The 230686-nt window shown below is 58.1% G+C and carries 138 protein-coding genes and 2 pseudogenes; 83 read left to right on the plus strand and 57 right to left on the minus strand.

Annotated features, from left to right (window positions below; genetic code table 11):
• Positions 1 to 307: 307 nt before the first annotated feature.
• From B5D61_RS10755 to B5D61_RS10805, 11 genes are all read left to right on the plus strand, one after another.
• On the plus strand, positions 308 to 2749 hold the full coding sequence (locus tag B5D61_RS10755; RefSeq protein ID WP_176159351.1) for a COR domain-containing protein: 2442 nt from the start codon (positions 308 to 310) through the stop codon (positions 2747 to 2749).
• Positions 2750 to 2986: 237 nt separating this feature from the next.
• Positions 2987 to 7507 (plus strand): SIR2 family protein, encoded by a 4521-nt coding sequence (locus tag B5D61_RS10760; protein WP_078813393.1) that lies wholly within the window; start codon positions 2987 to 2989, stop codon positions 7505 to 7507.
• 267 nt (positions 7508 to 7774) lie between these two features.
• Positions 7775 to 8821 carry an SGNH/GDSL hydrolase family protein gene (locus B5D61_RS10765; protein WP_176159352.1) on the plus strand — a complete coding sequence of 349 codons (1047 nt, stop codon included), beginning with the start codon at positions 7775 to 7777 and terminating at the stop codon, positions 8819 to 8821.
• A gap of 57 nt (positions 8822 to 8878) precedes the next feature.
• Positions 8879 to 10921 carry a S8 family serine peptidase gene (locus B5D61_RS10770; RefSeq protein ID WP_078813395.1) on the plus strand — a complete coding sequence of 681 codons (2043 nt, stop codon included), beginning with the start codon at positions 8879 to 8881 and terminating at the stop codon, positions 10919 to 10921.
• A 9-nt stretch (positions 10922 to 10930) separates the two neighbouring features.
• Positions 10931 to 12124, plus strand: coding sequence for a caspase family protein (locus B5D61_RS10775; RefSeq protein WP_078813396.1), 1194 nt, complete (start codon positions 10931 to 10933; stop codon positions 12122 to 12124).
• 4 nt (positions 12125 to 12128) lie between these two features.
• On the plus strand, positions 12129 to 14663 hold the full coding sequence (locus tag B5D61_RS10780; protein ID WP_078813397.1) for a lipase family protein: 2535 nt from the start codon (positions 12129 to 12131) through the stop codon (positions 14661 to 14663).
• 22 nt (positions 14664 to 14685) lie between these two features.
• Positions 14686 to 15141 carry a hypothetical protein gene (locus B5D61_RS10785; protein WP_078813398.1) on the plus strand — a complete coding sequence of 152 codons (456 nt, stop codon included), beginning with the start codon at positions 14686 to 14688 and terminating at the stop codon, positions 15139 to 15141.
• A gap of 122 nt (positions 15142 to 15263) precedes the next feature.
• Entirely contained in the window at positions 15264 to 17219 is a 1956-nt protein-coding gene (locus B5D61_RS10790; protein WP_078813399.1) for a DNA/RNA non-specific endonuclease, read from the plus strand.
• 101 nt (positions 17220 to 17320) lie between these two features.
• On the plus strand, positions 17321 to 20416 hold the full coding sequence (locus B5D61_RS10795) for a DNA/RNA non-specific endonuclease (protein ID WP_078813400.1): 3096 nt from the start codon (positions 17321 to 17323) through the stop codon (positions 20414 to 20416).
• A gap of 108 nt (positions 20417 to 20524) precedes the next feature.
• A complete protein-coding gene (locus B5D61_RS10800) occupies positions 20525 to 21823 on the plus strand; it encodes a trypsin-like peptidase domain-containing protein (protein ID WP_078813401.1) in 1299 nt (432 codons plus the stop codon).
• A complete protein-coding gene (locus tag B5D61_RS10805) occupies positions 21820 to 23112 on the plus strand; it encodes a hypothetical protein (protein WP_078813402.1) in 1293 nt (430 codons plus the stop codon). Before B5D61_RS10800 ends, B5D61_RS10805 begins: the two co-directional genes overlap by 4 nt.
• Before the next feature lie 116 nt (positions 23113 to 23228).
• On the opposite strand, the gene B5D61_RS10810 is transcribed toward B5D61_RS10805, so the two are convergent.
• On the minus strand, positions 23229 to 24332 hold the full coding sequence (locus tag B5D61_RS10810) for an SMP-30/gluconolactonase/LRE family protein (protein WP_176159353.1): 1104 nt from the start codon (positions 24330 to 24332) through the stop codon (positions 23229 to 23231).
• A 363-nt stretch (positions 24333 to 24695) separates the two neighbouring features.
• Between B5D61_RS10810 and B5D61_RS10815 the strand changes: the two genes are divergently transcribed.
• A complete protein-coding gene (locus tag B5D61_RS10815; protein ID WP_078813404.1) occupies positions 24696 to 24932 on the plus strand; it encodes a DUF2188 domain-containing protein in 237 nt (78 codons plus the stop codon).
• Positions 24933 to 24948: 16 nt separating this feature from the next.
• Here B5D61_RS10815 and B5D61_RS10820 read toward each other — a convergent pair whose 3' ends face one another.
• From B5D61_RS10820 to B5D61_RS10850, 6 genes are all read right to left on the minus strand, one after another.
• Positions 24949 to 25899: a putative polyvalent protein kinase domain-containing protein gene (locus tag B5D61_RS10820; protein ID WP_176159354.1), complete on the minus strand. Its 951-nt coding sequence runs from the start codon at positions 25897 to 25899 to the stop codon at positions 24949 to 24951.
• Positions 25900 to 25907: 8 nt separating this feature from the next.
• Positions 25908 to 26333 (minus strand): hypothetical protein, encoded by a 426-nt coding sequence (locus B5D61_RS10825; protein WP_139373195.1) that lies wholly within the window; start codon positions 26331 to 26333, stop codon positions 25908 to 25910.
• 510 nt (positions 26334 to 26843) lie between these two features.
• Positions 26844 to 29735, minus strand: a complete 2892-nt coding sequence (locus B5D61_RS10835; protein WP_078813408.1) for a hypothetical protein — start codon at positions 29733 to 29735, stop codon at positions 26844 to 26846.
• A gap of 244 nt (positions 29736 to 29979) precedes the next feature.
• Entirely contained in the window at positions 29980 to 32253 is a 2274-nt protein-coding gene (locus tag B5D61_RS10840) for a KAP family P-loop NTPase fold protein (RefSeq protein ID WP_078813409.1), read from the minus strand.
• Between the two features lie 187 nt (positions 32254 to 32440).
• A complete protein-coding gene (locus tag B5D61_RS10845) occupies positions 32441 to 32725 on the minus strand; it encodes a hypothetical protein (protein WP_078813410.1) in 285 nt (94 codons plus the stop codon).
• 279 nt (positions 32726 to 33004) lie between these two features.
• Entirely contained in the window at positions 33005 to 33511 is a 507-nt protein-coding gene (locus tag B5D61_RS10850) for a helix-turn-helix domain-containing protein (RefSeq protein ID WP_078813411.1), read from the minus strand.
• Positions 33512 to 34066: 555 nt separating this feature from the next.
• On the opposite strand from B5D61_RS10850, the gene B5D61_RS10860 reads away from it, so the two are divergent.
• From B5D61_RS10860 to B5D61_RS26265, 4 genes are all read left to right on the plus strand, one after another.
• On the plus strand, positions 34067 to 34354 hold the full coding sequence (locus B5D61_RS10860; RefSeq protein ID WP_078813413.1) for a hypothetical protein: 288 nt from the start codon (positions 34067 to 34069) through the stop codon (positions 34352 to 34354).
• 443 nt (positions 34355 to 34797) lie between these two features.
• Positions 34798 to 35334: a hypothetical protein gene (locus tag B5D61_RS10865; RefSeq protein WP_078813414.1), complete on the plus strand. Its 537-nt coding sequence runs from the start codon at positions 34798 to 34800 to the stop codon at positions 35332 to 35334.
• Between the two features lie 222 nt (positions 35335 to 35556).
• A complete protein-coding gene (locus B5D61_RS10870; RefSeq protein WP_078813415.1) occupies positions 35557 to 35961 on the plus strand; it encodes a hypothetical protein in 405 nt (134 codons plus the stop codon).
• Between the two features lie 174 nt (positions 35962 to 36135).
• Complete coding sequence (locus tag B5D61_RS26265; RefSeq protein WP_176159355.1) at positions 36136 to 36285, plus strand: hypothetical protein; 150 nt, start codon at positions 36136 to 36138, stop codon at positions 36283 to 36285.
• Between the two features lie 1063 nt (positions 36286 to 37348).
• Here B5D61_RS26265 and B5D61_RS25685 read toward each other — a convergent pair.
• On the minus strand, positions 37349 to 37528 hold the full coding sequence (locus B5D61_RS25685; RefSeq protein ID WP_139373197.1) for a hypothetical protein: 180 nt from the start codon (positions 37526 to 37528) through the stop codon (positions 37349 to 37351).
• Between the two features lie 327 nt (positions 37529 to 37855).
• Here B5D61_RS25685 and B5D61_RS10880 point away from each other — a divergent pair, with 327 nt between their 5' ends.
• From B5D61_RS10880 to B5D61_RS25690, 3 genes are all read left to right on the plus strand, one after another.
• On the plus strand, positions 37856 to 38839 hold the full coding sequence (locus B5D61_RS10880) for a DUF1376 domain-containing protein (protein ID WP_078813546.1): 984 nt from the start codon (positions 37856 to 37858) through the stop codon (positions 38837 to 38839).
• Positions 38836 to 40293, plus strand: a complete 1458-nt coding sequence (locus B5D61_RS10885) for a replicative DNA helicase (protein ID WP_176159356.1) — start codon at positions 38836 to 38838, stop codon at positions 40291 to 40293. The genes B5D61_RS10880 and B5D61_RS10885 overlap by 4 nt, the downstream gene beginning before the upstream one ends.
• Positions 40294 to 41189: 896 nt before the next feature.
• On the plus strand, positions 41190 to 41663 hold the full coding sequence (locus B5D61_RS25690) for a hypothetical protein (protein WP_139373198.1): 474 nt from the start codon (positions 41190 to 41192) through the stop codon (positions 41661 to 41663).
• Here the strand turns inward: B5D61_RS25690 and B5D61_RS10895 are convergent.
• Positions 41558 to 42385, minus strand: coding sequence for a hypothetical protein (locus B5D61_RS10895; RefSeq protein WP_176159357.1), 828 nt, complete (start codon positions 42383 to 42385; stop codon positions 41558 to 41560). The genes B5D61_RS25690 and B5D61_RS10895 overlap by 106 nt on opposite strands.
• A gap of 445 nt (positions 42386 to 42830) precedes the next feature.
• On the opposite strand from B5D61_RS10895, the gene B5D61_RS10900 reads away from it, so the two are divergent.
• Both B5D61_RS10900 and B5D61_RS10905 read left to right on the plus strand, forming a co-directional pair.
• The gene (locus B5D61_RS10900; RefSeq protein WP_139373199.1) at positions 42831 to 43049 is read left to right on the plus strand and encodes a hypothetical protein; all 219 of its coding nucleotides are present in this window, start codon (positions 42831 to 42833) and stop codon (positions 43047 to 43049) included.
• A gap of 21 nt (positions 43050 to 43070) precedes the next feature.
• Positions 43071 to 44198: an ATP-dependent Clp protease proteolytic subunit gene (locus tag B5D61_RS10905; protein WP_078813421.1), complete on the plus strand. Its 1128-nt coding sequence runs from the start codon at positions 43071 to 43073 to the stop codon at positions 44196 to 44198.
• Positions 44199 to 44350: 152 nt separating this feature from the next.
• Here B5D61_RS10905 and B5D61_RS10910 read toward each other — a convergent pair whose 3' ends face one another.
• The 3 genes from B5D61_RS10910 to B5D61_RS10920 all read right to left on the minus strand — a co-directional run bounded on the left by B5D61_RS10910 (position 44351) and on the right by B5D61_RS10920 (position 47775).
• On the minus strand, positions 44351 to 44677 hold the full coding sequence (locus B5D61_RS10910; protein WP_078813422.1) for a hypothetical protein: 327 nt from the start codon (positions 44675 to 44677) through the stop codon (positions 44351 to 44353).
• Positions 44678 to 44846: 169 nt separating this feature from the next.
• Entirely contained in the window at positions 44847 to 46319 is a 1473-nt protein-coding gene (locus B5D61_RS10915) for a hypothetical protein (protein ID WP_078813423.1), read from the minus strand.
• A gap of 73 nt (positions 46320 to 46392) precedes the next feature.
• Positions 46393 to 47775 (minus strand): hypothetical protein, encoded by a 1383-nt coding sequence (locus tag B5D61_RS10920; protein WP_176159358.1) that lies wholly within the window; start codon positions 47773 to 47775, stop codon positions 46393 to 46395.
• Here B5D61_RS10920 and B5D61_RS26270 point away from each other — a divergent pair.
• Positions 47765 to 47917: a hypothetical protein gene (locus B5D61_RS26270; RefSeq protein ID WP_176159359.1), complete on the plus strand. Its 153-nt coding sequence runs from the start codon at positions 47765 to 47767 to the stop codon at positions 47915 to 47917. The genes B5D61_RS10920 and B5D61_RS26270 overlap by 11 nt on opposite strands.
• A gap of 408 nt (positions 47918 to 48325) precedes the next feature.
• On the opposite strand, the gene B5D61_RS10930 is transcribed toward B5D61_RS26270, so the two are convergent.
• The 4 genes from B5D61_RS10930 to B5D61_RS10945 form a co-directional block, all read right to left on the minus strand.
• Entirely contained in the window at positions 48326 to 50458 is a 2133-nt protein-coding gene (locus B5D61_RS10930; RefSeq protein ID WP_078813426.1) for a hypothetical protein, read from the minus strand.
• A 343-nt stretch (positions 50459 to 50801) separates the two neighbouring features.
• Entirely contained in the window at positions 50802 to 52382 is a 1581-nt protein-coding gene (locus B5D61_RS10935) for a DUF2272 domain-containing protein (protein ID WP_078813427.1), read from the minus strand.
• Between the two features lie 51 nt (positions 52383 to 52433).
• On the minus strand, positions 52434 to 53471 hold the full coding sequence (locus B5D61_RS10940; RefSeq protein WP_078813428.1) for a hypothetical protein: 1038 nt from the start codon (positions 53469 to 53471) through the stop codon (positions 52434 to 52436).
• A gap of 654 nt (positions 53472 to 54125) precedes the next feature.
• Positions 54126 to 54866, minus strand: coding sequence for an SDR family NAD(P)-dependent oxidoreductase (locus B5D61_RS10945; protein WP_078813429.1), 741 nt, complete (start codon positions 54864 to 54866; stop codon positions 54126 to 54128).
• 126 nt (positions 54867 to 54992) lie between these two features.
• On the opposite strand from B5D61_RS10945, the gene B5D61_RS10950 reads away from it, so the two are divergent.
• Positions 54993 to 55604, plus strand: coding sequence for a TetR/AcrR family transcriptional regulator (locus tag B5D61_RS10950; protein WP_078813430.1), 612 nt, complete (start codon positions 54993 to 54995; stop codon positions 55602 to 55604).
• Between the two features lie 491 nt (positions 55605 to 56095).
• On the opposite strand, the gene B5D61_RS10955 is transcribed toward B5D61_RS10950, so the two are convergent.
• Positions 56096 to 57508 (minus strand): hypothetical protein, encoded by a 1413-nt coding sequence (locus B5D61_RS10955; RefSeq protein ID WP_139373201.1) that lies wholly within the window; start codon positions 57506 to 57508, stop codon positions 56096 to 56098.
• A 151-nt stretch (positions 57509 to 57659) separates the two neighbouring features.
• On the opposite strand from B5D61_RS10955, the gene B5D61_RS10960 reads away from it, so the two are divergent.
• The 3 genes from B5D61_RS10960 (at position 57660) to B5D61_RS10970 (ending at position 61234) form a co-directional block, all read left to right on the plus strand.
• Complete coding sequence (locus tag B5D61_RS10960; protein WP_176159360.1) at positions 57660 to 58214, plus strand: terminase small subunit; 555 nt, start codon at positions 57660 to 57662, stop codon at positions 58212 to 58214.
• 503 nt (positions 58215 to 58717) lie between these two features.
• The gene (locus tag B5D61_RS10965) at positions 58718 to 60451 is read left to right on the plus strand and encodes a hypothetical protein (RefSeq protein ID WP_078813433.1); all 1734 of its coding nucleotides are present in this window, start codon (positions 58718 to 58720) and stop codon (positions 60449 to 60451) included.
• Positions 60452 to 60571: 120 nt separating this feature from the next.
• The gene (locus B5D61_RS10970) at positions 60572 to 61234 is read left to right on the plus strand and encodes a putative polyvalent protein kinase domain-containing protein (RefSeq protein ID WP_078813434.1); all 663 of its coding nucleotides are present in this window, start codon (positions 60572 to 60574) and stop codon (positions 61232 to 61234) included.
• A gap of 100 nt (positions 61235 to 61334) precedes the next feature.
• Here B5D61_RS10970 and B5D61_RS10975 read toward each other — a convergent pair whose 3' ends face one another.
• A complete protein-coding gene (locus B5D61_RS10975) occupies positions 61335 to 62192 on the minus strand; it encodes a DUF3037 domain-containing protein (RefSeq protein ID WP_078813435.1) in 858 nt (285 codons plus the stop codon).
• A gap of 27 nt (positions 62193 to 62219) precedes the next feature.
• Positions 62220 to 62921 carry a HipA family kinase gene (locus B5D61_RS25695; RefSeq protein ID WP_139373202.1) on the minus strand — a complete coding sequence of 234 codons (702 nt, stop codon included), beginning with the start codon at positions 62919 to 62921 and terminating at the stop codon, positions 62220 to 62222.
• 287 nt (positions 62922 to 63208) lie between these two features.
• Between B5D61_RS25695 and B5D61_RS10985 the strand changes: the two genes are divergently transcribed.
• From B5D61_RS10985 to B5D61_RS11040, 11 genes are all read left to right on the plus strand, one after another.
• Positions 63209 to 64390, plus strand: coding sequence for a Fic family protein (locus tag B5D61_RS10985; protein ID WP_078813437.1), 1182 nt, complete (start codon positions 63209 to 63211; stop codon positions 64388 to 64390).
• A 222-nt stretch (positions 64391 to 64612) separates the two neighbouring features.
• Positions 64613 to 65410: a hypothetical protein gene (locus B5D61_RS10990; protein ID WP_078813438.1), complete on the plus strand. Its 798-nt coding sequence runs from the start codon at positions 64613 to 64615 to the stop codon at positions 65408 to 65410.
• Between the two features lie 351 nt (positions 65411 to 65761).
• A complete protein-coding gene (locus tag B5D61_RS10995; RefSeq protein ID WP_078813439.1) occupies positions 65762 to 66838 on the plus strand; it encodes a hypothetical protein in 1077 nt (358 codons plus the stop codon).
• Positions 66839 to 66920: 82 nt separating this feature from the next.
• Positions 66921 to 67328, plus strand: a complete 408-nt coding sequence (locus B5D61_RS11000) for a hypothetical protein (protein WP_078813440.1) — start codon at positions 66921 to 66923, stop codon at positions 67326 to 67328.
• A gap of 374 nt (positions 67329 to 67702) precedes the next feature.
• Complete coding sequence (locus tag B5D61_RS11005) at positions 67703 to 70255, plus strand: choice-of-anchor D domain-containing protein (RefSeq protein ID WP_078813441.1); 2553 nt, start codon at positions 67703 to 67705, stop codon at positions 70253 to 70255.
• A gap of 432 nt (positions 70256 to 70687) precedes the next feature.
• Complete coding sequence (locus B5D61_RS11010) at positions 70688 to 71488, plus strand: PEP-CTERM sorting domain-containing protein (protein WP_078813442.1); 801 nt, start codon at positions 70688 to 70690, stop codon at positions 71486 to 71488.
• 284 nt (positions 71489 to 71772) lie between these two features.
• On the plus strand, positions 71773 to 72093 hold the full coding sequence (locus tag B5D61_RS11015) for a hypothetical protein (RefSeq protein WP_078813443.1): 321 nt from the start codon (positions 71773 to 71775) through the stop codon (positions 72091 to 72093).
• Positions 72094 to 72467: 374 nt separating this feature from the next.
• Entirely contained in the window at positions 72468 to 74204 is a 1737-nt protein-coding gene (locus tag B5D61_RS11020) for a portal protein (RefSeq protein ID WP_176159361.1), read from the plus strand.
• Positions 74205 to 74368: 164 nt separating this feature from the next.
• The gene (locus B5D61_RS11025) at positions 74369 to 74620 is read left to right on the plus strand and encodes a hypothetical protein (RefSeq protein WP_078813445.1); all 252 of its coding nucleotides are present in this window, start codon (positions 74369 to 74371) and stop codon (positions 74618 to 74620) included.
• A 152-nt stretch (positions 74621 to 74772) separates the two neighbouring features.
• Positions 74773 to 75033: a hypothetical protein gene (locus B5D61_RS11030; RefSeq protein ID WP_078813446.1), complete on the plus strand. Its 261-nt coding sequence runs from the start codon at positions 74773 to 74775 to the stop codon at positions 75031 to 75033.
• Positions 75034 to 75495: 462 nt separating this feature from the next.
• Positions 75496 to 76401, plus strand: coding sequence for a hypothetical protein (locus B5D61_RS11040; protein ID WP_078813448.1), 906 nt, complete (start codon positions 75496 to 75498; stop codon positions 76399 to 76401).
• A 300-nt stretch (positions 76402 to 76701) separates the two neighbouring features.
• On the opposite strand, the gene B5D61_RS11045 is transcribed toward B5D61_RS11040, so the two are convergent.
• Positions 76702 to 77469 carry a hypothetical protein gene (locus B5D61_RS11045; protein ID WP_078813449.1) on the minus strand — a complete coding sequence of 256 codons (768 nt, stop codon included), beginning with the start codon at positions 77467 to 77469 and terminating at the stop codon, positions 76702 to 76704.
• A gap of 341 nt (positions 77470 to 77810) precedes the next feature.
• Between B5D61_RS11045 and B5D61_RS11050 the strand changes: the two genes are divergently transcribed.
• A complete protein-coding gene (locus B5D61_RS11050; protein WP_078813450.1) occupies positions 77811 to 78344 on the plus strand; it encodes a hypothetical protein in 534 nt (177 codons plus the stop codon).
• Positions 78345 to 78485: 141 nt separating this feature from the next.
• Here B5D61_RS11050 and B5D61_RS11055 read toward each other — a convergent pair whose 3' ends face one another.
• Positions 78486 to 79454 (minus strand): hypothetical protein, encoded by a 969-nt coding sequence (locus B5D61_RS11055; protein WP_078813451.1) that lies wholly within the window; start codon positions 79452 to 79454, stop codon positions 78486 to 78488.
• A 374-nt stretch (positions 79455 to 79828) separates the two neighbouring features.
• Here B5D61_RS11055 and B5D61_RS11060 point away from each other — a divergent pair, with 374 nt between their 5' ends.
• Both B5D61_RS11060 and B5D61_RS11065 read left to right on the plus strand, forming a co-directional pair.
• A complete protein-coding gene (locus B5D61_RS11060; protein ID WP_078813452.1) occupies positions 79829 to 80731 on the plus strand; it encodes a hypothetical protein in 903 nt (300 codons plus the stop codon).
• Positions 80732 to 80766: 35 nt separating this feature from the next.
• The gene (locus B5D61_RS11065) at positions 80767 to 81534 is read left to right on the plus strand and encodes a hypothetical protein (RefSeq protein ID WP_078813453.1); all 768 of its coding nucleotides are present in this window, start codon (positions 80767 to 80769) and stop codon (positions 81532 to 81534) included.
• Positions 81535 to 81737: 203 nt separating this feature from the next.
• On the opposite strand, the gene B5D61_RS11070 is transcribed toward B5D61_RS11065, so the two are convergent.
• Genes B5D61_RS11070 through B5D61_RS11080 form a run of 3 tightly spaced genes read right to left on the minus strand, consistent with a single transcriptional unit; the run spans position 81738 to position 94612 of the window.
• A complete protein-coding gene (locus B5D61_RS11070) occupies positions 81738 to 85673 on the minus strand; it encodes an immunoglobulin domain-containing protein (protein WP_078813454.1) in 3936 nt (1311 codons plus the stop codon).
• A gap of 52 nt (positions 85674 to 85725) precedes the next feature.
• Positions 85726 to 89454 carry an immunoglobulin domain-containing protein gene (locus B5D61_RS11075; RefSeq protein ID WP_078813455.1) on the minus strand — a complete coding sequence of 1243 codons (3729 nt, stop codon included), beginning with the start codon at positions 89452 to 89454 and terminating at the stop codon, positions 85726 to 85728.
• Positions 89455 to 89491: 37 nt separating this feature from the next.
• Complete coding sequence (locus B5D61_RS11080; protein ID WP_078813456.1) at positions 89492 to 94612, minus strand: ELWxxDGT repeat protein; 5121 nt, start codon at positions 94610 to 94612, stop codon at positions 89492 to 89494.
• A 294-nt stretch (positions 94613 to 94906) separates the two neighbouring features.
• On the opposite strand from B5D61_RS11080, the gene B5D61_RS11085 reads away from it, so the two are divergent.
• The 9 genes from B5D61_RS11085 (at position 94907) to B5D61_RS11130 (ending at position 111249) form a co-directional block, all read left to right on the plus strand.
• A complete protein-coding gene (locus tag B5D61_RS11085; RefSeq protein WP_078813457.1) occupies positions 94907 to 97102 on the plus strand; it encodes an NACHT domain-containing protein in 2196 nt (731 codons plus the stop codon).
• A 994-nt stretch (positions 97103 to 98096) separates the two neighbouring features.
• Positions 98097 to 98996, plus strand: a complete 900-nt coding sequence (locus B5D61_RS11095; RefSeq protein ID WP_078813459.1) for a phage capsid protein — start codon at positions 98097 to 98099, stop codon at positions 98994 to 98996.
• An 85-nt stretch (positions 98997 to 99081) separates the two neighbouring features.
• A complete protein-coding gene (locus tag B5D61_RS11100) occupies positions 99082 to 99549 on the plus strand; it encodes a hypothetical protein (protein WP_078813460.1) in 468 nt (155 codons plus the stop codon).
• 208 nt (positions 99550 to 99757) lie between these two features.
• The gene (locus B5D61_RS11105; protein ID WP_078813461.1) at positions 99758 to 100582 is read left to right on the plus strand and encodes a phage connector family protein; all 825 of its coding nucleotides are present in this window, start codon (positions 99758 to 99760) and stop codon (positions 100580 to 100582) included.
• 12 nt (positions 100583 to 100594) lie between these two features.
• Positions 100595 to 103732 (plus strand): carbohydrate-binding protein, encoded by a 3138-nt coding sequence (locus B5D61_RS11110; RefSeq protein WP_078813462.1) that lies wholly within the window; start codon positions 100595 to 100597, stop codon positions 103730 to 103732.
• A gap of 63 nt (positions 103733 to 103795) precedes the next feature.
• The gene (locus B5D61_RS11115) at positions 103796 to 104227 is read left to right on the plus strand and encodes a hypothetical protein (protein ID WP_078813463.1); all 432 of its coding nucleotides are present in this window, start codon (positions 103796 to 103798) and stop codon (positions 104225 to 104227) included.
• Positions 104220 to 104849 carry a virion core protein, T7 gp14 family gene (locus B5D61_RS11120; protein ID WP_078813464.1) on the plus strand — a complete coding sequence of 210 codons (630 nt, stop codon included), beginning with the start codon at positions 104220 to 104222 and terminating at the stop codon, positions 104847 to 104849. The genes B5D61_RS11115 and B5D61_RS11120 overlap by 8 nt, the downstream gene beginning before the upstream one ends.
• Positions 104850 to 104887: 38 nt before the next feature.
• The gene (locus tag B5D61_RS11125) at positions 104888 to 111016 is read left to right on the plus strand and encodes a hypothetical protein (RefSeq protein ID WP_078813465.1); all 6129 of its coding nucleotides are present in this window, start codon (positions 104888 to 104890) and stop codon (positions 111014 to 111016) included.
• The gene (locus B5D61_RS11130; protein ID WP_078813466.1) at positions 111013 to 111249 is read left to right on the plus strand and encodes a hypothetical protein; all 237 of its coding nucleotides are present in this window, start codon (positions 111013 to 111015) and stop codon (positions 111247 to 111249) included. The genes B5D61_RS11125 and B5D61_RS11130 overlap by 4 nt, the downstream gene beginning before the upstream one ends.
• Positions 111250 to 111292: 43 nt before the next feature.
• On the opposite strand, the gene B5D61_RS11135 is transcribed toward B5D61_RS11130, so the two are convergent.
• Positions 111293 to 112294: a tetratricopeptide repeat protein gene (locus B5D61_RS11135; RefSeq protein WP_078813467.1), complete on the minus strand. Its 1002-nt coding sequence runs from the start codon at positions 112292 to 112294 to the stop codon at positions 111293 to 111295.
• 101 nt (positions 112295 to 112395) lie between these two features.
• On the opposite strand from B5D61_RS11135, the gene B5D61_RS11140 reads away from it, so the two are divergent.
• The 6 genes from B5D61_RS11140 (at position 112396) to B5D61_RS11165 (ending at position 123800) form a co-directional block, all read left to right on the plus strand.
• Entirely contained in the window at positions 112396 to 112959 is a 564-nt protein-coding gene (locus B5D61_RS11140) for an RDD family protein (protein ID WP_078813468.1), read from the plus strand.
• Between the two features lie 140 nt (positions 112960 to 113099).
• Complete coding sequence (locus tag B5D61_RS11145; RefSeq protein WP_078813469.1) at positions 113100 to 119204, plus strand: peptidoglycan DD-metalloendopeptidase family protein; 6105 nt, start codon at positions 113100 to 113102, stop codon at positions 119202 to 119204.
• Positions 119205 to 119264: 60 nt separating this feature from the next.
• Positions 119265 to 119435 (plus strand): hypothetical protein, encoded by a 171-nt coding sequence (locus B5D61_RS26275; RefSeq protein WP_176159362.1) that lies wholly within the window; start codon positions 119265 to 119267, stop codon positions 119433 to 119435.
• 419 nt (positions 119436 to 119854) lie between these two features.
• On the plus strand, positions 119855 to 121072 hold the full coding sequence (locus B5D61_RS11155) for a TolB-like translocation protein (RefSeq protein ID WP_078813471.1): 1218 nt from the start codon (positions 119855 to 119857) through the stop codon (positions 121070 to 121072).
• A gap of 127 nt (positions 121073 to 121199) precedes the next feature.
• Positions 121200 to 121823 (plus strand): hypothetical protein, encoded by a 624-nt coding sequence (locus B5D61_RS11160; RefSeq protein ID WP_078813472.1) that lies wholly within the window; start codon positions 121200 to 121202, stop codon positions 121821 to 121823.
• A 228-nt stretch (positions 121824 to 122051) separates the two neighbouring features.
• Complete coding sequence (locus B5D61_RS11165; protein ID WP_078813473.1) at positions 122052 to 123800, plus strand: hypothetical protein; 1749 nt, start codon at positions 122052 to 122054, stop codon at positions 123798 to 123800.
• Positions 123801 to 124255: 455 nt separating this feature from the next.
• Here B5D61_RS11165 and B5D61_RS11170 read toward each other — a convergent pair whose 3' ends face one another.
• The 7 genes and pseudogenes from B5D61_RS11170 to B5D61_RS11200 form a co-directional block, all read right to left on the minus strand.
• Positions 124256 to 124831, minus strand: coding sequence for an RDD family protein (locus tag B5D61_RS11170; RefSeq protein WP_245846525.1), 576 nt, complete (start codon positions 124829 to 124831; stop codon positions 124256 to 124258).
• 52 nt (positions 124832 to 124883) lie between these two features.
• A pseudogene (locus B5D61_RS27200) lies at positions 124884 to 124970 on the minus strand (hypothetical protein); the annotation flags it as partial.
• 102 nt (positions 124971 to 125072) lie between these two features.
• Positions 125073 to 127124: a hypothetical protein gene (locus tag B5D61_RS11180; RefSeq protein WP_078813476.1), complete on the minus strand. Its 2052-nt coding sequence runs from the start codon at positions 127122 to 127124 to the stop codon at positions 125073 to 125075.
• Positions 127125 to 127385: 261 nt separating this feature from the next.
• Positions 127386 to 130040, minus strand: a complete 2655-nt coding sequence (locus B5D61_RS11185; protein ID WP_078813477.1) for a beta strand repeat-containing protein — start codon at positions 130038 to 130040, stop codon at positions 127386 to 127388.
• Positions 130041 to 130231: 191 nt separating this feature from the next.
• Complete coding sequence (locus tag B5D61_RS26280) at positions 130232 to 130960, minus strand: hypothetical protein (protein ID WP_078813478.1); 729 nt, start codon at positions 130958 to 130960, stop codon at positions 130232 to 130234.
• Positions 130961 to 131094: 134 nt separating this feature from the next.
• Positions 131095 to 135378, minus strand: a complete 4284-nt coding sequence (locus tag B5D61_RS11195) for a choice-of-anchor D domain-containing protein (RefSeq protein WP_176159363.1) — start codon at positions 135376 to 135378, stop codon at positions 131095 to 131097.
• A 135-nt stretch (positions 135379 to 135513) separates the two neighbouring features.
• Positions 135514 to 136632 carry a fatty acid desaturase gene (locus B5D61_RS11200; protein WP_078813480.1) on the minus strand — a complete coding sequence of 373 codons (1119 nt, stop codon included), beginning with the start codon at positions 136630 to 136632 and terminating at the stop codon, positions 135514 to 135516.
• Positions 136633 to 137138: 506 nt separating this feature from the next.
• Here B5D61_RS11200 and B5D61_RS11205 point away from each other — a divergent pair.
• On the plus strand, positions 137139 to 142232 hold the full coding sequence (locus tag B5D61_RS11205) for an ELWxxDGT repeat protein (protein WP_176159364.1): 5094 nt from the start codon (positions 137139 to 137141) through the stop codon (positions 142230 to 142232).
• A gap of 88 nt (positions 142233 to 142320) precedes the next feature.
• Positions 142321 to 142794 carry a hypothetical protein gene (locus tag B5D61_RS11210; protein ID WP_078813482.1) on the plus strand — a complete coding sequence of 158 codons (474 nt, stop codon included), beginning with the start codon at positions 142321 to 142323 and terminating at the stop codon, positions 142792 to 142794.
• A gap of 279 nt (positions 142795 to 143073) precedes the next feature.
• Here the strand turns inward: B5D61_RS11210 and B5D61_RS11215 are convergent, their stop codons facing one another.
• Positions 143074 to 152739 carry an Ig-like domain-containing protein gene (locus B5D61_RS11215; protein WP_176159365.1) on the minus strand — a complete coding sequence of 3222 codons (9666 nt, stop codon included), beginning with the start codon at positions 152737 to 152739 and terminating at the stop codon, positions 143074 to 143076.
• Between the two features lie 158 nt (positions 152740 to 152897).
• Positions 152898 to 153533, minus strand: a complete 636-nt coding sequence (locus B5D61_RS11220; RefSeq protein WP_139373205.1) for a hypothetical protein — start codon at positions 153531 to 153533, stop codon at positions 152898 to 152900.
• 261 nt (positions 153534 to 153794) lie between these two features.
• Between B5D61_RS11220 and B5D61_RS11225 the strand changes: the two genes are divergently transcribed.
• Positions 153795 to 154457 (plus strand): hypothetical protein, encoded by a 663-nt coding sequence (locus B5D61_RS11225; protein ID WP_078813485.1) that lies wholly within the window; start codon positions 153795 to 153797, stop codon positions 154455 to 154457.
• A gap of 350 nt (positions 154458 to 154807) precedes the next feature.
• On the opposite strand, the gene B5D61_RS11230 is transcribed toward B5D61_RS11225, so the two are convergent.
• The 4 genes from B5D61_RS11230 to B5D61_RS11245 all read right to left on the minus strand — a co-directional run bounded on the left by B5D61_RS11230 (position 154808) and on the right by B5D61_RS11245 (position 157788).
• Complete coding sequence (locus B5D61_RS11230) at positions 154808 to 155380, minus strand: hypothetical protein (protein WP_078813486.1); 573 nt, start codon at positions 155378 to 155380, stop codon at positions 154808 to 154810.
• A gap of 71 nt (positions 155381 to 155451) precedes the next feature.
• The gene (locus tag B5D61_RS11235) at positions 155452 to 156561 is read right to left on the minus strand and encodes an OmpH/Skp family outer membrane protein (protein ID WP_078813487.1); all 1110 of its coding nucleotides are present in this window, start codon (positions 156559 to 156561) and stop codon (positions 155452 to 155454) included.
• 190 nt (positions 156562 to 156751) lie between these two features.
• A complete protein-coding gene (locus tag B5D61_RS11240; RefSeq protein ID WP_078813488.1) occupies positions 156752 to 156976 on the minus strand; it encodes a hypothetical protein in 225 nt (74 codons plus the stop codon).
• A gap of 203 nt (positions 156977 to 157179) precedes the next feature.
• A complete protein-coding gene (locus B5D61_RS11245) occupies positions 157180 to 157788 on the minus strand; it encodes a nuclear transport factor 2 family protein (protein ID WP_078813489.1) in 609 nt (202 codons plus the stop codon).
• A 334-nt stretch (positions 157789 to 158122) separates the two neighbouring features.
• On the opposite strand from B5D61_RS11245, the gene B5D61_RS11250 reads away from it, so the two are divergent.
• Complete coding sequence (locus tag B5D61_RS11250) at positions 158123 to 160093, plus strand: sulfatase family protein (protein WP_078813547.1); 1971 nt, start codon at positions 158123 to 158125, stop codon at positions 160091 to 160093.
• 248 nt (positions 160094 to 160341) lie between these two features.
• Entirely contained in the window at positions 160342 to 161919 is a 1578-nt protein-coding gene (locus B5D61_RS11255; RefSeq protein WP_139373208.1) for a hypothetical protein, read from the plus strand.
• Between the two features lie 526 nt (positions 161920 to 162445).
• On the opposite strand, the gene B5D61_RS11265 is transcribed toward B5D61_RS11255, so the two are convergent.
• Positions 162446 to 169483, minus strand: a complete 7038-nt coding sequence (locus B5D61_RS11265) for an autotransporter-associated beta strand repeat-containing protein (protein ID WP_078813492.1) — start codon at positions 169481 to 169483, stop codon at positions 162446 to 162448.
• Positions 169484 to 169668: 185 nt separating this feature from the next.
• On the opposite strand from B5D61_RS11265, the gene B5D61_RS11270 reads away from it, so the two are divergent.
• Positions 169669 to 170172, plus strand: coding sequence for a YybH family protein (locus B5D61_RS11270; RefSeq protein ID WP_078813493.1), 504 nt, complete (start codon positions 169669 to 169671; stop codon positions 170170 to 170172).
• A gap of 358 nt (positions 170173 to 170530) precedes the next feature.
• On the plus strand, positions 170531 to 171934 hold the full coding sequence (locus tag B5D61_RS11275) for an arylsulfatase (RefSeq protein ID WP_078813494.1): 1404 nt from the start codon (positions 170531 to 170533) through the stop codon (positions 171932 to 171934).
• 588 nt (positions 171935 to 172522) lie between these two features.
• On the opposite strand, the gene B5D61_RS26990 is transcribed toward B5D61_RS11275, so the two are convergent.
• The 4 genes from B5D61_RS26990 to B5D61_RS11290 form a co-directional block, all read right to left on the minus strand.
• Complete coding sequence (locus tag B5D61_RS26990; RefSeq protein ID WP_281251773.1) at positions 172523 to 172651, minus strand: hypothetical protein; 129 nt, start codon at positions 172649 to 172651, stop codon at positions 172523 to 172525.
• Positions 172652 to 173011: 360 nt separating this feature from the next.
• Positions 173012 to 174025, minus strand: coding sequence for a zinc-binding alcohol dehydrogenase family protein (locus B5D61_RS11280; RefSeq protein ID WP_078813548.1), 1014 nt, complete (start codon positions 174023 to 174025; stop codon positions 173012 to 173014).
• A gap of 80 nt (positions 174026 to 174105) precedes the next feature.
• Positions 174106 to 174435, minus strand: coding sequence for a nuclear transport factor 2 family protein (locus B5D61_RS11285; protein WP_078813495.1), 330 nt, complete (start codon positions 174433 to 174435; stop codon positions 174106 to 174108).
• Positions 174436 to 174488: 53 nt separating this feature from the next.
• Positions 174489 to 174893: a Dabb family protein gene (locus tag B5D61_RS11290; RefSeq protein ID WP_078813496.1), complete on the minus strand. Its 405-nt coding sequence runs from the start codon at positions 174891 to 174893 to the stop codon at positions 174489 to 174491.
• A 215-nt stretch (positions 174894 to 175108) separates the two neighbouring features.
• On the opposite strand from B5D61_RS11290, the gene B5D61_RS11295 reads away from it, so the two are divergent.
• The 5 genes from B5D61_RS11295 (at position 175109) to B5D61_RS11315 (ending at position 179553) form a co-directional block, all read left to right on the plus strand.
• Positions 175109 to 175528, plus strand: coding sequence for a hypothetical protein (locus tag B5D61_RS11295; RefSeq protein ID WP_078813497.1), 420 nt, complete (start codon positions 175109 to 175111; stop codon positions 175526 to 175528).
• A gap of 146 nt (positions 175529 to 175674) precedes the next feature.
• Positions 175675 to 177051, plus strand: coding sequence for an alkaline phosphatase family protein (locus tag B5D61_RS11300; RefSeq protein WP_078813498.1), 1377 nt, complete (start codon positions 175675 to 175677; stop codon positions 177049 to 177051).
• Between the two features lie 305 nt (positions 177052 to 177356).
• On the plus strand, positions 177357 to 178001 hold the full coding sequence (gene ycaC, locus B5D61_RS11305; RefSeq protein ID WP_078813499.1) for an isochorismate family cysteine hydrolase YcaC: 645 nt from the start codon (positions 177357 to 177359) through the stop codon (positions 177999 to 178001).
• Positions 178002 to 178141: 140 nt separating this feature from the next.
• Complete coding sequence (locus tag B5D61_RS11310) at positions 178142 to 178636, plus strand: VOC family protein (protein ID WP_078813500.1); 495 nt, start codon at positions 178142 to 178144, stop codon at positions 178634 to 178636.
• A 50-nt stretch (positions 178637 to 178686) separates the two neighbouring features.
• Positions 178687 to 179553, plus strand: a complete 867-nt coding sequence (locus B5D61_RS11315) for a pirin family protein (RefSeq protein WP_078813549.1) — start codon at positions 178687 to 178689, stop codon at positions 179551 to 179553.
• Positions 179554 to 179634: 81 nt separating this feature from the next.
• Here B5D61_RS11315 and B5D61_RS11320 read toward each other — a convergent pair whose 3' ends face one another.
• Genes B5D61_RS11320 through B5D61_RS11330 form a run of 3 tightly spaced genes read right to left on the minus strand, consistent with a single transcriptional unit; the run spans position 179635 to position 181355 of the window.
• Positions 179635 to 180663, minus strand: coding sequence for a hypothetical protein (locus B5D61_RS11320; RefSeq protein ID WP_078813501.1), 1029 nt, complete (start codon positions 180661 to 180663; stop codon positions 179635 to 179637).
• 21 nt (positions 180664 to 180684) lie between these two features.
• Positions 180685 to 181104, minus strand: coding sequence for a hypothetical protein (locus tag B5D61_RS11325; RefSeq protein WP_078813502.1), 420 nt, complete (start codon positions 181102 to 181104; stop codon positions 180685 to 180687).
• Positions 181101 to 181355, minus strand: a complete 255-nt coding sequence (locus tag B5D61_RS11330) for a hypothetical protein (protein ID WP_078813503.1) — start codon at positions 181353 to 181355, stop codon at positions 181101 to 181103. The genes B5D61_RS11325 and B5D61_RS11330 overlap by 4 nt, the downstream gene beginning before the upstream one ends.
• A 121-nt stretch (positions 181356 to 181476) precedes the next feature.
• On the opposite strand from B5D61_RS11330, the gene B5D61_RS11335 reads away from it, so the two are divergent.
• Genes B5D61_RS11335 through B5D61_RS11345 form a run of 3 tightly spaced genes read left to right on the plus strand, consistent with a single transcriptional unit; the run spans position 181477 to position 182700 of the window.
• Positions 181477 to 181701: a hypothetical protein gene (locus tag B5D61_RS11335; RefSeq protein WP_139373209.1), complete on the plus strand. Its 225-nt coding sequence runs from the start codon at positions 181477 to 181479 to the stop codon at positions 181699 to 181701.
• Between the two features lie 59 nt (positions 181702 to 181760).
• Positions 181761 to 182165, plus strand: a complete 405-nt coding sequence (locus B5D61_RS11340; RefSeq protein WP_078813505.1) for a hypothetical protein — start codon at positions 181761 to 181763, stop codon at positions 182163 to 182165.
• A 52-nt stretch (positions 182166 to 182217) separates the two neighbouring features.
• On the plus strand, positions 182218 to 182700 hold the full coding sequence (locus B5D61_RS11345) for a M15 family metallopeptidase (RefSeq protein WP_176159367.1): 483 nt from the start codon (positions 182218 to 182220) through the stop codon (positions 182698 to 182700).
• 254 nt (positions 182701 to 182954) lie between these two features.
• Here the strand turns inward: B5D61_RS11345 and B5D61_RS11350 are convergent, their stop codons facing one another.
• Positions 182955 to 184610, minus strand: coding sequence for an endonuclease/exonuclease/phosphatase family protein (locus B5D61_RS11350; RefSeq protein ID WP_176159368.1), 1656 nt, complete (start codon positions 184608 to 184610; stop codon positions 182955 to 182957).
• Between the two features lie 134 nt (positions 184611 to 184744).
• Here B5D61_RS11350 and B5D61_RS11355 point away from each other — a divergent pair, with 134 nt between their 5' ends.
• Complete coding sequence (locus B5D61_RS11355; RefSeq protein ID WP_217698966.1) at positions 184745 to 185665, plus strand: LamG domain-containing protein; 921 nt, start codon at positions 184745 to 184747, stop codon at positions 185663 to 185665.
• Positions 185666 to 185719: 54 nt separating this feature from the next.
• On the opposite strand, the gene B5D61_RS11360 is transcribed toward B5D61_RS11355, so the two are convergent.
• Together B5D61_RS11360 and B5D61_RS11365 are read right to left on the minus strand one after the other, a co-directional pair.
• Positions 185720 to 187156 carry an efflux transporter outer membrane subunit gene (locus B5D61_RS11360; protein WP_078813509.1) on the minus strand — a complete coding sequence of 479 codons (1437 nt, stop codon included), beginning with the start codon at positions 187154 to 187156 and terminating at the stop codon, positions 185720 to 185722.
• 331 nt (positions 187157 to 187487) lie between these two features.
• Entirely contained in the window at positions 187488 to 190109 is a 2622-nt protein-coding gene (locus B5D61_RS11365) for a M16 family metallopeptidase (protein WP_078813510.1), read from the minus strand.
• A gap of 584 nt (positions 190110 to 190693) precedes the next feature.
• Here B5D61_RS11365 and B5D61_RS11370 point away from each other — a divergent pair.
• Positions 190694 to 208714, plus strand: a complete 18021-nt coding sequence (locus B5D61_RS11370) for an immunoglobulin domain-containing protein (protein ID WP_078813511.1) — start codon at positions 190694 to 190696, stop codon at positions 208712 to 208714.
• A 218-nt stretch (positions 208715 to 208932) separates the two neighbouring features.
• Positions 208933 to 209964 carry a class II fructose-bisphosphate aldolase gene (fbaA, locus tag B5D61_RS11375; RefSeq protein ID WP_078813550.1) on the plus strand — a complete coding sequence of 344 codons (1032 nt, stop codon included), beginning with the start codon at positions 208933 to 208935 and terminating at the stop codon, positions 209962 to 209964.
• Between the two features lie 281 nt (positions 209965 to 210245).
• Here fbaA and B5D61_RS11380 read toward each other — a convergent pair whose 3' ends face one another.
• The 3 genes from B5D61_RS11380 to B5D61_RS11390 form a co-directional block, all read right to left on the minus strand.
• The gene (locus tag B5D61_RS11380) at positions 210246 to 211541 is read right to left on the minus strand and encodes an aminopeptidase P family protein (protein ID WP_078813512.1); all 1296 of its coding nucleotides are present in this window, start codon (positions 211539 to 211541) and stop codon (positions 210246 to 210248) included.
• Positions 211542 to 211594: 53 nt separating this feature from the next.
• A complete protein-coding gene (locus B5D61_RS11385) occupies positions 211595 to 213049 on the minus strand; it encodes a DUF1501 domain-containing protein (RefSeq protein ID WP_078813513.1) in 1455 nt (484 codons plus the stop codon).
• Positions 213050 to 213261: 212 nt separating this feature from the next.
• Positions 213262 to 214215: a D-2-hydroxyacid dehydrogenase gene (locus tag B5D61_RS11390; RefSeq protein WP_078813514.1), complete on the minus strand. Its 954-nt coding sequence runs from the start codon at positions 214213 to 214215 to the stop codon at positions 213262 to 213264.
• Positions 214216 to 214401: 186 nt separating this feature from the next.
• Here B5D61_RS11390 and B5D61_RS11395 point away from each other — a divergent pair, with 186 nt between their 5' ends.
• A complete protein-coding gene (locus B5D61_RS11395) occupies positions 214402 to 215121 on the plus strand; it encodes an ABC transporter ATP-binding protein (protein ID WP_078813515.1) in 720 nt (239 codons plus the stop codon).
• Positions 215122 to 215247: 126 nt separating this feature from the next.
• Here the strand turns inward: B5D61_RS11395 and B5D61_RS11400 are convergent, their stop codons facing one another.
• Entirely contained in the window at positions 215248 to 216192 is a 945-nt protein-coding gene (locus B5D61_RS11400; protein WP_078813516.1) for a hypothetical protein, read from the minus strand.
• 167 nt (positions 216193 to 216359) lie between these two features.
• On the opposite strand from B5D61_RS11400, the gene B5D61_RS11405 reads away from it, so the two are divergent.
• The 8 genes and pseudogenes from B5D61_RS11405 to B5D61_RS11440 form a co-directional block, all read left to right on the plus strand.
• Positions 216360 to 217061, plus strand: coding sequence for a TetR/AcrR family transcriptional regulator (locus tag B5D61_RS11405; RefSeq protein ID WP_176159369.1), 702 nt, complete (start codon positions 216360 to 216362; stop codon positions 217059 to 217061).
• Between the two features lie 60 nt (positions 217062 to 217121).
• Positions 217122 to 218702: a PQQ-binding-like beta-propeller repeat protein gene (locus B5D61_RS11410; protein ID WP_078813518.1), complete on the plus strand. Its 1581-nt coding sequence runs from the start codon at positions 217122 to 217124 to the stop codon at positions 218700 to 218702.
• 262 nt (positions 218703 to 218964) lie between these two features.
• Positions 218965 to 222675, plus strand: a complete 3711-nt coding sequence (locus tag B5D61_RS11415; RefSeq protein ID WP_078813551.1) for a DUF1553 domain-containing protein — start codon at positions 218965 to 218967, stop codon at positions 222673 to 222675.
• 57 nt (positions 222676 to 222732) lie between these two features.
• Positions 222733 to 223533, plus strand: a complete 801-nt coding sequence (locus B5D61_RS11420; RefSeq protein WP_078813519.1) for a DUF4058 family protein — start codon at positions 222733 to 222735, stop codon at positions 223531 to 223533.
• A gap of 36 nt (positions 223534 to 223569) precedes the next feature.
• The gene (locus tag B5D61_RS11425; RefSeq protein WP_078813520.1) at positions 223570 to 223815 is read left to right on the plus strand and encodes an addiction module protein; all 246 of its coding nucleotides are present in this window, start codon (positions 223570 to 223572) and stop codon (positions 223813 to 223815) included.
• Positions 223805 to 224119 (plus strand): type II toxin-antitoxin system RelE/ParE family toxin, encoded by a 315-nt coding sequence (locus B5D61_RS11430; RefSeq protein ID WP_078813521.1) that lies wholly within the window; start codon positions 223805 to 223807, stop codon positions 224117 to 224119. Before B5D61_RS11425 ends, B5D61_RS11430 begins: the two co-directional genes overlap by 11 nt.
• A gap of 89 nt (positions 224120 to 224208) precedes the next feature.
• Complete coding sequence (locus B5D61_RS11435; protein WP_078813522.1) at positions 224209 to 225486, plus strand: DUF1501 domain-containing protein; 1278 nt, start codon at positions 224209 to 224211, stop codon at positions 225484 to 225486.
• 78 nt (positions 225487 to 225564) lie between these two features.
• A pseudogene (locus B5D61_RS11440) lies at positions 225565 to 226599 on the plus strand (efflux RND transporter periplasmic adaptor subunit); the annotation flags it as partial.
• Between the two features lie 249 nt (positions 226600 to 226848).
• On the opposite strand, the gene moaA reads toward B5D61_RS11440, so the two are convergent.
• Together moaA and B5D61_RS11450 are read right to left on the minus strand one after the other, a co-directional pair.
• A complete protein-coding gene (moaA, locus tag B5D61_RS11445; RefSeq protein WP_176159371.1) occupies positions 226849 to 227853 on the minus strand; it encodes a GTP 3',8-cyclase MoaA in 1005 nt (334 codons plus the stop codon).
• 10 nt (positions 227854 to 227863) lie between these two features.
• Entirely contained in the window at positions 227864 to 228151 is a 288-nt protein-coding gene (locus B5D61_RS11450) for a putative quinol monooxygenase (RefSeq protein WP_078813525.1), read from the minus strand.
• A gap of 90 nt (positions 228152 to 228241) precedes the next feature.
• Here B5D61_RS11450 and B5D61_RS11455 point away from each other — a divergent pair, with 90 nt between their 5' ends.
• Positions 228242 to 229465 carry a leucine-rich repeat domain-containing protein gene (locus B5D61_RS11455; protein WP_139373211.1) on the plus strand — a complete coding sequence of 408 codons (1224 nt, stop codon included), beginning with the start codon at positions 228242 to 228244 and terminating at the stop codon, positions 229463 to 229465.
• Positions 229466 to 229625: 160 nt separating this feature from the next.
• Here B5D61_RS11455 and B5D61_RS11460 read toward each other — a convergent pair whose 3' ends face one another.
• Both B5D61_RS11460 and B5D61_RS11465 read right to left on the minus strand, forming a co-directional pair.
• Positions 229626 to 230348: a VC0807 family protein gene (locus B5D61_RS11460; RefSeq protein WP_078813527.1), complete on the minus strand. Its 723-nt coding sequence runs from the start codon at positions 230346 to 230348 to the stop codon at positions 229626 to 229628.
• A gap of 61 nt (positions 230349 to 230409) precedes the next feature.
• Positions 230410 to 230622, minus strand: a complete 213-nt coding sequence (locus B5D61_RS11465; RefSeq protein WP_078813528.1) for a hypothetical protein — start codon at positions 230620 to 230622, stop codon at positions 230410 to 230412.
• Between the last annotated feature and the right edge of the window lie 64 nt (positions 230623 to 230686).

Consider the following 230686-nt stretch of genomic DNA (forward strand, 5'->3'; position numbering starts at 1 on the left):
CACGAAAATATGCGACTTAAGCGTGATGAGCGCGTTGCATTCTTTGCAGAATCTGAATTGTTCGAATACGAAAGTTAGTAAATTGGAGCCACTTTGCGGGTTGAGTTATTTACATAGTCTCAATTGTTCTAACACGCAGATCAGCAATCTAGATGCTTTGAGTTCGCTTAAATCTCTAAGGTTGTTGAATTGCGAAAAAACGGGTGTAGATGACCTGCTGCCTTTAGTTGGGTTAGAATGTTTGGAAAGTATTAACATTTCAAGAACGAACGTCAGTGATCTGAAGCCGTTGACGATGTTGCTTGGCTTGAAATCTATCGTTGCCTCTTTTGTTCCTATCCATTCTATCCCAAGTGAAATCATTTGGAGTCCCGTCATCCAGCATCTAATACTTTACGTTACATGCATTCAAAGTGTCCCAAGAGAGGTATTATCTCCCAATAGTTACACCTCCTGTCTCGAATCTCTCCGGGCTCACTTCCAGGACCTGGAGGCAGGTGAAGCTCTGCTGCCGGATGTGAAGGTGATGGTGCTGGGCAATGGCCGGATCGGCAAGACCCAGATCTGCAATCGGCTGCGGGGTTTGCCTTTCGAGGCCGAGTCGGATAGCACCCATGGCATCACGGTGACGACGACACCGCTGAAGTGGGGCGGGCACTCTTGCCCGCCTTGTCTTCCTGCTTCCGTCGCAGACGGACTGGCCCATCCGCCTTCAGAAACCAGCGGGCAGGAGTGCCCGCGCTCCTCTCAAGAGGCGCAAGCGGCGAAGTCGCGAAGCGAGTGCCCACCTCACTTGTTGCGACTCTGGGACTTCGGCGGGCAGGACATCTACCATGGCACGCATGCGCTCTTCATGCGCAGCCGGGCGCTGTTTCTCCTGGTGTGGACACCGGACTCGGAGAATAGCGAGACGCATGTGCATAAGGGCATGACCTTTCGCAATCAGCCGCTGCCCTACTGGTTGGCCTACATCCGTCATCTGGCGGGCGTGCAGAGCCCCGTGCTGGTAATCCAAAATCAGTGTGATGCCCCAGCCGATGAAAGGCTGCGCCCGCCTGTGGAGGACACGCTTTTACAACCCTTCGATCTGAAAAAAATGCTGCACTACAGCGCCTACAATCGACGGGGGCATGCGGCTCTGGAAGAGGCGCTTCAAGATGCGATCGAGCACCTGCGCCAGACCCAAGGGCATGCGGTGATCGGTAAGGGCAGGCTGGCGGTGAAACAGCACATCGAGGCTCTGCAAAAGGCCGATGCGGAGATCCCCGAGGTGGCGCTGAAAAAGAACCGCACGATCGCGCGAATGCATTTTCAGCAAATCTGTGACACCTGTCAGGGCGTCAGCAGTCCCGATCATTTGTTAGACTACCTGCACCAGACGGGAATCGTGTTTTACCAGAAGGGTCTTTTTGACGATCAGATCATCCTGGATCAGGCCTGGGCGCTGGAGGCGGTGTATGCGGTCTTTAACCGGGAGAAGTGCTACAAGACCCTGAAGCAGATCCGGGGGCGCTTCACCCGCAGCCTGCTGGAGAGCCTTGTCTGGCAGCAACACAGTGAGGAGGAGCAGAAGCTTTTCCTCACCATGATGAAGAGCTGCGGCATCTGCTTCGTGCATCGGCGGGGAGATCAACAGCGCGGGATCGAGACCGAATACATCGCCCCGGATCTGCTGCCTGAGTATGCTGAGGTGGAGGATGAGGTGGCGGCGCAGTGGGATAGCACCGCCGTCTGTGACGAGGTGCAGATGGAGGTGGGCTTCCTCCACGCCGGGCTGATGCGTGGGCTGCTCTCCCGCATCGGCTCCGAAGCAGGCATGACGGCGGTGTATTGGAAAGATGGAGTGTGCCTCTATGAGAAGAAAACGCGCAGCCATGCCCGGATCGAACAACGGCCTGTGAATCGAAGCGACGCTAGCCCGTGCAGCGGGATCATCCACCTGCGGGCCTATGGTGGGAACTCCCTGCAACTGCTGGAGATGCTGACGCCGTGGTTCTGGGATGAAGTCAAGCGCGCAGGCTGCCAAACCGACGGCATCCTCACCACGGAACACCCGCTGAATCTGTTGGCGAAGGACAAGCGGCTCACCCTGAAAGGCGGCTCAGAGGTGGTGGATGAGGAAGCCGAAATTGACACGCCGCCAGTGGAGATGAAACCGGACTTCACCTCCCCACCCCGCACGCAGACGACCTACGGGGTGTCCTATGCCTGGAACGATGCCAGCCAAGAGATCGTTAACCAACTGTGTGATCAGGCGGTAGCGGAGCACGGGGTGAAAATCCTGCGCGATGTCACGGGCATGGGGCTGGGGGAAAGCATCAGCAAATTCATGCGCACGCTCACGCAGCAGGATCGGGTCTTTGTGATCCTCAGTGCCAAGTATCTGCAATCTCCCTTCTGCATGTATGAACTGTGGCAGATCTGGATCAACTGCCGAGCGGATGATGAGGCCTTCCGCCGATGCGTGCGTGTGTATCGCCTGCCGGACGCCGCCATGATGAGCCCGATCGAGCGTGCCCGCTGCGCGAAGTATTGGCGAGATCAGTTCAAGGAACTGGATGATCTGGTGCGTGTCGAAGGGGCGGACCTGCTCGGCGAGCTGGACTTCAAGCGCTACAAGCTCATGCAGGACTTCGCCAATCGCGTGGGGGATATCCTTGCGGTCATTGCCGACATGCTGCTACCCCAAGACTTTTCTCAACTGGAGCAGCACGGCTTTGGAGACGCCGAGCGTGAAAGCGGTGAATGAGCCCCGGGTCCAATCAGCCAGGTCAATCCCTGCATGACGAGTTCAAGGCTGAGTCACGAGTCACGCGTAAGCCCTTCAAGCTAAATGGATTCACGCGTCCAAATGTAGGTTCTGTGAGTGTGAAGTAGGAGGATTTTCACGCCCGATGATCGTGTCAGAATAGACGTCTAAGAAAATAATTGAGATAAAATTCTTGGCTTGAGGCTCGTTTGGGATTTTAACTTATCCCCATCCATTATGCGGCATACGACTCTCTCTAGCTTCATCGATACGATCAAGTCCCGCTGGGAGCAGGGGACGGGTCATACGCCCTTCTTAGGCAGTGGCATCTCGGCTCAGTCCGGCATCATCATGAGCCAGGAGTTTTCCGATTACCTGGCTTACACGGTCTATCGAGTCGTGAAGCAATCCGAGGGCCGTGGCCACTGGGATCTGCGGAAATGGGGCTGGCCTCCCCAGCCGACCAGCAAGGAGACGCAGGCGACGTATGATTACTTCTTCGAGGCCTTCGCCAAGCAGAAGAAACGTTATCAGTTTGAAACCATCCCCGCCAATCCTTCCCGGGATCACAAGATCGAGAAAGTCCTGGCGCGGATGGATCGCTCGCCCAGTGAGCATGGCTCGGAGCGGGATATTCATATGCGGCGGCCGCTGGTGCCCGGCATCTTGCGGCATGATGCGCTCTATCAGAGTGAAGATGAGCTGGATCAGACCCGGCGGCACCGGAAGGTGGCCAATGAGCCGTCAGATCCTAACCTCTCGCCTTCATCCCACACCTACATCGAGGACATGGCGCTGCGCTCCCTGTCTCACTGGACGGAGACGCTGGAGTTTCTCACCCGAGTGAGTGTGGGGGAGCTGTCGGGGAAAATTTTCCTGACCGAGCCGGACACCTCCGTCATTGACGATTTCAACCGTCACATCACCCGTGGAAAACGGCCTAACTTGATCCATAACATGATCGCGCGGCTGAGCCGCTCCTTGCGCTCGCACGTGGTCTTGACGACGAACTTCGACGAGCTGATCGAGGAGAGCTACCGTGCACAGGGTGAGCCGCTCTATGTCGTGCCTGTCAGCATCCATGGCGGGCTGCCCTCCTACTCCACGGTGAGAGCCCAGGACTGCTTGATCAAGATGCATGGGGATATCTTAGAGACTCGTGCGGATTCCTCCATCAATGAGCCGCCCACGGCCCTGGATAAGGAGCGCTTCTTTCAATATCTGCGTGGCCCCATGTCTCCCCAGATGGATCAGCCGGCGGATTTTATCAAAAGCGATCTCTTGGTCATGGGCTACTCCGGCAGCGATGCCCGCTGCGTGCAGATGATCAAGTACGTGCTGGATATGGACCCTGACTTCCGTGTCTATTGGGTCTGTCATTCCAGCCGTGACATCCGCCGCATCGAGGTGCTGTTTGGCGACTACATCAGCCCGGATGACTCACGCGCCTGCTCCCGGTTTCACCTCGTGGAGTCGGATCGAGCGGACCTTTTGTTATGGGAGCTGTATCAGAAGCTCAACCTCGCCCTCCCAGGGGGCGGCTACAGCATCCAGTTCAGCCATCACGAGCCGCCGGCTCGGTTCTCCCGCCCGACTCAGGAGGACACCCATGTGCTGGAGAAGATCTATGACAAGGTCAAGAGCCTGCCCGTGGCGGAGCCGATCTGTGTGGAGATGGAAACGAGCACCGCTAGGCCGATGGCGGAGGTGTTTCACCTCTTCGTCTCCGCGCGGTATGATGCCCTGTGGCTGGAGATGGAAGACTATCGAGATCCTCTCGATCTCTTTTTCCACATCCTGTCCAGCATGTCCATCCGGCGCGGTTTTTTCCAGTTAGAGTGGGTGAACTTTACACCCCCACTTGAAACGAAGAATAAGAAGACGCTATCTGATGAAGACATCAAGGCACTCTCTTTGCGGTTGAAGCTGCTCATCGATAAATTCGGCATCGCCACGAATAAGTGGGTGCTGTTTCTGTATGGCCGCAATGGAGCCGGTGGATGCACGGGCTGGAAGACCCGCTACTGGGACGAGCAGGATATGGTGCTGTTCACTCAGGTGGTGAAGATCTTCACAGACGTGGGGATCAAGGTGATCTTGCTACGCAATGGTGAACTTCGAGACAAGCGGAACGAGGAGAAAGAAGAGATTGTTAGGCTGCTGACGCGTGAAATACGAGGTCGGCTCAAGGTGGACCCGGTGAAAACCGCCTCTAAGAAGGCTCTCTCGAAGAAGGCCACACCGGCTGAGGAAACCGTGACGGAGGCAGACCCCTATCAAGCCTGGTTCGAGCAATACTACGAGCTGACTCAAGGTAGCGACGCCACGACCGCGAGCCCACCCAAGACGGATCTGCCCGGCGGCATGCCTGGTAAGCCTGGTGAGGAGAAATATAAACCCTTTCCGAAGCTGGAAGCGGCATTATTCCGGGAATTGCATGTGCCCACGCAGTGGTCCTATGAAAGCATCCTCAGAGCGGTGGCAGATCAATTCATCATCAAAAGCAGCACCGAGGTCAGCATCGTCGCCACACGGATGTTATGGCTGTATGGGATGACCTTGTTCCGCCAGTCTCGTCACCCCGCTGCGATGATCTCTGAGGCGGTCTTCCCTTGTCCCGAAAAGTTCAATAAGGAAGGTCGAGATAACGATGACTTGCGTTATCGGCTGGTTTTCGGTGCGCGTGACTCGGAAGATTTTATCTTTCCAGAAGGGGGCTCAGCCACTGTTGATAAGGATGCTGAGTTCAATTTCGAGGCCAAACGCCGCAAGTTTCTCGATTACACTCCCGATCAACAAGGATGGTTGAAGTGGCTTGCACAGAGGAACGTCTTTTTGCGGAAACCGGGAGGTTACGCCTGGATGTATCGAGATATGCGTTTGGGACTGCAATATTTGTTAGAGCAGACCGGGTCTTTTCGATTGCTCAAACGGCCAGGTGCTTATCTCAATCCGACGTCTGGTGAGAGCAATCATCTGGAGACTTCTCAATGTGAAGGACTGTGGCGACTGCGTCCACGCCTGCATTACATGATCGGCGATTGGTATCTCCGCGCTTTTTATGCGACCGGGCATTACACCCCTCTCATCGAGGCACTCTATCATAACGTGCAGTGCATGCGCATCGCCTCCGTGTATGTGCCACTGAACTCAGGTAACTGCCCACCTGAGAAACTGGTGAGTGCCCGTGTGCAGCTTTTCTGGGCGGCTTTATGTCAGTTCCGTCGGCTACTGCGGGTGGGGCGTAAAAGTCTCTTTTTCTGGTGCCCGGGGGTGGATTTCATTCATGCTTTCATCGGTAAGGATGGTGCAGATGGGACTCCGCTATCATGCTTGGAAGAACCTCTTGCAGAGCTCGAAAGACAATTCAAAGACGAATCCAGCCAACCGAGGGATTCTGAGTCGGGACTGCTGAAGCTGTGTCAAAGCTATCTGGCTCTGGCCCAACATGAAGTGTGGCAATTGACAGAGGCCGTGAATGCCGAAGGGCAAGCGCATGCCAAACAGTCTTCTCCCACGACCACCAGCTTTTCCACGGCGGATCATACCTCGGTGCGGTCCCAGCCCACTTACGCTCAGGATCCCATCGAACATTCCACTCGGATCATCGCGGGCGACGATCAAGTGTGGGCAGAAAATGTGGCCAAGTTATTGGGGGACAGTGGACTCAAGTTCGGAGGAGATGAGGAGTTGCGCAAAATGTTCGCTGAGCCGGAGTTGTTCTTATCGGGTGATTTCCGCACGTGGCGCTTTAACTGGCTGGATAAGTGGGATGCGAGGAATGCTCCAGAGCGGGAGCTTTATCGGCTGCTGTGGGCTCTAACGAAAACGATGTATCACATGATCCGGCGGGCTAAGCTGCTGTGCCTGGTGGAGGAATCTCGCAGAAAGGAGGATAGTGACGACGATCTTTTGCACGAAAAATCAAGGAAACTCTGGCAGGCCATTTGTGCGGTGGGGTATGTGGCCATGCGCCTGGCCCAGCACCTGACTCCAGAGCACTTTTACTCAGACTGTGATCAGCGCGTGCGTGTGCTCACCCTGTATGGCATGGCGCTCGGTTACCTCAACCGCTTCCACGAAGCCAACCGTCGCTTCAATGAAGCTCACGCCCTCGTCGTCTCAGGTATGGGGCTGACGGAAGGCAAGGAACTGGCGCGGATCCACATCCGCCGTGCCGAGATGCTCGTGCGTCGTGCAGACTATAAGTGGAAAGAGGAGCTGAAAGTGCGGAGAGAGAAGCCTCTCGAGGACAGGTCCGTGCCGATCAAGGTCATCAGTTACATCGACGAATGCTGGTCTGCTCTAGAGCGGGCTGAGATGAGTCTAGGCGGCATCAGTCATTCCAGCTTTTGGTGGTATCGTCTTCTCATTCTGAGACTCCGCTGCTATGCAGCCGTAGCCGAGTTCGGAGATCGGCACATTCACTGCCTGCCCTTCCGTCGTCGGCTTTATCTGCCGTCCGTCGTCGCTACTTTACTCCGGGATACGCTCATCATCGGCACCGGCGATCCCTTTCGTGAGTTGCGTGCGATTGACTACGCCCTAAGCGCGCACCGATTGGCTGAAGATCTCAATGAGTCCGTCTTCGGCCCCCCGAATTGCCCACATAGCCAGATCCCTCAAAGCTCAGAGTTGGGTGCCCACATCATGTCGATCGTAGAGTGCTCTTATCCCGCTATTCCGTTGCTGGAAGAGTATCGAAAGAGTGTCCAAGAGAAATACAATGCGATGGTAAAGACGTGGTCTAAAAAGTGAATGGGAACAATTGAAGCATCCATAGTTAGGTCAATCGGGAAATCCGCTCTATGAAATCGAGAAGGAAGGCCATGTTTCGTGACTGGGAACCCTGTGGATGACAAGGCGGTCTAACTCGACCCATGATCAATGAATCGAGATTCTTCAGAAAGACGATCGTCCATCGGCCCCATTTGAGCCTCCGCCATTCAGCGTCAGATTTCATGAGGATCTGATTAAAAATATCAGTGAAATATAATAAGAAGTATGGAAATTTATTTTTAGATTTTGCTTTCATTCATTCGCAATTCGATTTGGATGCTCGCCCGTATGGCTGAGAATAACGATCCTACGAATAAGGCTAGTGACGATGTGATTGATCCAGGGCCAGCCCCGGTTTCATTCGAAGAACTGCAACAGCGCGTCATTGAGGGGACCATCCGTGAAGACGAACTCGCGGCCTACTTCATTGAAGTGCCGTCCAGTCCGGAGACCCTTCAACCCGAGTTTGTCCTGAACCCCGCTCTGGTCGAGGTGCCCCTGGAGGAGGCCACGCTGGAGTCGGCCCGGCTGATGAATACGGCCAACGCCTGGTGCTACATGATGCGCAAAAACGCCTATTACCGCCGCATCAACCAACCCGGCGGCAATCAACTGATCCGCATCATCGCCGAGGGAGACTCTTGGTTTCAGTATCCCTTCATCCTGCATGATGTGATCGACCACATTGCGGATCGTAAAGATGTGGCGGTGCGCTGCTTCAGTGCGGCAGGAGATGTGCTGAGCAACATGGTGGCCCGCCCGCAGTTTCTGGAAGCCATCCGCGTGGAGAAGCCCAAGTATTTCCTGCTCAGCGGCGGCGGTAACGATCTGGTGGATGGAGACGGCCTGCGCAAGCTCCTGAAAAAATACGATCCCGCTCTGAAGCCTGAGCAGTATTTGAATGCTGAATACGCCGCCTTCAAAGCCCGCCTGCTGCGACTCTACAAGGACATCCTGGAGATGATCTATCGGGAGGACCCCACGGTCGTCGTCATTTGCCATGGTTATGCCTACGCCATTCCGGATAGCAAACGCGGAGGTTGGTTAGGCAAGCCCATGGAGGAGTTGGGCATCGGGGATAAGGACCTGCAATACAAGATCATGACGGTGATCGTCAATGACATCAACGAAGCCGTGGCCAAGGCGGTGGAGCAGTCCCCCGGCACCGCCCATTTTGTGGATAATCGCAAGACCCTGCCCAAAGACCCGAAATGCTGGCACGACGAGTTCCACCCCACCTCGGAATGGTTCGGCAAAGTCGCCGCCGGCATCAGTGCGCTGATCAAGAAGTGAGGGGAGAAGAGTGAGTTTTCTGAAACCTGAACCTGAAACCTGAAACCTCTGCTTTCGATGTCTCTCTCGATTGATCCTTTCATCTCGATCCACTTTCAGGATCAAACCGAGTCTTTTGGGCCTGATGATGCGGCTGAAGTCATCATCGAAGGTGAACGCAGTCAGGTTGCCGGTGCAGAGGCTTTCGCCGTTGCCCGGGAGTGCTACACCGAGAAGCTGACGCATGAGGAGCAAAGAGCCCGGGCGGCGCAGCCGAATGTGGTCCGTATCACCTCGATGGTGAGAGAGGATCAGGTGGCCGTGCTGGTGCGCCTGCGCAGTCCGGATTGGAAGGTGGATGTGCCGGGGTTCACTCGAAACTCTCAGTTAGGCGATGTGGTCGCGGGACAAGCGACGCAGGAGGCGATCAAAATTTTGGCCAAGGACCGCAATGTCATCGCCATCGAGGCCAGTCGGCCTGTGGCTGAGGATGGCGATTGCATTCACTCGATCCCCCATGTGAAGGCAACACTGGTGCATGCACCCCCCATTAAGGAAACCGGGAGTGAAGCTCTGGTGGGGATCATCGATTCTGGCATTGATGTGCTGCATTGGGCTTTTCAGGTTCGGGATGCGAATGGGGAGTTCATTCGCAGCCGGATCATCGGTATTTGGGATCAGCGGAGCAGTATGCCGGTCACGCCTCGATCAGCCACCTCAGCGGGGAACACGGCTGGGGCGGATTATCCCCAAGACTATGGTCGCTATCACTCGGCTGCCGACATCGATGGTTATGTCCGTAGTGGAACTGTGCCGGGGGACCTCGGGCGCAACGATTATCCGCAAGATGGGCATGGCACGCATGTGACCTCCATTGCGGCAGGCTCCAAGTTTAAGTCGGCGGGGTCTTATGACAGCAAGGATGATCAGCTGGACTTCCCAGGAGGGGTGGCTCCCGAAGCGGATATTGTCGTGGTGATCCCCAAGCTCACGGCTGCTCCAGGAGATCCCGCCAGTCTGGGTTATTCGGTCTCTCATGTGGATGCCCTAGCTTTCATCAAGGAGACGGCCCGTGCGGCGGAGAAGCCGGTGGCGGTGAATGTGAGTCTGGGCATGAATGCCGGGGCTCACGATGGCACCTCCCTTTTGGAATTGGCGTTTGATCAGTTCAGCGGTGGCGGGCGTGAGCCGGGGCTGGTGATTGTGAAATCGGCCGGTAATGAGCAGACCCATGGAGGGCATGCAGAGGCGGTGGTCACCACGGGAGCGACGGCAAGCATCGGGTGGAGTTCGAATTCGCGTCCGCGTGGGCGGGATTACTTGGAGTTTTGGTTCAGATCAGCAGATGATTTGGATTTTGAATTGTGGTACGCACCACCCACCTCTGGAGTGCTGACGCCCGTCGTTGCGGTGACTCGTGCCACCCCAATGGCCTCACATCCGCTACCGGGTGGGCTAGGCGTCTGTTACTTGGTTCTGGAGCGGCTGCATCATGACAATGGGGACAGCAGGCTGATCGTCTTGGTGCGTATGAACCAGAACAAGGCTCTGCAAGCCGCCGGGCAGTGGGAATTGAGGATCACGGGCAAGTCTGTCTTAACCGGTGGCGGGCAGGTGCATGGCTGGGTGGAGCGGGATAACGCGCGTGCGCTTCGATTCACCACAGGTGCCGTGCCGGGGAAGGTGGTGAGCATCCCTGGGACAGCGCGCACGGTGATCAGTGTCGGGGCTTGTGATGTGAGCACTCCGCCCAATGTGCAGTCGTTTAGCAGCCAGGGCCCGGGCCGCGATGGCCGGGAGAAGCCGGAGGTAGCTGCGCCAGGGCATGACATCCTAGCGGCGCAGGCGGGCACCACCGTGGGTCTTGTGGCCATGCCCGGCACGAGCATGGCGGCCCCGCATGTGACGGGGGCGGTGGCGCTGCTGCTGTCTCATCGGCAGAAGCAGATCCAGGAAGAAATCAAAAAAGGGGTGCCGCTGCTGGCGCGGAAGCGCATGCTGAATGCGGCGCAGATCCGTGCGGGCCTGAGTCAATGCTCACCTCATTTCACGGGCCGATGGGACCCGGGTCTAGGCTATGGCTGCCTGGATGTCGAGCGGTTGTTTCAGATCTTTTTCTGAGTTCCTCCTATGGCGCTGCTTTCGATCCTTCCCGATCATCCCGGCCCGGCGACCCATGTGATGGTCATCGGGGTGGGCAGCTACCCGCATCTCAATGGGGGAAGTGGGCCGCTCGCGGCAGAAAATTGGAATCTCAGGCAATTGAGCAGCGCACCTCTCTCGGCTCAGCACTTCATCCAATGGCTGGTAAAGGAGTATCAAAACCCGGCCGCGCCACTCGCCAGTATCGAGCACCTCATCTCCAGTCCGCATCAGGTGGCGGATGCCGCAGGGAACCTGCATGAGAGCCAGGAGCCCATCATGGCCAATCTCTACACGGCCTACAAGGATTGGAAAAAACGGGCGGGCAGTCATCCCGATAACATCGCGCTCTTCTACTTCTGCGGTCACGGTTTGTATAACAACAATGGCACCGCCTTACTCGCGACGGACTTTGCTGATCCTGAGGTGGATCGCATCGCGCTGAATGCGGTGCATGTGGAGGGTACGGTCAATGGCATGCTGTCCTGTGCCGCCCGGCGGCAGTGCTTTTTCATCGATAGCTGCCGCTCGGTGAAGACCTCATGGCAGGAGATGATGGACAGCCCAGGGCAGCCGCTCGGGACGGCGGGGGTCAAAAACCTCTCTGCTGCTCAGCAGCCGATCTTCTATGCCACAGGCCCCACGCAGGTGGCGCTGGCCCCGGCGGGGGAGGTGAGCCTGTTTACCAAGTCGCTGGTGGAGGCGCTGCAATCTCTCGCGGCTGTGAACCCCGATGGGGATTTCATCAACGGGCAGTGGGTGGTGGACACCAGTCGGATTGAGGAGGGGGTCAATACGGCTATCAAGATGGACCTGGCGCTTCGCCCTTGGTTGGAGGGCCCCGAATGTTATTTCGGTGGCAGCGGGAAGCACTTCAATCTGCACCACCTCCCGGGCCGCCCTGCTGTGCCCGTGGTCATGGGTTGGGATCCCTCCGACCTCAATCAGCGCGCCTCGTTCGAGATTCATTGTGCGGGGGCCATGGTGGCTCAGCGGCCCTATGTGCCACCCACCCCGCAGCCGCTGGAGCCGTGGGAGTCACGCCAGCCGCCTGAGATCTATCAGGTCAAAGCCGTCCTCGATAACGGCTACATGGTGGCCCGGCAGTTGATCCTGCAGCCGCCGATGAAGCGGGCCATTTTTACCACGCCTGTTGTTCAGCCACCTCATCCCCCCGTCTGATCTAATGGCCCCTTCCTCTCCAGACCTGAATGCAACGCTGACCCTCGGTGTCAAAATGGGGGTCGAGGGGATGTCCACCACCGTCCAGGGCACCATCCTCGTGCGCCATGCCTCCGGGGGCTGGACGGAGCAAAAATCCATCCCGGCAGGACCGCAGCCGGATCTCGTTTCGGTGCCGATCCCCGCAGGGGTTTACTCAGTGGAGGCCACCTTGCCCTCGGGCCTTTCACTGTGTCTGGAGGGTGAGATCGCTCCGGGGGAGACACAGTCAGTGCTGCTGGCGGGTGAAGAGGCCATGCCTGAGTCCCTGGATTGGTCCAGCTTCGCTTTGTCGGGCGCGGTTTCGATCCTGGGTAAGGCTAAACGAAGCTTCAAAGAGAAGGTGATGCCGCGGCTCGAAGGGGTCTGGCAGGAGCAAGTGATGCCGAAGGTGACTGAAACGATCAGCCGGGAAGGCGCGAAGGTGTATGAGCGCTATCAGTTGCCCATTCGGGAGCGTTTTTCCCTGATGAAAGGCACGGCGTCAGCCTGGGCCTCCTCCAGCGCGCTCGAGTCCTTGGGAACGGTGCCGACGATGGGCCATGCCTCCAGCATTGAGCTCCCGGAGGCCGTGGGAAATGAGACTTCATTGGAAGGTCTCGGTGGGGACTTTATGCCCAGCATTCCAGCCGGGACGGGTTTCTTCATGCGGTTTTGGCAGAAGAAAGGTGATGGGAATTGGGAGCCGGTGGGGGCTAACTGGCCGATCGAGCTTCCTGCGGAGCAGGGGGTGATACAGGTGCCAGTGCCGGTGCACACCCTACCGATCACCCAGGGGCTCATGTTTCTGGTGGAGATCGGCGGTTTCTCATCCGGCATCTCGGAATTCTGCATGCTGCCTCGGCACTGGAGCGACCGCATGGAGCGTGAGGTGCCAGTCACTTTGGTGATTGATGCCCTCACCGAAAATCGACAGGAGACCAGCCTGCCCATCCGTGTGCGAGCCACTGTGCAAGATCCGGATCTCGCTCAGCTGATGAGTGCGATGAAAACGGCCGATCACCAGGTGGTGGACCATGTCGTGGCGGGCTTGGCGGATGAGTATCTGCACGAGAAAGTGCGCAATCCCCTCATGGCCGCAGCGGCAGCCTTGGCCTTGCTGAAGATGCGGCAGCTCGAGCTTCTGCGAGATTGGACTTACAATCTGGCCGCTTGGTTTCCCGAGCTGCCGGATGGCCCGGTGATCCGTGCCTGGCATCTGCTGTTTGGCGCTCCATCCAAAGAGGCCCACGATACCGCTCGGGCGTGGCTGCTGGAGTCCGAGCGGCGCGGGCTGCCCCTGTTTTTTGAAAGCCTGCGCCTCCTGGTGGATGGTCTTCAGCTCCTCAAATACCCCGAGGAATCTGAGGAGGCTGTCTCCCCTGAGCCCGATGAGGAAGTGACCCGCGCTTTGAGGCGCTGTCAGAGCTTCCTATGGGCTGCAGATGCCGATGAGGACTTCAATAGCTATCGCGGCACTCATCCGAATGAACCGGGAATAACCAAAAGAAAAATCAAGGAATCAGCAGTCCCACGAATTCAACCTCAGCTCTCCCTTATGTCTAACGATACCTCCACTTGCCTTAAAACGAAAGGACTCGATCTCAAAGCCGCTGTCTTCCTGGCCGAAGCCAGTGCGGAAGCTTACAGCCGTGATCCGAAAACGACGAAAGAATGGGCTGCCGAGCGTGGCTTCACGAACTGCCAACCCTTTGACCTGGGGAATATCCAGGGCTTTTGGACGGAGGGAGATGAGGTGGCCATGCTCAGCTTTCGTGGCACCAGCAACATCGGCCAATGGGTGCGGGATGCACGCATTCTACCCGCAGGGCATGAGTGGGGCTTGGTGCATCGCGGATTCAAAAAAGGGGTCGATATCGTCCACGGTTATGTGGATGCTTTTGCCGCAGTCGCCGCCACGAAGCCCTACGTCTGGATCACCGGGCACAGCTTGGGGGGAGCGCTGGCCGTCATCGCCGCCGCTAACTTGAAGCTGAAAGGGATCAATGCCAGCACCTACACCTATGGGCAGCCCCGTGCCGGCTACATCAATTTTGCCGACAACTTTGATCGGAAGCTCTCGGGCCGCCTCTACCGCTTTATCAATCAAATGGATATTGTGGCCCGGCTTCCCCCAGGGTTGCTGTTCAAACATTGCGGGATTCCTAAACGCATTGTTAGGCCTGGCGTGCTGGAGTCTGTCGAGGTCATGCTGAACGCCGAGTTACCGGTGGAGGCCTACGAGATGCCGGATCTCCTCTACCAGCCTGAGCGGAGGCCGGTGCTACTGGAGCGCCTTGAAGAAGCGGAGATGCTGGGGCGTCCCCAGATGATCGATTCGGATCTGCCTGCCTTGACGGAGCGTGAGTTTCTGCAATTGCAATTGCAGTTAGGTGTCGCCTCCGAAGGTTATGAGGAAGGCATTGAGTTCGAAGGCAGTGTGCATAGCCAGGGCCTCTTTGGCGACCATGCCATTGTGAACTACATCAACCTGCTGCGGGAGATCCGGGATCAGGCCTGATCCCTCAACCCCACGAAAAGCCATGAGTTCGTTCCTCTCTCAACCCGGCGCTCTCAGGGTCGCTCCCAGGCCGACCTTATCCTTGACGGAGGGACTGGAATCGGCCGCGTCTCCAGCTCCAGAACCGGAAAAGCCCTACCTGGCGCGCCTGGTCCTGCTCGTCCCGGCGGAGGTCATCTCCTTTTACATGATGCTCAAGGCGGCTGCGGTGAATTTTCTGCCGTGGTTTGGCCTCATCTGTCTCGCTCTGGTCATTCTGGTGCGGGTCAAGGCGACGGCGGCAGACGGAAAGCCGGAGTGGATGGGCGTGGGCATCAGCACCGTTTCCTTTGGACTCTGGCTCTACGCTACCGGCGGCTCATTGCCGTGGATCCCGGCACCGACGGATGAGGGGATCATCTCCGTCCTCGTCGGCGTCTGGACCTTCCTCGTGCCTTACTACTACACGGGCACTCCGTCGGTGAAGACGAATGTCTAGCCTAACTAACTTTTGAATATGAGCCGATCAAATGGTGCCGGTTTGATCGGCCTAGGGACACTCCGTTTTCCCCCCCACGCATCTGTCAATGAGCTCTGTATCCATCACATCATCATCTCAAAATGAATAAGAAATATCTACATCACTTGCTGAAAGACCAAGCCGTCATGGAGGAGATGGCCGGCCAAGCCTCCACGCTGGAGAGCCTGAATGAATCCATTGATTCAGCTCAGTTCTACGAGCTTCTCAGCCAGAATGAAAGCGCCGTCAGCTCAGGATCACTGACCACGGCGGAGGCCATCATTCTGGAGAAGGGGCGGCCGCCGCTGCTCATTCAGGATGGCCAGTGGGAGGAGCCGAGCCTGACGGAGATTCGCAATTGGCTCAAGCCGACACGCCAGGCTTTGCTCACGGCGATCCCGAAGGTGGGGCGGGTGGAGATTTTGAATTTCCAGTCCGACTACATCGGCACGGGCTGGATGATCACCGAGGACTTGCTGATTACCAATCGCCATGTGGCGAAGGAGTTTGGCAAGCGTGTGGGGCAGACCTTCCAATTCAAGCAGGACTCGGCCATCGGTGGGGAGATGAAGGTGCGGGTGGATTTCCTGCGTGAGCATGACCGCACCGCCACGGCTCAATTTGCTGTGGAGGAGATCATCTACATCGAAGAAGATAGCGCGGCCCGCCCGGACATGGCGCTGGTGCGGATGAACAAATCCAGCGGGCATCTGCCGAAGCCTTTGGAGCTGGACAGTGAGCTGATCTCCAAGGAGCAGACCGTGGCTGTCATCGGCTACCCGGCCTATGATACCCGCAACGATACCTTTGTGATGCGCAATGTCTTCAAAGGCATCTACGATGTGAAGCGCCTGTGCCCGGGTAAGATCATCGGCTTACGCGGAGATGGGAAAGTGCTGGAGCATGATGCCTCCACCCTCGGCGGTGCCTCCGGATCTGCCGTGATGAATCTCACCACCGGGAAGATCTGCGGCCTGCACTTCGGGGGCGAATACAAGGTGGCCAACGTCTGCGTCAGCGCCGCCTGGCTGCGCTCCCGCCTGGCGGAGCTGGAGCCTCTGCGCATCTCCGGCCTGCTGGCTCAGATGGAGAAGCGACTGGCAGGGACAGCCACGGAGACTGAACCTGTTCCAGAGGGAGCCGGCCAACCCCCTCCACCTGGAGGAGGCGGCGGTGCTGCAGCCGCAGCAGCGGGTAGCGGAGGAGGTGGTGGTGCTGGTGAAGAGGGCCGCCCCAGTGGTGGGGCGGGCTATGACCCCAAGTTTCTGGGAAAGAAAGCTGAATGGGAGGTGCCCCTGCCCGTTCTGAGCTCGAAGCAGGAAGAGCTGATCGCCCCGGTCAAAGACAGTCAGGATGGCCTGCTGCACTACACCCACTTTTCCATCCTCATGAACAGCGAGCGCCGTCTGCCGTTTTACACGGCGGTGAACATCGATGGTGGTCAGCTCTATAACTTCGTGCGTGGTAACGACCGCTGGTTTCTGGATCCGCGTCTGAAGAATATCAATCATCAAATCGGCGAGGATTTGTATGTGGGGAATAAGCTGGACCGCGGACACTTGGTGCGTCGTTTAGACCCCACCTGGGGAGCCACGCGGAAGGAGGCCAAGCAGGCGGAAGACGACACCTTCTTCTTCACCAACTGTAGCCCCCAGCACTCGAAGCTGAATCAGCGCACCTGGCTGAGTCTGGAGGAATATGTGCTGAGCAATGCCAATACACATGATCTGAAGGTCAGTGTCTTCACGGGTCCAGTGCTGGCTGAGACGGATCGTCCCTACCGGAAGGTGCTGTTGCCAGAGGACTTCTGGAAGGTGGTGGTCATGGTCAATAAGCACACAGGCACCCTCACAGCCACCGGTTACCTGCTGAGCCAGAGGGACCACATGGGAGATCTGGAGTTCGTTTACGGTGCCTTTAAGACCTATCAGGTGGCGCTCTCCGTCATTGAGGAAGCCACGGGCCTGAGCTTCAACCTGTCCGAGTATGATCCCCTCACTCAGGCCGAGTCCAGAGCCGAGCGTGTGATCGAAGGGCCGGAGGATATGATGCTGTAACACGAGAACGTGGTTTCAGCCGACGTTCTTGAGGGGGAGAGGTGGTGGAGCATCGTCGCCTCTCCCTCGCCAACGGGGAAGATTCCATTTTAACAGCGTCTATGGCTCTACCGACCTACCCTGCAAATACCGTCTGGTATCTGGAGGCCCGCCCCATGAATGTGGGATGGGCCCCGGAGAACCCCAGCAGCATGGGGAGTGCCGTCGCGGTGGAGCTGGAGCATCTGAATGAGCAGGGGCGGCCCCTACGGCCTGCCCGGGTGCGTAAATACCTGCTGACCTGTGCGCATGTCTGCCGTCAGCCTACCCATGATGGCGTGCTCGGCTGGGGGCCCTTGCTGGGGGAGCTGCTGTGTTTCCCCCCGGGCTCCAAATACCAGCGGACGACGCCAAATGGACGGAATAGTGGGCAGCTTCCTGGCCCTGAGGTCATGCTGGCTAAGGTTGTGGCGCAGTGCCCTTCAGGAGCGAGCATGGGCTCGGTGGATCTCTCGCTTCGAGAGGCGAAATACGATTGGGTGCTTCTGGATGTTCAAGATCCTGACTTTCAGAAAGTGCCGGTGGTTCGACGTTGGGCTGCGACACTGATTGGTAAAAGGCTCGATATCATTGGTTATCCGGGCGGGGCCGGTATCGTCGTGCCGAAGGGACGAGGGGAATATTGGGAGACGGGAGACGCGGTGGAGAGTTACCTCGCCGAGGACTTTGCCCAGAAACGGACGCCGGACGAGGGGATGCTGAAGCCTGAAGGAAAGGATGAGACCCGGCCTGGAATGAGTGGCGGTGGCGTCTTTACCTCCACGGGGGAGTTAGCGGGCATTCATTGCTCTAGCACGGACCAGACTCTCTCACGCGGAGCGGTGAGTGCGGAGTTTATTCAGCAATGGCTCAAGGATCAGCAGATACGCCCCGGTCGTGTGCCTCTCTGGGAGCGGGTGTGGGAGATGGATTTCCTGCCTAGCTTCACACTCCCGCGGGTGCCGCGGGGTGCGTGGTTCATGGGCGTGGCGGGTCTATTGAGCGTGGCCCTGCTGATCGAGCGGTATGCGCTGCCGCCGAAGACCTATGATTTGGCCATGCAGGTGGCTGCAAAGCGGGATGTGGATGATATCAAAAAGCTTCTGCCCGGGCTGCTAGTCTCCTTCGAGCCTGATCCGCCCCGACCGGAGCTGGTGGTAACACCCGGGACCACCGATCACACGGGCAAGGCCTCGATCCGTGTTTCCGTGCCGCGTGGGGCTTCGACAGATTCTCTGCGGGGTTACCTCGTTTGCAAAAATGCTCCTGGGCCGATGAACGATCATGCTCCGCTCATTCTTGAACCCTATGGCAGTGCGACGCAGGGTATCCATTCTTATAAAAGCTCGGATGAACTGGATCTTGCCCAAATGGTCCCGACCCAGATCAAACTGCCTACTGTCGTCGCTACGGGACTCCGCGCTTGGTCTAAGGAGAGGTTTGGTAACCTCATGGGCACTCCGCCCGAGGACTTGTTGAAGCAAGCGCAGGCAACGGGCGAGGACTTGACCTTGCCTTCTTCAGCTTCGAGCTTTTCGGATAGGCTGGATGCCTCAAAGCTGCTGATGGCTAAGCAAGGCGTGGGTGAAGAGGAGTTTGTTCGGGTAGCGAAGGACTGGGTTAAGGCGCTGCTTACCCAGAGACCTGTGCTCAGGGTCCAGTCGCAGGTTCCTTATTATAATCGGGATCAAGCCGATAAAAATAAGCGTAGTGTCGCTTCTGTCGGTGTTATTTACGGTGCGCCAGACGCTTCTGGCCTTCGGCCCTTAGGCAGTGCCTTCGTTGTGGGTCGAGACGTGATTCTCACGGCTCAATCGGTGATGACAATCCCCTCCGAAAGCGGTTTTGAAATTGCTTTCACGGATCAGGCGGAGCCGCCTGCTCGAGCCCGGTTAAAGCTGGGTGCGGTGTTGTGGCAGGATCGCCAGCGGGAAGTCTGCCTCGTGGAGGTGGAGGGCACCTTACCGCCACCTTTACCGCTCGCTTCCAAACTTCCCAAGCTGCCAGTGGGGCGCTCCATTTATGTCGCCGGATATCCTTTTCGTGACTCCCGGTTACCCGATGAGGTGAGTGACCTGTTCCGCAGCAGTTATGGCGCACGCTGTGTGATCCCAGGAGAGTTGATCGAGCCTCCTTTACGGCAAGCCACAGAGGCGCAGGATAGCCGGGCTGACTCCCACCTGCATTACGACGCCACGACGAGCGGCGGCACCGGTGGTAGCCCCGTGATTGACCTTCTAACGCAGGCCGTGTTCGCCATCCACTCTCAAGGCATCTGGGATGGCGATCACAAGAACAATCATGGCCCCAGCTTAGCGACCTTGGCTCAGGATCAGAGTTTCAATCAACTCATCCTCCAGCATGGCGGGCGCTTCGTCACCGTGGGGGATGCGGTGCTGGCGGAGACGGCAGACTCAGGCCCGGTGGAGGCAGCGGCGGTGCAGCTCACCGTGCCGTATGATGCCGACTTTCTGGGGGTGAATATCCCGCTGCCGACCCATGCGGATGGCCCCTCCGAGGCCCCCCTGGACTATGTGTATTACTCTCTAGTCATGGCGCCGGAGAGACGCATGGCACGCTATGCGGTCTGCAATGTGGACCGGCATCGGATGTTGTCCCTCGCCCGCACAGGAGATCGTTGGTATAGAGACTCCCGCCTGCCGCTGGATCAGCAGATGGAGGCGGCCTTTTTTGTCGGGAATGAATGGGATCGCGGGCACCTGTGCCGTGCCTCCAGTCTGCGATGGGGCGAGGTAGCGACCGCCCGCAGCGCCTATCAGAGCGCCTTCTTTCTGACCAATGCCACCCCTCAGCATGCCTACTTTAACCAAGGCACATGGCTCCGACTGGAGCGGTCCATTTACGATGAGCTGCATCCCGACTCCGCTCGCATCACCGTCTTCTCAGGCCCGGTCTTCCGCGATAGCGACATCGAATACCGCGGCTACCGCATCCCCCGTTCTTACTGGATGGTGGCTCTTTATCAAAATGAGAGCGATCCGGCACATCCGCATGTGGAGGCCTGCCTGGCGCATCAATACACGCTCCAGCCCGACGGTGGCTATACCCCCCTCGCTCGGAGCATGACCGGAGAGTTCAAGGTTTATGCCACCTCCGTGCAAGCCATCGAGCAGGAGACAGGCCTGACCTTCACCCTCCCCACAAATTCCGGTCAGTGAGCCCAAAAAATGCTTTATGGGCACACTAGGTGCGGCATAAAAGAGAGCGCGTGATCACTCCGGTGTGGCATCGAAGTGATAGTTTATCTTTTGAAGGTCTCTCGTGTAATGGCTGCTTTGGAATATCCCCGCAACACCGTCTGGTATATCGAAGCTCGCCCTGCGGCGGTGAATGATGGCTATGCCCCTGCGGATGCGGCCTCCATGGGCAGCGCCGTGCTCATCGAGCTGCAGCAGGAGATCGATCAGGCGGGTGGAAAAAAAGAGGTCCAAGTCACCAGGTATCTGCTGACCTGTGCGCATGTTGTCCGTGCTCCGAGTCAGCAACCGGGGATGCTGGGGCCCTTGTATGCGGAGATCTTGTGCTTTGAACCCGGAAAGGGCTACATGCGCACTCGGACCGACAGCCGGAAAAGTCTCACGGCTGACGGGGTGCCCTTGGCCAAAGTTTCTGAATACTCTCCCTGCAAGGGCGTGTCAGGCTCCGTGCCCATGACGCCCCAGACGGACTGGGTGCTGCTCAAAGTGGAGGGGGATAAGGCCTTCAAGTATAAGGAGGTGGCACGCTCTTGGACCAAAGACACGGTTGAGTATGGTGAGGTCACCATCATCGGGTATCCGGGTGGGGCGGGTCGGGAAGATTATTTGGAAACGGGTGCAGCGTGGGACAATACCCGGATCGTGGAAAACCTACCCACGAAAAATTGGCAGCAAAACCGCACCCCGAAGCCAGGGCTGCTGATGCTGGATGGTATCATGGCCGCCCCAGGGATGAGTGGAGGTGGAGTTTTTACTCAGGAGGAAAATCTGCTCGCAGGTATTCACCGGGCAAATACACCCGCAGTCCTTGCCCGCGAAGCCGTCAGTATTCAAAGCATCCGTGACTATCTGTGGAGCATGCATCGGCTGAGTCCCGTGCCACCTTCGCGTGACTTCGTGCCGATACCTCAACCCGAGTTGCCATGGAAGCATTGGGTAGGGCTTGGAGTGATCTTGATCCTACTCATTGGGGCTGTATGGGCATGGCCGTTTCAAACAAAGAAGCGGGATGATATAGTCTTGAAAGAGGAGGTGCCTCCACCCGTGATCCCCGCAGATGTCACTGCGCAGTTCACGGTCTACTCCAACCACAACAGTGCCGGAAACATCCTGGTCCGCCTGAAGGTCAAAGGTGAACAAAGTCAATGGCAGGAGGAGCGCAGATCCGATGAACTGGGGAAGGTGAGCTTCCCCATCCCTGGAGCCCTCAGCAAGGCGAAGTTTAAGGTCAGTCTGCCTGAGTATGGAGCGGCTTTTCAAGCCACGGATTATACCCTCCGAGAGAAGAGTTTTCCACTCAATGTGCCGCCAAAGCCGGGTGAGTATCAACCCTTCAAAATTTCCGAACCCGCCGAACAAAAACCATGACATTGCGAGCCTTTCGATTCATTTTAACCTTGAGTTGGAGTCTGGTGGGGTTTGCCTCTTTTGCAGAGGACTATCGCCGGGTGGATTTGGAGTTTCAGGTGCTCTATGTCGAGTATGAAAACGGAGGTTTCGTAGAGCGTCCGCTCCCCCAGGTGTTTATCACGGTTCGCGGAGATGAATGGAAAGTCGGTCCAGGGACTCAGGTGGGTTATACGGAATTGAAAGGGAAGGTCTCCAACATCACGGATTTGGTCGTCGATGTGCCCAACTCAGTCCCCAAAGGAACCGCTAAAGCCTACTTGAAATTTGAAGGCAATCAGCCTTGGGGACTCTCCGAACAATATTTGATCTGGCGTCATGGATATCATGAATTCACTCATGATCTCCCCTTCGATGTGGAGCTAAACCCTCCTGATCTTGTGATATTGGTGCCCGTCAAACACGCTGCGGCATACTACGACGCTCATGTGGCCAAGGTTCACAACGACCGAAAGTTGCGAAACTACTTTGGTCAAGCCGTGATCGTGATGGGGGGGCTCGACTTGCCGCCGGGGGTCGAGCTGAGCACCTCATTGGATAAACAGAAAGAGCAGACCATCCATCAGATGGCTTCCTTTTGGGGCATCGAACCTCAACGTGTCAAAAGCGATTTCGACGCTTGGGCGAAGCGGATCGAAAAAGCCGATGGGTCCGAAACCAGTTACCAGGATAAAATCCTCGCCCAAGTCTATCAAGGTCACTACGACCGAGCGGCGATGACCGCGCGGCTTTACGCTGATGCCGTGGGCATCGTGAGCCCCCAACAAACGATTGAAGCGGCTCAACTGACTCGTGGGGTGAACCTGGCTTGGAGTCGAGACCTTTACACGAATAACAAAGATTTTGCCAAAGCCGACGAGGTCAGGGAGGAAGCGTATCGAGCGGAGGCCAAACTCCAAGAGTATATCTCCCTTTACGAAGAAAAGGGGATCAAGAATTCGTCCCCTGATTCGACTCCATGGTTGATCCGCGATCTCGATCCCAAGCAGACGAATCCGGACGATGACACCAAGCTCGATGCCCAATCATACAAGCAATGGCTGATCAATCCGAATGGCGGGCGCCAGCCGACGATTTGGATCGACCCAAGCAAAGAGAAGTATCAACTCCACAAAAAAGGCTGGGAGTTTGATGCATCGAATGAAGCGACTCCGATCACTCCGAAAACGGATAGTCCCTACCTCAAAAAGCAATGGCAGTTCGACTTCGACAAAAAGCTCCGATCTACAGAGGGCTTTCCATCCAAGTGATCCCGAGCAGGGCGCGGCTGTGACCGCCTCTGGATTATTGCACCAAGGGCAAACCGTGGGGCTGGGGTGAGGCACTTCTAGGGGGAGAACGAGCTCTTTATTTTTTCCTCCCTTCCTCACTCACTTGGGCTCACCACCACCCGCATCACGCCGGGCTTGATGATGTGGCTGAGGTAAAGGTGACCGCCATGAGGGATGGCGGTGCTGGTGCAGCGTTTGTCCCCCCGCATCGTTTCCCGCCAGCAGCGGGTGCGTTGAGCCTGGGCGTGGCCTGGGGTGTAGGTGAAGCTTACGGCGGAGCCGCCCGTGGGATAGGTGGCCACGGTCAGGAAATGCAGGGCGGTGGTGATGAAGTTCGTCTGGCCGGCGGCGCAGTATTCTCCACTCGGCAGGAGCTTCAGGTTATCGGGAAAGAACGCGAGTTTGTCGAAGACGATGTCACCGTTGGTTAGGCGGCCTGTCGCTGGATCGCGGGTGAAGTCCAGCACCTGCTTGGCATGGTAGGCATTGCAGAGCAGGTGCTTTTCATCCGGGGTCAGGCACAGGCCGTTGGCACCATTGATGCCGGTGGCCACCACCCGCCAGGTCTGCTCCTGCGGGCGGTAGCAGACGAGGGTGTTTCTCTCCGGCTTTTCCGGCGCGGCGGCCTCCGGTGTGATCTGGGTATTGACCTTCAGTTTGCGATTTCCGAAGAGGTTAAAATTACTGATGTAAACCGTGCCGTCCCGAGTGGCCACGAGGCTGTTGGGTGAGGTGAGCAGGGGGGAGGGGCCGAGCGTGCGCAGGTGGGTCAGGGTTTTGGTGGCGGCCTGCAGCTCGAAGATCTCCACCTGGCTTCCCTTCATGCCTTTAGGCACGGTGGCATTGACGACATAGAGTAGATCTTTCACCTGCCCTGGGGAGCCGGGTAGCGTGGCACCCTGCACCCGCCAGACGGCCAGCGGTTTCCACGCGCCGTGAGGATACACACCGGGCAGCGGGGTAAAGGTGGGCGCACCGCCGATCTCGTGGATCTCCAGCGCCCCCTGCGGCTGCTTTTGCCAGGGGAGCCGCCGGGCCGTGGCGGTGATGAGCGCCTGCCCACCCGCAGGGCCCCAGGGGATCAGCTCCATGTCCTCCGGCCCTGGGCCCGTGGGCAGCAGGGTCTGGCTAGGGGTGGCCGCGTGAGCCGGGGTGGCTCCGCTGAGGCCGATGAGCGAGAGTAGGGACAGCGTTTTCATGGTCAGGGCGAGCACTGGAGCGAGGCATGGGGGTGAGCATCGGGAAAGGAGGCGTGGGTGAGTGGATGCGCTCGGGGGTTTCATGGATCAGTCCTCAGGATTTCTCTGTAGGCTAGCAATCCCGGGGCCATTTGGGAACTGTGATTTGTGAGGGGCTTGGGTTTCTTGGTTCTTGGTTCTTGGTTCTTGGTTCTTGGTTGGTCATTGGTTCCCGCATGCGGGATCATTGGTCATTGGTTCTAAGCCCCGCCAGCCTCTCGCTTGCGTGAGGCATCCAACTATCCCTTCATCCACTCATCCTGAGGCTCAGCTCCCCACAGCCAAAGCCCCGCTTCAGCGCGAATCCTTCCGACCCACTCCGCCATGAAGACCTATCATCTCAGCCCCACAGAACTCGGATGGAAACTCACGCTCGAAGGCTTTGACGACCCCGTGGAGACCTACCCCGACCACACCAAGGCCGATGCCCTGAGCCGCAGCATCGACATCATCACCTCCACCAGCGCTGCCGCATCCCTGCGCATCCACCGCACCGACGGCACCTTCGAGGAAGAACGCACCTACCCCCGCGCCGCCGACCCTGTCGCGAGTGTGGGGTGAAGGGGGAGAGCAGAAATCATGGTGACTGCAGTAGCTGGTTTTGGGGGAGACAAATTGCGATTGAAAGATCGATGGGGACGACTCGACCTGTTTCCAGTACCACGAAATTGTCTGTATAGGCATCACCAACGATGACGTCTGTTTCCTCGTGTTTCCAAAAGGTGCCGAGCTCAGGAATGTCGATTTCGGTAAATCCTAAGTCCTTGAGATACTCTTCGATTTCATCTTCGGTGGCAGGCTTTCCGGGCATGTAAGGCTGGGTGCTGACGATGCGTGGCAGGCCTTGAGGATCGATCCAGATGCCTTGGAAATCCCAAGGCATCCCAAAGATCTCAGTGAAGAGATAGAGCCTATCCAGGTAATCGATCGCGTTTGCCGGGCGGGGTTGGCCAGCCACTAAGCCCCATTTACTCGCTTTGGTGATTTTCCAAACGGTGGGGCGTTCCGCCTCTAGATCAAACCAGACCTCATGCTCCTGATTCCCTGCCTTACAGGGAATCTTCTTGAAGGGAACGTCGATGACGAGTCCCTGATTTTGGGCCTCCTCGACTAGGATTTCGCTGATGATGCGAATGGCTTCTCGAGGGGCTGCAGGAAGCGGCTTCTTCAGGGCCTGGATGGCATTACGAATACTTTGGGCAAACCGCAGAGAGAGCGGCTCTGGGGCTTCAGTCGGGGGGGGGGAGTCCTCAGGGAGACTCTGGCTAAAAGATACATTCCCTTGAATCAGGACATTTTGGTCAGGTGGTAGGGAAGGCGAGGGTGCCTCTGGCGTAAGGTCGTCGGCATGGCGCGACAGGATCTTTTGAACTGCTGCAAGAGTGTCCTCGTCACACTCCGCGAGGTTAGTGAGAGAGCTTGCCAGGGAGTTCAAATAGCCACAAAAGCCATCCAAGGCTAAAGCGGCGGGCGAGCGTTGGTTGTCGAGGTCGAATGTAGGAATGTCGAGTCTTCGAATCTCGCTCACTGCCCACCCTATGACATGCGCTGTTTGGCGGATTTTTGCGGATTCGCTTTTTGGAAGCTCTTCAATTGTTTTGACAAGGCTCCGGAGGTGATTGGCGACCGCATTTGAAATGTGGCTTGAAGTGTCTCGAGGGCCTTCTTGTGATGTGCCGGGCTGAGCCGATTCGGGAGTGTCTTGAGGCGGCATTCAATTTCGGGAGTGATAGACGCAACCCATGCTTGGCCTTCTTGCCAGACGCTAGCGGCCAGTTTTTTCACGCTTTCTTCAGGCATTTTTGCTTGGGCATCAGCATAGCGGAGACAATCATCCCAAAACGCAGAGATTTCAGAGACCTGAGTGAGGCTCTCACGGAAAGATTTGATGGTCTTGCTGACAAGTTGAGTCGCTATCTGAGAGACAGATTGAACTTGTCCTTCTCCTGCAGGTTCCATCATGCGATGCGTTCCCGTGAAAGGCTTTTGGGGTTTGGACTGCGGCAGCTTGAAATTCGGGCCCAGATGTTCAATGATGGCCTGACGTGCTTCGGCCCGCAACTGAGCGCTCGGCACCGAGAGGAAGATGGTAAACGCAGGGTCCATAGTTTGATGTGATCTAGGGGGGTGATCCGATCAAGGGGATGCAGTATAGCGCTAGCGCGTGCGATAAGCAAGGCTTCTCCACGTGTCACTGCGGGAAGCTGCGTTGGATTTGACTACCTTCGGCTGATGAGCAGGCAAAGAGGATTTCGAGCGCACTCTCATTGGGCGATTCGACTCGCTCTGATTTTGGCGCTCAATGTCGTAGTACCGGCTGCGCTGGTCATCTGATAGCGAGCGTCCCAGCAGTTGTTCGAGTTGAGCGTCGGACATAGCTAATTGAGTTATTTGCTGGGTGATTAGGGATTGGTCAAGGGCGATAAAGCCGATGGCTGAGAAAAATTGAGAGAAAATCCCCATGATTTACATTCAGGATTTCTTAATTAACGCCTCATTCAAATTTAATTTATCATTAAATTTATAATTATTGTAAAGATAAAACGAGAGAGCGACTCGTGCAGCGGGGGGCACGCGGTTACCCTGGCCTTCGTAGTGCTTGGCCAGCAGGCTCGGCAGATATTCGATGTGGTTGATAGCACCGGAGGGAATGCTGTTTTGGCTAAGAGCCTCAACGATGCGATTTATTTCCGCAGATTCATCAGTATCAGGCGATGCTGAATTTTGCAGGCGATTGACGTCGATGAGGCGGCCCCAGATTTGCGTGGCTTTGTAGCCGGAGACTTCGTTTTTATCCTCCACTGGAGGAACGCTCAAGGCGAGCGTGATCACGATGCTGGAATAGAGGAAGGCTCCCTCTAAATCATTGGCCTGCCGGGGTAAAAGAACGGGGGCGTTCACGAGGTTGATGAGCCGGTCGATGGCTGCCGCTAGCCCGCGCAAGACATAAGGCGGGAGCGGATACTGCTGCCGTGTCAGCTTGTCCTGCCACTGTGCCAATTCAAAGCCAAAGTCTATGGCGATGTCACTCATTTCCGTCTGGATCTGGCGCAATGTTTTGAGTCGAGCCGAGTCTGGCTCGAAGATGCCTTGGCGAAGCAGGCGAATGGCGATGAATGCAGAGAGCAGACGCAAGAGGCGTGTTTCAATGGTGTCCGGCTCGTTGCGGCCTGCAAAGGGCAGGATGTATTCAAAGGTATCCAGCAGCCAGCGACGATCCCACTCTGGCCCTGGTGGATAGGCGAGGGATCGGGAAACGATGTCGCAGGCGATTTCCTCCATTTCATCGCTGGTCGTGGGCTGCACTTTCGGAGGCTCTCCATCTTCATTGGGGATGAGCACCTCGTTGGTGATGAAGTGATAGCATGTGCGCTCGGCTTTCTTTTTGTGATCCAGCAGCGGGGTGAGAAAGTCTAATTGAGCCTGCATGGTGGCGGAGTTACGAGCGCCCTGACCACCGAGCATATAAAGGACAGATCTCAGCAGGTAGCTCAGTGTGCCGATGGAGGCTAAGGTGTGCCCAAACTCATGCATGAGGTGGCATGAGGCCGAAGGATACCAAAGCGCCCAGCGGGGAATGCGCAGCAGAGCCATGGAGGCTTTAATGGAAAAACCCTGTTCATGGCTGGCATAGACCGTGGGGTATTGCATGTCCCGCAGTGAGTCCTTGAGCTGATTGAGAATGTTATCTTGATCTGCATCTCCACAGCCTTCAGGCAGGGCCTCCAGCATCCGTTGGGCGGCGCTTTGAAACATGGCTCCCATCCCCAAACTGAGCCCGACTTCAGAGCCGATGTGCTCCGACCCTCGAGCTTGGCTGGCGGGGTGCAGCAGGAGAGCGACGACGCCTTTGGAGTGATGGGAGAAAGCTTGATCCATGGCCATGCCTGAGTCCAGAAGGGCATTGCGTTTCATCCGGATATCGATGCAGATTTCTTCGATCTGGCGTTCGATGGCCGCCTTTTCCTGGATGGCTGCGGTGGGAATGGCTTCCTCTTTTTGGATCAAATCCTTGAGGGCATTCTCCAGCTCATGGATCTCCCGAGAGCACCGGACGATCCGCTCCAGTGCTTGGGCAGTCATGTGCCTGATCTCCCGGCTTAGGCTGGGGGACTTTTGGAGTGTCACGCAGCGTTCTACCATACGCTCGATAATTCGCACATCCTCGCGCCATCGGTTGTTAGAAAGATTAGTAATGCATTCTCGCACGAGATGGAGATCCACCGAGGCGAAGCTGGGAGTGAAGGAGGCGGGTGGTTTCTCAGTCGTCGGAGCTCGCTGAGGGACGCCATAAAGGCAGGTGGCCGTTAGGTCGCTGGTCCGCCCGACCGCCTCCATCACACCTAAGTGCAAAGATGATCGGCGTGGAAAGCCTGGATGATCAGCCTTCACTTCCAAGCGAGAGATAAGGTGGATGATTTCGCCAAAGCTCAACGCTCGGCCGCCTTCCGCCGCCAGCACGAGATCCTCTCCCCCAAAAACGGCGCGCTCCTCCCAGCCAGGGGCATTTTTTTTGAGTCCATCCTTCAACGCGCTGAGAGAGCCGCGTCCCCGAGCCAACCCGACCTCGGCGAAGAGCTTTCCCGTGAAGCAGGCGTCCAGCCGTTGAGACAGATCCTCGGCGGTGGTCCCACTCCGGGCTGCTTCCCGAGCCTCCAGATGCAGGTGTAGGTCCAGCGCCATCTCTGTCTGGGTGGCGCGGCACACGGGCCATTGGGGACCTTCGACTGTTCTCCCTAATTTCATCGCCAGGGCATCCGTCTCCATGACGCTCAGTGCCAGGAGGAGCGCATCTAACTCAGTGGAATCATTCGTCCAGCTATACAAAATGAGATTGGCATCTCCCGCTGAGGCGGTTAGCAGCAGCGGTGGGATGGTGGAAAGAAGCCCCGCTTCTTGCACGTTGGGCAGCGCCTTGATCAAGCAGCCACGGAAGGCTTCTAAAATCTCACTGCGTGTGGGTGGAGCCTGCCCGCCCCATGTATCCGGGCAATACAGGGTATCCCAATCCGGCCAGATGAACGTGGCGCAAAGCACCCCTGGGCCCTGCAGCCGTGCGCTGAAGGTCTCCCAGTCTGGCAAGAGTGCCCCTGGCTCATCCCCGGTCATGGGGAAATTGATCAGTTCTGCCACATCGGTAACCCCGGCTAGGCCATGGTCATCGAATAAAAAAAGATCAAGCCCGCTGGTGCGTCGCACGGAGCGGATGGCCCAGATGGCGGGGCGGTCTAACCAACTGAACAACCGCCATTCGTCGGCATGCTTCAGGCTGGGCTGGTGGGTGAGTGTCTCGTAAACAGCTTCTAACGCAGTGGGATCAACCTCTAAAAAGTAGTGTTGGACGAGAGAGGTGGCAATGCGCATGATCTTGAGGGAAAACAACCCCTAACCAAAAGATGGAAATTAGGTCTAAAGTCCTAGATGAAGGGGTGGAGCTAAGTGGCTAAACTGGAAAAGTCACTTATAAGAGGAAAGGGGCTCTGCTTGTCAATGTGTAAGTCAACTGCTTTTGAGTCACAATTTGTGCGAAGTTACAAACTCTGGATTCGTGATGGTTTTCCAGAAGTTGGGAGAGGATCTTACGCTCGTCATACCCCAGGGCAGGCCATCAGGCTTGCCCCTTCTTCATTCGATGGGGCAGTGAATCGCTTTCGTTTGGGGTGTGCGTAGACTCCATGTAGATCCACCCTAGCTCTTGAAGGGTTAAATGATCGAAGTCGTGCGAAGGCACTCGAAGGGGCTTCGGTGGGGGAGGTAAAGCTTTCATCAAAGCTCGCTGAAGCACTGTGCGCGGAACCAGTTTTTCGATTTTGGCGATGCTGTCGCGACCTTTCCAACTCCAGCAAGCCGGTTTGTGGCTTTGACTTGAACCAAAATTACAGCCCGCGACAAGAAGTTGCGGGGCTACCTCAGGCTTCTCTTCTGCCAGGGACTGAACGCGCTTGAGGAGATCGGGCAGATGGCGGTTGCGATAGATGGTCCAGATCATACCACAAATGAGGTCATTGGCTTGAGGCATAAAGCCCTGCTCATAAGCGGTTAGACTCTGGCGGGCGAGTTCTTCATCGAAGGGGGAAGGGGCGCGCCCTTCCTTGTCTGGCCATGTGAAGTAGTCTTCCGGCGTCGCCACATAATCTGTAAAGATAAAACTCCAGTAAAGATTCGTGCTGGCGCGGACCACCTCGGTCGAGGCAGCGATCTGTTTTTGCAACTCGTTCAGGCGATGAATGGTAGCAGCCATCATGGAGGCTGCCTGGTGCCATAGGTTTTTGAGTGAATCGGCTTGCTCCGCTTCTGGCCAAGCGGACACGACTTGGGCGATGATCGTTAAAGCGGGCACGTTATCGGGTTCGGCAGCGAGGCGATCCCCCAGTTTCTTGATGAAGGCGCGGGTGTAAGGTTGGCTCAAGTGATGCTTCAGAGTCGCGCTGGCCTGGGGTTTCTGCTGAAGATCAAGGGCGGTGCGTAGCCAAGCTGCGACCGCGGCATCGGGCACGTCCCGCTTATGCACGGCACCGGAGTAGTAACGCCAAAAGTAGTTCGGGGAGCAGATGCGCTTAGCCTGCTCGTTCCTCTGCATTTCTTCCTCGAAGTAAAAGTTGCCTAGCTGTGGGAACCATGTGGTCAAGGCCGCCTCGATCTGTGTTTTTGGGCTGAACGTGGAGGTCTTAATGAGGGCACTGAGCTGCTGAACGATCTCGGCTTTTTTGGTGCGAATCTTTTCATCACTCCTTCCGTCCTGGATATCGATGGGTAGTAGCTTGCCCAGATTCGGAATCACCTCGGGTAGGGCCAGATAAAGCTGAGGGTGGAGGAGACGGGTGGCCTCCAGAAGTAGGACATCCCCGGCATCCACTTCCTCCGGTAACAGTCCCAGGGCGAAAGCGAAGGCGTTCTCGATGGACTTCACCGTGCGTGGGGTCAGCAGGTAGGGCAGATGCAGGTCGCGGAAGATGCCGACCATGCGCTCCACCTCGTGAGGATTCGGCTCTGCGGGCATAGCTTGTGTGTCGAGACCCGCTCTATCGGCCCGCCCCTTCCGCTCCTTGAGCTCCCGCTGCCAGATGGTGATGAAGCGGCGCATGGCGTAATCTTCCAGAACATCATCTGGGATCTTGGGCACGCCCAGACGCACATTGACGATCTTTTCAATATATCGGCGGCCGCTTTCGATATGGCCTCCGATACGCTGGCCGATGACCTCGCTGACGTGTTCCTCATCCATCGCGATGATGAATGTCGTGTTAGGCAAATCGGCGATCAACTTCAGTGCACGGAAGAGCAGCAGGATTTCATCCGGGTCGAGGCGGTCCACATCGTCCAGCAGCATGATGACCCGGGTGCCTGTCTTCGCCAAATACTCGCGCGTCGTCCGGCGCACTTCATCCAGGTGCACTTCGAATTGCTCAGGAGAAATCGTGCTGAAGACGGCATCCAGCACTGCCCCTGAACCGGGCGCCAGCCAGTCGCAGACGATGGAGAACCGCTTCATCCATGTCGGTAAAAGCTTTAAAAGCCGTTGTCCGGTCGTCAGGGGGGTGCCGTCATGGATGGCCTGGATCAGGCTCTCAAACATTCGGTAGAGGAGCTGATCCTCCCCGGCGTAACGCCAAAGATTGAAGCTGGTGATGCGGCAATCCTTAATGCGGATACCTTCGTCACGAGTCGTGGCGGCGAGGGCATCGTGGATGTATTGTAGGATGGTGCTCTTACCACCACCCCAGGGGTTGACGATCGAAATGACGAGGGGCTTACCGCCTTTTTCCTCCATGATGATGCGTGTTAGGCGATCTGAAAAGAGGCGACGCTCAAACTCATCCTTCGCTGCCACATCATCGTAGCTAAAAAAGGTGTCCTCATCAGGGCTTCTTAAGATGTCCATCGGCTATGACTTGGCTGGTTTTTGACGAGAAAAATAAAGACGCCATGGCAGCTCTTTTTTAAACACGTCGTCCGCGTCATGCATAAAAAACCACCGTTTTTGTGGATGTCCGAGCGAGGTGTCGGGACGGTTTAAAACCACCGCCAACCACCGCACAGCCAAAAGCATCAAACCCCCCACCTCCTCCTCATAGCTTATCTTCACCCTTGAGGATGCGTTTGAGAAGCTGGCCACGGACGCCGATGCCGTTTTCGGTGAGTTTGAGGAGCTTGGCGTCGATCTTGTCTTGCTCGGGCAGGGGCAGGTTTGCCCAGGGGAGGGTGATGCTGTGGGGGCCCTGGCAGAGGGCATCGTAGCGGATGAGGCCTTTCACATAGGCGGACCAGGAGGGATAACCGAGGGATTTGGCGCGTTTTTCCGCCACATCGAGCAGGTCGGGCGGGAGTTTCAGGGAGCGGACGCTGGAGGCCATAGGACAAGGATTTTATCGGGCAATCGGTATTACCGCTACAGCGTTGCGCGGATTTTTCCTCTGTCTAGTATTGTTCTTGTGAACAGTCTTGCTGAACAGTTAAGCATCGCCCGCAGGGGAAAGTGGCCTGAGGAGGTGCGGGTGAAGTCCGCACAGGCCGACGCTGGCCGGGGTGAAACGGGCGGTGCAGGTGCTGGCTCGGCTGCGCCGGTGAGCTTAGCTACCGGCGGGGTGACGAGCGTGGGGGGGCGTGGGGAGGATCGTGGACGCGGGTGTCGTTTAGGCTCCCGCTCCGGCTTCGTCGGGACTGGCCCCGGGTTCCGGGGGCTCGCCGCTACCGCGTGGGGTGCTGGGGCGTCCGCGGCGGCGCTTGGTGGGCGGCTCGGCGCTGAGATTGAGATCGGCCGGGGCGGATGCGGGGGCGTCGCTGCTGCTTCGACTGGTGCTGGTCTCGGCCTCGCGGGTGGCGGCCTCTTTCAGCATGTCCTGGCGCACGAGCCAGATCATGTAGTCGCGCACGGTGAGGAAGCCGGTGCGCACGCGGCGGCGCTCCAGCTCCTCCCATTCCTTCAGGGTCAGGGGCATGTCCCAGTCGGCATCACCGGCGGCGCTGAAGAGGGGCGTGCCCTCGATGAGGTGCTCCAGCAGCAGGGAGGCGGGGCCGGAGGGCACCTGGCCCTTTTCCCACTGCGTCACCGCTGTGGGGGAGACGCGCAGGAGGGAGGCAAACTGGCTCTGCGTGAGCCCCTTGGACTCTCGATAGTTGCGGATTTGCTCGGCTGTCATGACTGAATCATTCAGCTAAAAACGAATCATTGCAACTTTTCTCTTGCTCAAGCTTTTCTATTCAGTTAAAACTCACCCATTCAGGATGAACGCAATCATTCAGCAATTTCAAAACGAACTCACCGCCGAGGAACGCCGCCTGTTCGAGGCGAATGCGGCCCTCGCCGGTCGGCGGCCGGGGGTTCATTTGAAATGCATCCTGTTCGGCGAGCGCCCCCCTGAACGCCGAGGCCGTCCACGGCGGACAGAGGCGAAGCCGAAGCCGAAGCCGAAGCCGAAGTCGAAGTCGAAAGCTAAGCCGAAAGGGAAGGCGGAAGACGGAGGACGAAGGCCAGGGGACGGAGATCGGAAGACGGCACCCAGAAGTCAGAAGCCGAGAGGAGGGCGGAAAACTGAAAACTGAACTGCGGCCTAACGACAAGAATAACTAACGACCTCTGCCCTCTCTGCCCTCAGCGGCAAAACCCACGCCTCCCGACCCCATCCTCTTTTTCCAATCAACGCTCCGCCACCGCAAACCACTGCCAACCACCGCAAATTTTCCCTCCTTTTCCCATGACGCTCATCCTTCTCATCATCACACACTTTGTTTTCATCGGCTGGGGCATCGGCCTGTCGCAGCGCCTGCAGCATGAGGTGCCGTGGTGGAGCCGCCGGTTTCGCCTAGCCTGTCTGCCGCATCAGGATCATGTCTTCTGGATCACACGCATGCGCCGTGGGTTCACCTGGGAGCGGGCGGAGTGCAGCGCGCATACCTTCACGCTCTGGCAGCTCCCCTCCGCCTTCTTCATGGCCCTGCGCCTGGGCGCCCGCTGGCGCGAGATCTGGGTGCGGTGGGTTTAGTTCTTGGTCATTGGTCATTGGTTCGTGGGTTGGTTGGACAGGATTTACAGGATGGCAGGATTCACATGATTTTTTTCTCCTGAGGCCTGGGTTCGAAGCCTTCCTCGCGCTAGCTCAATCACCCTCCTATCAATCCTGTGAATCTTGTCAATCCTGTCCAAAAAAGGACCGCAGCGGGGCTGAGGAGCTAAGGGCGCAGAGAATGGATTTTAGAAAGACAACGAGACCTCGAATCACCCCTCCAAGACCCCCGGCATTTAATCCTGACCATCTTGTCAGTCCTGTCTCAAAAACCGCTGCTCTACCCAAGGATCATCATTTGCCCCAAGCGGCTCATTTAAAACCCCCGCACCCTCTGCGGTGAAACAAAGAACCCTTCCACAGCCCTTTTTGATCAAATGTGCCTAACAATAAGTATGATAAGTAATAAACGCCCCACCCCTATGGACATCCAAACCTGTGACAATCCCCGTGCGAAGATCGCCGAATACCTCGCTGAGCGGGGGCTGGAACTGCATCGCTTTGATCCTAGCTCCGTCCTGCATCGTCCCAATCAGAGCCGCTGGGCGTGGTTTCTACAGGCCCGCAGCCTATGGCCCCAGTGCCTGGTGTGGGAGCAGCCCTTCGATATCAAGCTGAGCCGCGATCGTGGCTTCTACGTCCCCGATGTCATGGTGGTGAATGCCGATGGCACGGTGAAGGCCGTCTATCATGTCCACGGCACCGGCTGGCAGCACGACGTGCGCTATGCCGCCTATCAAAGGGCCCGCCAGGCTCTGCCCGAGTGGGATTTCCAATACGCCCGCCGCACCCGCCAGGGCTGGGTGCTCAGCGACGACGCCGAGGACACCTACAGTGAGCCGGATCAGGGACCGAGCGACGGCGGAAGCCGGAAAGGCAGAGGACAGAGGTCGGAAGCCGAGAGGAGCGCGGACACTCCTGTCCGCAGGGACAGCGGTGGGACAAAAGCCCGAAACTAAAAACGGAATCCGCCTAACAAACTCAATAACCACCATGTCTCCGCGATCTCCACCCTAAGCCCCTCGGCGGCAAAAAACGAACAAGTGAGGTGGGCATTCGCTTCGCGGCTTCGCAGCCTGCCCGCCCTATCCGATTTCGCCACGCTGGAAACTCACTCCAAACCCTGCGGCCAAGAGTGGCCGCATCACTCAAGAACCACTGCCAACTCAAAAGACACACTTATGCCTATTACATTCGCTGCCCAAGAACCCCGAGATACCATCCCCGTGCTGTTGGAGCCGGGGGAATACGACTTTGAAATCGTGGATGCCCGCGAGGGCCGCACCGACCGCGACAGCCTGAAGCTGAAGGCTGGCACGCCGAAGCTGGACCTGAAACTGCGCATCGCCGGTCAGGTCCATGTCTATGACCACCTCTTCTTTGCCCAGACCACCTATTGGAAGATCGACCACCTGCTGAAGAGCATTGGTAAGCATCCTGGCGATGGCGAGGTGATCGAGCTGGATGCCTTTGACCTCATCGGCGAGCGCGGCCTGGCCCGCATCAAGCTCGGCAAATCCACCTCCACCGGCCAACCGCGCAACGAAGTGGACGCCTACGTCTGGCTGCACGACGGGGATGAGTGACGTGGAAGCGGGCGGCTTTTAGACAGGATTTACAGGATGGCAGGATTGACAAGATTTTGAGGATGAAGTGAGCTTGATGCACAGTTTGTTAATCTTGAAATATTGTTAATCCTGTCAAGAAACACGCCGCTAGATCAAATTCTAGACCTTTCTCCGGAGACCCTGCCCCTTCTCATGAACGATGCGTCACTGATCTCCATCATCCCATCCCCAGCGGCTGAACTGCTGGAAACAGGCACCGCTCGAAACAAGTCAGGGAGCCGCCTGGGGATCAAGCCTGATGGAGGTGAAGATCGTCATGACGGGGCAGGGAAATCGGGATGATCAAGTCTCTCAATTCTCTTCAAGCCTAACTAACAAGATCATAATCATGAGTGGTTGGTAAAACTTTGAGATCAGTGGGGTATTCGAGGATGGATTTCATGAGCCGAACAGAAGATTCAACTCTGAAGCTCCTTCGCGGAAAGCCGAAGCTGAAGACCGATCACTGATCACTGAAAACGGATTGCCTCACCCCGAACCCTCGGGAGTGCGGTGGCAGAAGACACGATACCCTTCATCACGAGACTGGAACGCTGGGCGTGGGAAGTCCAAGCCTAACTAAAAATGAGCCTGGAAATAAAACGATGCGGACTCGGGAAACTGCATCGGGGTCGCCAGCCTCCAGTCTGCCGGACCAGAAACACCTCTGGCACCGCTGGGACGTGTCATTCATGGCCTGCCACCGCACTCTCGAGGGTTTGGGGTTGGTTCTTGGTTCTTGGTCATTGGTCATTGGTCATTGGTCATTGGTCATTGGTCATTGGTCATTGGTCATTGGTTCACGGCGCGGCAGCGTCTTCGCATGCCGATGCCTCACCATAGGGCGGGTTTGTTCGGCTATCGATCTGACACGCTCACCCATCTCATGGCCGAATAACCCGCCTTTGTCTGGAAAGGCTGACGCGCGGGCGCCCTACGGACGGTCCTCTTTCACCTTAGCTCCTATCGGCGTTCACCACGTCATTTAAGGCCCTCCTCAAACCCTGCTCCTCAACACATGGCGATGAACGGCAAGCCCCATCGTAGGACGGATGTGTCCGGCGGAAGTGCACCTCGAAAGTTCTTCAAGGTCCATCGCCGGATTATCCGTCTGGCTCGGGAGGGGGTGGGTATCGTCGCCCCTTTGCAAACTCGATCCAGAGGTCTCACGGCCTGCATCATTTCATCATTCACCTCATCCCAGGGGCCGGGTAGTCCGGCGATGGTCGCCGAGAGCCTTCGAGGTCGCCACCGCCGGACACACCCGGCCTACAGGCCTCTGGCGGGAAACCGTTGTGGTGGGCCGTCATGTCGGCGTTGGAGTCCATGTCACCATGCAGTGGCGGAGCGTCTCTGCGGATCTTTTTCATTCATTCATCAGCGCCTCAGAAATCCAAGCCGAGCGGTGTCGCCGAGGCAAGGCATTGCCCTTGCCTCTCTGCCACCGCACTCCGGGACGCTGCCGCGCCTTCACGACACCTCCATCCCTACAGGCCTCTGGCGGGAAACCGTTGTGGTGGGCCGTCATGTCGGCGTGGGAGTCCATGCCGGCATGCAGTCGCGGAGCGTCCCGGAGTGCGGTGGTCCCGCATGCGGGACTGCAGCGCGACACCGCTCCGCTCCGGTGGGCGAGCGTCTCTGCGGATCTTTTTCATTCATTCATCAGCGCCTCAGAAACCCAAGCCGAGCGGTGTCGCCGAGGCAAGGCATTGCCCTTGCCTCTCTGCCACCGCACTCCGGGACGCTGCCGCGCCTTCACGACACCTCCATCCCTCCGCGTCCTCTGCGGACTATCGCTTTCCCCTTTCCGTCGCCGCCTCGCGACTGCCGTCACGCATCCCAACCCTGAACCTTTGACCCCTCAGCCTCTCCCATGAAAACCTCCCCTTACGTTGCCTTTTATCCATCCGACTTCCTGCTGGGCACCATGTGCATGACCAGTGAGGAGGTGGGGGCCTACATGCGTTTGCTTTGTTTTCAATGGCAGCAGGGCGGTATCCCGCAGGAGGAGGATAAGCTGGCGCGTATCTCCGGCATCCCGGCGAAAAAGCTGAGCGCCGTGCTGACCAAATTTGAGCTCCACGAAGACGGCCTGCTGAAAAACCGTCGCATGGAGGCGGAGCGTGTGAAGGTGGAATCCTTTCGCGATAAACAGGCTGAAAGAGGTAAAAAAGGGGGGCGTCCACGTCGGTCCGTAGAAAGCCCAACCCAACCCGTAGAGACCCCGCAGGTGACGTCCGAGTTAAGCCCAACAAAAGCCACGGAAAACCCGCGGCTTTTCTGCGGGTTAAGCCAAACGAAATCCGGAAAAAGCCAATCAGAAACAGAATCAGAAACAAAAACAGAATCATCTCTCCCCCTGAACCCCCCAGGGGGAAGGGTGGAGGAGAGCGAGAGAAGGGAGGGCTTTTCAGCCGATGAATCCCCAACCCTAAGCCAAGCTCAGACAGCCTCTCAGGCCCATCCACCTCCGCATGATGATCTCGATCCAGCGCATGTCGATGTCCATGCCCATGCCAACGCTCCGGAAACCAGCCTAACGACAAGGGTGGTATCGAAGGTGGAGCCTGGCCCACCACCGCAAACGCGAACCCACACCCCAGGCTGGCATCCCTGTGCGGAGCAGATCCAGATCGGCTCATGGTTCAATCGCCGCCCCAGCACGGTGTGGAGTGACAAGGAGCAAAAGGTCTGGAAGGCCCTGCGCCTGGAGGAAGAGGACCTGGAGATCCTGCAATGGTTCTACACCGAGAGCGGCTGCCGTTACCTGCGTCAGGACCTCCTGACCCTGCTGAACAACTGGCGTGGCGAGGTGGATCGCGGCCGCAATTTCAACCCCGAGGAAAACCGCCGATGATCCCCCAGCCCGCCAACCCCTACGGACGCACCCGTTTTGAAACCGCCAGTGCCGAGGAGTTGCTCCAGCGCATCCACAGCCCGCAGCCGCTGCCGCATAGCGAGGAGGCCGAGATCGCCGTCATCGCCGCCTGGATGTGGCATCCGCATCTGCTGGATGAAGGCGGCGTGCAGCCCAGCGCCTTTTACCATCAGCCGCGCCGCATCATCGCCATGGAGCTCATGGCCCTGCATCATGCGGGGAAGCTGCCTGTGCATGAGGGCCAGTTTGATGCTGCCCTCTTCACCCATCACCTGCGCAGCCGGGGCCTGCTGGATCAGGCCGGAGGCGCCACCGCCATCATCGAGCTGGCCACCGCGCTACCCGTGCCAGGGCACTACCCGCACTATCGGAAAATCCTCACCGAATGCTTCCAGCGTCGCCAGCTCATCCATCGCTTGTTGTTAGGCATCGATCGCTTGCAAAACCTTGGTCGCCTGGGTCAGGCCGAGCATGAAACCGTGGCCTCCATCACGGCCGACCTTCACACCCAGCTCTCCGAGATCGAGACCGATGACGACAGCGCCGATCTCCCCTGCCGACCCATCTCCGAGATCATCCACAGCGTCGTGGACAAGGCCGAGTTCCGCGCCAGCAACCCCGGCGTTCTCCCCGGCCTCTCCACCGGACTTGCGCGGCTGGATGAGCTCACCGGCGGCTTGCAGAGGGGCCGACTCTGGGCCGTGCTGGCGGAGAGTAGCGAGGGCAAAAGCTCCCTGTGCCGCCAGATCGTGGAAGAGGCCTGTAAGCAAGGCCACGTCGGCGTCATCTACACCTACGAGATGATGGATGACGAGGAAGCGGGCCGCATGATTTGCAGTCAGGGCATCGTCCGCAGCAGCACCCTGAAGAGCGGTCAATTCACCCGTGCCGAACTGCAAGGATTTCAACAGGCCTGCCAAGACATCCAGGGCTGGAGCGTCGCCATCGTGGATGTCGCCGGCCGTTACATCGAGGACATCCAGCGGGACATCCTGCGCCGTCGCCGCCGCTTGCGTGAGGGGCAGGAGCTCGTGGTCATGATCGACTACATCCAGCTCGCCCTCACGCGTAAGGATTGCAGCAGCCGTCAGCGCGAGATCGCCCACATCACCGGCAGCACCAAGCAATGCGCCAAACGCGCCCAATGCACCATCCTCATGCCCAGCCAGGTGAACAAAGACGGCGAGGCCCGCGAGGCCATGGACATCGAGCAAGACGCCGATGTCGAGCTGAAGATCCTGAACCCCATGAAGAACCAGGTCAAACAAGAGCACTGGAAAAAAGGCCGCCCCGATGCCCCACCGCCCGTCCCCGAGGACGACCCCACCCGCCGCCTCATTCAGCTCGCCAAAAACCGCGACGGCCCCCGCGGCGATGCCTTCCCTGCGCGGTTAGTCGGCCAGCACTTCCGCTTTCAAGCGATGGGGGAGTGAAGGGCGCGGTAAGCAGTGTTCAGTGATCGGTTTTCAGTGTTCAGTGTTGTTGGAATGCGAGAAGGGTTTTTAGACAGGATGGACACGATTTTCAGGATTAACAGGAAGTGTAGAATGGTAAAAGCATGTGAAACGTAGGGTGGGTTTGTTATGCATTCGAGGCGGCATGCATCTCGAAGCCCGTTGCAGAATAACCCGCCTATCAGGGAGGGTGACACGCTCTCGCCTCCACGCCCAAGGAACGATGTGCTCAAGGGACTCTTCCTCCCATGCCCCATCTGAGAGCTGCACGATCTTCTCCGCCAGGCGGGTTATCCGGCTACGAGATCCTGCGTGTTAAGGTGCCTCCCATGCCGGACAAACCCGCCCTACCGTTTTGCGTGTAAGGCCTCATTGGAAGGGATGAAAATGATGAAACACATCACGTTAGACTTGATTCATTTGAGGTCTGGGTTTAGTCTCGGCCTCGAGTGAGGTTGGGGTGGACGCGGAGCGAAAGTGGTCCGCTCCCACCGTGTGCGGGTTATCGTGCGGAAGGCCAGGGCGGCTGATGATGCACACGACTCCAGCATGGCTCAGTCTTCAGCCCCGGAGAGGTCTGCGAGCGCGGTGGCACCTTCGAAACAGCTATCCGCACACGGTGGGGGCGGGCCACTTCGCGTCGAGGTGCGGTTTTCGGTGCGAGTGAGACCGCTGAGTTCATTCATTATTCATCATTCACATGTAACAACAACCACCCCACGGGCGGTGTCGCCGAAACCTCACGGTTCCGTCCCGCATGCGGGACACCGCACTCAGGGACGCTCCGCGACTTCAAACTTCCCTCGGCTTCCTCCCTTCATCCTTTCCCCTTCGTCTTCACCAACCACCGCAAACAACTGCAAACCCCATTCACCATGTCACCCACCGATCTCCTTCTCTTCGCCCAGACCAGCGGCCTGGCTTTGCGTTACGATACTTCCGGTTATGAATGGCAGGCAAACCTGGGTCGAGATATTGCCACGGGACCCACCCCGAGTGAGGCGATCGAGGCCCTGCACGCCAAGATCACCTATCGCCCCCCACCGCCGAAATACACCTGGATGCGCAGCCTGCATCACGACTGGGCCCACTTGGTCGGCGAGGAGGACGGCATCGCCCTCTGCAGCGCCCGCATCCCCCACGCCAGTCTCTGGCACCCCGCTGAGGAAACCCGCCGCTGCAAACGCTGCCAAGGCCAAGCCAAAGAGCAGGGCGTGACCGTGGTGGGGGAGGGGGAAACCTCTCAGCAGCTGGAGGGCAAAGTCCAAGGTTCATCTGCAGGCGGCAGCAATTTTGAGCTTCCTAGTGGCACAAGCGAGACGACGAGATCAATCGGCACAAGGGCATGAGTCCCTGCATGTTTACGGAAGTTTCGGGGGAATGCATCCGTGATGAGGATGCCATCCCTCTGGCGATACCACGTGACGTTTTGGATCTCTGGCACGGCGATTTTTTCTGTCGGCACTTTCACAAAGTCATAGGCCTCCATGAAGGCGGTGACATCCTCCAAGGTCGGTGGATCATTTTCATCCTGGTCAATGTAAGGCTGCGCCACCGTGAGACAGGCATCCCCAGAGGTTCCAGGCAGTTGTCCTCGGTAAAAGGTGGGTAGCTTGAAAAGATCGTAAAGGATCAGCCAGCGCAGCAGATACTCTGAAGGCAAGGCGGGGCGCAGGGCAAGCTGGCGATGGTTTTGAAAGGTCCGGGGATTGAGCAGGACCTTTTCATCCAGAAACTGGCCGTAAATGGCTTCCTGGGTCTTTTTGAAGACCTCGGTTGCCGGGTCTCCCACCACCCACACCTCGTGTTCCCCGCCAGTGAAATTAGGTGAGCGGTCAGGAGCTTCGCTTAGCGGCTCTTGGCAGGCGCGTTGGAGTTCGATTTCGCGGGCTGCGATGCGGGCACCTTGTCGTTCTGGACCAAAATAGAACGGATCGCCATCTCCCGAGATTGTGTCCCAGGCTGTGCGTAAACTTTCGCCAGTTCGCTGGAGGTTTTCAGAATGACCGTTGGAGTTCGCATCCGTTTTAAGATCGCTTGAATGGAGGCTTGGGTCAAGTGGCATACTCATGCTTGGCTCCTCGGTGTCAAATGAGGTTTGAGCTAAGGTGGCGAGGAGGTGGAGAGGGATCAATCACAGTAACTGTGAGAATAACCCAGTAAAAAGCGTATTCGTGAGCTCGGAGACTAATGTGGGCTGACCATTTGTGAACTTGTGTTCACAAATGGTGATGAGTCGCATGCCCCCCTTCTTCATTGATTGAGAAGCAGTCATGGAATTTGATCCGTGGGAGGAACTCGCTTCAAGTCCCTGAATTAGGAGGGAAAAGCGGCTCAAGAACCGCCTCCGCCCGTTCCTGTCGTAGCACGGCTGCATGCGGAGAGGACGCGGCGGTTGGGTGCGGCGGTTGGGTGCGGCGGTTGGGTGCGGCGGTTGGGTGCGGCGGTTGGGTGCGGCGGTTGGGTGTTGCAACTGGTTGCAAATGGTGGAGAATGGAGATGCAACCACTTTTCTTATGAAACGAGTCACCACCTTGCCTTCCGCACCTGCTGCAGGGATTCGTGGTTCGAGCACGAGTTCGGGGTGGAACTACAATGACGCGCTTGCCAACGTGGTGAAGCGCATCGTTGTGGATTACAAAGGGGACAACGTGAAGTTTTTCTCCGACATGCGTGCGCGCCACGGCCTGCGTGATCCTGAGGCCGGGGCAAAAAAAGCAGTTGCCAAACGGTAAATCGGCAGGCTGTGGTGGCGTATGTCTACCTTAGCTTATAAGGAAAACCCCGAGCGCTGTGTTTACATTACGGGGCGTATTGACGATGCCCTGACGGCAATGCTTTTTCCGCAGATCAATCAACTGCGGGTGGCCAGCAATGAGCCGATCACCTTTTACATTGATTCATTGGGTGGGGATATCCGAGCGGCGGATATGATCCGCAGTTTGGCGAAGGCCCCTGATCCTGACGGGAACTCTCGGGAGTTGGTTACGGTGGTCATCGGAACCGCTGCCAGTGCGGCTGCCGATACCCTCATTTTGGGAGATTATTCCATCGCCTACGATCACACTCTCGTTGGCTGCCATGGCACACGGCAGAATCCACGCGATGATCTGACGTATGAAGCGGCGACTTCGATGGCCTCTGCCCTGCGGCAGACCAATGAAATGTATGCGCTGAGATTGGCGCGACGCTGTTTCCCGAGGCTGCTGTTCGCTTTTTCGCAGATGAAGGAACTGGAGGATTATTGCGCCTCTGAGGCTCATTCCATTGATCCGTTGGCGACAAGCCTCGCTCAGAGATTGAGCCTATCGACTGGGCGTTTAGTCAGTAAAGCTCAGGTGCGCTGTAGTGAGATCACTCAGATGTCTAACTATGTATTTGATCGAATCTCAAAGCCTTCTAAAGCTAAATCGAAAAGTCAGACAAAAAATGCAGACAAAGAAGTTTTGGACGCAGTTATTGCCTATAAGACCCAGCAATACAAAGGCAGTGCCTGGCGGCTATCAGGTGGTATTGAAGAGGTGACGCAGGATTATCAAGTGTTCTATGACTATCACATCGGAGAGCATAGTAGTGAAGAAGAAGCCTGGATTCATCGTTTTGGGACTTTGCTGCTTACCGATGATTCCCTTAAGGCACATCAGATGCTGCCAGAAGAAACCGCTGAAGAACAAAACGAAAAGGCTGAATGGCTAATGAGTAAGGTTGGGTGGAAAATGAAACAGCTCTGGTATTTCTGCGTCTCCCTGGCGCGCATTCTCCAAACGGATGATTTCTGGCTCCAACCCGAGGAGGCTTACTGGCTGGGGCTGGTGGATGAGGTGCCGGGCTCTCAGCTTTTGCCTCTCAGGAAGCTGAATGGAGACACTGATAAGGAGGCATGATCTCTTTCTGATTCAGAGAGACTTTGAGTGGGATTCGAGGTTCTCACCCAGAGCGCCTGTCCTCACATTTTTCTCCTCCATCTCTCGGGCGAGGTAGAGGGGGCCGTCTTCAGTGGGGGCGTGGCCGGGGAGGCGAATGTCGCAATCCGTGGTTAGGGGGGCTGGGGGAGCTGGCCCAGGGGCTCGCGGCCATCAGGGGTGCGGAGCTGGAGGAAGCGCTGGGCGATGCTGCGTTCGCTCGTGGTGGAAAAGTGGCTGTGAGCGGTTCTGCGGCAGTCCAGCACGCCCAGGCCCTGGCCGTGAAAGTGATTTTCGGGGTCATCAGCCTCGATCCAGCGGACGTGCTCATCGTCGGTGATGGAGGCTTCCGATGCGGGGGCGGGTATCGGGGCGGGGCCTGGGGCGGCGGTGGCAGCCGGTGCCGATGCAGGGACGGCGACGGGGCCGGAGGTTTTCCTGCGAAAGAGCCAGCGGAGCATGGGGAAGGGGAAAGCAGAAAGGGGAAATCGGAAAGCAGAAACTAACGACGCGAACGAATGACGAATGACGAATGACGAATGACGAATGACGAATGACGAATGACGAATGACGAATGACGAATGAGTGGGCCTAACGGGAAGTTTGGGTAATTGGCAGCGAACTGGGGGCTCAGGAGTTGCTTAGGCCTTGACCCTGGCCCTGGCCGTGAGCTTGGTTGTTTTGGGGCTGGTAGTCGGCGCCGACGCTGTTGCTGCGGGCGCGGCGCGGTGGGTTGGGGGTGTTTTGGGCCTGGAGTTCGTCCCGCAGGCTGTTGCTGCGCGTGCGTTGGGGGCCGGAGCTGTGGCTGAGGGCGTCGGAGTCGGGCTCGGGAGAGAGCTCGGGCGCGGGGTGGGAGAGGATGGGTTTGCTATCCCGGGAGGGTAGGGGGGGCGGCGGGCCGTGGGGGAGGGAGGCGTCGAGCGGGGGGAGGTCGTTGAGAAAGCTGAGTTCGGGTGGGGGCTGAATGATTTGCTGGGCTTTGTGGTCGCGGCCGGGTTTTTCCAGATCACGCATCTGGGCGCAGAGGTCGCGGATGCGCTGCTCATTGCTGTCCAGACCGGCTTGGGCGGTTTGCCATTCGAGGCTGTCGGGCAGGGCGGCTTCTTTTTGGGCCTGGAACTGGATGTTTTCCTCAATGATGAGGTTGAGGGTTTTGATGTGCTCTTGGACCTGGGGCCATTGGTCGGCTCCGACGAGGACATGCTTGCCGAGGCTGAGGCCGATGAAGGGGTGGTCGCTGACGCTGAGCATGCTGTCGTGCTCAGGGCCGGGCTGCGGGAGGCCGACTTCGGAAAGCGGTGTCTCGAAGCCGTAGGCGATGACTTTGACGCCGGTGTAGGTGCCATCGAGGGTGGCGGTCGCAGAAAAGCTGCTTTGGAATTGGTTGCGGCCGCCGCAGCTCTCCAGATTGATCTTGGCGATGGTCTCGGGGATGTAGGGCCGCATGCGCTCGAGGAGCTGGTGGGCGTCTAAGGTGGTCTGGCCATCGCGGGTGCTGAGGAGGGGGCTGTCATAGGAGCCGTGGGCGGTGATGAAGACGGTGTCGCCTGGGCCAGGGCGGGGCTGGTCGGGCTGGAGCAAGTCCGGTGGGTGATACTGGATGAGCTGGGGCGACTTGGGGGCGGCCTGTTGGAGGAAAGCTTGTTGCTGGGGGCTGGCATTGAATTTTTGGAGAAATTCGGCGTCGGTCCAGGTATCATGGTTTGTTAGGCTGGGGTCGCTTTGGACCTCGGCCCGGTAGAGCTGGATGGCGAGCTTGCGCAGGGCGTAGGTGTCCACTTTGTCCGTGGCCATTTTGAGGAGGTCTTCCTCTTGGTTATTGAGCTCGTCCGGGCTGAAGGGGAGGAAGACGTAGTCGCGCCCGGTGCCGTCGGGGTTTTTGCCCGTGGTGGTGGCCTGTCGTTGGAGCAGCTCTTTCACCTGGTCCACGCTGTGGGCGGTGTAGTGCCCGTTAGCATCCTGCTGCAGAGGCAGAGGCGGGGGTGCGGGCGGCCGTTGGGGAAGGGGCGGGGGGCTCAGGTCGGGCTTGAGCGCACGGGAGGGGATGGGGGGCGGCGGGCCACCGAGGGGTGGACCGGAGGAGGGCTGGGAGTCTGGGTCCATGGCATGGGGGAGGAAAATGAAAGCGGGAGCTGATGGAATGGCCTAACAGGAAGTAGGTAGGAATGAGGATGGCCTAGCCAGCTTTTTGGCGGGGACTGCTGGCAGGCGGAGGCGTCGGGGATTGAGACGGGGTGTTGGTGTCAGCCTGTTGGAGCCTGCGGTGACTGCCGATCTTTTTTTGGTCGGCGAGTTCTTCTTTGACGCTGCGGCGTTTCTCGGTGTGGGGCTGGGCCAGTGAGGGGTCGGCTGAGGAGGATGAGCTGAGGCCGCTCGCGAGAGAGTTGTCGGGCTTGGTCTCGGGGGCCGGGGCGGGCGTGGTGCCTGGCACCCAGGGGGTGTTGGGACGGGGTGGGGGATCCAGGCGACTGTGATCCGCACGCTGGCGGGTGCTCAGAGCTGCGGGGGCGGGATCTGGATCCGCGGAGGATGAGCTGCTACCGCCGGTGAGGTGGCTGGGGATGTGGCCGGTTTTTTTGATGGCGGGCGTGCTCATCCCACTGGGGACTTTGGTGGTGAGGGCGTCGATGACGGTGGCGCGGCGCTGGTTCGCTAACTGTTCTTCCTGCTTTTGGATCGTTGCCTTGGTTTGAGCGAGGGTCGCATCCATCTCGGCGCTCGGCGGCATGTGGGTCTGGAGGGACTGGAGGAGCTGCTTTTGTTGTTTGATCAGGAGATTCTGTGTGTGTTCTTCGATGAGATACTCTTGGTAGAGCTGGATTTCGTCTTTCCCTGCGATGATGGCGTGCATGCCTTTGTCCAGGTCGTTGAGAGGCTGGGTGAAGCGGATGAGGAGGCTAGGCGTCTGGTCTTGTCCGTAGGTGATGATTTCAGTGTCGGGATAGCGGCCCTGTTGAGTGCAGGCTTGCTGAAAACTGTCGTGCAATTGGTTAGACCCGCCGCACGATTGGAAATTCAGTTTGGCGATTCCATCCGGGATCTGGCTTTCCCGCATGCGGTCCAGGAGCAGGTCAGGAGTGAGGGTGGTGGCGGAGGTCTCCATGCGCAGGAGGTTATCCGTGTGGCTACCGTGGGCCTCGATGAAGACGGTGTCCCCGGGGCCAGGCAGCACGGTGGCGGGGGTGGGTTGGTCGTATTGCAGCAGGATGGGCTGCTTGGTGGCGGCGCGGTGGATGAGTTCATCCTGCCGCTGTGGACTGGCGGCATTGAAGGCATCGACAAGCTGCTGCTCGCTCCAGCTGTAGCCATTTGGGTGCTGGCTCTGGCCGGCGAGAGCTGGGTTGGGGTGGGGCTTGGCCGTGTCCTGATACAGAGCGGTGGCGATGCTGCGGAGACCGTTGTTTTTGAGGAGAGCATCGGCCTCTTCTCGGAGGGTGGAGTTTCCGGTCGTGATTTCAGTGGGGGAAAAGGGGAGATACATGAAGTCTCGCCCGGTGCCGTCGGCGTTTTTACGCGCGGTGTCGGTCTGCTGCTGGATGAGATCTCGAATGTCCTGCACGCTGCTCACCCGTGGAGGTGCGGCTGAGGAGGATGCAGGCGCTGGCACGGGCACCGACGACGACGACGATGACGAGGAGGAAGAGGAAGACGACGACGACGACGACGAGGATGTGGAAGCGGGCTCTTTAGCCATGACGTAGGTGCGGTGAATGGATGTGACTGCTGAGGGACCTCGTTGGGGTTAGATGAAATCCACGGGTTTGTGACGCAGGAAGGGGAGGTCCGATGTCTTGGATAGGGATAACAAAAGGAGAGACTGACTGGATGAGGCTTGATCCTTTGAAAAAAGATAAGCCGCTGCTGCCGGATCAGCTCAACTCCGGCTTGACATCGTCTTCCGTGATCCCCCCCGGAAGGGGCATGAACAGGGAACATTCATCGAGAGGGTATAAGGTGGTCACTGGCATGAGCGAGGTGGAAGCCTGCTTGCACACGCAAAAGTCCGCATCGCGCTGAGACGGCGGACGGTGCCCAAGCCCGTATCTCAGGGAGGCAGGGAGGAGGAGGATGAGAGTGTTTTGTTGGAAATAATGTTAGGCTTGGCCGGGTCAGTGACCATGGCTGTTGCCGTGGGCATCGGCTGCCTGACCGGGGGCGGATTGGCGTTTGAAGAGGTCTCGCACTTTGTTGCCTTTGGCAGGGCTGGGGTTGTCTAGGGCCGGTTGGCGATCCAGTTGCTCTTGCAGATTCTGGACTAATTGTTGCTGGTCGAGGATGTCAATATCGATCCACGCGGAGTCGTTTTCCAATTCAAGGATGTGTTCTTGCAGATAGGCTGCATCGGGCAGGCCTTGGTCATTGCCGAGCACTATTTGAAGCATGTCGGCTTGGAGCATTTTGAGCAGGCGGGCGGCTTGCTCTTCGGAAGGCATTTGTTGGATGTCCTGGAGCTTATCGAGTCGTTCCTGGGCTTTGGTTAGGCTTTGCTGCAAATTAGCGATTCGGGCTGCTTGGGCCTGCCGTTCGGGGCTATTGGGAGGGCTGACGCTGCGGTTTCCGAGATGGAGATCTTGGAGGGGGGCTTTGTGGGTGAGCTTGAGGGTGCTATCTTGGCCCTCCAGGCCGTAGGAGGTGAGGCTGGCCTGCTGGTAGAGATCCCGGCTCTGGCAGTGCTGGAGCAGGCTCTGGTGAAAGGCACCGCGACCGCCATCCACCTGGAGCTTGATCTGCTTGATACTGGGCAGGTGAGCCTGGTCATTTTCTAAGCGGTTAACCAATTCTGCGGCAGAGATTTCAGGTTGGCCTGCGGCGGCTTTCTGGGGCCGGATCAAATCGCTCTGCGGATCACCATTGGCGAGGATGTGCACGGTGCCGCTGAAGGGGCGTGGATTCTCCGGCTGCTGGCCGTTGGGATCGTATTGGAGGATGGCGGGTTTTTTACTCAGGGCATCGTGCAGGTGGCGCTGCCAGTTGGGGCTTTCGTTGAGGTGCTGGACGAGCTCCTCTGGGGTCCAGGGGATGGTTTGTTCTTGGTCCCCATATTTTTCTTCGTAGAGGGAGGTGGCCAGCTTACGCAGGGTGGTTTGATCGACGATGTCCTGGGCCTGCTGCAGGAGTTGGTCACTGCCGGGCTCGTCGGGGCTGAAGGGGACGTAGATGATGTCCTGCGGGGTATTCATTTCATCCGCGCGGTCTTGCAGGAAGGTGTGAAGCTCGGCGGCATTGGTAAACTCAGCCAGATTTGCATAATCGGCCATGGGGGCGCGGATGAGGGTTTCCCTCTGCCGGTGCTCCGGCTGGATGGGGATGTTGGCGGCCTCGATCTGTCGTTTGACGGTGAGGATCTGCGCTTTGTGATCATCGATTTGGGTCTGTAGCTCATGGACTGTGCGCTGGGCCTCGGCGGCGACGTTGGAGTCGGCAGAGTTTGTTAGGTCTTTCGCTTGTTTGAGCTGGGTTTCCAGGCCTCGTGTTCTGCGGTTCAGGCTGTCCAGGTCGTGGCGTGCGCGTGAGCCGTCTTTGGTGACGACGTTTTGCATGCCGAGGTCGAGCTTTTGCAGAGGCTTTTTTTGGATGTAGAGAGAGCTGTTTTCCTGGGGTAGGCCGTAGGAGATGACATCTACCCCGGCATAGCTTCCGCTGCTCTGGCTGGCCCGGCTGATGTCTTGGTGGAACTTCAGGTTAGCGCCGCAAGTCTGGAGGCTGATGGCGCCGATATTCTGGGGGATGCCGGTTTCGTCCAGACGGTCTAGGAGCTTCTGCCCACCGACATAGGTGCCCGGCCCGTGGCCAGAGGCGATGTAGGGCACGGTGCCATCCCCATGCCCGGCAATGACGACGGTGGTGCCCGCAGGGATGGGCTGCTGGGTGGGGGTGCCATCGTATTCGACGATGTAAGGCGTCTCTAGCACGGCCTGTTGGAGGATCTCTTTTCGCTTTGGCTCATCCACACCGTTCAGGGCGTTGATCAGCTCATCGGTTGTGGGGTTGGGACCCACTTTCCCATCCTGGTAGAGGGCGACGCCGACGCTCCGCAGGCCGCTATTTTGCGCCTGCTTTTCCATCTGCTGGCGCATCGTTTCTTTGTCATTGCCATCATCCACATGCCGCTGCTGCTCTGCGGTGGTGAAGGGGATGAAGATGCAGGGCCGGGGTTGGGGTGATTTTTGGCTGTTGGCATGATCCCTGGCTCCATCGGCCAGGATCTGTTGCAGGTGCGGGATGTCCTTGATCGGTTTCATGACGTGAGGGTGGTTGTCTGGGTGAGCTGGATGGGGATGAATCTCGAATCCAGCAGAGCGAGGTGATCAATAGCTCTTAAGGAGGAACTAGGATATTGCGGTCAAAGTGTAACAAAAAGGATGAGTTTAGGGCTGCGTGAAGCTCATCGTGTCACGCGACGCTTTGCTGGGAAGGGGGAGGGAATGCGTGGGACTTTTCCTGTCACGCCCTTTTCGTCTCGGTGCAGTTCGCTCTGATAAGGTCTCAGACGAGGCGACGGGCACGGGGCTGAGGCATCAACACAGAGGCGTGTAGCGGCTGCCCGCTACACGCCTCTCTGATGCCGCTAGGGTGTAGAGTTGGTTAGGCCCACACCGTCAGGGTCTTTTCATACCACGCCTTGCGCTTGGCGATGCCGGTCTGCCCGCCATTGATCTTTTGGGTGATGCCCGTGATGTTATCGGCATCCGCGAGGGCGTTGCAGCCTTTGGACTTCCACTCTTCGGCGGCGATTTTCAGCGTGTAGGCGGCGGCAAAGGCGAGGTCGGGATCGGCCTCAAGATTCGCACCCACGAGGGCTCCGTATTTGCGGTAATCCTCACGGCCCGTCACCTGCATGAGACCGCGCCCGCGATAGCGCCAGCCATCACCAGACGCCTCATCACCATTGCCCATGCGATTCGAATAGACATGATTGGCCAGCTTTTCCGGTTTGTATTCATAGGGCTTTGCGGAGGCCTCGGTAGGGAATCGGTCTTTCCAGGTTTTCATCATCCCTTGGACGCTATAGCCCATGTCTTCCTCCTGCACCCTGAGGCCGCCGCTCTCATGCAGCACCTGGGCCATGAAGTGGCGCAGCCGCAGCTTGCTGGCATTGATCTGGTAGGGGGCTAGCACGGCGTCGGCATTGACGAAGGCCTGGAGATACTCGGCTTTGGCATTGGGAGCCAGCGTGCGGATCTGATCCATCGTGATGCGGACCACATTGAGAGGAGCAGCCGCCGGAGCGGGTGCGGCACCGCCTGCAAGGGCTGGGGCCAGCGGGGCATCCATGCGGTTTTCCAGGATGGCGATGACCTGCACTTGTTTGGGGTCGGTGATATCGACGTAGCCCTGAGGGGTCAGTTTGAAGGTCTTTTCGGAGACATCATTGTTCACATTCCCGCCGATGGTCTTGATGGTGCTGCCGTTGTGAGCCACGACGATGTCGCAATGAGAGGGATATCCGTCCTTTCCGGCCACGACTTCCTCAAAGGTGGTTTTCTCCACGGCTGTGGTGTCAGGGTCATCTCTCCAAGCGGCGATGAGGTCTCCCACCTGCGGTTTATAGGCATTCACGGCATGCCCCCAGAAGCCGTAATCGGGGTCGTCCTGAGGCTTGAGTTTTGCCTTCACGGCACGGTTGATGTATTTCCAGTGGGCTGTGCTGCCCTTAAAGCGGTTGCCGCCACCGCTTTTGATCACGAGGTAGGAGATGAAGGCGGCGGACCAAGGTTGTTTGGTATTCTTCCCTGATATTCCTTGCGTCTCGGTACCCTCCACCCAGTAGGTGCGCACGCGTTCAGAGGCGTCATTGTCGGTTTCCTTTTTGCCGCGAAACCACTCCGCCTCGACGATGGCCTGCTTCACCATGAGGTCGGAGACGGATGTGTCACTCGTGGGCACATACGCCTTGCGCAGCATGGCCACCGGAACTTCGCCGCTTTTCAGCAGTATTTTTTGAAAACAAAAGACGCCGGGTAGAGCGCTCGCCTCTTCGAAGGTGGCTACCTGCTGGGCCTCCACAGCGCCGCGGAGCTTGCTATCCGTGGTGACGCTGAAGAGAAACGTGTTTTTGCCATTTTCGAAACCCATGTCCACCAACTCTTGAGTCGGGGATTCTTTGGAGTTCACGAAGGCGGCCAGTTGCTCGATGCTTTCCGGGGGATCTTGGGTGAGGGTCATGAGCGGGAGCGGGGTGAGTTTTCTAAATCATGGGTTAGGTGATTGGCGGACTCACTGAGCAGGCGGCAGCACGTGATAGGCCCTGTAGGCGCTTTCCAGCTTCGCCGTCTGAGCCTCCGTCGTGGCGTTTTTGCGGTAAAAGGTGAGGCCTTCTAGGGCGTCTTTTCCGGCAGGAATCGGCAGGTCAGCCTTTGCGAGAATGAGGGTCGCCAAATGTTGCTTCAGCGTGGAGCCTGGTGGGATGATGATCGGGTGCGCCTTGCTGTATTCCACCTCATTCATGGCCGTGAAGGCGGTCTCCAGGCGTTCGTTACGCGGCTTTAAGACGGCAGGTATTTCAGTGGCGGCGGCGGCTTGTTGATTAGGAGGCGTCGGAGGCGTCGGGGCCTTGGATGTTGCTTGTCCTGCAGTGCCTTCACCGCGAGCTTCCTTCAGGTCCTGGAGATCAGGGATTTTACCCGCGAGGGAGTCGTAGAGAACATTCAGCACCTTGGTCACGCGGTAGTAGAGCACCTCCCCCTCATAGGTGAGGTGGGTGGCTGATGGAATGCCATTGGCGGGCTCCGGTGTCCCATTCGCCCTGCCGCCCAGTCGGTAGAAGAAGTAGGAGGCCTCTGCCGCCTGCACGTCGGCCAAGCATTGCTCATAGGCCTGCGCATGGGATTTGGAATTGAAGATCTGCCCCAGGCCAAAGACATAGGTGGCGCCTAAACCCAGCGCACTGGCCGTGCCGGTGGACCAGCCGACCGTTTTCGCCGCTCCTGCGAGGCCACCTAGCGTGGCCATCGTGGTGGCGGAGCCGTAGCGCAGGTTGGTGTGGATGCTGGATCGCCTGTCCAAGTGGTTTTTCACCCCGTTGGTGAAGTTCAGCACATCAAGGTCGGTCACTGTGTATTGCAGCGTGATGTCTGTCGCCGCAGCGCGCCGGTTGAATCGGTCTTGCTTCTGCCCCGTTTTCCCTGCACCGCCAGGCTCAAGCTTAGCTGCGGCTCGCATGCGGGAGATTTCGATCAGGGAGTCAAAGGATCGACAGCTCGAAAAGGTCACGGAACATCCGAGGAGGAGGGCAAGGTGAGGTTTAAGGATCATGATCGACGGGAGGAGTGCAGGGTGAATGCGTTTGGGTATCGCCTACGGGAGAGATGCAGGAGGTGAGCGAAAGGGAGCGATCAACTGAGGAACTCGACTCACGCGTGAGGTGTTTTTGGCTCCGCGTTAATGCGGAGATTTAGTTTGGTGCATAATGCATTGCAATGTAAATATTAAATAAGAGATCCAAGTTGTTTGCCCAGATTAGTTAGCAATAATTAACAATACAATTTTGATATGATTAAGAATATCAACGTGAACTACGGTTACTATTCGGTCTAGGCCCGTGGACCCCTGGAATGAGGTGAGTCAGGAAGGCGTCGGCCCTGGCTAGTGTGTCACATGCCTTACCGCCGAGGGGGAACGTGTTCACCCTGTGGCGGCTTTTGTTTTGGCTTTGACGTCTTTGTTGTTAGTCCCCCACATCCATTTGTGTTTAAGGGACCGCAGAGTAGATTGGATGAAGGAGCCGTCCCGGGGATGACGATGGACGCCAAGGGAAGCTGCCTTTAGAACTGTGAAAAGCTCTTCAAGCGTGTGAATGCAACGGCCAAAAAGAAAGAGGCGAAGTGAACTTTTCACTTCGCCTCTGAAGCCTAACAAAAAGAGTGCTAATGGAGTCAGGGGTGTTTTTCCCATTTACTCCACGCCCCCTCACGCATTCGCACCGCCATCCACGGTGATCGTGGTGCCGGTGATTTGCTTGGCGGCGGGGCTGGCGAGGAAGACGACGGCGGAGGCAATGTCTTCGGGGGTGCCGTAGTGGCTCAGGGCCATGAGGCTTTTCTGCGCGTCCGAGCCTTCGCCATCGGCGGGGTTCATGTCGGTATCGGTGGAGCCGGGCTGCACGAGATTCACGGTTACGCCACGGGGGCCAAGCTCGCGGGCGAGGCCGGCATTGAAGGAGCGCAGGGCGGATTTCGTGGCGGAATAGACGGTGACACCGCCAAAGGGCACGCGCTCACCGAGGCAACTGCCGATGTTGATGATGCGTCCGCCACTGGGCAGGTGAGGGAGGGCGGCCTGGCTGGCCAGGATGACGCCGCGCACGTTTACATTCAGCAGGGCGTCGATGTCCTCCAGGGTGATGTCGGCCACGGGGCCATGACGGGCGATGCCGGCGTTGTTCACGAGGATGTCCAGGCCACCGAGCTCGGCGACGGTCTGGCTGACGGCGCTGCGGATGGCCTGGGGATCGGCACTGTTCGCGGCGAGGGCCACGGCTTGGCCTCCGGCGTCCTGGATCTGCTGGACGACCTCGGCGGCTTTGTCGGCGGATCGTTCATAGGTGATGGCGACGGTGGCTCCCTCAGCGGCGAGGGCTTTGGCGATGGCGGCGCCGATGCCTCGGCTAGCTCCGGTGACGAGGGCACGTTTGCCTTGAAGTGTTTTCATAAGAGGAGGGGTGGGTGTGAGGTTAAAGTCGGATTTGGATATGTGTAACGAACGACACAGAATGGATAACAGGTTGCGAAACGGCGTCAACTGATTTATAGATTGATCATTACAAAATTTGATTTGATGAGCCCCACCGCCCTCCCTGCCCCTCGCGGACGCCCGCGCTCCTTTGACCGGACCGCTGCGCTGGAGGCGGCCATGCGGGTGTTTTGGCAAAAGGGCTACACCGCCGCCTCCATGACGGATCTGTGCGAGGCCATGGGCATCGGCTCCCCCAGCCTCTACGCGGCCTTTGGCAGCAAGGAGCAGCTCTATGCCGAGGCCCTCCGTCACTATGCAGAGATCGGCGGCACGCAGCTTTTTCAGGCCTTGGAGTCCGCCCCCACCGCGCGGGAGGGCATCGAGGCCTTTCTGCGTTTTTCGGCTCGCTCGCTGGCCTGTCCGGAGCGGCCCCTGGGCTGCATGGTGGTGCTCTCCGCCGTGGCCAGTGAAGGCGTCACCGGTCTGGCGGAGTTGGTGCTGGAAGAGCGGCGGCAATCCCTGCATAAAGTGCAAGCCCGCCTCCAGCGTGGCATCGCGGAGGGGGATCTCCCGGCGAAGACCGATGTGAAAACTCTGGCACGATTTTTCGTCACGGTGCAGCAGGGCATGTCCATCCAGGCCCGCGATGGCGCGACGCCCGAAGAGCTGGAGGCCGTGGCCCTGACGGCGATGAAAGCCGGGCCGTGGGGGTGAGGCAGAGTTCTTGCTGGTTGGTCATTGGTCATTGGTTCCCGCATGCGGGATGATTGGTCATTGTTTGGGGCGCGGCAGCGTCTGCTCTTCCTGGAGCGCACGCGTCTCGCGTGCTGTTTCCTGCCTCTGGCGGGAAACCGTTCTGGTGTGTCGTCATATCATTGGGCTCCGCCCCCTGCGTGTGCGGGATACCGCGTGAAAGGCTGAGCGGGGCACGCCTGCTCTCAGACTCGGTGGTCGAGTCCCCAGTGCCCTCTGCATGAGGTGGATATGACATGCATCTCGTTAGGTCTGCTGAACGGAAATTCGCACACGGAGTGTGCGGGCCACTTCCAGTGCCATCCAACTGTTTAGGACTGACACCAGCCAGGAAAGCGAGTGGGCAAAAGCATTGAATCCACTCTCCCTCTTGGCCGTGATCAGGGCCAAGGGGTTCTCATGAATGAAGGAAATGACCTCGGAAGGGGAGGCGTTGTATCAACGTTTTCCTATTATCTCAACCGGGGGCTGCTGGGTGGGGTGGGATCTTTCTGGAGAGGAGCTGGAGGGAGGCGGTGGCTGCCGATCTGGATGGGCGGGCGCACGGCTCCGCTGACCAGAACGTCTTTCACACTGAGGCGTTTTTTCTCCTTGGGCGCGGCGATGTCAGCGTCGGCTTCGGGCGTGGCCGAGGAGCTGCTGCTCCCGCCTGTGAGATGGCCAGGGCTGACGGAGGCGGCGGTATCGGCGGGGCGTGCCTGGGTCTTGTGGGTGGCGTTGATTTTTTGGGAGTTGGCAAAGCCGAGGCCTGCCAATGATTTTCTCCATTCTTCTTGCTGATCCCAAAGATTGATCCTGAGCTTTTTCCTGCCGGCATCATCCTGGAACCGCATTTCAGCAGCAGCTTTTAATTGGGTGTTGGCTTCGCGAATTAAATCATCAAGCTGTTTTATGTTTGCGGCATCGGTGCCCGGTTTTGACAGGAAATCTTGTTTGAGGTTGTGGAGTGTCTCGACATGCATCCAAAGACTCTCTGCGGTGATGCCGAGCGCTTCCGAGCTTTTCTGGGCATGGTCTTGGTAAAACTTCATGGTGATGGCACTGGCCTTGAGCTTCTCTTCCAGTCGTGACATCTCATGGGAGGGGGGCGGGGGGCCGTCCACAGAGCGCAAGCCTTTATCCAGATGGGCTAAAGGAGAGTTGTTGTGCCAGATTTGGCTGTCCTGATCCTTCATGCCATAGGCGGTGACCATGCTCTGGCCATAAACGTTGTTGGCCTGGCATTGGGCGATGAAGTCGGGGTGCAGGGTGTGGTCTCCGCCACAAGAGATCAGCTTGATGCGGCCTGTATCGGCAGGCACGAGGCCGTCTCCGCGCATGCGGTTCAACAGCGTCTGGGCATCGATCTGGCTGCTGCCGCAGGAGATTTGCGCGGAGTCGGTGCGGCCATGGCCGAGGACGAAGACGATGTCCTGGGGGCCGGGCGGCGGCTGCCCATAATCCTGCGGCGGGTAGGGCAGGCGGAGGGGGATCTTGGCGGCGGCATCTGCAACGAGGCTCTGCTTCTCCTCAGCCGTGAGGGCATTGAAGCGCTTTACCAGATCGTCCTCAGACCAGTTCGGGGAGGGTCCGGGATCTTGGGCGTAAAGTTGCAGGGCGAGCTTGCGCAGGCCGGTATCCTCCGTGGCTCCGCGGAGAATGTTTTGCAGGGCTGCATCAGTCTGGATCTCCGCCTCAGTAAACGGCACCAGGAGGAAGCGGCGGGGGGCGGTGGCGGTAGGATCAGGGGCGAAGCTCGGGGGGCCCCAATGGCGCGCCTGGGCCTGATCAATGAGGGCCTGAATCTCCGCCATGGTCTGCACACGGGCTGGGGCCTCCGGCTCGGGAGCGGAGGACGAGGAGGAGGAAGTGGTGTCGTTTGCCATGATGCGTGGGCAGGGAAGGCGCTTGTCTAGGGTCCGAGGGACCCGGTTGGGCGCTGAAGGCAGATACTTGGGGAACTGGATGAAATCTACCGAGGTGTGACAAAGATCCTCTTGGGATGAACCTGTGGATTCGTTGTTTTTTTGTCGGTCTTTGATTGACATCCTTATTGTTAATCCATCGCGTCCATCTGTGCTGACGGGACCGCAGAGGAAATTTTGTGAAGGAGTCGTCCAGGGGATGACGGCCACGCAGGCCTATGCCGAGGCGTATCCGCAGGCGGGGGAGGCATCGGCCCGCAGGAGTGGATCTCGCCTGCTGGGGCGGGCGGAGATCCAGGCGGAGGTCGCCGCTCTGCGGGAGAAGGCGGACACACTGGCGGGCTCCGCCGTGATGACGCTGCTGGAGCGCCGGGCCTTCCTGGCCGCGATCGTGCGCACGCCGGTGGGGCAGGTGAAGGAAGACTCGGCTCTGGCCGAGGAGATGCGCGTGGATAGCAAGGGCGGCGTGACGGTGAAGCTGCCGTGCAAGCTGCGCGCCATCGAGCTGGATGCCAAGCTGGCTGGCGAACTCACCCCAGAACGGGATAAGGAGCGTGAGCGCGATAAGGAACGCGAGCGCCTGAAGGCCGAGGGTAATGCCTTCGCCGGTCCCCTGGAGCACGCCCTGCGCCAGATCTGGGATCTCACGCATGCGGGGGAGGGGTGAGTGCGGGGTTCTTGGTCAGTGGTCAGTGGTCAGTGGTCAGTGGTTCCCGCATGCGGGATCATTGGTCATTGTTTGGGGCGCGGCAGCGTCTGCTCTTCCTGGAGCGCACGCGTCTCGCGTGCTGTCGGCGGTGTCTCGCCGCCGACCGTTCTCTGAGTCACGCCACCCTCTTGCGCCGGTCCTTTCACGAACGGGTCCGTGGAGAGGGAAAGGAACGTCCGAGAACGGTTTCCCGCGAGGACGCGTGAAACGGCAGGCGAGACGCCCACGCTCCAGGAATGCCGCTGCCGCGCTTTATCTAGCCTAACAAACAAAACGAAAGAATCCCGCGAGCCTGCCCACCTCGGCCTCTTCAAACCAAGAACGAAGAACCAAAAACACCTCACCTCGAACTCTGTCCCCTCCGCCTCTCACCTCCTCTGCGGCTCATTTTTTACCTCTCCCAACAACGGCTCAACCACAGTTCAGCCATCGCTCAGCAACCACCACCCACCCTTTTTCCCATGCCCCGAGCACGCTCCCCGAAACGCACCGCTTCCCCCAAACCCGCTGTTTACATCCCGCAGACGGAGGCCGATCTCGCCGGGCCACCGCTGGACCCGAAGGTGAAGGAAAAACTGGCGCTGCTGCAGGACCGGAACTGGCGCTTGGAAAACCTCTACCTCATCCTCGTCCAGGGGCAGCCCGTGCCCTTCCAGGCGCGGCCTGAGCAGCTCCAGTTTCGCCGCCACCGGCATCGGCGTAACTTCGTGCCCAAGGCGCGTAAGCTGGGCATCTCCACCGAGATCGTGCTGGAGAATGGCGATGAATGTGTCTTCTCGCCTAACTTCAAGTCTGCCATCATCGATGAAACCGAAGTCGCCGCCTGGGAAAAGCTGGAGATCTTCCGCTTTGCCTGGCTCAATGGCCCGAATCATCCCGACCCCTTCATCGCCGCGCTGTGGCGGCTGATCCAGGCGGCCAATCCGCTGCTCACCAACAATCACAGCGAGATGGCCTGGGCCAATGGCAGCAGTTACCAGGCCGGCACCTCCTTCACTGGCCGCACCCCGCAGCGGCTGCACGTCTCCGAGTTCGGCCCCATCTGCGATGCCTCCCTGGAAAAGGGTCGGAAGATCCGCCGAGGCTCCATCAATGCCGTGCTGCCGGAGGACATCGTGGATGTGGAGACCACCATGCGCGGGGGCCGCGTGGGGCCTTGCTACGAGCTCTTTCGCCTGGCCAAGGAGAGTGTCGGTCGCCCGCTCACATCCGGGGATTGGCGGCTGCATTTCTTCTCCTGGCTCCAGCATCCCGATTATCGTTTGTTAGGCCAAGAGGCCCACAATGCCGAGGTCCTCCGCTACTTTAAAAAACTGCGTGAGGAGCATGCCCTGGACGTGCCGCCAGAGCGCCAGGCCTGGTATGAAAAGAAACGCCGCGAGCAGGGGGATGACATGCTGCAGGAGTTTCCCACCACCATCGAGGAGTGTGATCAAGCCATCGTTCTGGGCGCCATCTATCCGCAGATGGCCAGCGTGCGTGCCCAGGGCCGCGTGCGGGAGTTCAATCCCGAGCCGCATCTGCCGCTCTACACCTTCTGGGACTGCGGTGGCGATAGCTTGGCCGGCTGGCTCGTGCAACCCACCGCCAAGGACATCAACATCCTCGACTGGGCCGCCGGAGAGGGCGGCGGTGCCGCAGGCCTCGTGGCGCAAGTCCGCCGCTGGGAGGCCCTGCATGGCCCCATCGCCAAAAACTACGTGCCGCACGATGCCCATCAGCGGGATAAAGGCAGCAACAAAACCTTCTACACCCAAATGCTGGAGGCCGGTCTTCAGCCTAACCAAGTGTGTGTCGTTTCACGCATCCCCGATGTCTGGACCGGCATCGGCTACCTGCGCCGCCTGCTCCCCCAGTGCTGGTTTCACCGCCGCTGCGATGCCGAGCCCGAGGCTGCGGGCGATCCCCAACCCTCCGGCATCGCCCGTCTGGAGAACTATCGCCGCGCGCTCAATAAGACCACCGGTCATTACCTCGAGCACCCCCTGAAAGACGGCCTCTGCGACCACACCGCCGATGCCCTCCGCACCTTCGCCGAAGCCAGCGCCCTGAACCTCATCCCCACCCAATCCAGCGCCACCGCCCGCGGCCGCTCTCGCACCTCTCTCGATGACGACGACGACGATTTAGGGGGTCGCGGAACCCAGAGGCGGGGGAGACGGGAAGTGGCGAGGTTTGGGTTTGTGGGGAGGTGAGGAGGGTAAAGGCTCCGCAGCTGTATTTCTGGAGAGGCGGACGGATGGCGGAGTCACCTCGGTTCTTCCCGTTGCGATTGGGGTTGAATCTCACCGGAACGATGGTTTCTTCCCTTCGAGTTGAACTCGTTCTATGTCTCAGGTCCAGCCAGCCTCAAAAACGCTCATGTCTTATACGGAGGTGCGCAAGCTCTTCTCCGCCGGGCGGCTGAAGCTGCGCAGGCAAAAAGCCATGACGGGGAAGAAAGTGCGCGCTCAGCAGGCCACGATGAAGTCGCGGCACTGAAGCGCTTCGCTGACGAGGCAGGCCTCTGGATGGAGGGTGCGGCGGTCCGTGCTTACATGCGCATGAAGGAGCATGTCATGAAAGGCGGCAGTGAGCACCGCGTCGCTCTTTGGCGCGGCACACGTGTCTTGAAAGATCTGGCCGTGCAGGCCCAGGCTACCGAATCACTGTTCGACTATCTGACAGATCATTTGTTAGCGAATCACCTGTTTGGCGATGATGTCTGCCTGGAAGGTTTCTTTGAGGACGACCGCATGCTGCACATCGTGGTGTCTCAGCCCCTGGTGGTGGGGCGGCACCCCGTTTGGCGAGAGCTTGTGGAAGGACTGAGCCGTCAGGGCCTGATCCTCGAAAATCCAGGGTCCAAGCTCCCCGTCTTCAATGTGATTGTGGCCAAAGAAGGCGGATTCATCCACCCCATCGATGCGCATTTTTATTTCGATGACCAAGCGGCGCGGATCGATGCGCTGAAAAGGCTCGGAATTTTGGGTCCATGAGGAGGCGGGATCCCTTCACTCTGGACGCCGATCTCAGCCGTGATGCCAGCAGTAAAGGTGGTCACCGAGAGGTGGCCCGGTTTGGGTTGGTAAGGGGAGATTAATTTGAGGCGGTGTTCGAAGCCTTTTCAGCGAAGTTTCTCAATTTAGTATGGTCACCATATAAAGCAGTTTGGACATCAAGACCCTGAATATTGCTGCAGACATCCATCGCAATCTCATGCGTCTTTGTTGTAGATTTGGGGGCTTTTACAACAATCATACAATCATCTGGTAAAACATGAGCATTACGTAAGCGAGTGAGGCCGCCGACTACTTCATCATTCCTTCTGAGGATATCCGTCGATTCATTAAAATTGAGATTGAGGACACGAATCGCTCGCTCGACCCGAGAATGTGTTTGATGCACAAAGGGAAACTTCATTCGATAAATGTCGGTTCCTACGTCCAGCGCGTGGTAGAATCTATGAAGGTTCCACTGTTTGAGACTATTGGAAATGGCTTCACGCATAAGTTGCTCTTGATACTCCTTAGGCTGCGCAAACTGCCGTCTAACATAGTCCGCGAAAAGGCGCTTGAGAGCCGCGACTGGATCTGCATCTAGCAACACCCGTGGCTCGCTAAAATAAAAAAGCGTTTTGCGTGGCCTTGTTAGAAACTGGAAGGCTGCACTGAGATTGGGTGCTCCACCAGCTAGTGACAGGCAGCCATCAATGTCCGTTGATTTAGGATTTAACCGTTTGATTTCCTGTTCCAATGCTAGAATGCCATGTCGATAAATGGAGGCATCCAGCTCATTGAAAAAATGGGTGACCCGGGTCGATCTCTTTTTCTCGAGTAAAAAGCCTAAATAACCGAGTTCCTCACACAAGACTAGAACACCAATATTCACAAACTCTTCCGTTTCCCTGTAGGGCAGGAAACGAATAATCGAGTATTTGCAGAGGTGTGGTTTCATTGAAATCAATGTATAATACGTTTTGGGTCAAGGCAGTCTTCGTGTCAGCAATGCGCGAGTTTTTGTGAGAAAATCCTCCTGAGCATTTAACCACTCTGGCGGTATCGCGGCAAATATACCATCAAGTTCATCGAGTCCCCCTCTCAGCCACTCAATGATTTCGTCAGCGTTGTTGTTTCCCCAGCACGTGTTCCAATCTTCTCGAAAGATATGTGTGTCAGAGGACTTGCGAACGGGATCTGGAGATAAGGTTAAATGATGATCGATTAACCATAGCTGTTTTTCGCGTGCCTGCCATAAAAGATTCGGATTTTGATCGCGGCGGTCACTATTATGAATCCAGTGATCAAATGCCAGAACACGCAGCCGTAAATCATCCGGAATTTGATTTGCGACCGCTTTGGGAAAGGTATCGGCAAAATCTACGGCTAAAGAGCCGAATGACCAGCCTGCGACCAAGTCATAATCTGAGTGGTTTGATTCATCCAAAAGCTCTTTAGGCAACCAAGCAATACAGACTGGCGGGCAAGGGAGTTCTAGTGCTTGAGCTAATTTGCTGCATACCCATTCACAAAGTAAGGGATTTTTATCAGAACGGCGTGTCTTAATGAAATAACGATTTCCATCCGAGGCTCGACATTCCAAGGGGCGTAAAATGCTACTTGTCTCACGGCCTTGGATCTCTGTGATGCGAATGCTCTCTTCTGTAGGTTGAGTCTCATGTTGCATGATCAAAATCCTGGCTCAGCGCTTCTGAGGGTTTTACCCAAAAGAAATTTTACCGCAATAGTGATTTGAGATTATTTGGTTTCTTTAATCGGAGCTCACTATCAAGTTGCCCCATCTTGAACACGTGTTCAACCTCATGCCAGAAAAAGTCATGCATGGACACCTATGGACAGGCTTGGTCATGAATGAGACAAAAAACTGGACATTTTTTCAGACTTTTTGCGCGATATCTGTTTACTTATACCCGTATTTACAAGTCAGAGAGCGTTTTTTGAATCTGGACATTTATGCGGAAATATGAGCAGACACATCCTTGGCTGAAATTCCACATTCGCTTGTGGGAGATCGGGCATGAGTTTTGGTTGCATCTGGGGGAGGCGGTGTCGAAGTGCGAGCACCTCTCCAAGGTGCCGCTGCGGCCTGCCACGGCTCAGCTATTGCATCAGGTCTATATGGCCAAGGGAGCGGCGGCTACGACGGCGATCGAGGGGAATACGCTTTCTGAGGAGGAGGTGCTGCGGGCGGTGGAGGGGCGGCTGGAGGTGGCGCCCTCTCGTGAGTATCTGAAGCAGGAAGTGGATAATGTGATCGCGGCTTTCATGCGGATCAGCAGTCAGATCTCCAGCCAGACACTGCCGCCGCTTTCCGTGTCTTTGATGAAGCAGTTCAATGCGCAGGTGCTGCAGGATGTGCCGAAGGAAGAGTGGGTGGTGCCGGGGGAATACCGGGATCGCTCCGTCATCGTGGGGAGAGTGTATCGTGGAGCTCCGGCGGAGGATTGTGATTACCTGATGGATCGCCTGTGTGAGTGGCTGAATGGGCCTGACTTTGCCCTCAGCAAGCCGGGCATGGAGATGGTGTCTGCGATCATCAAGGCAGTGCTGGCGCATGTGTATCTGGCCTGGATCCACCCTTTTGGTGATGGCAATGGCCGCACGGCTCGGCTGGTGGAGTTTTATCTGCTGATGTCGGCGGGTATGCCTGCGCCTGCGGCTCATCTCATGAGCAATCATTACAACCAGACGAAGGAGGAATATTATCGTCAGCTCGATCACGCCAGTAAGTCGGGTGGGGATCTGATGCCCTTTCTCTGCTATGCGGTGCGTGGGCTGGTGGATGGGCTGCGCGGGCAGCTGGAGTATGTGTGGACGCAACAGTGGGACATGACATGGAGAAACCATGTGCATGAGCTGTTTCAAAATCGCACACGCCCAGGGGATGTGCGTCAGCGGCATCTGGCGCTGGATCTGGGGCAGAAGAATGATTGGGTGGAGCTGAGTCAGGTGGATGAACTGACGCCGCGGCTCGCCAAAGCCTATGCCACCAAGACAACCAAGACCCTGCAACGTGATTTAGCTGAACTCGAGGAAATGGGGCTGATCGTGCGGGAGGGACGAAAGGTGCGAGCCAAGCGAGAGCTGATCTTTGCCTTCCTACCCCTGAGACATCGTTCTGAGGTGGATGTGTGATGAATGCGCGCGATCCTATCGAAGCCGTAAGCATTTCCGTCGGAAAAAGGCCTCCAAATAAGGATTTTCGTCGGTCCGTAAGTGTTTTCGTCGAAAACGGGGCTGGTGGGAGGTGAAATAGGATCGGGTGGCGGCGTGAGGATGTGGCGATAGCGATGAGCCCTTTTTCTATCCTCAACACCACTTTCACCTTACCTGCCTATCCGACGTATCTTTAGCCTCATGGGCATGTTCGGATTCTTCAAAAAGCGGCAAGAGCAGAAAGCAGTGCGAGATGCGGAGGCGATGGCGCTGGGGGAACTTCTGCGGGAGGTGGATGAGGGGCGGGCTGGCAAGCTGGACCTGGCGCTGGTGATCCATGATCGGGAAGGCAGCAAGGAGTCGCTGAGCCGGGTCTTCATGGAGCTGCCGCAGGCGGAGCTGTATGTGGCGAATGCGAGTGCGGAGCGTCTGGAGGATCCGGCGGTGATGCTGATGGGGGAGCCGCCGCAGCCGTTCGTGGTGGTCTTCACCCGTCAGGAGTGGGCGGTGGCCGGTGCGCATCCGCCCTTTGATCGTGTGGAGGCGGTGTCGGCCATGGAGTTGGCGCTGAAGATGCCGGCGTCGGCCGGGATGGTTTTCAATCCCGAAACACCGCTGGTGACCGGGGTGCTGACGGCGCCGATGCTGGACGCCTTTCGCCAAATCCTGGAGCACGATCCACTGATGGAGGGCACGCTCTACACGGTGTGGACGAGCGGGGCGTATCGGGTGGTGAAGCTGCTGAAAGTGGATGCCGGAGGCGTGCACATCCGCCTGTATGCCGGCGGCCATGCCGAGCGCCCTCAGAAGGTAGAAGCTGGGATGCTGACGCTCTCGGGTGCCGATGAGAAACATCGCAGCATGGGCCATCTGCCCTTCACCCGCCGCAGCTTCCTGGCCATGGGCCCGCGCTTGCTGACGGTGCAACCGGTGCAGGAGGATGAGCTGGAGGGCTATCGCCTGTGGGCGGAGAGCCAGGGCGGGTATTTTGGCGGGTGAGTGACGGATGACGGATGATCCCGCGGGCGGAAATGGAGGCGGTGGTCCCAAATGACTTTCACTGAAATCGCTGTTTTTACTCGTGGGTGAAAATTGTGTTTGGATTGAAATCGAACCCCGCATGAGCCCTTCGAATCACTTTGCGGCGATTTGGGAGGGCCTGAGAGCTGGGCTACGATTCATGCAGGACGCGGATCTGAAGGATCGGCTCTGCGGGTCTCCAGCAAGGAAATCAAAAATTGATGTCACAGCTTTACGAGATTGCGCCTAGTCTTAGCACAAGCTCAAATCACGATGACTACTCCTCCTTCCGCGAATTCAAACGACTCGTCAGATGCCATTAGACCCGCTGTGGACAGTTGGCTCGCGGAAGCTCAGCGACACTTGAAGGCAGAAGTGCGGGAAACGCTCACAAGGCTCAGCAGCGTGCCGCAGGGGAGCCCGGAACATCAGGATCTGGTCACCAAGTTTGAAGCGCTGACGGAGAAAAATAAGGACATCAATACCCTGAAAGACGACCTGGATAACGGGGTGGATCCGCTTTTGGTTTTAAATGAAATGGGGTTCAATGAAATCGTTAGCCTGGCACCCGATGTTCAGGCTCAACTTTCAGCTGCCATCCAGCAAAAGTATCCGAGCATCGTGGGGAATAAGCAAAACGCATCTTTGGAGGAGTTGCTTAGCAAGCTCAATGACGAAGGTCGGCTGCGCGATCTGGATCAAGGCATCAAAGATCAATACAACGATCTAAAAGCCAAGTTCAACGATCCTGCTTTGACGCAGAATGAGAAGATTCAGATCAAGCAGCAGATGTATGATATGAAGGAGCAGCATCCAGAATTGAAGCAACTGGATCGCAGCACCTTGGGCAGGAACCTGCACAGCGGCCTAAGAGACGCCGTGCAAATGGCGGACAGCCTCAAAGATAAAGTGACTCAGTCAGCAGGCAGTGTGAAGAGTCACCTCAGTGATGGACTCAAGTCACTGAAGCAAGGGGTGACAAGTCTGTCTGACCGCCTCAAGATCATGGAGAATAAACATGAACTGGATAAGCTCGATAAAAAGCTGGGGGATCTGAATCAGGGAGCCGACCAACTGAATCAGGATAAGCAAGCCTTCGAGAGGCAGGTCATGATGGCGAACGTGGTTTCCGGGCCAGGTAGCGTGGATCCAGCCCGCCGAGAGCAGATCGTCCAAGATAATCTCAAACAGTTGTTAGGTCAAACTCAGGATCTGAGCGTCGATGACCTGAATAAAATGGCGCAGCAGAAGCTGGCAGACTTCGACGCCAAGATCAAAGACGTGAATGTGAAAGCGGATGAGATCAAGGCCAAGGTCCAAAAAGTGACGGATCAGCAGAATGACCTTCAAAACAAAAAGAACACCCCTCAACAAAGCGCCTCGCAGACCGTGAAGCAGAAGGTGTGATATCCATCCACACCCAGGTGATGGACTCAAATAGCTGTGATTTCCTCTTGCCATCCTTCCTGTTAGTCCCTGCGCTGCGGGAATGAAGGCGGAAGCGATTTCAATTCCTGAGCTGAACAGCCCCCAGAGTGTCGTAGGTGACCCACCTCTCACGCCCTACCAACTTGCGCAGCGGGTGTATGCCACGGAGCCGTGTGCGCGGTCGCTGGAGGAAGACATCGTACTGCATCTGGCGCATGGGTATGTGGTCGCGCGGCCGGATGCCCTGGCGATGGCGAGGCCGGTGTGGAAGCACTGGCCGTATGAAAAGCTGGCGTCACCCTGGATCGTGGCACCGGAGGGGGATGCGTGGTGGATCTGGCTGCTGGCGGGGGATCTGAAAACGGCGATGACCTGGCTGCCGGATGCGCAGCGCCCATGGATCGGCTATGAGCGGGTGAATGTGCCCCGGTGGGTGAGGAGGGAGAGGTTGGTGAGGGGAGGTTTTTGACAGGATGAAGGCTATTGAGGAGTGGACCCTGTATTCTAGATCTTTAGCCTTCAGGGTGCTTGAATGCAGGCTTCCGCGCTGTTGAGCTCCTTCCAGGTATTCCATTCATTTTGTCAGGGGAATGTGCGACGGGGCAGTGCACGACTACGCGGTAGGCAGTGCGGGCTTCAATGAATAAAAGTAACCTAAATACTTAGGTTTTAATTTTTGTTGAAATCGTTCTAGACCCTAGATGATGAGGTGGAATAGCGTGTTTATGTTGAGAATAATGATGCGATTATCCGTGTTTATTTTCTCATCACACGGCCCCATTTGTTTTCAGGGATCTTCGTTTTGGATTTCTGGGGTTTCGGATAGTCAACTAAACCATTGATATGAGAATACCTACCTATCGCACTCTTCTAGCGACTCTATGCACAGCATCTTTATGGGCTGCGGCTCTCCCTGGCGCGGCTCAGGGGACGGCTCCAGATATCCAGGTCACGGGCAATAATGTGGTGATCGCCAACGGGGATACCACTCCCAGTCCGGCTGATTATACGGATTTTGGAGATCGCTCTCTGTCAGCGGGGACTCACTACGGAATGTATAAGATCACCAACACTGGCGATGCGGATCTGGTGCTGTCAGGCATTTCCATTACGGGCACTCATGCCTCGGACTTTAGCTACAGCGGGACTTTCTACTCCTTTCCGGTGACCCTGGTGCCGAACGCCAGCGGCATGGTCTACATTGAGTTTCAGCCGACCGCGATCGGCACACGGAATGCCACACTCACGATCAACAGCAATGATGCTGATGCAGGAGTTTACAGTTTTGATCTGAAGGGTGAGGGCATCGAACCGGAGATCAGTGTGACGGGTAATGGGGTGGATATCCCGCATAATAGCTACTACCCCAGTCTAACTAACCACACCCACTTCGGTTATCCCGCGACCCCGGGGGGGAATGTGGTCAGGACCTACACCATCTCCAACAGTGGCGTGACGGATTTGAAGATCTTCCAAATTTCACTCAATAGCACCGTTGGAACGCCGATTCCTTTTACGATTGGCGGGATCAGTTTGCCGACGGTCATACCGCCATCTTCCAGCACGACTTTTACGATCACTTACGCGCCAATGAGCGTTGGGCAGAATGGCACTTTCTCCGGTGAGATCAGCATTTCTAACAATGACTTCGATGAGCAGTTTTTTAGATTTAGAATTCAGGGTTCTGCGGCGACGGAGATCAATCTTCAGGGCAATGGAATCGATATCGCGGATGGGGATCTGACTCCATCTCCAGCGGATCACACGGATTTTGGGGTGGCGGTGAATGGATCGGAGCAGGTGGTGGCTGCCTTCACCATCCAGAGCGTGGGAAGTGCTCCGTTGAAAATCAATTCCATCGAGAAATCCTCAGGGAACCCCGGGGCTTTTGTCATTAGCGGGATCACGACGCCGTTGATCATTCCTGCCGGCGCCAGCCATACCTTTAATGTCACGTTTGTCCCCAATGGGATCGGTGTCCGCACGACGAACATCGTCCTCTGGAACGATGATATAAATGAGGCGACCTATGAGTTTGCCCTCCGTGGGGTCGGTATTGCGGCAGGGGGGCTGGATACGGCCTATCACCCGAATGCGAACCGGGCGGTGCATACGACCGTGGAACAACCGGATGGGAAAGTCCTCGCTGGGGGCGCCTTCGTCACGGTGGGGGGGAGCAGTCAGGTGCGGGTGGTCCGCACGCTGGCAGATGGCACGGTGGATCCGACCTTCAATGCGGCCATCACTTGGCCTGGGGCTACAGATGTGGCGTCGGTTTATGTCTCTACGCTGGTGGTGCTGCCTGATGGGAAGATCCTGGTCGGGGGAAATTTTACCCGCACGGATAATGTGGTGCAAAACCGCCTAGCTCGTTTGAATAGCGATGGCTCCCGAGATAGCAGCTTCACGCCAGAGGCCAACGGCGGCATTGTGCATGCGCTCTGCCTGCAACCCGATGGCAAGATCCTGGTGGGCGGGCACTTTACCAACATCAGCGGCACGACCCGCACGCGCCTGGCCCGCCTGCATGCCAATGGCACATTGGACACGGGGTTTACCCCCACGGCGAATGGCATGGTGCACGGCATGGCTCTGCAGCCTGATGGTAAGGTGATCATCGTGGGGCGATTCAGCACGGTGAATGGCACGACGAGAAACCGCATCGCACGCTTGAACAGTAACGGCACTTTGGATACGGGCTTCAGCATTCCGGCCAATAACAACGTCTATGCCGTGGCTCTGCAGCCCGATGGTAAGATTGTGATCGGTGGGGCCTTCACCACGGTCAATGGCGTCACCCGCACGCGTCTGGCCCGCCTGAATGCAAATGGCACGCTGGACACCGGTTTCACAGCGACCGCCAATGACCCTGTCTATGGCCTCACGCTGCAAGCTGATGGGAAGATCCTGGTGAGCGGTGACTTCAATCAGCTCAACAGCACGGCCATCGGATACTGTGGCCGCCTCAACAGCGATGGAACTTTGGACAGCGGATTCAATGCGGGCGCCAGCAGCGATGTGCTGGGCAGCCACCTGAAGGCTGATGGTCGGGTGATCATCGGGGGGGAATTCACCTCCGTGCAGTCCACCGCGCGTGGCCGGATCGCCATGCTGAATAACAATCTGGCGACGGAAAGCCTGACGGTCACGGATGCCCTGACACGGGTGGAATGGCTGCGCGGCGGCTCGTCTCCCGAGGCCTCTCGGGTCATCTTTGAGTTGTCGACAGATGGCGGTAGCACCTGGAGCAGCCTCGGGAACGGCACCCGTATCACGGACGGCTGGGAGCTCACAGGACTGAGCCTGACGAGTGGCCAGATCCGTGCCCGCGCCTTCACACCTTCTGGCAAGCTCGGGTCTTCCGCAGGGCTGGTGGAAAGCATCGTGACTTTCTAATCTCGACAGCCCGGATCGTCAGAGATCCTGAAAAAAGATCGATCTGGGAGCGGGCTCTGGGGAGGAGAGCCCGCTCTTTTTTTGAGGTGGTGGCTGGGGGGAAGGAATCGTTGGGTTGGCGATCTTTTGGGGAAACAGAGTGTGGGGCACCTCAGGGAATTTTTCAGTTATTGACATTCTTTTGGTTAATCACTGGTTTTGGGGTGGTCATTGGTCATTTGGATGTCTGGTCATAGGTGCGCTGTGGATGTGGTTAGGCGGGGTTTTGATGGGTGCTAAAGAGTTGGTTTTCAGGGCTTGGCATGGGGGATGCTCATTCATGTGGTGATCACCTAGCTCGGGCTGGATGAGGTGGCGCTTGGCACCTCATTAACCCTGAGCCCGTTTGATCATTCCCCCCGAACTCCCCCCCTTTGATTTTTCTTCCTCGCTATGCGTGATTCGTTGTCCACGCCCGTGAATCGGGCCTCCTCTGCACGAGGCCGTGATGTTACGCTTTCCTTATTGCCGTCGTCGTTGCGGGTTCGTCGTGCAGCGCGGGTGGCTTGTGCGATGACGCTTTTGGTTAGTCTCGGGCTGGTTTTGACCGGTCAAGTGCAGGCGGCGACGGTGATCTACAGCAGTGATTTCAGCAGCACCTCAGGGGCCAATAGCGTGACGGGCTGGACCTACGTAGGGGAAGGCGGTGGAAACCTGAGCCGCAATGCGACTGCCTACGACAACTACGACCTCGGCGGCGGTGTCTTCGGCGGGGATGGGGTGAAGGGGGATGGATCTCTGCTGCTGAATACGGGCAATAACACACCTCAGGATGAGCTGTGGACCTACACGCTGGTCTCGACGTTGAGTGAAGGAATGGTGCTGAATCTGGTGGGCGCAGCCTTCAATGGCAACAGCAGTCACAACAGCACCTTCACCATCGCCCTGTATAATGTGACGGATGATCGGGTGCTGATCACCTCGGCCAACATGGGCGGCACGCGCCTGGGGCTGGTGGATGAGAACATCAACCCGTTCTATAACTTTAATCTGAGCTACACCACCACGGCTGCGGATGAGGGCGATGTGTTTCAGATCCGTGTGGCGGAGAATCTCCAGAATACTGCCCGCGATATCTTTGTGGATTACGTCACGCTCACCTCCAGCCCTGCGGCCATCCCCGAGCCGAGCCGGGTGTTGCTGGCAGGGCTGGGACTCGGGGTGGTGATGCTGAGGAGGAGGAGGAGAGTTTAGAGGTCGGAATGCTGTTGGTGAGGAGTGCCTTTTTGCCGCAGAGGGGCGTAGAGACAGAGGGCGCGGAGGTTTGGAGTGATCTGGTTTTTTTTGACAGGATTTACAGGATGACAGGATTCACATGATTTTTTAAGGAGGTGGGGAAAATGCGCGGATTGTTTGTCCCTGATCTCTGAAATCATCCATCTGTAAATCCTGTGAATCTTGTTAATCCTGTCGAAAAAAGACAGCCTAACAAAAAATAACACTTGCGCCGGGGCGGGTTAATCAATCCCACCTTGAGCATGCACAGTGAAACCTTTGATTTGCTACCGGGTGGTGGGGCACAGTGGAGTGCCGATTTGATCGGACCGAATGGACGGCTGACCCGTCTCTGCAAGGGGGCGAAGGAGCCTGATCAGCCGCCTCCACCGACGGCTCCTTTTCGTCAAGACATTGCTGCCGAAGGCGAGGCTGCGCGCCGCGCGAGTCGGAAGAAGGGCATTCAGAAGACCATTCTGACGCAGGATAACGATGCGACTGCTCCAGCTCAAACGTTGGGCCGGACGACTCAGCTCGGTGTGGTGAATCCGCTGCTGACGCCGAAGAATGGCGGGGAAATGTGAATGGGTGATGGCAGTATTCAGTGAACGGTGCGGTGTTCCGCTTTCAATGAGCCGTGGCTGAGTGCTGAGATGGGGTGGAGTGACTTGGAGCGCGAAGCGTCCCGGAGTGCGGTGGCAAGCGATAGCGCGACACCGCTCGGATGGGGGAGTGGATGAGGGGATGAAGGAGCTTAGCTCACCACTAATGGGCACTCATGGACACTAATGATCTGAAGCTCTGAATGGAAACCATTAGTGACTATTAGTGGGTATGAGTGGTTTCCATCGGGGGAGTTGGTTTCCCTAGCATGGCGCTAGGGCCTAGAGGGGAACCATTGCGGGCAGGAGTGCCCGCATCACTTGAAAACCGAACACTGATAACTGAACAATTTTCAATGAAGCCTAACAAAAAGATGTCTAAAGAAGAGCGTGCGGAGCCTGAGAAGGCCTGTCCGGTGAAGCAGCAGCGGACGCGGGATCTGTGCGCGCGCTGGCAGAAGATGCAGACGGTGATGCAGCCGTGGAAGACGCAGTGGCAGGAGATTGCGGATCTGATGATGCCACGCAAGGCGGGGATCACCTCCATGACCAGCACGCCGAGCAGCTCGAAGGAAGCGCTGCTGTTTGACACCACGGCGGGGGATGCGGCACTGACGATGGCGGGGGGCTTGATGTCGTGGATGACGCCGGCCAATGAGTCGTGGTTTTCCTATGATCCGGTGTTTGATCTGCGGCAGTCGGATCGCGTGAAGATGTGGCTGCAGGACTGCTCCTTCCGCGTGCAGGAGATGCTGGGGAACAGTAACTTTTACACGGAGCAGCATGAGGATCTGCTGAACCATGTGACCTTCGGCACGAGTGCCTTGTATTCGGCCTTTGAGGATGGGCGCTTTTACTTTGAGTCGCTGCCCGTGGGCTCTTTTGCCATCGAGGAAAATGCCTTCGGGCAGGTGGATACGTTGTTTCGTGAGTTTGAGCTGACGGCGCGTCAGGCGCGGGAGATGTTCGGGGCGGAGAATCTGCCGACGAAGATCCAGGACTGCCTGAGGGATGAGACGCGCCAGGGCAGCCGTTATCGTTTTCTCCACGCGGTTTATCCACGGTCACGCGCTGAGCGACCTGATGGTCCGGCTGCGTGCGCCGCGTGGGGAAAGCCTTTTGCCTCCTGCTATGTGGAGCTGAGTGAAAAGACGCTGGTGCGGGAGAGCGGGTATGATTCCTTCCCCTTTGCCGTGGGGCGTTATTTGAAATGGTCGGCGCTGTCGGAGAAGAGTCCGTATGGCTACGGGCCGGGCTTTGCGGCGCTGCCCGATGCACGGCAGGTGAACTTTCTGCAAATGATGCTGGATTGTGCGGCGGAAAAGATGGTTAGGCCTGCGATGATCGCGCCGGAGGAGATGGAGGGCGAGCTGATCCTCTCCGCCGGGGGCATCACGTATATGGCCAGCAGCATCGGGCAGGAGCGCTGGCCGAAACCGATCTCGCAGGTGGGGGACTACAGTGTGGGGCAGGAGCGGATCAAGATGCGTCAGGATGCGGTGAATGCGAAGTTTCACGCGCAGCTCTTCAACATGTTTGCCAGCCTGGATCGCCAGATGACAGCGCGGGAGGTGGCGGAGCGTGCGGCGGAGAAGATCACCCTGATCACCCCGGCTTTCTCACGCCTGACCAGTGAGAAGAATACGCCCATTTTGCAACGTTTGTTCGCGCTGGCCATGGAGGAGGGTATGCTGGCTCCACCACCTGAAGAGGCCGTGCGGGCGGTGTCGCAATTCATGGGCATGGTGCCCGATCCGACGGTGGTCTATACCTCGCGCCTAGCTCTGGCTATCAAGCAACTGCGCAATGCCTCCTTCGAGCGGCAATTCCAGGGCGATCTCCAGCTCGCCTCGGTGCGTCCGGATGTCTTGGACAACTACAACTTTGACGTGATCACGCGTGATCGGGCTCGCAACAACGGCATGCCGGCGGAGTGGCTGATGGATGAGAAAGCTGTGGCCGAGATGCGTGCGCAACGCGCCCAAGCTCAACAGGCCAGCCAGATGACCAGCATGCTGGAACAAGGCAGCAAGGCGGTGAAAAACGTCGGCGGCATGGGCGAGGTGGAGAAGCTGATGGAGCAGCTGGGGTGAGCTGCCGGGCTTTTTTTGAACAGGATTTACAGGATGACAGGATTCACAGGAGGTTGTGATGAGCAACCACGGAAGATGCTGAAGACACGGAAGTGTTTTGGTTGATCCTGGAATCTTGTGAATCCTGTCGAAAAGAGCGTTGTTGAACCTTTGATTGATTCTGGATGAGTGCGTATTCGAAAGACCTTTGTGTGATCACCTTGGATGGGGCGAGTAAGCTCGGGGAGGTGAAGCGGCGGGTGCTGCATGCGTTTCTGGAGGGCATCTACTGCTTCCGCTTTGTGCTGCGGCATCAGAAGCGCTGCTTTGAGGATCGTGTGGCCCTGCCGAAGGATGCGGATGAAGCCTGCGCCCTGGAGATGGCTGAGCATCAGTTTCAGCGCTTTGTGAATACGGTGGTGCGGGTGCGGCTCTAAGAGTTTAGACAGGATTTACAGGATGGCAGGATTCACAGGATTTTGCTTTTGAGTGCACGCAGTCATTTGATGACGGGTTGTTTGTTAATCCTGAAATCTTGTTAATCGTGTTTCAAAAAGGCCTGAATCGGTAGTCACCCAATTTTTTGATCATGACAAATCAAGAAGAACAAGAAGCCGTGCGGAAGGCACGGGAGGTGCAGGTGCGTGAGGCCTGGCAGATGCTGGCGGATCTGCCGGAGTTTCAGACGGTGTTTGAGCTGGATCTCCAGGTGCATTTCAATCTGCATCGGCAGAGCTTTCAATCTGGGGATGACTTCAATGTCTGCGCAGCGGCCCAGCGGGATGGGCAGAAGCAAGTGATCAGTCACATCGCCCGGCGCGTGGCCGCGGGCAAGGTAGGGGAGGCGTGATGCGGAAAGTGAGGTGGCCACTCTTGGCCGCTATGGACGATGCTTCGAGGGGCGAGAACGTGCGGGCAGGAGTGCCCGCATCACTTGAACGGCGTGATCTTCAGACTGGATTGGTCTGGAGTGAGTTGAGCAACAACCGAAGATGCTGAATACACGGAAGTGTGTTTGGTTGATCCTGTTCAAAGAAGCTTTGAAAGGACGGAGGATACTTGGAGGCGCGGAGCGTCCTGGAGGGCGGTGGGAAGCGTTAGCGCCACACCGCTTTTTCGGGCGAGAGATTGAGCTGTCCACCAGGCGACTGTGTGGGGGCGGCACTCAAGAGGGCGGTGACTTGGATCGGATCTGGGGCTTCGGCGCGAGCGGTGTCGGCGAGGCAGGGTGTTGCCCTTGCCTCTCTGCCACCGCACTCCGGGACGCTGTCGCGAATTTTTAACCTAACAAAAAACAACACACGAACATACCATGACGGACGATACAGCGAATGATGCGATGATGAACACGGCAAGCTCTGATGGGGCGGTTTCTGCGCCAGTGAGCCAGGAATCAGTGCCAGCCGCACCGGCTAGCGAAAGCCCAGAGGCTTTTGATTTTCACAGCATCCTCGGCAAGGACGGCAGCTTCACGGCAGGCTGGCAGGAGGCGCTGCCGGAGGATCTGCGCGAGTATGCGGCGGAGTTTGGCAAGTATCCGAATGCGATGGAACTGCTGCGCGGGCATGCGAACAAGGCGAAGATGATCGGCCAGCGCACAGGCGTGAAACCACCGGGGGCGGAGGCCAAGCCGGAAGAGATCGCCGCCTGGCGCAAGGCCCTGGGGGTGCCGGAGACGGCGGAGGGATATGGTATCGCAAAACCGGAAGCCCTGCCCGAGGGCGTGCAGTGGGATGAGGGCACGGTGAAGGAGTTTCAGACGCTGGCGCATGATCTCCACCTGACGCCGCATCAGGTGCAGTCGCTGATGGCCTTTGACCTGAAGCAGAAGGAAGGCCTCGTCTCGCGCGGGCGTGAGGGGGTGGATAGCTACCTCAATGAGCAGCGCACCTTGCTGGAGGCGGAGTGGGGAGATCGCATCCATGAGAACACGGCGCGTGCTCTGCGTGCCGCGCAGCTCCTGGGGCTGGACCCGGATGATGCGGAGATCGGCAACAGTGCCAAGATGATCCGTGCGCTGCACTCGGCCAGTGTGCTGATGCAGGAGGATCGTTTGTTAGGTAGCCGCAGCAGCACCGCCGTCATGGGCGGGGAGGCGCAGGCGGAGGACATCCGCCGAAACCCGAACAATCCCTGGCATAAGGCCTACCTGGGCCACGAAGGCAAAGAACGCCAGCAGGAGGCAGCGGAGATGATTCGGAAGCTGCGCGGGGTGTAGGGGCTTGGTTCTTGGTTCTTGGTTCTTGGTTCTTGGTTCAGGGGGGCGCTTGTTTTTGACAGGATTACGGGATTTTCGGGATTAACAGGAAGTGTGGATGATGGGAGGTGCGCTTGCTGGGATGCTTTTTTGCCACAGAGGGGCGGAGGGGCAAAGGGCGCGGAGATTTAGTTGATTTGCAGAAGCTCATTGGGCGTCCAGGGGAAGCCTTCGAATTAAGAGCTGAACTAAGGAGAAATCCTGTGAATCCTGTCATCTTGTAAATCCTGTTCAAACAACCCCGAACCCAAAACTTCCCTTTCACCGCTCCACCTGCTCCGGCAGGCCGAGGGACTCGGCGGAGGTGTGGTAGACGGTGAGGTCGAAGGTGGCGATGTCGCCTTCGTAGGCGGCGATGAATTCCGGGGTGCCGGTGAGCACGCTGACGACGTAAAGGAAGTCGTGCGGTGGGTTCGCATGCTCAAAGGCCTCCACGTAGCAGTAGCCGGGCAGGTGGGGCAGGCCGGGCCATTCTTCGCCGGTCCAGGAGATGCGGGTGACGTCCCAGGGGTGGTCATCCACACCGACTAGGGAGGATTGCTTGGCGATGCGTTTGATGTCGCGCCGGATGAGAACCTCCAGGGTGAGGCGATCCACCTTGGGCGTGGGCGTGGGGTGAGGTGAGGGGCTCGGTTTGGGCGCGTGGAGCTCCCGCAGCAGGCGCCAGGGCACATGATCGGGGAGCGGCGTATAGGCAGGTGAATCGGTGGCGGGGGCCCAGGCACGGAGCAGGCGCATGTGCTTCAGCTCGCGCTGATAACTGGCGGCGAGGGTGCAGGTGCCGGTGGAGATGTCGAGGATGAGCAGGTAATCGTGCGGTGGCTGGGTAACAAAAAGATCGACATAAATCAGGCCGGGTCGCCCTTCCAGGCCAGGCCACTCCTCACCTGTCCAGGAAAGGAGGCGGATGCCCCAGGCTTCACCTTCACGGAGGGGAACGCCGGCCACGGAGGCGATGATGGGAAGGTAGCGGTTGAGGTAACCGGTGATCTGTTCGCGATCGAGCTTCTCCTGGGCGGGGGATTCCATGGGGGAAACTTCACGTCGGAGAGCTAGGCGTGTCAACGAGGGAGACGGGAGGAAAGCTGAAAGTGGACAGCAGAAATGAGAAGGCGGGTGGGACGCGTTTCAGTTTTCAGTTTTCAGTTTTCAGTTTTCAGTGACCCGTGACCAATGACCCCGCGTATGGGCATGAAAGAAGGACGTGTCCTCCGAAGCCCGAAGGCCGAAGGAGGATTTTGCGTGCGGGAATGGAAGAGGGATGCTGTAGTGAGGGCATGAGCAGCGCATTCATGAGGGAGGTTCGGGTTTGCGGGAGCGCTTTATGGCAGTGCCCGGGACGGGCTCTTTCGGTGGGCCTTCTGGCAGCCATGACGTTGTTTGCCCAGCCCGTTTCAGCGGCGGATTTTGGCATGACGTGGCTGCCGCTGCCGGAGGGGAAGGCCTATGTTTGGCCGAAGACGCTGGAGGGCAGTGAGGCGGAGTTTAAACCGCAGCCGATGGCCGTGAAGGCGCTCCCAGGGGCGGTGCAGGTGAGCTTAAAAGAAGCGGCGGCTGGGCAGGAGCTTCCCGCCCAGGTGGAGGTGTGGCGCATGAACCTGGATGGCCAGGGCGAGGTGGAGTGGTTCGTCTCCGTGCCCCCGCTGGCGGGGCTGGGTGGGCCGGTGTATCTGCTGCTTCAAATCAAGGGCCAGGAGGTGGTGCGCCTCGCGCAGTTCCACGGGCATCTGCAGATGCTGGAGCGTGATGGCAAGGCGGGCTGGGGGCAGATCGTCTGCTTAGCCAAAGATGGGGAAGGGCGGTTCGTGCGTTCCCTTTGGCTCTACGAGGCGGAGACTGGTCTTTACCAGCGGGTGCGGCAGGAGGAGCATGACTTTCTGAAGCGGCACGTGGAGGTGAGATGAGAAACATGTGGGCCTAACAGAAAGGATGATGTGGGTGATTCAGGTCCGTCACCCTTCCGGCTGAAGCCGGGCTCCGAGCGAAGAGCCGACAATCAGTAACCACTGACCACTGAACAGCTCACCTATGAGAAGGGGTAACGGTTATCTTGACATCGCTTTGCACTTGCATTTTCCATAGGGACAAGCTCTGGACCCGAGCTCCTTAGCATTGGCGCATTCACCCTTTCTTGGAGCCGTGCTTCCACTGCTACCGCCACTTCCGCTGGAGGACGGGACGTCTTTCTGTGAGGTCCCTCCCTTGGAAGTTAAAGGGGGCGCAGGTGTGTATTCGTAGCTGGGTTTGATTTCCGACCTCATCCAGGGTTTGGAACTCTCGGCTACGGATGCGTTGAGATCGGAGAGGCCTGTCCTCAATTGCTGAACCAGGGCGGCATTGTTGGCCGCGTTCCGGTCGGCTCTCTCCTCCGCCTGTTGCTGGTAGAAAGCTGCGGCATCGTCTCGGAGTTTTTGCTGCCGTTCAGCAATGTAATCCCGGCGTTTGTAAGTCTCCTGGGTGCCGTTGGCCAAGGTGGTGATGCTTCCCGCCATGGATCCATGATTGTATTCATACTCATGCCGAACGGGTTGATCCGGCCTGCCTTCATCCATCATCATTTTACTGAGGGTGGAGACGGTGGTGCCATGCGGTTCCCCTCTTAAATCATAGTTGCCGGTCGTAAACCATTCGGGTCTCCCTGCGGCATTGTAGTTGACGTTTTCATAGAGCCCCTCGGTTAACAAACCGTTCTGATAGTTGGCCGTGAGTTGGTATCTGATCATGCCGTCCGAGTCGTAGTCGGATCTTGTGCCCCGACCGTTGGCAAAGCCTTCGACATTGACAGATCCCTCCCATTCAAAGGTGGGATTATCCGCTCGGTAAGCCTGACCATAGCGGAACTTAGCACCGTTGTTACGGGCCACCCGAATCTGTGGGTTGTTATCCACCCGCATCTCCTCCAGCGTCCTGTTGTCGGGGGCTGCTGCAGGGGCCGTTTCCGTGAGAGCAGGCGGTGTGGTGCAGCCGATGAGGCCAAGACTTGCAATGACGAGGGGCAGGAGTGAAAGCTTCATGCAGGATTATGCGGAGTGATTCCAAGCGCAGGCTCTGCCCTCGCCGAATGATGGCATGAGAAACGCTTCCATCGTGTAAGTCAACCTTGTTAGGCGTGATTCCTTCGAGGGCTTCGTTCACCACTCATGTCGAAGTTGAGTTCGGATCTGACTGGATTAAACCGGAGCGCTCTTGATGAGATGTGAGGCCGACGGAAGTCGGGAATCCAAACTTAGAGTTAGGTCATTCTTTCGCGGATCTCCGCTACAGCAGAGCGACCGTTTGAGCTTCCATCAAAAAAAATCGGTAACATCTGAAACGGCGTTGGGTAGCAAGGAGGTGAAGTGCTGTTCTGGGAGGCTTTGATCCTGGGCTGCATGACTTTTTGACTCCTATGAAACAACACCTTTCATCTCAGGCTCGTGGCGGCGTGCTGCGTGCGATTCACAGGCAGCGTGGGTTTGGTTTCGTACTGCTGAGCGGGCTGCTCAGTGTGGCGATGGCCTGTGCGGCGACGTCGTGGGATACCTCGGCGCTGAAGACGCTGTCCTCACCAGCGGAGCGTTCATTTCCGGATGGGTATGAGGTGGTGAGCGAGCCGAATCTGGGAGCGGGTGCGATCAAAAAGATGCCTGCTGGGGATGCCATGGTGGCGGCCTATCTGGATGTGGGGAGCCGCCGTTATTACATGTCGGACTGGAGCTATGATCGCTATCGCCAAGGGCTGAGTTACAACTGGATTCGGCCGCTGCTAGAGACCTCCAGCATGGGCTCCAGCGCGCTGCCAGAAGAAGGTGTCTCACAGGCACAAGGCCAGGTGCAGGAGTTGCATGTGGGGGCACCGCTCAGCCGCTGGCTGCCACATTTGGTGGCGGGGGAGGATCTGAAGTTTCTCGATCTCGATGAGGGGAAGCGGATGCTGTATGGCGAGTTCGAGTGGCGGGATCGTGTGGTGACGGTCCTGTTTTCGATCCCCAGCGATATCACCTCGTTGAAGGTGAGTGATGCGCGCTTTCGCACCCTGCCCAGCACGATGGTGAAGTCGGTGCCGAAGATCTGGCCCTCTTATAAGCTCCGTCAACTTTCGGCAGATGGGGATATCATCATGGGGTTTTTAGAAGGCATGGGATCGGGTGACCAGCCCTGGGTGAACGTCGGCCAGCAGAAGCAGAATGGGGACGTGTATTATGCGAAGAAAAGCGGCTCGATCCAGGCCATCGTTCACCTCGCACTGATCGGGTTTCAGGATGACCCGGTCGCTACGGGCATGGAGGTGATGTTTCAATCCAAGCCGTGAAGCCGATCATCCAATCGAACAACACGCGGATACCTATGAAAACGCTTCGGGTTAGTCTGCTGCTGGGGCTGGTGATGCCGAGCTTGGTCTCTGCGGCCACCTCCTGGGATGCCTCCGCTCTGAAGACGATGTTTCCGCGTGCGGATCGTTTCTTTCCCCAGGGGTATGAGGTGGTGACAGAGCCGAGCTTTAGCGGGCAGGTGATCAAAGAGATGCCCGCAGGCGATGCCATGGTGGCGGCTTATTTGGAGGTGAACGGCCAGCGCTACTATATGACGGACTGGAGCTACGATCGCTATCGCCAGGGGCTGAGCTACCATTGGATTCGCTCAAAGGAGGGTGGGGATGAAATGAAGATCGTCATTCACCAGGAGAAGCTGGAGATCATCCAGCAGGCCTCATCCCGAATCCCCAAGCCGGGAGATTCTTTGAGCGCCTGGCTACGGTTTGAGCATGGTGATCTGGAGCTCGCTGAAGCGAATGGCGGGAAGATGCTTCGTGGTGAGTTCAGGGTGGGGGAATGGATTGAGACAGCCGTGTTTCCTGTTCCCGCAACCCTGTCCATCAGCCGAGTTTCAGACCCGGCGGTCAACTCGCTGGTCTGTCTGGCTGTCAGCACGGAGGTCTATCCTGAGGATGAGATCGAAGTCTTCAAGTCCTTGTATGGCGACTCTGCGATCGCCAGAGATCCAGATCTGTGGAGTGATGTGCAGCGAGCCGCCGTGGTGGGTGGACAGGCTGATCAAGGAAGTCACACGTTTAGAAGAAGCTTATCTGGATCTTCGGCTGGATGCAGGTGCTGAGTGGACCGTCGATTCACGCGCCCGAAATGATCGAGGCGATCTGGTGAGCCTGATGCATAGCGGTAAGCTCCAGGCCAAGCAGACGGAGATTCCGCCTAGTGAGGAAATGCAGGATCGCTCGATCTTTGTGTCGGGCTCAAAAATCACCCTGTCTGGACGGTCAGGAGGCTCTCAGTAGAACTGTCCAATGAGGTGGATCCCAGTTACTCCTCGTCGTCTGGGATGGGGATGAAGATGGCGGGGCCGCTGAGGATGGGGCTGGTCTTCGGGGTGGTGTCCGGTGGGGAGGAGAGCGCGGGCATGAGGTGATAGCCCACTCCACGGTTCAGGCGCTTGACGAAGACACCCTGGAAGCTCGAGCTGCGGCGCTCTCCCTCCTCGGTGACAAAGGAGCCGCTATAAAGCCCGGTGAGGTAGTTAAAGGAGATTTTAAGGTTGTTTGCCTTGCTCAGCACCTGGGCGGTGAGTTTGGGCGTGATGATCACGGGAATGTTCAGAGGGCTGGAGAGAGCGCCGCTGGAGAAGTTCAAGTGAGCCTGGGGGAAGGGGATGCTGGGCTTGCCGCCGATGGGGATGTTATAGCTGCTGCCGAGGACCATGGAGTCGAGCTGGTATCCGTGCTTGTAGTTACGGCCCTTGCTGCGGTCACCCTCATCGGGCTTGACCCAGAGGACACGTCCCGTAAGTTGGGTATCGCCTTCGCCCGAAACGCCCAGGAACATCTGGCTGGAGATGTAGCTCTTGTTTTTATACAGGAGCTGATACAGGGGGAACTGTCCCTCCGGCCCCTGAGGGCAGCTACCCGCGATGGCGGTGCCATCCGGCAGGCGCCCCTGCCACGTGATGGTGCCATTGTGGGCGACGGTGTAGACGAGGAAACCTTCGCCCTGAGGATATTCATCGATGCGCTCGGGATCAGGATTCAGGGGCAGGATACCGGCGGTGCCGCGGCCATGGTGAAAGGCTGCAAAGCCATTTTTTTTCCATGGATCGATCCAGACGTTACGATAGAGGGTGGCATGGAAGAGGCCTTCTTCGGTATCCTTGTCGCTGGCGGAAAGTTCGATCCTGTTATCATCGGGGTAGGATAGGAGGTGGAACTTGAGACTCGGCAGCGGAGCCTTGAGGGGGATGAAGGCCTCGCTTTCGATCCATGTCTCGGATTCATAACCGAAGCTGCCTTTGAAGCGGTAGCTGCGGGTGCCGAACTTGGCCGTGCCGGAGTAGGTGCCAAAGGGATGTACGGTGACGGTCATGGTGCCGCCGAGTCCCTGGGTTAAGGTGGGGTGAGGCGGAATGAAACCGGTGAAGATCCCGGAGAAGCCCTCGGGCAGAGGTTTGACCCAGATGTGCCGGTTGCCTTCATGCGCTGACTTGCCCGCAGCGTTGGTGGCTGTGAAAAGGGCCACATAAGGCCAGAGCTCGCCTTTGATATAGCGCACCGCCGTGGGGCGTCCGGTGAGTATGCCGGTGGTTGGATTCAAAGTTAGGCCGGGAGGTAGGCCCTTGGCCATGTATCGAGTGGGGGAGTGGCTGAAGGGGAGCTGAATGGAGATCTCCTGAGTGACGAAGATCGGGTCCAGCTCGAAATTCTGATCCAACTCCGGGGTCAGCACATTGGTGACATAACTCGGGCGGGTGGAGACCGAGATGAACTTGTTGTTGGGTAGGTGGAAGGTGACCCGGCAGACGTAGGTGCCCTCCAAACTCACGGTGACGGTGGGAGTCGAAGGACTGAATGAACTGCCATCGCGTTGCCAGTCCAGGCGGGTCTGAGTGGCGCTGGGTGGGGCGTAAGTTTTGACCGTCAAGGCGGCACCGCCATTGATCTTTTTCTGGAAGTATTCAGGTGGGGAATCGATAACGCCAATGCTGCAACTCCGGGTGGCAAGGCCGAGGCTGTTGGTGATGCGGAGCTGATAGTCCCCGGCATCGCTGCCTTTCACGGGGGCGAAGGTGAGGCTATCCCCCGTTTGTTTCGAGATGACTTTGCCGTTTTTCAGCCACTGCACATTCAGCGGGGGAGCGCCGTTGATGACGCCTGTGAGCACTAAGTTTTCACCGACCTTCAGCGCCTGATCGGTGGAGAAATTCGAGATGCTGGGAGCCCCGACACCGGGGGTGCCTTCGGCGAAGATCTGGGCGGTGACATCCGGCGAGCCGCCTCCCGTGGCGCTCACGTGTAAATCTACCGTGTGGATGCCTGGAGCACCCGGGGTGAATCGGATGGAGAAAGTGGTCAGTCCTCCAGGTTCGAGGCTGGTTTTACCGAGAGCACCGACGCTGAAGTGATCGGCTCCTGAACCTGTGACCTGGGCGGTGATACCGGAGATGGGAGTGGATCCGTTATTATAAACAATGAAGTGGCGGGTAAGAGACAGTCCATTGACCGCTTTGCTGCCGAAATCAAGTTTGGTATAACCACTGATGATGTCAGCCACCTCGAGCTTGCCCGGGGTGACGCTGGGGGCAGTCAGGGAGTGTATGAACCCTCGGAGGGTGTAGGGGCCCAGGCTGCCGTAGCTGCTGTAACCGGTGGTGAGGGGATCTCCGTTGGCGCTTCCCTGGACCTTGAGATAGTAGGTGCCCGCCTCCAAGTCCCAGAGGATGAAGCTGGAAAAATTCGAGGAGACGGACTTGTTGGAAGCTCCGGCAGGACGACTGCTGGCCAGGACTTCGCCATTGGCGTCTTGCAGTTCCAGGTCGATGTCGAGGTTAGGCGTATCGGGATTCGGTATGGCGATGATCTGGAGGGCTCCGCCCTCTGTGGTGAACTGGTAATAGTCCACATCGGACTGCTGAGAGATGATGCCTTCCTGCACGAACCTCGTGTCAGGAAGAGGGATCGGCGTTGCCGTCTCGCGGGTGTCGCCAGCTTCATCGGGCACGAAGCCGAAGCCATTGGTGCTACCGGCGATGATGGCCACATCGTCCTGGGTTTGGTTGGCATTGGCGTATTCACCCTTACTCCACTGAGAAATGGTGCGGTTGGTGGCATCCCCCATGATGGGGCCCCAGCTCAGGGTGCCGGTGCCGTGCCCCGTGTAGTAAGCGGTCGCAGGGTTGGTTAGGCCGTCATGGGAAAGGCCCAGGGTATGACCCACCTCGTGGGAGGCGGTGACGGCTTTGGCATTGAAGCACCAGCAGGGCACGGTGGAGGAGAGGGCCGTGCCGGCATTGGCAAAGCTGGACAGCATGGCCACGCCGCTGACATCGCCATACCAGCCATTGCTGGGGGTGATGATGCAGCGGGTGCGCCGCTGCACGGGAGCGGCCTCGTAGCGGGCGAGATCGGTGGTAACATCAATGTCAAAGGGGGCGAAGTCCTCCGCCACACTGCGCCAGAAGCTGATGATCTCGGAAATCGTGAGATTGGGAGATAGGGCCTGGATCTCCTGGCCGCCATTCCATGCCGGGTCGGTGACGGTCTCTCCATCGAGGTCCAGGTAGATCACGGCGGTGGCGCTGGGGCGGCTGCTGAGGCGCGGCACGGTGCTCGTCACGGATGACGTCTCGCTGTTGGCTGTGGGCTGGCCCGCTTGGTGGCACACCACACTGCTCAGCGGCACTTCCTTCATGAGGGTCCGGCCATCTTCTTGGGGCTCGATGAGGTAGGCCTGCTGTCTCTCCGGCAGCAGGAGGGTGGCGTGGATGTGCTGGCCGTCGGAGGCCAGATAAAAGGTGCCCGTGCTAGGCTCTGCCAGATGCCCGCCCACACGCACCCAGCCCTGGAGATCGGGCTGCACGAGATTGACGGTGCCCACAGCCTGCTCACCATTCATGAGCGGGATGGCGATGACGTCTCCGGCTTTCAGCTCGGCCTGGAGATCATACGGCTGCGCGGTGACCTCCATGAGGCGGGTTTCACCTCGCGTCGCGGCCTGGAGTGGCGTGCGTGCGGCAGTGCCGACGGCCTGCCACAGATGCAGCTCGTGATCGGGCAGGAGCTTGCTCGGTGTGGCTGTATCGGAGACGGTTTCAAAGGCGACGGCAGCGGGCTGGATTTTCTCCTGCTCGTGCGGGGGTGCTGAGGTCACTGGGACCTGGGTTGAGGACTCGGGGTTCGAGGTCGAGCCGAGCCACGTGGCTGCGACGATGAGGCTCGTGAGAAGGATTGGAAGGAGAAGTTTGAGCCTCATGAGGAAAGCAAAGCGTCTGGATAGCGAGTTAGAGAAAGCTGTTCAAAAAAGATCAGCGCGCGATGGATTGGAGTTCCACACGGCCAGATTGGAGGGCGGTGTTCTTCAGCGTTTCCCCGTCACCGACGGGGAGGTCAGGCAGGAGGTAGAAGCCGTAGGCTTGGGCATTCAGGCTGTTCGGTAAGATGCCTTCAAAGGTGGCGGTGCGGTTGAGGATCGGTTTGGGTGGATTTCTGACTTCGAAGCGGCCTTTGAAGGTGCCGACTTTGGCATTGAAGCTGAGACTCTGAAGGTAGGCGAAGGCGAAGTCTTCCAAGCGAGGGAGTTTGACGCGGTTGCCTGAGCTGAGCAGGACACCCTGCATGAAGAGTCCGCCGCGAATGTTGGACTTGTTGGCCGAGAAGACGAGGTCTTCTTCGGTGGAGGTGCTTGCCGTTAGGCCAAAGAGTAATTCATGGCGTGCAGGTGGGGTGTAGAGGCCGCCACTCAGAGTGAGGTCATGCGCGGGGAAGCCCTCCCGATAGGGGCGTTCCTTGGGGTTGGGGCTGAGCACCGTTTTCGCCCAGTTCAGGCTGCCACCGAAGGTGGGGAGAGGGAGGGTCTCGTGCTTGGAGTTGAGGATGACCCAGCCGTGAATGGAGCCTTGGAGTTTATAGAGATCCCGATGGATGGGGAAGGCGACGGGGCGGCTCGTCTGATAGAGGGAGAGCATGCCGCTGCCGGTGATGGCGGTGCCGTCGGCGAGCTTACCTTTCCACTTCATCGTGCCCTTGGTGCTCTGAGTGAGGCAGAGGTAGCCGCTGCCGCCAGGTGTGTCTGGGCTGGAGGTGCTGGGGGTGAGGCTACAGGTGTAATAAGACGTGGGATAATGAAAGACGGTGCGGGCATGGAAAGCATCGATCTGCTGTCGGAGCGGACCCGTGGCCGTCTCCTGCCCATCTGCGGACTGGAGGGTGGCGGTGGGGGGTGGCCCGGTCTGAATGATGAGGGTCAGGGCAGGCAGGCTCTTGCCGCGTGGGATGGTGCAGCGGAAGGTGGGGGCGGTGGTCCAGGTGGCATCATGCACGGCGCTGCCTTTGAAGCGCCACACCTTGCCTCCATGCAGGAGCTGGCCGGTGAAGAGGGTGGAGTAGCCGGTGGTCAGCGTGAGCAGGCTGCCGAGGCCCTTACCTTCATCCAGGGCCGCATTGTGCCCGATGAGAGCCTGATGGGTGCCAGCCGCCGGGGTGGGGTGAATGGTCCAGGGCACGGTGCTGATGCGGCTACCGCTGGCATTGAAGGTCGTGACCTTCACCGGGTAGGGTTCAGCCTTGCCGGTGGTGGGATGCAGGCCTTTGATGGCGCTAGGTCGCCCGGTGACGAGTCCTGTTTCACTGCCGGATAGGCCTGGAGGGAGGCTGGTGAACTCCCAGCGGGTGCTGGGGAAATCCGACTCGAACTGAACACTGATCGTTTCTCCAAGATAATGAGCGTAACCAGCGGAGGGGAAGAGCGGCGAAGGCTCAGGCAACCGTGCGAGCTGGATGCTGCCTGGGCGCAGTGTCTGGGGCCCGCCTGCGGCATTCAGCACGGTCATGCGGCATTCATAGGCTCCGGCATCTCCCGCCTGAGATTGGCTGATCTGGAGCGTGGGGGTGGTGCTCCGCGTGATGCGGCCCCCATCGCTGAGCCGCACATCGTTTTTATACCAGGCATAGCTCACTCCTGGGAAAGCTGGCCCGTGGAGAGTGCTGGTGAGGCTGACGTTATCACCGAGGACAAACCATTGGTTAGGTGGTGGAGCTTGGGCGACAAGAATCGAAAAAAGGGCGCTGGTGTTGGAGGCTCCACCTGCATGGGTGACGGTGAGGGTGTAGCGCCCGGCATCGGTGGCCTGCACGGAGGGGAGGGTAAAGACAGCCTCTTCACTGACCACGACATCGCCCTTTTTCCACACGTAAGCGGTGATGGGCTGTGGACTGACGATCTCGGGTGTAAAGGTGAGGGAGTCCCCCACGAGGACTCCGGTATCACTCAGCGCAGTGGGCCAGAAGACAGGGGGCCCATCGCTGGCGATGCCGGTGCCGCGGGTGCGCAGGGTGATCTGCCTCTGGCCTAGCGGTGTCTGGCCCTGGAAGGTGAAGGTATCGATCAGGGAACCCGTGGTGCTGGGGCTGAAGGTCATGGGCACTTCCAAGGTTTGGCCTGGGCTCAGGGTATCGGTCTGAAGATCGAGCTGAAAATGCGGTGATGTGTTGTTGAGCGCCAGAAGACCGGTGATGGCCCGCTGACCGGGATTGAATAAGCGCAGGATGCCACCGCGAGCTTGACCGACGGGCACGGGGCCAAAGGTGATCTCGGGTTCACTCCCTGTGAGCGATACGGAGGGCTGATCGGCTAACTGAAACGTCAGCTCTGGATCCCTCACCAGGGGAATGGAGTAGAGGTCTACCTTTAGTGCTGACGGCAGATTGCCAGGTGGACCCGAACTAAAATAAAGTCGATGATCCATCGTGATGGCGTTGCCCAAGAGCTTGAAGGTATCGGGGCCGGTGGCGTTCGGGATTCGCCACGTGGTTTCTGGAGTGCCGTTGGTCTGCCAGATCTCCTGATTGGTCCCTTGGCCGGTTTTTTGAATGAAGTAGAGTGTCTCAGCCTCGATGTGTAGCTGGAAGACCTCAGGATCGGTGGCATAGGTTTTGAGGATCGTGCGCTGACTTCCATCGAGATTCATGGCCTCCAGATGGTAGAGGGATGAGGACGCGCTGACGAAGTAAAGGCGTTCTCCCACGAGGGCTTTGATGACGCAGTCTTCGCCTGGTAAAAAAGGCTCGGTATGGCCGGGGCCTGCTTGCCCATCGCTTCGCCACAAGAAGTCCATTTCATCCTGACCAGAGCCCACACGCACGTTAAAAATCACTCCGTTGGAGACGGATTTGAGATTGAACAAGTTAAAGGGAAGAGATGTGGAGAGAGTGAGCGGGATCTCGGTGCAACGCAGGCCGTCTTCACTGATGTAGAGATGCCCATTTCCATCGTAACCCTTGTAGGCTGTGAAAAAGAGTCGGGAGCTGTTATCGGGGTGAGCTAAGATTTGGTAGACACCCGTAGGGAGGCCATGGGTTGTGGTTACGATTCGCTCAGGAGCACCGCCTGTCTCTAGATTCAGCCTCCACAACACGTCCTGCCTTTCAGCGGCGATGTAGAGCCATTCATCCATGACGGCGATGTTTCTTATATAGGCATTGTATCCCGCGGGGATTTGCAGGTCGGCCACGCGGGAAACTCGGCCGTCATTCCAAGGCGTATCGGTGGCCCAGAGCTCCGCCTTATTAGCCATCATGAGCACGAAGAATAACCGATCATTGACCCTTGTGAAGGCACTCAATGTGGCGCTGGAGAGCGCTTGATCGGATAGCTTAGCGCTGACGTTTTCCGCCTCATCCATCATGAACAGGTCGAGATGACCAGAACTGTTTCGACCCGTGAAGAATAAGTGGTTATTTACCACCGTGAGGTTGCTGGGGGTGCTGCCGTTCGCTCCTGGGCGGACATCCTTCACTAGAATCGTGCCAGCGTCCGTGCCATCGCTGCTCCAGAGCTCAGCGCCCAGATTGGGATTGAGTCCGCGGGCTCTAAAGTAAAGGCGACCGTTGAAAATGGCTGGATCAGCAGGGTAAGAACCCGAGTATGAGTCGAAGTTCTTCACCAGCACCGGCTCCGGTGCCGTGGCCCAAGCTGTGTGCGTGGCGGTGGTCAGTACGGACAGGGCGATGGGGATCAAGAAATGGAGCAGCTTCACGGGGAAGGGGAGCGGGTGAAAGTGGATGGCCAGGGCCTTATCCCTCCGGTAGGGTGATCTCCACCTTCCCGGATTGAATGGCGGTGTTCTTCAGTGTCTCGCCCTCGGCCTCGGGGAGATCGGGCAGGAGGAAGAAGCCGGAGGCCTGGTCGCTCATCTGGTTAGGCAGGATGCCCTCGAGGGTGGCGGTGCGGTGGAGTTTCTTGTCACTCTCATGGAGGAGGGTGAAGCTGCCTTTGAAGGTGCCGGTCTTGGGGTTGAAGCTGAGGCTGCGCAGCGGGGTGTCGGGGCTGAGCGGAGAGAGCTTGATCTTATGGCCCGCACTGAGGAGAAGGTCCTGCTGGAAGGTCGCATCGGGGAGATTCGAGCCAGAGGCGGTGAAGGTGAGATTAGGCGTGGTGTCACCGGGTTCATTTGCCGTTAGGCCAAAGAGCATCTCGCCACGTGCAGGGGGCGTGTAGCTGCCGCCCATGAGCTGGAGGTCATGCAGGGGAATACCGTCTTGATAGAGGCGGTCTTTGCTGGTGCTGGGCTGGGCGGGTTTGAACCAAGTGAGCGTGCCGCTAAAGTCGAGGGCACCGTCATAGGGGAAGCCCATGACGATCCAGCCGAGGAGGGAGGCGCGGCCTTTGTAGAGCTCCTGACGCAGGGCTAAGCTGGGGCCGTCGTCCCCAGGCCCAGTGAGGGTCAGGTTCGCACTGCCACTGAGGGCGGTGCCATCGGCGAGCTTGCCTTTCCAGACAGCGATTCCTTTGCCAGAGATGCTGAGGCTGAGGTAGCCCTGGCCCTGGGGGACGATGTCGGTCTCCTGGCGGGCCTGGGAGGTCAGGCGGAGGGTGCCCTTCTTGTAGGCGTAGGGTGGTGGCAGGGTGTAGCGGAGGTCGGTGGCGCGGGTGCGGTAGAGGATGCCCGCCGCAGAGGTGCCCTCGGCCAACTCCAGGGTGGCTTCCATGGATTGATAACCTCCGCCTTGGGGAATGATGAGGGTAAGCGGAGGTTTGCCTTTGCCCAGCGAGATGGGAAACTCGGCATCGAAACTGTCGGTGTAACTGTTCAGGTGGGTCAGGTGGTAGGTCGAGAAGCGATAGGTCTTCCCCTCATGCTGGAGTTGGCCGCTGATGGACCCCGCACTGGTGATGGTGAGCTGCATGCGGCTGCCGAGGCCCTTGCCATCATCCAGGGCTCCGTTTCGCTCAAAGAGACCGTCGTAGGAGCCTGGGTTCCAGAGCGGCAGGATGAGCCAGGTCAGAGTCAGGGCCTCGGAGACACCGGCGGCATTGCGGGCGCTGACGGTAACCCTGTAGGGAGCGGCCATTCCATAGGTGGGAGAAAAGGGCAGGGCCTTGGTGGGCTTACCCGTGATGAGGCCGGAGGCACTCATGGTTAGGCCGGGGGGCAGGCCCTTGACGGTGAAGCGATCTGCCGGGTAATTGGTGTGGAGCTGGAGGCTGACCTCCTCACCCACAAAGTTGTTGAGGTAACCGGGAATCTGGATCTGCGGCGGATACAGAATGTTCAGGCTAGTGATGCCGTTGCTGAGGCTGACGGTGCGGTCGGGCGCGTGTAGGGTAACGACGCAGTAATAGCCATTGGAGTAGTAGCTGGTGAGGTCGGAAACTTGGAGGTTGTGGATCTCCAGCGTGGCAGATCGGCTGCCGCGGATGCGGTCGATGCTGGCCAGGGGTTGGTCGCCATAGTTATACCATTGATAGCTGAGGGTGCAGCCGGGAGGTGCTGTGGCCTCACAGGTGAGGCGGACCGTCTGGCCGATGAGGCCACAGCTCTGCTGGGGGGCTGGTTTGACAATGGCGAGGCAGGCGTGCTCGCTGGCGGCGCTGGACAGCCGGGCCTGATAGCGGGCGGCCTTCTCCGCCTTGACCCGCAGGGTGGTGGAAGAGCTGATGGGTTCATCGCTGGCCTGGGGAGTGCCACCTGCGCCTGTGATGATGGGCCCTCCCGTGGGGATGACCTCATTGGGCCCGCCTTCCTCATGCCAGTGGGCGGGGTGCTCCAGATTCCCCTGGTAGGCGAGGCTGGCCTGGAAGCTCACTTCGCTCCCGGCGAGAACGATCTGCGAGGCAGGCTGGGCCCAGACCACGGGGGCCTCTCCGGGCTCCATGCGGCGGGCGGTTAGGGTCAGGCTCTGCTGGAGCGGCTGGGCGGGCGCGGGCTCGGTTGCATCCGTGAGGCTGAGGGTGGTCGTGTGGGTGCCGCTGGTGCTGCCGGTGAAGGTGAGGGTGACGGTGGATTCTGCTCCGGGCGCAAGGCTGGAGACGGTCGTTGTGGAGAGGGTAAAAGGGGCCTCAGCCTCCGAGAGGCTGAGCGCGAGCGCAGGCAGATCCTGCAGGCCTGCATTGCGCAGACGCAACGTGCGAGCCAGCGGGGCGACCCCGAAGTCCACCGTGGCTTCATCCGGAAGCAGCATCGGGCTCTCAGCCTGCGTCACATCAATGATTTCCAAACGACCGACGAGGGAGAGGCCGTGCAGCTCCACCCCATAGGCCGGAGATTGAGCCGGGAAATACAGGGCATCACCCGCACGCTGCATGATCTGGCCATCCTGCCGGGGCGTCTCGGTGTAAAGCAGCCCGGACAGTCGGCGGGTGCTGGCCACGGTGCCACGGGTCAGCCACAGCGAGCGGGTTTGATCACTGTGGATCTGGGCAAAGATGAGTGTGCCATCCACGAGGAGATGGATCTCGGGATCGAGCGGGACATCACTGATCAGAAGGCGGACATGGGGGGAGTTGGAATGATAGAGCCAAAGCTCGCGATTCGAAGACTTCAGATAGTCAGCCTTCTGGCTGTTAAGCCTAACGAGAAACGTTTCATAGGGGCTGGTGGAGATGGAGTAGCGCGCGCCAGATGCCAGAGCGAGGCCGTAGGTGTCGCTGCCTGCTTGATAACGGAGACTGGTCTCACTCAAGCGGTATGGGGGAGCCAGGCCGACACCGTTAAAGTCGTGAAGGCTGACGGCTACCTGGCCCAAGCGAGCATATTTGATCGTGCGGACACCGCCTTCATACGTGGAGAAATACAGCAGCGTCTCGGTGGGGTAGATGTTCCCGTAGGTGTTCGAGACGGGAGCGCGGAGGAAGAGAGTCTCGATGTGGGAGGCACTGGTCAGCTTGGTGGTGTTTTCCAGGGTGCCATCCGTGCGATAGATGCCCCGGACGTCGGGAGCGTTGTCGGACTCGACCGCAAAGTAGAGCCAGCCGTCATGTTCGGTGAAGAGAGAGGCAGAGGCGTTTTTTACCCCCTCGGTGTCCTCCGCCAGATTGGCCAAGAGGACGGTGCCTTCCTCCGTGCCGTCGGAGATCCACAGAGCCCGCCCTGTCTCAGGTGAGGTGGCCTGGAAATACAAACGATCATCAAAGAGGTGCAGGGCGGAGACCTCGCTACCGGTGCTGTCGGGGTAGATGTCCTTCACGACCCAGGTGCCTGCCTCCGTGCCATCGGTCCGCCAGAGTTCCCGGCCCGAGCTGCCATCCTCCGCTGAGAAATACAGGATGTCCTCCCGCACGACGAGGTCGCGCGGCTCTGAACCGAGGCTGCCAGGGCGCAGATCCATCACGAGCTGGGCGGAGGACTCAGGGCCATCGGTGAACCACAGCTCGCGGCCGTGCTCGCCATCCTCGGCGGTGAAATACAGCCGCGCTCCCACGGGGGTCAGGAATTGGGGAAAGCTATCCGCATCGGTCGGGACGAGGGCCTCCGTGACCGGGCGGGTGCCTGCCTCTGTGCCATTGCTCACCCACAAGGTGCTGGCTTGACCAGGCAGGCTGGCGGTGAAAAAGACCTGGCTGCCGGCCGCCGCCAGCGCAAGGCTACAGGTGGCCTCTCCCTCGGGGCTGAAGCGTGGGGCCGCCGGGCGTGTGCCTGCTGGGGTGCCATCGGTGACCCAGAGCATACGGCGCTCTCCCGAGAGCAGGGTGAAGTAAGCCCGACTGGCCGTGCCGGTGCCGGTCGTGACCAGGGAATTGATCTGGCCGTAGGACGAGATACCCTCCGTCTCCAGCAGCAACTGGCAGGTGTGATTGCGGATATCGATGCCTACCAAGGTGCCATCGCCTGAGTGGCTCAGGTATGGCACGAGCAGGACATTCCCCATCAGGGCAAGCGTCTGGGCACCGCCGCCGCCACGCATTTCCTCCGGCACGGTCACCGGCCGGGTGCCACCTTCGGTGCCATCGGTGACCATGACGCTGATGCCGCCTTCATGATCCGCCAGGAAATAGTTCTTTTTGCCCGCCTGCACCATGGCCATCGGCATGGAGGAATCCGTGCCGGGGACGAGGTCTTTGACCAAGACCGTGCCCTTGGCCGTGCCGTTGGATTTGTAGAGCTCTTGACCGGTTTCATCATCGCTGCCGCTGAAGAGCAGGCTTTTCCCCAGAGGCGCCAGGAAAACAGGGCTCGTGCCACCGGTTTCATCGTCGGTGAGGTGGTGCGTCCCAGCCACGGTGCCATCGGTGACCCAGAGGGAGCCGCCCAGCCCTTCGGGATTGAAGTAAAACTTGCCACCCGCCTCCATGCAGGGGATCTCCAGAGCGTAGGAGGCATTCCAGAAAAAGGAGGAGACCAGCTCCAGAGTGCCCGACTCCGTGCCATCCGTAAACCATAGGCCGAAGGCACCCCATTGCCGACGGGCAAAGAAGGTCACGCCCTTCAGGAAGGGGGTGATTGAGAGAGGAGTGTTGCCATAGCTGTTCGTCGGGGGATTGAAGACGTCGGCGAGCATGCGGGTGCCCGCCTCGCTGCCATCCGTGACCCAAAGTTCCCGCCCATGCACGCCATCGTCTGCGGTGAAGAAGACCTGATTGCCGGAGACGGTCACCGCAGTGATCCCTGCGCCCAAGATGCCGGGCCGCACATCCTTCACCAAGTGCGTGCCCGCCGCCGTGCCATCGCTCACCCACAGTTCCTCGCCATGCATGCGGTCATCCAGGACGGTGAAGATCTGGTTTCCACGGGTGGCCGTGAGGCGAATCTCCATCGGATGCTGGTGTGGGGCCTCACCCGAGTGGATGTTCTTGATCAGCACCGCCTCCGGGGACATCGCGACTGCAACAGATGGTGCTCCCAGGCCGAGGGTCAAGGTCAGTGCACAAGCCGCAAGCCGACTGAAACAAGCGGACAGAATACCGGAGGGGGACATCCTTTTGCTATAAGTGAAAAGGAGGGTCTGTCATGGGAATTTAACCCCTGGAAGAATGTTTGAATCTCCTCTCCGCGAAGTCGCTCGCCAAGCCTCCAGAGGCGGTCCCTATCTCAAGGCTGGCAAGTTGCACGATTAGGAGGGATCAGCAGGGATGGGCCATCGTTCGTGCTCACGGGCGGAGACAGGCTGGGCGGCGGGCTTGTCAGGCTGACTTGGGCAAAATAGGCGAGTCCATTCATCGCCCAGACAATTTCGTTTTACAGGGGATCAGGGTGTTTGCAAAATGCACCTATGGCAGATCCCGCAACGTCCTCCTTCCTCACTGGTGCCGCGAGTAAGTTAGGCAGCTTCGTTTGGGATCAGCTCACCAAGGCCGCCCCGGACTTATTGAAAAAGTTCAAGGAGAAGCGGGCGATGGAACAAGCGGTGGAAAACTACCTCTCCCGCTACATGGATGCCTACGGCAGCATCAAGCCCATCGGCATGACCCACGCCATCCCGCTGGAGCAGATTTACACGGAGGTGCAACTGACAACGGAAGATCTTCGACTGCATTTCAGTGAAAAAATGATAGAAAAGACAGCTCTCAGTGAACTGAGGCGGACCCTGAATGAAAGACAAATTAGAAAGCAAGATGGAATTGATGCAGCAAACCAATTCCAGCGCATGCTGGTGGTGGGGAATCCGGGCGGCGGCAAGAGCATCTACCTGCAAAGGATCGGCTGGGAGTGCCTGCGCAGTCATGGCATCCGCGCTCAGGGGCACAGTGGAGAGCCGCGTTATCAGCCCGAGTTGCTGCCTGTGCTCTTGGAACTCAAACGCTGTCGCAGTGATGAGAAGGCCTCGTTGGTGGAGCTGTTAGCCAGGGAGTTTGCCGACTGTGGTTTCCCCGAGAGTGTGCCTATGGTGGAGGCCCTGCTGAAGGCCGGGAAACTCCTTGTTTTGCTGGATGCCCTGGATGAGGTGGCTCAAGATCGTGTCGAGGCGGTGGTGCAGGATGCCCAATCAATGGTTCGCCGTTATCCGGAGTGCCGGTTCATCATCTCTTGTCGTATTGCTTTCCGGCATGACTATTTCAGGGACTTTAAGGACGTCACGCTTCTTGAATTTTCTGATGAACAGATTTCACGTTTCATTCATAACTGGTTTTGTGATGCCGAACAAAAAGAAGCAAAAATAGCATTGAGTTTTGTGCGGGAATTACATCGTCCAGAGCACAAAGCCACGCTTGAATTGGCCCGAAGTCCTGTCCTATTAGGGTATCTTTGTGTTGGCTATCAGGGTAGCCTCCAGCTCTCAAGTAATCGCGCTGAGATTTATAGGCGGGCTCTGGATATCTTTTTGCAAGAATGGAATGCCAGAAATCTAAAAACAGCACATATACGCCAGTTGCATGCAAGTTTGCCTGCCGATACTGAACTCTTGATGCTAGCCCAAATTGCCTACAGGGCGATGCAGGAAGAGCGCTTTTTTCTAACTCGAGATGAATGGATTCGTGAAATTCGCGAGTTTATGACGGACTTAGTTGAAAAGCCCAAAACCTTGCCTGTGGGAGACATCTTGGATGGTATTGCAGTTAGCCAAGGGCTGGTTGTTCAGCGCTCTCATCAAGATTGGTCTTTCTCTCACCTGACTTTGCAAGAGTACTTGGCTGCATATCATATCGACCAAAATGGTCTGATGGAGATCACTATAAGAAATTATTTAGGAGAGAAGCGCTGGGAGGAAGTCTTTCTCATTTTGGCGGGTATGAAACCGGGTATACTTTTGCAGGAAATGATTGTCACCGCCAATGCAAAGATACATGATAAAAACCCCAGTTGGACGCATTGGCGTGATCGACTCAATGCATGGGATGTTGACGGAGACCCCGAGTGGTCACTCGAAAGGTTGGCGATTACGAAATTGATCGGCGCTAGTATTTATCAGATGGTGAAGATTGCGGGGCCGGACACCCTAGACTTTGCAATGTCTCAAGATAGAGCACTGTTTCTTCACAGTGCGCTCGAAAGTGCTCGTGATCTTGCGATTGTGTGTGATCGAACACTTGTTCGTGATTTATCACGAGTTCTTGACATTGAGCGTGCGCTTTCTTTGAATGCAGGTCTCGACGATATCAAATCCTTTGCTCATGCTCAGGGGGTTTTAGACAATCAAGAAGCGAGACTTAAAAAGCATGCTCTTGAGCGTGCGATTTTGCGCACTCGCTCACTCGCTCGAGTTCTCGCTAACGAGTTCATCCGCCTCTTGGATTCATTGACTTGGGTTTCTCAAACAATCCGAGATGATTTGATGCATCTGGAAGCTTCTTCTGAATTGATCAATGGAGAAAAAGATTCTTTGGAAGGATTACTTCCGCCTCTGGAATCGCCATCTGCTTTTAATCGCTACTTCTCTACTTTTTTACTTATTCATCGCTGTAAAAAAGCGGGTGCACATAAACTCAAGGCCTCAGAATGGCAGAAGGTGTTGGAGCAGATCTTTTAGCGGAGGAGGGCTGTATTCAGTATTCAGTTTTCGGTATTCAGTTATCAGTTATCAGTTATCAGTTATCAGTTATCAGTTACACGGGTCGGTGTCGGGGGGGCGGAGCCCCGGCTTCAGCCGGAAGGGGACAGGGTGGTTGTTCGTGGAGAGTTGAGGGTTGATGGCCGGATGCTAGACGTTCGGAGTTGGAGCCGAAGCAGAGGTTTTTTTGGCAGGGTTGACAAGATGGGGCAGGAGTTAGTGAAGGGGCGGTTGATGGACGTAGGGAGCGTGGGCAGGGCGCTCGGTCCCCTAGCACCGTGGGTGGAGGTGCTGGTGGTGCGAAGCGCCAGAACGAAGTGGTCCGCACACTCCGTGTGCGGGATACCCCGTGGAAGGCAGAGAGATGCACCCGACATCGTCAATGCAACAGTCGAGGCTGCCTCCCCCTTCTTCACTCCGCCTGCGTAGATCTGGCCATGAAATGCCTATTGTTAGCCCTGCGGCACGGCTATCCGCACACGGAGTGTGCGGGCCACGGTTTCACGGGTCGGTGTCGGAGTTCGGAGCCCCTGTCTTCAAGCGGCATCGACAGAGCTTTGCGCGATCCAAGAGTCCGGCTGAAGCCGAGGCTCCGAGCCAGGAGAGCTGGATGCAGCTTCGCCTGGATTCCTCGTCTTGTAGAGATGCAGAGGAAGCGTGCTGGCGTAGGCTTATCTTGCTAATGAGCAATGGGGAGGTCTGGAGCAGAGGCTCGCTGAGTCGGATGGGAGGAGAGAAAATAAAGCGGTGTAAAAAAAGAAAAAATTACTTTGACAAACATTCTGTTAGTCAATCCGATCTCTGTCGGAGTCAAAGCAGCCCTTTGGAAAAAGGACACCTGTTTTTCAAATACCCCAGGGACGAGCGGCCTGCTGAATCACTAGCGCAGACACCCGCGAGGAAGAGGGACCCACACCTGGCCACGCAACCCACGGCTCAAGGGACCGCACGGCCATTTCTCGCAACCAAACCTATGTCAGCCGAAATCACGCAATTCTACGAAACTGAGTTCGCCAAGAACTGGGAGATGAAAGTCCAGCAGAAGGACTCTCGCCTCCTCCCCACCGTCACCACCGATTCCTTCCGCGGGAAGCGCAAGTGGTATAACCAATTGGATGCCGGAGTCATGACCGAGGTCACGGAGCGCAAGGGGGATACGCCCGATGGCGATACCACCGGCACCAAATACTGGATCTACCGCCGCAAGTTCGAATTCGTCCGCACCTGGGATGAGGATGATGAGATGCAGCTCGGCTCCATCGCCCTGCCGGATTCTGATGAGATCGCCAGCTTCACTGCTGCCGAAGCCCGCACGAAGGATGATGTGATCATCCAGGCCTTCGACGGCACTCGCAAGGTGGGGGAAACCGGCACGGAGACGGAGACCTTCCCGAGTGGTCAAAGTGTGCCCGCCACGTATCCTCCCGGTGGACCGATGGTGAGCATGGGCCTGACGGTGCAAAAGATCCTGCGTGCCAAGAAGATCCTGGATGAAAATGAAGTGGACGATGAAGATCGTTACTTCGTCACCAGCTCTCAGCAGCTCCAGGACATGCTGAACATCACGGAGATCACCTCGGGTGATTACGTGAATGTGAAGGCCCTGGTGGATGGGGAAGTGAGCATGTTTGCCGGCTTCACCTTCGTGCGCAGTGAGCGCCTGCCGGTGGATGGCAATGGACTGCGCTCCTGCTTTGCCTACCACAAATCCGGCATCCGCTGGGCCGATGCAGGCCGCAGTGTGCACATCGATGTGCTGCCGAACAAGCGTCATGCCCGCCAACTGCGCGGTGTCTGCCGCATGGGCGCGGTGCGTGTGGAGGATAAACGCGTGGTGCGTGTGCTCTGCGACGAAACACCCGGCGTCTCCTGATGCATGAACCGGCTTGGCGGGTGGTTCATCCGCCAAGTCGGTGAACCAACTTTTAGTCTCAAACGGACTCAACGATTACACAATTATGGCTACTTACGACTCTTCTCTCTACACGGCCCAGGCTGCGGCATTGACCGACTACAGCCAGGCTCCCAACCTGAAACAAGCAGGCGGTAATCTGCACATCCTGCATGCGCAGGTGACCCTGCCCAGCTCGGCAGTCAATGATGAGGTGCTGAACCTTGCCTATCTTCCCCCTGGGGCGAAGGTGATCCCGGCACTGAGTAAGGTGCAATGTCCGGTGGCAGTCGGCACCAACTTCAAGTTGAATGTTGGGACGCTGCAAGTTCCGAACACCTATGCTTTGGACATCGTGATCGCTTCCGCGACTGCCACGGCCTTTGACTCCACCGCACCGGCCACAGTCGATGCCCAGGTCAATGGTCCGGTGAAAACGGCGGGCTCCACCTTGGTGACAGCAACGATCAAGTCGAAATCGACGATCGTTAACAACACCAAGCTCACCTTCTTCATCGCCTACACGCTGGGCTAACTCAGTCCACCTGTCGCCACGTTCGTGAGAGCGTGGCGGCTTCTCAAACCATCTCGGAGCTAAGGGGTTGGCTCCGCCTGCATCGCGGACCTGTTTGACACAGGCCGCCGCAGGGAAACCGGCCCGGTGCGGTGTGTGTCGCATGGTGTTGACCGCACCGGGCCCTTTCTTTCCCCAGACTTTTCATTTTCATCCCTTGCGTTAGGTTATGACTCGGACTGACATCGCCAACCTGGCACTCTCCCTCATCGGCGGCAGCCCCGTGGCTAGCATTGACGACCCCACCTCCCAGGCCCGCGCCTGTAAAAAATGGTTCGATAGCGTGCGGGATGAGGCCCTGGCTTCGCATCCCTGGAACTTCGCCATGAAACGGGCCATCATCACACCCTGGTGGCGCTCTGTGGCGCTGATCACCAATGATGGCGACAACATCAATGTGGTGAGTGCGTCAGGCTATCACAATCTACCTTCCGGCAGCCGTGTGCATGTGCGCGGTGTGCAGGGCATGGAAGCGGCGAATGGCACCTGGCTGATCGAAGGCAGTGAATCGAACCTCGTGCTGATCGGCTCTGTCTTCAGCGGCGCGGCGGTGCCGTGGACAGGGCAGTGGACCCAGGCTCCCACATTCGGTTGGGAGTATGAGCTGGCCCTGCCTACGGATTGCCTGCGCGTCTGTGGTGTGAATGCGTCCGATGCGGCTGAGGACGATTCGGATTTTTATGTCCTCGAAGGTGGCAAGCTGCTGTTTCAAGAGGAGGAGGCCCACCTCTCGTATGTGTCCCGCGTGGCGGAGCCCACGGGATGGCCGCCGGACTTCTGCAACGCCTTCGCTCTCCTCCTGGCCTCCTTCATCGCTCAAGAACTCATGGGGCCGACCGGGCGTGCCATGGAGCTGCGTCAGCAGTATGAATCGGTCATCTCCCCCAAGATCAAGGGCCGTGATGCGCGTCAGGGCAAGGGGCCGCGTGTGCCGATGAGCCATGACTGTGATGTGATCCGCGCGCGCCGGGGTGGTGCTGCCACAAATGCCTAACAAAAAGAAAAGATGATCAATCAAATCCAGGCGAATTTCAATGGTGGGGAAGTGACCCCGCTGATGGATGCACGGGTGGACTCGGCGAAATACAGCTCCGGCTGCCGCATCCTCCAGAACTTCATCGTCCGTCCCTACGGCGGCGTGTTCCGCCGACCCGGCACGGAGTTTTGTGGATTCGCCAAGTCCAACACCCAGAATACCCGGCTGATTTCGTTTCGCCGCTCCACGGAGGTGAATTTGGCCTTGGAGATGGGAGATCGTTACATCCGCTTTTGGCGTGATGTGGCCGGTGTGGGGAAGCCTCTGGTGGCGAGCGGAGCCGTGATGTTCGCGCGCACTCTGTGGGTCACGGGGCAATCCTATAGCGTAGGGACGATCCGCCACTACAACAACGTCAGTTATCAATGCACGCAGGCTCACACGGCGACCACGAACAATCGACCAGGCGATGGCACCGATGGGACTAGCATCTTCTGGTCAGACTATTGGCAGGTGCACTACCTCGAGGCGGGCACCTTGTTGAGTGAGGGGGGCAATACCTATTATTGTCGGGAACGGCACAGCCCGGGTTCCTCCTTTGCTGGAGACAGTGCCTATTGGTATCAGCTTTCCTTGGGGGTCGCACCTAACAATCAGATCATCTATGAGGTGCCGACTCCCTGGACGCAGGCTGAGATCTTCGATCTTCAGGTCTGTCAGATCAATGATGTGCTGATCCTGACGCATCCGAACCATCATCCCCTGAGATTGACGCGGCATGAGGAACTGCGCTGGGTGCTGGAGCCAGTGCCTTTTGACTTCGCACCGACTCTGGATGTGAACGAATCTTCGGTGAACGTGCAAGTGCAGTATGATGTGGATGAATGGGTGACGGGGATTGCGTATGCCAAAGGCACCCGAGTGATCGGGGATAATGGGGTGCTTTATACCTGTTACAAAGGTGGCGTGAACTCGACCACCACGAACAAACCCAGCCTCGAGAACACCGCTTCGATCGCCATCTGGAACCGAGGCAGTAGTGGTGAGGCCATCCCGAAATGGGCGGCTGGGAAAAGCTATCCGGCCGGGGCGAAGGTGCGCTACGGCAAAGGCATCTTTCAATCGCGAAAGTCGCATACCTCCACCGCCGCCGTGCAGGGGCGCTACGGCTTAGTCGGCGGGAATGAGCCTGTGCGCGGCCAGACGTGGACCAGCTTCTGGACACGCTCCGAAGCCGATACGGACCTCTCGGGCATCGACTTCAAGCTGGTGGCGACGGGGGATGTCTTCACCGAAGAAGATGTGGGGAATATCTGGCGGGTGGATGTGGGCACGAGCGGTCTTTATGCCAAGCTCGCTACCACCGCCACGGCGGTCTCTGAAGAGATGTTTTTCCAAGGTGACTTTCTGCTGACCACCAACTGGGCTCAGGGCTACGCCATGATCGGCACCATCTTTGTGGAAGAGAGCCTGGATGGGGTGACCTGGCAAAAGATCCGCTCCTTTGTGACCAGTGATAATCACGATGGTAACATCTCCTGGACGGGTGAGACGCCGGCGGCAGGCGCGTGGTATCGCATCAATGTCGAATTCACCAGCGGAGGTGCCGGAGCCACAGTGCGCCTGGAGCCTGCGACGTCGGTGCTGGCTCTGCCGTTTAAGATCGAGTCGAATGTCTATAATTCCGGGGTCCTGAATAAACGCGAGGTGAAGGGCAGCATCATCATGCCGTCGAATTCCCTGCCACCGCCGAATGCCATCGGAGTCAGCACCTCCATCTTCTACAAGCCGGCGTTTTCGGCTCAGGATGGATATCCGCGTGCGGTGGGCTTTCATGATTCCCGGCTCTGGTTTGCCGGCACGCGCTCTTACCCGGCGCGCATGTGGGCCTCCCAGGTGGAGGACTATTACAATTTCATGCCAGGCTCGCTGGATACTTCGGGGATGGATCTGACTCTGGCGGCGGTGCAGTCGAATGATATCCAGTGGCTGTGCTCCTTTAACCGGGCCTTGGTGGTGGGGACCAGCGGAGAGGAGTGGACGGTGGACAGTGGCACGGAGGATCTCGCGCTGACGCCCACAAGTCTTCGCGCCAGACCGAGAACTCAGTATGGCTCCTGCGGGATCCAGCCCATCCGTGCCGCGGAGACGCTGATCTGGTGCCAGCGGGATCGGCGTAAATTCCGAGAGTTCGCCTTTCGTTTCGAGATCGATGGTTATTCCGCGCCGGAGATGACCCTGCTGGCAGAGCACATTAGTGGCACAGGCATCCAGCAGTTGGCTTATCAGAGTTCCCCAGATCCCACTCTCTGGGCGGTGCGGCAGGATGGTGCCCTAGTGGGCTTCAGTTATGATCGTGAGCAGCAGATCACCGCCTGGCATCGGCATGTGACCGGGGATGTGAGCATGCCGGATCAGTTTCTCTCCGTGGCCACTCTGCATGGGGACTACGCGGATCAGATCTGGTTCGTGGTCCGTCGTAATGGCCAGCAGTTGATCGAGCGTTTCAATCCTGAGCAGATGAAGTGGGTCTTTGGCGCCCCACGCAGCACCTTGAGTCTTCCCGCATCCTCCAGCGGTGTCAGCGTGGATCAGCTTTTGGACAGCTTTATGGATTCTCAGATCACGGTCACGGGGGTGAGCTATGGAGGAGGCCGATCTTACTCCATCCCGCATCTCAAGAATCGTCAGGTGGTGACGCCGGGCTTACGCACCGCCAGTGCCATGACGGTGCCTTCCGACGGCACGCTGCAAGTGCAGAACACGAGTGCTTACCCCACCAAAACCTTGTGGGGGCTGTCCTACAGCTCCGTGCTCACCCCGACCCGGCTGGATGTGCCCTTGCAAGAAGGGACTTCTCTGTTGAAGCTCTTCCGGCTGACACGGATGCAACTGAAGCTCTTCCGCTACTGCGGTTATGGTCTGAAGCTTTTTGAAAAGCCTTATCCGGCGGACATCGCTGGCGTGCAGGACATCAGCCTGGCTCAGTTCGAGCGATACCCGGCCTATCACAGTCTGCTGACCACGGAGGGCTACACGGGCAGCACGGATGTGCTCAGCACGACCTTCGAATGGACACGGCATCCTCAGATGACGTTGCTCATCCGTGATGCGGGTTTTGTCGGTATCCTTGGCGCGGTGTTGAACTTCGATATGGGCGGCGGTTAACAAAAAGTGCGGTTTGTGTGGAAACCGCTTGCAATCTCGCCGCTTAATCCGCCGAGATTCTGCATGAGTGAAGCCGTTTACATCGTGCGGCAGGTGCAGGCGGAGGATCTGCCAATGATCGAGCAATGGGCTGTGGCTCACGGGCATCAGATCATCCATGCCCTGCTCTCACCGCACGGGTTTTTATGTGAAAAGTATGTGGGGGAGGAGGTGACGCCGGTGCTGGTCATCTGGGGGTTCATGATGTTGGACGTCCCCGTGATCCAACTAGATTTCCTCTACTCGGCTCCAGGAACGAAAATCTCAGAGGTGCGGTTGGCCTGGGAGGCCCTGCAAACCACGATCCGCGATTGGGTGCGGATCATCAACGAAGACAGCGGCCTGCACTACCAGCTCCTGCGGGTCTTCCTCAACAAACGCGTGGCCCAGGAGGCTGCACGAGCGGGCTGGGTCATTGGAGAAACCGAACACGTCATCTGCCTTCACCATGTTTAATCACTGTCTTTTCCTCGCCTACGGTGCTGATGCCGTCTTGACGATCGCTTATGCGGTCAGCACCATCGCTTCCATTGCGGGCTCCGTGGTCTCCTATCAGCAGCAGCGTGAAGCGGCGAAGCAGACCGAAATGAATGCCGAGGCTCAGGCCAAGGCGCTGGCCATGGAGCGGCAGCGCAAGGCAGCGGAGCTGGCGGAAAATCAGCGTCGTCTAGCCCAGCAGCAGCGGCGGGAGCGGGCGGCTCAGTTTGCGGCCTTAGCCAATACAGGCTTCGTCGCCACCACAGGCACGCCGATCGAGGTGATGGCGGATACCGTGGAAGCGCACCAGCGTAACATGAGCGACCTCACCGGGGATGCGAATCTCGATCAGTGGAAGTTGGGCTATCAGGGGCAGAGCCTGCTGGATGAGGCACGCAGTAAAGCCAGCCTCATGCGCCAGCAGGCGGGTGCCTCATTGATCACCGGACTGGCTGGCACCGTCTCGGACGCCTACGGCAAGTTTTCAAAACCGTCGTCTGGCCAAGCCCCGGCCGGAGGCAGCCCCTCTTCGAAGCCGACCTCCTCAGGCCAGACCCTCCTACGCAGCACGGACTACAAGGGCTCTCGGACCTTTTCTTGAATAACCAATTGTAATTTTAAAAACCATTTTTTGAGATCATGCCAGCACGCATCCCTCTCGCCAACAACGGCCAAGTGCCGCTCCGTAAAACAGGTGATTACACCGCAGACACTCCCGATCTCAGCGCCGGTGATACAGGCCTGGGTAAGGCGATCCAAGCCGTCGGTGAATTGGCAGAAAAAGTCACTCCCGATCTGGTGTCTGCCTTCAAGCCGAAGGAGAAGGACTCCCTCAATGCCGATGATGTGAACGGTCTGCTCGAAGGTGAGCGGCTGATTCAGGCCAGCTCAGACCGCATCACTAAGCAGGTGGAGGAGACGACCGATGCGGATCAAGCCATGTCCGTCTTCAATCAGGAACATGAAGGCTTGCAGAAGCAGATTTCACAGATCACGCCGCGCATGACGACTCAGGGGCAGACGGGGCTGCAGCGTGCTTTAGCGGTCTTTTCTCACCTGAAGCCTCAGTGGATCCAAAACCGCGTGCAGGAGCGGAAAAATCAAGTGGCTGAGCAGGCTGTGGTGGAGCGTGTCCAGCAGGCCACCGCCGCGGGGGACCGCGGCTCTCTGGCTTCGACTCTGAGTGTGGGGGTGAAGGCTGGCGTGCTTTCCCAAGCCAAAGCGGATCAGTTAAAGCAGGAGTCTGATGCGGCCTTTTATCAGCAGGGGGTGGCCAAGATCCAAGACTCATTGAAAAACACCCGGGATACCCAGGGCGCGCTGAGCTACATCCAGCAAGAGCGTGAGTCTGGCGGGCTCAATGACGCAGACTATGCTAAGTTGGAGCGCGATATCCGTTATCGCGGGAATCTTTACCGCTGGGAAGACCTAGCTGCCGATGAGCCGATGAGCCTGACAGAGGCTGAAAGGCGGAAGGACAAAGACTTCCTCAAACTCGCCCCGCAGGACCGCGATGAGCTGATCAAGACCGCTCACCTCAACTGGGTGCGTAAAGGCCGAGAAGAGGTCAGGGCCGCACGAGAGGCCCTGGATCATTTGGATCTGGATCAGATCCGCGAGGGTAAAAGTGATGCCGCACTTCAGTTGCAGGATTTGGGCTTACCGTCCCTGCGGCACGCGGATCCGGTGATGATCTCGGCGCTGGATCACTACCTTTCTGCAAAGCAGGGCAAAGCCTCGCTGGACCGGCCTGCGTTGTTTCAATGGGCGCGCACTCTCGTGGAGAACTACAATGCCAAAGACGACCCCGAGGGACAGAGCCTGGAATGGACCCAAGACTTCATCGGACTGAGCTTCGGCAAGCGGGAGGCCCATCAACTCCTGTCGGCTTTGGAGGAGAGAGTCGAGAATCCAAACATGGAATTGGGCTTCGCCTTTGAAGCCGTGGATAAGCAGATCTTTGGCGGCAATGACTTGGATCGTTATTGGATGCACGATACCTACAGTGCCCGTAATACGGGGGCCCCGCGTCTTTCAATCCACTTTGGCCAGCAGATGCCCCAGAGCTTCGCGGCTCGGGCGGCTGAGGTGGAGCGCATTAAAAACACCCTCCGGCAGTCTCTGACCGACGGGCGCGCGGAAAAAGCCGGAGGTGTGGTGAAACTGGCTCAAGAGCTCCTCAGCGAAAAAAAAAACGAAGATCCAGCTCTGGCCTACCAAAAGGTAGTTCTGGACTCTGGGGGCGGTGAGCAGATTTTCAGGGCTCCGCCAGGCACGGTCTTCCACCCCGTCACCGGGCAGGCGGTCAGTAAATACTCCTTCCTTCATCATGAGGCCTGGGAGACCCGCGCCAGTGAGCTGTATGGCATGGAGGCTGACGACGTCCCCTGGCAGGACAATCCGACCCTGCAGGAGATCGTCGGGATGGCCTATGAGCGGGGCTTTTCTCACGAAAAGACAGCCACGTTCATTCATGGTTGGCGCCGACAAATGCAGGAGAAAGCCGCCTCCGTGTTGGGGGAAGCGGAGACGGAGCGCTACATGAAAGGTACGCATCGCCTGAATGAACTGACAGGCACGATGCTGAAAGAGGTGCGTAAAGACGCCGTGCAAGATTGGGCGCTGAGGACCTTCGGTGAAGGCTCTCTGGACTATGAGGCCTTTTGGGCCTCTTATGAGGCGAACGGGGGGAATCCTGAAGCCATGGGTGGCTTTAAGAAGCAGGCGGAAGAACTGCGTGCTCTGGAAACAAGCAGCCTCTGGCAGGTGCCCAATACACAAAGCTCCTGGCAGCCCCTGCGAGATAAAAATGGGGTGGAAGTCGCCACCTTCCAGCCCGTGATGAGGGGGAAGCAGGTGGATGTGCAGGTGAACTACCGCAACGTGGATGAAGAAACCGCCATCACACGCGTCACCGTGCCGCTCCTGACCGATGCCGTGATGGCGGAAAAAATGCAGACGGCAGAGGCGAAAGTCGCTCAACTGCAAGCCCAGGTGGATCGCTTCGATGCCACTCCGCTGGACAGGCATCATCGAGGTGAATCCTCCACCCGCATGAAGGTGCGGAACGACTTGAAGAAAGCACGGGAAGAAGTGGACTTTCTGCGCAAGCCTGAGGCGCGCAGCATCCTCATGACTCGAAACATCATGGATGCCCTGGTGAAGTCTCCCGCTGGAGAGAGGCTGGGTAAAAGCGGTCTGACGGAAGACTTCCTGCGCGGATGGTCCGGCTTTTACATCAACAGCCGAGTCGCCTGGAATGACCTCACGGGTGATGCCACCGAGCGCGATGAGTGGCGCGAGCACATGCAGAACCTGCGCCAGTATCTGCCGGGAAGCACGGGGGAACAGGCCGGACTGGCCTCTGAATTGATGGAAGGTGCCGGCGGCATGGCCCCACAGTTCCTCGCCTCTGCGGCGAGCGGTGGGGCGGGTTTCTTCTCCACCGCTGCCCGGCAAGCCTTGATGAAGGGTGGCGGGCTGCTGACCACCACCACCATGACGGGAATGGGCGTCAGTGCCTATGGCGGCTCAGTGACGGACCAGCTCTCCCGTGCGGATGTGCTGGAGAAAGAAGGTAAAATTGAGGAAGCCAATGAGATCCGTAGCAACTACCGCCTGCGGGCGGGCCTTTACACCGCCGTGGAACTGGGCAGCGAGTTCATCGTGCCTGAAAAGCTGATCCCTGGCGGCAAGGGCGGTTTTTGGAGAAACCTAACGAACGATACCCTTAAAAGTGGCCTGGAGGGGATGGCCGCCGATGTCGGCTCCCAATGGTTGGACGGAACCTATTACGGAGAAGAGTTCGATCCCATGCAGACGCTGAAAGCCGGTGGCATGGAGGCGGTGCTCGGTCTGCCGATGACCGTCCCCGGATCCATCCCGGGGCGTGAATCGAGCCCTAGTATCGAGGGGACAGAGCACACGGCAGAGGTGCCTGAGCTATCGAGCGGCGACCCTGACTTCTCTCAGGCCGATGGTGCGTCTTCTGACTCAAGTTCGGCTTCCTCCTTACCAGGTGCTTCAGCTTCCACCGTCGAGTCGGCGGCAGCCCATCCCGCTGCCGATGTTTCCGCTGATCCGCTGCCTGGTGTCTCATCCCCTGGGGCGGCAACTTCTACTCAAGAAGCGGACCCTAAGGCCACCCCCTCCGTCTCCGCCAATCCAGAGACTGTGGCCGCTGAGCCGAAGCCGCAAGACCACGAGCGCCTGCAATTCAGCCACGGGCGTCAGTCCCGGCCTAACGATGAGGTTGTCAATGTGCATCGCACCTTGGCGGAGTCTGAAGAAGCCTTCCAGTTCGGGAAAAACAAGCCGACCACTCAGGGTGATAGCCGCAATAGCTACTGGCGTGAAGCCCTGGATGATGTGGCAGATGCCTATTCACAAAAAGATCATGCGATCAATATTATCAGCGAGCACGAAAGCTTCCCCGGCGGATATGCCTTTAATGTAGAAGCCAAGAACGGCTCTGCTTTTGTCGTTATCAATGAAGAGAGGAAGACCGTGCATATCAATGCCGCAGGTCTAAATAGCAATGCAGAGAAATCTGGAGGTGGGTCGCAGGTCTATCAGATGGTGCAAACCTTCGCGCATAATAACGGTTTCAAATTCATTCCGGACGGAACGGTCAGCCCAATCGCAAAAAAACGACGGATCAGCCAGATGATCTCCAGTGCGCTCAGACACAAGAGCACAGACCACCTGAATGGACTGATGGATTTAGATGACGGTTCGAAAACGGAGGTGCCAGGATGGCGCAAGGGTGCCCACGATTATAATCTCGGCCTGCTGCTGCGCGCGGAGCACGACTACGTCATGGCCGAGGCCCGCCAGCGTGCTGTGGACCTGAGCCATTTGACGCATGATCCGACGACGAATAACATCATCGATGGCCATACAGGGACCCCCGTTACCCAAAGAACTCTCCAATCTCTCGTGGACCGATTGGAACCCGGAGCTAGTGGAGTTGGCGCGTCAACACTTCTTAGGGCCCTTGTCACAGGATCCGCGCTACAGGGAGGACGATCCGGGCAGCGCATTCGATCTGTATTGCCTGATGAGGGTCGAGACGCCCGAGGAAACCAAAATGGGCAATCAGATGAGCGGTTGGTGTCGGTTGCACGGCGTCTCTACTATAGCCGAGCACCGAGCCGCGCTGGAGGCGTATCGACGCGGCGAGTGGGTGACGCCCTATCCGGACGGCCCACCACACTGAGCTCCGCCGTTGCCAAAGCGACCCGCTTCCTCAATAAGAAGCTGCCCGGCCTGCTCCATAAAAACACGCACATCTTCAGCAGTGTGCAGGAACTGCTGGCCTCGGACTACGCACGGCGGAATCCCTTCACGGATCAGCAGCGTGCAGCCCTCACTACGGCCGAAGGCTTCTTTGATAAGGCTACGGGCAAGACGATCATCATTGCCGAAAACATCGCCCTTCGACCTCACGAAAGCGTGCGTTCAGGCATGGCCCGCGTGATCTTGCACGAACGGATTGGCCATGATGGGTTGAACGTCTTGTTAGGTGAAGGTGGCATTCATCGCCAACGATGGGACGCCCTGCGGAGTCAGATTCCCCACGCGGAACTGGATGCCATCGCCAAGGAAGAGGGCTATCGGGAGCTCGCGGGGGATGCCGACGCACTCGCTCTGGAATGGTTCGCCCGTAAGGCAGAGACGGACATGAGCCTGCTGGAAAGCCAGCCGCTGCTCAAGCAGATGTGGGAGACCCTGAAACAAGCTGCCACCGATCTCATGGCCAAGTGGGGCATCGACCGCCTGAAAGGCAAAGACCTGGACACTCAGGTGCGCGAGATGATGAACCGGGCACGGGGGGCGGCCGTGAAGCCCGTGTCACAGGCGTCTCCAAAAGCGACGGCAGCCAGATATGCTGAACCCTCATCCGAGTCAGGTGGCATCCAGCCAGCTTTACAGTTCAGCCATGCTGCCCAGGATCCGGCTGAGAATGCCAGCATGATGCGTCAGAAGATTGAGCAAGCTGTCTATCGCAGTTCGGAAAAGATTCATGGTGGTATTAACTCGGCTTGGAAACTAACCAATGGAGTCACCGTGGTTTTTAAACCCGAAGTGGGTGAGGTGAAAAAACGGCAGCGTGCAGGCGTGGCACCTGGTACTCAGTGGAAGAGAGAGATAGCCGCCAGCCTTATTGCAGATTACTTGAACAGTAGTATCATCCCTCCGACGGGACTTGTGACCCACAAAGGGGTGACAGGATCTGCTCAACTCTACAAGCCTGGAATGATCGAAGGCGGGGAAGCTCAGTGGTTGCCCAAACCACTGCGGATATCTAAACAGGATTGTTATCCTATACGACTTCCTGACGCCCTGGCTGAGGAGTGGCAGTTAATGGATGACTTGCTTCTTCATGCGGACCGGCATGAGAACAATTATCTAGTTCATTTGAATGAATCCGGCGAAGTGGACGATGTGGCTCTGATTGACAACGGTATGGCGTTGAGTGCGAACCCAGGAGTGGTTTCCAAACTTTACTACGGACCTCGAGAGGGGGAACTGATCGGAGCACCCAACCTAGAGCGTTTACGGAGGTTTGTGGAGAACCAGTCCGAAATCGAAAACAAGCTATCTATTCATCTTGAGTCCTCAGCGATCGTGGGGTTGTTTGCCCGAGCGAAAGTCTTGTTATCTCGAGGTAGATATGGAAACTTCAAGCTGGCAGAGATCAATGCGTTTCTTCCTGCCGAATTGAAGGCTAACAAAGAAATCAAAACCTTGAGTGACGTGCCATGAAAGTCGAAATTTTAAGTTTGCGTGAAGAGGGACAGGTAGTGACTGCCGTTTGGACCTTGGATGACAGCGGTCACGCCGTGAGTAACCGGCCTGGAGAAAAGGAGCGTTTTGATGAAACTGGCATTCCCATGGCTGGTGATACCTTTCTTTATCCCAAAGATGGCGAGGTTTTTCTACGCGCCTTGCCAGAGCGTTATTCTGGCTCATACTCCCGCGCGCGAATTGTGGAGTGAGAGATTCATGTGCGGAGGCCACCTTAAACATTTGTAGCCACCCTCACTTCTTCTGAAACTCGGCTTGGGCATCCAGGCCTTCGGCGATCCATTTCACTTCATCTTGGCGCACGCTTTCGCGATAGCGGGCACCGTGATTGAGGGCTTTTTGAAGATCGGCTTTGCTCTTTTCGATGTCGAAACCGCGAGATTGAAGACCGCTAACGTTACACTTGATGGTTAGGCGTTTTTGATCGCGTGGATCGGTGGCTTTGAGGGAGGCGTGCAGGTAGCAAAGGCTCGCGAGCCGATTGGCATTCGTTTGACTGTCGCCCACGATGAGGAGATCACCCAGGGCTTCCTGAAGATGGGGATTGTTAAAATCAGCGAACCACATCATGCCTCTTATTCCATGGATGGCGGCGGTTCGTTGGTCCGGTGAGAGACTGAGCTTCTGTCGGCTGTAGGCGGGAAGTCCACCCGAGATCTGGCGTGCGACGAAGCGGGCAAAACCGACGGGTTCGATGGTGGTGGAGCCGGTGATCAACTCTTGTGGGCTATTCGGCTCCTGCTGCTTTTCTAGGATCCACTGCACCAGCCACTTTTGATATTTCTCCCGGCCAAAGTGGGCGTTGGGGTTGATGGCGAGGGCTTGGTCAATGGTTGTGAGCGCTTTTTGCAGCTCGCCGGTGTAGATGTAAAAGGTGCCGAGGTTGGAATACGTCTCATACAGACCTGGGACGAGCTTGTCCTTCTCCTGCATGGTGGCGATGGCGGCTTTATGTTGGCCTAACTTATGTTGTGATACGGCGAGGTCGTCGTAATGCTCCGGCATCGCGGTGGCTGAGGCGATGTCTTTCTGCCGCTGGGCGATCCGCCATTCATGAAACTCCCGCGAGTGCGTGGCGAAGCTGCCGGTGATGAGCAGGTCAATGCCGGGAAAGCGGGCACGTTCAGAGGCCAGGGTATCGCTATCCCAAATGCAGCCATGGACCGGAGACAGGCTTTGGCCGAGCACGCAGACGAACCAAGCGAGCAGTGTGAAAACCGGGGGGCGGGAGTTCATGGGCGCAGTTTCGCATGGGAGGGATGCCTGAGGGAAGAGGAAAAATTCGGAGTGACATTCGGCCTGACTCCTGCTGAGATGCGGGCTTTACTTATCTGCTTATGGAAAATTTGCCCAGCCCGAATCTGATTCAAGAAGCGGTGAATCCTTATGCCCCGCCCGTGGCGGAGGTGGTGAATCTGGAGACGGTGGGAAATCTGGCCGATGCCTATGAGACGGCCTCCAAGCTGAAGCGCTTCATCAATTGGATGATTGATCGCGTGGCTGTGTATGGCGTTTTAGTGGTTGTGATCGCCGCCTTGGGCATGGCGGAGGAGGTCGGCTATATCTCCGGTTTTATGGATTGGGTTGAGGAAATGAATCATCTGGAAGACGTCGCCATTACCGCTGTCTGCACCATCCTTTACTACACCGTCACGGAGACGCTGTTCAGCCGCAGCTTCGGGAAGCTGATCACGGGTACGAAGGTGATCACGACTGCGGGCGGTAAGCCGACTTTCCTGAGTGTGCTAGGCCGCAGCTTTGCGCGCATCGTGCCCTTTGAGCCCTTCTCCATGTTCGGAGACTCCGCCTGGCATGACGGCTGGTCCGGCACTCAGGTGATCGATCTGCGCAAGAAGATCGTCGGCCCACGGTCCCAGCTCATGCGCGGGTATTATCGGTGATTGCTGTTCTTATGAGTGTTTTGATAATATTAGTGAATATTATTGGTCAATATTTAAGAATAGGTGGATTAATGAGGTGTGTATGATTCAATTGGTGTAAAAAGGTCTAGTGCCTTTTTGAACCCTTAAAATAAAGATTCATGAACATTCGTCTCCCGATGGTTTTTGGGATCCTGTGGGCTGTGGGATTGCCGGTTACAGGAGCTTATGCGTTAACAATCGGTGACCGCATTCAGGCCTCAGCCAATCTCAATATTCGCAGTTCGGCCTCCACCAGCGGAAGTCTTCTTGGCACAGCCGCCGCAGGGGCGCAGGGGGAGATCATTGGGGGGCCGACGTCAGCCAATGGCTACACTTGGTGGCGAGTGGATTGGGATAGCTACTCCACCGGCTGGTCGGTGGCAGACTACATGACAAAAGTAACAGGAAGTTCACCCGGCAATTTCACCCTGAGTAACAGCTCACCTATTTGGGATACCTCCCCTCCAGCGGGGCCAGCGGTGCAGCTTAGTTGGACGAGCTCGAGCAATGCCACGAGTTACGAAATATACCGGAATGGCAGCAAGATTTATCCGACTTCAGGCACATTTACTGGCACAAGTTTTCGCAACGAAACCGGGCTGACGGGTGGGCAGAGTTACAGCTACTACGTGATTGCCCGTAATGCCTCCGGCAGCCGACAGAGTAATACGCTGAATATTACGATGCCGAATGCGCCTCCCGCGACACCCGCCACTCCAGGTTATCTCGAAGGCCAGTTTTTCGCTTATCGAGTGGAGTTGGGATGGACGGATCAATCTTCCAATGAACAGGGATTTAAGGTTGAGCGCCGGATTGGCAGTGGGAGCTGGTCGCAGATCGCCACTGTGGGAGCGGTGAGCGGTTCGGGCAGCAGTGTTTTCTGGACGGATAACACGGCGAGCCCCAAAACAAGTTACAGCTATCGTGTGTATGCCTACAATGCCCAAGGGAACTCAGGATACACCAATACAACGAGCTTAACGACGCCCGCAGGCAGACCGGGAAGTTTTACTCTTAGTTCCCAGTCTCCTGTGTGGGATGCCTCACTCCCCGGGCCGAAGGTGCAACTGACCTGGACCGCCTCCGCCGATGCGGGTGGCTACGCTTTGTATCGCGATGGCAGCCTGTATATCTCAGGGATTTCCGGCACGAGCTTCCTCAATCAAAGTGGGCTCAATGCCGGGCAGACCTACACGTATCATGTGCGGGCTTCGAATTCTGAAGGCACCACAGATTCGAATACCATCACCGTCACCATGCCTCCGGCTCCGCCATCGGTTCCGGTAACTCCCTACAATCTGGCCGCCGCTGTGAGTGGTCAGGCCATTCAACTCACATGGACGGATGCGTCTAACAATGAGCAGGGATTCAAGATCGAACGCCGTCCATTCTGGGCACCCGGTTGGGCGGCTCTGGTGACCTTAGGGGCGAATGTCACGAGTTACGTGGATACCACCGTCGCTGCCTCGGAAAGTTATGTCTATCGTGTGAGGGCCTACAACAATGTCGGTCCCTCTAACTATTCTAACGACGCCACGGTCACGAGTGCACCCCTGATTCTCCCTCCCGATATTACCCCTGAAAACTATGCCATAAGCAAGGCGAGTGGCGGGATAGGCACTGCGTTCAATGTCACCTACAACTTGCAAAACCAAGGCGGCACAGCCTCCCAGGCATTTACAACAAGAATCAGGCTGAGTGCATCCAGCTCCAAGCCGTCGTCTTCAGATCCTGTCCTCAAAGAGTTCCAGTCATCTGGAATGGCTGTTGGCGAAGTTCGGAGTGAAAACAGGTCGGTCATTATTCCTTCAGGCACATCTGTGGGAAAAAAATACATTTGGCTGGTTATCGACGCGGAAAGCACGGCTGGGCAGGATGCAACTGGCGAAAGCAATGACTCTGTGAGACTATTATTCACTGTGACCGCTCCTTCCCCGGCGATTAGCCTAATTAACGGAGGAGTTCCGGTGGTTGCAGATTTTAATAACGATGTTCAGACCATTGATATCGATGGCAGTGGATTTGTCAGTAAACCGACCGTGTCGGTGATTTGGAGCGGAGGTGGCAAAACGCTCAGCTCCTCTCAAGTCACTTTCGTCAATGAGGGCAAGCTTCAGATTCACATCCAGTTAGGAAAGGTGGCAGATATCTGGAGTGTCCAGGTCAAGAATCCCGATGGGCAGCCGTCTTCGCCGACAAATTTTACGGTGACCACCGCTACGGATCATACCCTGCCGACAGTGACTTCATTTACTGCCCAGTCGCTGGCAGTATCGGATGGAGAGTCCGTCAATTTACGTTATACTGTAGCGGACTCTGGGGGCGGTGGCCTCGATCGAGTTGAATTGTGGCGGACCAAGGATGCTGGCGGGCAGCCAGAGGGAGGAAATTGGCAGAAGGTCAAACAAAATCCGGCCTCTGGTTATGGGCCTGTGCAGGGAGCTTTCTCGGATGAGCTTCCTTCTGTCGGCGTTTACTGGTATGGTATTCACGTTGTCGATAAGAGTAACAATACGGCGACAGAGACCACATCAGGGAAAGCTCCGCTTCGGATCGAACGGTTGGGAGATCAAGAAAGTGCCTTTTCTTTCAGTTTTCCCCTCAGTGGGTATGACCCTTACACGGCTCAGATTGTTTCAGTCTTCGATCATGCCAACAACGATGAAGCCAAGGTGATCGCCTATACGGGGGAGATGGGGGATGTGGTGGATTACAATGAATCGAGTTCAAAGCCCTACAGTTTCAAAAAGTCTGACGGCTCCTCCTTCCGCATCAATGGATACTATCAAGGCACTCAGATGACGGGGCCGGGGACCCTCAACTATGATGGTCACCGAGGTTATGACTATAAAGTAGAGGCGGGCACACTTGTATGTGCGGCAGCAGATGGAATTGTCGTGAAGACGGATCCAGATAACACCACCGCCGCCGGTAAATTTATTCGCCTGGATCATGCCGATGTGGGTTATCAAACCCAATACCTCCACCTGAGCAGAATCGATGTCACAGTCGGCCAGCAGATCACTCGCGGTGATGTGATTGGGCTGTCTGGGAATACGGCCGGGGCGCAGTCTGTCGGTGCCCATTTGCACTTTGAAGTCAAAAAAAGGGACGGTGAAATCCCAGTGGATCCTTATGGATGGGCGGGGCAAGGCCCCGATCCCTACACACGGGCGACGAACCGATTGCTATGGCAAAAAAGCCGCCAGCCGAAACCGAAGGTGAAACACATCAAACCCTACACGGTCACAGGTTCCAAGAGTGCCCAGGAGTTCACTCTTGAGGGGGAAGGCTTGACTCACGCATCCACCATCGAGGTGGCTTATCGCGATACGAATTACGAATTTGTTAAAATCAAAAATAAGCCGGTCTTGAATGGTGATTCTCAGATGACGTTCCGTCTCACGGTGGGACTCGAAAGTGACACATGGCAGGTGCGGGTGAACTCTGGAAGTGGGCCCAGCAACATTGATACATTCACCGTGATAGCGCCTACAGAACCGAAAACCCCTTCATTGACCCTCGTCAATGGTGGCGAATTGATGCGCTTTGATCGCCCTCGCTATTTTACGCTTCACGAGCTCCATTTTGGAGTTCCGTCCGCAGATCAGCGTTCCGGGCTTGAGACTCTGCTCAGTTATATTGAAAATGACCCTGGATTGCCTTTGGATGCTAACTTTAAACATTTGCGCTGGGCTGCTTATATTTTGGCGACCACTCGACATGAAACAGGGAGAGTTTACCAACCGATTCCAGAAAAATGGGATACGAGGCTCCTGCAATTGAGAGATGCTAAGCCAGCCTATGCCGCTGCAACAGCGGTTGACTATTTTAATTACTGGTATGCAGGCGTGAATGGTAACGGAAATGAGGCTTCAAATGACGGCTACACCTATCGTGGTCGAGGGTATGTGCAGCTGACAGGTCGGGGTAACTATTCTTTGTTAGGTCGTTCTTTAGGCATTGATTTGGAGCATGATCCTGATAAGGCTCTCGTTGCTGATGTTTCGTATCGAATCATGTCTCACGGGATGCTTCATGGCTCGTTTACAGGCGTTGGTCTTGGCAACTATATCACCGATACGGTAACGGATTACTTTAATGCCCGCAAAGTGGTCAATGGATTGGACAAGGCTGAATCGATTGGAGATGCAGCGACAAGGTTTGAATCCATTTTGAGAGAGAGTCTGATCAATACCTCTTCATTGTTGGTCGCTCCGGAGTTGGAGACCTCGGTTAGTGCGACGACGTCTTTATCCGTTTCGTCGGATCTTGGCGTCACTTACAGCGCGAAAGGCTTGCCCTCCGGCATGAAGATCGATGCAAAAACGGGAGTCATCTCAGGAAATGCGACCAAGGTAGGCCGCTACAGTATCGCAGTGTCCGCCTCGAATGCTGCTGGGAGTAGTGAGCCGCTGGTGTTGAGTCTGGATGTCGATTCACTGCCGCAAGGAGTCATCGGGAGTTTTGAAGCCCTGGTATCAGCCCAAGAGGGCCTGAATGACAATTTGGGAGGCCGCCTTCAGTTGAACGTGACGACTGCTGGACAGGTCAGTGGCCGACTGACGCTAGGAGACGTCGCTTTGCCTTTCAGGGCATTTGTCGATATGCAGCCAGGTGACATCCCTCGCATTAAGGCTCAGCTAGCAAGGAAGGGCCTACAGTCCGTTCAGCTAGATCTTGAACTCGATCCCACGGCCGGCACGTTGGCTGGCATCGTCACGGCAGGCACAGACTCAGCCAGCGTCGAAGGTTACCGAAATCCCTGGGCGGCGGGGGGTAATGTGTGGGCAGGGTATTACACGCAGACTTTGGATCTCATACCTGAGTCGGTGGGCGATCCTGGCATTCCCCAGGGCAATGGTTGGGCGAGCTTGAAGGTGGATGCGAAGGGGAATGCCCGCTGGGCAGGCGTCTTGGCCGATGGCACGAAGATCACCTCGGCTTCGGTCACCAGTGCCGATGGAAGGGTGACGTGGTATAACTATTTGTATGGAAAGGAGGGTGGCTCCGTGGTCGGGCAAGCCCAGATCACTTCCGCGGAAGGTTCTCCATTGGATGGCGTTTTGGATTGGGTGAAGAAGCCTAGCGCCAGCAGTAAGGTGCGCAGCTATCGTCAGGGATTCGGTTTGGCAGAGCCCGTGGCACTGGCCTTATCGGGGGGGCTCTACACGGCTCCGGCGGGTGCAGTGCTGGGGGTGGCAGATACGTCTCCCAATGTGCGTGTGTCGTTTGCGGAAGGTGGCATCGAGCAGAGTGCGGTCCTGCCGGATGTGGCGTTGCAGGTCGATGTACGCAACCGTGTCCTGCTACCGGCTGCGGAGGCCAATCCAGGGCGGCTCAAGCTGAGTTTGAAGGCCAGCACGGGTTACTTCAGCGGCGGTTTTCAGGTCGCGGATCAGCTTTCGTCTGACAGCAAGCCTCTGGTGCGCAGCGCGGCTTTCCAGGGCATGCTGGTCCCACGTCTGGGCCTGGGGGCGGGTTTCTTCCTCCTGCCTCAGATGCCAGATGCCACTGCGACACCTCCGACGACGGCTAAGACCTCGCCGATCCTTTCCGGGCAGGTGCTTTTCGAGCCCTTCACAAACGAAGACCCAGACGTCACCGCTTTCACCGATGATTTTAACCGCGCTGATGCTGCAGGGGTGGGCAATGGCTGGCTGAATGCCACCTCGCGGGTGGATAAGGGCTGGACGGACGGTGGGGCGGTCAGTGGCACGCTGCGGATCGTGAATCAGTGTGCGGAGAATTCTCAGACCACCGGCACTGCAGCCATCTATCGCGGCTTTGATCACTCGGCGGGCGTGCGGGTGAAGGCGACCTTCAGTCATGTGAATGGTTTTGGCTCGCTGCAAAGGCGCTTCCTGCATTGTCTCGGCGTGCGCAGCAACGGTCAGATCGGCGATGGCCTGGCCGTGATGTTTTATCGCGCGGACCAGGGCTACAGCAACTCCACCGTGCTTCTTTTCGACGGGGCAACGGAGGTAGCGAAGATCGCCACGGACTTTCAGTTCAGCGAGTGGATCCGGGCCGAGGTGGAATTCCGCACGGATGGCAGTGTGCAGGTGAATGTGGCCAATGCCGATGGAACGGAGGGGCAGCAGACACTCAGTTTCCCCGCACGCCCAGTGAACGCCTCGGGCTCGAACGTGATCTTTGTGGTCAATGGCTGCTCTGGCCCGCTGAAGGGCTGGGTGGACGATGTGACCTTGGAAAAGTTCTAGACTCACATGGGGGCTGCTAAAAACGTGCCTGCAAATGAGCTCACCCTGACACGTGATCAAATGGCTCGCTGGAAACAGGATGCCCAGGCCAGCCGTGATAGCCTGGAACTCTATGTGGAGAGTGAGCTCCTGGCCCTTTTAACTCCCGAGCAGATCCGCCAGGTGATGGATCTGCGGAACAAGAATCGGAAGGCGGAACGGACCCGATACCTCAACAACCTCACGGAATGATGACGCAGTCGCCCGTTCGGGAAGTTGTTATGGAGCACTTGGCCTGGAGGTGATGATGGATTTTTGGTTCGTCGATCCGGCAGTCGCTTCTCATACGCTGGTGGACGGAGGTGCTCAAGGTTGGGTTGAAACGGGCCGTTGACACAGACGTCTTGCCAGCCAAAGCCGTGAGCGATGGTTTTCAGGCTCTTCCTCCTTGTTATTTTGGGAATCCCCTTGTCGGCATGTACTCCCTTCACCCACGGCTCAGCGGCCCACAGCAAACCCACGCGTGCTCCCATGGATCGGCCCGGCATGAAAGGACGGAAGGATCTGCTGTGAAAAAGAACGGAGATGCGGCGGCGTGGGCGAGGTCAAATAGCACGCGGTGTGAGTCCGCCATTGAAGACGAAGCGGACCGCAGTTTAGGTTCGGGCTCTATGCCGCCGACCATCGCCTACATCTCTCAGGGAAAGCTTTTTATGAAGCCGGCAGTCGGTGGTGAGGTGGAGATCGTCTCCGACTTCGTGCGGAGTCTGAAGCAACGCCTGAAGAGTGTGGAGGATCGCCAAGCCTTTCGCGGGAGTGGCAGCGGGGCCGCTTTCATGCGTGGAGGTGTGGGCTCGGGGGGGGCGACGGTGGAGGATACCTTTTTTGCCGAGTTCTCGGCCGTGGCTTCTGGTGTGGGGCCTAACCAAGTGTGCTATGCCATCGATGCGGGGGATGTCCGTGGCTTGTTCGTGTATGATCTGGCGGAGAAGTATGAGCGCCGTGTCTTGCATGGGCCGAGGCATCGCTTCGCCGCTCTGGATGTGCGGCAGGAGGAGGGGACGCAGGTCTGGCTGGTGGCGGCGGCCCAGGATCATGGAGATAGCCGGATCGGCCTCTTCCGGCCTGATGTCGGCGGTGGAGTGCAGGAGCTTACGGAGGGGGACTCTCTGGATTCCTACCCCTGTTGGTTGCCCGAGGGACAGCGGGGCTTTGTCTATCAGACCAGCGGCATCGCCCGGCAGGCTCATGGCCCGGAGTGGGCGGGCCTGGGTCCGGCCTCCCTTCAGCGCATCCACCTGGACACAGGGAGCCTGGAGACGGTGGCGGAGGATGACCGCTATGATTTCCTCTGCCCAGCCTATGGGCGTGACGGATCTCTGTATTATCTGAAGCGGCCCTACGTGCCTTTCCACCGAGTGCCGCTGTGGCAGCAAGGGCTGGACGTGCTCTTGTTTCCTTTCCGTCTGCTGCGGGCGGTGGTGGCGTTTTTGAATGTGTTTTCCGTGTTCTTTTCTGGCAAGCCGCTGCAGACAGCAGGGCAGGGGCCACGGCGCGAGGGGCCGGACCCGAAAGCGGTCTTCCTGCACGGACGCTGGGTGCGGATGGAAAAGCAGATGCGGGATGCTGCCGTGGATGAGATGACCTCCGCCGTGCCGAAGAACTGGGAACTCATCCGCCAGACGCCGGAGGGACTCACGACGTCTGTGCTGACCGGCGTCATGGCTTTCACCGTGGCATCGGACGGCAGTCTGATCTACTCCAATGGCCGTGGCGTCTGGGCCGTGGATGGCCAGGGCGGCAAGCCCGTGAAACTCAGCAGCCGCAGCCTCGTCACCGCCCTCTGTGTGGTGGAGGGGGACAGCCCTCCCGCCGCTGCCCACACCTGACCGAATCTTCTGAGGCGGACGCAAGCTCAAAGATGGATCGCGACCCCAACCTTTCATTGACGAGGCGGACGTTGGGGCCTCAGTAAGGGCCTGATCAGCGGTGCACTCATCGAGCCAAAAACTCCCTATGAACGCTCTCTCCCCCCGACTTCTCCTCCTCGCCCTGCCGTGTTGCTTGCTCATCAGTTGTGCCACCAGCACACGGTATGTGGAGGTGACGGTGCCGGAGGGCAGCCGCCTCGGCGGCGGGGGCAGGTTTGAGATCACGCAGGTGACGGATGCGCGGCGGTTTGAAACGAATCCCGATGAACCCTCCACCCCCTCCATCGGTGGGCAGACGAAGAAGGGCACGCCGCAGGAGCGCATCGTCGGGCGGCAGCGCGGCAGCTTCGGCCAGGCGTTTGGCAATGTGCTCCTGGTGCAGGGGCAGACCGTGCCGGAGCGTGTGCAGGCGCTGCTCACAGAGGGCCTAGCCCGGCGTGGCCATAGCCTAGCAGCGGGCGGCATCCCGCTGCAGGTGGAGGTGCAGCAGTTTTGGGCCTGGATGAATCCCGGTATGTGGACCATCACCCTGGAGGCAAAGATCGAGTGCGTGGTGCACCTGCGCGGCGGGCGTCAGCTCCGGGTGCGCGGTCATGGCGAGAACTACTGCCAAGCTGCCACGGATACGAACTGGCGCCAAGCCTATGAGTTCACCGTGGAGGACTTCCTGAAAAACCTCAGCACCGAGCTGGATGCGGCGGGGTATTGACTTTGGGGCGAACCTGCCCCCCGGCCTCCAGAGTTGAATTCGTGATGATTTTCCCATCCGGCGGCGGGTGAAAGAGACGTGGGTGGGCACTTTCTCTGCCTTGTTTTGTCACACTCGTCGTGGGAGGGTGTAGTTGAGGAACAGCGTGCGGGTTTGCTCATGGCCTGTCCAGGGGTTAGGCGGCACGCGGTTGTCTCTGCCGTTTCTTGATTTATTGGATTTTTTGTTATGCCTGATTCTGACGTCGTCGAGTCCCTTCAATTACGCTCTGCTGAGCTGGACATGATCATGCGTGCGGCCCCGCCGCCTCAGATGCCTGAGCCAGCGCAGTTGCCCCTGGCGGATCTGCTGGCGGATGATCAGGCCCAGTGGGCCTTCTCCAAAGATGGGGCCAATGGCGCGATGCTGGTGCGGTCTGCAAATGAACCGACCGGGGGGGCTGCGATCAAGGTGGAGAAGTCCTTCGTGGCCAATGGCGTGAGCAAGAACGCGCAAATGATGGAGGCCTTCTTCGGGGAGGCCACAGGGGAAGCTCCTTTTGCAGCGCCGCGGGTCACCTTGATCTCGGCGGCCGATCTGGCTCAGGAGCCGGAGCTGGCACGCCAGCTCACGAATCGATTGGAGAACCTACGCGAGGGCGGCGTGCATGATCCGGTGCGTGTGGAGGGCCAGATCGATCAATTGAAAAACGTGGAGCAGGGGCAGGCCGTGGTGGTGAAGATGGAATTCGCCCAGGGGCAGCAGATCAATAAGATGCCGCTGGCGGACCGCGTGGCGCTCGTGCAGTCGGATGCCTTTCCCCAGGCTCTCGGCAAGTCTCTGCCGGTCTTCACCGCCATGGGCATGAACGATCACCTGGGCCTGATCGAAACGAACTTCAAGAACAACGCGGCTAACTTGATGTTTGACACCGAGACCGGTCAGCTCTCAGCCATCGACTTCTCCCCCGGCATGCAGTTCGATCCTGACAATCCTCAAGCGGAGGCGGGGATCATCTTTTCGGAACCGGAGGCGGAGAAGTCCATCAAGCGGCTGAATAACTTCCTCGAGCGCTCGCTGAAAGACGAGGCCAGCTTTGAGGAAGCGGTGCAGCGCATGGCCGAGGGGAGACCCACGGCGCTGACCCCGGCCATGCAGGCCTTCGTGCAGCCGATGGCGGAGGTTCATATGTTCGAGCCTGGCGATGAGGCCGTGGTGGAGGAATTCATCTCCATGGAGGACAAAAGACGCTTTGCCGCGAATCTCATCCTCGGCGCGGCGAAAGGGATGGATTACCTGAGTCAAAATGAAGCTGTCCTACGTCAGGCCACAGAGCAGTGCTATGAGCAGGTGAATGGCCGGGAGCTGCAGCACATCCATAGCCGTGCCTCTCTGGAGGCCATGGGAGCTGAACTGCAGAGAGTGAACGGCCCCGAGCTCGTCGCTAAGGCCGAGCTTCACTCCGCCCCCCTGCGTCTGGCCGCCATGAATCAGCAGGCTGGCCCGCTGAAGGTCGCGCTGGACCAGGCGAATGCCAAGCTGGACCGACTGGAGAACAAACCGTCGCTCAAAGATCGGGTCAACTTCCTGGTCAAGGGGCGGGATGAGGTGATCCAGCAGGCCCGGCAGCAGCAGGTGAATCTCCAGCTCCAGGCGGAGGAGATGGTGAAAGAAAGCCACCACCTGATGAATCGCCAAAGTGAGGCCCAGCACCAGCAGGCCCAGGCTGAGAAATTGAAAGCCGCCCCGAACGGCGTGGATGGTGCCCCGGTGGTGAAGCGCTTGCGTGATGATGTGGCGGTGGCTGACATCGCCAAGCACCATCCTGAGGGGCATCACCCCGTGCAGGACGTCGCCGCGAAAGAAGCGCCGCGTCATCTGCGCGAGGAAATGGCCGCCGAGCGCGCCAAGTCCCAGCGAGGCGCCGTGGCCGATGATGCCCGCATGGAAATCAAGACCCCGAAGCCGAACATCCCGAGAAATCCGGGGAAAATCTGAGGGACTGGGGGCAAGGGGAGATCAAGGTGAACATCGCTACAAGTTTGTCCAGATCGAGGTCTGCAAACGGCGGTTCAGTGCACCTTGATCAAGCCCTCTTGATTTTTGGAAAACTGAGGCCCGAAGGGATGCACCATCGCAGACGCGGCAGCGTCCCGGAGTGCGGTGGCAAGCGATGAAGCGCGACACCGCTCTGGTGGGGGCGAGAGAAGTGATTGATTCTGGCCTAACGGGAAGTGTTGATATTGGTTGAGGGAGGACTCAAGACGTGGGTTTTACCTCCTCGGTTATTTCGCTTCGACCCAGAGCGGTGTCGGCGAGACAAGGGCTTGTGCCTTGTCTCTCTGCCACCGCACTCCGGGACGCTCCGCGATGGCGTCAGTAGGGTTTAACCAAAAGAAAAACCCCTCGGTGCAGGGTGCACACGAGGGGCTGAGGCGAGGGGTGAGAGGGAGTTAACCCTGGATCACGCGGGTGCCGGCGATGAAGTCGTGGATGCAGCGGCGCTCGGCTCCGAAGATGAAGCACACATCAATGAGGCCGTAGAAGGGGATGATGGCCCCGGGGATGGCATTGACGATGCCGCGCAGCAGGAAGGCGCGGACGAAGCCGGCGTTGCTATCGTCCAGGTTATTGACGATGCGGATGCCGAGCATCTTTTTACCCAGGGTCTGCCCCTTCACGCTGAGGAGGTAGATGGTGTAAATCATGAGCAGGACGAAAAGAAAGCCGGTAAAGCCGATGAGGCCCATGGCGAGGGGCGGGACGGTTTCCACATCACCGCTCTCGACAGTCTCCAGCATCGGCATGGCGATGAGGGCGGGGACGGCCAGGACGAGGGCGATGAGGCCATCCAGCATGGCGGCACCGAAGCGCTGACCGAGGCTGGCCAAGGGCAGGCGGGAGGCAAAATTCGTGCGGATGTCGGAGCTCGGCGGGGCGTAGGGATTGGCGCTGGCGGGGGGGGGTGAAGAGCGGTGCGGGGGCTGCGGCGGCGACGGCCACGGGGGCCGGCTGGGTAAAGACGGCACCGATGGGTTTCCACTCGGCCATGCCCTCGGCCCAGCACAGGTCAGAGGGCAGGAAGCGGCCGCTGTTGAGGCTGTTTTGGACTTCGTGTTCGGAGTAGGTGCCTTGCTGTTGGCCGTCGCGCGCGATGTGGTAGGTCATGGGGAATCGGGAGTGAATGAAGGATGGAACTAACCGGCGGTGTTTTCCTTATGATGAAGCGCGTGGGGTGTCAAGACAGAGCGGGGGAGGGGAAGTCGGAGGTTAAAGTTTGGGGCGGTGGCTGCCGGGGGCGACTTTGGGCTCGTTGTGCTGGTTGGCGTTGCTCTGGTTGTTGAGGATGTTTTGTCCTGCGTTTTGGGAGCGTCCCTGTTTGACTTCGGTTTTCCAGCTGTCTCCGGTGCTCTGGAGGTATGAGGGTATGGGTTCCCCCAGTTGCTGATGGTTGTCGATGAGTTTATCTTTGGTTTTGTCGAGCTTGGCTTCGATCTTCTTTAGATCCGCCTGCATTTGACCGCGTTGGTGTTCGAGCTGCTCTCGAAGAGCTTCGTTTCGCTCGTTCTTGGGAAGGAATTTCAATCGATCCTCCACCTCGCGCAGTTCTTTTTTGGTTTCATGGCGTTCGATTTTTTGAGCGCCGTATTCATTGGCGAGCTTCACAGTGCTGGCTTGGAGATTGGCCTTGTGGGAAGCCACGGCGTTTTGCTCGATCTGGGGCTTGAGGGACTCCACCGACTTTTCCAGGGCGGCATCCAGGGCTTTGCCGGTTTGCACTTTTTCCTTGAGGGCATCGGCGAGTTCTTTTTGGGCGCGTTCAATGGCCGCCGGGGATGAGGCTCGGGCCCAGCCGCCCGCGCCTTGTTGCGGGTTCTGGACCTCGGCGAGCTGTTGGCGGGCTTGCTGCACTCTGTTTTCGGCGGCTTCGTGCTTGGCGATCGCGTCTGGCACGCCTGCCTGTGCTACGTTGGGATATTCGTGGGTGCTCGGGTCGGTGCGGAATTTTTCTTTGAGGGCGGTTTTTTCGATCTGGTATTGCTCCAGCGGGGTGGGCACGAGCTGGGTTTTCTCCGGCCCGGTGATGACCTCGCGCTGCTGATAGCGGGCGTTCATGAGGTCGGTCTTTTGCTGCTCGATGGCGACGCTGCCGAGGTAGGAGGTGCGGGGGGCTCCATTCAGTTCATTGGTCGTGTGGGCACCTTCCTGGCGATAAGCGACCGGGGTGTTGGCGCGTTTTTGGGCGATGTCTTGATCAATGACGCCCTGCTGGTGTTGGAGGGTTTTTTCAAAGGTGTTTTTGTCAAATTCTGGGACGATGCGGCCCTCCTGACGCATGGTCTGGATGTGGCCCTGCATTTCCACCAGCCGCTGCTGGGCTCCCTCGATGGCGGTTTCAGAGATTTTGCCTGCAGGATCTGGGCAGAGGTCATTGGCCTGGCGCATGGCATCCCCCAGGGCCTCGGGCGTCATGGCCTCGATTTTGGCGGCGGTCTCTTCATGCATGTAGAGCGGGGGATTCCGCACGGCTTTGGTGGCCAGCATGTTGTCCTTCAGCATCTCGGCACGGCTGACTTCAGGCAGGGCGAGGTCATTATCGATGCCGGTGACTTTCCCAGTCTGGGGATCGACGAAGATGTTACCTGCGTGGCGGTCGATCTGGCCGGTGATGTAGTCCAGGGCTTCGAGGTCGGAGAGGCCGCGCTGGATCTCCGGGCGGTCGTATTTCACGTCCAGCACCTTTTCCATATCCATCAGGCTTTCCGGGCGCTGTAGCACGGCGACACCAGGGGCGCGGCCACTGATGCTGAGGGGCTGCCCCTCGGCAGAGAGGCCGTGTTTTTCCTCAGAGAGGATATTGAGGTCGAGGGCCTTGTCGATCTGGGAGCAGATGACGGCGCGGTTGTTCAGGGTGGCCAGCTTGGGGGTGAGCACTCCGTAGTCGGGCACGACATCGACTTTTTGGGGATCGATGTTTTTGGTGATCTGATCGGTCTGCTGCGCGGTGAAGAAAAGCGGGGCTGCATTGCCGGCATTCTGGAGGTCTTTGCCCAGGCGGTCTTCCAGCTTGGTTTTGAGCTGTTCGGCCGCTTCAGGGCTCCCGGCACTGGCGATCTGCTGGCGGAGGTTGGAGGCGCTGGTGCCAAAGCTGCGCTTGGCAAAAGCATCTCCTTCACCATGAGAGCCGATGGCTTGGTTGGAGGTGACGTGGAAGACCTCGCTGGCTTGCAGGCCGGCCATGCCGGAGTCGGCCTTGACGGTGGGGGTGAGTTGGTCCCCCACGACGTAGGGTGTGTCTTGCGGTTCGTAGGTGGTGGGCATGGCTGGGAAAGGGATGGGGGAGGCGGAGACGACTCGGGACTGTGTTGCCGCCTGGGTTAACGGGTCAAGGCGGGATTAGCCGGTCTGGCTGCAAGTGTGACAAATCCAATCGATGAGGAGGTGATCATGCATGTCGACAGAAGAGGTAAGCTGGTCTGGGCCTAACAAAAAGCCCGCTCACGGTGAGGTGAGCGGGCTGGCTGAGGATGAACAGGCCTACCTGCTGAGGGAGGCCCACTGAGGTGTCGAGAGAGCCGAGGCTCACGGAGGGACGGGCAGGTCGGCGAAGGTGCCGACAAACTGCGGATCGCTATGATAGAAGACGTTGCTGCCGAGCTCACGGCTGGTGGTGCCGGTGCCGCTGATGATCTTCACGGTGTTGTGGAAGAGGTTGATGGGGGAAGAGTCGGTGTAGATGCCCATCTTCAGGGTGTTATCGTCAGCGCCGAGATCCACGAGCACCGACCGGGAGAAGCTGTTGGCGGGAGTGGACGCCGCCGAGACGGCCAACTTCACGGTGTCTGCTCCGGCCCCAGTGAGAAGATTGACGGCATTCAGGTAAGTGTTGCCGTTCATTTCGAGGGTATCGGCCTCTTCTTTGAGGTCGATTTTCAGGGCTCCGCGGAAGGTGGAGCTTTTGATCAGGACGTCATCTCCGCCCTTACTGCCCGTGATGGTGCTGGCTCCATTGACGCGCACACCAGAGATTTCGAAGTTGGTATTCTGCTCCGTGGTATGGGTGATGTTGAGGCTGCCCAGCATCAGTTCCTGCGCTTGGAGGGTCGCGTCCACTGAGCCTGCCCCGAATTTGAAGGTCATGCCTTTACTGATGTTTCCTTCGCTTAACATTCCGAAGGTGTCGTTGCCTTCGAGGGCATTCAAGAGGAAGGCACCTCCGACGTTCATCCCGCCGAAGCCGATTTCGATGGCGGTGGTGCTTTGGCCTTTGCCGAGATTCAGAGCGAAGTTACCTCCCGTGCGCAGGGTGCCCACGTCCAGGCTCACATTCTTCGTGCCTTCACCATGAGTGATGGTGAGGGCTCCTCGGATGAGGAAATTGTTACCTTCAAAGGCGGTCCTAGTGTCGCCTCCCTTGCTGGTGATGGAGAGTGGGCCGGCTGTGAGTGAGGATACTCCGATGGCGTAACTATTGATACCCGTAGCCACTGAGCCGCCATTGATCGTCACCGCACCTTTGGCGTTAAGGCTGTTCATGATGATTTCGGTGTCAAAGAGGCCATTGCCATTCGTGATATTCAGGCTGCCTCCAACGGAGACGAAATTGCCTCCGAGGCTGACCGTGTTGCGTAGTCCGTCGCTAGCGTTGCCCGTGACGATCGAGACTTTACCACCGATGTCGAAGCTGGAACCGGTCACCCTCACCTCACTCTTACCATTGCCCGTTGTGATGGTGAGATCCTTGTCCAGATTGATCTGGCTGATGCTCAGATACGTGCCCATCACAAAGGTGTCTGCTGCATGGCCATTGACGATTTTTAAACTGCTGGCGTGGAGACTGCTTCCTGCCATTTGGTTGACCTGAGTCCCTCCACCTGCGTTGGTGATGCTGAAGGCACCTCCCACGTCTATACTCCCCACACTCAGGGAGGTGAGGACGGACCCGTCCACATTGGCACCGTTGATGATCGTGAAGTTTCCTGCGATCTGGTAATAACCACCATTCAGTTGGTTGGTGTAACTGCCGACGCCATTCTTGATCGTCAAGCTACTGGCACTCAGGCGAGCGATCCCAAACACGGTGCCCGAGTTGGCGCTGTCTTTAAAGAGGTCTCCGTTGGTGATCGTGATCCCTTTGGTCACCTCAAGGCTGTAGCCGCTGATGTTGGTGACACCGGCGGTCTTGTTGATCACACTGAGGTTACCGGTGATTTCCATGCCAGAACCCGCGATCAAGGTGCTGACGGTCTGATTCGCCACCGTGATAGCAGCATTGGTCACAGACACATTACCCACCACTTTCAGAGAGCCTGAAAGGAAATTGGTCTGGAAACCTGAGCCATTGAGAATGGTGAGGCCACCATTGATCACCCCATCCGTCGAGACACTGATGGAGTTGTTCTGCAGCCCACCACCTTGGTTGGTGATGCTGATTTTACCCGCGCTGAGCAAGTCCGTCTGGATGCTCGTGGTGCTCGGGCCCAGACCGTTCTTGATGGTGACTGGACCCAAGATATTCGCCTGAGGGCTCAGCAATGAGAAGTCTGCGCTCTCTGCCGCTCCTGAGTGGTCGAGCGTGAGGACGTTGACACCCTTCAACAAGGAGGTGGTGGCGTCGATGGTAATATCGCTGTCTCCAGCGCCCATTTTGGCATCGAATAAACCGCCGATGCGCACGGAAGAGCCCGTGAGCCAGACGGCATCAAGCCCGCTGCCGCCGATGTAGGTTAAGCCTTTACCGAAAGAGGTCTCCGCATAGCTCGCGAGAAAGTTGGTGCCGTCCCCCAGATTCAGGGCGGTGGTGCCAGTCACTTCCATCAGGCTTTGCAGGCTGACGCTATCCTTGCCTTCCAGGCCGGTGACGCTCAGGTTCCCAGAGATGACCGTGTCAGTCAGGTTCGTCTCGTTGTCACCCGCGCCCATGGCCACCGTCATGTTCCCCTGCAGGTCCACTTCATCCCATGAAAGGGTGTCGTTACCGCCTTTGAGATCCACCTGCACGCCCTTGGTAATGGCGCCGGTGACTTGCACGGATTCCTGCTCTGCGCCGCCATTCAAGCTGATCATTGAGCCGTTGGCCACACTGATGGTAAAGCCATCGGTGGTCTTTTCCACCATGACGAAATCATCGGCATCCGTGCCTGTGATCTTGAGCGCGCCACCGGTGAAGGAGACAGCAACCCCTGCCGGGGCGAGACGTTTTTCCAAAGGTTCCAGGGCCGGTGAGTAGGTCTTCATAAACGAGAGAAGGAGGTGAAATAGTCTACTGATCCGACTACGCGGGATGATCAGGCTACGCAGGGAATGTCTTTATCAGGGTCTGCCTGCCCTGCCAAGCAGCATTTGCTATTCGCTGTGTTTTTAGCGAATCCAACTACGGGGCAATTTCAGTCCCCTTTGTGGGCTCGGTGCCTCCTCCGTTTGCTTGATTACCGCGCCAGCCAGCCCTTTTTAGTTTTCTCATCATAGCCCCCTATTCCGACGACCTTCCCATTCTCGTAGAAGTAGCCATTGCTGTAGCCCGAAAATCCGGTGGGCTCTGGCTTGGAGACTAGGGTGGGTTCCGGAGCTTTCTTGGGGGCTGCAGCGGCTTGCTTGTAAGCCTCGACTTTTCTTTGCTGGGTGAGACGAAACTGACGCAACCCTTCTTCGTATCCATTGTCATCGTCGGCTTGGCTTTGAGGATGAGCTTCATCCGGCGCATCCGCTCCCGTGCCGAGCAGGCGCTTATTGACCCCCGTATACGTGGTTTCAGAGCTGGAGGCGCTGGCATATCTGGGTGAGGATGATGAGCCGTAACTGGAGCCACTACCGTAGGTGGAGCCGGTATTTCCATAGCTCGACCCTGCATAGCCTGAATAGCTGGAGCCGCTGCCGTAGGAGGAAGAGGCGTAACTATCGTTATACGAACTCGCGGCCTGGGCGACGGCCCCCATGGTGCCAGCATCTCCCAAGATATCTGCCGGGATGGAGAGGATGGTCATGGGGATATCCAGGATCGTCTCAGCAAAACTGCCGAGCCCGCTGGCGAAGCTGCCGCCTGTCGCGGCGACATTGCCCGTGCGGGTGCTGACGGTGCCGGGCGTGGTGCATTGGGTGAGCCCGGGCAGCAGGAAACCGAGACTGAGGAGTGAGAGGCGCAGGTGGGAGAGCTTCATGGCAGTGAATGTGGTGAGGACGGGTCGGCATGACCTGTCCTCCCCTCACTGCGGATTCCCCGGCGCGATGTTACCGTCGGGGCAGATTTTCTTTTTCTCCAGCTAGAACCGCTGAGTCAACCTCACGCTCTCCGTCACCGCTCCTGCATCGGCTGCACCTCCAGCAGCCCTGCGCGGATGGGGGCCGTCTTGCTGGTGGTGGGTGGGGTGGCCTCGGCATCAGGCACCTCCGGTAGGGTGAAGTAACCGGCGGCTTTTTCCAGGTGCGGAATCCACAGGGCTTGGCCACTGGTGGCACGGTCGGCCGTCTCGGCCTGAGTCAGGCGGCTGCTCAGGCTGAAGAGACCGGTGCTGCTGGTTAGCTTCAGGCTCGGGCGGCTGAGCGGAGCGGGGGTGGCCAGAGTGCTCTTGCCTTTCGTGGTGAGGGTGAAGGAGAGGTCCAGATCTTCCAGCAGGGTGGAGGACTGGAGTCGCAGTTGCCCATCGGCGAGGTTGGACTCCTCGTCGAAGTGGAAGGCACCTCCCAGCAGGGGCTCGCCCTTGATCACCTGGTAACGGCTGCCTTCACCTTTCAGCACGGTGAGCGGAAGGCTAGGGTAGAGTCGATCGGCTTTTTTGCCGAGGGTTTTGTTCCAGTCGAGCAGGGCTTCGCCCACGGGGTTTTCGGCTTGAAAGGCGAAGTGCCCCTGCACAGAACCCTGCTTGGCATAAATCGTCTGATGCATGGGGATGATCCAACTTTCGGGCTGCCCATCGAGCTGAAGGTGGGCCATGCCACTGCGTCCGGTGAAGGCGGTGCCCTCCGGTAGCTTGCCTGCCCAGCTCACCACGCCGGAGGGGTTCACGGTCAGTGTGGTAAAACCTTGACCTTCAGGCAGAGCTACCTCGGAGGGCTCCTCTTCATCGGCTTCGATGCCTAACTGGAAGTGATATCTTCCGGCCTTCTTGCCATCCACCAGGTTTGCCGGAGCCGCCTCTTGGCGATAGCCGGTGACGTTCGTCGAGCCGAAGCTGCCAGCCAAGAGGGGGCCATCGAGACCAAAGGTGAAATAATAGGTGCGACCATTCGCTCGAAAAGGAGCGGCCTCACCGCCGATCAAGGTCGGCGCATCAGGGGCTGGCACCGTCATGCCTTCGGGCAGAGGCGGATCATAGCTCGTGGGGCCGCCAGTGAGGGGTGGGCTGGCGTAGGCACCCTTCACGCTGACGGGGCTGCCTGCGATGAGGAAACGGCCGCTGAAGGTCCCGGCGTTGTTCAGGGTCAGCGTCACGCTGCCACCCAGCTGGCGATCATCATCCAAATAGCCGTGGCGGCTCAACGTGCCATGGAAGGTGCCGGCGACATCCTCCTGGAAAGGCTCGATCCGCCAAATGACTTGGTAAGGGCTGCCAGTGCCTCGGGAGTTCTTCGCCCGCACGGTGACGGTGTATTCCCGGGCTTCCTTCAGCGCAGCTTTGGCGGAGATCTGGCCTTCCACCACGCCGCCGCTATAGACACGGAGTCCGGCAGGCAGACCCGTCACGATGAAACTCGTGTCCATCAGGCGATCATCACTGGCTCTGAGGATGAACTGAATGGGCTCTAGAGCCCGCGCGGGGCGCAGTGAAAAGGGCACCACCTCCGGCGCACCGAGGAACTTGATGTCTCGACTACCGATCAAGCTGTCCGGGCCCGCGTAGGGGCTCGAGACCTTGAGCACACAGCTGTAGCGCCCGGAGTCTGAGACACGTGGCTTACGGAAGTAGATTCTAGATTCGACACTAGGGGTCACGACGGTGTCCTGAACGAGAGGTTCGCCATCTTTAAACCAGTGAAACTCGATGCCGGGAGTCGTGCGGTAGGCCGGGGAGAGTGTGTAGTCGAGGTCAACCCCTGCAAATCGGTTTTCCACAGGGGGAAGAGTGAGGGAAAGCCTGCGGAAAACGGGGCTCTTGACGGTGCCAAAGTCGTTTTTGACTTCGATTTGGAGATCGTTGTAGCCATCATGGGGGAACGACAGCCTCAGATTCACACGATTGGCCACGCTTGCGGTCTGCCAGGTGCCTAATCCGGCATCCCCATTGCGGATGACACGGTAGCTCATCGGCAGGGTGCCCAGCAGGCGAAAGCTGGCATAGCCGAGGTCGGGTGTGTTCGCTTCAGTAGCGGGCACGGTATAGAATTCAGGAGCTTTGATCAGGACCCCCAGGCCGGTCAGATTCACCACATAGGGTTCAGCCAGACGGGCGGGGTTATCGATGACCAATTGAGCATGGAGCTGTCTAGCATAGTCGGGATCAAAGGTGATCTGCTGGGAGGATTCTAAGCGGAAACTGGATTGGTCCGCACCTTGGATGGTGGCGGTGAGCCCCACAAATTCGCTGCTGACCACCTGGACCGAATAACTCTGCACGATGCTGGAACCGGGAGTCACGGTGACCGTGCCGAAATCAATCACCCCTGTGCCGGACGGGAGCCCATGACCGTTCGCATCTTTGACCGTGAGGACGGCGGGTGTCGATGCCTTCAGGTTCAATTGAAGGGACGTGGGCTGGGCGACGGGGTGGTCGTAGCGCAAGGTGATCCGTCCCTCGTCTTCACCTGCTTCCGTGCCCGTGAAGCGCAACGTCACCGTGAGGCTTTCTCCCACAGCCAGGGTTTCGGGAATCGGCGTCACGATCTCCAAGCCTGGCAGGTCGATATCCGCGATCTCCAAGGCCAGGCCCACGGCTTCTTGGTTGCCATTGTTTCGCAGAAGGAGGCTCGCCTCTACACTCCGCCCCACAGCCGCGTCGAAGCTGACGGAGGTGCCGTCGGCGTTCTTTAGCGGACGGAAGTAAAGAATGGGGGAAGGACCTTCCGCAGCCAGATTGACCGTGAATTCTGGAGCGAGCGGATCATTGGTGGAAAACTTCAGTACCGCCGTTTTGGTGCCGGGGCTTTGGGGAGTAAAGTGGATCGACAGGGAAGCGGCCTCTCCCACAGCGATGAAGCCAGATTCATTCAAACCGGAGTAGGAGAACTCAGAGGCATGTTCCCCCGTGATCTCTACGTCCATGATTTGTAATGGAGCATCCCCCGTATTGTTCAGACGGATGCCCTGGCGGTTGCTGGTTCCCAGGGCGGTGGAGGCATAGGTCAGATCCAACGACGTGCGGCTGTCCGCTCTGCCCGTGCTCGCCCAGAGCTGGGGTTGTGCGGGTTCTGTAGGTTCTGGCAGAGGGGTGGAGAGGGTCACCAGCGCCTGTTGAGTCACGCCGTTGAAGACTCCTCTCACGATGATTCGGCGGCCATCGGCGCTGATGCAGGTCACCGACAAAAATCTCCAGTTGGGCAGACTGAGTCCGTAGTGCTCTTCCAGCGCTTCACGAAGCTCGACTCGGGGACTGTCTGCCTCCGTCGCATGCCACACGCAGGTTTGCTGGAACCGGTTTTCACCCGGGGCTGGGAAGCCGTAAGTCTGTCCGTAGGCTGCGCCCTGGTTCTGGATCGCTGAGACATTTCTCCAGCTTGTAGCATCTGAACCCCCGTAGGGTTGGCCTAACCGACGGTAGCCCACCGGCGTGCTGTCCACCTCCCAGCGTTGGATCGTGGTGGGGGCATTCAGCAGGGGAATCTCGCCCAAGGGACGGCTGGTGCAGGTGAGCCACCGGCCATTGGGGGAGATGCAATACTCGCGGATAGGAAACTCGCTCGTGCTGAGGTCGTTCCAGATCACCTCCTTTTGGGAACCATCGACATCCAGCAGGACGATGCGCGGCGGGCTCTGGATATGGCCGGTATGGAAAACCAAGCGGCCCGTCTCCTTACTGACGGCCTGGATCCGCCCCAGCGCATTACCGGTCTCTGAAACGATCGGTAAGGTCACATAGTTCCCCGTGTCTAGGTCCAAGCGGAAGGTGCGGGAGCCGCCGCCTGTGTAGCTGCCGATGGGGCGATAATAGACCCGACCCACCAGACTGGAATTCCCATAAAAGAGATCGGGCGTGAACTCAATCACCTCATGCCCCTCCGGCACGGGATAGGGAGGCACGTCCACGGGCTGGCCCGTCGGACGGTCAAGCAGGGTCGTTGGGGGATCGCTAGGGCCGTTGTTTTTAAAGGCGATCAGTTTGGAGCCATCCGCCGAAACATCCCCCAAGCCATTGAACTGAGTGGTGATGACTTGCCAGCCATTTTCCGGCGTCCATTGGGCCAAACCACCGCTGTTGAAACTGCCGATGATGACGGGATTCTCCGGCGTGCCCACGATCTGCACGGCAGAAGCCGGGGATCCTCCCGGGGTCAACGTCCCCATGGGCGTTAATTCCGCTGTTTGCGCCTGCATCCCCGTCGCCACAGCGAGGGCTAAACCGACGCCGGTGAGCCAGCCGCATAGGCCTCGACGGTGTGTGAGGGTTAGGGAAAAGTCAGGGCTATGTGCACAAAAGGGGGGCATAGGCGTGAGTGTAGCCATCTATGCATGAAATCTCCCAGAGTGACAATTCCATTGATGATTATTTCTTAATCAGAAAATAAGGTGACTCTGAGTGCTATTTGCACGGTGGTGACAAGATTTTGATTCTCTTTCACCTCACGCCGCTGCCGGAGTTGGGGTGTCATTCACGCCCAGCCGCCGATTCGCCACATGCTTCCACCAGGGGGGCAGCAGCACCATGGTGATGGTCCAGAAGTAACCCACGGGCAGCTTGGGGGCTTGGGGTTCGGTTTCTAACAAATAATACGGCTGCACGGCGATGTGGTGGTGCGAGTGATGGCCGACGCGGAAGGTGAGGTAGCTGGAGAAGTAGTGGTAGGAGTCCCAGGAGTGCTCCGGGCCGGTCTTCTCATACTCGCCATTCCGCTTCTGGCGCAGCAGACCGTAGTGCTGGATGTAGTTCACACACTCCAGCATGACATGGGCACCGACGATGTGGCCGAGGTAAAACAGCAGGCCCATGGGACCGGTGAGGAGGATCAGAGCCAGCAGCAGGGCCACCTGACCGATGGCATAGACGGTCATTTGATTGCGCAGGATGTGGGCGGGGCCACTGGCCGCCCCTTTGCTACGCAGCAGGCGGGCCTCCAGCTGCCAGGAGCGCACGGCACTGCCGGGGATGGTGCGGGCGAGATAGCTGTAGATGCTTTCATTCAGCCAGGCCGTGTTTTCATCATGCTCGGTACCGGCATGGATGTGATGGCTGCGGATGTGGATGAGCTTGTAATGGGGGTAAAACAGGAAGCTGGTGAGCACCCGTTGGATGGCTTGGTCCAGCCCATCTTTACAGTGCAGCAGCTCATGCGCGGCGGCGAAGGCGATGCTCCCTAACAAACTGCTCGTTGCGAGCATGAGGCCGATCTCCAGCGGTGTGTAGGTCTTCAGATGCCACAGGGCCCACAGCACGGTGGCCATGTAGAGCAGGGCATAGAGGCGGGTGTTCCAGCGCAGCAGCGCCACCTGAAAAGGCTGGAAGTCTTCCTTGCGGAAGTGACCGCTGTCCTGCCAGCCGGTCAGCGTATCCAGTAAGGGCACGCCCAGCAGCATGCAGGCGGGGGTGAGGGCCATCCACAGACCTCCGTAAGCGATGCCGAGGGCCGCTGGTATGAACAGGGTCAGCGGCATGAGGCAGGCCAGCACGTGGGGCCAGGCACCTGGGGTGACCGAGGGGCTCGATGCCGTCGTAGGTGCACTTGCAGTTAGGTCGGTGTTCATGACGTCTCGATTGTTTTTGGGGCCGTGCCACCCGCATCCTGCTTACGCCACCGGGGGCGCGTTTCGGAGGAGCTGCACTGCCGACACGGCCAGCAGTGGCCAGAGATGATATAGGGTCAGGTCAGGAAAAATGCAAGATAGCAGCCTGAGGGGAACACAGGATTGGCTGCATGAAAACCAAGGTTTTACGCATGCTTAGAAGTGTTTTCGGATTGCGTTGTAGGTTAGAGCTGACATGAAATATCGTTCTTCTCACGCCAGGCGCTCCTAGCGGGGTCATTTTTCGGTTTGAGGTAAGAATTTAGGGAAAGCTCTGTCACGTTTCACCATCCATAGTGTATCTAAATTTGGGCTTCACCCGCCTGAAGCCGTCACCTCATAACCGTGAGGAGGTGAATGGCCTTCAGCGGGTGAAGCCTGCTTTTTTGTATTTTTTCCGAAACAAAAAATACATTGTCATGACAAAAAACTCGCCATGGAGGGTGAGTCTCTGGCATAACGCAGAAATGAGGAAAACAACCCCTTTTCGGTTAGGTTTTTTAGTGATTTCGGTGATGGCTTTGCTGAGGCTGGCGGTGCCTGCGGCACAGCCGGAATTGGTTAAAAACATCTACGAGGGAAGTGATTATCAGGGGATCTCTCCCGGGCAGATGACGGCGGCAGGGAACCGTTTTTTCATGTGGGGCACGGACCAGGCCCACGGTCGGGAGCTCTGGGTGAGTGATGGCACGGGAAGCGGCACCCACAGGGTCAAAGACATCCGTGAGGGTAAAAACGGGCTTGAAGATGCTCTGTTGGTGGCATCCGGAAATCGCGTGTTTTTCCGTGCCAACGATGGGGAGCATGGAGATGAACTGTGGGTGAGCGATGGCACGGAGGCAGGCACGCGACTGGTGGCGGACCTGCGTTATGGCGAGAAGCCCAGCTATCCCACCCTCATTCAGCCGATGAAAAATGGCGTGATGTTCGTCGCGGATTCGGATGATCTGCGCACATCCTTGTGGTTCACCGACGGCACAAGTAAGGGCACCGTCCAGATCAAGGTGCTGGAGACAGGCCATGGCGAAGCGTCGGGGAATTATGAAGCCTTGTCTTGGATGACGGTGAAGGGTTTCTACTACTTCTTTGTGCGAGAGCCCGCAGATGGCATGCTTGGGCTTTGGGCTTCCGATGGCACAGTGTCTGGCACCAAGCGGGTGCAGGCGTTAGGCATCGCCCCTTTCACCGACGAGTGCCTGATTTTAGGGGCGGTCGGCAAAACTATCTATTTCCAAGCTCCCGATGCGGAAGGTCGGCGCTACCTGTGGAAAACCGAAGGCACAGCGGCCAGCACGATGAGGCTGAAAGAGTTGTTCTACTCGATCTCAGGCGACGTCTTGCAGACCTTCGCTGTGATCGGGAAGCAAGCTTTCATGTTGATGGAAAACGAGAACTCGGGGCAATTGGAGATCTGGACCTCAGATGGCACACCGGCGGGCACGCGGAACCTCGCTGACTTTGTCGGGATGCCAGCGCTTCAGCAAGTGTTAGGTCTCACGGCCCGTGGCTCGCATTTGGATGTCATCTATCAAGGTCCTGAGGACAGCCGTTCCTCGGTATGGAGCTATGATTCGAAAACCCACCAGGGGCAGTTTTTGTATGAGCCCGCCAGTGAGGATGAGCAGCTCAGGGACTTCGTCGTGGTGGGAGATCAGCTCATCTTCCTCCGGGAGAAAGCCGGGGCGGCACCCTCTTATCAGCTCGGTCGGCTCGGCCCTCAGGGGGGCGAGCCGCAGTGGCTTCAAGAGTTTCCTGGGGGGCTTTGGGATCTCTCGGAGGGCCGGATGTTGGCTCTGAACGGGCATGCCTATCTGGCCATGTATCCGAACGTTGATTCCTGGGCGGGGCTTTGGAAGACGGATGGGACGGAGGCTGGCACTGAGCAGATCATCCCCAATCTGGATCAGAGCCCAGCGAGTTCTTACCCCAAGAATCTGCGCACGATTGACGGCCACATCTACTTCGCCGCAACGGATGCCCAGCATGGCACTGAGCTGTGGCGCAGCGATGGCACCGGCGGCGGCACGGTTTTAGTCGCCGATGTGTGGCCCGGTGAGACTGGCTCGGCTCCGGCGGACATGGTGGAACTGAATGGCCTGATTTACTTCACCGCTGAGGACAGTGCCCATGGGCGGGAGCTGTGGTGCACCGATGGCACGGCGGAGGGAACTCGGTTGGTGAAAGACCTCATCGAAGGAACTGACAGCAGCAAGCCTGAGGAACTCATTGCCTTTGGAAATCATGTTTATTTCCGGGCGAAGCTTTCCCCCACCGAAGGGTGGGAGCTGTGGCGCAGCGATGGCACGGCGGAGGGCACCGTGGTTTATGCGACGCTCTACCCAGGCCCGACCACGGGGAGTGGGGCCAACCCTCGGGATTTCTCGATTGTGGACGGTTGGCTCTACTTCATCGCGACAAATGATTCTGCACTGAGGCGTGCCTCCGTCTTCCGCACGCAGGGGGCGGATGCTGGCATCACCCTCGCAGAGGTGGAGCCGACCGTCGAGTTAGTGGAAGGAACGACGGGTGTGACCGACATCGCCGTGCGTCCTCCGCTACCGGGCGTGCCTGCAAACACCGTGCTCCAGCCCTCTCAATCCATCATCTATTACTGCATCCATAACAGCAACAGCAGTCGCACCCTCGGCTACCTGACCGTGAACGGTGAGCCGACGGAGATCCTCACGCAGAGCATGAGGAGTCTCAACAGCTTGGCGGTCAGTGGGGTGCACGTGTTCTGGTTCAGTCCTTGGGGGGATGGCGGCATTTACATCAGCAATGGAACGCCTCAAAATACCGCGTTGCTCACGAGCTACGGCCGATATGCCGGAGCGGCGATGGATCGAGTGTTTTTCTACAACCCCAGCTCCGATGTGACCCAACTACGCTGTCTCCAGACCTCTCCGCGGTTGGTAGAGATGACGGTCTTGGAAGTGAAAGAGGGGGTGACATTCAACCCTCTGCATGCGGAGGAGAATACACTGTTTTTCTTTTGCTCCAATCTCAATGGGGCTCCCTACCTGATGCGCAGCAGCGGAACTCCGGTGAGCACTCGGCCAGTCATCGAACTGGGGAAAGCGGGGCTGGGGTGGAATGGGTTAGAATGGAGTCAAGAGCACTTCCAAGTGATGAATGAGCACCTTTACTTCGGCGGGCGAGGTGCCGAAGGGGTGGAGCTCTACGCTCTGCCTCTGCAGGCGGAGGTCGAAGTCGCCCTGAGATTGCCGGATGGAAGCTCCCAGCTTTTACCGCCAGGGCAGGCCGTGGACTTCGGTGCAGACGGCCTCGGCATCCCCCGGCAGGCGTTGCTGGAGTTTCGCAATCTGGGTTATAAGACCCTTTATGGCCTGTCCATCACTACCTCCAGCCTCACGCCGGAAGACTTTGCCATCGTTGAGCCTTACGAGGGAGTCGGTCACATTGCCCCCGGCCAGGTCGGTTTGAAGGCGATCACCTTCACGCCGAGCCGCAGGGGCCTCCGCACCGGCTCGCTGGAGATTTCTGGAGAGGGTATCGATCTCGAGCTCCAACTGAAAGGTCGGGGTCTGGGGCCAAATGATCCGCCAGTCTTCGGCGGGATAGGCAGCCTGAAATCGAGCTCAAGCTTGATTCGAGAGGGAGACTCCTCGATGATCGGTCCACCCATGTATGGAACCCCCGGTGGGAGGGTAGCTTCGGTCTGGATGAAAGACGACAAGCAGATCTCGGATGAAGAGTACATCTCCTTTTCCTCAACGCAGTTTAAGCATGCCGGCACCTACCGTTATTTTGCCGTGAATGGCGGCGGTTATACGGAGGCTCCGCCGACCTATATCGCCGTGGTGCGTGAGCTGAGTGACTATGTCCTGGGTATGCTGGGCAAGAGCGTCACTCTCACCTGTCAAGTGGCCGGTCCGGCCAGTCGGATCAGCTATCAATGGCGGCGCCATGGCAGCCCCCTCTCCAGTAGCGGCCGCATTCAAGGTGCCCAGAGCGCGAAGCTGACACTGTCAGATCTCCAGTTAGAAGATGCCGCTTCATACGACTGCGAGGTGACACTTCACACCTTGGACGGCCCGCAGACAGTCATTCATGGCGCCACCCAACTCGGCCTGGAAGACGGCCCCTATGCCCGTGCCTCAGAGTTGCACCTGGTCAGTTACCTGGGTGAGCCTGTGGAGTATTACCTGGAACTGAATGTGGAGGGGCGTATCCAAATCAAAGGCCTGCCTCCCGGCCTGACGATGAATGCCAATGGCGTCATCACGGGCAACCCCACCAAGCTCCTACCCCTGAACCCTGCCACCGGCCAGCCTCGGCCCTATGTCATCACTACCACAGTGCGGGATGCAGAGACAGGCCGTACGGGCGCGCCGAGCACCTTCACCTGGACCATCCTGCCGCCTCTCCAGGCGGGAGACTATGAGGGGAATGTGCCCCGGCAGGCAGACGGCTCTGACCCGCTCGATCGCGGTGGGCACGTCCGCTTCACCATCTCGGCGAAAAACAGCCTCTCCGGCATCCTCCGCTACCGGGGCAAGGATCACCGCTTCACCGGCACCGCCGGACCAGCCCATGAAGGCACGGCGGTCGGCATCACCATCCCACGCAAGGGGAAGAGCCCACTCACGCTCGATGTTTACTACGATCCTTTCACGCGGAACTGTGAGACCGTGCTTGCCGATGTCGAGACTGACTTCGAGGCTCTCTTCATCGCTCGTTCGCGCGCCTTTACGGACTCCGCCCCAGACCTCCGCTATGAAGGCACGCATCATATCGCGCTGAAGCGGGATGACCTCGAAGCTGACGACAATGCCCCCGCTGGTGCGGGCTTCCTGACCCTCACGATCAATCGTCAGGCCCAAGTCAAATGGGCCGGACGCCTGGCCGATGATACCCCCATCACGGGCAGTGGCATTCTCGGACGTCCCCTGAACTCCCTGGACGAAAGTGGACTGCGGATCGACCTCCATGCAGAGCCTTACAAGCAAGGCGGTGCCCTGCACGGCTTCATGGATGGCAGCCCGGATATCGCAGGGAGCTTAGTGGGCTGGACTGGCGTCACGACGTGGAACAAAACCGGCCTCAGCAAACCGGGCAAAAAACGCGCTTACGTCCAGGGCCTCCCCCTCCAGACTCTCAATGTTGACGGCAGCCAATATCTCCCACCCGTCGGGGGAAATCTCATCTTTGGCATGCAAGCGGTGGCGGAGCTTGGGGGCAATGGCGCTTTCTATCTCAGTGATCCGCAGACTCTGGAGTCTGACATCTCCAGTCACTTTCATCTTCTCGCGAACAACCGTGTGACGCTGCTGGGAGATGGCCTCTCCGCTCCCTTGGAAAACCTAACCATTGATGCCCAAAAAGGCCTGTTCTCAGGCACAGTCAAGGTGGAGGATGAAAATCCCGATAACCCGAGTCAGCCCTTCATTCGCAAAGCCAAATTCCAAGGCGTGCTGCTGAATCTCCAGCAAGAAGGCGTGGGCTTCTGCCTGCTGCCGGAATTGCCGGATGAATCGGGAGAGACGCTTAGCAACACCCCGCTCAGATCCTTCATGAGCGGCATCCATCTGCTGCGGTGAGGGCCTATGGAAAAGGAATGTCTTGGAGTAGGTGATTTGTGTTGGTCGAGGCACAGCATTTGCTCCAGGATGCCGCCCCTGCATTCTTATGAAATGGCTCTCCCTTTTGGTCTTCACCTCTCTTTTCCTGACCAGCTGCATCATCAATGATCAGAAGCCGAGGATCACCAAGATCAAACTCCCAGCCCAGTCGATCAAAAGCTTCATTTTGATCGGCGACGATGAGTATGCGCCTGACATGACGGTGGCCTGCGCTCACTACGGGTTGCAGATCCGCCCGATGGCCTTCCAATACAGCGTGGTGCAGAAGCAGAGCAGCTCACGCACGATCAAATACAATGAAGCTGGAGATCGCTATGCGCTGAAAATGACCGTTCGGCGAGAGAAGGAAGGAAAATGCGTCTTCTCAGATGGCCGCTGGGTGCTCGTCACCGTCGCCGTGGTGGATCTGGAAACGAATGAAACGCTGCTGGTGATCACCCAGGAAGGCCCGACCCGCGAATGCCCTCCCCTGACTCCAGTCTGGGACCTGCTGGCGAAGCTGATCGCGGCACAGGTTTAGAGATGTGCAGCGTGGCAGTAGGGCTGATAATGACAGGGGTCCGAGCGGAGCCTCAGATCCAAGTGAAATTTAAACGGGTAGAAGCATCGAACCAACCCTCTCCCCGCATGTGAGAGGGGACAATCCACGCAGCGAAGGGTTGGAGCACATAAAGCAATTACATCGCCTTTCTGGACATCGTAGGACATAGCGAGAGAGGAGCGTGGACACTCTGTCCGCCGTCTTCAAGTGGCGGCGTCGCCGCGAAAAGAAGGGGGCGGGCAGGAGTGCCGAAGCTCCTCAAGGCCCATCGAGCTCATTGACCACACGCACGCGGATGAAGAGGCGGGGTTGGCTTTCGGCTTCAAGCGTGTGCTGCATGAGAGCGCCGGTGCCCCGCAGTGGCTGAACTGTTTCAGAGGCGGTCCAGTGCACCAGATCGGATGAGGTCTCGACGATGTAACGGCGGCCGGGTTTGGATTCCCAGCTCAACTGCATCTCCTCCCCATCGGGGCTGAGGACGCGGGTAGGTTTGACGGTGAAGGTATCCAGGGCGGAGTGGGGGTCCGTATCGGTGAAGAACTCCATCGCATCGCTCATGCCGTCGAGATCGTGATCCGTGCTTTCCGAAGCGGCGGTGAGGGAGCCGAAGTGCTCGCGTTCCCACCAGTCCGGGAGGTCGTCATTGTCCTCATCGGCCAGGGTGTAAGTGGCATTGCGGATGGAGCTGACGTCGGAGCCCTTCACGCTGATGGCGCGCAGGGCCGTGGTTTCCCGCAGGGTCACGGTGGTGCCGGACACTATCGAAGGGCTGGCCGGATGCGGTGCGCTGCCATCCAGAGTGTAGTGGATGGCCGCAGCGGGGTCTGCTGCGGTGAGTGTGACGGCCACGGGGGCATCAAAGCTGCCCCCGGGAGGTGAGAAAGCGGGGTCAGTGGCGAAAGGATCATCGACAAAGGGGCCGATGAGGATCGTGACCTTCGCTACCGATGTGAGGCCGCCTGCATCTCTGAGGACGTAGTTGAAGGTGTCCGTGCCGCTGGTGAAGTCATGCGCTGCGATGTAGCAGAGGCTGCCCTCTGGATTGAAACTCGCGTTGCCACGAGTGGGTTTGCTGATGCCGATGATTTCAAGGGCATCCCCATCGACATCGCTATCATTCTCCAGCACGGCCAGAGGGCTGAGCACTTGCCTAGGCTCGGCTTGGAAGGAGTCATTCCGAGCTGTCGGCGCATCATTCACCGAGGTGACATGGAGCGTAGCCGTCGCGGCTTGAGAGATGGCTTTACCATCGCTGGCGGAGTATTGGAAAGTCTCCAGAGGACTGCCATGCGCATTGGCTGGGGGGCTGTAGATGACCTTGCCCTGGGCATGGGTGACTACCGTGGGTGTGGTGGTGATGGCTTGCCCCAGCGTGGTGCCGTCGGCCGTCTGATGCAGAGTGCCTGCTGCAGGCAGGGCTGTGATGGAGAGGGTGAGAGCCTCCTCATCCGGATCCACGGCCTGGAGAGTCACCGTGGCACGGGTGTCTTCAGGGGTGGAGACGCTTTGAGAAAGGGCGATGGGCGGGGCATTGTCTGGCGTGGAGCCGCTGTAGGCGGTCACGCCTGTGCTGCCAGCGATGTAGAGGGAGTTCCCCGCTAAGCTGATGAAACCACCGGCGGGGATGGTCTGGCGGAGGGCCCGGGTTTTCAGGTCAAAGACATACGTCTTCGAAGACGACGCGGCGATGACGGAATCCACCGTGACAATGGGCTGAGTGGTGAGGCCGGTATCACTGCCGGGCAGGGGATAGGTTCCCAGGAAGCGACCGGTGCCGAGATCATAGGCGTGCACAGCTTTCGCCTCGGAGATGACAAACACGGCCTGGTGGGCCACAGCGGGCGTGCCCGTGTATTTACCCGAGACCTTCCAAGCGGTTGCCTGAGTGGAGAGATTCACACTGATGAGCTGCTGGGTGGTGCCGAGCGTGGCGTCGCTGTAGTTAAGCACCATGAAGGCATGTCCCTCCGCACAGGCGGTGGTGCGGCCCATGGCGGATGTGCCGGAGCTGGAGGGGTAAGTGAGTGCCCAGAGGCTGGCGCCGGTCGTCTTGTGATGGCTGCTGAAGGTCCCCGTCACGAAGGAGTAGAGGCCGCCGTTATAGAGCGTCGGCGTCCATCCAGAAACCTGGGCCAAGCTTTGGAAGAAAAGCTGGCTGCCCGTGTGGCTGAAGCCATACATACCGCCATAGTAGCCGCCATTGATGAAGACACCGGTCTCATCGGCCGCAGGGGCCAGATAACTTTCCCATTGGGCCTGGAAAGGTGCGGTCCAAACCACTTGCCCAGTTGTATCTTGAATACGATGCAGGCGGCTGCTGCTGTGGTTGCCTTGCTGGATATAGATGCCGTTGTTAAACCAGGTGGGCGGGTTGAGCGTGGTGCCCGAGGTCACACCATAGTTCCAGAGTTGCCCCCCGGTGACAGTGTCGAGGGCGATGACGGAGGTTCCGGTCGTGCAGTAAACGCGGCGATTGGCCACGGCGACGGGGTGAGAGTTCACGACACTCGTGTTCGTCCACTTGAGGGTCAGCGGGCTGCTGCTGGCCAAGGACACCGGTTGATAACCGGTATGGTCCGGCCCTGCACCGAAGGTGGGCCATTGACGCCCCAGGGTGCTGCTGAGGGTAATGACGACATCTGCGCAGGCGAGGCCGCCTGCGGCATCCTGGATGGTGTAGTTAAAGGTCTCGATGCCGGTCAGGAATTCTGGCGCAGGGGTGTAGGTGAGGGAGCCGTCGCTATTCTGCACCACACTGCCAGCGGCGGGCTGGGTGAAGCTGACGACCACCAGCGCATCGCCATCGGGATCACGGTCATTGTATTCGGGGCGGAAACGGGTCAAAAGGTTTCCAGGGACCAGAGCAAGCCGGTCTGGAACGGCCACGGGCAGATCATTGACAGGGGTGACGTCAAGGGTCACGGAAGTGACGGCGGAAGACGAGACGACGTCATGCGCGGTGAAGCTGAAGGAACCGACGCCGATGCCTGACACATCCAATGGGGCCTGATAAATGACGGTCCCCGTGGAGCTGAGCACCTGCGCTGGAACGGTGGTGATGGCGGCCCCTTTGGTGACGCCGTCGGTGGTTTGATACAGGGTGCCTTGGGCGGGCAGGCTGCGGACGACATAACTGAGAGTCTCACCATCGCCATCGGTGCCTTCCAGTTTGATCGGTATCTGGGCTTCTTCCAAGATGCTGGCATGAGAGGGGAGCGCCACAGGCACCTTGTTGTTAGGCGTGCTGCGGCCGTAAACACGCAGTTTTTTATCGGAGCAGGCGAGGTACAGAAGGTCATCGGTGATGGAGACTTGGCTGCTGAAGTTCAGCGTCTGCACCACGGACTTGGTCGCCAGGTTGAAGATGTAGGTCTTCGTGTTGGAGCTGACGAATAACAAATCATTGGTCACGACGATGACACCTTGCAGGGAGGTCTCTGACCCGGCGGTGAAATCGCTTAACCAACGACCGGTGACACTGTTGTAAGCCTTCACCTTGCCTCCGGCGCAGGCATAGACGATGCCGTTGGCGGTGGCGGGTGTGCCGTTGAACCCTGCCTGCACCCGCCAAGCGATACCTGCGGGGGCAAGCGTGGCACAGATCAGTTCATTGCCCCCTTCGGTGTTATTCACGACATAGGCGCGGTCATCATCCATGCACACGAGGCGGTCCATGCTCCAGCCACTCCAGTCCCAGCCAAAGTCGAGGGTCCATTCGGCGACTCCGGTTTCGGGATGATGCTGGATGAGGCGCCCCTCGACAAAGGAATAGACCCGCCCCTTCCAGATGGATGGCGTCCATTCGTCATATTGAGCGAGGTCGAAGAAAAACTTCTGGATCCCTGTGAGGTGATTGAAGCCATAGATGCCGCCGTAGTTACCGCCATTGATATACACACCGAGGTCGCTCACCGCAGGAGAGTAGTAGCCATCCCATTGAGCACCGTGGGGGGAGTTCCATTTCACACTGCCATCACCGGCATTCAGAGCCCAGAGCTGGGTATCGGTGTTATGATTGCCCCGCTGGAGGTAAACCACGCCTTTGTGATAGCTGGGAGGATGGAGTGAGCCCGAGGGAAGAAGCTTGCGCCAGATCTCACCGCCTGTGCTGGCATCCAGAGCCACGGTATGCAGATAGCCGCCTTGGCTGCCGTTCTGGGCCACAAAGACTTTGCCTTCCGCGACCACGACGGGATTGATCGTATTGGCAAAGGTGTATTCCCAGCGCTGCACCCAAGGTGCCGTACCGAGTGAGCCGGGATAGCGCCCGCTGTGCGCAGCATCATTGCCAAACTGCGTCCACTCGCGCCCGTAGGTGGCACTGATATGCACTTGCACAGTGGCTGTGGAGGTGAGGGAAGCCGCATCCCGCAGGGTGTATTGGAAGGTGTCCGTACCTTCGGTGAAATTCGACAGCGGCACATACCTTAAGCTGCCATCACCATTCTGCGTCACCGTGCCATGGGGCGGCTGGGTAAAGGAGACGATCTGAAGCGCTTCACCATCCACATCGATGTCATTGCTGGTGGGCTGGAAATCTAAAAACTGGCCTGCACGAAGATAAGCCACATCATCCACGGCCAGAGGGGCATCATTGACATTGGTGATGTTCAACGTGGCTGTGGCCTCTGCGGAAGCGATGTAGCCGTCATGAACCTTGTATTTGAAAGTGGCGTAGGCGCTCCCAAAGCCTTCGGGCTCAGGGCGATAAATCACCTTGCGAGAGGTGTTTTTCAAAATCGTGGGTACGAAGGTGATGGCCGCGCCGGTCTGCACGCCATCGGAGGTTTGATACAGCGTGCCCTTGGCAGGTAGAGTGGTGATGATGCCGAGCAGTGGATCGCCATTGGCATCGGTGCCGGGCAGGGTCAGCGTGACGCCTTGATCTTCCAGGCTGGTGACGGTGAGGTTGCTGGTAGTGGGGGCGGTATTGCCACTGACGGGCACTCCAAAGCAGCGCAGGATGCCATCCGTCCCTGCCAGAAGCAGTTGGCCGTTGCTCAAGCTCGGGATGCCACCGGCGTTGAGGCTTTGGATCTTCGTCCCGGTGCTGAGCTGATGAATGGCCGTCGTCGTGCTTGAAGAGGCGATCAGCACGTCTTGCGTGATGATGGGCTGATAAAGACCGCTGGTACCGATTCCGGTCGTGTAGGTCTGAAGCAGCGCCCCGGTGGTGATGTCATAGGCTTTGACGTTGCCACTGCCATCGAAGGCATAAACGCGCCCGCCCAGGAGAGAGGGAGTGCCGATGAACCCCGTCTGCACCCGCCAGCGCACGGACTGGGTGGTCAGATTGATGCACACCAACTCGTCTGGGCCTGCACGATTGTTCACCACGAAGGCATTGTTCGTGGCTGCATCCAGCGCCATCGTGCGATTCATGGAATAACCATCCCAATCCCAGGTCAGATCCAGTGTCCATTCGATGACGCCGGTCAGCGAAGCATGCTGACGGAATTGACCCTTCACAAAGGAATAAACTTTGTCCCCGAGAACGCCTGGGGTCCACTGATCGAATTGATCGAGATTGCTGTTGAAAAATCTTTGCCCCCCAGAGGTGCGGTCATAGCCATACATGCCCCCATAGCTGCCGCCATTGACGTAAACAGTGCTGTCCGTCACCGTCGGAGGCAGATACTCTTCCCACTGCGCTGAAAAAGGGCTGGACCAACGAGTGCTGCCATCGGCCGTATTCAGTGCCCAGACTTTGGCATTGTCGACTGAGATGCCTTTGCCCACCTGAACATACACGGCACCTTCGTGATAGGATGGGCCGGTGATGGAGAAGGCCTGCGTATCCCAGACTTTTTTCCAGATCAGGGTGCCTGTCGTCAGATCCACCGCTGAGAGCTGGGTTTCATTGAAATAAATGTTCGGCGTGGCGAAGACCTTGCCTGCGCCGATGGAAACTTGATTGAGCGGTTGGGGCGAGATTTTTAGATTCCAGGCCTCCGTCAGCGTCTGTCCATTCAGGGAGCCCGCATAGTAGCCAGTGTGGGCCGCATTGCCCCCCATCATGGGCCAGGTGCCACCGGCGAGCAGGCCGACGGAGACATTGACCGTGGCGCTGGCCGTGCCACCGGCACCATCGCTGATGGTGTAGCTGAAGCTGTCCTCACCGGAGGTGAAGTTGGCATTGGGGGTGAAGGCCAGAGTGCCGTCTCCATTGTTAGTCACGGCACCTCTCAGAGGTTGTGTGAAGGAGGTGATGGTGAGGGATTGCCCATCGGCATCGAAGTCATTGCTGAGGACGGTGATCGGCGTGATCACGGCTCCCGGCAGACCGGATACATAGTCATTGAAGGCCACCGGGATGTCATTCACGGAGCGCACGTTCAGCGTCACCGTCGCTGGGGTGGATTGCGAGCGCTTATCCTTCATCACAAACTGGAAGCTGGCATAAGGAGTGCCATTGCCATTCGGCGCGGGCTCATAAATCACCTTCTTATCAGCCTGGGTGATGACGGTGGGCACGGTGGTGATGCTGGTGCTGCGGTTGACACCATCCGTGGTGAGATACAGGGTGCCCTGGGCAGGCAGGGTCTGGATCTGGGCGGTGAGGGCGTGGTTCTCCGCATCACTGCCGGTGAGGGTGATCACCACTTGATTATCTTCGTCAAATGTGACCGTCTGCGCATTGGCTACAGGAGGCGTGTTGGGGAGCGCCTGCACGGTCATGGTGGCAGGCACGCTGACGGTGGGGTTGGCGGGATCATTGGAACTGAGATCCACCTGCCCGAGGTAACTACCTGCCAGGAGGTTCGTGGCATCGAAGGTCACGGTGACATCCGTGGAGGCCCCCGGAGCGAGAGTGCCGTTCAGCGGAGACGGCTTGAGCCAATCCAAGGTCTTATCCAACACGCGGATGTCATCCCACCAGGCCTCGGAACCGGTGCTGAAGTTGTAAAGCCACATCTGCGACAGCTCATCGGCATAACTGGCATTGCGGAAAGGAATGTCGGCCTTCACCAGGGTGCCATCCACGTAGTAGTCGAAGTTTTTCGCCGTCCAGTCCAGGTTTCGAAACTCGATGTGATACCAGACATTGGCCTGATAGCTGTAGCTCTCATCGCCGCCGGAGGAGCCGTTAACGGAAAAATTCCCTGTGCCTCGGGCATAGAACCAGATCACGTCCATGCCGTAGGTGTTATCCGTGAAGACGACGTAGCTGTCATGCGTGGTGGTGGAGCCGGAGCGCACCCAGAAGGAGATGCTCTGGGGTTTGCTGCCGCTGACAAAGTCTCGGTGGATGCCGTTGTAGTGGGAGGTGGTCCCATCATATCGATAGTGGAAGCTTTTGCTCCCTGAGGCGGCGGTGGTGGTGACCACCTCGCGGGTGCCGGTGCCGGAGTCCTGCGTCCAGTTACTGAAGGAGCCGCTTTCAAAACCATCCAGAAAGGGCAGGCCAGTGGAGCCCGCAGCGATGTTTGTCAGACGGCTAAACTCATGTGGATGCGTCTCAGCGGCTTCATCGGACGAACTCAAGACTGGTGGTGGCATGAGGATGGCCTGGGCTGGCTGTAGAGAAGCGCCGTTTTCTCGGGGTGTCGAATTGAGCGTGTAGGTCAGGGGGGTGTCGCCTTCATTGGTGATGCGCAGGGTCTTTGTGGCTACAGCGTCTTCATACTGCGTGGAAGCGAGTGTGGTGGGGGTGACTTGGATCTTTGAACGGCCTAACGAAAAGTTGAAATTGGATCGATCTGGCGGCAGCGTCACGGATGTCGTCGCCGATGGATTGTAACCTGCCGCTGTGGCGCGAAACTCATAGGTGCCATCGGTGAGTTTGAGCTGGTAGCGGCCATCGGCCCCGGCAGTTACGCTGCCGGAAGAGGTGCCTGTGTAAGTGAGGGTGGCTGAACCGATGCCTGCTCCACCGGTGAGAGCGGTCACGCGTCCGCTGACGGTGCTGGTCGTCTGCACGGTGAGCTGGGCCTGGCTGGTCCAGCTTTGGTTATTGGCATCCGTGGAGGTGATCACCACGCTGAAGGTGTGTGGGGTGACCGTATCTGGAGCGATGCGGATGATGAAGGGCGAGTTGCCTGTGGAGACGGTGCTATCCACCGCCACATCCCCCCAGTTCCGGGTGCCGGCCAGCACGCTGACTTTATTGCCGGTGGAGGCTACGGTCACATGGCTCGTTAGGCCTTGGGCGAGCTTGCCGCCTGCGTTCTTCATGCTGACGCTGAGGGCGATGTCTTCACCCGGATTCAGGATACCGTCATTGTTTCCCGTAGAGCCCTGCTGCCCGCTGTCGGAGGGCTGGAGGCTGGTGAGGGAGATGTAGGGCTCGGTCGCGATGATGAGCGCGCGGGCCAGGTTCATTCGGCCATTCACCGCCACCTTGCCCGTCATGCCCGCCACGCTATCTACATTGTTTAATACGGCGCTTTTGACATCCTGCCAGGAGAGGCCTGGTCGGGCGGCTTTGATCAAGGCACAAGCCCCCGCCACATGTGGGCAGGCCATGGAGGTGCCATTGAGGCTGCGATAGCTATTTCCCGGGGAGGTGGAGTAGATGCTGACCCCCGGTGCCGCCAGATCCACAGTGATGGCCCCGTAATTGGTGAAGCTGGCCAGCCCATCGGAGTGATCACTGGCGGCCACGGAGATGATGTTCAGGGAGTCATAGGCGGCCGGGTAAGAGGGACTGGTGTCTGTGTTGCGTGAGTCATTGCCTGCGGCTGCCACGAAGAGTTGGCCTGCTACACCGGCGGCATCGATGGCGTCCTTCAGTGTCTGCGAGTAGCCGCCTCCGCCCCAGCTATTGGAGGTCATCGTCACTTGATTCGCCGTGGCATAGAGCACGGCTTCAATGGCGTCTGAGGTGGTGCCGCCGCCGCTGCTGGAGAGAAACTTCAGTGCCATCAGCTTCACCGTATGGCAGACGCCGACTACCCCGATGCCGTTCCCCCCCACAGCCCCGATGGTGCCCGCGCAGTGGGTGCCGTGGTAGTGGTCGTCCATCGGGTCTTTGTCATTGGAGACGAAATCCCAGCCATAGACATCGTCGATGTAGCCGTTGGCATCATCATCCACGCCGTTGTTGGGGATCTCATCGGTGTTCGTCCACATGTTGGCCGCTAGGTCGGGGTGCGTGTAGTCGATGCCGGTATCCACGACCCCCACGACCACGTTGGCGCTGCCCCGAGACAGCTCCCAGGCCTCGGGGGCATCGATGTCCGCATCTCCCACGCCACCTGTTTGCCCGGTGTTATTCAGGCCCCAGAGAGAGCTATACGAGGGGTCATTCGGCGTCAGTGAGGCAAAGACCACGTAATCCGGCTCCACGATTTTCATCGGTGCGCCTTGGAGGCGATAGTCTCGCAGCTTCAGCTCAAAGGCATCCAAGCCTGCACTGCCGATCTCCACCAAGTAGGTCTGGGAATTCGGAATGTGCCGCCGCACCTTGCCACTGAGGCTAACTAAAAGTTCATCCAGTGACTCACGTGTCACACCTTCTTTCAGCGTCACCAGGAAATGATCCGCGACCATGATCTGCTGATCTTGCAGGGTTTCTTCACCCGTGGCGGGGTCCTTTACCCACTGCTCCTCGATGCGCAGCAGCGGATACTTGAAATCCGCCTCCACCACACGTTTGCGCATGTAGCGTCCCTTTTCATCAGGCCTTGTCGCCCTCTCCTCCACCCGGCGTGCGTTTTGAAGGAAGGCTTCTTTTTCCGAGCGTGAGGGGAGGTCGAGATCCGTGGACGCCTTTGGAGCCTCAGTGATCACGTTCACAGGCTCGGGTGTCTGCTGACGTGGGCCATCGACCGCGGGTGCTTCGGTCTTAGCCAACGGTAGCGATGGATGGGCCGCTACCACGGCATCACTAACTGGCGTTGCCTGCTGCCATGCCCTATAGGCAAACCATCCTGCAAGTAGGATCAGTGTGAGAAAAAGCAAGGACCTCAGGGCGCGGCGCATAATGGCCCGGAGGTTAGGTGATTGACTGATTAATGACAATCTTCTTTCACTCAGAAAAGAGCTCTTGAAACTGGAAGGAAATCTTACGTTTCGGACAACCTTTTGTCTGAAAGTGTAAGGCCTTCCAAACCAAGCCATTACCTGCGCGACACTGAGTTTTAGGGGCTCGTCTCCTCAGCGTCCTCTGTCTGATTTTTGCTTTGATGAAACAGATAATCCAAGGCGCCTAACAAGGTGCCTTCTTTGACCTGGTGGCATTCGAGACAGCTCTGTTGGGCCAAGAGGGGGGCGATGACGCGGACTTGATCTGTGGTGTCTTCGTGGGGATTCGGCGGCACCGCCAGCTTTACCCAAGGCTCTCCGGCGCGCAGCTTGGCTACCGCCGCTGTTTCCTCACTCGTGAGCGGGCGGTGGGTGGCTTCGAGGAGGGCTTCTTTTTTGGGCACACGCCCCGTGAAATAACGGTCTCCATATTCGGGAGTGAGGCCCAGGAGACAGATGCTTTCCTTCCAGTGGGTGCTGCCTTCGAAGTGAACTGAAAGTTCTCCCCAATACTTGGAGCCATTGACCAAGCGATTGACTCCAAAACCCTTGCTCTCGACAAAGCTGTTGATGGCTCGTTGATGGGCTTCTGGAAAGGGGGTGTTTGACCGTGGGGTCGTGTAGCCAACAACAGTGACCAGAGAGATCAAATAAACCACCGGAAACCAAATGGGTGAGAACACTAAGGCCACGATAAAAATGGCCAAGCCTATGCGCCATTTGGATATTTTTCCGGTAGGGATATTGGCCATGCGTGCGAGGATACCCGAGCCCAGGTGAAAAACGCCAGTCAAATGACGGGGCAGGGAGGGCCTTTTGCATGAAAGGCTCATCGCAGGAATTTTTTCACCCACGATACAACCGCTTTCACCGTGATGCTGCGATGAGGTGGTGACGGCCTTCTCCTTAGAGGTCGATCACTTCAGAAATGTTCAAAACAAAAAACGATCTTTTTTGTTAGGCGGGCTGAAGTTTCTCATCACGACCCTCAACCTATACACATCCCCTACGACATGATACGATCATCCATCGCTCTCCTCGCCCTCTCCTTGGCGGCCTCCGACACCTATGCCGGCACCCCTGTTGCCCCCATGGGGAAAGCCCCCGTGCAGCAGCCGGTCTATGAGGAGCCTGTGCTCATTTCCTATGACAATGTGTCTCTCTACTATCAATACCGCACCGCTGACTTCCTCGGTATTGATGTGGACGGGCACGGGGCCGGTCTCGGCCTGGAGATCTCTCCTGTGGATCATCTCTACTTCGCCCTGGGCGGCTCCTGGACGGATATCGACTTCGGCGTGGACCTGGACTACTGGCAAGCCAATGCTGGCATCGGCGGTTACATCCCGATCACCAACAACATCCACTTCGTCACCGAAGTGGGCGTCAACTATGCCAATCTGGCCCTGGCTGATTTCGATGACATCAGCACGGATGATTGGGGTGTGTATGTGACCCCACACTTCCGCGCCAAGTGGGGCTTCTTTGAAACGCACGTGGGTGTCAGCTACACCAGCAACGAGCTCGTGCTCTCCGAGTGGAACGCCTTTGCGAAGTTTCTCTTCGAAGTCTCCCCTGAGCTGGATCTCTTCGTCGCCGGCACTTACGGTTTCGAAGAAGCCGATGGCTTTGACGACGTCTTCGGTGCTCAGGCCGGTATCCGCTTCAAGTTCTAATCGAAGCTGACCCCTTTGACCAGACAGTGATGCCGCCCTGCATGCGCGGTAAGCACTAACCAGCGTGCACAGTCTCGAGCGGCTGTGCGCGCTTTTTGTTTGGATGAGAAGAGGGCTGCAAGCGGGCCGATGCGCCCTCGTGAGGCGCTTGCGAGCTTGGAGCCCCGGCTTCAGCCGGAAGGGGTTGGAGGGATCGCAGAAAACACCCCTGTTCGCTACCCTCGTCTCAAGGTCGGACCTCGATGAGAGGTGAGGATCGCACCGTTAGCATCTTCCTCGCAGATTCCGGCTGAAGCCGGGGCTCCGAACCTTGAGTTCTCGGACCTGGCGTGTTGGCGAGGTGGATTTGGCTAGGACGACGGCACCTTGGTCCCCGGCGGTGGCGCTGGGATCGGGGCCGGGTCGGGATTTGGCACGGTGACGGGGGCGGCTGGAAGTGAAATGGGGGCCGTGATGATGGTTGCGGATTTAGGGGGCGGTGGCGGATGTGAGGCCCTGAAGGAATCCAGTTGGGCCGCGCTTTGCATCATCTGCATCTTCATCAGCGCGATTTTGGATTCCTTCAGCTTCCGCTCCGTGGGGCTGAGGTTGGGGTCGTTGCGCACTTTTTCCAGCATGGCGTCTGTGGATGCCGTGATTTTGTCAAAAGAGCTCTGGCCAGAGCTGGCAGGGACAGGGGCAGAGGAGGCCGTTGTCGTTCCCGTGCCGGTGGCGGCGCTGGTGGCTGGCGGTGTGTGCGTGGGCACGGGGGCTGGGGCGGGCGCGAGCGAGGAGGTGGAGAGGCTGGTCGAAGACGATGCTGGGCGGCTGGATGCCGCCGAGTCATCGGAGCCTAAAACTTCCGCGCCTTTGCGGATCTTATGAATGACGGAGACGGCGATGAGGATGCCGATGATGACGGATACGACGGTAGATCTGTTCATGATGAGCCGAGGTAGGACGAGGTGGGTAGCAGCGGATTGCGGATCTGAGATTGGCGATCTGAAATTTCAGATCAGGGGGCCACCATGGCTTTCACATACGCGGCCACTTGCGGGGTGATGTCCGGCAGGGTCATGCCCTCCATGAACTGGTAAGCGGGAAGGGCCTGACTGGTGATGTGATCCGAGACGATGGTGTAGGTTTCCTCCGGCTCCATGAGGATGGAGATGGCTTTTTCGATATCGCCCATCATCTGGGCAATGAGGCGATCACGCAATTCGTTCATGCGCGTTTGGCTTGCGGTTTCCAGCGCGGTTTGTTTGTCACGCAGTTCGGTCTGTCGTTTTGAGATGAGTGCTTGGATCTCTGCTGGGTCGCCAGCCTCCGTGCTCAGGCGTTTGATCCTCTGTTGGAGGTCGCGGATCTCGGGGTGAGTGGTCAGGCTGTAGGTCTCGGCCTCCTGCACCGTTTGCAGGGTGGCTTTCACGGTTTCATGGCGTGGGTGAGCCGCGATCAGGGTGACGAAGTTCACCTTGTAGCAGGGGCCGTAGCGTGGGGTGGTCGTGATGCTGGTGAGGTTCTCCGAATTGGGTTCCTTTTTGAGCTGTTGCACGAGGGCATAGGTGAGGTCAGTCCGAGTGGCGGAGAGGTCGTCACGTTCCTCTGCAGCCGTTGCCGAGATGAAATGACCCGATTGGTTTTTTCCTAATTTTTGATCATAAACAACGACATAACCGAAGGGGCTGGTGCTAAAGTTCTCCTTCACCTTTTCGCGCACGTCATCCCAGATCACACCGCTCATCTGTTGCTTCTTTTTCAGGATTTCCTGCTGGTGGGTTTGTTTCAGGGCAGCGTATTCCTTTTGCAGAGTGGCGGCTTCTTCTGTCTGACCTGCGGCCGTGGCCTTGCGCCATTTTTCCTCAATGGTCCCGAGCTCAGCCCGGGCCAACTCCGCCAGCGACTTCAGGGTGGTCTCAAAGGCAGCGGCTTTGGGGTAGTCCTTCAGCAGTTGTTGCACATCGACGTAATAAAAAGGATAGTGACTGTCCTTGTCTGGGATGGTGATGTCCGATGCCGTCGGGGCTGCAGCAGGGGCGGGCGTTTCTTGCGCCATGAGCCTTGGCCCGGTGAGTGCCATCACGAGGATGGCCAGGATCACCGCTTTTTCTCCAGATCTTTTCATGAGCGTGATCGTTGATCGCATGGGCAGCAGTGTTTCGCCGGGGTTGTCCCTTGGCAATCAATTTAACCGACGCCACCACACTTTAAGTTGGCCGAAATTCCGTGGCGAGAGGCCGCTTTCTCAAGATAAAGAAGGCGTTGACCTCACGCCTGGAGGCAGGCGTGAAAAGATAAGCCTGAGGAGGGACCCACTATAATCGACACGAGTCCTGGAGATGATGCCCGTGGCCTTCATCGCTGAGGTTTTGCTGCGCCGTCTCCACATCGGGGTCGGTGAGGTCCCAAGTCTCAAAAGCCTCGCCATCCCCACAGGCGGGCGGTGTGCGCAGCCAGTGGGCAGGCTGGGGCGGGAGAGTGGGCAGCGGGTGCAGGCGCGAGCACTGCGCCAGGGAATGGGGGAGGGAATGCGGCTTCATACCCTGGCATCGCTTCCGTGCTGCGGGGTGGACGGGTGGGGGTGTCACGAGGGCTCAAAAACAAAACACCGTCTCTCCTGCAAATCATCCAACCCTGGCAAAGTAAATCGGGAGGCCGAAAGATGGGGATGTCGGAGAGACGGTGCGACCCAGCCCTGAGGTCGAAAGTGGAAATGCGGGAAGTGGGCTACTCCAGACCGAGCCTAGGACAGGGCGGCGGCCATGATGCCGGGCGAGGGCTCCCGCCAGGGGGCGAGATCCTCCGGAGAATCGCAGTAGATGTGGATGTGGCGGATGCCGCCATCACGCAGGATGAAGAAGCCGGTGTTACGAAAGCGGGTGCCGTCATTGCGCTCGCACTCGTAGGTGACAAAGGCTTCATTGCCCTTTTCAAAGATGCGCTCGATGTGGAGGGTGATATGCGGGTTCATGGGCCAGCAGTTGCGAAAGTAGCTATCGCGGTCAACGCGATGATTCAGCGGACTGCTGAAGCTGAAGTCCTCGGCCAAGAGAGCGGAGACGGTGTCACGATCCCCCTCTTCATAAGCGGTGAAATACGTCTGAATGATGCTCACCGTCTCCGTGGGAGAGCTGGGCAGCTGGACTGCAGAGCTCATGCCGACGCGTTGCATCTCGTGGGTCTTGATGTCGATGACCGTCTCTTGAGGCGAGAGCGGCATGGGATACGGAGGATAAAAAAGATCGCGGTGGGAGGCGGGGGACTCAGTCGGGATCAGGAGGCGTGTCGCATAGTTCATGACGAGGGTGCCGGGCGGCGATGAGTGGTGGGCGGGCAGTCCGTCTTTTGGCATTCCCACTAGGGGTCAGCCGAAGACGTCGTCACCTGCTTGAATGAGCTTTTGTCTTTATCACGGTTTCCAAATTTATGGAAATTACAGTCATACGTCAACTAAAATGTCGCACTTTTGACGATTATTCCATAAGGGATATGTCTAACACGTTAACCGTCTTTGCTTATGCCCATCTTCGATAGGGGCTTGGAAGCCAAAGATTTCTCGTCCGTGACGTGCATTTTGCCACGGCCAGCGCGCTTGGAAAGCCTGCCTCCAAAAGCGGGCGATCGAAGCATCCTTAGGTGAGCATTTTTCCTGAAACGCGCGCGGCTTCCTGGCGTTCATGGCGATCATGCGTTTCCCTACGTTCTTTCTGGTCACGAGTGGCTTTCTGCTCGCCTGCTTTTGGAAGGCTTGCACACCGGCGGTATCTGCCGCCGAGGCGGCCCCGGCAGCGAGCTCAAAGCCGAATGTGCTCATCATCACCACCGATGACATGAGCTGTGACTCGGTGGGCGTCTATGGCTGCAAGCTCGCCGATACGACGCCCAACATGGATCGCCTAGCAGCACGTGGCGTGCGCTTCGCTCAGGCGCATGTGGTGGTGGGAAACTGCATGCCCTCGCGCAATGTCATGTGGTCGGGCCGCTACCCGCATCACACCGGCATTCAGGGCTTTGATCCACTGCCGCGTGAAGAGGTCAAGTATCCCGTGCTGGGAGAGCTGATGCATGCGGCGGGCTGGTTCACCGGCATCCGGGGGAAGGTGCCGCACTCCACCCCCTTTGTGCCGTTTCCCTGGGACATCGTTTTGGACACGAATGCGGAAGGTAAGAAGGTGCACATCAAGGATGCCCCCTCCTATGGGGAAAGTCTGACGCAAGGCATTGAGGCCGCACGCAAGGCTGGGCAACCTTTCTGCCTGATGCTGAATGTGTCTGACCCGCACAAGCCTTTCTATGCCGAGGGGAATAAAGGCCAGACGGTGGACGATCCGCATGTGCCCAGCCGCGTCTTCACGCCGGAGGAAGTGCCCGTTCCGGGCTTCCTGCCCGATGATCCGGTCATCCGCAAGGAACTGGCGCATTACTACTCCTCCGTGCGTCGTGCCGATGACGCCGTGGGAGCCATCCTGGCGGCGCTGGAAAAAGCCGGTGAGATGGAGAAGACCATCATCCTCTTTTTGTCAGATCACGGCATGCCGTTGCCCTTTGCTAAAACTCAACTCTACCACCACAGCACACGCACGCCGATGATGATGGTGTGGCCCGGCGTGACGAAGCCCGGGCGTGTGGAGGAGACGCACATGGTCTCGGCGGTGGATCTGCTGCCCACCCTGCTGGAGATGCTGAACCTGCCGCTGCCCGAGGGTATGGATGGCCGCTCCTTTGTCCCGGTGCTGAAAGGTGAGACCCAGGAGGGAAGAGACATGGTTTTCAAATCCTACTACGAGAACTCCGGCGGCCAGATCACCCCCATGCGGGCCGTGCAGACGAAGGATTTCCTCTACATCTTCAATCCCTGGTCTAACGGTAAGCGTGTTATGAGTGGCGCCACCGCAGGCACCCCCACCTGTCGCCAGATGCGCGTGCTGGCGAAGACGGATGAGGCGGTGGCTGCGCGGGTGGATCTCTTTGACCATCGCCGCCCAGCCGAGGCCTATGACGTGCGGTATGATCCTGATGCGCTCACGAACCTGATCGACCTGCCTGCCCATGCCGCTCAAGTGACGATCCTGGAGCAGGCCATAGAAGCCTGGATGGTGAAGACCGGAGATCCACTGCTGGACGTCTTCCGCCACCGTCAGGATGCGGCCTATCGTGAGCAGTGGATGCTGGAACGCGAGCAGAACATGAAGAAGGCCCGGGGCAAGGGCCGGAAAGCCGACCGGAGTGAAGTGGAGGAAGACGGAGAGATGAAAGACGAGGCTGCACCGAAGAAAGGTCAAGGCCCAGCCAAAGCCAAGGGAAAAGGCAAAGGCACGGCGATGTCCACGGCTCAGGCTCATGCAGAGGCCAAGCTCATCGAACTGACGCTTCCCGAGCGCCTCGTGCCCGGCGGACAAGCCGTCGTCAAAGTCGCCCATCATCTGCCTGCGGATCTCGGCACCCAACCCGTGCAGATCACCCTGAAGAGTGCCAAGAACGAGCGCCTGGAACGCAAGACCCTGCACCTGCGTGGCGAGGGCGTGAGTGAGGTCACCTTCGATCTCCCCGCCGAGGTTCCCGGCGGTGCCTTCATCTTCGCTGGGCTGGTGGGTGAGAACATCAGCACAGCCCTCCAGCACTGGCAGAGCAAGCTAGTGAAGGTGAGCGGGGAGTGATGCTCAGCAGCACACACTCTCCCACTAGCGAAGCAGGCTCTTCATTGGGTGGAGCCCCCCAATCTCAAGGCACGGTCTCAGGATAGCGCCTTGAGTTAGGGGGTAAAAAAGAATGCGTTTTGGCATAGAGCTGGGAGCCTTTGCAAAATGAAATAAAACAGCCTCTTTTGAGGTTAAATTGTTGGTTAGGGAATGCAAATTGCAGGTGTTGTAACCGACCCTGAAGGACAGGGATTCAGGGGTTACCTATGAAACTATCATCCTTGGGTGTTGTTCGATTCAGTCTCTTCTTTTTTTCGGTGCTCGGTGGAGCATCTGCTTATGGGCAGACCACGTTTCCGGCGGGGTCCAATACGTTTGCCACGGCGACCGTCATTCCGGAGGATACGGTCTATTCGCTGGTGACCAATATCAATGCCTTCACGGAGGAACCGGATGAGCCGGTGCATCGCCCTGGCACCAGCCTCGTCCATGCCGCAAAGACCGCCTGGTGGCGCTGGACAGCTCCGGAGACGGGCTACTGCACCGTGGATACACTGCGCTCCATCGGTGAGACCAATCCGCTGAAGAAAAGCATGCTGGCGGTTTACACAGGCACTTCGGTGAATGCACTGACTCCGGTTGCTGCTGGCACCGGTTACAGCACTTCCGGCTCGTTTCCTGATGGGGGACTTTCCAAAGTGTCGTTCTACGCTGTCAAAGGCACCGATTACCGCATCGCCGTGGATGGCTTGACGGTTGCGGACGTCACCGCCACATCGTGCAATGTCATTCTCCAAATACGCCTGCTGAAGCTGCGCAAGACAGGGCGGCAGACCGTGTTTACCTATGGTCACGATGGGGGCAAATTGGGGTCCGCCTCTCTAGAAATGACGGCGACGGGGAAACTGAGCGGAAAGTTGTTTTTGGGCACCAAGACTTACCCCTATGCGGGTTCCTTCGGTCAAGACGGGTATTTCCGCACCAGCATTCCGCAGAAGGGTGCGCCCGGTACCTTGCCGATCAGTCTGGAGATCGATGGGACGGGAACAGGGCTCATCAATGCCACGGTGAATAGCGAGGACATTGCCGTAACGGGCTTTCCTCGGCGCGCCGAATTCACCTCTCTGACACCAGCTTCCACGGCAGGGCAGTTCACCAGTTACATGCTACGCCTCGGTGGAGACGATCCTGGGGCGGAGGGCTTCTTGACGATGAAAGTGGCTCCCCTTGGGGCCGTGACGGTGACGGGAATTGCGCCTGATGGCACGCCGATTAGTTTCGGCTCATATCTCACTGAATACAGCGGGGGGAGATATTATATCCTGGGTTACCGCTCTTTGTTAAAGGGAAAAGCCACCTGTGTGATCGCGGCCGTGGTTCATGAAACCGGGGCGCTGGATCGCCTGCACGATGGCATCTGTATCTACAGACGCGCCGCTCCGACGACTCCAGGGACCACGTTTTATCCGGCGGGTTTCACGACCAGCTTCTACATCGAAGGCGGCACCTACACCAAACCCACAGCCGGTCAGCGTGCGCTCGGATTCTTGAACCCGACCGGGACAGGACTGATGACGATCACCAATTCCGGGGGCGAGCTAGCCGGGGACGTCATGGAAGCGCTGACCTTGGACATCAAGAACAAGTTTGTCTTTGGATCACTGGTCAATAAACCCAGCCTCAAGCTGAATCCGGCGACGGGTTTGGTCACCGGTGCCATCACCATCCCCCCGGCGAAGAAGCGCGCCATCAAAGGGGTGCTCACCTTGGAGAACTTCGTGCCGAAGCTCCGCGGTTACGTGACCGGTAGCACCCGGAACGTGGCCATGAAGGTGGAGCCTTGAGTTGATCAGGGTTGTAGCCGCTTAAAACTAAAAAGCGCATGTGTTCATTCACGTGCGCTTTTTTTGGTTAGACCTGAGAGCGTGGCAAGAGAAATCCACAAGGCTCCAAACACTAAAAGGCTCTAGCGGATTGAGGATGGATGACTGGATGCCGACGCAGGTGACTTCATGGGGTCCGCACACTCCGTGGGCGGGATACCGTGTGGAAGTCCACGTGAGGTGCCTTTGCTTTTCTCGCCTGATCTGACCTCGCCTAACGAAAAGATCATGTCAGATCATCCCGCCGCCCTGCCTTTGGAGAGATCGGGGGCCGACCAGGTGCAGGGCACGAGCTGCCGAGCCGGGCTTTTCGCACACGGAGTGGGCGAGCCACTTTGAGCCGCTTGCGCATTCATCCATCGATCCACTCATCCAACGAACCTTTTCATCGCTCGGAGCCCCGGCTTCAGCCGGAATCTTTGAAGGATCGTGGCTCACCTCCATACCGCATCAAGGCATGGCTCCGCACTCTGAAGGCTGACGACGGCTATCTTCTCCGGCGGAAGATCAGGCCGAGACAGCCGATGAGCAGGAAGAGCACACGGGAGGGCTCAGGGACGAGGAGGACGACGCTGAGGACGCCCTGGCTGTTGAAGAGGCTGGTATCCCAGCCGAGAGTATCCGGTAGGAGAGCGTTGGTGAAGTCGATGTTATCCACCCAGTTGCTGTCATTGCCTGAGCCGAGGCTCGTCCAGTCCAGGATGTTAAAGGTGTCCCCAGCTTCCGGGGTGTAACCGAGGTAGAGACGCAGGATGCTGCCGGTTTCAAGGGTGAGGGTGCCGGCGGTGAGGCGGTCCGTGGCATTGTTTCCCAGCAGGCGGAAATCGGCCAAGCTGCCGGACTCGAGGGTGAGGCCGGAGAGGAAGTCGAAGTTACCTCGGTTGGCCGCAGTGCCCCCCTGGATGCATCCACCACTCTGGATGGTGGTGTCGCCTGAGATGTCACCGGTGCCGATGAGGCTGGCGCCGCTCTTGACGAGGACCGTGCCGCTGCCGGTGCCACTGCCAGCGGTGTTGGAAATCCAGAGCGTGCCGCTTTCCACCACGGTGCCGCCGGTGTAGGTGCTGCCGGCTCCGGCGAGGCGTAGGGTGCCGATGCCTTGTTTGGCCAGGCCGCCGACACCCGAGATGATGTCGGTGACATGGATGGTGCCATTGACGCTTTCCGTGCTGATGAGCGTGCGTGCGCTGCCGAGCACGAACTCGCGATCAAAGGTGGTCGTGAAGGTGTTATTGGCGGTGGTGGTGCTGCTGGTGAATTGGCGCAGGGCTCCTTCGCCACCGCCATCCCCATTGAGGTAAAATTTGCCACCCGCCAGAGACCAGGTGCCTGCGGTGTCGTCATCGATGATGAACTGCGCTCCATCGGCGACGGTGAGCTTTTTGGCCCCATTGAGCTGAGCGGAGGTCATGAGCAGGGAGCCTTGAGAAATGAGGAGTTCACCGGTGAAGGTGCTGGCGTTGGAGCCCACACCCCAGCGGCCATTGCCGGTCTTCACCACATTGCCCGTGCCGGTGAAGCCATTGCCGCTAAAGTTCTGGTTAGACTGGAAGTCAAAGGTGGCACCATTCGGGCCGACGGTGACGATGCGACCGGTGGTGTTGTTCACAGCGCCAAAGTTGCTGGCGGTGAGTTGAAGCGTTCCGCCATTGATATAGACATCCGCAGAGAGAGCTCCCAGGCCGGTGGTGCCGTTGACGGAAACTGTGCCGCTGTTGATGATGGTTAGGCCGGTGTAGGTATTACCACTCTTCAGGTAGAGCGTGCCGGTGCCATCCATCTGAATGGCGCGGGTGGCGGCGCCGCTGATGATGCCGGTTTGATTCACATCACCGCTGCCGATGATACGCAGGGCTCCAGGGGCATCAATGGCTGGGGTGGAGTTGGCCGAGATGTCGATGTTTCCGGCCAGGGAGTAAGTATCCGAGCGATGGATCACCAATCCACCGCCGCTCAGGGCAATGTTTCCGGTGATGCTGCCGGTGGTGCCGCCGTTACCGAGCTGCATCACGCCGCCGCTGATGGTGGTGCCACCGGTGTAGGTGTGATCTCCGGTGAGTTGAAGCGTGCCGGAGCTGGCTTTTTCAAAACGTCCACTGCCCGTGATGCTACCCGTGCCATTGAAGTAGTAATTGCTGGTGGCTTCGACCACGACGTCGGTGGGGCGGAGTTCGCCGACGAGATTCACGACAATGCTGTTGGGCGTGTCATCGAAGAGAACTCGATCGGCTTGGATGAAGTTGGTGGTGGCACTAGTGTCCAGGGTCTGCCAATTCATTGTGCCACCGACATTCACGGCGCTACCCGCATCCCAAGTGCTGTTTTGGGTGCCCTTCCAGACGACGATTTCACCCTGGGTGACGTCGGCGCTGACGGTGGTTCCGGTGGTGTCATACACGAGGGTGCCGGTGCTGCGACCTTCGATCTCCAGGGCAAAGCCGGAGGTGATGCCCGTGCCTGCGTAGTCGAGCAACGTGTAGAGCCCCGTGCTGAAGGGTTGCGTATTGTTCAGTCGCAGCACCACTTGGCCCGCGCCATTCCATGTTAGGCCGTTGCTGTCGGTGATGTTGATGAACGGCGTGGTGGGCAGCGTGTTGCTATTCAGCTCAAACCGGATCGTGGAACCCCCGGCGAGGCTGAGGGAAGGCGTGGTGAAGCTGCTGCTGCCTGGGTTGACGACGGCTAGGGTGGCACCGCTCTGGGTGGCAAATCCACCGGCCGCTGTGCCGGGCAAGACGCGTAGCACCCCGGCCTCAGCCGTGGTGAGGCCCGTGGCGTTCAGAGCCCCGTTCAGGTTCAGTTCACCGGCTCCAGCTTTCACCAGCGGGCCATTGCCTGAGATGGCTCCAGTGAAGGTGAGGGTGGTGCCAGCTTCAACGATATCGACACGACCGCCACCTGCGGCCAGAGTGATGGGGCGGGAACTAGAGGTGCTGCCAGCGCCCTGGATCTGCAAGGTGCCTTGGGTGGTGGCTGAGCCAAAGTCAAAGCCGGCGATCGCCCCGCCCGTGACAATGGCGCTGCCTGCGGTCGGCAGGGAAGAGACTGGCATGGCCAGCGTGCCCTCCTGGAAGCGGATCGGGGTCGCACTGGTGAAGGTGATGCCCGATTGGATAGTCACGGTGCCCGAGGTGGTCTTAGCCACCCAACCGCCACCGCCTTGGCCGATGGCTCCCGCAGAGGTGGTGGTCATTTCCCCTGAGCGCAGGTCGAAGATCACATCCCCCACGTTGACGGCGGCCCCCGTGCTCCCGGCGGTGGCATGGTAAACGCCGCCATTGAGGGTGAAGCCGCCGTAGGATTCCCCAGTGTGGATTTCGAAACGACCTCCGGCATTGATGGTGATGAAAGTTGTCGAGGGGAGGTCGGGGTTGTTGTCCGGGCCAAAAATGAAGGTGCCGGTGTTATTCACCACGATGGAGACGGCATCGAAGTCACCTGCGGCACCGCGGTCGGTCAATTGAACGATCCCGCCATTGATGTTGAGGGTGCCGGCGAAGTTGTGATTGCCTAACAAATAAAGATGACCGGAGCCGTTTTTATTGATGATGCCCGTGCCGTCCAGACCTGCGCTCATGTTGAAGACGCCGTCGATGTCGAGATTCAGTGTATTCGTGCCCAGGGTCAGCACGGAGTTGAAGTTCATCGTGGCTCCCGAGCCGATCTGCTTGATCGTGTTGGTGCCGTTGAGGGTGAGGGCATTGTTGAAGGTGAAGGTATCACTGCGGTTAAACGCCAGTGTGCTATCGGTCAGGCTGATGGCCCCGGTAACACTGCCCCCTGTGCCGCCGTTACCGAGCTGAAGCGTGCCGCCGCTGACGGTGGTGCCACCGGTGTAATCATTGGCTGTGGCGAGGATGAGGGTGCCGGTGCCGGTTTTGCTGAGCACAGCGGTGCCGCTGATCTTGCCTGCGCCGGTGAAGGTGTAGTCGTTGCTGGCATCCACGGTGACGGAGAGCGGACTGACGGTGCCGGGGATCTGCACGCTGCGGTTGGTGGCCGTGTCATCGAAGCGGACGATGTCCTTCGTGATGAAGTTGGTGGCGGTGCCTGCGTTGATAAGCTGCCAGTTGAAGGTGCCTCCCACGCTCGGGTCCGTGCCGGTATCCCACACGCTGTTGACGCTGCCGGTCCACTTCACGCTGTCTGTGCCGGTGATGTTCACCTGGATCTGGGTGTTAGCGGTGTCATAGACGAGGTTGCCACTGGTGCGGCCCTCGAAACGTAGCGTCAGGCCGGAACTGATGGCGGTGCCGGAGTAGTCTAGAAGGGTAAAGAGGCCGTTGCTAAAGGCTTGACTGTTGGTTAGGCGGAACACGGGGCTGCCGCTGAAGCTAAAGCCGTTGCTGCCGGTCACCTGCATCAGCGCCACGCCGGGAGTGGTGGAAGAAGCGAGTTCAAACTGAAGCGTGGAGGCATCCGCCAGCGTTAAGCTCGGCAGGATCATGGTGGCGGGAGTGGCCGTGTTACTGATGGCCAAGACGGCTCCAGTTTCTGCGGCAAAGCCGCCTGCTGCCGTGCCGGGCTTCAAGCGTAGCGTACCTGCGCTGGCGGTGGTAAGGGCGGTGCTATTCAGAGCTCCTTGCAGATTCAGCGCACCGAGGCCGGTCTTCACCAGCGGGCCATTGCCGGAGATGGCTCCGGTGAAGGTGAGGGCCGTATCGGTCTCCACCACATTCACCACACCACCATTGCCAGTGAGAACAATGCTGCGGGAGGTGGTGGGGGTGCCTGCACCATCGATGCGCAGCGTGCCCTGAGTGCCCGTGCCGCCAAAGGTGAAGGCCGCATTAGCTCCACCGCTGACCACGGCCGTGCCGGTGGCGGGAACCGCGCTGGAGACCATGGCCAGCGTGCCTTCCTTGATCTGCACATCCAGAGACGATGCCATGGTCACACCGGCTTCCAGCGTGACGGTGCCGGAGGTGGTCTTCGCCAACACACCGCCACCGGATTGATTCAAGATACCGCCATTGCCCGTGCCCGTAATGGCCGTGGTCGCGCGGCCTGAGCGGAAGTCATACACGACTCGTCCTGCAGTGCCTGCCTCGGCGCCGGTATTGACCCCGGTGTTGCTACTCGTGATCGCACGGTATTCACCACCATTGAGGACGATGCCGCCGTAGGATTCACCAGTGCGAATTTCATACAAACCGCCCGTGTTGATGGTGATCATGGTGTTGCTAGGCAGGTCCGGATTGCCATCGGGACCGAAGATGAAGGTGGTGCCATTATTGACCACGATGGAGGCGGCATTGAGGTCACCACTGGCACCACGGTCGGTGAGCTGCACGACACCGCCATTGATGTTCAGGGTGCCCGTGAAACTGGAAAGGCCGAGGAGATTGAGCTGACCGCTGCCGTTTTTATTGATGATGCCAGTGCCGGTGATCCGGCCCACTTGATCCCAGGTGCCGGTGCCATCGAAGTTCAGCGTGGCGGAGCCGAAGGAGAGCGCGGAATTCACCGTGGCGGTGCCGGTGCCGTTTTGGCGCAGGGTGTTGGTGCCGGAGAGGGTGAGAGTGTTTTCAAAGGTGAAGTCCTCGGAGCGATTGAATCCGAAGATGCTGCTGGTGAGGGCGACGGAGCCGACGACACTGCCCGTCGTGCCGCCATTGCCCAGGATGATGCCACCGCCATTGATGCTGGTGCCACCCATGTAGTCGTTATCCGTGGCCAGAGTCAGGATGCCGGTGCCGGTCTTGGCTAGGCTGGTGGTGCCGGTGATTTTTCCCGTGCCGCTGAAGGTGTAATCCGTAGCTCCGGTGACGGTCAGGGCCGTGGGAGCCACGCTGCTGTTGAGCTGCACCGCATAGCGCGTGGCGGTATCGTCAAAGCGGATATTGTCGGTCTGGATGAAGTTGGTGGCCGTGCCGCCGGTCATGAGCTGCCAGTTCTGCGTGCCGCCTACATTGGCTGCTGTGCCCACATCCCACACGCCATCGGTGGCTCCAGTCCACTTCAGGCTGTCGGTGCCGGTGATCTCCAGTTGGATGCGGGTGCCCAGTTCATCGTAAATCAGATTGCCCAGAGTGCGGCCTGAGAGCTTGAGATCAATGCCACTGCCAATGCCAAAGCCGGTGTAATCCAGCAGCGTGTAGGTGCCAGTGGCAAAGTTTTGCGCATTGGTCACATTCAGGGTGAAGCTGTTATCCATGAGGAAGAGACTCCGCACGTTGACCAAGGTCTGGTTAGGCAAGGTGGTGCGGTTCAGTTCCAGGCTGAGGGTGGCATTATCTTCCAAGATCAGCGTGGGCACATCGAAGGTGGTGGTGGCACTGCCCAGGTTTACAGCCAGGATCGCCCCGGTATCCACGATGAAGCCGCCGGTGGAACTGACAGGATTCACGCGCAAGGTGCCCGCAGACACTTGCGTATCGCCCGTGGCCCCGAGTGTGCCGGTCAGATGCAGGGTGCCTGCGCCAGTTTTCTGCAGCAGCCCCGCGCCGGAGTTCGCTCCAGAGAGGGTGAGGATAGTGGTGTCCTGTGTCACCTCGATGACCCCGGTGCCATCGGCGGCGCGGACGAGGTTGCCCCCGCGGCTGGCGGTGGCTCCGCGATACTCCAGCGTGCCGGTGGTGCCGGTGCTGCCAAAGGTGAGGGGAGAGCTACCCAGGTTCACCGCATGATTCATGATGATGCGGCCCTCCATGAGATTGATGCCGCCAGAGGTGGTGATGCTGGTGGCCCCAGAGAGCGTGACAGTGCCTGTCGTGGTCTTGTTGATGGCGGAGGTGCCACTGACGGCATAGGCGGCTCCAGAGTTGGCATTGCCGGTCAGGGTGCCGTGCGTCCAGTTCAGAGCGGTGGCACCGCTGGGGGTGATGTTACCCGCATTGAGATCCAGATTACCGCCCAGCAGATGAATGCCCCCCAGCGTTTGGGATTCCTGCCAGCTCACCTGCCCGCCTTCATTGAGGGTGATGTAGGTGGTGTTAGGCAGGTTGGGATCCCCTGCGCCGGCATTGCCAAATTGATACACTCCGCCGTTGTTCACGACGATGGAGACGGGGTTGAAGTTGTTGGTCAGTGCGGTGCTGGAGGTGCCGCCCCAGTTGGAAAACCGACCCTCATTGATGATGATGGTGCCGGTGAAACCCGCGTTGTCACTGTCATGGATGAAGGTGCCGCTGCCGATCTTCGTGATCGTGGCGGAGCCTGCCATGAAGCCGGTAAAACGCATCGTGCCAGTGATGTCCAGGGTGGGATCGGTGCCGGCAAAGGTGAAGGCATTGGCCAGTGTGCCCGCTAGAGTGATGGTGTTTGTGCCGGTATTATTAACGGTTAGGCGATTCAGCGTCATGGCCCCAATGTTATTGGTGCTGGTGTAAGAGCCGCTGGTGGCATTGAAGCGCACCTGCAAGGTATTGCTGCTGACCGGCACGGAGGCGGGCAGCCAACTCGCGGCCGTGTTCCAGTTACCGTTGGTCACATTCCAGACCGACTGCGCCTGGAGAGGAACGGCAGCTAGGGTGATGAACAGGGTTGATAGGGCGAAACCAAGACGGAAGGACTTGCTCTTCATTGGGGGGGCGGCCCGGTAGCATCACCACCCCGCTCTCGTCTCTCCCTGCTCTGCGACATTATCGTCGCCAGCATAGGTGTAACGCTCTGGCGGAATCCACAGGCTGCTCAGAGGCGAGCGTGAAGAAAGGATGTAAGCGGTTGTGAGTGAGGCGGATACTAAGAAGGTGAATAACTTCGAAAACGATGAAAGCATCATCCAACCGCGCGACCGATGGCCTGCGAATCAGTGGCATGACTACAACCCTCGAATCCCCACCTGATGTGGCGGCCATCCATGCGGAGATCGATGCATGGGCGGATGCCATCCGTCATAAGGACGTGAATAACGCCCTCTCTCACTTTGCGCCTCAGTCGGTGCGTTTTTTCATGGGCCCGCCCTTGGAAACCGATTCACCGCTCAAGGATAACCTGGAAAACTGGTTCCGTACCTTTGACGGTGAGCTCGGTTATGAAGTCCGTGGCCTCACCATTACCGCCAGCGGTGACTTAGCCTACAGCCACAGTTTCAACCACCTCTGCGGCACGAAGACCGATGGTCAGCAGGCGGACGTGTGGTTCCGTGAGACGCTGTGCTTCCGCAAGATCGGTGGTCAATGGCGCATCGTGCATGCCCATGAGTCCGTGCCCTTTTACATGGATGGCACTCAGCGCGCGGCCCTAGACCTGCAACCACCGAGCCTTGGGTAAAGCGGGGCGGATGAATGGATGATGGATAGGTGGATGAATGGATGGGGCTTTGAGCCCATCCTTCGAAGTGGCCCGCACACTCTGTGTGCGGAAAGCCAGACTTGGCCGTGCGTCGACGTCCCTCGTGGCTGCTGACCTTGCAAAGGAGCTGCCCTCTGAATCATGATCCAGCAACCGCACTGACGGATTGAAGACCTTGTTTCCTCGTTTCGGCCTGCGCACGGTATCTCGCGCACGAAGTGTATGGACCACGGGCATGCCATCATCGTGATGAATACATGCATTCATCCACCTATCCCATCCCCCACTTATCCGGCAATCCCTGCCAGATCCGCACTTCACCGGCGTTCTCAAAGGCATGAAGTGGAAGTTTACAGCCTGTCTTGTGTCCTTGTCCTGGTGTTTGTCAGCGGTCCTGTCCGTAGCTGCGGAGGATCGGCCTAACATCATCTTCATTCTCTGCGATGACCTGGCTCAGGGAGATCTGGGCTGTTATGGGCAGAAGCTGATTCAGACGCCGAATCTGGATCGCATGGCGGCCGAGGGCACGATGTATCCGCAGCTCTACTCCGGCACCAGCGTGTGTGCGCCCTCGCGTAGCTCCCTCATGACCGGCTTTCACATGGGCCACTGCCCGATTCGCGCGAATCGTGAGATCCAGCCCGAGGGGCAGATGCCTTTACCCGAAGGCACAAAAACGGTCGCCCACATCCTCAAGGAGGCGGGTTATGCTACGGCCTGCACGGGCAAGTGGGGCATGGGCATGTTCGATACCACGGGCAGCCCTCTGAAGATGGGCTTTGATCACTTCTATGGCTACAATTGCCAGCGCCATGCCCACAGTTATTTCCCCACCTACCTGTGGAAGGACGACCAGCACGTGGAGCTGGATGGCAAGACCTACGCGCAGGAGCTCATCATCCAGGATACCCTGGGCTGGGTGCGTGCCCAGGCCGGGAAGCCCTTCTTTCTTTTTCACGCGGTAACGCTGCCGCATGGCAAATTCGAGATCGACGACCAAGGCATCTACAAGGACAAGCCGTGGACGGAGTTGCAAAAGAACTACGCCGCCATGGTCACCCGCCTGGACAGTGATGTGGGGCGGCTCTTGGCCTTGCTGAAGGAACTCAAGGTGGATGAGCGCACGCTGGTCATCTTTGCTGGAGACAACGGGGCTTCCTTTGCTCCGGATTCTGAGGTGGGGCGTCTGTTTGATCAATCCATGGGCGGCAAACTGCGCGGGTATAAACGCAGCCTGTATGAAGGAGGGCTGCGTCAGGCCGGCATCGCCCGCTGGCCAGGGCATGTGCCCGCAGGTCAGGTGAATGAAACCCCGTGGGCCTTCTGGGACTTCCTGCCCACGGCGGCTGAGCTGGCCGGGGCGAAACTCACGGCGGGTGCCAACAGTGATGGCCTCTCCATGGTGCCGCTGCTGACCGGTGGCGGGGCCCCACAGCACTCCAGCTTTTACTGGGAACTCCATGAGGGCACCTCCCTCCAGGCCCTGCGTTTTGGCGACTGGAAGGCGGTCAAAAATGGCCCCCAGGCCAAGACCGAGCTCTATGATCTGAAGACCGATCTCAGTGAGTCCCACGACATCGCTGCGGAGAACTCGGGCATCGTGGCGAAGGCCGAAACGATCATGGCCGCCTCTCGCGCTAAGGATCCTCTCTGGCCTCTGGTGCAAAAGCAGCCCGGCAGAGGCAAAGGTAAGGGGAAAGCTCCAGTCAAAACGAAGGCCAAGGCCGCGGCGAAAGACTGAGGCGGAGGGGATTCAGCAATTTGTATTCAGTGATCCGTCTTCAGAGTTCGGAGCCCCGTCTGAGGCGGCGCGAAGAGACGTTCGAGAGGTCAAAGAATTCCGGCTGAAGGACCCTCCGAACCCAGAAGGCTGTTCCGGATGTCCCTCTCCTGTTCATCGTGCAAATCCTGTCTTCCTGTTAAAAAGTCAGGCGTGGATTGTGCACCCGCACCGCAGAAGCCACCGCACTTTCTCACCCAGAAGGCGCATCACGGTAATTAAATAGCGACCAGGGTCGCTTGCGTCTCTGGGTGAGAAGTGGGCGTCGTAAGTGGGTAACGGGACTTATCCGCACCCCCCTAAGGAGTCAGCGTGTAAGCGGCAGTTACACCAAAGACAGTGGATAAAACAACGATGCAGGTTAGGTCAAGGATCATATCTGCATTTCTTGGAGCTTTTGAGTTCTCAGTTAGAAAAAGGAGTCACCGCCCCGGCTCGACAGAAGGCACTGTAACGGCCTCCCGTAGACGCACAGAAACAACTTCCGAGCGCGGGGCGGTGAAGGGGGGGGAGGAACTCATGACAGAACAGCGGCTGGCAGGTCAGAGTTCAGCGTCCCAAAAGGAGATAAAGGATGATGAGGGTAGGCAGCGGCACACCGAGCACCCAAATCAAAATCCAAGCCAGCCGCCCCGGCAGAGAAGCCGATGGCTCGCGAGGTAGATAGGTGGTTTTCATGGCGCGGGGTTTTCATCGTTTATGGCCGCTCGTCTCAAGCGGCGAGATACTCTTATGCAAGTCGAGTGCCATGGATTTAGGTTTTGAATCAATCCTTTGAAAGCCAATGAATTACAGCTTCCGACTCACGGCGCTAACACCGTGCCAATTCCCCATTTTGCACGGAAATCGGAGATGCGGATCGGTGAATTGCACGGCGGTTTCTGTAAGGAAGGCTCCAGATGAGGGCGCATCGATTTCCGATTTACCCTGCGCACCTCCATCCATGTCGTCCGTGGGTTTCCCAGGCCTTAAAGGCAATGAGCACGCGTCTCTTTCGAGCGACCTGCAGGCCGCGCTGATGAACGACGGTGAATCGATTCAAGACCCGGCCAGCACCACCTTGCCAATGCTGCGTCCGCTTTCCACGAGCTGGTGGGCGCGGCGCAGGTTCTCGGCGGTCAGGGGGCTGTAGTCTTCCTTCAGCGTCGTCTGGATCTGATGCGCATCCACCAGATGAGAGACGTGGTTGAGCAGCTCGCCTTGCTTAGCCATGTCAGCGGTCTGATAGCGCGAGCGGGTGAACATGAACTCCCAGTGCAGGGAGATGCTCTTGGGCTTGAGTTTGGTCAGCTCCAGGGGGCGGTTGGGATTCTCGATGAGGGCGATGGCGCTCTGCGGGGCCATGGCCTGGATGATCTCATCGTAGTGATCCTCCGTGCGGGTCAGGGCTAAAACATGCGTGACTCCCTCAGGGGCCAGCGCCAGCACCTGCGCGGCCAGCGGCTGGCTGTGGTCAATGACATGATGCGCGCCCATCTTCAGGCACCAGTCCTGCGTCTCAGGCCGTGACGCGGTGGCGATGACCGTGAGATCGGTGAGCTGGCGGGCGAGCTGGATGGCGATAGACCCCACGCCACCGGCACCGCCGACAATGAGGATGGCTCCCTGATCTCCACGCAGGATGCGCATGCGATCAAACAGCATCTCCCAGGCCGTGATGGTGGTCAGGGGCAGGGCTGCGGCCTCGGCAAAGCTGAGCGTGCGCGGCTTTTGTCCGACGATGCGCTCATCCACACACTGGAACTCCGCATAGGAACCGGGGCGATCCACATCCCCTGCATAATAAACCTCATCCCCAGGGGCAAAGAGTGTGACCTCGCTACCCACCTCTTTGACGATCCCGGCGGCGTCCCAGCCTAGGATCTTCAGGGCAGCGCCTGGAGCCACCGGCCCGCCTCCGGAGCGGATCTTCGTATCCACGGGATTCACCGACACGGCTTTCACCTCCACCACCAGATCGCGCGGCCCTGGCACGGGCGCAGTCACGGTCACGTCCACGAGAGATTGGGGATCACTGCTGGGCAGAGGCTGGTAGAAGCTGATGGCTTTCATAAAAACGGGCAGGGGTGGATGATCGGTTACGGCACCGATAAGGAAACCAGACGCGTTTTCAATCTCTGCCGTGGCTGATTTCAAGGTGCGATCTTCAATTCCGTGATGAGGTGATCCTTCACTTCTAGCTCATGTTTCAGCACGATGGGGCTGCCTGGGAAGGTCCCGGAGACTTCCCCGAGAAAAGCCGTGTTTTCACCGGTGGAAAGCACCTCCTGCAAAACCAACTGAGGCTGATAACACGCCCAGGCTTTTTCAATCCAGCCACGGATTTGCTCTGTCCCTTGATGCCCGTGGCCTTCGTCGTGGACATAGGCCTCTGGATGGAACAAAGCCAGGTAGGCGGCGCTGTCTTGGGCATTCATGGCGGCGATAAAACGGGTGATGAGGGCAGACGGTTCGGTTTTCATGATCAAAGGTAGGTTAACGGTGAATCCAAATCATTGGTTAGGTGGTGTGCTGCTCACTGATCGGTGAAATGATAAAACAGCAGCTTGCGTGAGAGCGGTAGGAAGACCTCCTGGGCGGCCTTTTCATGCACCGGATGCGCAGCGTAGCGCTGCCGAGCTGCGTCATCGTCGAAGGTCAAAACGAAAGCCACATCGTAGCTGGTATCCGCTAGGCGACTGCCGACTGACATCGGTGTTCCCACCGCCGCGCTACGCACCTCAGGGATGTGTTTTCCAAAGTCATGCACCGCCTCAATGATGCGCGAGCGATCCTGCGGATTTTTCAGCCAGACGAAACCCACCTGATGCAGCTTTCCCTGCGGTAAAGTCGCTGAACTGCAGCTGGCCATGAGCATGACCCCGAGCGTGAGAAGGGCGAGGCAGGCTTGGTGGAGAGGAGAGATGTGGAGTCGTTTCATAAGGTGAACGTCCACATCCTCACTCCTGCCACTGACAACCCTATGTCAGCAGAGATCTTTTTTCCCACCGACGTGGGCCGCCTGTCCGCCGAACCCTGTGAGGAGGATGACTTCTCCTGCGCCAGCCGTCGCCCACCTCAGGGGGAGTGAGCTCGGCCTAACGGATTGACTTCACGATGGACCTTGGGTGATGATGGGATACTATCCTCGTTGTCATGGATCTCCTCACCCCACTGTTTCCCTCCGCCCTGTATGCATTGGCGGGAGCCTTGGTGGGGCCTTGGGTCGTGGCGTTGGTGAAACGTGACTGGAGTGGGGGCCGAAGATCGCATTTCTGGCTCGACCATCCCTCGCTCAGGCCGTGGACCTCTGCTCGAGATGTGGAGTCTCTGAGTCAGACTTTGTTACCGGGTAAACTCATGGTCCTGGGCGGCCTGCCCCTCTCTTGCGCCATCTGGGCGGCCTACGTTTCTCTGCTGGTGGGATTGCAGACCCATGGGTGGGTGATCCTCATGATTCCTGCGGTGTATGTCGGGACGTTAGAGATCGTCAGTGAGGTCCTGCGCAGTTTTCTCCTGTGGGGTTTGAGAAAGCAAAAGCGGTTAAGTTTGAAAGACTCGACCCCGCATGCCTGATGAGTGGCTCCGTTGCTTGATCTTAGGCCTTAGTGAGTCGGAAATGGCTGTCGAGATGCCTTTCCCATGGGCGCTGTGCGGAGGTCTCTGAAAGGAATCCCCTCAAGACTCCTTATTCTCCGCACGCTGATCCCAACCCACCTGTTATGCGTTCCTCTCTGCTTGTCTTTGCTCTTGCCGCTTTTGTCGCAGCGAACCCTCTGTTGAAGGCCGATCCGGCTCAGGATCAGCATGTCATCCTCATCAGTGTGGATGGTCTGGCGCACTACTACTTTGACGATCCGAAAGCGCCCATGCCGACTATCCGCAAGCTGGCGGCTGAAGGTGCGCGGGCCAAGCGGATGAAGACCTCCCTGCCGACGGTGACCTGGCCTAACCATACCACGCTCGTGACGGGGGTGCAGCCCGGGAAACACGGGGTGATTGGCAACAGTGTCTTTGATCGGGCCACCCAAAAAGAGATCGTCTATCTCCCAGACCCGGTGTTTGACAAGGACGAGATCGTCAAGGTGCCCACGGTGTATGATGTGGTGCATCAGGCCGGGCTGAGCACTGCAGGCATCATCTGGCCCGCCTCACGCAATGCCAAGACGCTGGACTGGACCGTGCCTGATGTCGGCACGCAGGAACTCTTTACTAAATACGGCACGCCTTCGTTGCTGGAGGAATGCCGTGCGGCGGGCATCCCGGTGGATCGCCAGGAAGAGTGGTGCAAGGCAGGCAATGCTGGCAAGTTCCCACGTGACAACCTCTACACCCAGATGGCGGTGCATGTGATCAAGAAACACAAGCCGAACTTCCTGGCCCTGCACCTCGTCAGTGTGGATGCCTTTGAGCATGCGACCGGACGTCAAACCCCTGAGACCTATGCCGCCATCCAGGATAGCGACAATCACATCCGCGACATCGTCCAGGCCGTCGAGGAGGCCGGGCTGAAGGACAAAACCACCTTCATCATCACGGCAGACCACGGTTTCATCACCTACACGAAGATCATCCAGCCGAATGTGCTGCTGAAACAGCTCGGTTACATCAAAGCCTTCGGCCCTCGTCCCACGGAGCGTCAGGTGTGGAGCTTCTCTCAGGGCGTGGCTTACATCTACGTGCTGGATCAGCCTAACAAAAAGAAAATTATCGAAGACATCACCCCCAAGCTGGCGGCCATGGAAGGCGTGGAGCAGGTGATCGAGGAAAAAGACTTCGCCCAATACGGCATGCAGACCCCGGCTGAAGATGCCCGCATGCCCGACCTCATCCTCTCCGCCAAAGACGGTTACTACTTCGGCAACAACGTCGCCGGAGATCAACTCATCGAGAAAACCGACGCCCCGAAAGGGGCCCACGGTTATTCCCCCTCGCATCCGCTCATGGACGCCAGCTTCGTCATCGCTGGTCCGCGCATCAAGCCCGGCACCGTTCTCGACCTCATCTCCAACACCGATGTCGCCCCCACCGCCTCGCATTTACTGGGGGTGGAGATGCAAGACGTGGATGGGAAGGTGCTGAGTGAGGTGATGAGGTGATTCCTCCCGAAGGGAGGGCGGACATTAGCCGGGGGGCCAACCCCCGGAACCACCGGAGAAAAGATCATCCATTCCATGGTCGCGCGCCAGAGGTGCGCGAGACAGGCCAATCCTTGGTGGATATCGGTGTTTTATGTCCATTCAGAACGGCCACTCAGCCATACCAAATCCGCATGCTCAGGCCAGGGTTCGGGCATTTCCATCGGGACGGTGGGTTTGATATAACTGGGGCGGCTGAGGACGAACAGATTCGCCATCAACCGCTGAATCCAAGACACCCTTTCAACCCTAACGAATCTAAACTCATGAGCTCTTATCCTTACAATCGCCTCGATAAAAATGACGCCGCGGTCCTCCTCGTGGATCATCAGTCTGGCCTGACCAATCTGGTGCATGATTTCTCTCCAGACGACTTTAAGAACAATGTGCTGGCCCTGGCCGATGCGGCCAAGTATTTCCAGCTGCCGACGATCCTAACGACCAGCTTTGAAAATGGTCCCAACGGTCCGCTGGTGCCGGAGATCAAAGAGATGTTTCCCGATGCGCCCTACATCGCCCGACCTGGCAATATCAATGCCTGGGATAACGAAGACTTTGTCAAAGCGGTGAAGGCCACGGGGAAGAAACAACTCATCATCGCAGGGATTGTCACTGAGGTGTGTGTGGCCTTCCCGGCACTGTCGGCGCGTGAGGAGGGTTTTGAGGTGTTTGTGGTGACGGATGCCTCGGGCACCTTCAATAAGACCACACGGGATGCGGCCTGGATGCGCATGCAGGCGGCGGGTTGTCAGCTCATGACTTGGTTTGGTCTGGCCTGTGAGTTGCATCGTGACTGGCGCAATGATGTGGAGGGCCTGGGCACGCTGTTCTCGAACCACCTGCCCAACTACCGCTGCCTGTTCACCAGCTACAATGCGACGCAGGCGGCCGTGGCTGCGGCGACGAAGTGAGTGAGTGGGATGTCCCATCGGTGGCTCCTGGGGGACCAGGAGCCCTTCCTGCCGGGGCTGCCCTGTCTCTCTGATCTCTAGACATGCTCAGACCAAGAAACGTGCATTTTCACCCGGGCCATTCGGTGGCTCATTGACGCATGAAAGAAACCCCAACCTCCCCCGCCATCGACCCCGGCGTGCGCATCGGTCATGTGCATTTGAAAGTGGCGGATCTCGAGCGTGCGCTGGCCTTTTACAGCGGCGTTCTCGGGTTCACGATCACGCAGCGTTATGGCCCGGGCGCTGCCTTCATCTCGGCGGGTGGCTATCACCATCACATCGGTCTGAATACCTGGGAAAGCCGAGGTGGAAAACCTCCACCCCCCGGAACCACGGGTCTTTATCACACGGCCATTCTTTACCCCACGCGGGAGGCTTTGGCCGATGCCCTACGGCGGCTCATCGCGGCGGGCATCCCGCTGGACGGCGCAGCGGATCATGGCGTGAGCCTGGCGCTGTATCTGCGTGACCCCGATGATAACGGCGTGGAACTGTATTGGGATCGCCCTGAATCCGAATGGCCGCGCGCTGGCGATGGTTCTCTGGCCATGTTTACCCGCGAGCTGGATCTGGAGGATCTGCTGCGGGCCTGAACGAGCGGCGACCTTTTTTCACTCCAACCCCCATGGATAAGGATACCACTATGAAACCTCTCAAACGCATTCATCACAGCACCGCCATGCACTGGGTCGGTAACGGCTTTCCCGTGCGTTCCGTGTTTGATTACAATGGTCTCGGGCGTGAGCTCAGCCCGTTTCTTCTGCTCGACTACGCACCGCCTTATGACTTCCCACCGGGCGGAGCCAAGGAAAAGCGCGGTGTGGGAGCCCATCCTCACAAGGGCTTTGAAACCGTGACCGTGGCCTATCAAGGCGAGCTGGAGCATCGTGACTCCAGCGGGGGTGGCGGGAAGATCGGCCCGGGCGATGTGCAGTGGATGACCGCTGGGCGTGGCATCGTGCATGAGGAGTTTCACTCCGCGGCCTTTACCCAGAAAGGCGGCCGACTTCAGATGGCGCAGCTGTGGGTGAATCTGCGTGCTGTGGATAAAAAGGCAGCACCGCGCTACCAAACATTGCTTCAAAAAGACATTCCCACCGTCACCCTGCCGAATGAGGCGGGAAGCCTGCGAGTGATCGCGGGAGATTACTCTACCACGACAGGTCCAGCCAAGACGTACTCCCCCATTCAGCTCTGGGATGTGAGTTTGAAAGCGGGGCAGGATGTGACGCTCCCTGTGCCAGAGGGGCACACCACGGCTTTTCTGCTCTTGCAAGGCATGGTGACCATCCATGGAGACGCCGATGCTAAGGAAGGGGATTTGGCCATCTTTGAGCGTCAGGGACAGAGCCTCACACTCCATGCGAAAGAGGAAGCTCGTTTGCTGTTGATGGCTGGAGAACCTCTCAACGAACCCATCGCCGGTCACGGTCCCTTTGTGATGAACACATATGAAGAGATCGAAGCCGCCTTCGATGAATTTCAACGCGGTGAAATGGGCGGGCTGTGAGCAGGCATCAGTTTTCAGTGATCAGTGATAGTGATTCACGGCTGATCACTGCTAACTGGAAGCTGTTGACTGAAAACTGGCTTACCCATCTTCGCGTCGATTCACGAAATAGTTCCTGGCGGCGGTGATGAACTCCGCCGGGGCTTCTTCGGTCCATTCGACGAGGCCATTGCTGGCCAGGCGCAGGTGTTGAGCGGTCTGTAGGCCAGTGAGGCGCTCATGGCGTCGTGCGTAATCACGATGTTTGCGATCCCCATGCCATTCGTGGACACAGTCGCCAGACACCCATCCCATCTGACCGCCCGTCCACTGAGCCATCTTTTGGCGCCAGGGTTCGTAAAGATCGGCATCGACCTCGAAGAAGAGGGAGCAGCCGAGGCCAATGTGGTGTTTCGTCAGGGGGAGATCAAGCGCAGCAGCGGCAAAAGCCATGTCTCCACTGCCCAACGCCATCCAGGGGTAAATGCCACTGTATTCCTGCCACAGCTCTCGCCGTGCAGCCATGGCAAAGCCCGGATGGGCACCTGCGGTGAGGATTTCTCCCCGGCTGCCGACGCTGGGGCCGATGCGGTTGATTCGACCCTCGCGATTTGTCCAGAGGGCGCGCTCAAAGGGTTGCACCACCGCGAACGAATCCAATTTCAGTACGGTTTCCTCTGCCCAATGGGCATTCGTCATCCAGAGATCGGCATCCAGCCAGGCGATTTTGCAAAATTGGCTAGGCACTAGCTTTTCCGCTAGATTGAGCAAGGCCTCTTTTTGAAAGAGCAGTTGCCGTTGCGGGTCCACCTGAATCTGTCTCCAGCCGGGTAGATCCGCCGTTTGAGGCACCTGGCCTGGCAACACGGCCTCCACGCCATACACAGGGATGCCCTGCACCAGCATCTGCCGCAGAAAGCGATGCAGATGCTGGCGGGGGCGTTCATACCCCTGCCAATTGAAATGACAGGTAATGACCGCCAGTGGAGCCGTCTGCCCGTGATGTAGGGCAGATGGCTCAATGACGAAGCCTGGAAGATGGGGATCAGGCGTGTCAGGGAACGAAGGAGGCCATTTCTCGGCCTCCTTAATGGATGCCTGTCGTTTCGGCCAGGGATAACAACGGATCATTGGGCGATTCGGTGAAGCGCTTCAGTTGATCCAGGCACCACGGACCCAGAGAACAAGGCCGTAACCATATTCCCCATAAACCGAACCAGCACTGTTAAAATAAAAGGTGCTTTGGTTCACATATTGAGCCGGTAGCATCATGTTCACGGGGATCTCCGCCACGCCGTTGCTCAGGTAAACCGTCGTGTTCAACTGGTCGTTGAAATTGCGGTCATGCAAACGAAACGACAACTCGAACGGGGTTCCCCACCATTGATCGAATTCATAGAGAGTGAGGAACATTTTCTCGGCACGGAAATTCCGTGGAAGTGTAGGCAGCGTGACCGTGACCGGATTCGACGAGTTGATTTCGTTGGCATTCACGTTCGATGACAGGAGCTCAAAGCTGAGCATGTCCGCACCAGCGCCGCCCGAGAAGGCGGGAGTATTCAGAGTGCTCATGGATCGATGACGAGTTGAACGCCCGAAGCGTAGGTGGTGGATTTGATTTCGATGAACTTGGCGTTCGTGGACTGCACCGCGACACTCAGGCCATGGGGCAGAGTGATCTGCTGATTGGCTTGAGTTTCCGTGGCGATCCGCACCTGCATGTCATAGCCGGTGCGGTTGAGGATGGAGACGCGACTGCACGCGAGATTCGGCAGAGGCGCATAGGATGTGGTCACAGAGACCGTGCGTAATTGCGAGGTCATACGAAACCGGATCGGGTGTATCACCTTTGAAGCTGTCAAATGTTAAGATAAATAATTTGTTAGGTTCGATTTTTTGAGAGTGAACAATGAGGTGCAATAATTTCAGTTGACGATGTTTGGGATGATTCCCCCGATCGTTCAGATGACACTTGAGCAAGCATTGACTGCCGCTGTGGTCGCCCTCGCTGGATGCGTGGGGGGCCTGTTTACTTGGTTCAAAGGCCAATTCGCCCGTGTGGCGGAAAAACTGGAGGAATGCGAGCGCGATCGAGAGGCGCTCTGGGCCCGCGTGGCGAGCCTAGCCGCCGCCAGTGGCCTGGATGGCACCGACCTTTCCGCCGAGTGAGGGGCAAGCATCTCACTCAAGACAAAAAGAAAACAAAACGAACGACAACCTAACAAATAATGAAAACGAATCTATTGCGCAGTCTCACCGCTCTCTTTGCGGTCTGTTCCTTTATCGCCGGTCTAGGGGCTTACCTGGAGATCTTGCCAGTCGAATACGCCAAGATCGGCGGTCTCATTCTTGCCGCTGTTTTAGGCGTCAAGGAGATCGTCGTCATCATCGGGGACATCGCGGATGATGGTCAGCGCAATGGCTCCTTTAAGGTGCCGCCCGTTCCGCTCGTGCTTGCCTTTTTCCTGCCACTCTTGGCCTCCTGCTCCATGCGCGTGGATGGCACGAAGACCTTCCTGGGCCTCGACTCCACACAATGGGGAACGGTAGGGGTGGAAGCCGGCAAGGGGGCGCTGAAAAACGCCCTGCCGGTGTATCTGGAGAGCCGCCAGGGTATGGCTTTGAGCAAATGAATGAAACACCCACGAGAGCGGTTCGCTGAACCGCTCTTTTCTTTTGATGAGTATGAATGTCTCAAAACGAACATTGGAAAATCTCTCCAGCTTGAATGACAAAGCGAGAGCGAAGCTGGAGCCTTTCGTCGCCGCAGCTCAGGAGGTGATGGTCAAATACGGTGTCAAAGTGGAGGTCATCTCAGGCCTGCGCTCCTGGCAAAAGCAGGCGGAGCTTTATGCCGAAGGGCGGACGAAACCCGGTAAAATCGTCACCAAAGCCAAGCCGGGCTCGAGCTGGCATAACTACGGCCTAGCCATTGACCTGGGGCTTTTCAAGGACGGCCAATACCTGGACTCAGAGAACCCACGCCAGGCCGATAAACTGTATCAAGAACTCGGCCAACTGGCCGCAGCTCAGGGCATCGAGTGGGCGGGCACCTGGAAGAGTTTTGCCGAAGGCCCCCATTTCCAAATCACCTTCGGCCTCACCCTGGCCCAAGCACGATCCCAGATGGAGCGGAATGGACAGGATGTGCAGAAGCTGGTGTTTTAGCAAGGTTCGGTAGGCCGGATGTGTCTGGCGCTGAAGACCCTGCAAACACAAGCAAACATCATCGCCAGATGACCCGGCGGCTATGGGTGTGGAGGGCATCTGGAGTTTTTTGCTTTCAGGTGATACTTCGGGCAGAGCTATCTGTGGATCCTCCTGGGCGGAGTTGGATAGTTTGGCGATATCATGGTGAGGTGAACCACAGCCGTTTGCGCCAAACACATCCGGCCTACCGCAGTGAAGTCAACCAGACTCGTTTAAACCCCCGGTGGCTCTTGCAGGGGGATATCGGCCACGCAGGGGCTGTGATCGGAAAGGCGGATATTGAGTCCCTCGATCAAGCCGCTCAGAGTCTCGCCGTAATGCGGAGCGAGGCGATAGCTATCTGGGTGAGGCTGAGCGGATGGGGGTGCCTTGACAAAGATCCAGTCCAGCCGTGAACGACCCAGCGGGCCGATGGGGCGTTGCACCCGGAAGGTAGGGGTCTGGCCTTTGAGGGCCTTTTCATTGGAGTTGGCTAGCTTCGCTGAGGAGCGGTTGATGGAGCGTTCCTTATCACCGCGGAAATCAAAGCGTCCGCCATCGCTGAAGCGGAAGTCCTCGATGTTAACGAACATTCGACGTGTTTTGTTAGGCAGGACGACGGGGATGTGCGGGGCTAGCGGACTGTGGAGGTTCTTGGTCGCATTCAGCAGCACGCGGCCTGAGTTCAGGGCGGCAGGCGCAGCCAGCAGCAGATCCATGCTCACGCTGAGCCAAGTCTCAGGATCGGTCGTGGTGCGGGAAAAGATGCGGGTGAGGGAGGTGGGGCTCATGTCCGCTTTGGAGGAGTTGTGATCTCCAGCCATGACAACGGTGTGCGGGATGGTTTGAATCTGCGCCAGGATTTCGGCCATCTGGGCCTCACGATCATGAGGGCGGGCTTTGATTTCGAGGTGATTGTTTACCACCGTGAGGGTGTTGTCGGGCAGGCCCGGGACATCTAAATCCACGCTGAAAAAGATGCGCCCGCCGATCTTCATCTCGCGCACGATCTCGTTGTCGAAGACGATCTCGGTGGCGATGCGGCGTGCTCCCTCCGCTAGGTCACGGCGTGCTTTCTCACCGGCATACCAATCGTAAGGTTGAGCCTGAAGCTGGAAGCTCTTGGCACTTTTGATAGGATAACGGGAGAGAATGGCCAGACCGAAGACGCCCTTGTAGCGGGCCTCATCCGGCTGATGCCGCACCATGCCACCACGACCATCAGGAATGGACTCCAGGCCGAGTAAGACGGGGTCGATTTCGAGTTGTTGTGGCGCATAGGCGTAGTTCATGCCGAGAGTGCGCGCCAGTTCTTGAGCCACATTGCGATACTCAGAGCGGCTGATGCCGATGTCCATCTCTTGCAGCAGCAGCACATCTGCGGTCAGCAGCCGCTCACGTTCACGACGCACTTCTTCATAAGCAGGGCTGCCTTTGGGCGCACCCCGCTGATCCATGAGTTTTTCAAAAGCGATTTCGGAGCCGAGCATCTCCGTCACTTCCTTCATGCGGATGGATTTCTCCACATTCCAGGTGGCGATGCGCAGGTAGTCGCCCATCTGCGGGTTCTGCAAGCGTGTCGGGCGCTTGCCTTGATAATAGGCTTCGTTGGAGATGAGGGGGGTGTTCAGCAGCTTCTCCAGCTTGGCTTGCAGCTTGCCTTCGGGCTTGGGATTCTCCAGCAGTTGCTTGAGCTCCTGGAAGGTCAAAAAATCCGTGCCGCGATAGCGTGGGTATCCGCCTGTGAATGAACGCACGGGTGCTGAGCGGGAGGTGATCTGTGTATTGACGATGTTCTTCTTGGGAAGGCTGCCGCAGCTAATCAGCAGTAGGGCGGATAGCAGGGTGCATGCAGTCTGGGAAAAGAGTGTCGAGGGGGGGCAGGGCATGGAACTGCTAGTTTCCTTCATAAATGTAGGGCTGCAAATGCGCAGCGCCTTTAGTGTTTCGTTGTTAAGTGAATCGAGAGGTGCATATTGACTTCTCACTCCGGCAGACCACCATGGCATCTCGCTCATTGGTTATGAATTTTTACAAGGACTTTGGTCTTGTCTTCCGGGTACTGCTCATCGCTGCCGGGTGCATTTGTGGGCAAGTGGAAGCAGGTGCGCAGAGCCCTGTAAAATGGGTGGATCTGCAGGGTCGTGAGATCATGGCGGAGTTCGTTTCGATCAACGGTGGAGACATCACCTTACGCATGAATGGAAAGCTCGTAACCTTTCCTTTAGGCACCCTCTCGGTCGAAAGTAAGCAGCAAGCCATCGCTCTGAATCTCGTGGCCAGTTCTGTGGGTGCAGAACCAGTGTCAGGCATGAACGATCGGATCGCGCGTTTCACCTTCGATGAGGCAACTCCTCACCGTGATGCTGTTTTAAAGAATGCTAAGCAGTCTGGCGGCTTGCTGGAGCTGAATGGCATTTATGAATTCAGCAACGAACCGGATGCCTATCGTGCCGTGCTAGCCTGCCCTCAATTGATCCGGGATCAGTTCACCGTGGCTGTCCGCGTGACGGTTGATCGGCTGGGTGATTGTGTGTTGGCGGGAGGCACATCTCATCGATGGCTGGCGCTACAGACGGATGAAAAAGGAGCTTTAAGCCTCTCTTTAAACAATGGGGCGGTCAGACTCGAAAGCAAAAAGGGTGGGCAATTGAAGCGTGGAAAGGTGGCGGACCTTGCCATTACGCACAATGTCGTGGATCACAGCCTGACTCTGTATCTGAATGGCGAAGAAGTGCAGAAGCATGTGTTGGCGTCCGACTTCCAGTTTAAGCCGATATCGAAACCGGGCGAGCCTGCTGGAGATAGCGTTTTTACCTTTACCAACTATTCCTCTGGTAGCGCGATGAAGGGCGAGGTGGACGAACTCATCGTTTATAATCGAGTCCTGACCCCTCGCGAGATTCGAGATCTAAAACTCGGTGTCAGGGCTCTGAATGAATAGGCTCCAAGACCGCCGTGAATGAAATCTAGTTAGGTGGTGTTCTTTTGGTGAAAATCAAAACTCACCCCCCAGGGCCAAATGAAGATCGGCGCGATTGCGCAGGCGATTGGCTTGGGCACTGATCAGGGAGCTGCGGGCGTCAAAGGCGCGCTGGCTGGCATCCAGCAGGGTCAGGACATCGGTGAGACCTTTCTCATACTGACCGAGAGCAAGCTTTTCCGAGCGTTCCGCTTCGGTGCTGGCGCGGCTGAGGGCGGCGGCTTGATCTCGCAGGAAGCGATCGGCGGCGAGCGCGGTTTCCACCTCCTGAAAGGCGGTGAGGGTGCGGCTCTTGTAAGTCATGAGCAGCTCATCGTAGCGGCCTCGCTCCAGTTTCACCCCTGCGACGAGGCGACCGCCTTGGAACAGGGTTTGCACGCCATTGGCGGCGATGGACCACAGGGCGGAGTCTGGGGCCAGCAGGTTATCCATGTCTTGAGAGGTGCGGCCGCTTTCGCCGGTGAGGCGGATGCTGGGTAGGAAGGCCTTCTTGGCGGCACTTTCCCGATTGAGTGAAGCCTCGATCTGGCGCTCCGCCGCACGCACATCGGGGCGGCGCAGCAGGAGTTCGGAGGGTAAGCCGACAGGGATGTTGCGATCCAGGCTGGGCAGGTGCGTGAGCCCTGCGGCCTTGCCTGCAGGGTAACCGCCGAGCAATATCTCCAGCGCGCGTCGGGTCTCATCAGCCGTCGCACGGCGCTGTTGAAGCGTGGACTCGGTGCGGGCGAGGTCGGCGCGGGCGAGGCTCACATCCAAGGCCGCACGATCTGGATCGATGCCGCGATCCAATTGTTTTTCCAGGATGGAAAGTTGGGTGCGACGTGTCTGCACATTTTGTTCGGTCAGTCGGATGAGGGATTCGGCCTCTGCCAGGGTGATGGCGGTGCGCACGGTGTTGGCAGCCAGGGAAAGTCGAGCGGCGTGGAAGTTCTCCTCGGCCGCGAGGCGACTGGCTTTGGCGGCGCGACGCTCATCGGCAATGCGCCCCCAGAAATCAATCTCCCACGAGACGTTGAAGGGCAGGCGGAAGCGATTGTTGATCGGCGTCAGGCCGGAGAAACGCTGGTCACCTGGGCTCTGGGAGCGTGAAGCGCTGTAACCTGCTGTGACGGTGGGAAACATGGCGGCCCCAGCCTGCACGGTCTGCGCATGAGCTTGGCGCACACGGGCTGCTGCGGCCTGCAGATCGGGGTTGGCGGTGATGGCTTGATCGACCAGAGCCCGCAGGGCCGGGCTGTTGAAATCCGCGAGCCAACCGGTGGAGGCTTTTTCAGGGAGGGAGGGCAGGGCGGCCCATTTCTCAGGAGCCAGGTCTTGCAGCGCCCGCATGTCCCGATCCAGACGCTTGCTCCCCAGCGGCGGCAGCAGCCCGCAGGAAACTAGGCCTACGAGGCAAAGGCAGCGCGTGCTCCATGTGAGCAGGGAAGGGAACCGGAAAGTCAGGAGAGACATCGAGAAAACGAAGAGATAATCGGTTCATCCTTGGCCGAAAAGCCTGAAAAGCGAAAGAGAGAAGTATTGGGCGAGCCGGAGTTTGGAGCACCGCCTTTAGGCGGAATCAAGGAACCAACGATCATTCACAGATTCCGGCTAAAGTCGGGGCTCCGAACAAACTCTGCCAAGGGCGACCCGAATGATGAGATCCAAACATTTAGCCCTGCGTCTTTCCATGACTTCCCTCTTTCTGTGAATGAATCCTGAGAATCTTGTCATTCTGTCGAAAAGCCTCTCAGGCGACCGCTCCATCGTCCTCTTGCGAACGATGGAGTGACTTCCTCACGGGTTAACCCTCCACCTTGGCTTCTGGCATCACAGTCACCACATGCGCTTGGTCGGCCCCGAAGTAGGTTTGGGCCACTCGGCGCAGGTCTTGGCTGGTCAGGGCATCCACGGCCTCGGGGAGGCGGCGGAAGTGCTCGTAGCCGTGGCCATTGAGTTCATTCCAGGCATAGGCATCCGCTAGGCTGGCGTTCCCCTGCTGGGCGCGTAGCCAGCCGGATTTCCAGGTGGTCTTGGCGCGGGTGATTTCATCGTCCGTTAGGCCGTTTTTCACCAGATCGGCGATCTGCGTCATCATCTCCTGGCGTGCGAGATCGGCTTTTTCCGGACTGGTGCCCACGTAGAAGTAGAAGGCCCCGGCGCCGAGCGCGGAAAAGTGCTGCGCCCCGACGTAGTAGGCCAGACCGAGTTCCTCGCGGATGCGGTTGAAGAGGCGGCTGCCCATATCGCTGCAGGCTTCATCAATCAGCGAGAGGGCCTGGCTGTCGGCATGATGCAGACCCACCGTGCGGAAGCCGATGACGATGATGGCCTGCTCTTTATCCATGTGCAGGTCATGGCGTGCCGGTTTGCCTTGGTTAGGAGCCTGGGCCACATCATCAGCGTGATAGTGGCGGCTGCCTTTCTTCAGTTTACCCAGCGCTTTTTCCACCTGCATGCGCACCGTGGCGGCTTTCACATCGCCATGGATGCAGATCACGCCGTTAGCCCCGGTGAGCGAGCGCTCCAGCATGGCGCGGCAGGTATCCACCTTCAGTGCTTTGACAGACTCTTCCGTGCCCAGTGCGGTGCGGGCAAAGGGGCCACCGGCAAAGATCTCCCGGCGGGCATGGCGCAGGGCCACGGTGAGGGGATCTTCCTTCTCTTCCTGGATGGAGGCGACCTGGCGCTTTTGCACTTCCTTCAGCTGAGCCGCGGGCAGGGTGGCGTTCTGGATCAAATCCGCGATCAGGTCCAAACCGAGAGCTTCATCTCCACGCATGACGTCGGCGCCTAACAAATAACGATGCGCGTCTGAGGTGCACTGAAGCGAGCCGCCCAGGTTTTCCAGCTCGGAGGCGATCTCGAGCGCGCTGCGTTTCTTCGTGCCTTTCAGCAGCAGAGCCGCCGACACCTGGGTGGCACCCCCATTGGCGGCGGTTTCTGCAGGCACCCCGGCCAGGAAGCTGGCACGGATGGCGACGAGCGGCAGGCGCGGGTTTTCGCCGATGAGCAGAGTCAGGCCATTGGGCAGGACAAAGCGCTGAAGCACTTGCTTGGCTGTGCTGCCGACATCGCTGGTGGTGGAGGTCTCCACATCCGGCCCCACGATGGCGAGGCTGCTGGTGGCCGGGATGAGGTAACGCCGTGCCGCATCACGGATCATCGTGGGTGTCAGGGCCTTGATGGCGGCGAGGTAGTGGCGGCCATAGTCCAGGCTGCCGACCGCGAGCCAACTGCTGGCCAGAGCTGCGGCTTGGCCCTTGGTGCTGGCCAGGGCACGCACTTGTCCGGCGACGGTGGCGCGCACGGCTTTGGCGAGTTCGGCGGCGGTGGGGCCCTTGGCTTTCATCGTCTCGACCACGGCCAGCATGGACTCACGGCAGGCTGTCGCGTCTTTCGGATCACACTCGGCTTCCACATTGAAGATGCCACACTCCTGCGCGCCCCAGGCTCCGGCCCAGACCCAGTGCGCGAGGTTGCGTTTCTCCCGCACCTCTTGATATAGGCGTGAGCTGCGACCAGCACCCAGCAGGAAGGCCAGCACGTCCAGGGCTGGTTTGTCAGGGTGTCCCTCACCGGGGATCTGCCAGCCCTGAGCCACGCGGGTGAGCTCGCTGGGGAAGTTCTTGCGCCCTTCACGCGGGCCGCGCTGCACCGGCTCCTGCGGTTGGAAAACCGGCTCATAGGGGCTGCGCTGCCACTCGCCTAACAAACGTTCGGCCAAAGCGAACGCCTCCTCGGTCTTCACCGCACCGGCAATGACCACAAAGCAGTTGTTCGGCACATAGTGCCGCTTCACAAAACCGGCCACGTCCGCCTGAGTCAGTTGATCAAACACGGGCCGGTGACCGATGATGGGGTGCTTCAGCGGGTGCTTGCGGAAGGCGGTGCTCTGCACCAGATGCTGGACCACGGAGCCCGCATCATCATTGTCCATGGCCATCTCGCGGCGGATCACATCCTGCTCTTTCTCCAGCTCGGCAGCGTCGATCTTGGAGTGCCGCACCATATCCGCCAGGATGTCCAGATAACCCTCCGTGTGCTCCGCCAGACCGTCGATCCAGTAAACCGTGCGGTTAAAGGTGGTGTAGGCATTCACATAGCCGCCCAGCGCCTGGATGCCCTGAGAGATATCGGCCGCCGTGCGCCGCAAGGTGCCTTTAAAAAGCATGTGCTCCACGCAGTGCGCGAGGCCGGCACCGGTCCACTGCTCCTCATGCAGGCTGCCCGCCTTCACCCAGATCTGCACACTCACCAGTGGATGCTCATGGTCCTCCCGCACGATCACCTCCAGCCCGTTGTCCAGGGTGCGCACCTGGGCCGTCATCGGCGGGATGTCCAGGGCACCGCCGCCCGCAGCGGCAGGAGCGCGGGCAGGGGATTTCTTCTTGGGGGTTGGGGCTGGGGAACGACGCGCAGGCATGGATGGAAGGAATACGCACAGTGGCGCAGCCACGGGCGCTGGCAAGGCGGGGATGGATTTGAAAAAAAAGGATGTTAGTGCGGCTCTCAGAGAGCCAGATGGGGGGACAGCCGCTTGAATGGGATCAAAAGTTTGAGGGGACGGCAGATGGCGCCTGACCCGGTCTGGTCGAGCTGCCGGAGGCCCCCGGTGAAACGCTGAGCACCACTCCGCAGCAATCCGGGCGGGTGAGTTTGAGAAGTTCTCGCTAGCGGGTTCCAAAGCCTTCCTAGAGGGGGGCGGAAAAGTGGAGGATTATCTTTGACCTCCCCAATTTTGTGCTTGGATTCTGACATGACTTTGTGATTACATCGTCAATAATCTAAAAATCCGTGATTACCCTGCCTCCAACCAGCATTTTGCAGGTCAGTTTCGCGCCTTTGACGGCGCGGAAACCTTCATTTGCGGGTGTTTACCGAGGTGGTGGCGAGTCTGTAAGGTGCTGCCAATCAACGAAAAACGCTCTTGTAACTCCGTTTTTCGCGGCAGGCCACAGCCTTCGCTTCTAGCAATCGCATTCCCCCCAACCTTTTTCTGTTTCTCGTATGAAAACCCCCCCTTCACGGCGCTCCTTCACTGAGCAAATGATGAGTGTCCTGCGTCGTCGGCTGCGAGTGCCGGTGACCGTGCTCATGCTGGCCTGCAATCTGGTGTGGTCCGTGCCCAGCTACGGGGATACGAGCTCGACCGTGAACGCCAGCACCGCCACGAAGGTGCTCCAAATCACAGGCGCTGAAGGCACCGCCAACCTACGGGTGGGGATGCTGCTGGAGGGAAATGGCTTCCCCGTGGGCACCTACATCACGCAGATTCTCAGCGGCAATCAGATTCTTGTCAGTCAACCGGTGAGTGCGTCCGGCAATAACATTGCGGTGACCTTCCGCGATGTAGAGGCGGTGACGGAAACGGCGGGGGGGAACTACACGAAGACGGGGACTGGGCTCGCCATCCTGATGAATGAAAACCTCGGGGGCGGTCTTGTGCAGATCCAAGGCGGAACCTTACAGCTCGGCGGGGTGAATTTCCAGGCCCGCAGTCGGATGAGCGGGCTGTTGAACGATAACACCAGTATCGCGTTCGATTCAGTGAACCCTTCGGCGCTGAACTTTGCGACCAACTCCGTCAATTATCTTCCCTTCGAGCGTGTTGGGTCTATCTCAGGTGGGGGCGGTAATGGAGTGACCTCCATCAATCTCGCGGCAGATGCCACAACGGCAGTGCTGGCCGTTGGTTCAAACAATTCCAGCACTGTTTACAATGGTGATATTTTCGGTGACGCCGCGACGATGCTGATCAAGGAAGGCACGGGAAGCTTCACTTGGAACAATAACAATGCGACCTCCATGTCGGGCCTCATGCATGTGGATTCCGGGGCGCTGATCATTGGCGGCACTGAAGGTCTCAATGATGCTGTTCGGCTTTCCCTGAGTAATAAGGCTGATACGCGTGTGGAATTGAATACGTCCAATGCCGAAAAGATCTCGGCTCTCTCGGGGGGCGGGCGTGGAGCGATCACCACCTTCAGCAATGGTAAACTGGGGGCTCTAGGAGGAGCTTATCTAAACGGAGGAACTCCCGAAGTGCGCCTTTCAGGACTGTCATTGACCCTTGAAAACAACACCTTGAATTCATTTTACAGCTTTGGTGGGGCGATTACCGGCAATGGCGGTTTTGAGAAGAATGGTCCCAATACGCTGGAACTACTGGGGAACAATACTTACACCGGTAACACCTCGATCGTTGCTGGGCAGACGGATAACACCAACAGCATCCTGCGTCTAGGAGCTTATGGTACCAGTTCGGGTCTCGGTAGTCTCGCCAGTAGTGGGTTCGGTAGCTTGCCTTCGACAACACGTCTGATTTTGTCCGCTGGCAGTGGGGGCACCAATCGCAATGCCATTTTTGACCTGAATGGCGCGACTCAAACTGTTGATACCTTGATTTCGGTCAACGCATCGGGCAGCCGCAATGTCTTGATGCGCACAGGCACGCTCAATATCAACACGCAGAGTGGCAGTGACTCGAGCAATTTTAACGGCACCTTTGTCGGCCGCGGCACGATCAATGTGTTGAACACGCAGGGATCGAACGGCTGGACCCTCTCGGGCGACAGCAACACGGCACAGACGGGTGCGCTGAACATTCTCGCAGGTAGGGTGACTCTGAACCGCTCTGGCGGTGCCTTGGGTGATGCTGTGCATGTCACGGTGAATAACGGAGGCACCCTGGCCGTATCACAGTCAGACACCATCGGCTCCCTCTCTGGAAATGGGACTGTCAGCATCGATTCCAGCCGCTTTTTAACTCTTTCTGCCGCCCCTGCAGGAGGCATCATGAATAGCTCTTGGTCGGGTAACATCACCGGCTCGGGAGGGCTGGAATTGGGGGCGGGAGCTAGCCTACGACTGACGACGGCACAGAATTACCTCGGGGGCACTCGCCTGAATTCCGGTTCGGCCTTGTATCTGGACTATGGCACGGGCAGCACTTCAACGGCCCTGATTCCAGGCACATTCATCCTGCGTGGCGGTAGCGTGTTCATGACCGGGACGAATGGTCAGACCGTGGCCAACACCACGATTGAGGCGGGAGCGACGAACTTTTACACCGACTACAATTCAACGGCAGCCATCGGGCTCGTCAACATCACCCGTAACGGTGGTGGCGTGATCAATGTGCACGGCAACGCGCTGAGTATCGACCGCCCTAACGTCAATGGCATTGTTGGGGGTTATGCCACGCACCTTTCATTGGATGCGAATGGTAAACCGAAGGTGACCTGGGCGGTAGCCAATGGAACGGCACCTGTCACCGGACTCAGCACCTTTGAGACAAACTTCAATCTCGCAGGCGGGCTCAGTGGTAAGAATATGCTCGTGGATGCGGCAGCGGCAGTGGCTTCAGGCACCACGGCTATTTCTGGTGCACTGGGTTCTCTCTATTTCTCAGAGCCTGTAGCACTCACTTTGAACATCGGAGGAGCGGATGGCTTGAGCCGGACGATGATTGAGTCCGGCGGTATCCTCGTTTCCCCTGAGGTCGGGCCGAATAACTTGACCATCAAAGGAAAGGTTTCCGGCACGGAAATCACTGGCGGGGTGGCAAACACCTACGGGATCACGGATGAGTTGATTGTGCATCAGTATAATGCGCGTGGGTCACTCACCATCGATGCTTCGATTGTCGATAACTCCAATAACACTCGTCTGACGAAAGCGGGGCCAGGAACATTGATTTTGACCCGTCCGAACTCCTACACTGGCCAGACGAGCATTCTGGGAGGGGTGTTGGAGTTGGCCAGTGCTAACAGCACGGAGTTTGGAACGTTGGGTAATAGTTCTGCCGACATCATCAATCATGGCTACCTCAAGTTTAATTTAAACTTGGCTGAAGGCGCCGCTTACAATGTTGATAACAGCATCACTGGCACAGGGACCATCCGGAAAGACAATGCTTCCAGCGGTCTGGTGATTTTGCGTGGCTCAAACAATACTTACACGGGGCCCACACAGGTGCTGGCTGGCACCTTGGGGATTGCCAATTCGAACACGGGCTTGGGCTCCGTCGCAGGTCTGACGACCGTATCTCAGGGGGCCACCCTGCAATTGCGCGCCGTCGGCGGAGCGGGTGTGCCAGTGCTAGAGACCGTCGTTTTAGAGGGGGGGGCGCTTTCCTCAGCTGTCGGTGCTTCAAATTTGGGCGGGGCATTGATTCTCACCAAGGACAGCACGGTCCATACAGATGGTCCAGATTCGCCCCTGACTCTCTCAGGCACGATCTTCACCTACCCTGGAGTGAAGCTCAATGTGGCCAGTTCTACCCCAGGAGGCCTCGTCATCTTGACCAACACCCTCAATCAACTCGGAGATATCTCCGTCGGTGATGGCGCTGGGCTTCAGATCGGTGGCGCCACGGTGGGAGGTTATGTCGGGCATGGTGTCATCACCACAGGTGCTGGCAGTCGTGTCATTACCAATACGAATAACGGTCATATGGCGCTTTCCGCCAAGATCACGGGTGCGGCGGATTTTTATCAGGTGCGCAATACCGTTTATTTGACCGCAGACAATGACTACACAGGCAAAACCTATGTCGGAGGCAACGGCACCATCGGATTTGAGAATTCGCCTGCCGAACTGCGGGTGGGCATTGGCGGCTACACGGGGAATGTGGGCACCGGAGACATCATCATTCAAAGCAATTCTCTGAATAACAGTGGCACCTCCACTTGGGTGCGTGTGGACGTGCTCCGCGATCTAGTCTGGAATAACCGGATTGAAATCTATCCCTCGACGCCCGGAACCAACAGTAACAGTCCTATTTCCGGCATCATTCGTTATGGCGTCGGATCTTTGACTTTAAACGGACCGATTGTGGCGGGCGTGCATACGATTGGGGATTCCACCACCTCAGCCGCCTCTCTACGCACCAGTTCGGGCGGTAAATTGATCATCAGTGGCCAGATCACGAACGGAGCGGATTCACGTCTGGATTTGACCAATGACGGCATCATGGTTTTCTCCGGCAGCAATGATCAAACGTTGTGGGGCATTATGAGTTCGGGCACGTCAGCGACGAGCCCCACATCCAGTGCTTTTATCTTTAAGTCGGATGGGACGATTCGGCTCAAAGGTAACAACACCGCTTTGAGTAACCATTTCATTCAGAAAGGCACCGTTATTATTGATAACGATGATGGCCAAGGGATCGCAGATAACGCGGACTATTATTTGAGTAACGGTGCCACCCTCCAATTCAATTACAATGAGACGATGGGTGTTCTCGGTGGCATGAAGGGCTCAAACATCATCTTGAATCAGGGTTCCACCCTGACTCTCAACGATGCGGTGACGATGGGCATCCATTCGAATATCTCCGGTGATGGCTCGTTGAATATCTCCGCCAGCAGTGGCAGTGGCACTTTCTGGTATGGTTTGTTTGGGAATAACAGCTTCACGTCTGACATGTCGATCGGTGCCAGCGGCCAGACGATTACGGTGCGGGCGAATAACCTGACGAACGCGGGTGAAGTCAGTTCGTTAGGGATGGGAGATGTGATCAATCTTGGCGGGGCCTCTGGCGTGGGTGATTCACGTCTGGAATACATCGGCGCTGGCCAGGAGACGGATCGTGACATCAATATCACGGGAGGTGGTGGCAACGTCGTGCGTATCGCCGGGAGTGGACGCGGTGCGCTGATCCTCAATGGCGATATCAAGGTGACGGGGGCCGGAAACAAGACACTTCATCTCCACGGACAGACGAATGGTAACACCGTCAATGGTGTGATCGACGAGAATGGTCAAGGTGCCCTGTCGCTGATCATCAATAGCGCCGCAGGTAACAATGACATGTATGGTCAGGGCCGCTGGATCTTGTCCAATGACAACAACAACTTCAGTGGGAATGTGACCGTCAACTTGGGCGTGTTGGAGTTGGCCGGTTCTCTCGGAGATGGTGGTGGAACGACTAGCGTTTTGGGTGATTTGACTAAAAATCGTGTTATCTCCTTGGGCACGGGTAACTTTGACGGTCGTAAATTCGATGTTTTCAGTGGTGGTGATAACCTGGGGGCAGCCTCAGGTCTGGGCTCCACAGGAAGCCTTGTGTTCAATGACGCGGAAGACGGGGTGGCTACCCTGGGGGCTAACATCAGCTTCAAGCAAGAATACGATAGCACCTCCAACCCGGGCTGGGGCGAGATCGTCAACAACGGCAATAAGGTTGTGGTGCTGGAAGGTGCATTCACTGTCGGTTCCACCGGGGCTCGTAACTGGGTGTTGGATGGCTCCAACGCGGGCACAACGGTGCTGGGCACTTACATTCCCAACACGATCAAAGGGAGCATCTCCGATACTTCAAACACCGGTAACGTGGTGAGCCTCCTCAAGGAGGGGGCCGGCGTCTGGCGCTTGTCTGGCGCGAACACCTACGAGGGCACCACCACGATCACTCGGGGCACTTTGGAGCTCTTCGGTGGGCTTGCGATCCAGGATAACGGAATCATTAACCTCAGCAATGCGGGTTCCGACGGTTCCTCTGCTGAAGCTGCAACCCTGCGTGTGCTTAGCTCGGAGACCATCGGTGGTCTTCAGGGAGCGGTTGGCTCACAGGTCGAAATCGCAGCTGGACAGAGTTTGACGGTTCGTGGCACGGGCCAAACTTTCAACGGTGTCATTTCTGGAGATGGGGGTTTTGTGCGCACGAATAGTAGCAGCACGGCGGTGGATACGACCTTCACCAACAATCACACCTATACGGGAGCAACGGTCATCAACACCACGGGCGGTAACTCGGGGGCTCCTCGCATCAACGTGCTCTTCCTTGCCAACGGAGGCGAGGCCAGCGGGCTAGGTGCTTCCAGCAGTGCCGCTCAGAATCTGGTGCTCAATACCGGTAGTGTCGCGGGTGGTCTGCGTTGGATCGGTGCCAACGATCAGTCCACCGATCGCCTTTTCACCATTGGGGTCGGCACCTCAACGATCTGGGCCGAGGGTCAAGTCTTCGGTAACAATGTGCCGACGATTTCCTTCACCAACACGGGAGCGCTGGCGTTCACGGGCACAGGTAACCGTGCATTGACCCTGCGCGGCCCTAACCGTGGAGACAACTACTTCGCTCCTAGTATCACGGATGGCGGTTCTGGCGTGACTTCACTCAACAAAAATGATGTGGGAACCTGGGTGCTGTCGGGCAACAATACCTTTACAGGTAAAGTGACGATCACCGGTGGCACCTTGGCCATCACGAGCAATACCGCCTTGGGCAGTTCTGCTGGGGGAGTCGAAATCTCTCTGGCGACCAACAGCAGCACGTCTTATTTGGACTTGCGCGGTGTGACCGTCACCGGTGAGGCACTGACCTTATCGGGCTCAAACACGAGCTTCTTTGGGCTATCTGCCAGTGAAGGAACGAACGTTTGGACGGGTACCATCGCCAATAACTCGGCTGCTCTATTGAATGTCGGCCTCGGGGCCAGCTTGAATCTTCAAGGTGTCATCAGTGGTTCCTCCACGTTGACCAAGGTGGGGAATGGAACGCTGACTCTTTCCGCCAGTAATACACGCACGGGCGCTTTCCTCGTTCGCGGCGGTAAGCTGGTTTTGGATTTTAGCACCAACAACACCAGTAAACTTTCAGATACGTCATCTCTGACCCTTGGGTCCAGCACCTCCATCGGGTTCTTCCGAGGTCCGAATGACACGAATCGTGGCCAGGAATACTTATTCAGTGGCACGGGTGCGACGATCGATCTCGCAGGCGGTAGCCATGTCGAAGTTGTCCTCTCCACCACTCTCGAGGCAGGGGCCAGTTCCATCACACGCAGCAGTGGCACCTCCGTCCTTCGCATGAATACGGTGACCCGCTCGGCTAACTCCGGTGGCACGCTGGACTTCGGTGCTGTCGGCATTGCCCAGGTGGATAACACAAACTCCAATGGCATCTTGGGCGGCTGGGCCACCGTCGCTAAGACAGACTGGGCCACCAACTCAACCAACGCGGGTGACGGTGCTATCGGTGCCTTGGCCACGTATGGCACGACTTGGGCTTCTGGCGTCAATACCAACATCACGACCAATCTGTCAGCCTCGGGTGTCACGAATACGGTGCGCTTCAATTCCGCCACTAGTGCGGCTGTTAACCTCACTGCGGCTGGGACGATCACAACCGGCGGTATCTTGGTCACTCCCAATGTGGGAGCTAACAATGTCTTCATTAACAACAGCACGCTTACGGCGACGAGCACAGACATTGTGGTGCATCAGCACAACGCTTTGGGCTCGCTGACCATCAACTCGCAGATCATCGGTTCTATTGGGTTAACCAAGAGCGGTGTGGGTGATCTTTACATTCTGGGCAATAACACCAACACAGGCACCACTTACGTGAATGAAGGTCGTTTGTTCGTGGGCAATGGTGGAGCCACAGGCCAACTCGGCACGGGTGCAGGAGCCATTTTGCTCAATGGCAGCCTCATCTTCAACAGCACTCAGGGTACGGAGTTCGTTCAGTCGGGCTCTCTCCGTGGCAACGGTGACTTTGTGCTGGCAGATACGAACACGCGTACCATCCAGCTCACGGCGGATAACGTGAATTTCACAGGTCGTTTCATCGTCAACGGCGGCGTATTGGCCTCTGGGACGAATGGTAACAGCCTCGGTAGCTCACGGATCACGACCATCGTGAACAACACAGGCACTCTGGAGCTTCGCGGCATGAGCCAGGGTATCAGTGTGTTTTTGAACGACAGTGGTCGTCTTCGCAGCGGAGTGGGCAGCAATACCGTTAGCGGCACCCTGAACATCACCGGGAGTGATACCCAGGTCGAAGTGAATACAGGGTCCACACTCACCTTGAGTGGCCTCATTTATTCCACTTCTGGGATGAATAAGTACGGCAACGGTCTGCTCAACATCACCGCGAACCAGTTCCAGAACTTCTTGGATGGAGCGGCGGCCGGTTCGACGACGGCGAATGCCAATGCGTCATTCCTCGGCCAGTTCAGAATCATGGCAGGTGAGGTGCGAATCGGTAACCTGCGTGCTCTTGGCGGCACCGGCGTGGGTAACGAGACGATCATTGCGAGCGGTGCGAGTCTCGACTTGCGCGGCAACTCACTGAACTGGGCTGACGATGATGTTTCGAATGGACGTGAGATCATCCAGGTCAGTGGTGAGGGTTTCAATGGGCTCGGGGCGCTGAAGAATAGCACCGGCACCGGAACTGTTTCCACCATTGTCTTTGACGCAGACGCTACCTTGAGCGGCGGTGGCTTTGCCAACGGCTCACGCCTCATCTTGGCGGGTTATGACATCAATCCCAACACGGGCTCAAACTTCACCGGGAACTTCACCCGTGGCGAAGCCGAGATTTATGGTAACAACGCTAACCTGACCATCATCGGGAACTCAACGCTCAATGACGGCAACGGCACCGGAGTGACCTTCCGTGATCCAAAGTTCATGAGCGCGTTGAACTCCATCCTCGTGAAAGAAGGCAACTTCCGCATCGAAATGGAAGCTAACCGTGAAGGGGCTACTTTCTCGGGCGTCACTTCTGCCAACGTGACGAATGGTATCACGGTCGCTTACAGCGGCGCGACTCTTGCTGACTACACCAATGCAAGTCTGGGCGTAGGCCCCAATGTCGGAGCTCGACTGAACTTCTACCGCAATTGGAATACTGACCATTCGGTCAGCATCGTCATGGACGGCGTCACCGCCAAGGCCAATGCCGGAGCGAACTACATTGATCTCGGTGCGGATTCGACAACACCGAATCCCCGCACTTATCTGAGCGGTGATATCCTGTTGCTCGGTGATGCGGACAGAAACTTTTTCCACATCGACGCCAGCAATGGCCAGCAGACGATCGGAGATCAGGGTAACCAGACCGGTGCTATCCAGTCGAAGCTGATCGTCAACGGTGTCATCTCGGGGGATGGCGGTTTTACCAAGACGGGGCTGCGTGAACTGCGCCTGACCAATAACAACACCTTCACAGGCGCGATGAACATCCTTCGTTTCGCGACAGCAGCCGTGCCTTGGCAGGATAATCTGGTCACCATCAACGGCATCGATTATCAGACTTATGGTGATGCGGAAGCCTGGGCAGAATGGGGAGTCACCCTCTCCGGCCTGAATGGAGCCGTCTCCGGCACCAGCGCCATCAATCTCCAGCGCAGAGGTTTGCTTGTGTTGGACAATACGACACGTCTCGACCAGACGAGTGACCTCGCTCACATCAATGGTGAATCCTCCGTTTTCGGTGGCTACAATGGTGACCGCATCAATGATGCAGCCAGCATTAATTTCAATCACGGCTGGCTCAAGATCTTCGGCAATTCCGATGTGCAGATTCAAAATGAGAATCTGGCCACCGCCGGAGGTGCACGAGTCAATGTGCTCTCAGGCACCAACATTTTGGATCTGATCCCTGCGGACGGAGCAAACACCTCCATGCGGGTAACCATCGGAGAGATCTCCCGCAGTGCAGGCTCGGTGCTCCAGATCAACGCCTTGGACTCCACCACGCGCTTTAGCTCCAATTACAATCCTTCGAGTCCCACAGATACGGTTGGCGTTTACTTGAACAGCATCGGCACTCTGACCCAGGTCGGAGGTAGCACCGTGGCTGGCACCCAGAACAAGTCCGTCATCATCGGCCTCTTCGGTGGCATCATGCCGCATGAGTATCTCAGTGATGTCCGCCAGCTTGCTTACAATAACGGCGGGGCCTCCGATTACCTCAACCAGGGGCGTAACCAGCAATACATCACGGCAGGCCACTTCATGACCTACGATCCGGCGACCAAACTGCTGCGCCCGCTGGATGATTCAGAGTATTTCATGCCTTCCGATGGCATGATCGATACTCTGAATGGCTCGTCGGGTAAAAACATCAACCTGATGGATAACTACACGGTCGTTCGTCAGAATACCACGATCAATGCCCTGCGTTTCGGCCCGCTTTCGGATGTCAATGGCTCCGGTGGAGCAATCAATACGACAACCACTTTGACGGACCTTCCTGATGGGCAAGCTATCCAGCTCTACGTGAACGGCACCCTGCGTATCAGCTCTGGCATGATCAGCAGTGCTAACTTTGCGACGGCGAATACGAACAACTTGGCCACCTACATCATGGGTGGGGTTTTGAATTTCGGTAGCCGGGAAGCGATCATCAACAACCAAAACACACTGGTTCGCGCTTCGGATGGTGTTGTGACCACAGGGAACTTGGAAATCCGCTCCAGCATCGCCGGCACAGGAGGTCTGCTGAAGACAGGGCTCGCTCAGGTGATCTTGGATGGTTTCAACACTTATTCAGGAGTGACGACGGTGAGCAACGGTAACCTGTATCTGCGCAACGGCCGGCAGGCGCTGGGCGTGAGTGGCCCTGGAAACGGTGTGGTGATCGAGGGCAACGGTAACCTTTTCTCTGACCAGGGGATTCAGATCGGTCGTGCTGATGCTTATGAGGACGTTTTGGTGAAGGCCCTCCAGGGGAATCAGTCTGTGTTCCGTGTGAGCCAAGACGTCACCAACTGGTTCGGTAACTTGATTATCGACAATGTGGATGTTGCGGGGCAAACGCTCTTCACACCGATTGTTCGTTTGGATAACTCCGCATCAACCATTATGAATGGGGATATCTACGGCGGCTCCTCAGCGGTGACCAATGACGTGGTCGCTATCGATTCACGCATTGTGCAGTTCGAAGGTGCGGGCAGCAATAACTACATCTTCCGTGGGCAGTTTGGAGACCGTGCAGATGCCAATGGCAACGCCACATCCATTGCCAACACGATCTCGACTCTGCCGACCCTAGTCGGCGTTCGCACGAATGAAAACGAAGTCTTGCGTGTGAACTTCGCCGGTGCGGCGGATACTAACTACATCTTGGAGCAGCAATACAATGCTGTTGGTCGCCTGACTCTGGTTCAGGGCACCATGCTGGTCAACTATGACCCGAATGATCCGCTTCGTGATGGCAACGGCTTCTGGACGGATAGCGCGATCTCGAAGATGCCCGGAGCCAGCTCGGCAAACAGCTTCGCTCTCAATGGCAACACCACTCACCATGGTTTCACGATGGGAACCAGCAGCAATGGTAGTAGCAGTCTCTTCCTCACCCGGGATGGGCAGAACTTTAACATGTCCACTTGGAGCACCACGGGCTCAGGTTTGAAATTCGTCGGTGGTATCAATGAATCCGGTACCGTAAGTTTTGGCACTCCGTCTGCAACAGGGACCCTAACCGCAAGTGGCAATAGTGGCCTGCGTCTCTATGCCGCACCGGGGGGCACCGTGGTGTTCGACCAAGTTCTGCTGGGCGCACCCGGCACGGCTCCGAACAACGTTGGTTTTACCAAAGCGGGCCGCGGCACCGTCGTGCTGCGTAATTCCACAAGCACGACTGCGGCCACTGGCACTTTCGAGCTCGCCGGCGGTAAGCTCGTTCTCGATTATTCGAGCGGGATGAATACGGCGATGTTCTCCAACAGCCATGCGGCTTTTGGGGGCGGGACCGTCGAAGGTAATGCAAATGCGAATGATCCTAGTTTCATTAACTTCGCCAGCGCCACGAATGCCATTCTCCAACTCAGAATGGGCACAACGGAGTTGGTGGCCAAAGGCATCGGTGACAACTGGATGGCCTTCAATCTAGGCAATGCGGGCACCACGACCTCTGCCACTTTGACCCGTGAGCAGGGCGCTGTGGTGAACTTCGTCGATGCGGGGTTGGGCATCTTCTCGCTCAACTTCAACGCAGCGACGATCGCCAGTAACCAGATCGCTAAAAATGCGGTGATCCCTTGGGCAACTTACAGCGACACTGTTCGTGAAGCGGATGACTTCGCCATGGTGACGGCCACAGGCAATCCTACGGTCAGCTTCACGGCCACCACCACCAGCGGCAATGCTAACCTGACAAACGTGACCAACACGGATGCTCTCACCGTGGGGATGACGGTGTCAGGCGCCGGTATCCCGACAGGGACGACCATCACTCGCATTGCTGGCACGACGGTTGTGCTTAGCGCAACCACCACGGCCAACGGAACCAACATCACCTTGAGCGCCACCATGGATAACCGGGTGAATACGTTTGCTCGTGCAGCAGGTGACTATCAGAACAACGTCGCAGCCTGGACTGCGGGGCAGAATATCTCGGAGACCAGCGGCGGTGTCTTTACCGGAGCCCTGGCCTCGGATCTGAATCTCACAACCTTGCGTTTTGATTCAGCTCAAAACAGCACCGTAACCATTAACACAGGCCGGACCTTGAGAATCGGCAATAGTGTCGCAGGTGGTTTGCTGGTCAGCAGCAATACGGGGACTGCCAATAAAACCATCACCGGCGGTTCTCTCACGACGGCGAACTCGGCTCCTGAATTGATCCTGCATCAATATGGCAAAGGGATTTTGACCATCAATTCGGTGATCACAGGCAGCATCGGCCTCACCATCGCAGGTCCATCCTCGACCTCGCCGGATACGCTCGGCACGACAGGGATTGTTCGCCTCACGGCCAATAACACCTACACGGGCTCGACGAACATTCTGGGCGCAGCGTTGGAAATTTCGAATGTCTTGGCTCTGGGGCCTAACCCAAGCTCAGTCGCCGCCTCCCAGATCAAGCTCGATGGCGGTACCTTGCGCTGGACGGGTGACGTCGGTGCCCTAGGGAACCGCGGCATCCTGATCGATGGCAATGGCGGGGTGATCGATGTGGTCAATCCAGCGGGCAACCTTGTTGTTGGCACGGCTTTGGTGGGCACTTCTGCCACAGTGACCTCCGAAGAAATTTATGGCGGGGACCTGATCAAGACGGGTGCAGGTGCTCTGACGATGCTTGGGAATTCAGGTTTGCAAGGCTTGTTGGATGTGCGTCAGGGCAGTCTGATCCTTATGAAAGACAATGGGGACGCCGCTGCAGGAACGACAACCGTACTAGGCACGAGCCGTTCTGTCGCTGACGGCACCATCATGCGTAGCGGCACAAATATTCAGGTCTTTCTCGGTAACGTTGATCCGGCGGACGGTGGGGATTGGAATATCGAAGAGTACTTCACCTTTGAAGGGGGGAACACGTTTACTTATGGCGGTTTCCATGATGTTTCCACAAACCTGCTGGAAACGATTAGCACCGATCAAGTCCAGATTTTCAACCTGGGGAGTCGCCGTCCGCTTAATCTCAATGGGGTGATCGATATCAAGGGCACCACCACCTTCGATGTGACCTTCGGTGGAACTCTTCGTCTCAATAACAACGCCGGTTACCTCAGTGGTTCGGGCGACATTGTTAAGGATGGTCTCGGAAGCCTTCACTTCCGCGCCAACGAAGCCGAGTGGAAGGGAAATCTGATCGTCAAACAAGGCACCGTCTATGCGGGCAGCCAGGCGGACGTCCTCGGCACGGGTTATCTCTCTGGCAAAACCATTACGCTGGGGGATACCGAGCGGCAGGGCTCAGCGGAGCTTCTGATTAACAATGCGGAGAGCGTCAACGGTTGGGTTTATGAGATCAACCACGACATCAACGTGGTGTATAACCCCGCTCAGACGAAGCGATTGGGATCTGAAAACATCATGAATGGAGACACGGTCTCTTACAATGGTGACATCACCCTCAATGACAGCCTCATCCTGCTCATCCGCGACACTGGCCTGGCCGTCGGCGGGGAACAATCCTACGTTAACTTCAACGGCAGCTTCAAAGATGGTGCTGTGACGAGTGGCAACCTGGTTGTTCAAGCGGACGACAACAACACCGGCCTGAATGACCAAGTCGCCAACCGCATGTATGGCTATGCGGTGCTGAATGGGGACAACAGTGCCTGGACCGGAGACATCTCCATCAGTACTAACGTGGCCAACGGCACCAACAGTGGTTACAACCAAGACGTCACCACCATTCTGCGCCTGGGGCACTCCAAAGCTCTGACGGCGGCGAATGATGTGACGATGAATTACAACTCCATCCTCCAGGCGGGAGGGCAGAATGTCACGATCGGTAACCTCCTGACCAAAGGCGGTGATGGCCAGTTCTACGGTGATTCTGGGACCATTTCAGCCAGCGGCACGGCTGGAGCGACCAATGGTAGTTCGGAAATCATTGAGAACGCTTCGGCGACAGCGGCCAATCTGACCATCGCTCAAACCACCCCCGTGACCTATGAAGCCTCGTGGGATGCCTTTTTCCGTGACGGCACTTTGAACAGCACGTTCGGGGCTCCCGGAGCCAATATTCTCCAGCCAAGTGCGGCCTTGAGCATCACGAAGACCGGTGCTGGGTGGGCGACCTTGACCCTGGACAATGACTACACAGGCACGACCTATGTCGATGCTGGCGTGCTGCAAGTGGGTCGGAATGGCGTGGGTGATACCGGGGCTGTTACCGCGATGGGCACGATTGTTAAGTCTGGCGGCACGTTGGCGGGTTCCGGCACCGTTCAGGGAAGATTGTCGATCCTTTCCGGTGGGATGCTCAAAACAGGGGATTCCGCAGGCCAGGATATTGGTACCCTGACGGTGAATGGGGACGTCCTCTTCGCCACCGGTTCACAGGCGCTCATGCAGGTGCGTGCAGCGTCCTATAACAATCCCGGGGCGCTCATGGAATCTGACCAGCAGTATGATGCTTGGCTGAGCCGCATCGTGACGGCCAATGATGCCTTCTCCAATGCCCTGAATGACTTGGTGACGACTTTCCAACATGATATGGTCTCCTCGACCGGGAGCATCCTTCTCTCTGGTGGCAGCAAAATCACGCTGCAGAGCGACGGCTACACACCGAAGGCTGGAGATGTCTTCACCCTCTTCCGCGGCAACTCCTATGCGGGGAATTTGAATGTGGGGAATGCCCGCCGTTACGGGGGGGAGACCGACGCCACGCTGGATCTGATCCTGTTCGCCTTGGGGGGTAACCTGATGTGGGATGTCAGCCTTTTCAATCAGTATGGCATCCTGGTGGTGGTCGAGGGCGACGTCCAGGCGCAGACCTTTGACCCGCCCGTGATCACTCAGCAGCCGACTTCCAATCAGAGCCAGACTGAACAACTGGACCCTGGCGTTTCAGTGACCTTGACGGCCGCTGCCACGGGACCAACCAACGCAGGTGATGTGTCCTATCAGTGGCTGCGCAATGGCATCCCCGTGGACAGTTCTCAGGCGAAAAAAGCGAGCTACACCTTCGTCTCTAGTTATGAGACCAAAGGCGTCTACACCGTTGCGGCCACGAACAAAGGTGGCACCACGATTTCGTCAGGTTCTGCGACAGTGCTCGTGAAGGACCTGCCGGATATCACGGTTGGGCCAAGCTCGGTGACCGTCGATCCTGGTGCTACCCACGTCTTCAACGTCTCCGCTGGAGGTGAGGCACCCCTTTACTACCAGTGGTTTAAGAATGGCGCTGCTGTGGGTCCTGCCACGACAACCTCGTCGTTGACCTTGACCGAGATCACTGAGGACGATGAAGGCTCTTATTATGTGGTGGTGTCCAACGATGCCGGCACAGATACGAGCACTGCGGTCACCCTCACGGTGCGTGACCCTGTCTCGAACATCGTCGTGACCATGAATCCGACGGAGACGTATGCGGGACAAGACATTCAGTTTGCCGTCACTCACGCCGGAGATGGGCCATTTACCTATCAATGGCTGCGGGATGGTGTCACGATCTCGGGTGCGACGAAGAGCAGCTTCATCTTGAAGAATGCTCAGCAGACCAGCCCGGAAACCATCAGTGTCAGAATCACCGCGCCCAACAATATTAATTATGAGAGCGATGCTCTGCCGCTGGTCCTTCGCCCAGCGGATCCAGTCATCGTCACCGCATCCTTGTCTCAGACCGTCCTCTCTGGCTCCTTGCTGGATCTGAAAGTCGTCGCGACAGGGCGTCCTGTGTTGAACTATCTCTGGAAGAAAGATGGTAAGGCTCTGGCTACGGCCGTGACGCCTGACATCTCCAAGATCGCCACACTGACTGATGGGGGCAATTACACGGTGGATGTCACCAACACGGCGAACAAAGATTCCGTGCCTGCTACGGACCCGATCATTGTCGTGGTGGTGGATGGTGCGCAGCGCCTCTTGCCAGTGCCGCTAGGGCAGACTGCCTCCTTTACCGCCAATGTCAGCGCTAACAAGCGCACACCGCTGACCTATGAATGGCAGCGTGTGACGGTGGAAGAAGGCATCATCGATCCTGGTGAAGACGAAATTGAAGGCACCGAAGATGACGTGTTCGGCGATATCGAGACCCTGACCCCTATGGCGGCTGATCCTGCGGATCCGACTCGCATCACGGGCATCAATACGAAGGTCATGAAGATCGCCCGGACGACGACGGCTGACCTGGGGCTCTATCGCTGCACCGTGACCGGTCCTGGTGGGGCCGTTACAGGCTGCCAGTATGAGTTGCGGCTCTACACCACGGCACCAGAGTTTGATGCGGGCAGCCCTGATGTCGACATCGTGAATAAGACCATTGCGTTCCCTTCGGGGACGGTGGGACGGCAATACACCTTTGAGCTTCCCATCAATCACTCTGACATCACGAAGACTCCTGATAAGATCGCTGTGTCGGGCCTCCCTTCTGGACTGAAGGCAGATCCGGTCTCCGGTATCATCACGGGGGTCCCTGTCGCAGCTCGTGTGGGCGGTTATCCTGTGACGGTGACTCTCTCCAACCGATATGGCAAGATCGCCTATCGTGGGAATATCCAGATTGATGCCCTGTCCGACATGGTCGTAGGCACGTGGGTGGCTACGGTGGACCGTGACCCGGCGATCGGTGGAAATCTGGGCGGACGTGTGGATCTTACGGTGACCACGCAGGCGACTTACTCCGGTAAGCTCACACTCGCAGGGGCCGCCTACTCCTTTAAAGGCAGTCTCGATATGGAAGGCATCAATCCGAAAGGCTCGGTGGTGATCCGTCCGAAGGGGGCCGCTGCATTGACCCTCAATTTCGAGATCAATCAGGGGAATAACACCTTCCGCTCCGGTTCCGTCACGGATGGCAATAGCACGGTGAACTTCCAGGGTTGGCGCAAGGTGTTCAGTAAGCTTGTCACGGCTCAGACCTACACAGGCTACTACACCATGGCGATCGGTCTCGACCCTCAAGTCCTGCCGCCAGACGATCAACCTGAAAACGGATCCCCGATCGCCTCGGGTGATCCAGATCTGCCCTTGGGTGTCGGCTACGCCACCTTTACCGTGGCTGTGGATGGCAGTGTCAAAATTGCCGGGCTCATGCCAGACGGTGAGAAAATTAGCATGTCCACCTTCATCGGGCCAAACGGCGAGATCGGTGTGTATCAATTCATGTATAAGGCTCTGCGTCCAGGTGGTTCTATCCATGGCTTGATGGACATCGATGACCAAGGCGATGCCGTTTCTGCAGATCCCACGAATTCCCTGAACACGCTCACAGGGGATGCCACATGGGTGCGTCCAGCGGCGACGAAGGCCGGTGCTCGTTACTTCGCGAAAGGATTTGGCATCATCGGCGCACCCTATGGCTTGCCTGTGGAACTGATCGTCCGCGGTGGTCGTTATGATCCTCCTGCCGTGGATATGGCAGTGCTCGGGATTGATCCGCCGAACGTCGGTGAAGCTCCGGTCAATAACAGCCGGATTGAATTCACCCACGGGGGAGACATCCGCTACGTCTACTCCATCGGCAACCAGCCCTTCGTTTCGAGGAATCCGAATGCGGACTTTGCGGTCACTCTGAATAGCAAGATCCTCATGCTGGATCCGATCAACAATGTCGCCAAAACTTCTGTTAAGGCGGCTCCGAAGACGGGGATTGTCACGGGTGCCTTTGATGCTCGCGACTACAACCCTCGTTTCCCTGAGATCAAACCTGACATCGTCATCCGCAAAGTGAAGTTCCAGGGGGTAATTATCAAAGAGGGCGGTGAATCGATTGCTGTCGGCTACTTCATGTTGCCCCAGCTTCCAGCCAACCGCACGGACACCGAGGCCGCGACGACAACGACCACCTCGCCTTACTTCTCCGGTCGTTTCGAGTTCTTTAAGAACCCGTAAGCATTGCTTCAGTTTTAGCGTTTCCTAACTCCACAACCCATCATCCTGTCACATGGCAGGGGGATGGGTTGTAACGCAGAAGAGACCCATTCTGGGGCTGTGAAGGAGGGCTTGGAACGGCGTATTTTGTGAATCGCCTGGGCCTGCGGGGTAAGGCGAAGCTTGCACCGGGCACCATTCTTGCTCCTTTGCGGGTTCTTAACTCCAAACTTACCGAAATGCCCGTCGCCACCCCCGCTCAATATCGTGCCATGCTTGATGCCGCCCAGAAGGGTGGATACGCCTATCCGGCCATCAACGTCACCTCTCTGCCCACGATCAACGGCGCTCTGAAGGCCTTCTCGGAAGCCAAGTCCGACGGTATCATCCAGATCTCCACCGGTGGCGGTGAGTTTGCCTCCGGCACCGCCGTGAAGGACATGGCCCTCGGTGCCATCGTGCTGGCTGAGGCCGTGCACATCCTGGCCGCCAAGTATGACGTCCTGATCGCCCTGCACACCGACCACTGCCATCCGAAGAACGTTGAGAAATTCCTCAAGCCTCTCCTGGCCGCCACCAAAGCCCGCCGTGAAGCCGGTAAAGGTAACCTTTTCAACAGCCACATGTTCGATGGCTCCGAACTGAGCCTGGAAGAAAACATCAAGGTCTCCGTGGAACTCCTCAAGGAGTGTGCTGAGCTGGACATCATCCTCGAAGTGGAAGCTGGCGTCGTCGGTGGTGAGGAAGACGGCCACGACACCTCCGGTGTGGCCAATGACAAGCTCTACACCACCCCTGAAGACATGCTGGCCGTGTATGAGGCCCTCAATGGCATCGGTCGTTTCATGTTCGCCGCCACCTTTGGCAACGTCCACGGCGCTTACAAGCCCGGTGCGGTGAAGCTGAAGCCTACCATCCTCAAAGACGGTCAGGCCGCTGTCATGGGTAAATACGGTGAGACGGCTGAGATGGACCTCGTGTTCCACGGTGGTAGCGGCACCCCTCTCGAAGAGATCCGTGAGACCCTCGACTACGGCGTCATCAAGATGAACATCGACACCGACACCCAGTATGCCTTCACCCGCCCGATCGTCGGTCACATCATGAAGAACTACGACGGCGTGCTGAAGATCGACGGTGAAGTGGGTGACAAGAAAGCCTACGACCCACGCGGCTACCTGAAGAAAGGCGAGCAGGGCCTCTGCGACCGCATGAAGGAAGCCTGCGACGACCTCCGCAGCACCGGTCAGACCATCTTCGGAACGGTCTAACGAGAGATTCAAATCACATCCTCAATGGATCACAAAGCCGGGCAGGCATCTGCCCGGCTTTTTGTTAGGGGGATGAACGGCTCAGGTAGGCCGGATGTGTTTGGCGTGGCAGACGTTGCAACGAAGTGGACTCCCATCGCCAAACTATCCGGCTGCCGGGGATGGGGTGATCCAGTGTGAGTCCACCCCCAAAGAAGCCGGATAGTTTGGTAACGAATGGGAGTGAAAGTAACGGCCTTCACCCGGCGAACACATCTGGCCTACTTTCCAAGCCTCGCCCCTCACCCCTTCTTCGCCATCAGTTCCTCGATCTCCTCGGGCTCGATGGGGATGCTGGCCATGAGATCGGTGTTGCTGTTTTCACCGATGAAGAGGTTGTTTTCCAGGCGGATGCCCAGGCCTTCTTCACGGATATAAATGCCGGGCTCCACGGTGAAGACCATGCCTGCTTGGATGGGTTTCCAGGTCTGGCCGACGTCATGCACATCGATGCCGAGCAGATGACTTGTGCCGTGGGGGAAGTAGCGTTTGTAGAGTGGGCGCTCGGGATCCTGCTTCTCCACCGCATCACGATCCAGGAGGCCGAGCCCGATCAGCTCGGAAGTCATGATTTTGCCGATCTCCTCCTGATACTCACGGATCAGCACGCCCGGGCGTAGCATCTGGCAGGCTTCGCGGAAGACTCGCAGCACGGCGGAATACACCTGGCACTGACGTGTGGAGAAGGTGCCGTTTACCGGGATGGTGCGGGTGAGGTCGGCATTGTAGTTGGCATAATTGGCCGCCACATCAAGCAGCAGCAGATCCCCCGCACGGCAGGTGGCGTGGTTGGTGACGTAGTGCAGCACACAGGCGGCTGGGCCGCTGGCAATGATGGGCGGATAGGCAAAGCCACGCGCCCGCTGACGGATGAATTCGTGCGCCAACTCGGCTTCCACCTCAAACTCACACACGCCGGGTTTTACAAACTGCAGCAGGCGGCGGAACCCGCACTCAGTGATGCGGATAGCTTCCTGCAGGGCTTGCAGTTCCAGATCATGCTTCACGCTGCGAAGCTGATGCATGAGCGGGGCCAGACGGCGATACTCATGCAGCGGATACTCACGCTGGCAGCGGTGCGTGAAACGTGTCTCCCGCGTCTCCACCGTGATGCTGGCGCGGGCGTGCTCGTTGGAGTTGAGATAAACATGATCCGCCAGGCACATGACTTGCCGGAAGATCGATTCGAAATCCTGCAGCCAATGCACGCTGCGGATGTCGGAGCGCTGGTTCGCCGCTTCTTTGGTTAGCTTTTCGCCTTCCCAGAGAGCGATGTATTCGTTCGTTTCCCGAACAAAAAGTATTTCACGCTGTTTCGGGTCCGGCGCATCGGGGAAGAGCATGAGGATGGTCTCCTCCTGGTCAATGCCGCTGAGGTAATACAGGTCACTGTTCTGCACGAAGCCCATCGTGCCGTCGGCATTGGTCGGCAGCACATCATTGGCGTGCAGGATCACCAGTGAGCGCGGCGGCAGTTGCGTGTAAAGCCGCTGACGGTTGAGGGCAAAAAGCTCGGCGGGAAGGGGAGTGTAACGCATGAAAAGTGGCCCATTGTGGCATGGTCCTCGCCATGCGCCAAGAAAAGTAACAGCTATGCTAACAGCCCATGCAGCACTTCTCCATGCACATCGGTGAGGCGGAAGTCGCGGCCTTGGAATTTGAAGGTCAGCTTCTCATGATCCATGCCGAGCAGATGCAGAATGGTGGCGTGGATGTCATGTACATGGGCCTTTTGTTCGATGCCATCGAAGCCCAGCTCATCGGTTTGGCCATAGGTCTGCCCCGGCTTGATGCCCCCGCCAGCGAACCACATGGTGAAGGCATCGATGTGATGATTGCGCCCCGTCTTCTCACGGTTTTCACCCATGGGGGTTCGGCCAAATTCACCGCCCCAGATCACCAGCGTCTCCTCGAGCAGTCCGCGCGATTTCAAATCGTGGATCAGTGCCGCACAGCCTTGATCAATCTCGTGCACCACTTTGGGGAAGTCATCCTCCAGCGTCTCGCCCTTGCCGCCATGGCTGTCCCAGTTGGTGTGGTAAAGCTGCACGAAGCGCACCCCACGCTCCACCAGACGACGGGCCAACAAACAGTTGCGTGAAAAGGACGGCTGCGAGGGATCCACGCCATACAGCTTCAGCGTGGCAGGCGTTTCACCTCGAATGTCAATGAGCTCCGGTGCACTGGACTGCATGCGGTAGGCCATTTCATAGGCATTGATGCGGGTCTGAATCTCATCATCTCCAGTTGCCACCAGACGCTGCATGTTCATGGCACGCACGGTATCAATGACCTTCCGCTGACTGCTGGCACTGACATGCGGCGGGGTGCTTAGATTCAGGATCGGCTCGCCCTGACTGCGCAGCGGCACGCCCTGATAGGTGGTGGGCAGGAAGCCGCTGCCCCAGTTCACCGCGCCTCCGCGGGGCCCGCGTGGACCGCTCTGCAGAACCACAAAACCCGGTAGGTCACTGGACTCACTGCCGATGCCGTAAGTCACCCAGGCTCCCATGCTCGGGCGGCCAAACTGACCGCTGCCCGTGTTCATGAAAAGCTTGGCCGGTGCGTGATTGAAAAGCGCCGTCTGGCAGGTGGTCACCACGCTGATGTCGTCCACGATGCCTGCCGTGTGCGGGAGCATTTCACTCACCCACGTGCCCGCTTGTCCATGTCGCTTGAAGGCCTTGCGCGTGCCCAGCAGTTTCACCCCATGGCTGGTGCCCATGAAGGCGAAGCGCTTCCCCTCGATGTAACTCTGCGGGATGGGCTGTCCATTGAGCTTTTGCAGCACGGGTTTGTAGTCGAACAACTCCAACTGCGAGGGACCACCAGCCATGAACAGGAAGATCACATTCTTCGCCTTGGCCGGATGCATGCCGCGCAGTGGCGTGCCCGGTCCACCTTGAGCCGCTTGGCTGGCCGCCATCAATCCGCGCTCCGCCATCAGCGAAGCCAGCGCCACCCCACCGATCCCCATGCCGCATTGGCTGAAGAAATGACGGCGCGTGGCCTGGAGCAGAGAATCAGAGGTGGAACCAGCGGACATGGACTCACCCTATACGAAGGTGCTTACCGCCATGTTTCTCCACGCCTGGATTTGGCATGATCCTCCATGAGACAAGTGATGCGGCCACTCTTGGCCGCGGGATAGGCGAGGCGAGAATCGCTGGGTAAGAACCCCTTGCTGGAGATGCAAGGTAGAGAAATACGCTGCTCCCTTGGCCTTCGGTTGCGGACAGGAGTGCCCGCATCACTCCGTTACCCCACCACATTCACCGGCTTGCCATCCAGGAAGGCCTGGAGGTTCGCGGCGGTGGCGGCGATGAGGCGGATGCGGGCATCGCGGCTGGCCCAGCCGATGTGGGGGGTGATGAGGCAGTTTTTAGCTCCGATCAGAGGATTGCCGTCTTTCGGGGGTTCCACGGAGAGGACGTCGAGTCCGGCGCCGGCGATACGGCCTTCGTTAAGGGCCTGGGCGAGAGCGGCTTCATCAATGAGCGGGCCACGGCCGGTGTTGATGAGGTAAGCGGAGGGCTTCATCAGGCGCAGGGTGCGCTCACAGACGAGAAACTTGGTGGCATCGGTCAGCGGGCAGTGCAGGGAGATGGCGTCACTGTGGGCAAAGACCTCGTCAATGCTGGCGGGGGTGATGCCTTCGGGCGCTGGGGTTTTCCACTCGCGCTTGCTGGCCAGCACCTTCATGCCAAAGGCGGTGGCGATGCGACCCACGGCGCTGCCGATATCGCCATAACCAATGATGCCGAGTGTACGACCGCTGAGCTCCATGATGGAGCCATCCCAGTAGGAGAAGTCGGGGCAGGCCTGCCAGCGGCCATCCGCCACGGTTTGAGCATGATAACCGACCTTGTTGGTCAGCTCCAGCAAGAGGGCGAAAACGAGCTGGGATACGGCAGGGGAGCTGTAGCCGGGCACGTTGGTGACGGTGATGCTGCGCTCTTTTGCCGCAGCGACATCCACGATGTTATAACCGGTGGCGGTGACGCCGATGTATTTGAGATCTGGCAGGGCCATGATGATCTCACGGGTCAGCGGGGCTTTGTTGGTGATGACAGCCTCGGCACCGGCACAGCGGGCCACGGTTTCTTCCAGGGGAGTGCGATCATGAAACTCACACGGGGCGATGGCTTGCAGGGGTTCCCAGGAAACATCTCCGGGATTGGCAGTGTAGGCATCGAGTAGAACAATCTTCATGGTGGAACGGGTATGATGAAAAGATGCGGCGGGTTGGCGAGGGAAAGTGTCAGTATTCAGTTTTTTCAGGGGTCAGTCACTGGTGATGTGAGGGAACCACAGACCGTCTGAAGGAAAGACATTTCTTTTATTGGCCTTCTGCGCCTGAATACTGAACACTGTTTACTGAATACTGTTTAATCCTCCATGATTCAGATCGAAAAACTGACGATGCATTATGGCGACCTCAAGGCGCTGAATGATCTGACCCTGGAGGTCCGCCCCGGTGAGTTGTTTGCCTTTCTCGGCCCCAATGGAGCTGGCAAGACCACGGCGATCCGCCTTCTCACGGGCATGATGAAGCCGATGAAGGGCCGGGTGGAGATCTGCGGCATCGATATCCAAAAAGAACCGCTGAAGGCGAAGTCGCTGCTCGGTTATGTGCCGGATGTGGCGGCCTTTTACGAGAAGCTGACGGCCCCGGAGTTCATGCAATTCATCGCGGAACTGTTCGAGATGGATGTGGCCTATGCGGCGGAGCGGACGAAGGATCTTTTCACCCAGTTTGCCCTGCATGAGCACTGCCGTCAGCGCATTGAAAATCTCAGCCACGGCACCCGTCAGCGCCTCGCCATCGCCAGCGCACTGCTGCATGAGCCGAAGGTCTTCGTCATTGATGAGCCCATGGTCGGCCTCGACCCCATCCATGCACGCGTGGTGAAGGAGGAACTCAAACGTCAGGCCCGCAATGGAGCCACCGTGCTGATGAGCACCCACCTGCTGAACATCGTGGAGGAAGTGGCCGACCGCATCGGCATCCTGCATCGGGGCAAGCTCATCTTCGTCGGCACCCTGCAGGAACTGCGGGCTGAGGAGGCGAAGCAGGGGCTGAATCTGGAAGAGATCTTCCTAGAGATGGTGGGGTGAGGGGAAGAGCAGTTTTCAGTTTTCAGTGATCAGTGCGCAGCCTCAAAAAAACAGCCGCCAGATCGCTCTGGCGGCTGCTTGGTTAACTGAAGACTGATCACTTAATACTGATCCCTGGCACTGCCCTCACGGCACTTCTTCGCCCGAGCCGGTGTAGATCCACTTCTGCACTTTGCCATCCTTGATGTGGGCGGCGGCTTCGGTGTCGAATTTGCCGAACATGGTCTGCGTTTCGTATTTCACGATCACGGTCCACACACCGTCATTCATCTGGGGTTCACCCCATTCCTTGATGGTCTCCGGTTTGATCTCGGTGACCTGACCGGACTTCATGCTGGCGAGCAGCAATGGGTAGGTGCCATCGGCATCGCGGGAGGGTTTGACATTACCCATGCTGGCGGTGGCTCCGGCTTTCGGTGGCGGGGCGTTCTTGGCACGCTCGGCGGAGGTCAGTTTGAATTCATGAGCGCGACGCAGGGTCTCGGTGCGGGCCACTTTCCACTTCTCATAGATGTCGGTGAGCACGTCTTTGAGGTTGGTCTCGTTGATGTCCACCTTGCCACGCATGGGGGAGGTGGCGGTGGGGGAAACGAGGATGTTGGTGCCTTCCTGACCGACGGCAAAGATGCTGCCACCGGCTTTGAATTGGGTGGAGGCGGTGTTGTTGCCAATCTTCATCTGCAGAGCGAGATCGCGCTTCAGAGTGACTTGGCGAGGGAAGGCGCTGGCAGGGATGACGGTCCAGTTTCGGGTGGCCACTTCGATCGGGTCAAAGTTAGGCGGCACAAACTCGCCGGGCTTGGGCTTCGGGGCTTCAAACTTCGGCACCATTGGAGCGGGCTCTGGCTTGGGGGCCTCCATGGCGGGTTTGGGGGCATCTTCCATGACCGGCTTCGGCGGCGCGATGACGACGATCTCCTTCTTCGGCTTGGGCTTGGGTTTCTCTTCAGCCACTTCACCCGCAGGCTTGTGCTTCTCAAACTTCAGCGAGTCCGAAAGGATCGGATACACATACTGATAAGACACGTAGCCCACGGCTGCGGCGAGGATGAGAACAAGAATACCTTTCATGGGGATATTTAAAAAATAGTGCCTTGATCAGAGAAAAAATTCAATCAGGAAGAGTCTGGCTTCTTAACGGATGGGAGGGGATTTGTCTTGGGGTATCTGTGCAGGCGAAAAAAGCGGGAGACTTCTTTTCAGGTTGACGAATGTAAGTGTTTACTTACATGTGTGCCATGCCTCCTGCTGCTTCCGCTCCACGTCTGCCCGGTGATGAACGCCGGGAGCGTATCTTGGAGGCGTCGTTGCGGGTGTTTGCAGAGCGGGGTTTTCATGGTGCAACGACTCGCGAGTTGGCCAAAGCTGCCGGGGTCTCTGAGGCGCTCATGTTCCGGCACTTTCCCACGAAAGAGGATCTGTATCTGGCGCTGCAAAGTCACTGCTGCCAAGCCAAAGCCGGCGAGAAAGCCGCGATGCTGGGGCAGCTCGAAGATTGCACGGCCTCACTGGTGACGATGGTGCACTACATGATGGCGAAGATGCTGCGTCCACCGGATCAAGTGCCCGAGGTGGAGCAGGCACTGCATCGCTTGCTGGCGCACAGTTTGATTGAGGATGGGAACTTTGCCCGAGGCTTCATGGAGAAGGTGGGCGGTGAATTCATCCAGAAGCTGGAGGCCTGTCTCGCCGCCGCGCTTCAGGCTGGGGATGCCGTGGCGTCTCCAGTGCAGGCCAGGGCAGGGGCCTGGTTCGTCCAGCACTTTGCGGCGATGCTGATGCTGAATGAGATGCCTGGCACGCCTGTGGTGCGGTTGGATTCGGATCGCAGCAGCCAAGTGGAGCAGGCGGTGTGGTTCACGCTCCAGGGGCTGGGTCTGAAGCCCGAGGCGATTCGTCGAAATTATCACCCCCAGGCGTTTGCTCTGCTGATGAGTTGAGCTCTTTTTTTGTTCCAGTTTGTAAAGTAAGCACTCACTCCATTCAAATGATCCACTCCTATGAATCGCTCCTCTGAAACACCCTCCACTCGTCGCCGTGGTTTACCCTGGTTTCCGCTCCTCACGATCTTGCTCGGCGCGGGGGCCATCTTTTATGTGCGCTCGCTGCCGGAATTTGAGCGCAATTTGAAAAGCTGGCTCACGGCGGGGATTCCTCTCCTGGTGGTGCTGCTGAATATCCTCTGGTTTCTCATCAGTCGGCGTTTCACTTGGCGAACGAAACTGGTGGGCGTGGTGGTGCTCGGAGCCCTATTTTTCGGAGCCAAACAACTGGTGAAGGTGGACGGCACGGCCGATGGCACGGGCATGCCGAAACTGGTGTGGCGGTGGTCGAAGACGAACGCGAATCTGAAAGGCGCGGTGGGGGAGGCTAAGGAGGCTGTGACAGCGAGCACGGACCCACGCCTGGCTCAGGCCGCAGATGTGGCGCAATTCTTCGGACCTGAACGCAATGGGGTGATCCAAGGTGCCAAACTGGCGCGGGATTGGCAGGCGACTCCGCCCAAGGAACTCTGGCGGCAACCCATCGGTGAAGGCTGGGCGGCTTATGCCGTGGTGCAGGGCCGTGCTTACACTCAGGAGCAGCGTGGTGAGGAAGAGTTGGTAACGTGTTATGATCTATTCACGGGCAAGCTGTTGTGGTCTCATGCCGATAAAGCCCGCTTTTCTCAATGGCAGAGTGGGGATGGCCCGCATGCCACACCAACCGTGGACGCGGGGAAGGTTTACAGTTACGGAGCCACCGGTCTGCTCACCTGCCTGGAGGCTGCCACGGGGAAGAAGATCTGGCAGCGCTCCGTGCTGGAGGAAAACGACCTGAAGAACATCGAGTGGGGCACCAGCAGCTCTCCCTTGGTGGTGGATGATCTGGTCGTGGTGACCGGTGGTCGCGGCCCAGCCCCCGTGCTGTTTGCCTTTCGAAAAGAAACTGGCGAGCCTGCCTGGAAAGCCGGTGAAGATGAAGCCAGTTATGCCTCGCCCTCGCTGGCTGTGTTGGCAGGCAAACGCGTGATCCTCAGCAACAATGCCCGTGCCTTGCTGGTCTGTGATCCCGCCACAGGGAAGGTGCTGCTGGACTATGCCTGGGGCGATAGCAAATGGCCCAAGGCCTCGCAACCCTTGGTGTTAGACCAAGATCGGGTGTTCCTCTCGGCGGGCTATGGCATGGGCTGTCTGATGCTGAAAATCGAAGCCACGTCAGAGGGCCTGCTGACTGCAACTGAGCTGTGGACGGGTATGAAAATGAAGACGCAGTTTAACAGCCCGGCGGAACTCGCGGGTCATGCCTACGGTCTGGATGATGGTCGTTTGGCCTGTGTGGATCTCGAGACCGGAGATCGCCTGTGGAAAGAGGGGCGCTATGCTTCGGGACAGACCCTGCTGGTGGATGACCTCTTGATTGTCCAAAGCGAAGGCGGCGCAGTCCATCTCGCGGCGGCGAAACCGGAGGGTTATGAAGACCTCGGTAAAGTGGAGGCGCTGAGCAGCAAGACTTGGAATCACCCCACCCTCGCCGGACGCTATCTGCTGGTGCGGAATGACCGTGAGGCGGTGTGCTATGAACTGCCGGTGAGGGAGTAGGCGGTGTTCGGTATTCAGTATTCAGTCAACAGTTTCCAGAGCTTGCTTTCGGGGCTCGTGGCCACGCCTTTAGACGGAACGTTAGGACTCTGAAGCTCCCAGAATTCCGGCTGAAGCCGGGGCTCCGAGCCCTGGATAGGGGTCCGAACACGGGTGACTGATAACTGAACACTGCCCTCCCCCCCATCCCCCTAAAGTGGGGTGTGCAGGGATGTGAAAAGTCTCGTCAGCGGCCGTTGGTATCCTCACAATGAGCTTCACCATGACCCGCGCCCTTCCCTTTTTTCTACTGCCTGGCTTGCTGCTGGCGGTTGATCCCGCTGACGATGCCAAAAACGCGGCGCAGAATGATTCTACGCCGATTCCGAAGGTTACCCCCCTGGTGAAGTGGACCTTTGAGAAACAGGAAGCAGGCACCCTTCAAGGCAAGGCTGTGATCGAGCCTGTAGGGCCGCAGAAACCGGTGTATCCGGGTTTTGAAAAAGGCAACAAGGCCGCGGTCTTCACGGGCAAGGAAAGCTACATCCAGGTGCGTGAATCGGATCTGCCGGAGGTGAACCTGCGTTTCGTCCAGGGGGATACCCTGAGCATCGAGTGCTGGGTGAATGCGGAAGATCTCGCTAACGGCAAGTATGTTTATCTGATTGGCAAAGGCCGCAATAAGGCCAAGGGCTTTACCGCCGAGAATCAGAACTGGGCGCTGCGCTTGAAGGGTGAGGATGGTGAGGCACGTCCTTGTTTCTTGTTCCGCAGCCGGAGCAAAGATGGGAAGGAAAACTACCATCGCTGGGTTTCCAAAGAAGGCTTCAATCCAGGCTCGGGTTGGCATCACGTGGCGGTGACTTACACCTTCGGCAAGCCGGAGAGCATGAAGGCCTATGTGGATGGCAAAAAGACGGCGGGTGGTGTCTGGGACATCGCAGGCAAGTCCGCCGAGCCACCGGTGACAGATGCGGATGATGTCATGATCGGGACCGGCTACGGTGGTGGTCCGAGCAACACGCTGACCGGTGCTCTGGATGAGATCGCCATTTACCGTGAGGTGTTGCCTGAGGCCTTGCTGGCGCAGCGGTATCAGTTCCAGCCACCGCCTCCACCGGTGGATGTCAAAAAGCTGCCGAAGGGGAAAGTCCTGGTGCAGATCTGCGAGGAGGGCGTGCCGCCGAAGAACTCCTGGCCGGCCATGCCACCGCAGGCCACTGAGAGTTATACCTTGGATGCTTTTGGCCTCTCGGAAGTTCCCCAGAAGTATGTGGAAACCGGAGTGCGCGGAGATCGCCCCATCCCTTATCTGCTGCGTGCGGCTTCCGTGGTGAAGTTGCCTGCAGGTAAGCATCGCCTACTGTTGCGGGGTCGCAGCGCTACCCGTTTGGTCATTGATGGCAAACCTTTCCTGGACATGCCGTTTGCGAAGTCGGACACAGGCGGTCACGGTCGTGTTTCCGAACAAGATGTGTATCTGAACCTCGGCCCCGATTTCCGGTTTGCCCCTCCAGGCACCCAAGAAACATGGGCGGAGTTTGAAACTCAGGGTGGTGACCATCTCTTCGTCGTGGAGAGCATGATTGGCGGTGTGGTGGGCAGTTCCAAGAAGCGCCCCGAAACGGGTGAAACCGTGGTGGCCATTTCTTATGAAGGCACGGAGAATTGGGAGTTGGTCGGCCCGGGTAAAACCAAGGTCGCTTACAACGACGCAGGTTGGACGGATTATGAGAAGAAGCAGAATGCCTGGCTTGTGTCTTACAACGCCGAGCGTCGTGCCAAGGTTCGTGCGCAGCATGATGGCTACTGGAGTAAGCGTCGAGAAGCCGCGCAAAAATGGCTGGCGAGTGCTCCTGCAGTGAAAGTGCCTGCGCCGGTGAAAGGGTATCCGACTAACAATGAGATTGATCGTTTCCTGAACACCAAGATTGCAGCGGTTTCTGCCCAGTATTCCTCAGCAAAGAAGGATGGCGTGAACTTCTATAAGGAAGTGATGCCAATCCTAGAAGCCAACTGTTTTTCCTGCCATCAAGGCAGCAAGACGAAAGGCGATTTGAAGCTGGACTCCCTGGCCGATGTGCTGAAAGGCGGTGAATCCGATGGCCCTGCGGTGGTGCCTGGGCAGCCCGAGAAAAGCTCTCTGGTCTCTCGTGTGAGCACGGATGACGAAGACTACATCATGCCGCCGAAAGGCCATCCGCTGACTGCGGAACAGATCGATGTGATCAAGCGCTGGATCAGTGAAGGTGCGACCTGGCCGGAGATGAATGTGGATCGGATCGAGATCACGAATCTGAGTGATGACCTCGCGTTCCTGCGCCGGGTGACTCTAGACACCGTGGGGGTGACACCGACCGTTGCAGAGATCGAAGCTTTCACCGCCGACAAGAGCCCGAATAAGCGTGCCAAGGTGATCGACCGCCTGCTGGCTGATTCGCGCTGGGCCGATAAATGGATGGGTTACTGGCAGGATGTGCTGGCGGAAAATCCGAACATCCTCAACCCGACGCTGAATAACACGGGACCCTTCCGCTGGTATCTGCACGAGGCGCTGGAAGATGATCGCCCGATGGACCTCATGGTGACCGAGCTGCTGCGCATGCAGGGCAGTGAGCGTTTCGGTGGTCCGGCAGGATTTGGCACCGCGTCAGGCAATGATGTGCCGATGGCGGCCAAGGGAACCATCGTCAGCACCGCCTTCCTCGGCGTGGAGATGAAGTGCGCCCGCTGCCACGATGCCCCTGCCCACAAGAGCCTCCAGCAGGATCTCTTTGAGCTCGCGGCGATGCTGGGTCAGAAAGCCATGGACGTGCCGAAGACCAGCAGCGTGCCGATGGACAAGCTGCACGAAGGAGGCCGTAAACCGCTGATCCAGGTGACACTCCAGCCCGGGTCTAAAGTCGAGCCCGCTTGGCCCTTCAAGGAATTCGTGGCGGAGTCGGTGGCCGATACACTGGCGGAAGACCCTAAAGACCCTCGGGATCGTCTGGCGGCACTTGTCACCGCTCCCCAGAATGAGCGCTTTGCCCAGGTCATCGCCAACCGCATGTGGCAGCAATACATGGGCCGTGGCATCGTGGAGCCCGTGGAAGATTGGGAAAAGGGTAAGCCTTCCCACCCAGAACTGCTTCAGTGGTTAGGCCGCGAGTTTGTGCGCGGGGGTTACAGCCTGAAGAACCTCTCCCGCCTCATCTTGAACTCCCATGCTTACCAGCGTGCCACCGATACGGCTCTCACCGCCACCAGCCCGCTGTTTACCTCGCCTGCACCCCGCCGTCTCTCGGCGGAGCAGATCGTGGACTCGCTGTTCTTTGCCACAGGCAAGCCCTTCAAGACGGAAGAGGTGAGCCTGGATGTGGATGGCCGCCGCGATATGAAAAACTCCATCACGCTGGGGAATCCCACCCGTGCCTGGATGCTCGCCAGCACCAGCAATGAACGTGACCGTCCCAGCCTGAGCCTGCCTCGTATCCAGGCGGTTTGCGACGTGTTGGAAGCTTTCGGCTGGCGCGGTGCCCGTCAAGATCCGGTGAGCAATCGTGAAAAAGACCCGAATGCCCTTCAGCCTGCCATCTTGGGCAATGGGACGGTTGGCGTGTGGCTCACTCGTCTGAGCGACGACCACGGCATCACCGAGTTGGCTCAGCAAGACATGACGTTAGACCAGTTCGTGGATACCCTCTACCTGCGTCTTTTGACTCGTCATCCTTCCGCTGAAGAGAGGGCGCAATACACCGCTTATCTGAAGGAAGGTTTCGAGACCCGTCGCCAGCAACCGGAAGCCCGGAAAACGGTCCCGCGTTATCCGGTGAAGTATGTCTCCTGGACCAATCACCTGGACGCCGAAGCTAATGCGCTCCGCATCGAGGAAGAAGCCGCCGCCCGTCGCGGGGATCCACCCACCGATCGTCTGACCCAGGAATGGCGCAACCGCCTGGAAGACGTCCTCTGGGCCATGATGAATGCGCCTGAGTGGGTGTTTGCTCCTTAAGTGGGGGCCCTGATTTTCTGAACGTGCGTTCTTGAGGATTTGTGGCAGGATATCTGCATGAGCCTTGAGAACCCGTTTCCTGGAATGAACCCGTGGCTACAGGGCCATTGGCGGGACTTTCATGCCGCATTCCTCGTCTATGCGCGGGATGTTCTGAATGATGCCTTGCCTTCTGGGATGCATGCTCGCATTGATGAACGGCTGGCGATCTCCGATGAAAACCTGAGTGCGGCCACCCGCAGCTATATCCCCGACGTGTCCATCACTCAGAGCTGGGATCGGCCTGCCGCTTCGGTGGCGGCCAGTGGGGTGGCCGTCGCGGAACCAGTGATCGTGGAGGCTCCCGAGCTGAATGTGGAGCCTGAAACGGAAGTGGAGCATTTCATTGAGATCGTCCACAGCCGGGCTCATGTGATCACGGCCATTGAACTCATTTCCCCCAGCAACAAAGATTCTCGCGAAACCCAGGCCGCCTGGCAGCGTAAGCGTCGTGACTATTTGTTAGGGGGGATCAGTGTGGTTGAAATTGATCTCATTCGCGGCGGACCGTCTCTTCTCCCCAGCCTAGGGCAAAGCAGCAGCCGAGTCAGCCATTCGGCCTGCATCACCCGTGCCGCCCATAGCCGCCGTCATGGGCTCTATGACATGCCGTTACGGCAGCCTTTGCCCATCATCCGTATCCCTTTGCGTGAAGGTGATGACGACACATCTTTGAATCTCCAAGCCATCGTGAACCAGTGCTATCGTAAGGGCCGCTATCATGAAGTGCTGGACTACACGGTGCCGCCCCAGCCTCCTCTGCCCGACGAGGAGATGACCTGGGCCACCGAACTGCTCAAGCAAGCTGCCCTGATCTAACGGCGTTGATTCTCCTCCCTCGCTCTTTTTCGTGCCATGACCGCTACTGCTGAATCCATCCTGAGTAACCTGCTGACTCTGTCGGAAGAAGATCGTCTGGAGATCGCTGACCGTCTGCAAAGCAGTGTCTATGGACCTCCCGGTGAATCTGAGGACGTTGAGCTTTCGGATGAAATGAAAGCGACCCTGGATCGCCGCTGGGAGGAAATCGAAAGCGGGAAGGTGGAGTGCATCCCTCATGAGCAAGTGATGGCCAAATTGAAAGCAAAGTATGGCTTTTGAGGTCATCACCCATCCAGAGGTTCTGGAGGAGCTCGATGAAGCCATGACTTATCTCCAAGGGCGGAGTCTCTGGTCAGCGGAGCGATTGCTTGGGGAATATGATTCCCACATTGCTAAAATCACGGCATCTCCCTCAGGCTACCATTTTGTTTATCGCGAATATCGGCGCATCAATTTGAAGCGTTTTTCATATCACGTCATTTATCGGGTTCGCGACACCAGCATCTATGTCATTGCCCTTGCTCACGATAAACGTCATCCCGATTATTGGAAGCACCACATTCAGGACGAAGAGCAGGGCTGAAAGACAGTTCCAGTGAGGCCCCCCACGAAAGTGAGGGGTTTGAAAAGATGAAAGACAGGGGGATCAAACGTTTGGTATCATAAGTCACTATGAAACGCCGTCGCTTCCTTCAATCCGCCGCCATGGCCCCATTGGCCTCTTTCGGAGTCCGTGCCGCCTCTGCTGCCACTCCCGTCTCGATGCCCAAGGGCAAGGCGGAGCATTGCATCTTCATCTGGTTAGGTGGAGGCATGTGCCAAGCAGATACCTTTGACCCGAAAGCCCTGGGTGATCCGAAAGGCAGCCCGAAGAAAGCAGGTTCCGCCTATCCTTCCATCGAAACCTCCGTGCCTGGAGTGCGCGTGTGTGAGCACCTGCCGAAAGTGGCCCGCCAGATGGAGCACGTCACCGCCGTGCGCACAGTGTTTCATAACGTGATCAATGAGCACGCCATCGCCACGAACTTCGTGCATACGGGGCGTCCGGTGAGTGGCAACACGACCTATCCTTCCATCGGGTCCATCGTGGCTCATCAGCGCGGCGCGGCGAATCCCAAGGTGCCGGCCTACATGCTCATCGGATATCCCAGCCCGAGCCGCGGCCCCGGTTTCTTGGGCGCGAAGCATGGGAACATCTACCTCTCGGATACCAAGGCCGGTCCCTCCGGGTTTACCCGCCCAGGCTATGTCACGGAACAGCGCGTGATAGCTCGTGAGCAGCTTTTGAAACCTCTCCAGGAGCGTGTAGCCAAGGAATCGGTCCTGGCGGACTACGAAGCGGCCCAGCGGGAGGCTCTGCGACTGGCAGGTCCAGAGTTCATGCGCAACTTCAACCTGGACGAAGAATCGGCCGACCTGCGCAATGCTTACGGCAGTGAATTCGGTCAGCGCTGCTTGTTGGCACGTCGCTTGATCCAGGATGGCGTGCGTTTCATCGAGGTTTCCCATAACCTGGGATTCGTCAACGGCACCGGCTGGGACACGCATAACGACGGTCAGCTCAAACAGCACCTGCTCATCCAGGATCTGGACGATGCCCTCGCCACCCTGATTGCCGATCTCAAAACCCATGGCTTACTCGACAAGACGCTCATTGCCGTGGGCACCGAGTTTGGTCGGCCCCCTGAGTTCGATGGTGGCGGAGGACGTGGTCACCAGTGCAGCACATTCAGCATGATCCTGGCAGGTGGCGGCCTGAAGCATTGCGGTGCCTATGGTGTCACGGATGATCTTTCGAAGACCATCGTGGAGAATCCTGTGTCGACCCCAGACTTCCATGCCACCATCCATGCGGCTTTGGGCATCGATCCCTCTCACGAGCTGATGGATGCCTCCCGCCCAGTGCCGATCACCGATGGGGGCAAACCGATTGCCGCCTTGTTCGGTTGAGGTGGAGGTAGAAAACCTGCACGGGCGTTCGACAAAGAGCCAATCCTGAGGCATCCCGAAGCGTTTAACTTTTAGTTCATGCGCTTCCTCCTCAGAGCCATTCGGTTTATCCTTCCCATCGTCGTCTTGGGCGGCTGTATTGTCGTCACCTGGTGGCTGCTATCGAATCCGCCGGTGCAGGAGAAAAAGGACATCCCTCCCACCTTGGTCCGGGTGGAGGGGACGACGCTGAATAAGACCACTTACGAGCTGCGCGTGCGCTCTCAGGGCACCGTGCAGCCCCGCACCCGCAGCACTCTCTTGCCCGAGGTGAGTGGCAAGATCATCGAGATCAGCCCCTCCTTCCGCCCCGGTGGCTTTTTTGCCGCAGGCGATGTGCTGATGCGCTTAGACCCGGTGGATTATGAAACCGCGATTGTCGTGACCCAGGCTGCGGAAGCTCAAGCTGAAGTCGTGCTGGCTGAGGAGCAGGCACGGGCGGATCAGGCCGTGGAAAACTGGCGTGCCATGGGCCGCACCGGCACCCCCTCCGCCCTGGTTTCGCGGGCACCGCAGCTCGCCAAGGCCAAAGCCGACGTGGCTTCCGCCAAAGCGCAGGTGCTGAAGGCCGAGCGCGATCTCGAGCGCACCACCATCCGCGCCCCGTATGCATGTCAAGTGCTGGAGCAGGCGGTGGACCTGGGCCAGTTCGTCAACTCGGGAACCACCCTGGGCCGCATCTTCGCCGTGGATTATGTGGAGATCCGCTTGCCGCTGCCGGAACGGGAAAGTCAGTATTTGAAGCTGCCGCATGCATTTCGGGATCAAAACAACCCTGCCGAACCCGCCCTGCCCGTCTTTCTCAAGTCCGTCATCGCAGGAAAAACCGTCATGTGGGAGGGCAAGATCGTGCGCGTGGAAGGGGCCTTGGATGAGCAGACCCGCCAAGCGACAGCGGTGGCTCAGGTGACCGATCCCTATGCCCGCCGGGCCGATGGCAAACCGCCTTTGACCATCGGGGCCTTTGTCGAGGCTGAGATCGTCGGTGAACCCCTGGAGGACGTTTACATCGTGCCACGCGCGGCGGTACGGGCAGGGAATGAAATCATCCTCATCGACCGTCCGCAAAACACCCTGCGCCGCATGACGGTGGACCCCCTGGTGAGCAATGAGAAGCACATCGTCGTGTCGGCCAATGCCAAGAAAGCGCCGAAGGAAGGCGACGTCCTTTGTCTAACCCCCATCCCATTTCCTGCGGATGGGGCTCGTGTACTTCCCACTGTGGATGGCCAGATCGAAGCCGGGCCGGTGAAAGACGGGCAGGCTGAGCCCAAGCCGAGTCCTGCCGTGGGAAAAAAAGAAACGACGTGAGACGCCGTTGATTTACCCCCCGATCGCGATCATGCGGCGGTTCGGCTGGTAATTGTGGCGGAAGTCGTGCTCCTTGGGTTTGCGGGCCACGACGTTGTGGATGAAACCCGCCAGTTCTTGATCCGTGCAGCCTTGGGGCGAGCGCAGGACTTCACGGAGATCGAACTCCAGCCAACTGCCGAGGCAGGGGCGGAGTTTGCCATCGCTGGTCAGGCGCAGCTTGTTGCAGGTCTCGCAGAAGTGCAGGTTGGTCATCGCTCCGATGAAGCCGATCTTTTGCTCCGTGCCCGCCACAGCGTAGTAGGTGGCTGGACCGTTGGTTTTGAAATCGGGCCGGGGAAGGAGCGGGCCGGTGTGTTGCTCGATGAGCTGGCGTGCGGTGCCGGTGGCCAGGAAGTTATCCTCGCTCAGCACGTCCTGGGTGCTCACGGGCATGAGTTCGATGAAGCGCAGCAGCAGCCCTTTTTCCCACGCGTAGTTGAGCAGGGGCATGAACTCCCGCTCGGTCTGGTTTTTCATCAGCACGCAGTTCAGCCGAATGCTGCGGAAGCCGGCACTGATGGCGGCTTCGATGCCTTCCAGCACTTTGGGCAGGAGATCGCGATTCGTGCTGCGGCGGTAGGTTTCACGATCCAGGGAATCGAGAGAAATATTGGCGCTGCGCACCCCGGCCTTCACCAGCCGCTCCGCCATCGTGAGGCCGCCTTCGGTTTTCGAAAGCAGCGTGCCATTGGTGGAGATGCCGATTTCCTGAATGCCGGGGATGGCGCTGATCTGCGCGCAGAAATCTGCCACTCCGGGGCGGGTGAGGGGTTCGCCACCGGTCACACGCACCTTTCGGATGCCGAGGCCCGCGCCGACTCGTAGCACGCGCAGCATCTCCTCATAGCTGAGGATTTCATCCTTCGGAAACCAGGCCTGCTCCTCCTGCGGCATGCAGTAGCGGCAGCGCTCATTGCAGCGATCCGTGACGGAGACGCGCAGGTAGGAGATGTGATGGCCGAAGGCGTCTTCCACAGGGGTAGGGTTACTCGAGCACAGGTCCCTTGACCGACCACCGCTTCTGGACAAAACCGGTGGCGGATTTCTCCTTCCACACGGCAAAGTGGGGCGTCTGGTAGTGGGCGTCCATGGCGTCCTTATCCACGTAGCTCTCACTGAGGGCGAAGAGATTGGCCTGATCAAACTGGCGGCTCACTTCGAAGCGTAGGCAGCCGGGCTCTTTGACCGATTCGGCGGCGTTGTAGGTGATGACTTCCAGGAACTCATCCACACGCAGAGGATCGATCTCGAGAATGACAATGACATTGACCATGATGACAAGGACTGAGCCGATTTTACGCTAACATGCAACCCCTCGATGCCGTATTAATGGGCTACTTTGATTTTCTTCCCCTTTGACGCCATGAAGCTGACTCTTCCGCTGATCCTCCTCCTGGCCACTTTCCAGGTTTCCCGTGCTCAGGAGGCCAAGCCTGCAACCCCGGCAACGAAGCCTGCCGAGCCCACCAAGAAAGAAGAAGCTCCGAAGCCAGCCCTTGCGCCCGCTCCGGCCCCGAAAGCCGCCGAGAAGCCAGCGCCGACGCCCCCGCCCACACCCAAGACGGAGGCCAAACCTGAAGTCAAACCCGCTCCCGCTCCCGTGCCGAGCCCGGCCCCGGCTGCTAAACCCGAGGCGAAACCTGCCACGCCACCACCCGCGCCAGCGGCCCCGAAGCCCGAGACTAAACCCGCCCCTGCGGCCAAGCCGGAAACGAAACCGACTCCTGCGCCAACCCCGAAGCCTGAGAACAAACCGGCAGCACCCGCCCCGAAGGCTGAACCCAAACCTGCCCCGAAACCGGAGGCCAAAGCGGAGCCCCCGAAACCGACGACGATTTTCAAAGACAAAGCTCTGGAGGCCGCAGTTCGTAAGCAGGTCTTCACCAAGAAGGACAATCAGCAGCCGCTGACCGCCGAGGATGTGGCCACCGTTTCGATCATCGAAGGGAAGGGGATGGGCATCACCGATCTCACGGGTCTGGAGAAATGCACCGCACTGGCTTCACTGACCTTGCCCGACAACAAGATCACGAATCTGGCACCGATTCAGGGCCTGGAGCGCCTCCAGTTTCTGGATGTGGGGAATAACCAGATTTCAGATCTGAAGCCCCTGGCCGCCTGCAAGGCTCTCCAATATGTGGAACTGACGAACAACAAGGTGGTGGATGTCTCCCCGCTGTCTGGCATCGAGTCACTGACCTCCCTGTATTTGGCAGGAAACCAGATCCAAGATGCCAAACCGCTCTTCAAGCTGCCCAAGGTCTGGACGCTCTATCTCGAAGGCAATCAAGTCGCAGACATCACGGGAATTGGCAGCCTGAAATGGCTGTCCATGCTGTCCTTAAAGGGGAATAAAGTGGTCGATATCACACCCTTGGAGCCGCTGACTGATCTGCAATTTCTCTTTCTGGAGAATAACCAAATCGCTGACCTGACCCCGTTACTGCGGATGTGGAAAAAAGACAATGAAGGGCCCCGTGAATGGGCTCCGTATTGCCAAATCTTTATCGAGGGCAATCCTCTCAGTGAACTTTCCAAAAAACAGGTGGAAGAACTCAAAGCCGCCGGCGCGAGGATTACACCGTGACGAAAAGTGAAGCAGGAGGATTTGTGAGACCACTGATGGACACTCATCGGCACTAATATTTATTAGTGTTTATCAGTGTTCGTTAGTGGTTAGAAATGGATTCGATGTCGAGCGCTCGGATCGGCCCGCTTTGAGTCGGGCTTAGCCCAGCCATTCATCTTCACTCCCCCACCTGCCGTCTCACGGTGACGCCGGGGTTCATGAGGTCGTCTCGCTCCAGACCGGTGAGGGCTTGCAGGCGGCGCAGCATCCAGAAGAGCAGCAGCATGGTGGCGCCGAGCATGGGGAAGCCGATGACGATGAAGCCGACCCAATTTTGCCGACCGATCGCAGCCGTGTAGGCCTCCGTGCCGGGCACGGTGCCCTGAAGGTAATAGAGCACCAGGAGCGCATTGGCCGCGGCGGAGACCAGCATGGTGCCAGCCAGAGCCCAGGAGGCTTGGCCTAACAGATGATGAAAACGGCTCTTTTTCTCGGCGGTATCCAGGCTGCTCTGGAGCAGGGAGTGATTGATGATCTGGGGATTCAGCAACAGCTCCGTGACCAGCGGTTTTTTCCAGAAAAAACTCAGCGGGAACGCCAGACCGAGGAATACCGGGAAAGCGGCCTCTTTTACGGCAAACCACGTGGCACTGAGATTCAGCAAGCCAAGGCCACCAGTGACCAGCACGGCGGCGAGGCCGAGAATGGAGAAGAAATTCAGCCCGCGTTTTTTCACCAAACAATAAATGCCGAATCCCAACGGCATGAGGAGCGCTACCACCAAAGCCCAGGCGGGGCCGAGCCGCTCCGGCTTACTCAGAGATTCCAGCACCACGGAGGGGAGGATCACGGTCAGGAGAAGATCGGCGAAGGGATGGGGCTGTTCTTTGGGGGGCGGCATGGAAGCGGGGAATCCGGGTGTGGGTAGGCCCAGGGGATTCGAGTTCAGGGTTAACCGTAGGTTAGAGGAGGCTGCTATCGTCTTCGCGCTCCAGTTTACCCACCTTCTTCTTGATGGATTCGAGCTGGACGGTCATCTCATGCACGGCCTTCAGGCACTCCGCCATGGTTTCAGAAGATTGCAGGTGGGGCAGGGCAGGGTGGATCTTCATGAACTGAAGAGCGACGGTTTTACAGGCGTCACGGATCTGCTGGATGGCTTCGGGGCGGGTCATGAGGGGTGGATTTTGGCCTAAAACCTGCGATTTGTCAGGTATCGAGACGATTTTGATGAAGATT

The sequence above is a fragment of the Prosthecobacter debontii genome (assembly GCF_900167535.1).
Taxonomy (GTDB): domain Bacteria; phylum Verrucomicrobiota; class Verrucomicrobiia; order Verrucomicrobiales; family Verrucomicrobiaceae; genus Prosthecobacter; species Prosthecobacter debontii.

What these genes read in the sequence shown, in the direction of transcription:
- B5D61_RS10905 (WP_078813421.1), top strand. Translation starts at nt 43,071, where the DNA reads ATGTCTACCTTAGCTTATAAGGAAAACCCCGAGCGCTGTGTTTACATT.
- B5D61_RS11395 (WP_078813515.1), top strand. Translation starts at nt 214,402, where the DNA reads ATGATTCAGATCGAAAAACTGACGATGCATTATGGCGACCTCAAGGCG.
- B5D61_RS10985 (WP_078813437.1), top strand. Translation starts at nt 63,209, where the DNA reads ATGCGGAAATATGAGCAGACACATCCTTGGCTGAAATTCCACATTCGC.
- B5D61_RS11465 (WP_078813528.1), bottom strand. Translation starts at nt 230,622, where the DNA reads ATGACCCGCCCCGAAGCCATCCAGCAGATCCGTGACGCCTGTAAAACC.
- B5D61_RS10885 (WP_176159356.1), top strand. Translation starts at nt 38,836, where the DNA reads ATGATCCCCCAGCCCGCCAACCCCTACGGACGCACCCGTTTTGAAACC.
- B5D61_RS10785 (WP_078813398.1), top strand. Translation starts at nt 14,686, where the DNA reads ATGAGTTCGTTCCTCTCTCAACCCGGCGCTCTCAGGGTCGCTCCCAGG.
- B5D61_RS11045 (WP_078813449.1), bottom strand. Translation starts at nt 77,469, where the DNA reads ATGGAATCCCCCGCCCAGGAGAAGCTCGATCGCGAACAGATCACCGGT.
- B5D61_RS10795 (WP_078813400.1), top strand. Translation starts at nt 17,321, where the DNA reads ATGGCTCTACCGACCTACCCTGCAAATACCGTCTGGTATCTGGAGGCC.
- B5D61_RS10955 (WP_139373201.1), bottom strand. Translation starts at nt 57,508, where the DNA reads ATGGCAAACGACACCACTTCCTCCTCCTCGTCCTCCGCTCCCGAGCCG.
- B5D61_RS10775 (WP_078813396.1), top strand. Translation starts at nt 10,931, where the DNA reads ATGGCGCTGCTTTCGATCCTTCCCGATCATCCCGGCCCGGCGACCCAT.
- B5D61_RS11205 (WP_176159364.1), top strand. Translation starts at nt 137,139, where the DNA reads ATGAGGAAAACAACCCCTTTTCGGTTAGGTTTTTTAGTGATTTCGGTG.
- B5D61_RS10900 (WP_139373199.1), top strand. Translation starts at nt 42,831, where the DNA reads ATGAAACGAGTCACCACCTTGCCTTCCGCACCTGCTGCAGGGATTCGT.
- B5D61_RS10815 (WP_078813404.1), top strand. Translation starts at nt 24,696, where the DNA reads ATGAAGACCTATCATCTCAGCCCCACAGAACTCGGATGGAAACTCACG.
- B5D61_RS11240 (WP_078813488.1), bottom strand. Translation starts at nt 156,976, where the DNA reads ATGAAGCCGCATTCCCTCCCCCATTCCCTGGCGCAGTGCTCGCGCCTG.
- B5D61_RS10805 (WP_078813402.1), top strand. Translation starts at nt 21,820, where the DNA reads ATGACATTGCGAGCCTTTCGATTCATTTTAACCTTGAGTTGGAGTCTG.
- B5D61_RS11200 (WP_078813480.1), bottom strand. Translation starts at nt 136,632, where the DNA reads ATGAACACCGACCTAACTGCAAGTGCACCTACGACGGCATCGAGCCCC.
- B5D61_RS26275 (WP_176159362.1), top strand. Translation starts at nt 119,265, where the DNA reads ATGGCTCGCTGGAAACAGGATGCCCAGGCCAGCCGTGATAGCCTGGAA.
- B5D61_RS11455 (WP_139373211.1), top strand. Translation starts at nt 228,242, where the DNA reads ATGAAGCTGACTCTTCCGCTGATCCTCCTCCTGGCCACTTTCCAGGTT.
- B5D61_RS11430 (WP_078813521.1), top strand. Translation starts at nt 223,805, where the DNA reads ATGGCTTTTGAGGTCATCACCCATCCAGAGGTTCTGGAGGAGCTCGAT.
- B5D61_RS11010 (WP_078813442.1), top strand. Translation starts at nt 70,688, where the DNA reads ATGCGTGATTCGTTGTCCACGCCCGTGAATCGGGCCTCCTCTGCACGA.
- B5D61_RS10800 (WP_078813401.1), top strand. Translation starts at nt 20,525, where the DNA reads ATGGCTGCTTTGGAATATCCCCGCAACACCGTCTGGTATATCGAAGCT.
- B5D61_RS11130 (WP_078813466.1), top strand. Translation starts at nt 111,013, where the DNA reads ATGAAAGTCGAAATTTTAAGTTTGCGTGAAGAGGGACAGGTAGTGACT.
- B5D61_RS11210 (WP_078813482.1), top strand. Translation starts at nt 142,321, where the DNA reads ATGAAATGGCTCTCCCTTTTGGTCTTCACCTCTCTTTTCCTGACCAGC.
- B5D61_RS11085 (WP_078813457.1), top strand. Translation starts at nt 94,907, where the DNA reads ATGGCAGATCCCGCAACGTCCTCCTTCCTCACTGGTGCCGCGAGTAAG.
- B5D61_RS11105 (WP_078813461.1), top strand. Translation starts at nt 99,758, where the DNA reads ATGACTCGGACTGACATCGCCAACCTGGCACTCTCCCTCATCGGCGGC.
- B5D61_RS11275 (WP_078813494.1), top strand. Translation starts at nt 170,531, where the DNA reads ATGAAGTGGAAGTTTACAGCCTGTCTTGTGTCCTTGTCCTGGTGTTTG.
- B5D61_RS11235 (WP_078813487.1), bottom strand. Translation starts at nt 156,561, where the DNA reads ATGAAAAGATCTGGAGAAAAAGCGGTGATCCTGGCCATCCTCGTGATG.
- B5D61_RS11435 (WP_078813522.1), top strand. Translation starts at nt 224,209, where the DNA reads ATGAAACGCCGTCGCTTCCTTCAATCCGCCGCCATGGCCCCATTGGCC.
- B5D61_RS11390 (WP_078813514.1), bottom strand. Translation starts at nt 214,215, where the DNA reads ATGAAGATTGTTCTACTCGATGCCTACACTGCCAATCCCGGAGATGTT.
- B5D61_RS11280 (WP_078813548.1), bottom strand. Translation starts at nt 174,025, where the DNA reads ATGAAAGCCATCAGCTTCTACCAGCCTCTGCCCAGCAGTGATCCCCAA.
- B5D61_RS11250 (WP_078813547.1), top strand. Translation starts at nt 158,123, where the DNA reads ATGCGTTTCCCTACGTTCTTTCTGGTCACGAGTGGCTTTCTGCTCGCC.
- B5D61_RS10880 (WP_078813546.1), top strand. Translation starts at nt 37,856, where the DNA reads ATGAAAACCTCCCCTTACGTTGCCTTTTATCCATCCGACTTCCTGCTG.
- B5D61_RS11135 (WP_078813467.1), bottom strand. Translation starts at nt 112,294, where the DNA reads ATGAACTCCCGCCCCCCGGTTTTCACACTGCTCGCTTGGTTCGTCTGC.
- B5D61_RS11410 (WP_078813518.1), top strand. Translation starts at nt 217,122, where the DNA reads ATGAATCGCTCCTCTGAAACACCCTCCACTCGTCGCCGTGGTTTACCC.
- B5D61_RS10990 (WP_078813438.1), top strand. Translation starts at nt 64,613, where the DNA reads ATGGGCATGTTCGGATTCTTCAAAAAGCGGCAAGAGCAGAAAGCAGTG.
- B5D61_RS11165 (WP_078813473.1), top strand. Translation starts at nt 122,052, where the DNA reads ATGCCTGATTCTGACGTCGTCGAGTCCCTTCAATTACGCTCTGCTGAG.
- B5D61_RS11070 (WP_078813454.1), bottom strand. Translation starts at nt 85,673, where the DNA reads ATGAGGCTCAAACTTCTCCTTCCAATCCTTCTCACGAGCCTCATCGTC.
- B5D61_RS11290 (WP_078813496.1), bottom strand. Translation starts at nt 174,893, where the DNA reads ATGAAACGACTCCACATCTCTCCTCTCCACCAAGCCTGCCTCGCCCTT.
- B5D61_RS11155 (WP_078813471.1), top strand. Translation starts at nt 119,855, where the DNA reads ATGCCGCCGACCATCGCCTACATCTCTCAGGGAAAGCTTTTTATGAAG.
- B5D61_RS10915 (WP_078813423.1), bottom strand. Translation starts at nt 46,319, where the DNA reads ATGGACCCAGACTCCCAGCCCTCCTCCGGTCCACCCCTCGGTGGCCCG.
- B5D61_RS11295 (WP_078813497.1), top strand. Translation starts at nt 175,109, where the DNA reads ATGGATCTCCTCACCCCACTGTTTCCCTCCGCCCTGTATGCATTGGCG.
- B5D61_RS10870 (WP_078813415.1), top strand. Translation starts at nt 35,557, where the DNA reads ATGCCTATTACATTCGCTGCCCAAGAACCCCGAGATACCATCCCCGTG.
- B5D61_RS11055 (WP_078813451.1), bottom strand. Translation starts at nt 79,454, where the DNA reads ATGAAGCTTTCACTCCTGCCCCTCGTCATTGCAAGTCTTGGCCTCATC.
- B5D61_RS10910 (WP_078813422.1), bottom strand. Translation starts at nt 44,677, where the DNA reads ATGCTCCGCTGGCTCTTTCGCAGGAAAACCTCCGGCCCCGTCGCCGTC.
- B5D61_RS25695 (WP_139373202.1), bottom strand. Translation starts at nt 62,921, where the DNA reads ATGCAACATGAGACTCAACCTACAGAAGAGAGCATTCGCATCACAGAG.
- B5D61_RS10975 (WP_078813435.1), bottom strand. Translation starts at nt 62,192, where the DNA reads ATGAAACCACACCTCTGCAAATACTCGATTATTCGTTTCCTGCCCTAC.
- B5D61_RS11065 (WP_078813453.1), top strand. Translation starts at nt 80,767, where the DNA reads ATGAAAACGCTTCGGGTTAGTCTGCTGCTGGGGCTGGTGATGCCGAGC.
- B5D61_RS11300 (WP_078813498.1), top strand. Translation starts at nt 175,675, where the DNA reads ATGCGTTCCTCTCTGCTTGTCTTTGCTCTTGCCGCTTTTGTCGCAGCG.
- B5D61_RS11350 (WP_176159368.1), bottom strand. Translation starts at nt 184,610, where the DNA reads ATGCCCTGCCCCCCCTCGACACTCTTTTCCCAGACTGCATGCACCCTG.
- B5D61_RS10940 (WP_078813428.1), bottom strand. Translation starts at nt 53,471, where the DNA reads ATGATCCTTAAACCTCACCTTGCCCTCCTCCTCGGATGTTCCGTGACC.
- B5D61_RS11225 (WP_078813485.1), top strand. Translation starts at nt 153,795, where the DNA reads ATGATACGATCATCCATCGCTCTCCTCGCCCTCTCCTTGGCGGCCTCC.
- B5D61_RS10825 (WP_139373195.1), bottom strand. Translation starts at nt 26,333, where the DNA reads ATGATGGAACCTGCAGGAGAAGGACAAGTTCAATCTGTCTCTCAGATA.
- B5D61_RS11025 (WP_078813445.1), top strand. Translation starts at nt 74,369, where the DNA reads ATGAGTGCGTATTCGAAAGACCTTTGTGTGATCACCTTGGATGGGGCG.
- B5D61_RS11115 (WP_078813463.1), top strand. Translation starts at nt 103,796, where the DNA reads ATGAGTGAAGCCGTTTACATCGTGCGGCAGGTGCAGGCGGAGGATCTG.
- B5D61_RS11255 (WP_139373208.1), top strand. Translation starts at nt 160,342, where the DNA reads ATGAAACTATCATCCTTGGGTGTTGTTCGATTCAGTCTCTTCTTTTTT.
- B5D61_RS10810 (WP_176159353.1), bottom strand. Translation starts at nt 24,332, where the DNA reads ATGAAAACGCTGTCCCTACTCTCGCTCATCGGCCTCAGCGGAGCCACC.
- B5D61_RS11230 (WP_078813486.1), bottom strand. Translation starts at nt 155,380, where the DNA reads ATGAACAGATCTACCGTCGTATCCGTCATCATCGGCATCCTCATCGCC.
- B5D61_RS11145 (WP_078813469.1), top strand. Translation starts at nt 113,100, where the DNA reads ATGAACATTCGTCTCCCGATGGTTTTTGGGATCCTGTGGGCTGTGGGA.
- B5D61_RS11460 (WP_078813527.1), bottom strand. Translation starts at nt 230,348, where the DNA reads ATGCCGCCCCCCAAAGAACAGCCCCATCCCTTCGCCGATCTTCTCCTG.
- B5D61_RS11330 (WP_078813503.1), bottom strand. Translation starts at nt 181,355, where the DNA reads ATGACCTCGCAATTACGCACGGTCTCTGTGACCACATCCTATGCGCCT.
- B5D61_RS10895 (WP_176159357.1), bottom strand. Translation starts at nt 42,385, where the DNA reads ATGAGTATGCCACTTGACCCAAGCCTCCATTCAAGCGATCTTAAAACG.
- B5D61_RS11030 (WP_078813446.1), top strand. Translation starts at nt 74,773, where the DNA reads ATGACAAATCAAGAAGAACAAGAAGCCGTGCGGAAGGCACGGGAGGTG.
- B5D61_RS10865 (WP_078813414.1), top strand. Translation starts at nt 34,798, where the DNA reads ATGGACATCCAAACCTGTGACAATCCCCGTGCGAAGATCGCCGAATAC.
- B5D61_RS10945 (WP_078813429.1), bottom strand. Translation starts at nt 54,866, where the DNA reads ATGAAAACACTTCAAGGCAAACGTGCCCTCGTCACCGGAGCTAGCCGA.
- B5D61_RS11110 (WP_078813462.1), top strand. Translation starts at nt 100,595, where the DNA reads ATGATCAATCAAATCCAGGCGAATTTCAATGGTGGGGAAGTGACCCCG.
- B5D61_RS11345 (WP_176159367.1), top strand. Translation starts at nt 182,218, where the DNA reads ATGAATGTCTCAAAACGAACATTGGAAAATCTCTCCAGCTTGAATGAC.
- B5D61_RS11245 (WP_078813489.1), bottom strand. Translation starts at nt 157,788, where the DNA reads ATGCCAAAAGACGGACTGCCCGCCCACCACTCATCGCCGCCCGGCACC.
- B5D61_RS10965 (WP_078813433.1), top strand. Translation starts at nt 58,718, where the DNA reads ATGCCCCGAGCACGCTCCCCGAAACGCACCGCTTCCCCCAAACCCGCT.
- B5D61_RS11425 (WP_078813520.1), top strand. Translation starts at nt 223,570, where the DNA reads ATGACCGCTACTGCTGAATCCATCCTGAGTAACCTGCTGACTCTGTCG.
- B5D61_RS11320 (WP_078813501.1), bottom strand. Translation starts at nt 180,663, where the DNA reads ATGATCCGTTGTTATCCCTGGCCGAAACGACAGGCATCCATTAAGGAG.
- B5D61_RS11355 (WP_217698966.1), top strand. Translation starts at nt 184,745, where the DNA reads ATGAATTTTTACAAGGACTTTGGTCTTGTCTTCCGGGTACTGCTCATC.
- B5D61_RS11370 (WP_078813511.1), top strand. Translation starts at nt 190,694, where the DNA reads ATGAAAACCCCCCCTTCACGGCGCTCCTTCACTGAGCAAATGATGAGT.
- ycaC (WP_078813499.1), top strand. Translation starts at nt 177,357, where the DNA reads ATGAGCTCTTATCCTTACAATCGCCTCGATAAAAATGACGCCGCGGTC.
- B5D61_RS11360 (WP_078813509.1), bottom strand. Translation starts at nt 187,156, where the DNA reads ATGTCTCTCCTGACTTTCCGGTTCCCTTCCCTGCTCACATGGAGCACG.
- B5D61_RS10950 (WP_078813430.1), top strand. Translation starts at nt 54,993, where the DNA reads ATGAGCCCCACCGCCCTCCCTGCCCCTCGCGGACGCCCGCGCTCCTTT.
- B5D61_RS11285 (WP_078813495.1), bottom strand. Translation starts at nt 174,435, where the DNA reads ATGAAAACCGAACCGTCTGCCCTCATCACCCGTTTTATCGCCGCCATG.
- B5D61_RS10770 (WP_078813395.1), top strand. Translation starts at nt 8,879, where the DNA reads ATGTCTCTCTCGATTGATCCTTTCATCTCGATCCACTTTCAGGATCAA.
- B5D61_RS10845 (WP_078813410.1), bottom strand. Translation starts at nt 32,725, where the DNA reads ATGGCCTCCAGCGTCCGCTCCCTGAAACTCCCGCCCGACCTGCTCGAT.
- B5D61_RS11140 (WP_078813468.1), top strand. Translation starts at nt 112,396, where the DNA reads ATGGAAAATTTGCCCAGCCCGAATCTGATTCAAGAAGCGGTGAATCCT.
- B5D61_RS10790 (WP_078813399.1), top strand. Translation starts at nt 15,264, where the DNA reads ATGAATAAGAAATATCTACATCACTTGCTGAAAGACCAAGCCGTCATG.
- B5D61_RS26270 (WP_176159359.1), top strand. Translation starts at nt 47,765, where the DNA reads ATGTCCTGCACGCTGCTCACCCGTGGAGGTGCGGCTGAGGAGGATGCA.
- B5D61_RS11005 (WP_078813441.1), top strand. Translation starts at nt 67,703, where the DNA reads ATGAGAATACCTACCTATCGCACTCTTCTAGCGACTCTATGCACAGCA.
- B5D61_RS26280 (WP_078813478.1), bottom strand. Translation starts at nt 130,960, where the DNA reads ATGAAGCTCTCCCACCTGCGCCTCTCACTCCTCAGTCTCGGTTTCCTG.
- B5D61_RS11415 (WP_078813551.1), top strand. Translation starts at nt 218,965, where the DNA reads ATGACCCGCGCCCTTCCCTTTTTTCTACTGCCTGGCTTGCTGCTGGCG.
- B5D61_RS11310 (WP_078813500.1), top strand. Translation starts at nt 178,142, where the DNA reads ATGAAAGAAACCCCAACCTCCCCCGCCATCGACCCCGGCGTGCGCATC.
- B5D61_RS11000 (WP_078813440.1), top strand. Translation starts at nt 66,921, where the DNA reads ATGAAGGCGGAAGCGATTTCAATTCCTGAGCTGAACAGCCCCCAGAGT.
- B5D61_RS11020 (WP_176159361.1), top strand. Translation starts at nt 72,468, where the DNA reads ATGAAGCCTAACAAAAAGATGTCTAAAGAAGAGCGTGCGGAGCCTGAG.
- B5D61_RS10835 (WP_078813408.1), bottom strand. Translation starts at nt 29,735, where the DNA reads ATGCGCATTGCCACCTCTCTCGTCCAACACTACTTTTTAGAGGTTGAT.
- B5D61_RS10840 (WP_078813409.1), bottom strand. Translation starts at nt 32,253, where the DNA reads ATGGACATCTTAAGAAGCCCTGATGAGGACACCTTTTTTAGCTACGAT.
- B5D61_RS26990 (WP_281251773.1), bottom strand. Translation starts at nt 172,651, where the DNA reads ATGAAAACCACCTATCTACCTCGCGAGCCATCGGCTTCTCTGCCGGGG.
- B5D61_RS11270 (WP_078813493.1), top strand. Translation starts at nt 169,669, where the DNA reads ATGAAAGCATCATCCAACCGCGCGACCGATGGCCTGCGAATCAGTGGC.
- B5D61_RS11220 (WP_139373205.1), bottom strand. Translation starts at nt 153,533, where the DNA reads ATGGCCAATATCCCTACCGGAAAAATATCCAAATGGCGCATAGGCTTG.
- B5D61_RS11180 (WP_078813476.1), bottom strand. Translation starts at nt 127,124, where the DNA reads ATGCCCACCACCTACGAACCGCAAGACACACCCTACGTCGTGGGGGAC.
- B5D61_RS11120 (WP_078813464.1), top strand. Translation starts at nt 104,220, where the DNA reads ATGTTTAATCACTGTCTTTTCCTCGCCTACGGTGCTGATGCCGTCTTG.
- B5D61_RS11080 (WP_078813456.1), bottom strand. Translation starts at nt 94,612, where the DNA reads ATGTCCCCCTCCGGTATTCTGTCCGCTTGTTTCAGTCGGCTTGCGGCT.
- B5D61_RS11215 (WP_176159365.1), bottom strand. Translation starts at nt 152,739, where the DNA reads ATGCGCCGCGCCCTGAGGTCCTTGCTTTTTCTCACACTGATCCTACTT.
- B5D61_RS11450 (WP_078813525.1), bottom strand. Translation starts at nt 228,151, where the DNA reads ATGGTCAATGTCATTGTCATTCTCGAGATCGATCCTCTGCGTGTGGAT.
- B5D61_RS11265 (WP_078813492.1), bottom strand. Translation starts at nt 169,483, where the DNA reads ATGAAGAGCAAGTCCTTCCGTCTTGGTTTCGCCCTATCAACCCTGTTC.
- B5D61_RS10935 (WP_078813427.1), bottom strand. Translation starts at nt 52,382, where the DNA reads ATGACCCTCACCCAAGATCCCCCGGAAAGCATCGAGCAACTGGCCGCC.
- B5D61_RS11060 (WP_078813452.1), top strand. Translation starts at nt 79,829, where the DNA reads ATGAAACAACACCTTTCATCTCAGGCTCGTGGCGGCGTGCTGCGTGCG.
- B5D61_RS11015 (WP_078813443.1), top strand. Translation starts at nt 71,773, where the DNA reads ATGCACAGTGAAACCTTTGATTTGCTACCGGGTGGTGGGGCACAGTGG.
- B5D61_RS11050 (WP_078813450.1), top strand. Translation starts at nt 77,811, where the DNA reads ATGACGTTGTTTGCCCAGCCCGTTTCAGCGGCGGATTTTGGCATGACG.
- B5D61_RS10760 (WP_078813393.1), top strand. Translation starts at nt 2,987, where the DNA reads ATGCGGCATACGACTCTCTCTAGCTTCATCGATACGATCAAGTCCCGC.
- B5D61_RS11160 (WP_078813472.1), top strand. Translation starts at nt 121,200, where the DNA reads ATGAACGCTCTCTCCCCCCGACTTCTCCTCCTCGCCCTGCCGTGTTGC.
- B5D61_RS11125 (WP_078813465.1), top strand. Translation starts at nt 104,888, where the DNA reads ATGCCAGCACGCATCCCTCTCGCCAACAACGGCCAAGTGCCGCTCCGT.
- B5D61_RS11185 (WP_078813477.1), bottom strand. Translation starts at nt 130,040, where the DNA reads ATGAAGACCTACTCACCGGCCCTGGAACCTTTGGAAAAACGTCTCGCC.
- B5D61_RS26265 (WP_176159355.1), top strand. Translation starts at nt 36,136, where the DNA reads ATGAACGATGCGTCACTGATCTCCATCATCCCATCCCCAGCGGCTGAA.
- fbaA (WP_078813550.1), top strand. Translation starts at nt 208,933, where the DNA reads ATGCCCGTCGCCACCCCCGCTCAATATCGTGCCATGCTTGATGCCGCC.
- B5D61_RS25690 (WP_139373198.1), top strand. Translation starts at nt 41,190, where the DNA reads ATGTCACCCACCGATCTCCTTCTCTTCGCCCAGACCAGCGGCCTGGCT.
- B5D61_RS11340 (WP_078813505.1), top strand. Translation starts at nt 181,761, where the DNA reads ATGAAAACGAATCTATTGCGCAGTCTCACCGCTCTCTTTGCGGTCTGT.
- B5D61_RS25685 (WP_139373197.1), bottom strand. Translation starts at nt 37,528, where the DNA reads ATGGACTCCCACGCCGACATGACGGCCCACCACAACGGTTTCCCGCCA.
- B5D61_RS11380 (WP_078813512.1), bottom strand. Translation starts at nt 211,541, where the DNA reads ATGCGTTACACTCCCCTTCCCGCCGAGCTTTTTGCCCTCAACCGTCAG.
- B5D61_RS11400 (WP_078813516.1), bottom strand. Translation starts at nt 216,192, where the DNA reads ATGAAAGGTATTCTTGTTCTCATCCTCGCCGCAGCCGTGGGCTACGTG.
- B5D61_RS11095 (WP_078813459.1), top strand. Translation starts at nt 98,097, where the DNA reads ATGTCAGCCGAAATCACGCAATTCTACGAAACTGAGTTCGCCAAGAAC.
- B5D61_RS11365 (WP_078813510.1), bottom strand. Translation starts at nt 190,109, where the DNA reads ATGCCTGCGCGTCGTTCCCCAGCCCCAACCCCCAAGAAGAAATCCCCT.
- B5D61_RS11040 (WP_078813448.1), top strand. Translation starts at nt 75,496, where the DNA reads ATGACGGACGATACAGCGAATGATGCGATGATGAACACGGCAAGCTCT.
- B5D61_RS10850 (WP_078813411.1), bottom strand. Translation starts at nt 33,511, where the DNA reads ATGACAGCCGAGCAAATCCGCAACTATCGAGAGTCCAAGGGGCTCACG.
- B5D61_RS11325 (WP_078813502.1), bottom strand. Translation starts at nt 181,104, where the DNA reads ATGAGCACTCTGAATACTCCCGCCTTCTCGGGCGGCGCTGGTGCGGAC.
- B5D61_RS11420 (WP_078813519.1), top strand. Translation starts at nt 222,733, where the DNA reads ATGAGCCTTGAGAACCCGTTTCCTGGAATGAACCCGTGGCTACAGGGC.
- B5D61_RS11405 (WP_176159369.1), top strand. Translation starts at nt 216,360, where the DNA reads ATGCCTCCTGCTGCTTCCGCTCCACGTCTGCCCGGTGATGAACGCCGG.
- B5D61_RS11195 (WP_176159363.1), bottom strand. Translation starts at nt 135,378, where the DNA reads ATGCCCCCCTTTTGTGCACATAGCCCTGACTTTTCCCTAACCCTCACA.
- B5D61_RS11100 (WP_078813460.1), top strand. Translation starts at nt 99,082, where the DNA reads ATGGCTACTTACGACTCTTCTCTCTACACGGCCCAGGCTGCGGCATTG.
- B5D61_RS10780 (WP_078813397.1), top strand. Translation starts at nt 12,129, where the DNA reads ATGGCCCCTTCCTCTCCAGACCTGAATGCAACGCTGACCCTCGGTGTC.
- B5D61_RS11335 (WP_139373209.1), top strand. Translation starts at nt 181,477, where the DNA reads ATGATTCCCCCGATCGTTCAGATGACACTTGAGCAAGCATTGACTGCC.
- B5D61_RS11315 (WP_078813549.1), top strand. Translation starts at nt 178,687, where the DNA reads ATGAAACCTCTCAAACGCATTCATCACAGCACCGCCATGCACTGGGTC.
- B5D61_RS11385 (WP_078813513.1), bottom strand. Translation starts at nt 213,049, where the DNA reads ATGTCCGCTGGTTCCACCTCTGATTCTCTGCTCCAGGCCACGCGCCGT.
- B5D61_RS10930 (WP_078813426.1), bottom strand. Translation starts at nt 50,458, where the DNA reads ATGAAACCGATCAAGGACATCCCGCACCTGCAACAGATCCTGGCCGAT.
- B5D61_RS10860 (WP_078813413.1), top strand. Translation starts at nt 34,067, where the DNA reads ATGACGCTCATCCTTCTCATCATCACACACTTTGTTTTCATCGGCTGG.